Source organism: Rhizobium sp. O111 (assembly GCF_055616315.1).
The window spans coordinates 2,739,904-2,962,805 of sequence record NZ_JBSHXL010000001.1 but is presented as its reverse complement, the minus strand read 5'-3'; the positions used below and the strand labels follow the sequence as shown (position 1 = coordinate 2,962,805).

Below are 222,902 nucleotides of genomic sequence, written 5' to 3'. Positions count from 1 at the left end.
AGGCGCGCAAGGCCATCGTCGGCCGTCTGATGGGTGACCAGTTCATCCTGTTCTTCCCGCATGCCAAGGACAACGAGGCGCTCGACGCCGAGATCCGGCGCGTCCACGCCGCGATCCAGGGCAATTACGAAGCCGACGACGTAACCTTCCTGGTCTCGCTTTCGGCCGGCTTCGCTATCCTCGAGAGCGATGCATTCGCCATGGACGAATGGAGCATCAAGGCCGATCTCGCGCTGTCTGAAGCAAAGTCCAAGGAGCGCGGCGGCATTGCCGGCTTCGAGCGCGAAATGGATGGCCGCTATATCGAGCAGCAGAAGCTGAAGGCGGATCTGCGCGAAGCCGTGGCCAACCAGGGCCTCAGCGTCGCCTACCAGCCGATGTTCAAGGCCGATGGCACGCGGATCGAATGCGCCGAGGCGCTGTCGCGCTGGGTGCACCCGGAGAAGGGCTCGATCCCGCCGGATGTCTTCATCCGTCTTGCCGAAGAGATGGGTATCATCTCCGAGATCACCCGCTTCGTGCTGATGAAGGCCTGCGCCGACTGCATGACCTGGCCGGAGCACGTCGCCGTCTCCGTCAACCTTTCGGCGCGCGACCTGCGCGACGCCGATATCCTGGCGGTCGTCGCCCAGGCGCTCGACAATTCCGGCCTGGAGCCGGAGCGGCTGCATCTGGAGATCACCGAAAGCTGCCTGATCGACGAGCCGGCCGCCGTGCGCGCCATCCTGGCGCAGCTTCGCGCCTCGGGCATCACGATCGCCATCGACGACTTCGGCACCGGCTTCTCCAGCCTCAGCTACCTCGACACGCTGCCGCTTGATATCGTCAAGATCGACCGCTCCTTCCTGCGCAACATCGTCGAGGATGGTCGCCGCCTGAAGTTGCTGCGCGGCACGGTCAACCTAGCGCGCGAACTCGGCCTGAAGATCGTCACCGAGGGTGTCGAGACGACCGAGCAGCTGGCGCTTCTCAACAAGTACCGGGCGACCGATCTCGTCCAGGGCTACGTCTTCTCGCCGGCCGTTCCGTCGCAGAACATCGTGCTCCTCTCGCAGAGCCTGAGCCGCCGCTCGACGCCGCGCAAACGCCCGAGAGTTGCATAAATCCACCCGTCAGAATGTTTAAGACCACGCTGATAAGCGTGTGTTTTCCGTGTTGGCGTTAACCTTAACAGCTCAAATCTAAGGCAAATTTTAATTAATTCTTGCCCTTCTCGCGGTTCCATATGATTAATGGCCCATTAACTTTTGGGCCGGGATGCAATGGTGGACAACTCTTTAAAGACGAGTGATTTCAGCAGCAAAATTCTCGAAATAATGGACCACGTGGAGTATCGCCGTATTGAGAGCGGTGAGGACATGGAAGAGGTCGAGCGGCTGCGTTACAAAGCCTACAAGGCGCGCGAGGTGCTTCCTGTCGCGGCCAAGTCGATGATCGACGATGCCGACTTCGACAGCCAGGCCTATGTGTTTGGTCTCTACTATTACGAGCAACTGGTCAGCACGATCCGCATTCACCACGTGACACCCGATCATCGCGTGTCGCAATCGGGCGGGATCTTTCCGGCCGAGATGAATGCGTTTCTCGATGCCGGCCTCAGCCTCGTCGATCCGGCGCGGTTTGCCGCCGATCCGGAGCTCAGCACCGAGTTGCCGTGGCTGCCTTACCTGACGCTGCGGCCGAACATCGTGGCGGCCGCGCATTTCAGGGCCGACCGCGTGATGCAGCATGTGCGTCCCGCGCATGCGGCTTTCTACAAGCGCGTCTTTTACGCCGATACCGTCGTCGCCAACCGAATGACGGAGACCTACGGCTTCGAGCTGACGCTGATGGCGACCAATGTGATCGAGGTCGGGCGCAAGCTTTTGACGCGCTACCCGTTCTTTATCTCCAGCGCCAGCGAGCAGCGGATGATGTTCTCGCGCGATCCCGTCGGCGGCATGCCGCCGCTCAATATCATTCCCACGGCGCGCTTCATGCCCGAGGGCGATCTCGGAACCGATCTGCCGCTTTGAGCGGCGATCAGCAATGCATGGGACGGCCGCTCGCCTGCGGCATTCTCATGCATTGCGCTTTTGAAGGCTTTGTGTAATTCCTCTAGCGGGACATTCGCGCGTGGGAGCGCGTGGATGAGAAAGGCATGCGGCCGCATCGTGATGCGGGCCGGGGTTTCAGGGAGATGACAAGCATGGCCGAGCACAATACCGGACCCGCCGAAGTCGGCGCGCCGATGGACTATCCAGCGCACGAGCAGACCTACAACATGTTCCTGGTGGCCGCGAAGTTCGGCACGCTGTTCCTCGTTGCGCTGCTGCTCGGCATGACCGCCGGCTTCTTCGCAGGCGCTGGCCTGCTCGGCGGCATCGTGGTGCTGCTGATCGTCTTCATCGCCGGCCTCGTGCTGCTGCGCTAGTCAGTCACCCAAATCAGATCGACGTATCGAGAGCAGGGCGGGAACGTGTTTCCGCCCTTGAACGTGTATTTCCTTGCCAATTATTGCAACATGCGGTTTCATTGATCATTGCGGCATCGTCCAAGTGCATTTCTTGCAAAGCAACTCGGTTTTTGATGGGTGTCACAGATGGCTTTTACACATGGATCGTGAAGTCTCTATCTTCAGTGTCATTGCTGGGTGGGGTCTAAGCGCGCTTGTTTGCGTGGCGTTGCTTGCCGATGCCGGCATCAATCTGTTTGCGCCGCAGATGCTGGCGACCGACATGGCAGCATCGGGCTTTCCGCCTGAACTCGCGACCACGCTCGGGCTTATCATCATCGTCTGCGTCGTGCTTTACGCCATTCCGGCAACGGCTGCGCTCGGCGCTGTCATGATAACGGGGTTTCTCGGCGGAGCGATCAGCATTCATTTCCGGCTCGGCGAGATATTCTCGCCGCCGCAGCTGATATGTCTGATGCTTGGCGTGCTGGCGTGGGGTGGCCTTTATCTGCGCGATGCGCGGATCAGAAACATCATGCCGATCCGCCTTTGAGGCTGCCGGGGCTACGACTGGCTCAGTCGCGCTGCAGCACGCGGCGCGGGGCTGTCAGTTCCCAGCGCAGGCCTTCCGGGCGGAAGTCGACGTGGACGCTGCCGCTGAAGGCGGCGGCGGCGTGGTTCTTGATCACTGTCGTGCCGAAGCCGGAGCGCTCGGGTGCTGTGACAGGCGGGCCGTTTCGTTCGTCCCAGACCACGCGCAGCATCTCTTCGGTGTGCTCGTCTTCCTGGATGCTCTGCCAGTAGAGCCGGACGCGGCCCTGGGGGACGGAGAGCGCGCCGTACTTGATCGAGTTGGTGGCGAGCTCGTGCAGGGTGAGGCCGAGGTTCTGCACGGCCTCCGGCTTCAGCATGAAATCGGTGCCGGTCACCTCGATCTGCTGCAGGGCGTGCGGGAAGGCTTCGAGATGAATATCGATGACGCGGCGCAGCGATGCGCCGGCCCATTGCTCGCTGGTCAGAAGCTGGATCGAGCGCGCCAGCCCCTCGAGGCGATCGGCGACGGCAGCCTGGTATTCCTCGACCGAGCTCGCCTGTCGGGCGATCTGGCGCATCATCGCCTGGGCGAGCGCAAGCAGGTTCTTGGTGCGGTGGACGAGCTCGTTCATGACGAAATGCAGCCGGTCTTCCGTCTGGCTGCGGTCGAAGGAGGCGTTGGAGAGCGCCACGGCCACGCGGTTTGCCTCGATCACGCTGGTTTCGATCGGCGCGACGATGTGGCCTTCGCCCATGCGGTTGGCCATATCGGCGATGGCGCGGATGGTGGTGCGCACCTGGCGGGCAACGATATAGGCGCCGAAGATGGCGACCAGAAACAGCGCGATGCCGCCGATGATCAGGAAGCGCCATGTCGTGAGGATCGAGGCCTGGGCGGTGGCGACCGGTCCCCAGACCACTGCTTTCCACGACCAGCCGGGGATCTGCGCATAGCCGAGCAAGGCTTTCGGCATGATAACGCTATCCTCGTAGACGCCGCTCGAATTGACCAGCTGAGGCAGAATGCGGGGATCGAAAGGCTGGCCGAAGGCGAGATTGGTGGCGCCGGCCGAGGCGACAACATGGCCGCTCTGATCGAGGATCGCGGCCGACCAGTCGGACGACAGGCCCTCCGTCGAGACCATCTTGGCGAGGTCCTTGGCGTTCTGTGTGACGATCAGGGCCGCGACGTCGCCGATCTTGACGGGCATGGCGACGTTGTAGACCCATTCGCCGCTGGTGCGGCCCATGAAGACATCGGATGCCTCGATGCGGCCGGAGCGCATGACCGATTCGACGGATGGCAGGTTGGCCACCTTGCCGAGCGGCGTGCCGTAATCGACGCGGGTGTTGAGCAGCAGCTGGCCCGATTTGTCCACCGCCAGCACGAAGAGCGTATCGCCACGCATCGCGGTTTCTGTGCGGTTATGGAAGGCGGCGAAATCGTCGTGCTCGAGTTCGGGCGAGGTCGAGAGCAGCCGCAGCGTGGTCGCCATGTCCTGCAGCTGGCGGTCGACGGTGCGGGCAAGGGCTGTCGCGTCCTGCGCGGTCTCGCGCTTCAAGATCGAACGCTGGCTATCTTCCAGCTGGCCGAGCAGCAGTGCCACCAGCGCGAAAATGGGGAGCGCCACGGCAACGGCCATCGCGATCAGGTAGGTACCGATCGAAGCCTTGGGGAAGAAACGCAGGCTACGCTTCATCGGCACTGGCACCGCCTGACGCATGAGAGAACGGCCGCGGACACAGGTTTCCAACAGGTAACAGCAGAGACTTCAATCACGATATCCGCCCTCAACGCGCTATCACATTCCCGATAGCCTGCTATCGAACGTGTCGCATGTTAGGGGCAGGGGGGATCGCTTGCAACATACTAAAACATAGCCGAGGGCATTTGTCGGTCAGTGCTGTGTGCGCTGTCAGAGGAAGCGGGTGGGCCGGAAGGGCGTGAGCATCGGATCGCTCTCGCCCTGCAAAATCTCGCTGGAGGCGAGCATGCCGGCGAGCGGCGCCAGCGTCACGCCGGAGTGCATGACGGCGATATAGAGGCCGTCGCAGACATTGCCGATCATGGGAAAACCGTCCTTCGGCGTCGGGCGGTAGCCGACGGTGAAGAAATCCATGGCGAGCGACTGGCTGTCGGCAAGTGCTGCCTTCACCTTGGCGAACAGGGCTTGCGCCGTCGCATGCTGGTCCTCGCCCGGCTGCGCGCCGCCGAAATCGCTGCCGGCGATGATGCGGCCTTCAGCGGTCTGGCGCATGTGCAGCTCGGGCGCCATGACGAGGCCGTTCAATAGCCTTGCATGCGGGCGGGAGTGGACGATGAGGCCGGCGGGCGTTTCGATCTGAAGCGTGATGCCGATGCTTGTGGTCAAGGGTGCGGTGCCGGCGCCGGAGGCGAGCACGACATGATCGGCCTCCATCACGCCCGCAGACGTCACCACGCCGGAGATGCGCTCGCCGGTGCGCAACAGCCCGCGCACGGCGGGGTCGATCACGGTTGCGCCGCGCGTCTTGGCATCGGCGAGCATCATGCGGGCGGCGGCGACCGGCTCGACGGCGCCTTCCTCGGCAACGACCACGGCATGGTCGGGATGATTGGCGAGATGAGGCTCGCGCTTACGGATCGCATCGCCATCGATGCGTTCGATGCCGTAGCCCCAGGCGCCGTGCTCGGCGATGAAGGCTTCCAGCCGCTCCGGCGGCAGGTCCCAGGAGAGGCTGCCGCACCATTCGAGCGGCAGGCCGGGCAGTTCTCCGGCCAATCTCTTCCACTCGGCCATCGAGCGGCGGCGGAAGCGATAGTAGAATTCGGGATTGCCCCAGCTGGCGTTGATCCATGCGAAGGAACAGGGGGTGGCGACGCCGCCATTATCCTCGGCGACGACGGTGACCTTGGCGCCATCGCGGGCAAGATGCCAGGCGATGGAAGCGCCGATGATGCCGGCGCCGACGACGATCACATGCGGTTTGGCAGCCATCGTCGTCCTCGTCCTCCGTAATTAGGCTGGATCAGCCGGCGGCGCTGACGCGCGCGAGGCCGTCCTTGGCAGGCTGGTATTTCGGGCTGAGGCCGATCGCGTGGCGATAGGAGCGGGCGGCTTTCTGCTTGTCGCCGCGGCGCTCGTAGACCAGTGCCTGGTTGGCCCAGCTCTCGGCGATGTTGCCGTTCAGCTCGATCGCGTGGTTGAAGTCGGCGAAGGCGTTGTCGTCGTCATTCAGCGCGATGTAGGAGATGCCGCGGCCGTTATAGGGTTCCGGCGAGTTCGGCGAGAGCGAGATCGCCTTGGAGAAATCGTCGATCGCCTTGGCCTGGTCGTTGCGCTTCTGGAAGATCAGGCCGCGATTGTGGTAGGCGCGGCCGTCGGTGGTGCCGTTCTGGATCGCCTTGTTGAAATCGTTGAAGGCGGCGTCGTCCTGGCCGGCGGTGCGGTAGACGTTGCCGCGGCCGATCAGAGCCACGTCGTAGTTCGGGTTGATCTGCAGCGCCGAATTGTAATCCTGGATCGCCTGCTGCTGCTGGCCCATGTTGCGGTAGACGAGCGCGCGGTTGGCGTAGGCCTGGTAGAATTTCGGATTGATCTGCAGGGCGGTGTTGAAATCGTTCAGCGCCGCGCGGAAGTCGCCGCCGCGACCATAGGCGGAACCGCGAACGTTGTAGCCTTCGGGGTCGCGCGGGTTGGCGTTGATCACCGAGGTCAGCGATGCGATGTTTTCCTGCGAGCCCTGGGCCTTGTCGATGCGGATGACGGCATCGGAGGTGCTGTTCGTGGTGCAGCCGGCGAGGCCGAGAGCGGCGACCAGCGCCAGCACGGGCAGGGCGGTCATTTTCGTCGACGAACGCAAGGATCGGGCATTCAACATCGTATCAGCCATGCGGGCTCGTTTTCCCCATTACGGCCGGCCGGTCTTGAGACGGGCAGGCGAAGCAGCAAACAAAAAAGGCGGTGGCGACCAGATCGCCCCCGCCAACATGCATCTGAAAACGTCGAAATAACGACGGGAACGCCTTAGCGTGCAGCAACTCCGCCTTCGCGCTGAAGGCGCTTGCGGGCCAGCTTGCGAACGCGACGAACAGCTTCGGCCTTTTCGCGAGCGCGCTTTTCCGAAGGCTTTTCGTAGTAGTCGCGCATCTTCATTTCGCGGAAAATGCCTTCGCGCTGCATTTTCTTCTTGAGAGCGCGGAGAGCCTGGTCAACATTGTTGTCGCGGACGAGTACCTGCACGAGAATCACGTTCCTTTGGTTCGGTTGATGCCTGGGTCATCCCAATGACAGAGGCAAAAAATGTTCATTCCGCGCGGCAGCGCCTCGCGATTGGTGTGCGGATAGCAGATCACTTGGCCGAAGTCCATATGGATCAGCGGGTTTCAGCCGAAAAAACCCTGCAATCCAGGCTCGCATTGGCGCAAAAGGTATTTTCCCCCTCGCATTGCGCCACAAGTGCCCGGTGCGGTGCCCGAAAGCCCCGTGGCGGCAGGGCTTGGCGGCTAATTCCGGTTCGTTCCTTGCATCGGCTGTCGTTTGCACTATAATTGCGCCATCGACTATTGCTTGTGACCTTTGTCAAAGAGCCCAATCGCTCCGTCAGATCTCCTCTCAAAATCGATCATGCCCGGCACGCAATTGTCGGGAAATGCCTCGCATTGGAAGTGATCATTGGTATCGCTGCGAGGATCGGCTTTTTGCCGATCGCCTCAGGATTTCGATCCTCCGGCGCAGCAGTTCAGACCGTTTCGGGGCCCTGTGTCTCGATTGTTGAAATTGCCGGCGGCGATTTCGGCACCACTTAGCCGGCATCCTCGATGCCAGACACGAAACCGCGACGATTGCCGTCAAGACATCCCGGCCTCGCTTATGGCGCCAAGGGCGGGAAACAGTTTTCGGCTCGTCACAAACCGGCAATTCGTTGCCGCAAGAAAGGAATACAATTTGCAGGTTCTCGTCAGGGATAACAATGTCGACCAGGCGCTCCGCGTCCTGAAGAAGAAGATGCAGCGCGAAGGTCTCTTCCGCGAATTCAAGGCGCGCAGCGCCTATGAAAAGCCGTCGGAAAAGCGCGTGCGCGAAAAGGCCGAAGCCGTTCGCCGCCAGCGCAAGCTGACCCGCAAGAAGCTGCAGCGCGAAGGCCTGCTTCCTGCACCGAAGAAGGCCGTGCGTCCGGCCCGCTAAAGGCTGGCCCAACGCTTAGATGTAGAGAGCGCAGATGACTTCAGACAATGAATTCTTCAATCAGGCCAAGCTCTCGTCTCGCGATAAGGCTGTCGTGACCGACACGACGGCCCGTGCGATCATTTCAGCCGAGGCCGCGGCTCGCGAATTGAAGACGGAGAAGCTCAAGGCTCTCCGCCTGCAACGCGCTGCCGAGGCCCCGCCTGAGGCCGAACCCGCCAAGAAAAAGCGGGCAACGTCCAAGACCGCGTCCTCCTGATCTCGGAGCGCCCGATCGGACACGCGTCGTTCCTCCCGACAATCGGTTGACTGTGCACATCGGCATCTGGCCCCTTTGGGTCTGTGTCGCCGATCTGTGGTTTATTCCTCTGTTCTAAAATGAACCGGACTTCTCGGTAGGCTTACCTCCGGTTAAGTGCGATTCAACGTGCGATGGCACTTTTGCGCCGCGGGCTCGTTTTCGAGCATGCTGTACGTTCAAGAGATAAAGCGCCTCCTGAGGCGCCGGGATGGAAACTTCGGCATCACCACCGCGCTCGTGCTGCCTATTCTGGTCGGCGTCGCGGGGCTGGCGGTCGATACCGCCAACCTTTCCCTGTCGCAGCGTCAATTGCAGGAAGCGACGGATGCATCGGCCCTTGCCGTCTCGACCGCGCTTATGAAGGGAACCGCCGACGAGACGTCAGGCAAGACGCTGGGGCTTGATTTCCTGTCCGGCCAGGTGGCCAGCATTGCTGGCAGCACGGCTGCGGCGGCCGCCAAGCAAGCGGCCACGGTGTCGATCACGACGACGACCACCGCAGCCGGCAAGAATTTTGTGGTTGCTGTCAATGCGTCGATGCCGGTGACGCTGTCGCCGCTGAGCGCGCTTATGGCCGGCAATACGAAAACCGTGTCTGCCGGCAGCAAGACCACCAGTGGCTCAGGCACGACGAAGAACGGCATTTCGATCGAGCTTTTGATCGATGCATCGACCTCGATGGCCGACGATGTGAACGGCTTGAAGTGCACGCTCGGCCTGCTTGGCATCTGCCTCATAACCCCGCCTGGCTATTATGCCAAGATCGACGCGTTGAAGAGTGCCGCGGGCAAGCTGTTCGATTCGCTCGACAAGTACGATCCGACCCCTCGCTATGTGCGAAGCGGCGCAATTTCCTACACCAGCAGCATCAAGGGGCAATCGGCGATGGCCTGGGGCACGACCGGCGCGCGCGAGCACGTCAAGAACATCACAATCGTAGGAAATAGCGGCACCGACGCGACGGCGGCTGTGAAAACGGCGAATGCAAATATCGCCCAGAACTCATATGGCACGGACAAGGAAAGCGTCGAGCAGGCGAAGAAACTCAACACCACCTCGGACCGCATCATCATCTTGATGACCGATGGCGACATGACCGGGGATACCGGCAGTTGGGTGAGCAAGCTCGACCAATCGGTGCGCGACGAATGCACCAACGCCAAGGCGGCCGGCATCAAGATCTATACGGTGGCCTTCATGGCGCCGGACAAGGGCAAGGCGCTCTTGAAATTCTGCGCCTCCACCGACGCCAACTATTACGAACCGAACACGATGGATGCGTTGACGGCGGCGTTCAGCTCGATCGGCGAGGCGGCGACCAAGTCGACGAGCCGGCTGACGAATTGAGAAACGGAAACGGCTCGCCTCTCTCTTCTCGGAGAGGCGAGCCGCTGCATCATGGATATCGATCAGAATTCCTGGGCCGTCGGGCGCAGGACGATCTCGTTGATATCGACATCGTCGGGCTGGGCGATGGCATAGGCGATGGCGCGGGCCACCGCGCTTGCCGGAATGGCGATCTTGTAGAAGTCGAGCACGCTCGATTGCGCGGTACCCGTGGTGTTGTGCTTGAGCTCGCTGTCGACGGCGCCGGGCTCGATCGAGGTGACGCGAACCTTGGAGCCGACTTCCTGGCGCAGACCATCGGAGATGGCGCGGACGGCAAACTTGGTGCCGGAATAGACGGTTCCACCCGGCGCGAAGACCTTGATGCCGGCAACCGAGCTCAGGTTGATGATGTGGCCACGGCTCTTTTCCAGGAAGAAGGGGAGGGCTGCCGCGATGCCATAGAGCGTGCCCTTGATGTTGACGTCGATCATGGCGTCCCATTCCTCGGTGTTGACCTCGGCCATCGGACGGATCGGCATGATGCCGGCATTGTTGATGAGCACATCCAGCGTGCCGAAATCGGCGATCACGGCGTCGGTCACCTGCTTGACCTGGTTCTTGTCGACGACGTCGAGCTGGTAGGCGCGGGCTTCGCCGCCGGCCTTGGTGATTTCGGCGACGACGTCATCGAGCTTGTCCTTGCGGCGGGCGGCGATCGCGACGCGGGCGCCGTTGGCTGCCAGATGGCGCGCGGTTTCAGCGCCGAGGCCGGTGCTGCCACCGGTGATGAGTACGACTTTACCCTTGATGTTCTCACTCATGATCGTTCTCCTTGTTTGGCCTGAACTCTGCTGGCCTTTGATGATTGGATCATGCGCCTCGGATATCTATTTCAGAAATTTATTTGTTTGATCCTAGATATTCATACTGCATTATAACTGAATGCGATACGACCTTAACCTGCTGCCTGTCTTCGTGACCCTGATGGAGGAGCGCAATGTCACGCGCGCCGCCGACCGCCTGGGGATCACCCAGCCGGCGCTCTCCAATGCGCTGGCGCGGCTGCGCGTCGTCATGCGCGATCCGCTGTTCGTGCGCGAGCGCTATGGGATGCAGCCGACGCAGATGGCGCTGGAGCTGGCGCCTGTTATCGCGACCGCGCTGGCGGCGATCGATGGGGCGGTGCTCGGGCAGCAGGAGTTCGATCCCGCGGAGGCCGATCTCTCCTTCACCATCGCGCCCAACAGCTATGTCGAATATGTGCTGATGCCTGCCATCGTCGCCAGGCTACGCGAGACGGCGCCGGGGATCAGGCTTCGGTTGACGCCCTATGGCAACGACCTCATCGAGACCGGTGTCATGTCGGGCACGACGGCCATGGTGCTCGGCCGCATCGTCGAGCCGCCGGACAATCTGGTGGTGCAGCATCTGATGGATGAGGGGCTCGCCTGCGTGATCAGGGCCGATCATCCCGAGATTTCGGATAGCCTGTCGAAGGAGCAGTACGAGCGGATGAGACATGTGAATGTCGTGCCCCATGGCCGCTTGCGCGTCGGGTTGTTCCAGGCGCTCGAGCAGCGGGGTCTGCGGCGCGAGGTGGCGGTGTCGGTGACGCATTTCCTGGCCGTGCCGGAGATGATCGCGGTCACCGATTATTGCGCGACGCTGCCGAGGCTGATCTGCCGGCACCTGGCGGCCGACCCCAGGCTGAAGATCGTGCCGGCGCCCGTCGATCTCGGCAGCTTCCCCGTCGATCTTGCCTGGCACGTCCGCCACCGCAACGACCCCGCCCACCGCTGGCTGCGCTCGCTGATTGCGGATGTGGCGCGCGAGGTCTCGGACGTGCGGTGGACGCCGGGGGAGTGAGGGGGAGCGGCCGGCTTGAGGCGGTGTGGCGACGGCTCTTCGCCGATATCGATGCCCTCAGTCCAGTTCCTGCGCAAGGCCGATCAAAAGCCCGCCCGGACCCCTGATGTAGCAGAGCCGATAGGCATCCTTGTATTGCACCAGCTCGCCTTCGAGCCGGGCGCCGCGTTTGCCGAGCCGTTCGAGCGTGTCGTCGATGTCTTCAACGGCGAACATGACGCGGAGATAGCCGAGCGCGTTGACGGGGGCGTCGCGGTGATCGGCGATGATTTCGGGCGAGATGAAGCGGGAGAGTTCGAGGCGGCTGTGGCCATCCGGCGTGCGCATCATGGCGATCTCGACTTGCTGATCGCCGAGCCCGGTGATGCGCCCGGCCCACTCGCCTTCGACCATGGTGCGGCCCTCGAGTTCGAGGCCGAGTTCGCGGAAGAAATCGATCGTCTCGTCGAGATCGTCGACGACGATGCCGACATTGTCCATGCGCTTGACTGCCATGCGTCCGGCCTCCTTCACGCGAACCGGAGCGCTGACTTCGCCCGCGCCTTGGCGGCCACTTCCTCGCGGTCGCGCGGCGGCTGCGAGGTCTCCAGCGTGTCCAGCAGTTCTCGGGCGCAGGCGGCGATCGACGAAACGGCGGCCTCGAAGGCTTCCTCGTTACGTTTCGACGGCTTGTTGGTGCCGCTCAGCTTGCGCACGAACTGAAGCGCCGCATCATGGATTTCCGCGTCCGTTGCCGGCGGGTCGAAATTGAACAGGGGTTTGATATTCCGGCACATGCCTTGCCTCCGTTTCTCGTCATGCCGCACGGTTGGCTGCGGCGTGATCTGCAAAGGAAGCTAGGCGAGGGGACGGGGATTGCAACGGCAAACGATGCCAGCCGCTTACGGATAGAGATAGTATCGCGTCCAGTCCTTGTGGGCGATGATCGCGCCGCGCTTGAAGGTGAAGGCGACGATTGAGAGGTGGTCGGGGCTGGTGGTGCAGGCGTAGGAGAGGCGGTACCAGTTGCCGTTGCGCCGAAATACCGCGCCATCCGCATCGACATGCACCGCCGTGCGCTTGGGGTGCGAGAAGGTGTAGGAGATGACCTTGTCGGCCTGAAGACGATCCATCGCCTCGATGTCGCATCGCTGGTCGAGCTGATCGACCGGCATGAGCTTTTTGATCTGGGAGATCGTTCTGCTGTCGAGCGCCAGCGCGTTGGTCGACAGGGCGCAGATCGTAATAAGGGCGAGGGCCGGCTTGAATAGGGCGGGGCCTATCTGGGGGAGTAGCTTTGCCATGCGGGGCGACTAGCACGCGTTTTCAAAGCCGATCAAGGTCGGGCGGGACGCGATCACGACATTGGGATTTCATCCGGCGATTTCGTGTAGGCCATTTCGCGCGGCCGGCGGAAATGTCGCAGCCTCACTTCCGCCGCATCCGGCGCAATCTTTCACCGTGTCAAAACAAAAGCCTCCCGGCGTCGCAAAAGAAACGTTGTGCCGCATTTGGATTTGCGATTTGTATGGCCGACGACAGGGGATTTTCCCCGCAAGGAGATCAAGGCGGATGCGCAGATATTCGGTTTTTGCCGTGGCACGTGAGGCTCTCAGGGGGCACAAGGGCTGGGACAAGCAATGGACTTCGCCGGAGCCGCGCGCCGAATACGACGTCATCATCATCGGTGGCGGCGGACATGGCCTGGGCGCGGCCTATTATCTGGCCAAGGAGCACGGCATCACCAATGTCGCGGTGCTCGAAAAGGGCTGGCTCGGCGGCGGCAATACCGGCCGCAACACGACCATCATCCGCTCGAACTATCTCTATGAAGAGAGCATGCACATCTACGAGCATTCGATGAAGCTCTGGGAGAACCTCTCGCAGGATCTCAACTACAATGTCATGTACTCTCCGCGCGGCGTGATGATGCTGTCGCACAATGTGCACGACCAGCAGTCCTTCAAGCGCCATATCCATGCCAACCGTCTCTACGGCATCGACAATGAATGGCTGACGCCGGAGCAGGCCAAGGCTTATTGTCCGCCGCTCGATATCTCCGCCAGCGCCCGCTATCCGATCAACGGTGCCGCGCTCCAGCGTCGCGGCGGCACGGCGCGCCACGATGCGGTCGCCTGGGGCTATGCGCGCGCGGCGTCCGATCGCGGCGTCCACATCATCCAGAATTGCGAAGTGACCGGCATCCGCCGTGGCCCTGACGGTCGCGTCACCGGTGTCGAGACCTCGCGCGGTTTCATCGGCGCAAAGAAGGTCGGCGTTTCGGCTGCCGGCCACACGACCACGGTCATGAAGATGGCCGATGTGCGCGTGCCGCTGCAATCGAGCCCGCTGCAGGCGCTGGTATCGGAACCCTTGAAGCCGATCTTCCCCTGCGTGGTCATGTCCAACACGGTGCATGCCTATATCTCGCAGTCCGACAAGGGCGAGCTCGTCATCGGCGCCGGCACCGACCAGTACAATTCCTACAGCCAGACCGGCGGCCTGCAGATCATCACGCATACGCTCGATGCCATCTGCGAGCTCTTCCCGATGTTCCGCCGCGTCAAGATGATGCGCCAGTGGGGCGGTATCGTCGACAACACGCCGGATCGTTCGGCCATCCAGTCGAAGACACCGGTTCCGGGGCTCTATGTCAACTGCGGCTGGGGCACCGGCGGCTTCAAGGCGACGCCGGGCTCGGCCAATCTCTTCGCGCACCTCATTGCCCGCGACGAGGCGCACAAGTTCAATGCCGGCCTGACGCTGGACCGCTTCCGCACCGGCCGTCTGATCGACGAAGCCGCCGCAGCAGCCGTCGCGCACTGACACGAGGACATCATGCTTCTTATCTATTGCCCATACTGTCAGGAAGAGCGCTCCGAGCTCGAATTTCGCGGCGCCGGCGATGCGCATATCGCCCGCCCGACCAATATCGCCGAGATCTCCGACGAACAGTTCGAAGAGTTCTTCTTCCTGCGCGACAACCCGAAGGGGCTGATCTTCGAACGCTGGCGCCACCAGCACGGATGCGGCCGTTTCTTCAACGCGGCGCGCGACACGATCAGCGACAAGTTCATCATGACGTACAAGGCCGGCGAGCCGAAGCCCGATATCGGTGCCGCGGCTGCGCCCCATGCTCCCGTCGAGACCTATGAGCAGCTCGAAGGAGAAGCGAAATGAGTGCTGCGAACCGCATTTCAGGCAAGGGCCGCCTGACGCCCGCCAAGACCGCGCGCTTCACCTTCGACGGCAAGACCTATACGGCGCTAGAGGGCGACACCGTCGCCTCGGCGCTGATTGCCAACAACATCCATCTGGTCGGCCGCTCGTTCAAGTATCACCGTCCGCGCGGCATCCTGTCATCAGGTGCCGAGGAGCCGAACGCGCTGATCGACGTGTCGCGCGACGCCGCCCGCAAGCAGCCGAACGTGCGCGCCACGGTGCAGGAAGTGTTCGACGGCATGATCGTCGAATCGCAGAACCGCTTCCCGTCGCTCGCCTTCGATGTCGGCGGCATCAACAACCTGCTTTCGCCGTTCTTTGCGGCCGGCTTCTACTACAAGACCTTCATGTGGCCGAAGGCCGCCTGGAAGAGCCTCTACGAGCCGATCATCCGCCGCGCTGCCGGCCTCGGCGTTGCGCCGAAGGAAGCCGATCCGGATCACTATGCCGGCCGTTACGCGCATTGCGACGTGCTTGTCGTCGGTGCCGGCGTGGCCGGTCTTTCGGCGGCACTGGCTGCGGCGCAGACCGGCGCGAAGGTCATTCTCTGCGACGAGCAGGCCGATGTCGGCGGCGCGCTGCGCTACGATAGCGGTGTGACGATCGACGGCCTTTCCGGCTACGAGTGGGCGCAGAAGACAGTTGCGGCTCTGAAGGCGATGGACAATGTGCAGGTTCTGACCCGCGCCACGGCTTTCGGTTATTACAACCATAATTTCGTCGGCCTCGCCGAGCGCGTGACCGACCATGTCGCCAACCCGAGCCGCCATCTGCCGCGCGAGCGTCTGTGGCAGCTGCGCGCCAAGCGCGTCATCCTCGCCAACGGCGCCATCGAGCGCCACATGGTGTTCCCGAACAATGACCGTCCGGGCATCATGCTCGCGTCCGCCGCGCGCATGTATCTCAACCAGTACGGCGTTGCCGTCGGCCAAAAGGTCGGCGTCTATACGGCGCACGACTCGGCCTATGAGGCAGCCTTCGATCTGAAGCGCGCCGGCGTCGAGATCGCGGCGATCGTCGATTGCAGGCAGACACCGGGTGCCGATGTTCTGGCCGAGGCCCGTTCGCTCGGCATCGATGTTCTCGCCGGCCAGTCGGTCGTCAACACCTCGGGCAAGCTGCGCATCTCGTCGATGACGGTTGCCCGCAACGGCGGCGGCTCGCCGCGCAAGATCGCGGTCGATGCTCTGCTCGTTTCGGCGGGCTGGACGCCTTCGGTGCACCTGTTCTCGCAGTCGCGCGGCAAGGTTAAGTTCGAGCCGGAAACGCAGCGCTTCCTGCCCGGTACCTATGCGCAGGATTGCCTCTCCGTCGGCGCCTGCAACGGCACCGACGACCTGCAGCGCACCATCGAGGAATCGCTGGCAGCCGGCGAACTGATGGCGCAGGCCGCCGGCAAGGCGTCTGCTGGCAAGATCAGCATCTCGGCCGAGCAGGCGCATCAGTGGACCGGCGGGATGATCGGTGCGGCCGAAGGGGCGGGTCCGGAGACCAGCGCCAAGGCGTTCATCGATTTCCAGCACGACGTCTGCGCCAAGGATATCCGCCTTGCCGTGCGCGAGGGGATGCACTCGATCGAGCACATCAAGCGGTTCACCACCAACGGCATGGCTTCCGACCAGGGCAAGCTCTCCAACATGCATGGCCTGGCGATCGCCGCCGAGATGCTGGGCAAAGAGATCCCGCAGGTCGGTCTCACCACCTTCCGCGCGCCCTATACGCCTGTGACCTACGGCACGCTGATCGCGCATTCGCGCGGCGAGCTGTTCGACCCGACGCGCAAGACACCGCTGCACCAGTGGGAAGAAGCTCAGGGTGCGGTATTCGAGGATGTCGGCAATTGGAAGCGTGCGTGGTTTTACCCGCGCGCCGGCGAAACCATGCACCAGGCGGTCGCGCGCGAATGCAAGACGGCGCGCGATGTGGCCGGCGTGTTCGATGCCTCGACGCTCGGCAAGATCGAGGTCGTCGGGCCTGACGCCGCCGAGTTCATGAACCTGATGTATACCAACGCCTGGGATACGCTGAAGCCGGGCAAGTGCCGCTACGGCATCATGACCCGCGACGACGGCTTCGTATATGACGACGGTGTCGTCGGGCGTCTGGCCGACGATCGTTTCCACGTGACGACGACGACGGGCGGCGCGTCGCGCGTGTTGAACCACATGGAAGACTATCTGCAGACCGAGTTCCCGCATCTGAAGGTGTGGCTGACGTCGGTGACCGAGCAGTGGGCGGTTATCGCCGTGCAGGGTCCGAAGGCGCGCGAGATCATCGCGCCGCTGGTCGAAGGCGTCGATATCTCCAACGAGGCCTTCCCGCATATGAGCGTTGCCGAGTGCACGGTCATGGGCGTTCCGGCGCGTCTCTTCCGCGTCTCGTTTACCGGCGAAACCGGCTTTGAAATCAACGTGCCGGCTGATTACGGCCAGTCGGTTCTCGAAGCCGTCTGGGCGAACGCCGAGCCGCTTGGCGCCTGCGTCTACGGGACGGAGACGATGCACGTTCTTCGCGCCGAGAAGGGCTATATCATCGTCGGCCAAGATACGGATGGTACCGTGACGCCTGACGATGCCGGCCTGAACTGGGCGGTCTCGAAGAAGAAAACCGACTTCGTCGGCATTCGCGGCCTGAAGCGGCCGGATCTCGTCAAGGAAGGCCGCAAGCAGCTGGTCGGCCTTGTCACCAAGGATCCGACGCTGGTGCTCGAAGAGGGCGCGCAGGTCGTCGCCAACCCGAACGAGCCGAAGCCGATGACGATGCTGGGGCACGTCACCTCGTCCTACTGGTCGGAAAACCTCGGAAAGTCGATCGCGTTCGCGCTCGTCGCCGGTGGCCGCAAGCGCATGGGCGAGACGCTCTACGTGCCGATGCCAGACAAGACGATCGCGGTCGAGGTGACGGATATGGTGTTCTTTGACAAGGAAGGAGGCCGCATCAATGGCTGATACGGCAGTTCGCACATCCGTTCTCACGGGCAAGCAGGGCGGCTCCGCCAGCGTACGGCTGACGCCCGCGCCGAATGCCACGCGCGTTGCGCTGCGCGCACCGGCGGAAGCGCTTTCGGCTCTCTCGTCGGCGCTTGGCGTGACCGTTCCCGACGCGTCGAAGGCCTCGGGCCGCAAGGGCGGCCGCGCCGCTCTCTGGCTCGGCCCGGACGAATGGCTGGTCATCGACGAGAGCGGCGCCGACATGATGAGCGCGTTGAAGGACGTGGGCGTCGTGCATTCGGCGACCGACGTCTCGCACCGCAACGTCGCGATCATCGTCTCCGGCCCCGGCGCCGAGACGACGATCTCCACGGGCTGCCCGCAGGACCTGTCGCTCGAAGCCTTCCCCGTCGGCGCCTGCTCGCGCACGCTGTTCGGCAAGGCCGAGATCGTGCTCTTCCGCACCGAGGAGGATACGTTCCGGGTGGAATGCTGGCGCTCGTTTGCGGACTTCGTCTTCGGCCTGCTCGCCGAGGGCGCCGAGGATGCGGGGCATTAAGCTTCGCCGTGTTGTGATTATGCGATCGGGGACGGTGCGAGGGCACCGTCCCCGATTTGCTTGCCCCTTACGCGACGTCTTCCTCGGGCTTGTCCCGAGGATCTAAGCACGTCTCCGAGGGTTCAACGGTCATGGCTCAAGGCTGTGAGGGCTGCGGCCTCAGTCCTCCGTCGCGTCACGGCAATTCACGTCCAGTGCTGATTGAGCCAAGGCAGATGCTCGGCACAAGACCGAGCATGACGTCGCGCGTGGGGTTGCCGTCGCTGGCCTACTCGCCCGGCTGATCGCGATGCTTGCGCCATTCGCGTTCGTGCAGCAGGAAGGCGATGTAGGCGAGGGCCGCGATGATGGCGGGAAGGCCGAATGAGATGAAGAATAAGGCACCAGTATTCATGGTCTGAGCCCTTTCAGCGTTTTTCTCGCCAAGGAATATAATGTCGCTGCGAGCAAACGCCAACCTACGAGATAGCAGGCAGGCCGACAGCTGTAGAGCCGCTGGCCCCTACGCGACGTCCTCCTCGGGCTTGTCCCGAGGATCTAAGCACGTCTCCGCGGGTTCAACGGTCATGGCTCAAGGCTCTGCAGGCTGCGGCCTCAGTCCTCCGTCGCGTCACCGCAATTCACGTCCAGCGCTGATCGAGCCAAGGCAGATGCTCGGCACAAGACCGAGCATGACGTCGCGCGTGAGGTTTCCGTCGCTGGTCTACTCGCCAGGCTGATTGCGTTGCTTGCGCCATTCGCGCTCGTGCCAAAGAACCGCGACATAGGCGAGGATGGCGATAATGGCCGGGAGGCCGAATGATACGAACAATAAGGCACCAGTATTCATGGTCTGAGCCCCTTTAGCGTTCTTCTCGCCAAAGAATGTAATATCGCGGCGAGCAAAAGCCAACCTGCGAAGTAGCTGGCAAGCCACCAGCTGTATATCTGGACAAAGTTGCCGATGCCATAAAGCACGCCGGCGATCGGGGTGACGATGCCGACCGTGAAGCAGGCGGTGGATGCCCGGTCCAGCGCGTTGGCAAGGAGCTTGATCTGTTCATTCTCAACCAAGCTCATCGCCGCCCTCCGCGCGCTATATCTGGCCCCGCCTAGTGGTCCTCCGGCCGATCCTTCGGGTCGAACTGGATGATGGTCGTCCAGCGTGCCGTCAGCGCCGGCTTGCGTTCGTTTTCTATCTCAATGGTGACATCGTAGGTGGTCATCAGCATTCCGCCGCCGCGGAAGCGGGCTTCGGCGAGGATGAAGCGGCCGCGGATGCGGGCGCCGGATTTGACCGGGGCGACGAAGCGGACGGTGTCGAAGCCGTAATTGATGCCCATGGTCTGCTCGCGCACCTTGGGCAGGCAGTTATAGTTCATCGCGGACAGCAGCGAGAGCGTCAGGAAACCATGGGCGATCGTGCCGCCGAAGGGGCTGTCGGCGGCGCGGACCGGATCGACATGGATGAACTGGTGGTCGTGGGTGGCGTCGGCGAAGGCATTGATCATCGTCTGATCGACGACGATCCAGTCCGAAAGGCCGGTTTCCGTGCCGACCAGCCCGCGGACATCAGCGAGCGATATTTCCTTGACCATCAATTCCTCTTGAAAAAAGCTGCTTCGAAAAGACTTACAATGGCTTCGTGACGATTACGATAAGGATATTAATGCAACTTACGGGCGCGTCAATTTCCCAGGAAGAAAGAAACGGATCGGGCCGCTACGCGCGCCTGTGTTTGCGGCGCGGAGCCTTCATCCTGGTCAACCCGGCGCCATGTCGCATCGGCGGGCAGCGAAAACGTCTGTTCGGATTGGGCGCGGTTGAAGAGCACGGCCAGGCTGATTTGTTTGCCGGTGTTTGCGTCGTCGGTTTCAAGGATCATGCCGAGGGTGGCGAAATCAGGCGTCTCCCAATCCGATACGCTCATCTGTTGGCCCAAGGGCGCGATCCAGGTGACGTCGCCGTCGCCCTTGAAGAAGGAGAACTGCGAGAAGACGCTGAAGCGCTTGCGTAGCTTTGAGACGACGGCGGTGTGGGCAATCAGTTCTTCGTCGAGCGAGGCCCAGTCGACCCAGGTGATGGTGTTGTCCTGGCAATAGGCGTTGTTGTTGCCGCGCTGGCTGCGGCCGCCCTCGTCGCCCGCCGTCAGCATCACCGTCCCGCGCGTCGCAAACAGCGTGGAGATGAGCGCTTTCAGGTCGGCGCGGCGCCGCGCGATGATTGCGGGGTCGTCGGTCTCGCCCTCTGTGCCGTTGTTCCAGGAGTGGTTCTCGTTGTGGCCGTCGCGATTGTCCTCACCGTTCGCCTCGTTGTGCTTGCCGGCGTAGGAGACGAGGTCGTGCAGCGTGAAGCCGTCATGGGCGGCGAGGAAGTTGACGCTGCGGGTGGCGGTGGCGTTGTTGCGGGCGAAGATGTCGGAAGAGCCTGACAGTGCCGAGGCCAGCGCGCCGGTCTTGTAGTGGTCGCCGCGCCAGTAGCATCTGAGGTCGTCGCGGGCGCGGTCGTTCCATTCGAGGAAGGGGGCGGGGAAGTTGCCGAGCTGGTAGCCGCCGGGGCCGATGTCCCAGGGTTCGGCGATCATGATGCGGTCGCGCAGAACCTCGTCGTCTAGCATCGCCTTCAGCGTTTCGCCATGTGCCTCGAAGCCTGACGCGGTGCGGCCGATGATCGGCGCGAGGTCGAAGCGGAAACCGTCGATGCCGGCGTTAGCCACGAAATGGCGGAGCGTGTCGACGATCAGCTGGCGGACATAGGGGTGGTCGCAGGCGACCGTGTTGCCGGTGCCGGTGTCGTTGACCAGCGTGCCGGGTTGGCCGGGGACGTGGCGCAGGAGCGCGCGGTTGTCGAGGCCGCGCATGGAAAGCGTCGGGCCGAAGCGGTCGCTCTCGCCGGTGTGGTTGAAGACGAGGTCGAGGATGACGCCGATGCCTTCCTCGTGGAGCTTGGCGACAGTGTCGCGCAGCTCTGTCATACCGCCGGGGGCGAGGCGCGGGTCGAGCGCCATGAAGGCGACGGGGTTGTAGCCCCAGCCGTTGATGAGGCCGAGCGGGGGGAGGTGGCGCTCGTCGATCCAGGCGGTGATCGGCATCAGCTCGATGGCATCGACGCCGATGCGCTTCAGGTGGGCGATGACCGAGGGGTGGGCAAGGGCCGCGATGGTGCCGCGCTCCGCTTCCGGCACATCCGGGTGCCGCATGGTGAAGGGGCGGACCGCGACTTCGTAGATGAAGCCGCCGGGGCGGAAGACGGGGGCTGCGGGCTTGACGGCGATGTCGCGGGTGACGATCGCGCGGGGAACGAGGTGTTGCGTGTCGGCGCCGAATTTCGAGAGCAGCGGGTCGTAGCGGAAGGGACGGTCGAGCTCTGTCGCGTAAGGGTCGACCAGCAGTTTGGCGGGGTCGAACCAGAGGCCGTCGTCGGGGGCGTAGGTGCCTTCGGCGCGGTAGCCGTAGCGGGCGCCGGGGGCGATGCCTTCGACGAAGAGATGGTGAAGGTCGTCTTCGCCTCGTGTCATCGGCAGGCGGTCGGTTTCGCGGCCTGTCTGGTCGAAGAGGCAGAGGTGGAGTTTTGTTGCCTCGCTTGAGCGGACGACGAAGGTGGCGCCTGTGGCGGTGAGGGTTACGCCGGAAGCGAAGGGCATGGGGTGCTAGGTCCTTGTTCCGGGGGGATGTTTGATGTGGTCGACGTGGTGCCGTGTGGCCCCCTCATCCGCCCTACGGGCACCAACCGGGGTCGAGCCACTGGTCTCGCCCCGTCCTTCGGACCCCCGTTGGGGCGAAGTGAAGATGGAGCGAGCGGCCCGCCCCGAGTCTCTTCTCCCCGACGGGGAGAAGGTGGCGGCAGCCGGATGAGGGGGCTGCACGGTAGGAGGCAAGAGGTGGAAGTTAGCAGCTAGGGTTGCGCCGTGGTTTTGGGCAAATAGGGAGGTCGGCATGTGGTGTTACCCCCCTCTGCCCTGCCGGGCATCTCCCCCACAAGGGGGGAGATCGCAAGCGACTAGCGCTCGCCCAGCTTGAAAGGTTGCCTTGGCGGAAACGCTAAGTTCGAGGAAGGATACCGATCGGTGCTTCCAGCCGATCTCCCCCCTTGTGGGGGAGATGCCCGGCAGGGCAGAGGGGGGTAGAGGCATCCGCTGCTCCCGATCGGGCGTTAGAGAGGCTATCTCAGGTAATCACCGAAGGGGCGTCGCGGCCGGTGCGGGACTTGATGTCGGCGATGGTTTCGGCGGCGGCGATGAGGTCGGCCAGCGCTTCTTGGGTCTCGATGTTGTGGCGGCTGGAATCGGGCTCGTAGCGCTCGATGTAGACGCGCAGCGTGGCGCCCGAGGTGCCGGTGCCCGACAGGCGGAAGACCACGCGGGAGCCGCCCTCGAACATGATGCGGATGCCCTGGTGTTCGCTCACCGACTTGTCGACCGGATCGTGATAGGCGAAGTCGTCGGCCTTTTCGACCTTGAGCGGGCCGAAGGTCTTGCCGGGCAGGCTGGAGAGCTGGGCGCGGAGATTATCGACCAGGCCGTTGGCGGCTTCGGTGTCGACGCCTTCATAGTCGTGGCGCGAATAGTAGTTGCGGCCGTAGGTCTGCCAGTGCTGGGTGACGATGTCCTGAACGCTCTCGCCGCGCACGGCCAGGATGTTCAGCCACATCAGGACCGCCCAGAGGCCGTCCTTTTCGCGCACGTGGTTGGAGCCGGTGCCGGCGCTCTCCTCGCCACAGATCGTCGCCATGTTGGCATCGAGCAGGTTGCCGAAGAATTTCCAGCCGGTCGGCGTCTCGTACATGCCGATCCCACGCTTTTCAGCGACGCGGTCGGCGGCACCCGAGGTCGGCATGGAGCGGGCGATGCCGGTGAGGCCGCCGGAATAGCCGGGCGCCAGATTGGCGTTGGCTGCGATGATCGCCAGGCTGTCTGATGGCGTGACGAAGATGCCGCGGCCGATGATGAGGTTGCGGTCGCCGTCGCCGTCGGATGCCGCGCCGAAATCAGGGGCGTCGTCGCCCATCATCTCGTCGTAGAGTTCCTTGCAGTGAACGGGATTCGGGTCCGGATGGTGGCCGCCGAAATCGGGAAGCGGCATGAAGTTGCGGACCGAGCCCGAGGGGGCGCCGAGGCGGTTTTCGAAGATTTCCTTGGCGTAGGGGCCGGTGACGGCGCTCATCGCATCAAACGCGATGCGGAAGCCGAGGCTGATCAGGTTGCGGATGGCGCCGAAGTCGAACAGCTCTTCCATCAGCGCCGTATAGTCCTCGACCGAGTCCAGAACCGAAAGCAGCATGCCGCCGGGCAGTTCGTCCTTGCCGATGCGGTCGAGATTGACGTCGGGGAAGTCGGCGATCTTGTAGGTGTCGATCACCTTCGTGCGCGCATAGATCGCGTCGGTGATCTTTTCCGGCGCCGGGCCGCCATTGCTGATGTTGTACTTGATGCCGAAGTCTTCGGTCGGGCCGCCGGGATTATGGCTGGCGGAAAGAATGATGCCGCCGAAGGCCTTGTACTTGCGGATCACGTGCGAGGCAGCCGGCGTCGAGAGAATGCCGCCCTTGCCGACGATGACCTTGCCGAAGCCATTGGCGGCGGCCATCTTGATCGCCTTCTGAATGACTTCCTTGTTGTAGTAGCGTCCGTCGCCGCCGATGACGAGGGTCTTGCCCTGAAATCCTTCCAGCGAATCGAAAATCGACTGGATGAAGTTTTCCGCGTAGTTCGGCTGCTGGAATACCGGGACCTTCTTACGCAGTCCCGACGTGCCGGGCTTCTGATCCTGATAGGGGGTGGTGGATACGGACTTGTTCATTTTCTGTCACTTGCCTTTCGGGGCGAGGCTTGAATAGAGGGCAGCATAGCGCTCGGCGCTTTTCTCCCACGAAACATCCGATTTCATGCCCTGCTTTTGCAATTGGGTCCAGACCTTTTGATCGGTATAGAGATGTAGCGCACGGCGGATTGCCTGCAACAGACCGGAAGCGGTCACCGGAGAGAATTGTATCCCGGTTGCCACTTTGGCTGCAAGTGCGGCGTGATTGGCATCGATGACGGTATCGGCAAGGCCGCCCGTGTGGGCGACGATCGGCACGCAACCATAGCGCAGGCCATAGAGCTGCGTCAGGCCGCAGGGCTCGAAGCGCGAGGGGATGATGATGGCGTCGGAGCCGGCCTGCATCAGGTGCGACATCGGCTCGTTATAGCCGATCGAAACGCCGATGCGGCCCGGATGGCGGGCGGAGGCGGCGAGCAGCGAGCCCTCGAGCGCCGGATCGCCGGAGCCCAGAATGGCAAGCTTGCCGCCCATGGCGACGATCTCGTCGGCGCAGGCGGCGATCAGGTCCATGCCCTTTTGCCAGGTGAGGCGGCTGATGATGCAGAAGATCGGCGCGTTGTCGTCGTGCAGGCCGAAGAATTCCTGTACGGCGGCGCGGTTGGCGGCGCGGTTCTTCAGCGTCGCGCCGGTGTAATGGGTCTGCAGCACGGCGTCGGTGGCGGGGTCCCAGACCTCGTGGTCGATGCCGTTGACGATGCCATGCAGCGCCTCGATGCGGCTGGCGATGACACCTTCGAGGCCCATGCCGAATTCGGAGGTCAGGATCTCGCCGGCATAGGAGGGGCTGACGGTGGTGATCGCGTGCGCGGTCTTCAGGCCACCCTTCAGGAAGCCGATGTTGCCGTAATATTCCAGCGCTTCCACCGAGAAGGCCTGCGGGGGAAGGCGCAGGCCGGAGAAGATCTCGGCGCTGAACTGACCCTGGAAGGCGATGTTGTGGATGGTGAGGATGCTGGGGAGCTCGGGCGTCGGATAGAAACGCATGTAGACCGGCGTCATCGCCGCCTGCCAGTCATGCGCATGGACGACGTCTGGCTTCCAGCCGGGCATCAGGCCGGCGGCGATCTCGGCGCCGGCAAGCGAGAGGGCGGCAAAGCGGCGCCAGTTGTCGTGGTAGTCCTTGCCGGTTGCGTCCAGATAGGGGCCGCCGGAGCGGTCGTAATAGGCGGGCGCGTCGAGGACGAGGATATCGAGCCCCTCGTGATTGACCTCCAGCACTGTTGCCGGTTCGCCTAAGAGATCGTCGAAGCGCATGCGGACGACCGGGTCGCGGATGACCTTCATCACCGCGGGATAGCCGGGCATCAGCGTCTTGGTTTCGATGCCGAAGCGCTTCAGCGCGATCGGCAGGGCGCCGGCCACATCGGCCAGGCCCCCTGTCTTTATCAATGGGAAGACTTCGGACGAAACCGAAAGAACTTTCATCGCTTACATATCCAGCTTGTCGATCATCGGCTGCGTGATGAGGCAAATCCCGCCTTCGGAACGGCGGAAACGCTTGGCGTCGAGAACCGGGTCGTCGCCGACAACAAGACCTTCCGGAATGACGACGCCGTGGTCGATCACGACATTCGTCAGCTGCGCGTGGCGCCCGATCTTGACGCTCGGGAGCACGACGGCACCCTCGAGCTTCGAGTAGGAGTTGGCGCGCACACCCGTGAAGAGCAGGCTGTTGTTCAGCGTGGCACCGGAGATGATGCAATCGCCGGCAATGACCGAGGAGGTCGCCGAACCGCGGCGGTTTTCGTCGTCGTGGACGAACTTCGCCGGCGGCGAGATCTCGGCATAGGTCCAGATCGGCCAGGACTTGTCGTAGATGTCGAGTTCGGGAACGATCGCGGTCAGGTCGATATTGGCCTGCCAGTAGGCATCGATGGTTCCGACGTCGCGCCAGTACGGCTCGCGTTCGAAATCGGAGCGTACGCAGGAATTGGCGAAGCGGTGGGCGACGGCCTTACCGTTCTTGACGATGTAAGGGATGATGTCCTTGCCGAAGTCGCGGCTGGAATTCGGATCGGCGGCGTCGCGGCGCAGTTCCTCGATCAGGAACTTGGTGCGGAACACGTAGATGCCCATTGAGGCAAAGGCGCTGTCCGGCTTGCCGGGGATGGCCGGCGGATCGGCGGGCTTTTCGACGAAATCGATGATGCGGTCGGTCTCGTCGACATGCACGACGCCGAAGCCCACGGCTTCCATGCGCGGCACTTCGAGGCAGCCGATGGTGACGTCGGCGCCGCTGTCGACATGCTGCTGCAGCATGTACTCGTAGTCCATCTTGTAGACGTGGTCGCCGGCGAGGATGACCATGTATTCGACGCCGTAGTCCTGGATGATGTCGATGTTCTGGTAGACCGCGTCGGCGGTGCCTTCATACCACTGCGTCTCAGAGACGCGCTGGGAGGCCGGCAGGATGTCGAAGCTCTCGTTACGCTCGGGGCGGAAGAAGTTCCAGCCGCGCTGCATGTGGCGGATCAGCGAGTGCGCCTTGTATTGGGTGGCGACGCCGATGCGGCGGATACCGGAGTTCAGCGCGTTGGACAGCGCGAAATCGATGATGCGCGACTTGCCGCCGAAATAGACCGCGGGCTTGGCGCGTCGGTCGGTGAGTTCCTTCAGGCGGCTCCCCCGGCCGCCGGCGAGAACATAGGCCATTGCATCGCGGGCAAGTGGCTGAATGCGTTTTTCTACCATTGTCTTCCTCCCACCAGTCTCAAGTCTCAGGTTCAAGCATGATAACCGCCAAAGGCGGCAAGGTCAGTGATGCAACGACGGTGCCGCCGGCGTTGACCGCCTGGACACGACCGCCATTGCCTTTGCCGCTGCCGCCATAGATGTCGGCATCGGTATTCAGGATTTCGCGCCAGCGGCCTTCGGTGGGCAGCCTGACGGCGTAGTTCTCACGGTAAACAGGCGTCATGTTGCAGATGACGGCGACCGGCTTTTCACCCGGCGACTTGCGCAGCCAGGCGAAGACCGAGTTCTCGTGGTCGTCGGCAACCAGCCATTCGAAGCCTTCGCCCTCGCAGTCGCGGGCGTGCAGGGCCGGCTTGCTGCGGTAGGTGAAGTTGAGGTCGCGCACCAGGCGGCGCATGCCCTCGTGCATGCGGTACTGAAGCAGGTTCCAGTCGAGCGAGCCGGCTTCGTTCCATTCGCTCCACTGGGCGAATTCCTGGCCCATGAAGAGAAGCTTCTTGCCGGGATAGCCCCACATCAGCGCGTAATAGGCGCGCAGATTGGCGAACTTCTGCCAGTCGTCGCCGGGCATCTTGGCGATCAGCGAGCCCTTGCCGTGCACCACTTCGTCGTGGGACAGCGGCAGCACGAAGTTTTCCGAGTAGGCGTAGAGCAGGCCGAAGGTGAGCTCGTTGTGGTGATGCTTGCGATGCACCGGCTCGCGGCTCATGTAGCTCAGCGTGTCGTGCATGAAGCCCATGTTCCACTTGAAGCCGAAGCCGAGGCCGCCTTCATGCACCGGCTGCGATACCTTGGGCCATGACGTCGATTCCTCGGCGATGGTCATGACGCCGGGGTGTTCGGCGTAGATGCGGGTGTTCATGTTCTGCAGGAAGCGGACGGCCTCAAGGTTTTCGTTGCCGCCATATTCGTTGGGGATCCACTCGCCGTGCTTGCGGGAGTAATCGAGGTAGAGCATCGAGGCGACGGCATCGACGCGCAGGCCGTCGAGATGGAACTTCTCGGACCAATAGAGCGCGTTGTTGACCAGATAGGACACGACCTCGGTGCGGCCGAAATTGTAGATCGCCGTGTTCCAATCCGGGTGGAAACCCTTGCGCGGATCCTCGTGCTCGTAGAGCGCCGTGCCGTCGAACCAGCCGAGGCCATGTTCGTCGGTCGGGAAATGCGCCGGCACCCAGTCGAGGATGACGCCGATGCCGACCTTGTGGGCGCCGTTGACGAAGCGGGCGAAACCCTCCGGCTCGCCGAAGCGGGCGGTGGGGGCATAGAGGCCCGTCGTCTGGTAGCCCCAGGACGGATCATAGGGGTGCTCGGTGATGGGAAGGAACTCGATATGGGTGAAGCCCATGTCGACGCAGTAGGGGATCAGCCGCGCGGCGAGCTCGTCCCAGGAGAGGAACGTGCCATCGTCGCGGCGCTGCCAGGAGCCGGCATGGACCTCGTAGATCGAGATCGGCTGGCGGCGCTTGTCGATCTCGCTCCAATGCTTGAGGTGGGCTTCGTCCTCCCACTCCTGCAACAGCTCAGGCGTGGTCACCGAGGCGTTCTTCGGGCGCAGTTCGCTGCGGCGCGCGAAGGGGTCCGCCTTCAGGGGCAAGAGCACGCCGTCCTGGCCGCGAATCTCGAACTTGTAGGCGACGCCTGTGGGCACATCGGGGGCAAAGATTTCCCAGATGCCGGCGCCTGATCGAAGGCGCATGACGTGGCGGCGGCCATCCCAATTGTTGAAATCGCCGACGACGGAGACGCGCTGCGCGTTCGGCGCCCAGACGGCGAAGTGGATTCCTTGAGCGCCTTCGTGCTTGATCCAGTGCGCGCCCATCTTGTCGAAGAGGCGGAGATCCGAGCCTTCTCGGGCGTAGTAATCGTCCATCGGTCCCAGAACGGGGCCGAAGCTGTAGGGGTCGGTGACGGCCCATTCGGCATCGCCGCGGCGGGCGCGATAGCGCACCGGCACCTGCTTGTTGACCGAGATGGTGCCGGCGAAGAAGCCATCGGGATGCTGGAGCGACAGATCGCCGATCGCGGTGCCGTCGAGCGACATCGCGGTGACCTCTTCGGCGCCGGGAATGAAGCATCGGGCAACGTAAACGCTGCCCGATTTGTGGACGCCCAGAACGGCAAACGGATTGGAATGCGCGCCGGCAAGGATCGCCGCTATTTCATCTGCCGAAATTTCCCATGGACGCTTGTCTTCGGGGGTCGCCTTCGGCGTTTTCATCCGGCTCTCCAGATTTCCTTGGCATACTGCCGGATCGTGCGGTCCGACGAGAACCAGCCCATGCGGGCGGTGTTGCGGATGGTCTTTTCGCTCCAGGCGGACTTGTCGTTCCAGAGTTCGTCGACTTCGCGCTGGGCCTGGGCGTAGGCATCGAAATCGGCGGCGACCATGAACCAGTCGTGCGAATAGATGCCCTCGATCAGCTCGGAATAGCGGTTGCGGTCATCCGGCGAGAAGACGCCGGAGCTGATGGCCGAGAGCGCCTGCGCCAGCTCATGCGAGCCTTCGATGATGGCGCGCGGGTTGTGGCCGTCGGTGCGCAGGTTGGCGACTTCATCGGCGCGCAGGCCGAAGATCTTGATGTTGTCCTCGCCGACATTGTCGCGCATTTCGACATTGGCGCCATCGAGCGTGCCGATGGTGAGCGCGCCGTTCAGGCCGAACTTCATGTTGCCGGTGCCCGACGCTTCCATGCCGGCGGTCGAAATCTGCTCGGAAAGGTCGGCGGCCGGGACCATGACCTCGGCGAGCGAGACGTTGTAGTTCGGCACGAAGACGACCTTGAGCAGCCCACGTACGGCCGGGTCGTTGTTGATGGTGCGGGCGACGTCGTTGATCAGCTTGATGATCAGCTTGGCGTTGTGATAGCTCGGCGCCGCCTTGCCGGCGAAGAGTTTTACGCGCGGTACCCAGTCCAGCTCGGGACGCGAGCGGATCTGGTCGTAGAGCGCGACGGCCTCGATGACGTTCAGGAGTTGGCGCTTGTATTCGTGGATGCGCTTGATCTGGATGTCGAACATTGCCGACGGATCGATCTTCACGCCCATGCGCGATGCAACCAGATTGGCGAGCGCCACCTTGTTGTTGCGCTTGACGGCCGCGAACTTCTCCTGGAAGGCGCTATCGGTGGCGAACTTGTCGAGCGCGCGCAGCTTTTCGGCGTCGTCGAGGAAATCGTCGCCGATCGCCTCGCGGATCAGGCCCGTCAGACCCGGATTGCACTGCTGCAGCCAGCGGCGCGGGGTAATGCCGTTGGTCTTGTTGTTGATGCGGTCGGGATAGAGCTTGTGCAGGTCGGCGAAGACGGTGACCTCCATGAGATCGGTGTGCAGCGCCGAGACGCCGTTGATCGAATGCGAGCCGACGAAGGCGAGGTTGCCCATGCGCACCCGGCGGCTGCCGCCTTCCTCGATCAGCGAGATCGAGCGGATCTCGGTGTCGGAGAAGTTCTTGGTCTTGCGGGCCTCGAGCAGAACCTTGGCGTTGATCGCGTAGATGATCTGCATGTGGCGCGGCAGGAGACGCTCGAACAACGGAACCGGCCAGCTTTCCAGCGCTTCGGGCAGAAGCGTGTGGTTAGTGTAGGCGATGGTGCCGCGGGTGATGTCCCAGGCCTGGTCGAACTCCAGCCCGTGCACGTCGCAGAGCAGGCGCATCAGTTCGGCGATGGAGACGGCCGGGTGAGTGTCGTTCAGCTGGATCGCCACCTTGTCGGGCAGCGAGGTGAAATCGTCATACTGCTGCAGATGGCGGCGCAGGATGTCCTGCAGCGAGGCGGACGAGAAGAAGAATTCCTGGCGCAGGCGCAGCTCCTGGCCGGCGGGCGTGGCGTCGGCCGGGTAGAGAACGCGGGTCAGGCTTTCGGCTTTGTTGCTCTCGCGCAGCGCGCCTATATGGTCGCCGGCGTTGAAGGCATCGAGCAGGATCGGGTCGATCGGCTGGGCCGACCAGAGGCGCAGCGTGTTGACGCGCTTGCCGCGCCAGCCGACGACGGGCGTATCGAATGCGGCGGCGATGACGCGCTCGGCCGGCTTCCAGACATAGCGCGCTTCGCCATCGGCGCCATTGGCGACATCGACCGAGCCGCCGAAGCCGATTTCATAGGCGCTCTCGCGGCGTTCGAATTCCCAGGGGTTGCCGTGGGCGAGCCAGCTTTCCGGCAGCTCGACCTGCCAGCCATCGGCCATCTGCTGGCGGAACAGGCCGTGGACATAGCGGATGCCGTAGCCATAGGCGGGCACGTCGACGGTGGCCATGCTCTCCATGAAACAGGCGGCGAGACGGCCGAGACCGCCATTGCCGAGCGCTGCGTCCGGCTCGAGGCCTGCGATGACTGACACATCGACGCCGAGCGAAGCGAGCGCGTCACGGACCTCTTCCATCAGGCCGAGGTTGGACACGGCATCGCGCATCAGGCGGCCGATGAGGAATTCGAGAGATAGATAATAAACGCGCTTGGCGCCGGTGGCGTAGACCTTGCGGGTCGATTCCATCCACTTGTCGATGATGCGGTCGCGGATGACGAGGATCGTCGCGGTCAGCCAGTCATGCGGCTTGGCGACCTTGGCATCCTTGCCGATGCGGTAGGTCAGACGCTCGATGATTTCTTCTGCGAGAATTTCCGGCTTGGAACTGCGCGGTGCGGGAGAGGGGATGGTGGGCTTCGAAACGGGGGTCATCGTCAGGGCTCGCCAATTCTGTTTTGGTTTCAGTAGGTTATACGTACTTCAATCGATTTACTCACGCACTAGCGATGCAGTTTATGCACCGTTACTACGCACTTGCAACAAGGGAAAACCAGCAAACGGAAAAATTGACGCGGGGCACCCGTGGACGACGGAAAGAACTTGATTTTTATCGGCTTTCTGATTTTGATAGACCGGATTGCACAACAACGAAAAGCCGCTCCGGTTTGTTCCGGAACGGCTTTTTTGTTTTGTGGGATGGGGCGATCAGTTGATCAGGCGCGTGGTCTGGTTGGCGGCCTTGGCGCCGATCTTCTTGAAGGCGGCCAGGAGGTCGGCCATGCTTTCGGCCTGGAAGTAATGCGAGGCGTCGGTCGCGCAATATTTCAGCAGGGCCTGGCCGGTTGTCGGCGCCATGAAGGCGACGGTGTAGATCTCGATGCTCTTGGCCTTGGCGTCATCGCAGGTCTTCTTGGTGTTCGTGTCGTATGAACGGCCGCCCCACTTGTCGTTGTTGTTGTCGCCATCGGTCATGAAGACGATGTATTTCTTCGGCAGCTGTTTCGTCTTCGCCATGTGCGTTGCGTCTTCGTTGTCGTTGCCGGCCGCGTTCTTGGCCGTTAGCGATGTGAAGGCGACATTGACGGCGCCGCTCGAGTTGGTGCCCCCGTCGGCTTCAAGCGCGTCGACGTAGTCTTTTGCGGCGGCTGTGCCCCAGGCAAGCTTGCTTTCCGCATAGGTATTGATGTCATAGGACACCGCGCCCGTGCGGGCATAGATGTGTGATGGATCGGCGGTGTTCAGCTGCCCCATCAAGCTGGCAACGGCAAGCTTGAGCGCTTCGATCTTCGAGTAGTAGTTTGTTTCCGTTTTCGTGCCGGTGGCTTGTCGTGTTCCCGTGCAGGTTTTCGGCCTCCTTTGGGTGCCACACTCATAGGTATATGTTTCGGTGTATGTATATTGAGTGGTCTTGGTCGACTGCTCGGCATTCACCGTCGATGTCGCGTAGTCCATCGAGCCGGACTTATCCAGCGCGAGGAACATCGAGACGGAGCCTTGCGTCTCGGAATAGCCGCCGGCCGTCTGGCTCGATACCCCGATCTTCGTTGTCTTGAAACCCGCGACCTGGGCTAGGCCGCTGAACTGCATCGTGTAGTTCGACGAAATGCTGACGCTGTAGCTGGTCGCGGCGCCCGAGGTCGACTTCGTCGCCGTGGCGGTCGTGGCGTCCTTCAGCTCTGTGGTGTCGGAAAGATAGTTCGCCATCTGGCCGGCGATGAAATCCTTGGCGAAGGCGGCAGCCCCTGAGGTATCGATCTTGCCGTCGGCCAGCGCCGAGGCCGTGGCGAGCGCGGCGGAATCGGCCGCTTCCTGCAATTGCCGCTTCGACATGGCCGCACTGGCTACATCGACAGCGAGGCTTCCCGCGCCGAACAGGACCGGGATAACGAACGCCGTCGTGATCGCGAAATTTCCGTCCCGATCTGATATCAGCCGCGAAATGCCATTCATCATAAATAGTAAGGTGTTCATCATGCTCACCCGAATAGTTGCTTTTAAGAATGTGGCAGTGATGCGCCCAACATGTTGAGGTTGTTTTTACGGGGTTGCTTCAATTTTAACGAAATGTTGCTTTCCAACACGAATTCGGGCGGGGGATGATTTTCCGCCAAATTGCGTCCGGCGCTGTTGCTTTCATGCATCATCATTGCGTCGCGCGACGTGGCCGTCCCCGACGTTTCACGACAACAAAAAGCCGCCCCGGATTGGTTCGGGGCGGCTTTTTCGAGCGATGAAATCGATGTTACTGCGTCAGGCGAACGTAGTTGCTGTCGGTAGCAGTACAATCCGACGAGATGGTGTAGAAGATGTCCTGACGATCCCAACCACCGCCGTCTTCCCAAGCGTGACTTTGCGGCTTCGCGCAACCGAAGTATTTTTCCAGCGGGAAGTTGATGCCCTGGGGCATCTGCTTACCGTCGACAAACAGGTAGTTGCTGGTGTCCGGATTGTCGGTTCTGAGTGTGTTGTTGTAGGAGAAGTAGCCGGAGTATTGGCTCTTGTTCTTATCCTTGGGATCGATAACGTTGCAGGTGACGTCTTTCTTGCTGTTGACCGTCGCATAGGCGCCGAGCGGGCAGCCGTCGGTCTTGATGTCCATCTTCAGAACCAGCTTGGTATACTTGCCGAGATCGATTGCTCCAGAGGGGCTCATGACCTTCGTACCCTGGCCGCTATTAGTCTGCGTTGTCGGTTGATAGGTATAAGTGCCGAGTACGACCTCAGCGGTCGTGTCCGGGCGCACGACGATGATCGAGACGACCTTGTACCAGAAGCCTTGCGCATTGGTCGGTGTCAGCGTGATTTTTTGCGGCTTCATCGGTGCGATTGCTGCTGCGTCGGCACTGATCGGGATCGAGTTGTAATTGGCGATCTTCATCAGCGAGGTATCGACCGCTGCGGTCAAGGCAACCTTGAACGTCCGTCCGTCGGCGGTCATGCTCGACTTGACATTGCTCGGCATCTGCGCGGAGTAGCCCTTCAGGAAGGCCTGGGCCGTGGTGGTGGCTGCGGCAAGATTGGTGCCGTCGAAGATCTTGCCGCCTTCGAGCGCGGTCGCGTCGGCAATTTCCTGCAGATTTGTCCTTTGCGTTGACGCGTTGGAAAAATCGATCGCAGCGCCGCCCGCCAGAAGCAGCGGGGTGGCAATCAACGCCGTCACCATGGCGAAGTTGCCGCCACGGTCGTTCGAGAAGCGGGAGATAGTGGTCTTCAGCAGGGACAAGGCGCGCATCATGTTCACCGAGATGGTTTTCCAAAGTATGCGACTATCCTTGGACCATCTTCATTTAGGTCAGCTTTATGAGTCTGATCTAATTTTAGCGATTTGTCGCTTTCTCGTGCGCTTTCGTTCGATGTCGGCCTCCGGCCCTGCTTCACAGGCCCTACTTCACCGGCCCCTACTTCACAGGAATGACATCCACCGCCTGAACCGCCCGCTGGCCGCCATAGCTTTTCAGCACGCCGATGACGGGAGCGACGTCGGAGTAGTCGCGGCCGTAGCCGACGACGATGTGGTCGGTGCCGGCGGGGATGTTGTTGGTTGGGTCGAGTTCCACCCAGCCGGTCGTCTCGCCGCACCAGACGCGCACCCAGGCATGCATGGCGTCGGCGCCTTCGAGACGCTCCTTGCCCGGCGGCGGGATGGTGCGCAGGAAACCGGAAACATAGCCCGCGGGAATGCCGAGGCTGCGCAGCGCCTGGATCATCACATGGCTGAAATCCTGGCAGACGCCGCGTTTCAGCCGGAAGGCCTCGATCGGCGTCGTGTCGACGTTGGTCGCCTCGGCGTCGTATGTGAAGTCCTTGTGGATCGCGGCGCAGAGAGCTGTCGCGATCTCCAGCACGGTCAGCCGGGGCTGGACGACGCTCTGTGCGTAGTCCGAAATTATGGGCGTTTCGATCAGGCGCGGGCTGTTGCCGAGGAAATGATGCGGGGAGCCCGGTTTCAGCGACCAGACGCCTGCGATCTCCTCCGGCAGATCGGCGAGCACGGGCGAGAAATCGGCCGTGATCGAGTGGCTCTCGACCTGAACGCGGGCGTGCATGCGGATATCGAGCTTCTCGTGCGGCGCGCGGACCATGAAGGAGGTCGCGGGGTGCTCGAAGAAATCGGTGAAATTGGATTGCTCGTCCGGCGTCGGCGAGACCTTGATGGAGCCCGCGATCAGCCGTTGGCGATCGGGCAGAGACAGAGGTAGCAGGCGCATGATGTGGCGGGCGCCGGAGGCCGGCCAATCGTAGCTATAGCCCATGTGCAGCGACAGATCGTAGAGCACGTAATCACCCCAGATAGGTTTGCGCGAGGAGATCGGAGAGGTTCTCGAGCTCGCGTTCGAGGCTGCGATAGACATCGTCCGTCATCGTCTCGGGCGTCATGACGGCGAGGCCGGAGCGCAGGCGCATGGATTCGCGGTAGAAGGGCGACATCTGGCCGTTGTTCAGCGCGTTCGGCAGCTGCTCGACCTCGCGCAGGATCTCGTTCATCTGGAAGAGGATCGAGCGCGGGTTGAGCCCGTCGAGCGCAAGCAGGTCGGTGACGGTCAGCCGCGCGGTGTTGACGTTGTAGCGGCGGCGGTGGGTCATGACGCTGTCGCCGATCTCGAGCAGCATGTCGAGCGCGCCATCGGGCGCCTCGGGGCCGGCCATGTGGCCGAGCAGGCGGGTCATGTGCAGCGCGCGCTCGATATGGCGGCCGAGCGACAGGAAGCGCCAGCCGGTAAAGCGGTACATGTTTTCATGCACAAGACCGGCGAAGCCCGCGAGCTTGCGCAACAGGATCGTCATCGCATGGCTGGCGTCGTCGCCCGGCGACACTGTCGCGTGGAAGCGGCGGGCGGTCTTGGCGAGATCGGTCAGCGCCAGCCAACCATCCGGCGAGAAGCGGTCGCGGATGTTGCTCGCCGAATAGACGGCGCTGTCGATGTTGCGCAGCAGCGTGTCGGGCACCGCGTCCTCGGTGTCGATATCGACGGCGGCGAGATAGGCGCTGACATCGGCCAGCAGCGGCTGGCTCGGATCGGCCGCCTCGGCGAAGCGGGCGTGCCAGGCGCGCAGGATGCGCAGCGCCCCTTCGGCGCGCTCGATATAGCGGCCGAGCCAGAAGAGATTGTCGGCGGCGCGGCTGGGCAGGCTGCCCGGCATGTTGCGGGTGAAGCTCGCCTCCGTCGGCAGCAGCGTGTGGCGCTCGACGGGCTTGTCACTGACGATCCAGACGTCGGCGGCCGCACCACCCGACTGCATGGCGATCGCCGCCACGTCGTCGCCGGCGCCGATGCGCGCGAAGCCGCCGGGCATGATCTGCCAGCCGTTCTTTGTGCGGGCGGCGAAGACGCGCAGCGACATCGGCCGCGGCACCAGCTTGCCGTTCACCCAGCTTGGCGTGGTCGACAGCGTCACGGCTTCCTGGCCGACGAGTTTGGGGCCGTCGGTGTTCAGCCAGTCGCCGATGGAATCGCGGGCGGTGGCGCGCAGGGCCGAGCCGAGCACGGATTCACCGTTGTCGTCGAAGAAGGGGGCGCGCGAATAGGCCGGGCCGATGACCATCTTCTCGATATTCTGGGCGACATGGTCGCGTTCGCTCTTCTGGCCGCACCACCAGGTGGCGATCGACGGCATCTTCAGCTCCTGGCCAAAGAGGCGGCGGCAGATGGTGGGCATGAAGGCGAGCAGCGCGCGGGTCTCGATGATGCCGCTTCCGAGCGCATTGACGATGGTGACGCTTTCGGCGCGCAGCGCTTCCACGAGGCCCGGCGTGCCGATGTGCGAGGTCTGGTTGAGCTCAAGCGGATCGGCATAGGCGGAATCGAGGCGGCGCCAGAGCACGGTGATCGGCTTCAGGCCGGAGACGGTACGCACCATCACCTTGCCGTTGACAACAGTCAGGTCCTCGCCCTCGAGCAGCATGAAACCGAGATAGCGGGCGATATAGGCGTGCTCGTAATAGGTTTCGTTGGCGGGGCCGGGGGTGAGCACGGCGATGCGGTCGTCGCCGCTGTGCTTCATGCCCTGCAGCGCATCGCGGAAGGCGCCGAAGAAGGAGGCGAGCCGGTGCACCGGGGTTTCGGCGTAGATATCGGAGAAGGCGCGGGTGGTCGCCACCCGGTTTTCCAACGCGAAGCCGGCGCCTGATGGGGCCTGGGTGCGGTCGGCCAGAACCCACCAGTTGCCATCGGGGCCGCGGCCGACCTCGAAGGCGCAGAAATGCAGATAGTGGCCGCCGGCCGGCTTGACGCCGACGAGCGGGCGCTGGAACTCCGGATTGGAGGCGATCAGCGCCGGCGGCAGCACGCCATCCTCGACCAGCCTGTTGTCGCCATAGATATCGGCGACGATCGCTTCGAGCAGATCGGCGCGCTGGACGAGACCTTCCGACAGGCTCTCCCATTCGCGCTCGTCGATCAGAACGGGGATGGGCGAGAGCGGCCAGGAGCGCTCGGCGCTGCCGGTGCTGCCATAGGCGCGATAGAAGACGCCGGCATCGCGGAGATAGCGGTCGGCGCGGGCGAAGCGTTCGGTCAGGTCCTTTTCCGGCATACCGCTCAGATGCGCCATGAAGCGCTGCCAGACCGGGCGGATCGCGCCGTTCTGGTCGACCATCTCGTCGGCGACGCCAGGCGGCGGGCGATAGCCGAGCACCGCCTCGTTGCCGATGCGCTCGCTCTTGCCCTGCCGCAGCTCTCTTGCCGGTTTCTTGCCCATGAACCCCTAAAGTCTAAATGCCTGCCGGTCGTCTCAGATCCAGCGTCAGCGGGAACTCCGGCGATCCGGTCTCGATCGCGGGGATATAGCCGCCCGATGTATGCCCCCATGGCTCGAATCGCGCCAGACGCCTAGCTTCGGCTTCGTTACCATTGACCGGGAAGGTGTCATAGTTACGCCCACCCGGATGGGCAACATGATAGATGCAGCCGCCGATCGAACGCTTCGACCATGTATCATAAATGTCGAAGGTAAGGGGCGTGTTGACCGGCAGTAGCGGGTGCAATCCCGACGCCGGCTGCCATGCCTTGAAGCGGACGCCGGCGACCGAGACGCCGGCGGTGCCGGTCGGTGTCAGCGGCACGGTGCGGCCGTTGCAGGTCACGGTGTAGCGGGACGAATTGCTGGTCTCGAGCCTGACCTGCAGGCGCTCGACGGAGCTGTCGACATAGCGCACGGTGCCGCCGATCGCGCCTTCCTCGCCCATGACGTTCCAGGGCTCCAGCGCCTGGCGCAGCTCCAGCTTCGAGCCCTCGTATTCGACTTCGCCGCAGAAGGGGAAGCGGAATTCGAGCTGCGCCTTGAACCATTCGGGGCTGAGATCGAAGCCGTTCTGTTTCAGGTCGGCCAGCACGTCCTGGAAATCCTGCCAGACGAAGTGCGGCAGCATGAAGCGGTCGTGCAGCGTGGTGCCCCAGCGCACGAAGCGGCCATCGGCCGGGTTCTGCCAGAAGCGGGCGATGAGGGCGCGGACCAGAAGCTGCTGGGCGAGCGACATGCGCGCATTCGGCGGCATTTCGAAGCCACGGAACTCGACGAGGCCGAGGCGGCCGGTCGGGCCGTCGGGCGAAAACAGCTTGTCGATACAGATCTCGGCGCGGTGGGTGTTGCCGGTGACGTCGATCAGGAGGTTGCGGAACAGGCGGTCGGTGATCCAGGGCAACGGGGTTGCGCCCCTTCCGGGCGCGGGGATCTGCGCGAGTGCTGTTTCCAGTTCGTAGAGGCTGTCGTGGCGGGCCTCGTCGATGCGCGGTGCCTGGCTGGTCGGGCCGATGAACATGCCTGAGAACATGTAGGAGAGCGAGGGATGGCGCTGCCAGTGCAGCACCAGGCTCTTCAACAGATCGGGACGGCGGAGAAACGGGCTGTCGCCCGGATTGGCGCCGCCGACCACCACATGGTTGCCGCCGCCGGTGCCGGTGTGGCGGCCGTCGATCATGAACTTGTCGGCGCCGAGCCGCGACTGGCGGGCCTCCTCGTAGACGACGCTGGTGGTCGCCACGCAGTCCTGCCAGTTGGAGGCGGGGTGGATGTTGACCTCGATGACGCCGGGGTCGGGGGCGACGCGGATGACGTTGATGCGCTCGTCCTGCGGTGGCGAGTAACCCTCGATATGGACGGGCAGGCCGAGCTCGGCGGCGGCGTTTTCGGCGGCCGCGATCAGCTCGAGATAATCCTCGATGCGCTCGACCGGCGGCATGAAGACGCAAAGCCGGCCGTCGCGCGGTTCCACCGAGATCGCGGTGCGCACGGCGCCGCCGATCTCGCCCAGCGTCTGCTCGACGCGGCTCTGGCCTGCCTCTTCGCTATGACGCGAGGCTTCCGGCATGGCGCGGCCCGAGGGGACGAAGACATCGGGCAGCGGCGTGCGGGGGATCGAGGGGTCGGCCGGGTGGATATAGGGGAAGCGCGCGGGGGGCACGTAGGGCAGGGTGCCGAGCGGCAGGCGGTAACCCACGGGGCTGTCGCCGGGCACCAGGAAGATCTTGCCGCGGCGCGTCTTCCACCGCTCGCTCATCCAGCGCTGGCCGGATGCCTGGGCGTTCCAGGCCTGGACGGGGAGGATGTAGCCCGTCGGCGTCGTCAGGCCGCGCTCGAAGACGCGGGCGATGCGGTTGCGCTCTTCCGGGTCCTTCAGCTTGGAATTCAAGGGATCGACATTATCGGGCAGGCTGCCTTCCTTGAGGATCCATTCGGCCGGGTCCTCATAGGCCGGCAGCACCATGTCGGTGTCGATCGCCAGTTCGCGGGCGATGGCGCCGAGCAGGTTGGCGGCGTCATCGGCCGCGACACCGGTGTCCTTGCCTTCGCCGGCGATGAGTTCGGGGTTGCGCCAGATCGGCTTGCCGTCCTTGCGCCAATAGAGCGAGAAGGTCCAGCGCGGCAGGCTTTCGCCGGGATACCACTTGCCCTGGCCATAATGCAGGAAGCCGCCGGGGGCGAAGCGCTCGCGCAGCTTGCGGATCAGGATATCGGCCTTTTCGCGCTTGGTCGGGCCGACGGCCTCGGTGTTCCATTCGGCGGATTCAAAATCGTCGATCGAGACGAAGGTCGGCTCGCCACCCATGGTGAGCCTGATATCTTCGGCCTGCAGGATGCTGTCGACCTTGGCGCCCAGCGCGTTGAGTTCGTCCCAGCTGTCGTCGGAGAAAGGCTTGGTGATGCGCGGATGTTCGGCCACGCGCGTGACCTTCATGTCGAAGGCGAATTCGGTGTTGGCGTGGCCGTAGAGCGCGCCGGAGATCGGGGCGGCGTTGCTATAGTGCGGTGTGGCGGCAAGGGGGATGTGGCTTTCGCCGGTCAGGAGACCCGAGGTCGGGTCGAGGCCGATCCAGCCGGCGCCGGGGATATAGACTTCCGCCCAGGCATGCAGATCGGTGAAATCGACCTCGGTGCCGGATGGGCCGTCGAGCGCCTTCAGATCGGGCGTCAGCTGGATGAGATAGCCGGAAACGAAGCGGGCGGCGAAGCCGAGATTGCGAAGGATTTCGACCAGGAGCCAGCTACTGTCGCGACAGGAGCCGAGCGCCAGCTTCAGCGTCTCCTCCGGCGACTGCACGCCGGGCTCCATGCGGATGACATATTCCACGTCGTTCTTGAGACGCGCATTGAGGCCGACGATGAAATCGGTGGTGCGCATCGGCGTGCGGTCGATGCCGGCGAGATAGCCTGCCAGCGCCGGCTCCACCGGCTGCGGCTGCATGTAGATCTTCAGGTCGTCCCTGATCTCCTCGGGATAGGAGAAGGGCCACATCTCGGCGCTCTCCTCGATGAAGAAATCAAAGGGGTTGTAAACCGTCATGTCGGCGACGAGGTCGACCTCGATCTTGAACTCGGTCACCGGGTCGGGGAAGACGTAGCGGGCCAGATAATTGCCATAGGGATCCTGCTGCAGGTTCACGAAATGGTTCGCCGGCGAGACCTTCAGCGAATGGCTGATCACCCGCGTCTTGGAATGCGACGCGGGCTTGAGGCGGATGATCTGGGGCCCGAGGCGGACCGGCTTGTCGTATTTGTAATGCGTCAGGTGATAGATGCTGGCTTTGATCGACATGGACTGCCTTATCCGCGGCCGTATCGTTGTACGGCATTTGCTGTTCCCGGGTGCAGTGTGTGCAATGCAGCGAGAGAATGCAAGGCGGAAGGGGAGCCGGCTTACGGCGTTATCCGCCGAAGCCTGTCATGTCACACACTGGGCGGAACCCGCTTTTTCTCTTCAGGAGCGCGACATGGCATCGATCCCCTCCTGCCAGGTCAAGCGCGGCTCATAACCGAGATGACGCTGAGCCTTCTCGGTGCGCAGCGTGAAGGGTTTGCCGATCAATTGCAGCATCTGGCGGGTGAGCGGCGGCTCGCCGCCGAGATGCAGCAACCGCCAGATCGTTTCCATCACGGTGGACAGTCGCCAGGCCATTGCAAAGGAGACGGATTTATCCTTCGCCGTGACGCCCTGCGTGGCCAAAAGCGCGCTCAGCACGCTCTTCAATGTGCCCCTTTCGTCATCGGCGACGAAATAGGCCTGCCCGCTGCGCCCGCTATCGGCCGCGAGCAGCAGCGCTTCGACGAGGTTGTCGACGTGACAGGTGGACATGGCCTGCGTGCCGCCACCCACCCATTGCCATTGCCCCTTGCGGACGGTGGCTGCCATCTGCTCCAGCATGGGCATGTCCTTGCCCCAGATCATCGGCGGGCGGATCGCCATCGTTTCAAAGCCCGGACGGCGATTGTTGGCGGCCAGCAGGCGCGCTTCTGCTTCGGCCTTTGAACTGCTGTAGGGCGCGAAGCCGCGCTGCTGTGTCGGTGCGGTCTCGTCGATCTCGACCAAGGCGATGGGGTCGCCCATGACGACCGCCGCGGCGCTGACGTAGATCAGCTTGCGCACCGAGGAAGCGGCGACCGCTGCGGCGATCAGATTGTCCATGCCATCGACATTGACGGCGTCGAACTCGCGACGCGTGCCCCAGAGCTTGAACATGGCGGCGGCGTGGAAGGCGACGTCGCAGCCTTCGATACCCGCCGACAGGGCTTCGCGGTTGCCGATATCGCCTGAGACCGGCGTGGCGCCGAGTGCCGCAACGGCGGCCATGCTTGCGCTGCTTCGCACCAGGGCGCGCACGTCCCAGCCTCGGGCGACCAGTGCCCGGATCAGCCTTCCGCCGACGAAGCCGGACCCGCCAGTTACGAAGGCAATGCGTCTTTTGATTTCGATGTCTGCCATGTTGCAGCTCCTGTTTCCTGAAGATGATGTAAATCATGCTCGAACAAAATTCAATGAACAAAATATGAAATTTGTTCGTTGTGGAAATGCGACGGCAACTGGGTTATGGAGAGCCATGAGCAAGGATACGAATATGGCCGACGACGGCCTGACAACGACGAAGATCTTGGATGTGGCTGCCGCGCAGATCAGACGCCACGGGCATGTGAAGACGAATATCGTCGACATCGCCAAGGCTCTGGGCACGTCGCACACCACCATCTACCGGCATTTCCGCTCCAAGGCCGAGGTCTTCGACGCAATCGTCGCTGCCGCGATGAAGGACGAGGAGGCGCTGGCGGAGCGCTTCGTCTCGGCCACGACGCCGGCGGCCGAGCGGCTTTTGGGCCTGGTGCTTGCGCTGCACCGCCGCAAGCGCGAGAACTTCGTCGATGATTTCGAGGTCTACCAACTCTACCGGCGGATCGTCGATGAGCGGCCGGAACTCGTGCGGAGCTATGCGGCGGCGATGACACGGCTCCTCGCCGCGATCATCGAAGACGGGGTGCGACGCAAGGAATTCACGGTTGACGATATCGGCGCTGCCGCCGAAGTCGTTCGCGACGCCGTGACTGTTTATGTCCATCCCGCCCATGTCGAAGCCGCGATGAAGGCGGGCGTGGACTTGGAGCCGTTGATCCGGCGGATGATGATGGCGCTGACCGCGGCGCTGACGAGCGGCGTGTCGTTCGACGCTGCAGAGTAACTGAGAGGGAGGCTGCGTCAGCCCCGCGGAAACGTGACCGAGGCCTGCAATCCGCTTCCGCCCCGTCCGGGCTCGAGATGCAGTCGCGCGCCAAACAGCCCGCAAATCTCCTCGACGATCGGCAAGCCCAATCCAGCACCTGGGGCGCCGGATTGGTCGGCGCGGGAGAAGCGGCGGCGGACGGCGGCGAGCTGGTCGGGCGGGATGCCGGGGCCGTTGTCTTCGACTTCGAGCAGCACGGCATCGTCCAAGCCGCGGATGCGGACGGTGACTTCGGCGCCGTGGCCGGCATAGGCGATGGCGTTGCCTGTGAGGTTGCGCAGGAGTTCGCCGATCAGAAGCGGTTCGGCGCGGATCATCTCTTGCTTGTCGCCCTCGAAGCCGAGATCGATGCCGGCTGCCGATGCTGTGGGGATGAGTTCGCCGGTGATCTCCTGGGCGATGGCGGTGAGGTCGATGGCGGTCGCCGTCAGCGCCTCGCGCGAGGTGGCGGCGTCGATCTTCGCCATCAGGAGCAGCTGGGCGAGCACGCGCTCGGCATGCGCCACGGCCTGGTCGCCCTTCAGCGCCACGGCCTGGGCATCGGCGAGCGAGGTGGCGCGGGCGGAAAGCGCGAGCTGCGTGCGGATGATGGCGAGCGGGGTGCGCAGCTGGTGGCTGGCATTGCCGGTGAAGTTGCGCAGCGCGTCCAGCGCCTGTTCGAGCCGGATCATGAAGCCGTTGACGGTATCGACCAGCGGCTGGACTTCGCTGGGCACGGATTGCTCGATCGGGTGCAGGTCGTCGGGGCTGCGCTCGCCGATCGCGTCGCGCAGCTTGTAGAGCGGGCGCAGGGCCACGGTGACGGAGATCCAGACGATGACGGCGGCGCCGAGGATCATGACGGAGAGGCGCAGCGCCGAGCGCAGCAGGATGGCGCGAGCGAGCTGGCGGCGGGCGATGGTGGTTTCGGCGACGGTGACGGTGAAGGGCACCGAGCGGATGCCTGTCGAGGCCGAGCGGTTGAGGGTCGCGACACGGATCGGCTCGTTGCGGAAGCGGTCGTCGGCGAATGCAGCGCCGTCGCCCCTGGTGTCCTTGATGACCGGGAGCGCCTGGTAGCCGGTGATGAAGTGGCCGGGTGGGCCGTCGACGCGGTAGAAGACGCGGTCCTGCGCCGCCGATGTCAGCATTTCCAGCGCCACATAGGGGATGTCGACCTGCAGCGAGCCATCCTCGGCCACCACGACGCGCTCGGCGATTGCCAGCGCCGAACCGGCGAGAACGCGGTCGGAGACGATGTTGGAGGTCTCGACCGCCTCGCGATAGGTGTCGGCCAGCGCCACGATGCCGATGACGGCGGTGGAGATCAGCAGCCAGAAGAGCAGCCGGCGGCGGAGCGAATAGGCCGACGTCATGAGGCCTCGGGGGTGGGCGCCTCGGGAGCGGCAATATCGGGTGCGGGCTCGGGCAGCTTGTCGAGATAGTAGCCGATCCCCCGTGCCGTCTTCACCGTTAGGCCGTGTGGCGCCAGGCGCTTTCTGAGGCGGCTCACATATTGCTCGATCGCATTGGCGGAGATGTCGTCGTCGAAGGCGGTGAGCGACTGGATGATCGCTTCCTTGGCGACAACCTTGCCGGCGCGCATGAAGAGGATTTCGAGCAGGCCGAGCTCGCGGGCGGGGATGTCGAGCGGCGTGCCGCCGGAGAAGAAGGCGCGCGAATTCAGATCGAGCGACAGGCCGCCGAAGCTGACGGTCGCCGAATGCAGGCCTGCCTGGCGGCGCAGAAGGACGCGCACGCGGGCCTCGAATTCGGAGATGTCGAAAGGCTTGATCAGGTAGTCGTCGGCGCCGAGGTCGAGGCCTTTGACACGTTCTTCCGGGGTGCCGCGCGCGGTGAGGATCAGGACGGCGGCCTGGTTCTGGCGGGCGCGCATGGCGCGCAGCACGTCGAGGCCGTCCATCTCGGGCAGGTTGAGATCGAGCACCACGAGGTCGAAGCTCTCGGCTGCCGTCACCGCATTGGCGGATGCGCCATCATGAACGACATCGACGGCATGGCCGGTGCCGCGCAGAATGGCCGACAGCCCGTCGGCCAGCGCGATATTGTCCTCCACCAGTAGAATGCGCACGGATCCTCCCCTCGATCTCGCCGGAGACTACAGGGCGGCGCTGGCGATGTCACGATGCGCTTTTTAAGGCTTCACTGCTGCGCGATGGCGGCCATCAGCTCGATGAAGCGCGGGTCGGAGCGGATGTTGTCGAGGTCTGAATCGTTTTCGAACCAGCCGATCTGGTAGGAGGAGCTGTTGGGCAGCAATTGCTGCATGTGCTCGACGGCGCGGTCGGTTTCTCCGAGCAAGGCGTGGACGCAGACGGCGTTGTAGCGGGTGATGACGTCGTGCGGGTCCATGGCGAGCGCGCGGTTGATCCAGGAGATGGCGCGCCTGGTGTCGCCGATCTGCGCGTAGGCAAGGGCCGCGCGGTGGACCGGGGCGGAGTTGCCGGGGTTCTGCTCTGCTGCGCGCTCGGCGCGAACCGCCCCTTCTGCTGCCCATTTGCGGCCATCCTCGGGAAGCCCGAGCGAGCGGAAGGCGGCGGCGAGCAGGACCGGGGAGACATAATCGTCGCCATAGAGGCTGGCGGAACGCTCGAAATAGATGATCGCATCCTCGAACTGGCCACGCTTGAACAGGCGGTGGGCGAAGTGGAAATTGGCCTCGAAGAGATTGGGGTCCAGCGCCAGCGCCTTGGCGAAATAGATGTCGGCTTCTGCGTCGCGGGCGGCGTGATGGAGCGCGATGGCGCGGGCGGCGTGGGCTTCGGCGAGATTGGGGTCGAGGGCCAGCGCCTTCGAGGTCATCTCCAGGATCTCGTCGATCGGCAGCTCGGCGGCGTACCAAATGTAAAGCGCGCTGTCACAATCGGCGATGCCGGCATAGGCGCGGGCATAGTTCGGATCGAGCTCGACCGCCTTGTAGAACATGCGCCTCGCCATGATCAGATAGGACATGGTCATGGTGCGGGCGAATTTGCGGCCGCGCAGATAGTAGGTGTAGGCCTCGACATTGGTGGTGGGATCGCTTTCCAGCGCGCGCACTTCCTCCGGGCGCATCTTGACCTTCAATTGGCCGACGATCGCATGGGCGATCTCGTCCTGGATGGCGAAGATATCGGTGAGGTCGCGGTCGTAGCGATCGGCCCAGAGATGGTCCTCGTTGCAGGCATCGATCATCTGGGCGCTGATGCGCACGCGGCCGCCGGATGTGCGCACGCTACCCTGCAGCACATAACGAACCGAGAGCTCGCAGGCGATCTGGCCGATTTTCATGGCCCGGCCCTTGTAGGCGAAGGTGGTGTTGCGCGGGGTGACCAGCAGGCCCGAGATTTTCGAGAGGTCGGTAATGATGTCTTCGGTCAGGCCGTCGGAGAAATACTCCTGGTCGGGATCGCCGCTCATGTTGGTGAAGGGCAGCACGACGATCGAGCGCGTGCCTGAAATGGGCGTTTCGGAGGCCACACCCGTGCTCTGATCGGGGAGATCGACGAGCACGGCGTAGACGTGGACCTTCTGCTCGATGTTCTTCAGCGTCTGACGGCCGCGATCTTCAAAGCGCAGGTCGAGGCGGGCGCCGACATGGTCGCGGACCGAGGAGGAGACGGCGATGCCGCCGGGGTCCGCGACGGCCTCGAGACGAGCGGCGACATTGACGCCGTCGCCGAAGATATCGCCGCCCTCGACGATGACATCGCCGAGATTGACGCCGATGCGAAAGCGGATGCGGCGGTCCTCGGGAACCTCGGCATTGCCGAGTGCTACGCCGCGCTGGATTTCGACGGCGCAGGCGACCGCGTTGACGACGCTGCCGAATTCCACCAGCAGACCATCTCCGAGCAGCTTCACCACCCGACCGCCATATTCGAGGATCGCCGGCTCGATCAGCTCGACGCGGTGACGGTTGAAGGCCTTCAGCGTGCCAGCCTCGTCGATGCCCATCAGCCTGGAATAACCGACGACATCGGCGGCGAGAATGGCTGTCAGTCGTCGCTCCAATGCGGCCTCCGCGTGATAGGGCAACTGGGTTGCGGGAAGTCTAACGTCTTTGGCGCTGATTGTCGCGCGCGACGGTTACGCCTTTGGACGGGCATGGAGCATGGGCAGCATCGCGCAGCGGGCAAATGGGGCGGGTGTGTGCTCACTTGTGCCTGATAGCGCAGTCATGCATTCTCCTCTCATGAGGAGACTGCCACTACTTGCGTTGATGTTGCTCTGTCCGGGCTTTGCCCTGGCGGAGCCGATTTTCTATCCGGCTGTGTCGGGCAATGCCGCTGCACCCGTGCTCGTGGTCTATTCCTCGCTCGACGAGCCGCTGGCGCAGCCGATGATCCGCGGATTTCAGGAGGCGAACCCCGACGTCGCCGTCACCTACGAGGACATGCTGACGGGGGAGATCTACGATCGCATCGTGCAGGAGACGGACGCGGGGAAGCCGACGGCGGACTTCGCCTTTTCGTCGGCCATGGACCTGCAGGTGAAGCTTTCCAACGACGGCTATGCGCAGCCGAGCAACCTGCCGATGAGCGGGATCTGGCCGAAATGGGCGAACTGGCGCAACACCGCCTATGCGCTGACCTTCGAGCCCGCCGTCTTCGTCTATCACAAGCCGAGCTTCGCCAACGAACGGCCGCCGAGCTCGCGCGCCGAGTTCGTCGATTATCTGAAGCGCAAGGGCGATGCGGTGCATGGGCGGATCGGCACCTATGATATCGAGCGCTCCGGTGTCGGCTTCCTGTTCATGGCGCGCGACCAGGAGCAGTTCGGCGATATCTGGTCGGTGATCGGCGCCATGGGGGCGGCGGGGGTGAAGCTCTATTCGACGAGTTCGGCGATCCTGGAGCGGGTGTCGGACGGGCGTTTCGTGCTCGGCTACAATATTCTGGGCTCCTACGCGGCGGATTGGGCCAAACGCCATCCAGAGGTCGGCATCGTGCTGCCGAAGGACTATACGGTCGTGATGTCCCGGATCGGGCTGGTGCCGCAGGCGGCGGCCAATCCGGAGCTCGGGCGGCGCTACCTCTCCTTCTTCATGTCGAAGGAGGGGCAGACGATCATGGCGCGCGAGCTGCAGATCCCCGCCGTCAGCCCCGAGGTGACCGGCGAAAATACCGCCAACACCATGCAGGCGCTGCTCGGCGCGCAGTTGCGGCCCGTACCTGTCAGCCCCGGCCTGATGGTCTATCTCGACCAGGTGAAGCGGGCGCGGCTGATCGCGCACTGGAACGAGGTGCTGCGCACGCAGTAGATGCTAGCTAAGCGTCAGCTAAGCGCTGGGCGTGTTGTTTTGGCGCATTTATATCGGATGGGTTGCATAAGTATATTTTCGCCCGATTTCATCGGTTTTGCCGTGACATGCGGGGTTTGTATTGAACATTTAAAGCCCAAAATTGGTATGGCGCGGCTACTATTCTTTTAACCCTCGGGCTCCATATTAGGAAATTGGAAAGGTCGGGAACCAATCGCGGCGTCACGCGTTTTCGAGTTTCAGGCTGGCATGCATTCCACAGATATGGGCACTACCGCATGAATATTCTTATTGTCGAAGACGAATTGTTGATCGCGCTCGATCTCGAATCCATCGTCGAGGATCTCGGTCACACCGTCATCGGCCCGGCCCGAACGCTGGACGAAGCCCTGGAGCTTGCCGAGCAGGCAGAAGTGGCCTTGGTGGATGTTCAGCTTGCCGATGGCGTGACCGGTCCTGCGATTGCTGAGCGTCTTTCCAGCGAGCATGGCGTAACCGTCGTCTTCGTCACCGGCAATCCCGAGATGGTGCGCAACAACCGCAGCGCCGTCGGCGTCGTCTCCAAGCCGCATTGGCCGGAGAAGGTATCGGAAGCGCTGGATTACGCGGCCGCGATCCGTTTCGGCAAATCGCTGATCGCGCCGCGCTTCCTGATGCCGTTGGCGTCGTGAACCGCTGGGCGGTTCTCTAAAATCTCATTTGTCTCATGTGAAAGTAGGTCGGCTTCGGCATCGGATGATGCCGCATATGCAGGCCGCTCGACAGCGCGCCCGCGGTATCCACCGGGGATGGGTGTTTTGACCTATCTGCGCTACGCTCCGCTTTTCAGCGGAAGCGGCAGGGGCGCTGGGCGTTCGAGAGCAGTTCCTGCTTCGTCGCAAACGAGCCGAAGAGCTTGAGCAGACGCTGCTCCTCTTCCTTTTCCAGCCGGTGACGGCGCGAGAAATCGGCGACGCTCCACACTTCCCGCAAGCGGTCGTTCTGGCGGTCGTCGTTGATCTGGTTGATGTCGATGTGCGTGCTCATGGCGCAAATTCCCCTATTACTTCCGTCTAACGTCGAAAGGCGACAAGGGTTCCCGACATCAATCAGAAATCTGCAGTTTCGGCCAAGAATTCGAATTGCGGCAAAAAAGTGTCCATCCTGACCGGATAAGCGCGGGGTGTCAGCTAAATGACAGCTTGTTGTGGTCCCTTTTGACGAACTTCAACTCCGTGGAGGCGGATAGGGGAAGTTTCGGGAGGAGTTTCGCCAGATATTTCGGATGCGTTTTCGCGTCCGTGTGCGCTGTCCTTCCCGATCCGATCGAGAACAATGCGTGGTCACCGACCGCGCTCATGGAGGACAGTCTCTTGAAGCATATTTTCCTGACCAGCATTTTCGCGGCGGCCATCGCGCTGCCGGCCTATGCCGCCGACTATTCGATCATGGCGCCTGCCGCTCCCGGCGGCGGCTGGGACCAGACGGCCCGCACCATGCAGACCTCGCTGCAGAGCGAGAAGATTTCCGGCAAAGTTCAGGTCATGAACGTTCCGGGCGCCGGCGGCACGATCGGCATCGCCCAGTTCGCCAGCCAGCAGAAGGGCAATCCGAACGCCCTGCTCGTCGGCGGCTATGTCATGGTCGGCGCCATCCTGACCAACAAGTCGCCGGTGACCCTCAAGGACGTTACCCCGATCGCCCGTCTGACCGGCGAATACGAGGCCATCGTCGTACCGGCGAATTCCGATATCAAGACGGTCGCCGATTTGGTCGCCAAGCTGAAGGAAAATCCGGGCGCGGTTTCCTGGGGCGGCGGTTCTGCCGGCGGCACGGACCACATTCTCGTCGGCCTGCTCGCCAAGGCCGCTGGCGCCGATCCGACCAAGATCAACTACATCGCGTTTTCCGGCGGCGGCGAGGCTCTGGCCGCCATCCTCGGCGGTCAGGTGACGGCTGGCGTTTCGTCCTATGGCGAATTCGAAGGCCAGATCAAGGCTGGCGCGCTGCGCCTGCTGGCGATCTCGGCCGACAAGAAGGTCGACGGCATCGACGCGCCGACGCTGAAGGAATCCGGCTTCGACGTCGTGCTGCAGAACTGGCGCATGGTTGCCGCCGCTCCCGGTCTTACCGACGAGCAGAAGAAGGCCGTGACCGATGACGTCGAGAAGCTCGCCAAGTCGAAGACCTGGCAGGACAACCTGAAGACCAAGGGCTGGATGGACACCTATCTCTCCGGTCCGGAATTCGAAGCACAGCTCGCGCAGGACATTTCCGCGACGGAAACGATCCTGAAAGACATCGGACTGGTTAAATGAACCCCGAGAACCAAGTGACATCGCAACAGCGCCGCCCTGATTGGGCGGCGCTTGTTATTGCCGCCGTGCTGGTCGCCATGGCGGCCGTCATCTTCTTCGACGTGGCGCGCCTCAACGAGACGACGGGCTATTCGCAGGTCGGGCCGGCAACGGTGCCGCACTGGATCGCCTACGTTCTCGTCGGCCTGGGCGTCTGGACCGTCTTTGCCGCGTTCCGTCGCGATTTTCCCGAGCGCGAGCGCCAGGAGTTTGGCCCGGTGGTCTGGGTCGTTGCCGGTCTCGTCGCGCAGATGGTGCTGATCCGGCCGCTCGGCTTTTCGATCGCAACCGGCGCGCTGTTCGGTCTTGCCGCCGCCGGCTTCGGCGCCCGCAGGATCTGGATCAGCATTCCTGTCGGCATCGTCATCTGTCTCGGCATCTACTGGCTTTTTGCCGTTGTGCTTCAGCTTTCGCTTCCGGCGGGACCGCTGGAACACCTGATCCATTGACGGGAGCCTTGAGAGTAGCATCATGAGCACATTCGAATTTCTTCTACAGGGCCTGGTCTCGGCGATGGAGCCGATGAACCTGCTATACGCCCTGATCGGCGTCACGCTCGGCACCATGGTCGGCGTGTTGCCCGGCATCGGCCCGGCCACAACAGTGGCGCTTCTTTTGCCCGTCACCTACCAGCTCGACGCGACCGGCTCGCTGATCATGTTCGCCGGCATCTATTACGGCGGCATGTATGGCGGCTCCACGACATCGATCCTCTTGAACACGCCCGGCGAAAGCGCCTCGATCGTCACGGCGCTCGAGGGCAACAAGATGGCGCGCGCCGGACGCGGCGGCCCGGCGCTCGCCACCGCGGCGATCGGCTCCTTCGTTGCCGGCCTGATCGCCACGCTGGCGCTTGCCTTCATCGCGCCGCTGATCGTCAAGATCGCCCTCGTCTTTGGCCCGCGCGAATATTTCGCGCTGATGATCCTCGCCTTCGTCACCGTGTCTTCGGCCTTCGGCAATTCGTCGCTTCGCGGCCTTACCTCGCTGTTCATCGGTCTTGCGCTGTCGCTTGTCGGCATCGACCAGCTGACCGGTCAGAACCGGCTCTCCTTCGGCGTTCCGGATCTCCTCGATGGCATCGAGGTGACGACGATGGCGGTGGCGATGTTTGCGATCGGCGAGACGCTGTTCATCGCAGCACAGGGTACATCGGCGCCCGACAAGATCGAGGCGATCAAGGGCTCGGTCTGGATGACGGCGCAGGACTGGGCACGCTCCTGGAAGGCATGGCTGCGCGGCACCGTCATCGGCTTCCCGATCGGCGCCATGCCGGCCGGCGGCGCCGAGATCGGCACGTTCCTCTCCTATGCGACCGAAAAGAAGCTCTCCAAGCATCCGGAAGAGTTCGGCAATGGCGCGATCGAAGGCGTCGCCGGCCCGGAGGCCGCCAACAACGCCTCGGCCGCCGGCACGCTGGTGCCGCTGCTGACGCTCGGCCTGCCGACTTCGGCCACGGCGGCAATCATGCTGGCCGGCTTCCAGCAATATGGCCTGCAACCGGGGCCGCTGCTGTTTGCCACCAACCCGCAGCTCGTCTGGGGCCTGATCGCCTCGCTGCTCATCGCCAACCTGATGCTGCTCGTGCTCAACCTGCCGCTGGTCGGGCTGTGGGTGCGGCTGCTGACGATCCCGAAGCCCTGGCTCTATGCCGGCATCCTGGTCTTTGCGACGCTGGGTACGATCGGCGCCAATCCGTCGGTGTTCGAACTCGGCATGTTGCTGGCGTTCGGGTTGATCGCCTATGTCATGCGCGTTTTCGATTACCCGATCGCGCCCGTCATCGTCGGCCTGATCCTCGGCCCGCTCGCGGAGCAGCAGCTGCGCCGTGCGCTCGCCATCAGCCAGGGCGACGTGACGACGCTCGTGCAGTCGCCGATCGCCGCCGTGCTGCTCGGCTTGGCAGCCCTGGCGTTGATCCTGCCGCTCATCCTTCGCCTGCGCGGGCGCGGCGATGTGCTGACACAGATGGCGGCCAGCGAAGACTGAGCCGCCTTCAGACAAAGAAAAAGACTGCCCAAACCCCTATCTTTCACGGCCGGCGATGGAGACATCCGCCGGCCGTTTCTCGTTCAAGGTAAGCCGTCGCCGGCGCCGTTGACGTGTCGGAGGAAATCGAGGACGCGGCGGGTGAGCACTTCGGCGGCGTCGGAATCCCAGGAGGGGAGCGAACTGTCGGCGAAATAGTGCTGGTCGCCGGGGTAAAGGAAGAGGCTCGCGTCCTTCACGTGCTCCAGGATCTCCCGGGCGGCATCGATATCGCCCTCGCGCATGAAGATCGGGTCGGCATCCATGGCATGGATCTGCACCGGCACGCCCTCCGGCCATGGGCCGAAGGACCACTCGCCCGATATCGGCAGGCAGGCGTGGAACAGAAGCGCGCCGCGCGCGCCGGGCCGTGTCTGCGCCAGCTGCTGCGCCGGCACCACGCCAAAGGAGAAGCCGGCATAGACAAGCTCGGCCGGCAGGTCCTCGGCCACGCTCACGCCGCGCTCGCGCAGCGCGTCAAAGCCGGTCGCCTGGATATAGGCCATGCCCTCTTCGATGCTCGCGAAGACATGGCCGTCGAAGAGATCGGGCGTGTGGACGATGTGACCTGCGTCGCGCAGATGATCGGCGAAGATATGGATGCCCGGCGTCAGCCCTTGGGCGTGGTGAAAGAGCAGGACTTCTGCCATGGGTTACCTCCGGGAGGGGTAGGTATGGCGGGGGCGGGGGAAGTCCATGGGCACGCCCGTTTAGCTTCGCTGAGCCTCGTCGAAGGCAATCCGGGAGGCTTCGATGTCTTGCCAGGTATCCCTGATCCAACCTGTGAAGGCGGCCAGGGGCGGTAGCATGGACTTGCCGCGTTCCGTCAGTTCGTATTCCACCCTTGGCGGCACCTCGGGATAGTAGTGGCGCGCCACGAGGCCGTCACGCTCGAGGTTGCGGAGCGTCAGCGTCAGCATCCTTTGCGATATGTCCGGAATGCCGCGCCGGATGGCGCCAAAGCGCATCGGTTCATCGGGTGACAGAGCCAGCATTGAAACGACGAGAATCGTCCATTTGTCGCCGAGGCGGACCAAGACGCTGCCTGGCGCGCAAGGGGTCAGTACCGGTCCGCGCGCGGTTTCGATGACGGGGCGACCATTGATATGACGCTGCATGAACTGGCTCCTTCAATGGTTATCATCATGTGCCTGAGGCCCAAACATGTGCCGTCTTGTGCCGGATTTCAAATAATTCCAGATAGTAACCATTGAAGCTTACGAAAGGTAACTATCATGGACGACAATTCCGAATTTCTCGTCTTCGGCGCGACCGGTCAGCAGGGCGGCGCGGTGGCGCGCGCGCTTAGGGCCAAGGGCAGGAGGGTCCGTGCCTTCGTCCGCAACCCGGATAGTGCGAAGGCGATGGCCTTGGCCGGCGAAGGGATTTCTTTGGTGAAAGGCGATCTCTTCGATACCGCCTCTATCGATCGGGCCATGGCCGGCATTGATGGTGTCTTCAGCGTTCAGACCAGCTCTCCCGGCGGTGAGGTCAGTGATCAGCAGGAGGTCGATCAGGGCAAGGCGATCGCCGACAGCGCTTTGCGGCACGGCGTTCGGCATCTCGTCTATTCCTCCGGCGGTGGGGCGGGAAAAGGGCCGACGGGAATGGGGCATTTCGACAGCAAATCGGAAATCGAGGCCTATGTCCAAGGCCTGCCGATGGCAACCACGATCACCCGGCCGGCAAGCTTCATGGAAATGATGATGCTGCCCGGGATGGGTTTGCCCGAGGGCGAATTCACCTTCTTCATGCGGCCGGATCAATTGATGCAGATGATTGCCGTCAAAGACCTGGGCAGGATCAACGCAGAAATTCTGATGGCTCCCGACAGGTTCAGCGGCAGGGCGATCGAGCTTTCCAGCGCATCCGTGACGGGTGAGGACCTCGCGCGCGCTTTCACCAAAGCCGCGGGCCGGCCGATCACTTACCGGCGCTTTTCCGATGAGTTGCTCGACAACAACCCCTTCCTGAAACGTCTCGCCGAACTGGTGGACGACGGCTTGCTTGCTGGCGTGGCGGACATCCCGGCGCTTGAGCGGGAGTTTGGGCCCCTGACGTCGCTGGATGCGTGGCTGGGCGGGGATGGGAAGTCGCTTTTCGAGGCGGCCCTCAACGCCGGGAAGGCTGACGTGGCGTTGCGCTAAGGTTTCGGCGGAAATTCTCTTTGGTTGCTGCTACAGTCAGTTGGAGCGCAACTAGGGAGGGACTGATGAGTGCGCCCAAGCTTTTGTCCGGCGGCAATCCGCAGATACCGAAGGGGGAGGGGGATGCCCCGGTTGAGGCGTATATCGCGGCGATGCCGGGGTGGAAGAGTGCTATCGGGAAAGAGCTTGATGAGCTGATAACGGGGCTCGTTCCCGATCTGCGCAAAGCCGTCAAGTGGAACACGCCGCTCTATGGCGCCGCGGCAGGCGGCTGGTTCCTGGCGTTTCACTGCTTCGATCGGTACATCAAGGTGACGTTCTTCAAGGGCACCTCACTCGTTCCGCTGCCGCCTGTCGGGTCGAAGCAGGAGGGAGTGCGGTATGTGCATCTGTATGAAGACCAGGGGTTTGATGCGGCCTTGCTGAAGGGGTGGATTTTGCAGGCGGCGGCGTTGCCGGGAGAGGTGATGTGAGGTTGGTGTGGGGAGGTTTTGTTGAGGCAGCCTAGGCGCCCGGAGCCCCCTCATCCGCCCTTCGGGCACCTTCTCCCCGCTGGGGAGAAGGGGAAAGCGGCATCCTCTGCGGTCTCTTCCCCTCTCCCCTCGGGGAGAGGGTAGGGTGAGGGGGCTACTGGCTGGGGTCTCGCTTCTAGGGGCTATCTACAACGCCCACCCCGCCCATTCCCGCATGGCTGGGTTGAATTCCCGGCGGTTGTGGTTCCCACCTCGCGCGCCCATATGTAAGCAGTCAATCATATGCTAGAGAAAGAAAGACAATGTCCTTCCGTCAGTCCATTCGTGATGGCTTGCTTGGCCGCGCCTTTGCGATGATCGGTGCCGCGAATGCCGCCAGCGCCGCCGTCCAATCCGGCCGCCGCCCACGCGAGCGCGATCTCAACAAGCTTGGGATCGATCCGAGCCTGTTCGGCCGCATCAATCACTAAGCCTGCAAGATAGAAGCGGCCGTCGGTCGCTTGATATGAAACAGCCCGCAACCTCTCGGTCGCGGGCTTTATTTTTGTCTGAGATTTGGGCCACGGCGTGAGCCGCAGCCGGATCAGCGTCAGGCCTGAACCTGCTGCTCCTTCTGCGCATGCGTCTCGCCATGCGCCTGCTCTTCGGCCTGTTCCTTCCTGTTGTAGCGGATGGAGGACCAGAGCGAGATGCCGATCAGGGTGGCGCCGCCGAGGCCGGTGATGACTTCGGGGATATGATACAGCGTCTGCACATACATGATCACCGAGAGGATCAGGATGGCGTAGAAGGCGCCGTGCTCGAGATAGCGGTATTCGGCAAGCGTTCCCTTTTCCACCAGCATGATCGTCATGGAGCGCACATACATGGCGCCGATGCCGAGGCCGATGGCGATGACGAAGAGGTTCTGCGTCAGCGCGAAGGCGCCGATGACGCCGTCGAAGGAGAAGCTGGCATCGAGCACCTCGAGATAGATGAAGGCGCCGAGGCCACCCTTGGCGGCGGCGCTCATCGTCTTTTGCGAGGCATCCAGCAAGCCGCCCACCACCTCGACCGCGAGGAAGGTCAGAAGGCCATAGATGGCGCTATGGACGAAGGTGCTGGCTTCCGCTTCCGGCAGGAAGGACGAGAAGACCAGGATGAGGGCCAGCACGAAGGCGATCTCGATGCCCTTGATGGTGGCCGAGCGGGCCATCATGCGTTCGAGGCCGGCAATCCAGTGCACTTCCTTCTCATGGTTGAAGAAGTAGTTGAGGCCGACCATCATCAGGAAGGTGCCGCCGAAGGCTGCGATCGGCAGATGCGCGTCGTTCATGATGCGGGCATATTCGGCAGGCTCGCGGGCAGCGAGAACCAGCGCTTCCCATGGGCCGATCTGCGCCGCGATGGCGACGATCGCCAACGGGAAGACGATGCGCATGCCGAAGACGGCAATGACGATGCCCCAGGTCAGAAAGCGATGCTGCCACTCAGGCGTCATTTCCTTCAGCTTGTTGGCGTTGACGATGGCATTATCGAAGGAGAGCGAGATTTCGAGTACGGCAAGCACCGTACAAATGAAGAAGACGGTCGCCATGCCGCCGATGGTGCCGGTCGTCTGCCAGCCAAGGGCCGCGCCGAGCGCGAGGCCGACGGCGGTGACGATGAAGGACCAGGTGAAGTAGCTGAGTGTCGATTTCGTCTTGGCGGGGGTGCTCATGAGCGAACCTCCCCACTGTCAGCGCTGTTTGAGAGCGTGGATACGCTGAAGAAACGCGACATACCACAACGGGCATGCGCGTAAGGCATGGTGTGCTTTTTCATCGAATGAAAATCCGCCGGCTTATTTGCAGGCGGTACCGACATCACGAGAGCGCCGTAAAAACTCTCGCCAGAGGGGCCCGGCACCAGGTTGCCCGTCGGCCGATGTCTGAGGCCGCGGGATGTTCACAGAGATAGTCAAGTTCGCGGCTCAGTCAAGATCGGGCTGGGGCGCGCGATCGCTTTTCTCGGGAACCATCCGGGCCTCCGGTCGTTACGTTCTCAGTTGCCCGACAGATGTGTCGCCGATGGGCCGCCGACTTTTGTCGCGGCGCGCTCGGTGCGCGGTCGGGAAACGGGGCCAGTGTAAAGCGAAGAGTGTAACGATAAGGGAGAGGACGACCATGCCGACCCATAGCCACGTTCCAGACACCCATATTCCCGACAAGCGCACGCAAGCGCCCGACCGCATGAAGCGGGCAAAGCCGAACCGGATGAAGACCGCCCAGGTGATGCCGCCGCATCAGGTGGACTTGACGCTGACGCCGGGCGTTCACCACGACATCCACGTGCCCGCGCATGTGACGGGCGGAGATTTGTCGCGCGAGGGACCGATTACCAGCGACGACAAGGGCTCCGACAAGAACTGAATTCCAGCCGATAGCGAGAAATAGATGACCGTAAATACCGTGCCCGTTGACCTGACCATGAAGCATGAGAGCGAGTGGCGTGCGATTGCCGTCCCGGCCGCGGCGGATGTGCGTGTTGGTGTCAGGGCGGGAGAGACGAAGCGGATCGGCGCTGAGGCGCGATCTGCGGGTTGAGGGTGATCTTGCCGGGGAGTGTCCGTCACAAGATCGCTTATTACGGGCCGGTGCCCCACCCACCAACGTCATCCTCGGGCTCGTCCCGAGGATCTGCCGAGGGTTGGTCTGGGCTGTACGTGCATGGATGTTAACGCCGGTGGGCGGTCCATGACCGTTGAACTCGCGGCGGCGTGCTTAGATCCTCGGGACGAGCCCGAGGATGACGTCGCTGGGTGGGGTTTGCCCGGTGGCACAGCCGCACGAGAGGCTGTCGTAGTGTGCTGGTAGAGCTTGTTTCATCGTTAGTAATTCGGCTGGTGCCACATACTCCGTCGTCATCCTCGGGCTTGTCCCGAGGATCTGCCGAGGGTTGGTCTGGGCTGGACGTGCATGGATTTTAACGCCAGTGGGTAGTCCATGACCGTTGCATTCTTGGATGCGCGCTTAGATCCTCGGGACGAGCCCGAGGATGACGTCGCTAGGTGTGGTTGGCGTGGTGGTGCAGCCGCACGAGAGGCTGTCGTAGTGTGCTGGTAGAGCTTGTTTCGTCGTTATTAATTCGGCCGGTGCCACACCCACCAACGTCATCCTCGGGCTCGTCCCGAGGATCTGCCGAGGGTTGGTCTAGGCTTGGACGTGCATGGATTAAACCGCCGGCGGGCGGTCCATGACCGTTACACTCTCGGCGGCGTGCTTAGATCCTCGGGACGAGCCCGAGGATGACGTCGCTGGGTGTGGTTGGCGTGGAGGCAACAGCCGCACGAGAGGCAGACCGCTCCCCCTCAAAACCCGATGGTTTCTTCAAACGCGTCCCAGGAACGGGTGAGTTCGTAGCGGCCGATGCCGGGGAGGGCGAAGTGGCCGAAGTAGGGGCTGAGCTGAAATTCGGCGAAGGCTTCGCTGAGCTTGCCGACGGCGCCGACATAGATGGCGGAGGCGAGGCCCGTGCGGTTGGCGCCGTGTTCGCAGTGGATGAGGAGCGGTTTCGGCGCATCGGCCATCAGCTTTGCCAGGCGTTCGGCTTCGGGGATCGGCAATAGCTTCGACGAGGACATCGGGAAATCGATCAGGGTGATGCCGGCCTTCTGCGCGGCCGCCGCCTCATTGCGGTACCAGTCGGTGCGCTCCTCGTCGCGCAGGTTCACGATCGTCTTGATGCCGTAGGTGTCGGCATAGGTGGCGATATCAGTGCCGCTTGGCTGGGCGGAGCGGTAGAGCTCGCCGGGGATGACTTCGTGGAAATTTCCAGTGAGCTGGCCGATGCCGGCATGGCCGAGGACCAGGAGCACCGCGCCGAGCGCGAGGCCTGCGGGCCACTTCAGAAATTTCAGATATTTTCGCGTCATGCCTTCACTTCTCAGCCGTCGTCGTGGCTGTTCCAGCGTCTCTGTCACAGCAACCACGCCTCAAATAGGCAGCCGGATCGCGCCGTGCCAGCGTTTTCGACGACCAGCCTCTTCAACGAAACGTGACCGGTGGGCTCTAGCGGGCAAATGGCGCGATGATGTGGCGGCGGGGCAAGCGAAACTTCTCACGGGAAACTTAGGGGGCGAAACCTGCGGGGGACAAATGGCGCTTGCCAACCTTTCGGAAAGGATTGCGCGGCGATAATCGGCCATCACGGGAATCGGGACGCCATGGCCAAGACAGCGACACGCCGCAAGACATCGACACGCTCGCGGTCGGGAGCGAGGAAGAGCGGAGGCGGCAGCGCGCTTCCCTGGGTGGTCGTGGGTGCGCTCGCCTTCGGTGGCATCGCCGTCTACGACAACTGGAAGAGCGTGAAGCCGATGCTCGCCTCGCATGCGCCTTCCCCATCAGCCTCGCGGCCGGTGAGCGTGGCGAAGAACACACGCGAGCGCGATGCGGTGCGTGAGGCTATCAAGGATACGAGCCGGGACACGGGGCCGAGGCAGACGGCGTCGATCGCGCCGGTCTCGAAGATCATTCCTCCGGCCGCCGTGCCGATCCCTTCGTCCAAGGGGCCCGTCGCCGAACGGGCGGAGCCGGTTTCGATTTCGCCCGCTTCCATTTCACCGGCGCAGACGCAATCCGCCAAGGCTGCCTTCGGCTATTGCGGGCAGGGCGAGCATATCAACTGCGTCGCCGACGGCAGCACCTTCTGGTACAAGGGCGAAAAGATCGTCATCGCCGATATCGTCAGCCCCGGCATCGACAATGCGCGCTGCGACGGCGAGCGCAAGGCGGGCTTCGCCGCCAAGCTCCGGCTGCTCAACCTTCTGAATGCCGGGTCGTTCTCGATGAACGCCGCCGGCCAGCCCGACAAGGGGACAGCGCCCCGGGTCATCTCGCGCGACGGTCGCTCGATCGGCGCGCAGCTGGTGGATGAGGGTCTGGCCCGCAAGCCCGGCAAGGGCGCCTGGTGCGCCTGAAGATTGTCTAGGCTTATTTCTGCTTCGGCGCCTTGCCGTTGGTCTTGAAGACAGCGGAGAAGGCGGTGTCGGTGCTCTTGGCGCTGCATTCGATGGCGACCGGCTTTCCGTCATAAGGGTTGCCGAGCGTGCAGCTTCCCGAGACCTTGACCTGGCCGGTCATCTTCTGGCCGGCGCCCGTCACGACCATATCGAGCGGCAACGTGACATTGCCCGCCGATGCCGGCTTGATCTTGGTGCCGTCGCCCTGGAAGCCGAGCATCTTGCCTTCGGCGGAGAAGATGAAGGTGACCTGACCGTTGACCAGCGTAACGCTGGCGATCTCGTTCTGGCAGGGCTTGGAGACATCGACCTTGCCGACGACGAGCTTGCTGCATCGTCCGGCCAGCGTCAGCGCGCCAGGCGCGCCTGGGAAGTTCTGCTGTGCCGTGCCCGCTGCCTGGGCGATCGATGCCGACAGAAGTGCGCCAGCGGTCAGGATTACCAGTTTCATTTCAATACCTCGTCATGCCCAAGCTTGTCGCGATCCTTCGGATTCGCTTGTCACGCTTTAGGCCTCTGTTTTCTCGCATGTCGGTGCCGCAAAACCGCTTCACACTTTTGCGCGACATGCTGCAATCGTGTCGCCACAGCACCGAGGCCATGACATTCTACTGTGTTCGAAATTGGTCAGCACGCTAGACTTTCAATGTCTTGGCACACAACTTCGCAGTCCAAGAAAAGCCACCAGAAATGGCTTACGAAACCACTTTTACATATGTCGATCCGATAATAAGACCGTCGCGCCCCGTGTGGGGCGTTTTGAGGGGAAACATGAGAAACATCACGCTGTCGGCGGTCTCCGCCATCGCATTTCTGGCATTTTCAGGCGTCTCGCACGCGGAAGACCTGGTCTTCACGCTGAAGAACGGCACCAACTCGGTGCTCACCAATTTCTATACCTCGCCCGTTGGCGTCAACGAGTGGGAAGACGACGTCTTCGGCAAGCAGGTACTGAACCCGGGCGAAAGCATGGACATCACCATCGGTGACGGCCGCGACGTCTGCAAATACGACATGAAGTTCGAGTTCGAGGAAGGCTCCAACCTCGACACGACCACCGACACGCAGAACCTCTGCGAAATGGGCTCCTATACGATCCACGAATAAGCGCTCGCGCGGTTCGCTCGACATGAAGAGGTCCGGCCATCCGCCGGGCCTCTTTTCGTTTCAGCGCCTGTGTTGCGCGATGCCCGACAGCAAAACGCCCCGGAGACCGGGGCGGTGGTTGCTGCTTTGGTGCTGGGCACAATGCCCGACATCGTTAGCGGCAGACGCGGATGCTTTCCATGTGGTAGCCGCCGTCATAGGCGTTCTGCACCTGGCGATCCTCGAACCAGCAACGCGGCGGGGGCGGCGGTGGCGGGTCGATATAGCGCGGGCCGGAATTGCCGTTGGCAATCGCACCGCCGATCAGGCCGCCGATAACACCGGCCGCAAGACCACCGGCGATGACGGCACCGTCATTGTGATGGCGGCGGCGCGGGGGCGGCGGGGGTGGCGGCTGGTCGCGGTAACCATAGCCCGGCGGGCGACGGTCGTAATACTGCGCCATTGCCGGCGCTGTGGTCGCCAGGACGCTGCTGAACGTGGTTGCGGCAACCACGGCGTACAGAGCCATCTTCTTCATTCGCATGCGTCTCCGTTAAGATCGAGAGGCTCGATAGCCACTCAACATGCCCAGAAGATGGCATTGGTTGGCTTAATGGATTCTGAACGAGACGAGGGTGTGGATGGGTCTTGAAGCGAGTGGGTCGCGCCCGGTGGACCGGCGCGGGCCGCATCGCCTCGTGAAATACATTTCGCCGACGGAACGTCGGTTGCAGGCTTTGGATTGCCGCTTGCCGAAACGAATAAGGGCTCAGCGATTTCTCGCTAAGCCCTTGACTATTCAGTCTAATCTGGATGGTGGGCGTGACAGGGATTGAACCTGTGACCCCTACGATGTCAACGTAGTGCTCTCCCGCTGAGCTACACGCCCATCCGATGTCGGCGCATAGACCACAAACCTATTTGGCCGTCAATAGGCCTTTTTCAGATTTGTGACATGCGCCCACAGAACCCTTAGGCCGCAAGCATTTTATTGACTTCGTCAACGAGGTCGCGGAGGTGGAAAGGCTTGGAAAGGACCTTCGCGTCCTTCGGTGCCTTCGAATCAGGATTGAGTGCCACGGCCGCAAAACCGGTGATGAACATCACCTTGAGGTCGGGATCGAGTTCGGTGGCGCGGCGCGCCAGCTCGATGCCGTCCATTTCGGGCATGACGATATCGGTGAGAAGAAGGGAAAAGGGTTCTTCGCGAAGGCGGTCGTATGCGCTGGCGCCGTTGTCGTAGGACAGGACCTTGTAGCCTGCCTTTTCGAGCGCCTTCACAAGGAAGCGGCGCATGTCGTTGTCGTCTTCTGCAAGAAGTATCTTCTGAGTCATTATCCAGACCGCTGATCAGTGGAATTTATGCGTGAGTATTGGTCATTTACACTAGATTTCGGCCGGTAAACAACCGGTGAAGCGCCTGTGCAAAGCGTCATCCCCATGAGATAGTATGGACTTGGCGGCCTTCAACTGGCAACATGGGCGAGATAGCTGCCTGCCAGCATGGTTAAGAGGGAAACAGGTGGACGAGATTCCCGCGTACGAGCTTTTTGAGATACGGGAACCCGCGTCGCACACCATTCCATTCGTCTACAATTCCCCCCACAGCGGCCGCATCTATCCGCCCGAGTTCATCGCGCAATCGAGATTGCAGGGGATTTCGATCCGCCGCTCGGAAGACCACTATGTCGACGAGCTGTTTTCGGCGGCCGGTGCGCTCGGCGCGCCGCTGCTTCTCGCCAATTTTCCGCGCGCCTATCTCGACGTGAACCGCGAGCCCTACGAACTCGATCCGCGCATGTTCGACGGGCTCCTGCCTTCTTACGCCAATATCAATTCGCTGCGCGTGGCGGGCGGGCTCGGGACTATCCCCAGGATCGTCGCCGAGAACATGGAGATTTACGCGCGGCGCTTGCCGGTGCAGGAGGCGCTCGATCGTATCGAGGCGGTCTACAAGCCCTATCACGCCGCACTGCGCCGGCTGATCGCGCGCACGCATGTGCAGTTCGGCTTCGGCGTTTTGATCGACTGCCACTCGATGCCGGGCAATATTCGCGTCGCGGGTGCGACTTCGCGGCCGGATTTCATCATCGGCGACCGCTACGGCACCAGCGCCTCGGCCGAGTTGTCGCGCATGGCCGTCAGCATCTTCGAGGAGATGGGTTTCGCCGCGATCCGCAACAAGCCCTATGCCGGCGGCTTCATCACCGAGCATTACGGACGCCCCTCGCGCGGCCTGCACGCGCTGCAGATCGAGGTCAATCGCTCGATCTATGTCGACGAGGTGACGCTAGAGCGCCGCGCCGATTTCCCGCTCGTCGCCGCCGCGATCACCTCCTTCATGCGGCAGATGGCCGACTACGTCGCCAAGTTCGCCGGCGATACGGCGCTGGCGGCTGAGTAGGGCGGTTTTTCGCGCGCATTGACGCTTGGTTCGTGCAGTTCTATTTTGGGCTGTCGGTCAATGGTGGTGACGATGGATATCGCAGCTACGGTTTTGGGGACTGTCAATGCGCCTTACGGGCGCAAGCTGACGGCCGCCGAGCTGGCGTTTTATCTGTCGCATATGGATGAGGCGAAGACCGTACCCGGCCACATGTCGTCCTTCTTCGCCGAAGTGACCCCGCAGCTTCAGGCGGCGTTCGCGGCCTCGGTCGGCATTTCGCTGCCTGAATTGGTGGAGGCCGCCAGGGCGTTCTCCGCCTACTCCGGCGAAACCTATCCGTTGGCGGCGTGACGATCGGCGGTCCTCCGGATTGGAGGCGGCTTTTCCGCATCGCGACAAGCCTGATCGATCAGGTCAATCGGGCCTATCCAATTATCGACGAGTGGTCCTTCGGTGGTGGCACCGCGATGATGCTGCAGATCGAGCATCGGGACAGTCATGACGTCGATATTTTCCTGCCAGATGCCCAGGTGCTGGGCTATCTCGATCCCGCGAAAGCCGAATTGAAGTTCGATGTCTTTCCCGACGGATATGAAGGAGATGGGGTCAAGTTCCAGAAGTTCGCCTTCGATGGGGTTGGAGAGATCGATTTTATCGTCGCTCAAGGGCTGACGTCCGTTCCCTATGCTCGGGCCTCCGTCGAGAATTTGGATGTACTTCTGGAGACGGTGCCCGAGATCGTTGCGAAGAAGATCTATTATCGCGGAGCGTCCATTCGACCCCGTGACATTTTTGACATTGCCGCCGCTGCCGAGAGCCATGAGGGCGAGCTCGTTGAGGAGCTTCGGCGCTATCGCCCGCATGTCGAGGCAACGTTGTCAGCGATCGCCGGGCTCAATGCCGATTTCGTCTCGGCCGCTGTCGCCCAACTGATGATCCAGCCGGCGTTTCAGCACGTCGCGGCGACGGCGATCCAGCGTACTAATACTGTCTTGAAGATGGTGTAGCTTTTCAGCGTCAGAGTTGCGGACTTCGGCCGCTCCTCTTGGTTGCCATTCCAGCCCGACAAAAAAAAGACCGCCTTGCGGCGGTCCAAGTCTAGGGAGGAAACACCCAAGGAGGGTATTTACAGTCAGAAGACTGTAGGCAGACGCTACTATTGCAGTGCACAATTGTCAATCATTTTATTGCGGTGCGCAAAATATGTGCAGCCGGCTAAAAATTGCTGCTTCCGTTTGCAAAACGGGCCTTTTCGGCTATGGAAAGCGGCATCGACAGTCTCACACGGATGTCCCTCATGTTTCCTGATCGCACCTTCTTCAATCGCCTCGCGGAAGCCGCCAAGGCCGAGACGCTGCCGCGGTTTCGCTCCGGGACCGGCGTGACGAATAAGCTGGCGTCGGGCTTCGATCCCGTCACCGAGGGCGACCGGGCGGCGGAAGTGGCGATCCGGGCGCTGATCGAACAGCATTTCCCCGAGCACGGCATTCTCGGCGAGGAGTTCGGCAATGTCGGGCTTGACCGCGAGCATGTCTGGGTGATCGATCCGATCGACGGCACGCGGGCGTTCATCTCGGGCGTTCCCGTCTGGGGGACGCTGATCGGCCTCTACAGGAACGGCCGGGCGATCATGGGAATGATCGAGCAGCCGTTTACCGGCGAGCGCTATTTCGCCGGTGAGAGTGGATCCTACTACACCGGTCCGGAGGGCGAGCGGAAGCTTCAGGTGCGCGATTGCGCCGGGCTTTCCGATGCGATCCTGTTCACCACCTCGCCGCATCTCTTCGCTGGCACCGAGATGGACCGCTATCGCGAGATCGAAAGCCAGGTGCGGCTTTTCCGCTATGGCACCGATTGCTACGCCTATGCGCTTCTGGCGGCCGGGCATATCGATCTCGTCGTCGAGAACGGGCTGAAGCCCTACGATGTCGGCGGCATCATTCCCGTCATCGAGAAGGCGGGCGGCATCATCACCACCTGGGATGGCGGGCGGCCGGAGAATGGCGGCTCGATCATCGCCGCCGGCAGCCAGGCGGTCTATGACGCGGCGGTGGCGATCCTGCGACGCTAAACTGAGGGTTGCGCCAAGTTCGGCGGCATCAGGTCCGGTTTTGTTAGCTGCAGGCGATGTTTGACAGTATCGGTTGTTCTCGATCGATGTGAACTCTCATCGGTTGTTTGTTTGCAAAAACATGCGGTTACTTGCCTTGCAAGATGCTCGCAGCGGGTGAACTTTAATTGAACCGAAAGAATTCGCTGCAAATCTTGCCGCTGAAATGAATGTTTATGGACCCTTGCTTTTTCGGCGGTCCGCATTTCGGTTTGAGGCAAATTATAATGCAGCTCTTTTCTTTCGGATCCGCCGCGGGTGCCAAGGCCGTTCTTGATGCCGTCAGCCGTTCCCAGGCCGTGATCGAATTCGACATGGCGGGCAAGATCCTCTTCGCCAACGAGAATTTCTGTCAGGCCATGGGATACAGCCTGAACGAGATCGTCGGGCGACCCCACAGTATGTTCGTCGATCCGGAAGACGCTCGAAGCGCGGAGTACGCTGCCTTCTGGAAGGGCCTGAACAAGGGCGAGTTCGATCGCCGGCAATACAAGCGCATCGCCAAGGGTGGGCGCGAGGTGTGGATCGAGGCCTCCTACAATCCGGTCTTCAAGGGCAGCACGCCCTACAAGGTCGTGAAGTTCGCCACCGTGATTACCGACACCAAGCTGAAGAGTGCCGAAGATGCGGGCAAGCTCGATGCACTCTCGCGTGCGCAGGCGACGATCGAGTTCACGCCGGACGGCCATATCCTGACGGCCAACGAGAATTTCCTGAAGACGCTCGGCTATACGCTGGAGGAAATCCGCGGCCGGCATCATTCGATGTTCTGCGATTCGGTCTATGCCGCGAGTGCTGAGTACAAAGAATTCTGGCGCAGCCTTGCGGCCGGGCAATTCGCCGCCGACGAGTTCGCGCGTATCGGCAAGGGCGGCCGCAAGGTGTTCATCCAGGCCTCCTACAACCCGATCTTCGACATGAGCGGCAAGGTGTTCAAGGTCGTGAAGTTCGCGACCGATGTCAGCGAGCGGGTGCGGGCGGTCAACGAGCTCGCCATCGGCCTGCAGGCGATGGCGGATGGCGACCTCGACCAGACGATCGAAAAGCCCTTCATCGCCTCGCTGGAGACGCTGCGCACCGATTACAACTCCTCGATCGGCCGGTTGCGAGCGGCGATGCAGGCGATAGCCAGGAACGCGACGCAGATCGCATCGGGAACGCGCGAGATCAGTGCCGCGTCCGACGATCTTGCCCGCCGTTCGGAATCGCAGGCTTCGTCCGTCGAGGAGACGGCCGCGGCGGTGACCGAGATTTCCACGACCGTGTCGGATTCGGCGCGCCGGGCGGCGGATGCCGGTCGATTGGTCGACGACACGACGAAGAGCGCGCAGGATTCCGCCGATGTCGTCAGGCAGACCGTGGATGCCATGGCGCGGATCGAGCGTTCCTCGACCCAGATCGCCGGCATCGTCAGCGTCATCGACGACATCGCCTTCCAGACCAATCTCCTGGCGCTGAACGCCGGTGTCGAGGCGGCGCGTGCCGGGGAAGCCGGCAAGGGATTCGCGGTCGTGGCGCAAGAGGTGCGACAGCTGGCGCAGCGTTCGGCCGATGCGGCCAAGGAAATCAAGGCGCTGATCCATGATAGCGAAGCCTCGGTTCGCGATGGGGTGGCGCTGGTGGACAAGACCGGTGCGGCGCTGGAGGCGATCGCGACACGGGTGGTGCAGGTGCACGACAATGTCTCGGGCATCGTTGTGGCGGCGCGTGAGCAATCGCAGGCGCTGGGCCAGATCAACGAGGCCGTGATGTCGATGGATCAGGATACGCAGCGCAATGCGGCGATGGTCGAGCAGACCGCGTCCGCCAGCCGCAAGCTGGCGGCGGAGGCGAGCGCGCTGTTCGAGCTGATCGGCCAGTTCAAGGTCGGCGACGAGCGAAGCGCGCGCGGCATGACGCCGCTGGCGAGGGTTGCCTGACGATCGCGATCTGGCGCGTCGGCGATGACGCGCCATTGGGGCGGGGCGAAGGGCCGACGGCCTGACAGTCCAGACAGATAGGCAAAGAAAAAGGGTTCCGCCGGCAGGCTGGAACCCTTTTTTGTTCGGTCGTCTCTTAAGGCTGAGATCAGCCGCCGATGCCGCCGCGCATGCGGGCGGTGTCGAAGGCCGCCGGGCGCGGCGTGGGCACGGCCACTGCCGTCGGCACGGTGTAGGCAACGGCCTCGAAGGCGGCAGGTGCTGGCTCGGACGGGACATAGGCCTGCTGGACTGGAACCTGCAGCACGTGCTGCTGCTTGGCCTGCGCCTGCTGCGGTTGGGCCTGCTGGAACCGATCCTGCTGGAATTGCGGCTGCTGAGTTTGCGCCGGTTGCAACTGGGCGGTCTGGACTTGGCCCTGCTGCACCTGGCCCTGCTGAACCTGCGGCTGTTCCATGCGGACCGCTTCGGCGGTCGTCTGCATGGGGGCGGCCTGCGGCACGGGGACGCTTTCCGGTGCTTCGTATGCGGTTTCGACGACGCCCTGCGCCATCGGAATCGGCTCGCGGGCCGGCGAAGCGGCTGGCGTCAGCAATTCGAACTGCGCGGCCATCTGGCTATGAGCGGGCACGAAATTCATCGCGACTTCATAGGCAGGGAGCGGCGAGGGGGTCTGCAGCTCGCCATCGGCGCCGCGCTTCTCATAGAAGGCATTGCCGCCGGCAACCGTCACGTAGTGCATGTTGTCATAGGGGAACTTCATACCGTCGGTATGGAAGAACATGGCTTCCTTGACGGCGGGATTGCGCTCACCCTTCAAGAGAGCATCGGCGGCAGCGTTGAGATCGGGCTCCGCCTGTGCCTTGACTTCACGGGTCATGACGCCAGGGGCGAACTGCTTGGCCTGCGAAACGACGCCGCAAATGGACTTGGGATAGGCAGGGGATGTCAGGCGGTTCATCACGACGCTGCCGACAGCCATATAGCCGTCGTGATCGGAATGCAGCGATTCGAAATACATCGCCCGCTTGAGACAGGTTCGGTCTTCCGTCGTGTAATTGTAGGTGACCTTACCGGGCGTGCCGGTATGCAGACGCTTGGTCGTCTGAATGCTGCCTGTGGTCTTTGGCGTGCTAGTGCAGCCCGTGGCAGCCAAGCCCACAATCATGATCCCGAAGAGAGATCGTCCCAATACGTAATGCGCCCTCAACGCCAGGTGCCCCCTATGTGATTAGTTCAGCCCTTATCGAAAAAGTGGGTAACTATTATCTTACAATCGTAAAAATTCAAACACCGCGTTACATTTTTGTCTCAAAATGTGATCGGGCGGGGCGGTACGATACGATTTCGAAAGCGCGCGCCGTGTAGTGGGACCCCGCCTAAGGCGCTTCGGCTCAGGTGCCGAAGCCCTCGAATTCCTCGGAAACCTCGGCATCCGCGCCCGGAATGAAGGCGTGGAAGGCGGCGAGCGCCGCTTGCCGGTAGACATCGCGTTCCTGCAACACTTCGTGACGGGCGCCGTTGATCGGCACCAGCTGGCCGGCGCGGAAATAGCGCGAGAGGCGCTCCTGAGCGATGTAAGGCACGATCGTATCGCGCGTCGGCGCGATGACGACGGTCGGGATGGTGATCGAAAAGAGGTGGTTCGGCGCGGTCACGCGCTCGATGGTCTTGAAGGATTCCACCAGCCAGCGTGCTGTGGGCGGGCCGAGCGTGAGATCGGGATTTGCCTGCGCAATCGCGACGTTGCGTTCGAAGCGCACTTCGTCCGATGTCAGCGGATTGTCGCGGAACGGCTTTTCCCTGAGCTTGCGCGACAGCGGGTGCGAGCCGAGGCCGAGCGCGCAGGCCGCGGATGCGAGCCAGCGGATGGTGCCGGCCGAGGCAGCCTGGCCCGAGAGGCCGATGAAGGGTGCCGTCAGCACCATGCGCTCGATGCGCGTCGTGAGATACGGAGCAGCCGACAGCGCGATCAGCGCGCCGGTCGAATGCGCCAATATATAGAAGGGCAGGCGGGTATCGGGCAGCACGACCTTCTCGAGGAAGGTATCGAGGTCGTGCTCGTAATCGACGAAGCGGCGAACATGGCCGTAGTGACGCTTCTTCAGCATGCGGTCGGAATTGCCCTGGCCGCGCAGATCGAAGGTGGCGACCCAGAGGCCCTTGTCGGTCAGGTCGCGGATCGTCTCGTAATATTTCTCGATGAATTCGTTGCGCCCGTGCAAGAGCACGACGGTGCCCTTGGCAACGGGTGCCGAGGAGCGGAAGACGGCGTAGCGCAGCTTCAGGCCGTCATGCGTCTCGAAGTAGCCTTCCGTGCGATTTTCCGGAACCGGATTGCCGGGTGTCGAAAACAGAACCTGTTCCATAGCCGTCAGCGCGCGCCCTTCGAAAGGATTCGGGATAGAAGTAAAGCGGATAGGCGATCGGCCTGTCAAATCAAAGAAAAAAGCGTTCCTGAGATGCGCGTCGCCCGCGCCCGCCGAAAAAAGTGGCCGGCATGCGGGACCTGAGGGGAGCGCAGTGCCGGCCTGAGATCGGGCTGGAGACGAAGGGACGATACACTCCAGCCATCGAGCCAGTGTAACCCGATGACGCAATCATTAGGCCCGTGCGTCTGAACGGATGCCGAACTAGGTGTTCATGCGCGGTTCACTGTGGCTGGCCGCGGATTTTCGGTGGTTGTGGGCGGCCCTCAGAAAGGGTCTTGAAGTCCGAAAAAGCCATCCCCATCTCATGGTAGTGGACGCCAGAACGGGTCCGCGGAACCGTCCCGAAGCTGCCGATAAAGGGGTTTCTGGGGCAATTTATCGCAATCAGTCGCTTCCTCAGGAGGACATCATGCGTCACGTAGACTTCTCTCCCCTCTATCGTTCCACCGTCGGTTTCGACCGTCTCTTCACCATGCTCGACAGCCTGGGCCAGCCCGACCAGGGCCAGACCTATCCGCCCTACAATATCGAGCGCACCGGTGAAAACACCTACCGCATCACCATGGCCGTCGCCGGTTTCGACGAAACCGAAATTTCGATCGAAGCGCAGGCCCATGCTCTCACCGTCAAGGGCGAGAAGAATGAAGACAATGCGGAAGGCTCCGAATTCCTCTATCGCGGCATCGCCAAGCGCACCTTCGAACGTCGCTTCCAGCTTGCCGACCATGTCGAGGTGACGGCTGCTTCGCTGAAGAACGGTCTGCTCCACATCGACCTTCTTCGCAGCATTCCCGAGGCGATGAAGCCCCGCAAGATCGCGATCGCCGCCGAGCCGGTGAGCGCGCCGAAGGCCATCGAGGCCCAGGTCACCAACTAAGTCACCAACGAACCAATCCCTCCCAGGATATGGCAACGAGGCGGCGTCCCCCACGGGGCGCCGCTTTTTTGTTGTCTGGTCACGCCGGGTTCGCAGCCTGTTCCACTTCGGCGGCGGTGGCGCGGCGATGATGGGCGGCGGCGTATTTTTGGGCGATGACGGCGCAGACCATCAGCTGAATCTGGTGGAAGAGCATCAGCGGCAGGACGATGGCGCCGATCGCCTGGCCGGCGAAGATGACGTTGGCCATGGGGACGCCGCTCGCGAGGCTCTTCTTCGAGCCGCAGAAGGTGATGGTGATCTGGTCGGCTTCGTTGAAGCCCATCAGGCGGCTGCCGAAGGTGGTGGCGCAGAGGACGAGCGCGAGCAGAACCATGTCGGCGACGATGACGACGGCGATATCTGACAGCGAGAAGGTGTGCCACAGGCCCTCGACGACGGCGGTCGAGAAGGCGAGGTAGACGACCATCAGGATCGAGCCGCGATCGACGGGCATCAGGATCTTCTTCTTGGCGCGGATCCAGTCGCCGATCCAGGGCTGCAGCACCTGGCCGACGATGAAGGGCAGCAACAGCTGCGTGAAGATCTGCAGCAGCGCATCCCAGGAAAAGCCGCCATGGCCGCCGACCGAAAAGAGCAGGCCGACGAGGAGCGGGGTCAGGAACATGCCGAAGATGTTCGACGCCGAGGCCGAGCAGATCGCGGCCGGCACGTTGCCGCCGGCCATCGAGGTGAAGGCGATCGACGATTGCACCGTCGAGGGCAGAACGCAGAGGAAGAGAATGCCGAGATAGAGCGAATGCGGCAGGATCGTTTCAGGAATGAAGCCGAGACCCATGCCGAGCAGCGGGAAGACGCCGAAGGTGGTGAGCAGGATGACCAGATGCAGCCGCCAGTGCAGCAGGCCCGCGATCACCACGTCGCGCGAGAGGCGCGCGCCATGCAGGAAGAAGAGGAGCGCGATCGCGATTGTGGTCGCCGTGCCGAAATAGCCGGCGAAGGCGCCGCTTGCCGGCAGGATCGATGCAAGGATGACCGTGCAGACCAGGAGGATCGTGAAAGTATCGGGCAGGAAACGGCGCATGGGCTTAGTCTCGGCTTGTTCGGCATTGTAGCCGGCTTTTGATGGATCAATCCTGTTTCTTCCATTATGATACGCGATGCAAGAAATAACAGTTATCGCGATATGGGATAATCATGCTTGATCTTACGCAATTGCGCAGCTTCGTCGCCGTCGAGCAGATGGGGAGCTTCACGCTTGCCGCCGAGCGGCTGGGGCTTGGGCAATCGACCGTCAGCCAGCATATCCAGCGGCTGGAGACCTCGGTCGGGCGGCGACTGCTTGCCCGCGATACCCACAAGGTGGTGCTGACGACGGATGGCGAGGCGCTGCTCTCGCATGCGCGCGCCATGCTGTCGATCGAGGGGCAGGTGCAATCGCTGTTTGGCGGGCCAAGCCTGCGCGGCAAGCTGAGGCTTGGGGTGTCGGAGGATTTCGTCACCAGCCAGCTGCCCGGGGTGCTCGAGGATTTCGTGCGCTCGCACCCGTCGGTCGATCTGGAGCTGACGGTGGCGCTCTCGGGTGTGCTTTATGAAATGCAGGACAATGGCGAGATCGATTTGGTGCTCGCCAAGCGTCGGCTGGGTGACGCGCGCGGGCGGCTGGTCTATCGCGAGCCGCTGGTGTGGCTGGCGCGCGATCCCGATCATATCATGAGCGCTTCGCCGCTGCCGCTGATCGCCTTTCCGCCGCCGAGCGTGACGCGGGCGATATCGCTGGAAGCGCTGGGGCGGCACCAGATTTCCTGGCGGATCGTCTGCACCTGCGGGAGCCTGAGCGGGCTGACGGCGGCGGCGCGTGCAGGGATGGGCGTGCTCGTGCAGCCGCGCAGCATGGCGCCATCGGGCCTGAAGGTGATCGGCAAGGGCAAGCTGCCGGTGCTCGAGGATGTCGAATTCGTGCTGGTGCCGCGCAAGGGGGCGGATCAGGCGTTGGTGTCGGCGCTGTCGGACGATATTCTTTCCAAGGTCCGGAGCCTCAGGTCGAGCTGAGGTCGTATGGCCGCTCGGATGGCACGATATGTGGTTAATCGATTGCCCGGCATTTTAAGTATCCTTCAACCCTGTCGCTTAGGCTTATGGTTACCTTGGACCCCTTAGTTTGGTCCTCGCTCAAGGTCGACGTTCGGGGCTACAGGGAGAACGGACGATGGTATATGGAGCGCTCTTCGTCTCCGGGCTGGTCGCCTGCGTGATGCTCATCGTCGTGGCCGGCCACGATAGCAAGACGACGGATAACGGGGCGCCGCCCTCCGCCGTGATGCTGCATCAGAATTAGACGTTCACGAGAATCAAGAGACGATCTCGAAAATGGTGATCCGCCGCCCTTGGGCGCGGATCACCATTGTCATTCACGCATCATTGCAATGGCTTTCGCGGCTGCGATTTTCCAGACGTAGGTAGCCGTTGCCACCAATGACCGCAGTCGGCCCTAAGCGGACATTTGGACGGCCAAGAGATTTATCGCCACGCTCACTGTTGCTGCGGTTGGGGAAATGTCCAGCTTCCATCCAGCACTTGCGATTGGGGCCGGTAGAGCCTCACCGTATAATTCCACCCGGCTTCGACGGGCAGGCAGTTGGCAACTTTGCCATCGCAGCCACCAAACTGAATCGTAACCGACCTGTCGCTGCCCTTCGTGGCGGTCAGATTGTTGACGGAATAGGCCTTCTGTGGATTTGGGACGAAGAAGCCCTCGCTGTTGTAGCGGCTGACCGACCAGAAACCATCGACGGGAACATTTGCGGGAACGTGCAGTGTATAGATCGTCGTCCCATCGTTTTTCTCGGGCGTGACCGCGATGTAAGTAGCTTCGCTATCCGGATTGCCGCCCCACCCGGCTGCAGCCCCGATCAGGTGGTGAACGGGATCAACCTCACTCCTGCTTCCGAATGCCCGGTCGAAGCTTTCCATGGTCGCGTTAAGCGCCAAGAGTGCGCTACGCACCTTGTCCTGGCTGGCCTTGTCCCAAGTGGGTAGTTCCAGCTTGCCCGGACCGCCGGGTTGATCGACCTTGATGGCATCCTGAAGCTTGTGAACGTCGTCGGCGTCGCCAGCCTTGCCGGGGTCGATCAGTGTGCGAACTGCCGCCATGACGTATCGTGTGCCAACGGCATCCTTGGTCAGCGTATGACTTCCCGCACCGTGAAACACGCCGGTGACATAGTGATCCTCGTTTAGGATCATCAGCGACATAAATCGTTCTCCTGCATCGGGCATGGTAATCGTCACGGGACCAGCATCGAGGTCGAAGACGCCGCTGGAATACAAGGTATCGCGGTTGCCGCGCACGACGGTCTGATGTTCGACGTCGAATGGATCGCGACGATGGATCAACTTGCCGAGGCCAGCTTCCTTGGCGGAGACCGCGAAATACATATCGCTTTCAGCCCGCACGAAGTTATCGGGCGTCACCCTCAATGTATCAGCGGCCAGTGCCGAACCTGCCACGAGATACAGGCTTGCAATCAGCGTCCTCGAAATTGTCATTACTAACCCTCCACGAGCGCGCCGCATCTTCAGGCAGAGATCGCCTCGCAGCACGACGGTCAGATGATGTCATGGAGGCAAAATACGGATAAGTACGCAACGGTAAACGACATCCGTAAATGACCGCTGTTGCCCGAAGCGGAAGACCGCAGTCGGCCCTAGGCAGACGTCGAATCCGCATCGATGGTGCTCTCCAACGCAACTCTTTCGGTGAGGATTGCACCAACAACAAGCTTAAAAAGATCGTTGCTGCGTGATGCGAATGACGGTTGATCGCCGATCCAGCCGAGAGCGCCGATCAACGCGAAAAGATCGTTTCCATCCAAGTCGCGACGAGCCACCTGGTCCGCCTGCGCCTGTTTTAGAAGACGCGCACCCGCCTCGCGTAGATCTTTACAGGAAGCATGGAGTGCAGACTCGGGGTCGGCCAATGCCGAGGCCATCATCGTCACAACACCGCTGTAGATCTGCACAAAAGAAACCGCATCACGAAGCCAGGTCACGAGAGCGTCTTTTGACGGCAGCGACGCTTCGAGCATGTCCGCTCTTTGGGTCAATTCCTCCAAACTCCTGCGCAGCAAGGCATCCAGCAACGCCTCGCGTGTCGGAAAATGACGCGACAGCGTTGCCCAGCCGATATTTGCCCTGCGTGCGATGTCGCGCAGCGATGCGTTGACCCCTTGCTCCGCAACGACATCGCGCGCGACCATAAGCAAGTGGTTGTAGTTCTCCCTGGCATCCGCGCGCATCGCTTCTCCTTGACAAGCGGGCCATTGGCCCATTTATATGGATCAGTGGCCCGTTTGATGTAGCGCGACCACCATATGATCCACAAGAAGGAATGTTCTCTTGCGTTACAAGTTGTTTGGTAAGAAGACGGGATTACGGGTGTCCGAATATGTCCTGGGTACGGCGAACTTCGGGACGGCCTGGGGCGGACACGGCGCCGACTCGGAAGAATCTCGTCGCATCATTGACGCCTATGCCGATGCCGGCGGCAACTTCATCGACTCGGCAAACGGCTATCAGGAAGGGCAGTCCGAAGAGCTGCTCGGCGACCTTTTGAGAGGACGACGAGATGAATTCGTCCTATCGACCAAATTTGCCGTCAAAACGAATGCAGGTTCCGGAATTCTCGTCACCGGAAACAGCCGGCAAGCTATGGTGTCCTCGGTGGAGGCGAGCCTAAAGCGCCTGAAAACAGATCGTATCGATCTCTTCTGGGCGCATGTCTCTGATGGCGTCACGCCGCTGGAAGAGCTCGTTCGTGGGTTCGACGATCTCGTACGGGCGGGAAAAATTCTTTATGCCGGCCTCTCGAACTTTCCCGCCTGGCGTGTCGCCCGCGCCGCAACTATCGCGGAGATCCGCGGCTCCGTTCCGATCGCCGGAATCCAAGTCGAACACAGCCTAGTCCAACGGGCAACCGAGCAGGACCTGATACCTGCCGCTCAAGCGCTTGGAATTGGCGTGGTTGCCTATTCGCCCCTTGGGGGCGGCGTCCTGACCGGTAAATACCGTCAGGTAAAGGATAACGCACGGCGCGACGAAGCTTGGGCTGGTGCGGGTTTCCAGCCGGAGAACACCCCGCAACGCACGGCGATCATCGACACGCTTATCGCCGTGTCTGCAGAGATCGGCGTGACGCCTGGAGAAGTCGCGATTGCCTGGGTCGCGGCAAAAGGATCTCTGCCGATTATCGGGCCGCGAACGCTGTCGCAGCTCGACACCAATCTCGCTGCGTCAAAGGTCAGGCTGGCTCCCACGCAGATTGCCAGGCTGGAGCACGTCAGTGCTATTGCGCGAGGCTATCCTTACACTGTGCTTGACGATCCTCGGATTCAGGATCTCATCACTGCCGGGAAGATGGATCAGATCGACATCCCTGCTGAAACCGCCGCTTGAGTTCGGCTGCGGTGCATTTCAATCGCGATGAGCCGTTCATCGGCCGCTCTGTCGGCCGATGGGCCGCCATGCTATAATGTCTCCCATTGGCGCAAAGCTGCCGCGCGCCGGCTTGGTGGCGTCTGAGACCGAACTCCGCGATTTTCGGCCGGCACACAAAAATGTCGCAGCGAAATCCCCGGTCATCGGGATCAAAGTTTGATCTATGTCAAAGCTGCCGCGCGGGGGGCGACATAGCTTCCGGGCATGCGCCAGAAAACATTCATATCACGAAATTTTCGCCGGTTTGTCGCACCTCTTGCGCTGCTTCCTCTCAGCGGTTGCAATATGGTGGTGATGAACCCAACGGGGGATATCGCTCTTCAGGAGCGTAACCTCATCCTCGTCGCACTCGGCATGATGCTTCTCGTCGTCATTCCGGTGCTGACCCTGATCGTGGTCTTCGCGTTCCGATACCGCAAGGGCCGAGCGCCCGGCAGGTACGATCCGAATTTCACTCATTCGACGCCGATCGAGCTGGTGGTCTGGTCGATCCCGCTCCTGATCATCGCGTGTCTCGGCGTGGTCACCTGGATCACCACCCACAGCCTCGATCCCTTCCGCCCCCTCGATCGCATTTCCGCCGACAAGCCGCTGGCCAAGGACCACAAGCCCCTCGATATCCAGGTCGTCGCCATGGATTGGAAGTGGCTCTTCATCTATCCCGAACAAGGCATCGCGACCGTCAACGAGTTGGCCCTCCCGGTCGATGTCCCCGTACGTTTCTCCATCACCTCGACAAACCAGTTCAACACCTTCTCGGCGCCCACGCTGGCGGGCATGATCTATGCGATGCCGGGCATGAAATCGATGCTGCACGCCGTGCTCAACGCGCCGGGCGATAGCTGGGGCTACTCGGGCAACTACACCGGCGCCGGCTATTCCGACATGCGGTTTAAGCTGCACGGTGTCGATCAGGCAGGGTTCGACCAATGGGCCGCGGGGATAAGGGCCGCGGGCGAGACGCTGTCGACCGACCGTTACGTCGAACTGGACAAGCCGAGCGAGAAGGTGCCCGTCATGCACTTCTCCACCGTCGCCTCCGGTCTCTTTGATCGCGTTCTCAACCGTTGCGTGGTCGCCGGCACCGAATGCGCCGCCGACATCATGAAGAAGGATCGCGCGCTTGATCGCGACAATGGCGGCATCTTCGCGCCGCAGCCCATGGATCATTCAGCCATGCAGTCAAGCGAGGGGCAGATGAGCCAGGGCATGCCATCCATGAGCCACACCTCGACATCCGGCGACGTCACCGCCGCCGTTCCGGCCGCTCATGACCACACCAACACCGGCACCAACACTGGCACCAACAGTGGCGCGCTCGCCGCGCCTGAACAGCAAGGCTCCAATGCAAGACCATAGCTTCACCACGACAGTCTTCGGGCGGCTTACGCTCGAATCGCTGCCGATCCACGAGCCGATCCTTGTCGGCACTTTCATCGCGGTCGCCGCGCTCGGTCTGATCATCGTCGCAGCACTCACCTATTTCCGGCTCTGGGGCTATCTCTGGAAGGAGTGGTTCACCTCCGTCGATCACAAGAGGATCGGCATCATGTACATCGTGCTGGCGATCATCATGCTGCTGCGCGGTTTCTCGGATGCCGTCATGATGCGCCTGCAACAGGCCGTTGCTTTCGGCGGAAACGAGGGCTTCCTGCACTCGAGCCACTACGACCAGATCTTCACCGCCCACGGAACGATCATGATCTTCTTCGTGGCGATCCCGCTGGTCGTCGGCATCGTCAACTTCGTCATGCCGCTGCAGATCGGCGCGCGCGACGTCGCCTTCCCCTATCTGAACAACCTCAGCTTCTGGCTGACGGTGGCGGGTTCGGTGCTGGTGATGATCTCGCTGTTCGTCGGCGAATTCGCACGCACCGGCTGGCTGTCCTACGCGCCGCTGGCGGAAAAGGCCTTCAGTCCGGATACCGGCGTCGACTATTATCTATGGTCGCTCGAAATCGCCGGCATCGGCACCACGCTCTCGGCCGTCAACATGGTGGCAACCGTCATCAAGATGCGCGCGCCCGGCATGACGCTGATGAAGATGCCCGTCTTCACCTGGACCGCGCTTTGCAGCAACGTTCTCGCCATCGCCATCTTCCCGGCGCTGACGGCGGCCTTCTTCCTGCTGCTGCTCGACCGCTATCTCGACACCGCCTTCTTCATCAATGATCTCGGCGGCAATGCGATGCTCTACTGGAACATGGTGTGGATGTGGGGTCACCCCGAGGTCTACGTCCTGATCCTGCCGGCCTTCGGTATCTATTCGGAAATCACCTCGACCTTCACCGGCAAGCGCCTGTTCGGCTACGGCTCGATGGTCTACGCCACTGTCGTCATCACCATTCTCTCGTACCTCGTCTGGCTGCACCACTATTTCACCATGGGATCGGGTGCGAGCGTCAACGCCTTCTTCGGGATCGCCACGATGGTGATCGCCATTCCGACCGGGGCCAAGGTGTTCAACTGGCTGTTCACGATGTTCCGCGGCGAAATCCGCTTCGAACTGCCGATGATGTGGGTCGTTGCCTTCATGCTGACCTTCGTGGTCGGTGGCATGACCGGCGTTCTGCTCGCCGTACCGGCTGCCGACTTCGTGCTGCACAACTCGCTGTTCCTGGTGGCGCACTTCCACAACACCATCATCGGCGGCGTCGTCTTCGGTCTCTTCGCCGGCATGACCTACTGGTTCCCGAAGGCCTTCGGCTTCAAGATGGACGAGTTCTGGGGCAAGGTTGCCTTCTGGGGCTGGGTCATCGGCTACTGGGTCGCCTGGACGCCGATCTACATCGTCGGCCTGATGGGCACCACCCGCCGCGTCAACCACTTCGACGACCCGACGCTGCAGCCCTACTTCGTCATCGCGCTAATCGGCGCCGTGATCATCCTCATCGGTGTGCTCGGCTTCGTCATGGCGATCGTCATGGGCATCGTGAAGCGCAACAAGCTGCGTGATGTCACCGGCGACCCCTGGGATGGCCGTACGCTGGAATGGTCGACCACGTCGCCTCCGCCTGCCTACAACTTCGCGATCACGCCCGTCGTCTACGAACTCGACGCCTGGCACGACATGAAGGAGCATGGCTACAAGCATCCGACCGAAGGCTTCCGCCCCGTCCACATGCCGCGCAACACCGCCACTGGCGTCGTGGTTGCGGCACTCGCCACGGCACTTGGCTTCGGCATGATCTGGTACATGTGGTGGCTGGCCGCCATCAGCTTCGCCGGCATCCTCGTCGTCTCGATCGTCCACACCTTCAACTACAGCCGCGATCACTACATCCCGGCCGATGCGATCGCGCTTACCGAAGGCAAGCGTGCGCAGCAGCCGGCAGCGAGGGCCTGACATGACCATTCAACTCGTCAATAAGGACGCCCAGCGCGTCTACCACCAGCCCGAAGCCGAGGAGCATTATCACAGTGGCGGCGCCACGATGCTCGGTTTCTGGATCTACCTGATGAGCGATGCGCTGATCTTCGCCTCGCTGTTCGCCGTCTATGGAACGCTCAGCCGCAATTATGCGGGTGGGCCTCCGCCGCAGCACCTGTTCGAGCTGCCGCTGGTGGCGCTGAACACCGGCTTCCTGCTCGCATCGTCGATCGTCCTTTCGATCGGCATGCAGGCGATGGCTGCAGGTCGCACCGCACAGATGTGGCGGCTGCTTGCCGTCACCGGCCTGCTCGGCGCGGCGTTCCTCTGCGTGGAACTCTACGAGTTCTCCTCGCTGATATCAGAAGGTGCCACGCCGCAGCGTAGCGCCTTCCTGTCGGCCTTCTTCACGCTTGTCGGTACGCACGGCCTGCACGTCTTGTTCGGCCTGATCTGGCTGGTCACGCTTCTCGTGCAGATCGCCCAGCGCGGACTGAATGAGGACAACAAGCGTCGCCTGATGTGCCTGTCGATGTTCTGGCACTTCCTCGACATCATCTGGATCGGCGTCTTCACCGTCGTCTACCTGTTTGGAGCACTTCGTTGAGCACACATCATCACACCGAACCCGCTCACGGCAGCAAGGGCAGCATCTGGACCGGCTCGATCCTGTCGATCATCCTGACGGTCATTCCGTTCTGGCTGGTCATGTCCGGGGCGCTGGAAAATGCCACGGCGACCACCGTGATCATCTTCGCGCTGGCCATCGCGCAGATCATCGTCCACGTCGTCTGCTTCCTGCATGTCGACAGCCGCGCGGAAGACGGCTGGACGCTGCTCGCCTTCATCTTCACGGCCATCATCGTGGTCATCACGATCGTCGGCACGATCTGGGTCATGTACCACATGAACGTGAACATGATGCCGATGAGCGCGGGCGAAATGAGCAACATGTAAGTAAGGAGTGCGCGCCGCATGGCTGGGTGCGGCGCCATGAGGATCGGCCCGGTGATTTCGATCACCGGGCCGATCGGCGTTTATGGGCTTGAGATCAGCTCAGGATGCGAGGCAGCTCAGGAAGCCGTCGACGTCCTTTTCCTCTGTCGCGAAGCTGGTGACGAGGCGGATCAGGATCTCGTCTGCGCCGACGAGATCGGGCGTGGCTGAGGGGATCGGCCATTCGTAGAATTTCGCGCCCTTGTCTTCGGCTGTCTTTCCGGCGCTCTTCTTTATAATGGCGAAGACCTCGTTCGATGTCGTCGACCAGGCAAGGCGGGCCGAGTTGCTGGCGCCGATGCCCGCGCGCAGGCGGTCAGCCATGCCGTTGGCGTGGCCGGCGAGATCAAGCCACAGGTCGTTGTCGAGGTAGGCGTCGAACTGGGCGGCGATGAAGCGCGACTTGGAGAAGAGCTGGGCGGCGCGCTTGCGGATGAATGGCATCTCTTTCGCCTTTTCAGGATCGAAGACGACGATCGCCTCGGCGCACCAGCAGCCGTTCTTGGTGCCGCCAAAGGAGAGGATGTCGACGCCGCGCTTCCAGGTCATCTCGGCGGGGCTTGCACCAAGCGCCACCAGCGCATTGGCGAAGCGGGCGCCATCCATGTGGAGCGGCAGCTTGCGTTCCTTGCAGATCGCTGAGATGGCGTCGATCTCGTCAAGCGAGTAGACGGTGCCGATCTCGGTTGCCTGGGTGATGGTGACCGCCGTCGCGCGGCCATGATGCACGGCGTTTTCGGGGAAGCCGGCAATCGCCTTGGAGAGCTTTTCCGGATCGATCTTGCCCAATTCGCCATCGACGGGCGACAGCCGTGCCTGGCTGAAGAAATCGGGCGCGCCGCATTCATCGGCGATCACATGGGCTTCGGCGTGACAGAAAGTGATGCCGCCGGGGCGCTGGACGCTGGCGAGCGACAGCGAGTTGGCGGCCGTGCCTGTCGCCACGAAGAAGACGGAGACCTCGCGCTCGAAGATTTCGGCGAAGCGGGCCTCGACGCGGCGGTCGAGATCGCTTGTGCCGTAAGCGGCGGCGAAGCCGGCGGATTCCTGCAGCAGGCGCTCGGCAATGGAACGATGGGCGCCAGCCCAGTTGTCGGAAGCGAAGATCATGGAAAATGCCTGGGAAAAATGGAGGTGGGGGCGGGTTCTGATGCGAGCTTAATCCAAAGCTTCACCGGATCAAGCGATTGGGGCGCAACCCATCACAAAAATTGAATTCCGCAATCAAGAAACAATATAATGCGAGATGGCGTAATTTTATGTCGCCAACTTGATTGATTTGGTAATCTTGATGCGCCAATTGACGTTTTTTTAATTTCTGGCTCTTGCGGAGCCGCCACGTTTCTGGCATAGAACCGATGGATTAGGACAGGGTTGCTGTCCTATTTTGGCCGTCAAGGCCGAAGAGGCGCTGAGGGACCTTACACTCGTGGGGTTTCACGCTATAGTTCTTGGAGCGCGGACAAAGTTCCCGCACGGACCTATGGCAGGCGCGGAGCGCAACGGTTGCTTTGTCGGGAAAGGCTCTGCCTTCCCAGAGAAAGCCTGCCGCCGGCGACCGGATCTTCGATAATGCAACAGCGCTGTCATGCGCCGAACCTAAGATCAGGGACGGTGTGCGACGAAGAGCCGCCCGCACGATCGCGGGCTCTGACAGGAGGCAAGACGATGACGAAGAACACGCCATCCACTGACATCGACCAGTTCGCAGCAGCAGACATGCGCGCGGTGGCCGATACGCGTAAGTTCGCCAACGGTCTCCCGGGCAAGCAGGGCCTCTATGACCCACGCAACGAACATGACGCCTGCGGCGTCGGCTTCGTCGCCCACATGAAGGGTCAGAAGTCGCACCAGATCGTCAAGGACGGTCTCTTCATTCTCGAGAACCTGACGCACCGCGGTGCTGTCGGCGCCGACCCGCTGATGGGTGACGGTGCTGGTATTCTCGTGCAGATTCCCGATCGCTTCTTCCGCGAGGAAATGGCCAAGCAGGGCATCACCCTGCCGAAGGCTGGCGAATATGGCGTCGGCCATATCTTCATGCCGCGCGACGAAAAGCAGATCGCGCATTTCAAGAAGGTGATGCAGGACGTCATCTCCGAAGAGGGCCAGGTTCTCATCGGCTTCCGTGACGTGCCTGTCGACAACTCGTCGCTGTCGAAGGCGCCGGATATCGCCGCGACCGAACCGCATCACTGTCAGATCTTCATCGGGGCCGGCGATAGCGCCGCGACCACCGATGAATTCGAACGCCGCCTGTTCACGCTGCGCAAGGTGATCTCCAACCGTATCTATGACGAGTTCGACGGCGAGGAGAGCCACTTCTATCCGGTGTCGCTGTCGTCCTCGACGATCGTCTACAAGGGCATGTTCCTGGCCTACCAGGTCGGCGCCTACTACACGGACCTGTCGGACCCGCGTTTTGAGTCCGCTGTCACGCTCGTGCACCAGCGCTTCTCGACCAACACCTTCCCCTCCTGGAAGCTGGCACACCCTTACCGCATGGTCGCCCACAACGGCGAAATCAACACGCTGCGCTCCAACGTCAACTGGATGGCGGCGCGTCAGGCGTCGGTGTCTTCGCCGCTCTTCGGCGAGGATATCTCCAAGCTCTGGCCGATCTCCTATGAAGGTCAGTCGGATACGGCCTGTTTCGACAACGCGCTCGAGTTCCTCGTGCGCGGCGGCTACTCCATGGCGCATGCCGTGATGATGCTGATCCCGGAAGCCTGGGCCGGCAACCAGTCGATGTCGAAGGAGCGCAAGGCGTTCTACGAATATCACGCGGCCCTGATGGAGCCGTGGGACGGCCCGGCCGCTGTCGCGTTCACCGACGGCAAGCAGATCGGCGCGACGCTCGACCGCAACGGCCTGCGTCCGGCCCGCTATCTCGTCACATCAGACGACCGCGTCATCCTCGCATCGGAAGCCGGCACGCTGCCGGTGGCTGAAGAGGATATCGTCAAGAAGTGGCGCCTGCAGCCGGGCAAGATGCTCTTGATCGACATGGAGAAGGGCAAGATCGTCTCCGACGAGGAGCTGAAGACCGAGCTCGCGACCAAGCATCCGTATCGCAGCTGGCTCGACCGCACGCAGCTGATCCTCGAAGATCTGAAGCCGGTGGAGCCGCGCGCGCTGCGCCGCGACGTGTCGCTGCTCAACCGCCAGCAGGCCTTTGGCTACACCACCGAAGACACCAAGATCCTGATGTCGCCGATGGCGACGACGGGGCAGGAAGCCGTGGGCTCGATGGGCACCGATACGCCGATCTCGGCCATGTCGGAAAAGTCGAAGCTGCTCTACACCTACTTCAAGCAGAACTTCGCGCAGGTCACCAACCCGCCGATCGATCCGATCCGCGAAGAGCTGGTCATGAGCCTGGTGTCCTTCATCGGCCCGCGCCCGAACATTCTCGACCACGAGGGTGCGGCCAACGCCAAGCGCCTGGAAGTGCGTCAGCCGATCCTTACCAATGGCGATCTCGAAAAGATCCGCTCGATCGGCCACACGGAAGACCGTTTCGACACCAAGACGCTCGACTTCACCTATGACGTGGAGCGTGGCGCCGAAGGCATGCCCGAAATGCTCGACCGCCTCTGCGAGCGCGCGGAAGCGGCCGTCAAGGGCGGCTACAACATCATCGTGCTCTCCGACCGCCAGATCGGCCCGGATCGCATCGCGATCCCGGCGCTGCTCGCAACGGCCGCCGTGCACCATCACCTGATCCGCAAGGGTCTCAGAACCTCCGTCGGCCTCGTCGTCGAGACAGGCGAGCCGCGCGAAGTGCACCACTTCTGTCTTCTCGCCGGTTACGGCGCGGAAGCGATCAACCCGTACCTGGCCTTCGACACGCTGCTGGACATGCATGCCAAGGGAGAGTTCCCGAAGGAAGTGGACGCGTCTGAGGTCGTCTATCGCTACATCAAGGCGGTCGGTAAGGGCATCCTCAAGGTCATGTCGAAGATGGGCATCTCGACCTATCAGTCCTATTGCGGCGGCCAGATCTTCGATGCGATCGGCCTGCAGCAGGAACTGGTCGACAAGTATTTCTTCGGCACCGCGACGATGATCGAAGGCGTCGATCTGAAAGCGATTTCGGAAGAGACCGTTGCCCGTCACACCTCGGCCTTCGGCAAGGATCCGTTGCTCGCGACCACGCTCGATATCGGCGGCGAATATGCCTACCGCATGCGCGGCGAAAGCCATGCCTGGACGCCGGATGCGGTGGCCACGCTGCAGCACGCCGTTCGTGGCAACTCCGAGGACCGCTACCGCGAGTTCGCCGAGATGGTGAACACGTCGGCGCTGCGCATGAACACCATCCGCGGCCTGTTCAAGATCAAGACCGCTGAACAGATCGGGCGGAAGCCCGTCTCGCTCGATGAAGTCGAGCCTGCGGTCGAGATCGTCAAGCGCTTCTCGACCGGCGCCATGTCCTTCGGCTCGATCTCCAGAGAGGCGCATACGACGCTGGCGATCGCGATGAACAAGATCGGCGGCAAGTCCAACACTGGCGAGGGCGGCGAAGAGTCTGATCGCTACTTCCCGCTGCCTGATGGTTCGGCGAACCCGGAACGCTCGGCGATCAAGCAGATCGCATCGGGACGCTTCGGTGTGACGACGGAATATCTGGTCAACGCCGACATGCTGCAGATCAAGGTCGCGCAGGGCGCCAAGCCCGGCGAAGGCGGCCAGCTGCCTGGCCACAAGGTCGATGCGACGGTCGCCAAGACCCGTCACTCGACGCCGGGTGTCGGCCTGATCTCGCCGCCGCCGCACCACGACATCTACTCGATCGAAGATCTGGCGCAGCTGATCTACGACCTGAAGAACGTCAACCCGACGTCCGACGTCTCGGTCAAGCTCGTGTCGGAAGTCGGGGTGGGTACGGTTGCCGCCGGCGTTGCCAAGGCGCGCGCCGACCACATCACTGTCTCCGGCTTCGACGGCGGCACCGGTGCATCGCCGCTGACCTCGCTGAAGCATGCCGGTTCTCCGTGGGAAATCGGCCTTGCCGAAACGCAGCAGACGCTGGTTTTGAACGGCCTTCGTTCGCGCATCGCGCTGCAGGTCGACGGTGGCCTGAAGACCGGCCGCGACGTCATCATCGGTGCGCTTCTCGGCGCCGACGAGTTCGGCTTTGCGACGGCTCCTGTCATCGCCGCCGGCTGCATCATGATGCGCAAGTGCCATCTGAACACTTGCCCTGTCGGCGTTGCCACCCAGGATCCGGTCCTGCGCAAGCGCTTCAAGGGCACGCCGGAGCACGTCATCAACTACTTCTTCTTCGTCGCCAACGAAGTGCGCGAGATCCTCGCCTCGCTCGGCTTTACCAAGTTCGATGACATCATCGGCGCTTCGGAACTGCTCGAGAAGAACGAGATGCTGGCGCACTGGAAGTCCAAGGGTCTCGACTTCAGCCGCATCTTCCACAAGGTCGAGGCACCGAAGGAAGCCACCTACTGGACGACCCGCCAGAAGCACCCGATCGACGACATTCTCGATCGCAAGATGATCGCGGAAGCCGAGCCTGCACTTGCGTCGAAGACGCCTGTCAGCTTCGAAGTCGGTATCAAGAACGTCGACCGTTCGGCCGGCGCGATGCTGTCGGGTGAGGTGGCCAAGCGCTACAACCACCGCGGCCTGAAGGAAGACACGATTAACGTGACGCTTCGCGGCACGGCCGGACAGTCGTTCGGCGCGTTCCTGGCGCGCGGCGTGACCTTCAAGCTGATCGGCGACGGCAACGACTATGTCGGCAAGGGCCTTTCGGGCGGCAAGATCATCGTTCGCCCGCCGGAGAATTCGAAGATCATCGCCGAAGACTCGATCATCGTCGGCAACACCGTGCTTTATGGTGCGACCGAGGGCGAGTGCTACTTCCGCGGTGTCGCGGGCGAGCGCTTCGCGGTGCGCAACTCCGGCGCCATCGCCATCGTCGAGGGCGTGGGCGACCACGGCTGCGAATACATGACGGGTGGCGTGGTGGTCGTGCTCGGCGAGACGGGCCGCAACTTCGCGGCCGGCATGTCTGGTGGCGTCGCCTATGTTCTCGACGAGAGCGGCGATTTCGCCAAGCGCTGCAACATGGCCATGGTCGAACTCGAGCCGGTTCCGGAAGAGGACGACCTGATGGAGAAGCTGCATCACCATGGCGGCGATCTCGCGCACAAGGGCCGCGTCGACGTCTCCGGCGACATGACCCGCCACGACGAGGAACGCCTCTACCAGTTGATCTCCAACCATCTGCACTACACTGAATCCACCCGTGCCAAGCAGATCCTGGACAACTGGGCGGAATACCGTCCGAAGTTCCGCAAGGTCATGCCGGTCGAATACCGCCGCGCGCTCGAGGAAATGGAGCGCAGCCGGATGGGGATCGCCGCGGAATAACAACACCGACATATCCGCCACGTGCCAATCGTGCGTGGCGGATACCGAAATATCTCGATGACCCATGGCGACTGCGCCGACAGCAATCCTGTCACAGTCTCATGGATGGTTCTCAAGGGGATATGTTCTAATGACGGTTCAGCAACTTGCCCCGGTTAACGGGACTGAAAACAGACAACTGGCTGCGGTGAGGCGGTCATGAGTGTAAGGGAAGACAGCAGCATGGGTAAGGTAACAGGGTTTCTGGAAATCGACCGGCAGGTGGCGAAGTATCAGCCGGCGTCGGACCGTATCCGGCATTTCCGCGAATTCACGATCCCGATGTCGGACCCGGAAGTGCAGAAACAGGCCGCGCGCTGCATGGACTGTGGCATTCCCTATTGCCATGGCCCGACCGGCTGTCCCGTGCACAACCAGATCCCCGACTGGAACGATCTGGTCTACAACAACAACTGGGAAGCAGCGATCCAGAACCTGCATTCGACCAACAACTTCCCTGAGTTCACCGGCCGCGTCTGCCCCGCTCCCTGCGAGGAAGCCTGCACGCTGAACCTCGAGGATGCGCCGGTCGCCATCAAGACCGTCGAGCAGGCGATCGCCGACAAGGCCTATGAGCTCGGCTTCATCCGGCCGCAGCCGGCTGCCGTTCGCACCGGCAAGAAGGTCGCGATCATCGGTTCGGGCCCTGCCGGCATGGCGGCGGCCCAGCAGCTCGGCCGCGCCGGCCACGAAGTGCATGTCTATGAGCGTGAATCCAAGCCCGGCGGCCTGCTGCGCTACGGCATTCCCGACTTCAAGATGGAGAAGAACTTCATTGATCGCCGCGTCGAGCAGATCTCGGGCGAGGGCGTGACCTTCCATTGTGGCGTCAATGTCGGCGTCGATCTGAAGGTCGAGCAGCTGATCGCCGATCACGACGCCGTTCTCTACTGCGGCGGTTCGGAAACGCCGCGCGAAGCCGGTATTCCGGGCTTCGACCTCGCCGGCGTTCATGACGCGATGCCTTATCTCGTGCAGCAGAACAAGCGCGTCGGCCGTGAAAACATCGACAGCGTCGGCTGGGCTTCGGACCCGATCCTCGCCGGCGCCAAGCATGTCGTCGTCGTCGGCGGTGGTGATACCGCATCGGACTGCGTCGGCACGGCGTTCCGCCAGGGTGCCGTGAAGGTCACCCAACTCGACATCCGTCCGCAGCCGCCGGAGAAGGAAGACAAGCTCGCCGTCTGGCCGTTCTGGGCCACCAAGATGCGCACCTCCTCCAGCCAGGCCGAAGGTGCTGTCCGCGAATTCCAGGTGGCGACGCTCGAGTTCATCGGCGAAGACGGTGTTCTGACCGGCGTCAAGTGCTGCGAAGTCGACGAGCGCCGCAAGCCGATCGCGGGCACGGAGTTCATCATCAAGGCCGATCTCGCCTTCATCGCCATCGGCTTCAGCGGCCCGTTCACCACGAGCGTGCTCAAGGAACTCGACGGCAAGCTGACGCTCAACACCGACCGCCGCGGCTCGACGAACGTCGTTGCCAACGACCGCGACTACAAGACCTCGGTCGACAAGTTCTGGACGGCGGGCGACGTGCGCCGCGGCCAGTCGCTGGTCGTCTGGGCGATCCGCGAGGGACGCCAGGCGGCGCGCGCCATCGACGAGGCGCTGATGGGCTCGACGGTTCTGCCGCGCTAAGCAGCCGGGAAGTTTGGATTGATTTTGGCTCGGGGCTGCGCTTGCGCGGCCCCGAGCTTTTTGTGCCGCATGCTGCCCCTACCGAGAAAGTCTATCTGGCGGCTGGCGCGTCAGTTCGGCGAGTATGGACGGACTGTTTGTTGTACGGGGGTCAATGAATATGTCTGTTCGATCTGTCATCAGCATTGTCGCGGCTTTCCTCTGCGTCGCGGCATCGCCGGCTTGGGCCTGGGAGCGTGCCGGCTACGTCGATTATCCGGCGACGGCGAAGTGCCTGAGCGAGAACATGTGCCTGCTGGTCAGTTGCCCGGCCGTGGGTGCGCCGAGCTTCGAGATGGTCATCTACGAGCACGGCAAGGCGACCGGCGAGCCGTTTGATATCATCATCGATGGCCGCACGTTCACCTTCAATCTGCCGGAGCGCGGTGCCCACGATCTCTATCGCTGGCCACTTGCCGATGATTTCTCCGATGCCCTTCAGAAGGGGAGCCGGGCGACGCTGGCTTTCGATCCGGTCGGCCTGCCCTATGCGTTTTCGCTGCGCGGAAGCGGGGCTGCCGTGCGGCGGGTGCTTTCCGGCTGCGGATCGTCGTCCGCGCCCGTCGTCACCGCGGCGGCATCGTGCGAGCGTCTCTCCGGCCTCAGTTCGGAGACCGATTGCCAGGTGGCCACGACGACAGGCGAGGTCGTGGACCTGACGTTGAAGGCCTCGGGGCAGGCGATCGAGGGCTTCCAATTCAAGGACAAGCATGGCACCGGCTACATCAACGTCGATCCGCCAGGCAATGCCAAGGTCATCCAGGCAAAGCTGATGACGATCATCGGTCCGGGTGCGAAGCTGAAGATCGAGGTGCATGGATGCGGAGCGGCCGCCAGTGTGGAGGTGCTGTCGGCGGTTGAGGTGATCGAGTAGGCGGGTGCGCTGAAACTGATGTCGGGATGTGCCGGTGCGCCATGGTCAACCGCGATGCGGCGATCTATGGTGCGCGGGCCATCGCTTCGCATGGCTATGCGGCAAGGAACAACACCGGATGCCATCGACCGAACTGCTGATCACCTTCTTCGTCACGACCGCGCTCTTCGCCTATATTCCCGGGCCGGCCATGCTTTATGCCGCAGCACAGACGCTGGCACGCGGACGGCGGGCGGGCTTCATGGCGACGCTCGGGATCCATGTCGGTTGCTATGTGCATGTGATCGCGGCTGCCGCCGGCCTGTCGATCATCTTTCATGCGGTGCCGGTGCTCTATATGGCGGTCAAGCTCGCGGGCGCGGCCTATCTGGTCTGGCTCGGCATCTCGCTGTTTCGCAGCAAGTCTCAAGGGGAGACGACGCTCGCTGCCATCGATCCGAAATCCGGCCGGCGGGCCTTTGTCGAGAGCATCTCGATCGAGGTGTTGAACCCGAAGACGGCGATCTTCTTCCTGGCCTTCCTGCCGCAATTCATCGATCCCGCCGCCAGCTTTCCGGTCTGGCTGCAATTCGTGCTGCTGGGGACGATCGTCAATTTCATCTTCTCGTCGGCCGATATCGTCTGCGTGATGCTGGCGGGCGCCGTGGTATCGAGGCTGAAGCGCTCGGGCTCGGCGCAGCGGCTGGTGCAGCGCGCAGGCGGGGGGATACTGATCGGCCTCGGCGCGCATCTGGCGCTGCAGCGGAGTTAGCCGACACGATTGGTTTGGGCTCGGGACTGCCTGGCGCGGCCCCGAGCTGCAAGGTCGGTTTTTAGAGGCCTGCTTCGGCCATCCAGAGTTCCGCATCGGCACCGCCTGGAATACGCAGTGGCGCGGATGGATCGGTCGCAGCCCGCCAAACGGCCTCGGCCACGTCGGCGGCATGGGTCACCGGGCCGGTATCGTCCTGCACGTTCTTGATGAACTGCTGGAGCATCGGCGCGTAATCGGCATCATCAAGACCACGGAAATGGGGGCGGGCGTTTTCGCCGAAGCGCGTGGTTGGCGAGCGGCCGGGCAGAACGATATGCACCCGTACGCCGAACGGCTCCATCTCGACCGCCAAGGATTCCGTCAGCGCGTTCACGGCGGCCTTGCTGGCGCGATAGACGCCGATGACCGGCAGCGTCTTCACCGTCACCGTCGAGGTGACGTTGATGACGACGCCCGCGCGGCGCTGGCGCATCTGCGGCACGACGGCCTGGACCATCGCCAAGGTGCCGATCGTGTTTGTCTCGAACAACGAGCGAACGGTCTCCGGCGCGGTGAGCTCGATGGGGGAAGGGGCGCCGAAGCCGGCGTTGTTGACAAGTACGTCTACATGACCGGCTGCCGCCACGGCCTCGGCGATGCTTGCCGGGTCGGTGAGGTCGAGCGCCAGGATGCGCAGGCGTTCGGAGGCCGGCAGCAGGTCGGGGTCGGGCTTGCGCATCGTCGCGATCACGTCCCAGCCACGGTCTAGAAAGAGTTTCGCGGTCTCCAGGCCAAAGCCGGACGAGCAACCGGTGATCAATATCGTGGGCATCTGCGTCTCCAATCGAAAAGGAATGATTGCAGGGTAGTGACCGCATGCGAGACTTGATATAGGCTGCAGTCTCCATTTCTTTAGCGATAGTCCTGATTGTGGCCGTTGATCCCCTTGCCGAAATCGTCACGCTGCTGCAGCCCGCAGCACGTTTTTCGAAGCTGGTCGAATGCGCCGGCCTCTGGCGGATTGAACGCGAGGCCACGGGCGAGCCCTTCTATTGCGCTGTCATCGAGGGGCGTTGCCGCGTGGCACTCGGGGAGGAGCCGCCGTTCATCCTCGAAGCGGGCGACTTCGTTCTGGTGCCGGCGATGCGTGATCTCGTTAATGAGAGCATCGATGCGCCGCGCGATCTGCCCGCCGCCGTTCCGATACAGATGAGCGATGGTCGCTTCCGCGTTGGTCGTCCCGATGGGCCGGCTGATCTGCGCATGCGCATCGGGCATTGCAGCTTCGGTTCACCGGATGCCGCACTTCTGGTTTCGCTGCTGCCCGATGTCGTTGTCGTTCGCGGCGAACCGCGTCTGGCGACGCTGATGCAATTGGTCGGCGAGGAGACACGCGAGCGGCGGCCGGGGCGGGAGCTGGTGCTTGAGCGGTTGCTGGAGGTGTTGCTGATCGAGGCGCTCCGATCCGGCACGCAGCCGACAGGTGCGCCTGGGCTCAGCCGTGGTCTGGCGGATGAACGGCTGGCGGCGGCGCTGCACGCGCTGCATGAACGGCCGGCCCATCCGTGGACAGTGGCGGATCTCGCAACCGAGGCGTCGCTTTCCCGATCGGCCTTCTTCGCGCGTTTCAGCCGTGTCGTCGGCCTGCCGCCGATGGAGTATCTGCTGGCCTGGCGCATGGCGCTCGCCAAGCAGCTGCTGCGCGGTCGTGAGTTGGCGATGGATGAGGTGGCGGAGCGCGTGGGTTACGGCTCGGCGAGCGCGTTCAGCGTCGCCTTCTCGCGATATGCGGGCGTGCCGCCGGCCCGGTATGCCCGCAGTCAGCCTCTGCTTGAGAGGTGATCGACCAGCACGCGCAGCTTCTGCGGCTGGCGGTGGCGGCGGGGGTAGTAGATGTAGAAGCCGTCGAAGGGTGGGCAGTAGCTTTCGAGAAGCGGCACGAGTTCGCCGCGCGCGATATAGGGCGCGAAAGTCTCGACCATGCCGAAGGTGATGCCGGCGCCTGAAGAGGCCATGCGCAGCATCATGCCCATGTCGTTGGTGGTCATGTCGGGATCGACCGCGACATCGAAATCGCGGCCGTTCTCGGTGAACTCCCAGCGGTAGGGGGCGGTGTCGGGTCTGGGGCGCCAGCCGATGCAGACATGATCGACGAGATCGCGGGGGTGTTGCGGCGCGCCTCGTCGCGCGATGTAGTCGGGCGACGCGACGGCGCATTGGCGCTGGGCTGACGAGACCGATACGGCCACCATGTCCTGCTCGATCACCTCGCCCAGCCGGATCCCCGCATCGAAGCCGGCCTCGACGATATCGAATTCGCCGTCGGTGATGGTGATATCCAGGCGCAGCTCCGGATACTTCGCCATGAAGCCTGCCAGCAGCGGGCCGGAGATGACGCGTTCGGCGATGGACGACACCGCGATGCGCAGCAGGCCGGATGGCCGCGCGCGGACCTCGCGTACGGCTTCGATCGCCTCCGCGACGCGACCGGCGGGCTCCTTCACCAGGGATTGGAACAACTCGCCGGCTTCGGTCAGCCGCACGCTGCGGGTGGTGCGCTGGACGAGCGTAACACCAAGCCGGTCTTCCAGCCGCTGCAACGCCTGGCTGACGGCGGAGCGGGTCACGCCCAGCCGCTCGGCGGCGACGCGGAAATTGCGCGCTTCCGCGACGGCAAGGAAAACGGAGATGCCTTCGAACTGATCGCTCATTGGTTAGTATAACTAACCAAGCTATCTCGGATTGGCAACTCGTTCGATGCCAATGTCGCCCCTATCTCTCATCCCATGGCAAGACGGAAGAGCCGTCGCCTGCAATCGCATCGGCCTCGCTAGGCCGGAAAGAGGAGAGAGATGATGAGCGATCACCCCTATGTCGGCATGTGGATCACCGATGACGGCCGGGTTCGGCACGAGCTTCTGGCCACCGGCCGATACGACGAGGCGCGCGGCAACCGCGAGAGCGCCTATCAGGGACGCTATGAAGTGCGTGGCGCTCACATCGACTACTGGGACGACACCGGCTTCACCGCCGACGGCGATTTCGTCGACCGCGACACGCTGCACCATGGCGGCATGATCCTGCGCCGGCGCTAAGCCGCCGACGAGACAATGGGCTCAGAAGCCCGGAAGGAGACGACATGACTGATACTTCCCCCATCTGGTTCATCACCGGTGCTTCCTCTGGCCTCGGCCTCGCGCTCGCCGAAGCCGTGTTGGCGCGCGGCTGGCGGGCGGCTGTCACCGCGCGCAAGCCTAGTGCGCTCGACGATCTGGTCACGCGCTACGGCGATCAGGTGCTGCCGCTTGCGCTCGATGTGCGGTCCAAGGCGTCGATCGACGAGGCGGTCGCTGCGGCGGAGAAGCATTTCGGCGGCATCGACGTGCTGGTCAACAATGCCGGCTACGGCTATCTCGCGGCGATCGAGGAGGGCGATGACCAGGAAATACGCGACCAGTTCGAGACCAATGTCTTCGGCCTGATCGCGGTGACCAAGCGGGTGCTTCCCGGCATGCGCGCGCGGCGTCGCGGGCATGTGTTCAACACGTCGTCGCTCGGCGGCCTCGTGGCCTTCGCGGCAACCGGCTATTATCACGCCACCAAGTTCGCGGTTGAGGGCTTGTCGGAATCGCTCTCTCACGAGGTCGCGCCGCTCGGGATCAAGGTCACCATTCTGGAGCCGGGGGCGTTTCGCACCAACTGGGCCGGGAGCTCGATGATCGAATCGGCGACCGTGATTGACGACTACGCCGAGACGGCGGGCAAGCGCCGGGCTGCGACCCGTGCGGTCTCCGGCAATCAGCCGGGCGATCCGGCGCGTGCCGCAGCGGCCGTCATTGCCGCCTACGAGGCGAAGGAGCCGCCGTTGCGTCTGCTGCTGGGCGCGCCGGCGCTGAAGATCGCGCGCGAGCGGCTGGATGCGCTGCGGTCGAATTTCGACGCCTGGGCGGATGTGACGCTGAGTGCGGATTTTCCGAGCTGAGATAGCCGGGCGGAGAGACGGAGGCGTGCGTGCGAGCGCCCGCTTCTACTTGACCGAGACCTCGGCCGTCGATTTGGCGGCGGGGCGGCTGTAGTCGTCGACGCGGCCGGCCGGGGGCTTTGCCATCTCGCCATCCTGCACCAGCTTGTCGCGCGGCGATTTCGTGGCACTCACGGGAATGGCGGCGCCGCCGAGAAGGGCCGTGCCGCCGTCGAGGTTGGGGTCGGAGAGCGCGATCGGATCGGTGTGGTCGGCAGGGTTCGACGACAGGCCGATCGCCGGCGCGCTGCTGTTGTCGAGGCGCACGAGATCGGGGCTTGCCTGGGTGCCGAGGATGCGGCGGGCGGGCTTTTCGACGTAGAAGGCGACCTTGCGGCGGCCGGCATCGGTCATGTTGATGCCGTCGGAGGTGCGCAGGCGCACCTGTTGGCCGTTGATGTCGGAGCCGGTGACGATGAAATCGCCGCTCTCGCTGACGAAGCCATCCCAGATATCGACGAATTCGCCGCCGATCGATTCCACCTGCTTGCGGTAGACCTGGTTCATCTGCGCCGCATCCGCCATCATCGAGGGTGAATCGAAGGCGGGCAGGCCGACCCAGAGCAGCGGGATCTTTCTAGCCGTCACCGCCTTGCCGAAGGCGAGAACGCGGCGTTGATACTCGGTGTACCAGCCATCGGTGCGGAACTTCTCCTTGCCGACATCGGTCACCATCTGCTGGCGGTCATTGGCGCCGAGCATGACGACGACCATGGCGGGCTTGGTCTCGTCCATGAATTTCGTCAGCTGCGTCGGCCAGTCGTAATAATCGTCGCGCACGAGACCGGAGGCGACGTTGCTGTGGGTTTCGATGAGGATGCCCGGCGAATCCTGGAAGGCCGCATCCATGCCGACGCCGAGGCCGCCGGCCAGGAAGTCGCCGACAACGAGGATCTTCTGGGCGTTGTCGAGCTTCTCGACGACCTTCTCTTCCGGTGCGATCACGGGTGCGGCGCGCGGGGTGGAGACGGCGGCCTTGGGTGGCGCCTTCTTCTTGCGCTGGGGGGCGGCGCGCGGCTGCGTGTATTGGCCGGGCGCCTGCGGGGCCTCGTCGATGTAGCGGCGGCCCAAGAAGAAATCCATGAGCGAGCGGCGCTGATAATAGCGCTGTTCCTGTGCTTCGGCCGACACGGGCGGCAGGACAGAAGTGGAAAAGACCAGCACCGCCGTACCCAACGCGCCCCAGCGGAGCATGCCGCGAAGGCCACTGTTGGCTGTTGTCTGATCTACTCGTTTACGCATATCGGCCGCCCTGCATCGACGCTTATTTTCTCATGGAGCGGGACGGGCGTCCACACCCCAAAGCGCGGTGCGCGTGTTTTTGATCGCGACGTGACGGCTATTTGCGAAGCGCGTTCAGGAGCGGCAGCGAGGGTTCGCCATCCGCCTGCATGCCGATGCGGCCCTGGACGGCGGCGATCGCGGCCTTGGAACCACTGCCGAAATTGCCGTCGACTTCGCCGTCATAATAGCCGAGCGCCTTGAGCCTAGTCTGGAGCTCGAACTTCTCCTTGACGTCGAGCGTGCCATCCGGGCGCGGCCAGCGCTGCTTCATGCCGCCATAGCCGGCGATCTCGTCGGCAAGCAGGCCGACGGCGATGGCGTAGCTGTCAGAGGCATTGTACTTCTTGATGGTGTAGAAGTTGCTGGTCATCAGGAAGCCGGGGCCGTCATTGCCGGCAGGCATCTTCAAGACCGCCTTGCCGGAGCCGTCCTTGAAGCCCATGCCGCTCGGCCGCTTCAGGCCAAGGGCCGACCACTGCGACAGCGTCATGGTCTTGCCGACGTGCTTCAGCGCGCTCGATGGCACCTGGACTTCGTAGCCCCAGGTCTTGCCGAAATCCCAGCCGTTCTTCTTCAGGAGATTGGCGGAGGTGGCGAGCGCGTCGGGAACCGAGTTCCAGATGTCGCGATGGCCGTTGCCATCGGCGTCGACGGCGTAAAGCAGGTAGCTGGTGGGGATGAACTGGGTGTGGCCCATGGCGCCGGCCCAGGAGCCGGTCATGCCGTCGGGCGAGATGTCACCGTTCTGCAGGATCTTCAATGCGGCGATCAGCTGCTTCTGCGCGAACTTGGTGCGCTTGGCGTCGGCATAGGCGAGTGTCGCCAGCGCGCGGGGCACGTAATGCAGCCTGTCGTCCTTCTCGAGCACGGCGCCGTAATTCGATTCCATCGACCAGATGGCGAGCAGAATCGTCTTGTCGACACCGAAGTTCCGCTCGATCCAATTCAACGTAGAGGCGTGTTTGGCCATCATCTTGCGGCCGATCTGGACGGTATAAGGATTTACGCGAGAATCCACGTAATCCCAGATTTTCGTCGTAAATTCAGGCTGATAAGTAGCCTTTTCCAGCACCGTAGGGTCAGGGTCGCTGACGCCTGAGAAAGCTTTACGATAAGTTGCCTTGCTGATGCCATTTTGAGCGGCAGTTTGATAGAAGTCCGCGATCCACTTCTGGAACCGCTGGTCGGCCATGGCGTTAACAGGCGCCAGACTGGCGGATGCGGTCATGATGAATGCGAATGCAAGACCACGAAGGGAGATTTTGTGATTTTGAGTCATCGGCGGTCATCCGTCCTTTCGTTTCAGGCACAGCAGAGCGCAAAAATTCCGCTCAGGCCTGAGACTACCCGAACGGAGTCAACAAATTCTTTACCATGACGCACGAACACAGTCACTATTTGCAAAACCGTAGCAAATCTCATCTAATCCGATCAAAATCGCGTTATATTTCAAGCGTTAGAATCATCCCAGGAGGCCTGTGTGGCAGAGCATAAAAAAGTTCGCAAAGCTGTATTCCCGGTCGCCGGTCTCGGCACGCGCTTCCTTCCGGCCACGAAGGCCGTTCCGAAGGAAATGCTGACTGTCGTCGACAAGCCGATCATTCAGTATGTGGTGGACGAAGCGCTGGAAGCCGGGATCGAGCATTTCGTTTTCGTGACGGGCCGTAACAAGCACATCATCGAAGACTATTTCGACATCCATTTCGAGCTTGAGCAGACGCTGCGCGAGCGCAGCAAGAACGCCGAAATCACACTGCTCGCAGGCCAGCTTCCCAAGGCTGGTACCGTGAGCTTCACGCGTCAGCAGGAGCCGCTCGGCCTCGGTCACGCCGTATGGTGCGCCCGCGAGATCATCGGCGACGAGCCTTTCGCGCTGCTGCTTCCCGACATGATCATGAAGAGCGAAGCCAAGGGCTGCATGAAGGGCATGATCGACCTTTATGCCCAGAGCGGCGGCAACATCATCGCCGTCGAAGAGTGCGCGCCCGATCAGGCCCACAAGTACGGCATCGTCGGCGTCGGCGACGCGATCGGTGACGGCTTCCGCATCACCGGCATGGTCGAAAAGCCCGCCAAGGGCACCGCGCCCTCGAACTTCTTCATCAACGGCCGCTACATCCTGCAGCCTGAAGTGTTCAAGATCCTGGAAACCCAGGAACGCGGCGCCGGCAACGAGATCCAGCTCACCGACGGCATGCTGAAGCTCCTGAAGGACCAGGCTTTCGCCGGCTACCACTTCAAGGGCACGACCTATGACTGCGGCGCCAAGGATGGCTTCATCCTCGCCAACGTCGCCTTCGCGCTCGAGCGTGCGGATATCCGCCCGACCGTGATCGAAGGCTTCAAGGACCTGCTCAAGGGTCTCTGATATCAGGCGATCAAAGGGGAGGCCGCAGCGCGGTCTTCCCGATCGCTATCAGCGTTTCAGCTTCAGACCGACGCCGGCCCGCCATTGCTGCGAGTCGGCGCCGACTTTTCTGGAGGTGAGTTCGTAGCCGATGGTGCTCGTCAGATCGAGATATCGGTTGATGTTCCAGGTCAGGCCGGCGCTGGTCGTATAGACCGTCTCGTCGCTGATCGCGCTATCCGATGGGTAGTCGCGCAAGGTTATCCCACCCAGGAAAGTTCCAACCAGATTGTCGCGCAGCTGATGCGTGACCGTCGTCGTCATTGCGCGCGAGATATAGCCCGCGACACCCGGCGTGGTGGATGGCTGCAGGCTGGTCTGCAGGCCGAAGTCGATATCCGTGCCGCGCAGAGGCGACCAGCGGACGCTGGCATCGAGCACGGTTGCGTCGATATCCGACAGCCGGTTGTCGTCAAAGCTAGCGATCTCATAGCCGACGCCGACTTCGCCGCGCAACTTTTCGCCGAGATCCACCTCGACGCCGACCTTGGCGCCGTAGCTGTCGCCGGAGCGCTGGTAGCCCGCCACGTCGGTCGTCTGGTCATACACCGTCTTGCCGACATTGCCTTCGATGAAGGGGATCAGGGCAGGCGACAGCTCGTAGCCGATGCGGCCGCGCAGGGTGCCCGATGTCTGGTCGCGGTCGCTGAGTGAGACGACGGTGCCATCGGGCAGCGTGGCGTCGGAATAGATCGTGCGGGTGAAATCGATGCCGGTGCTGCCGCGCAGGATGCCGAAGTCGCGCTCGATCGAGGCGCCTAGGGTGAATTCCTGCACGTCGGATTGCTGGTCGGCGTTCTGGATGGCGTTCGGGTCGTCGGTGTCTTCGCGGTAGAAGTGGTAGCCGCCGGTGATGTGGGCCGTGGTTTCCTCGGGGAGATCGAGCCTCAGATCGCCGTTGATCCGGAAGTCCGGCTGCTCCTCGCCTTCGCCGCTGACATTCTTCTGCCACGCGCCCTCGCTGGTGATCAGCAGCTGATGCAGCGCCCAGTCCGACGTCAGCGTCGTCTTCATGTCAGTTTCGAGGAAGGCGCGCGTCTGCTTGACGTCGCCGTCCTTCTGCGTCTCGGTGTTGATGCTCTGCGTCACGGTCGGGCGTAGCACGAAGGTGCCGACGCGGATGCCAGGGGTTTCCTCGGTCGAGAGATTGACGTCGGGCTTGCGCGGCCTGCGCTCGTCGAGCGGGGCTTCGCGGGTATTCAGCCGCATCATGTCTTCGTCGAGAATGGAGCCGGTGGTCTCGTCGCTCGGCTGGTCGCCTGATGTGGTTTGCCGTGCGGTCGCGCTGGTGTTGGCGCTGGTGCCGTTCGCATTGGCCGGGTCGTCGGCGGATGCCGTGGCGCCGGGTATCGCCGTGCCGTCATCCTGTTGACCGCCTGTTGCATCGGGGGTGGCGATGTAGGCGGACTGGGCAAGCGGGGAAGACGAGGCGGCCGTGCGCGCTGATTGGGCGAGCGCCGAAGTGGGGGCTGCGAGCTCGAGACCTGCCAGCGCCACGGACACGGCAACGCCCGCCGCGCGGAGCGGCGTCAGACTGCTCGTATGTCTCCAATGGCCCATATGGTTGCGCTCGGCATGCTTCGAAGTGGTTACCCGAACGTAAAGCCTCGTGGTTAACCATTCGTTGCCATTTGGCCGAAGGCGGTGGTCAATCCGCCGCTATGGTGGACACCGCGCTGGAAAGCGGCTAACGGATGGCGATGATCAAGCGAGCGGTAAATCTCATCGACAACGGCGTGATCGCCTCGGCCAGGCGCACACTCGCCACCGAACGACAGTCGTTGGTGTCCCTCGAACAGGCCTTTGACGGCGATCTCGCCGGGCCTTTCATGCAGGCCGTCGAAACGATCGGCGGGATTTCGGGGCGAGTGATCGTTACCGGTGTCGGCAAGAGCGGCCATATCGGCGTCAAGATCGCCGCGACTCTCGCATCCACCGGAACGCCCGCCTTCTTCATGCATGCCGCCGAGGCCAACCACGGCGACCTCGGCATGGTGGGGCTGGGGGATGCGGTGCTGGCGCTGTCGAAGGGCGGCGAGAGCGCGGAACTGCGCAATGTGATCGCCTATACGCGCCGCTTCTCCATTCCGCTGATTTCCATGACCTGCTCGCCGGATTCGTCACTCGGCAAGGCGTCCGATGTCGTGCTGTTGATGCCGAATGTCGAGGAAGCCTGCCCGCACGGCCTGGCGCCGACCACGTCGACGATGATGCAGCTGGCCATGGGCGATGCGCTGGCGATTGCGCTGCTCGAGGCGCGCGGCTTCACGGCGCGCGATTTCCATGTGTTTCATCCCGGCGGCAAGCTCGGTGCGGCCTTGAGCCACGTCGCCGACGTCATGCACACTGGCGAGCGCGTGCCGCTGGTTGCCAAGGGCACACCGCTGCCGGAGGCGATCTCGACGCTATCGCGCAAGCATTTCGGCTGTGTCGGCATTCTTGACGAGGACGGCCGGCTCTGCGGCATCGTCACCGAGGGCGACATGGCGCGCAACCTGTCGCGCAACCTCTCGGAACTCGTTGTCGACGATATCATGACGCGGGCGCCGAAGACGGTGAAGCCGAATGTCTTGGCGACCGCGGCGCTGGCATTGCTCAACAAGCACAGCATCGGCGCGCTCATCGTCGTCGACGACGACAACAGGCCGGTCGGGCTCATTCATTTCCACGATCTTCTCAGGATCGGCGTGGCCTGATCAAGCCAGCTTGATCGGGATCAAGGCCAGCTTGATCGGGATCAGGCTTCCTCGACCGTTAAGTCGCGGCCGTTGCTTGATATGACCTTGACGCGCGCGCCGACGGGCAGATCCGGGCCGCTCACCTTCCATTGCGTGTCATCCAGCTTGATGCGGCCACGGCCTTCGGTGATCGGCTCGGCGAGCGTGGCCGTGCGGCCGACGAGGCTGGCGCCGCGTTGGTTGAGAAAGGGCTCGTCCGTCTCGCCGTGATCGCGCGTCAGCTTGCGGCCGATGAACGTCGCGGCGACGGCGAAGGCGGCGAACAGGATCGCCTGCAGCTGCCAGACCCAGAAGGCGCTATCCCAAAAGAGCAGCGACAGCGCGCCGACGGCGATTGCCGCCAGGCCGATCCAGACGAGGAAGAAGCCGGGCACCAGCATCTCGGCGGCGAGCAGCACGAGGCCGACGACCCACCAGCTCCACGGCCCCAGTTCCGATGTGATGGCGGCCAGCATCTATCAGCGCTCCGGGTTCTGGTTGAACGGGTTGACCTGCGGCGTGGTGCGCGGGGCCTGGACCTGGCGCGGGGCAGGGGCTGCCTGCGGAGTGTCGCCGCCGCCGAAGACTTCCTTGGCGATGGCGCCGATGCCGCTCAGCGAGCCAATGATCGACGAGGCCTCGATCGGCATCAGCACGACCTTGGAATTGGTGGCCGAGCCGATCGCGGTCAAAGCCTCGGTGTATTTCTGCGCCACGAAGTAGTTGATCGCCTGCACGTCGCCGGCGGCGATCGCTTCCGACACCATCTTGGTCGCCTTGGCTTCGGCCTCGGCCAGACGCTCGCGCGCCTCGGCGTTGCGGAAGGCGGATTCGCGCTGGCCCTCGGCCTGCAGGATCGCCGACTGCTTGGCGCCCTCGGCGCGCAGGATCTGCGCGTTCCTGGAGCCTTCGGCCTCCAGTACCTGGGCGCGCTTCTCGCGCTCGGCCTTCATCTGGCGGGCCATGGCGTCGACGAGATCGCGCGGCGGCTGGATGTCCTTGATCTCGACGCGGGTGACCTTGATGCCCCAGGGCTGGACGGCATCGTCGACGACGCGCAGCAGGCGGTCGTTGATGGCGTCGCGGTTGGAGAGCAGTTCGTCGAGATCCATCGAGCCCATGACCGAGCGGATATTGGTCATGGTCAGGTTGAGGATGGCGTTTTCGAGGTTGGAGACCTGGTAGGCCGCCTGGGCGGCGTTGAGGATCTGGTAGAAGGCGACGGCATCGGCCGAGACGGAGGCGTTGTCGCGGGTGATGACTTCCTGGGTGGGAACGTCGAGCACCTGTTCCATGACATTCATGCGGGCGCCGACGCGCTCGATGAAGGGGGTGATGATGTTGAGGCCGGGGCCCAGCGTGCGGGTGTAGCGGCCGAAGCGCTCGACCGTGTACTGATAACCCTGCGGGACCGTCTTGATGCCGGCGAAGAGCACCAGGATGACGAAGACCACCAGTGCGATGACCACGATGTCGAAGCCGCCCAAAACCATGAAATACCTCCCAAAACCCGAATCGAATAGCCGCACCTTAGCCGAGACGATTTCAAAAGCCACGCTCTCAGGTAGTCGTGCCGCGTTACCCACCAAATGGACCCATCAAATATGGGGGTTCGATTGGTTCTTCACAATGCGATCCCTTTGGCCTAGAACGCCCGCATCCGGTCGCAGCCCACCCGGTCAAAACAAGGGATCAAACATCATGAAGACTATCGTCATCTGCTCCGGCGGATTGGACTCCGTTTCGCTTGCGCACAGGATCGCCGCGGAACAAACCCTCATCAGCCTGCTCTCCTTCGATTACGGCCAGCGTCACCGCAAGGAACTGGACTATGCCGCCGCCTGCGCCGTCAGGCTCGGCGTGCCGCACCAGATCATCGACATCAGGCCGATCGGCAGCCATCTCACCGGCTCGGCACTAACCGACAATATCGACGTGCCTGATGGACACTATGCCGAGGAGACGATGAAGGCGACCGTGGTTCCGAACCGCAACGCCATCATGCTCGCCATCGCCTTCGGGCTTGCCGCCGCGCAGAAGGCGGATGCCGTGGCTGTTGCCGTGCATGGCGGCGACCACTTCATCTATCCGGATTGCCGCCCCGGCTTCATCGACGCATTTCAAACTATGCAGGATGCAGCGCTGGACGGCTATGCCAGCGTCAAGCTGCAGGCGCCCTACGTCAATGCCACCAAGGCCGATATCGTGACCGATGGGGCAAAGCACGGCACGCCGTTTGCGGAGACGTGGTCGTGCTACAAGGGCGGGGCGCGCCATTGCGGGCGCTGCGGCACCTGCGTCGAGCGGCGCGAGGCGTTTCATCTGGCCGGCGTCGCGGACCCGACGGACTACGAGGATGCCGATTTCTGGAAGTCGGCGACATCGGGCTTCTCGGCCACGGAGGTGTAACCCCGTGTTCCGCATCACCAAGGAATTCCACTTCTCCGCCTCGCATCAGCTCTCGCATCTGCCCGCCGATCACCAATGCGCGCGGCTGCATGGGCACAACTATATCGTCGTCGTCGAGCTTGCCGCGTCAGAGCTCAACGCGGATGGCTTCGTGCGCGATTATCACGAGCTTGCTCCGCTGAAGCGCTATATCGACGATCGCTTCGACCACCGGCATCTGAACGAGGTGCTCGGTCATGATCGGGTGACATCGGAATATCTCGCCAAGCATTTCTACGACTGGTGCAAGGCGATCCTGCCGGAGACATCCGCCGTCCGGGTCAGCGAGACGCCGAAGACATGGGCGGAGTACCGGCCATGAGCGCCGATCACAAGATCCGCGTCAGCGAGATCTTCGGGCCGACGATCCAGGGCGAGGGCGTGCTGATCGGCCTGCCCACGGTGTTCGTGCGCACCGGCGGCTGCGACTACCGCTGTTCGTGGTGCGATACGCTGCATGCCGTCGACAGCGAATACCGCGATCAGTGGACGCCGATGTCGGTGGAGGAGATCTGGGCGGAGGTCGTTTCGCTCTCAGGCGGGCGGCCACTGACTGTTTCGCTCTCCGGCGGCAATCCGGCGATCCAGCCGCTCGGGCCGCTGATTGCGCGCGGACATGGCGAGGGCTATCGGTTCGCGCTTGAGACGCAGGGCAGTGTCGCCAGGGATTGGTTTGCCGATCTCGACACGCTGGTCTTGAGCCCGAAGCCGCCGTCGAGCGGCATGGAGACGGATTGGGGGCAGTTCGAGGACTGTCTGCGAAGGGCCGCCGGCGGGCCCGAGATCGCGCTGAAGATCGTGGTGTTCGATGAGCGGGATTATCGCTATGCGCGGGAGGTTGCGGGGCGATATCCGGATCTGCCGGTTTACCTGCAGCCCGGCAACCACACGCCGCCGCCTGCCGATGACGATGATGCCAGGATCGATATCGACGGGATCATGGAGCGGATGTTGTGGCTGGTGGGGAAGGTGACCGAGGATCGGTGGTTCGAGGCGCGGGTGCTGCCGCAGTTGCATGTGTTGTTGTGGGGGAATAGGAGGGGGGTGTGAGGGGGGCTACGTGGGGAGGGCGTAGGCTCGGTTTTGCCGTGGGTTACCCCCCTCTGTCCTGCCGGACATCTCCCCCACAAGGGGGGAGATCGACTCGTGGTCTGCTCCCAGCCAAACAATGAGCGTGGAGCGAGTGGTTGCGCCCAGCCAATCTCCCCACCTGTGGGGGAGATGCCCGGCAGGGCAGAGGGGGGTATCACTGGCCGCAGCGGCTAACGGGTGCACACGGCAAACGCCGACAGCCTCCTAGCCGCTACCCTCAAACCCACCCCAACAATTCCCGCCGCACCACCTTCTCTAACACGCGCATTCCATCATCACTGTCGTTCAGGCATGGAATATGCGCGAACTTCTCGCCGCCATTCTCGTGGAACGAATGCGCGGCTTGCTCTGCGATCTCTTCCAGCGTCTCCAGACAGTCGGAGACGAAGCCAGGGTTGAGGACGGCGATCTTTTTCACGCCGTCCTTGGCGAGCTGCTCCACCGTCTTGTCGGTATAGGGCTGCAACCACTCTTCCGGGCCGAAGCGGGACTGGAAGGTGACCATGAACTGGTCCTTGGACAGACCGAGCTTTTCGCGCAGCAGGCGGCCGGTCTTCTGGCACTGGCAGTAATAGGGGTCGCCCTTCTTGAAGTAGGACATGGGGATGCCGTGGAAGGAGGCGATGATCTTTTCCGGTTGCCAGTCGAGCGTCGACAGATGCTTCGTGATCGAGTTGGCGAGCGCCTCGATATAGGTGTCGTCGTCGTGATAATCGGGCACGGTGCGCAGCGCCGGCTGCCAGCGCATCTTCAACAGGTGCTGGAAGGCCTTGTCGTTGACGGTCGCGGTGGTGGCGGCTGCATATTGCGGATAGAGCGGGAAGAGCACGATCCGGTCGCAGCCGTCGTCCTTCAGCGCCTGAATGCGCGAGGCGATCGAGGGGGTGCCGTAGCGCATGGCCCAGTCGACCTTGACGTTCTCCAAATCCTTCAGCCGTTCGGCCATCAGCTCGGACTGGCTACGGGTGTAGGTGCGCAGATAGCTCTCGTCCTTCTCCTTGTTCCAGATCAGCTCGTAAGCCTTGCCGACCTTGCCCGGGCGGGTGTTCAGGACGATGCCAAAGAGGATCGGATACCACTTCCAGGGCGACCACTCGATGACGCGCTTGTCGGTGAGGAATTCCTTGAGATAGCGGCGCATCGAGGTGTAGTCGGTGCCGTCAGGCGTGCCGAGATTGACGAGCAGGACGCCCACCTTGCCATAGTTCACCTTCGGGTGTGCCGACGGATGGTGCGTGGTATCAACGGTCGTCATTCAAACCTCAGTTCTGCTGCTCAGCCGCTCATACGCGGACGAGATCGAATGGTTCACCCTATAGGAACAAAAGCCGGCCCGGGAAACCCCGGACCGGCTCACATCATTGGGACAAATCGTCATACTTTATTCCGTCAAGCCGCAAGGCTTACTTGGACGGGATCTGCAGCTCCTTACCAACAGTCAGATGGCGGGGCGTCGGCTTGCCGTTGGCCTCGGAGATCTTCTTCCAGAGCGTGCCGTCGCCATAGAACTGCTTGGCGAGATCCCACAGCGTATCACCCGATGCGATGACGTGGGTGGTCGGCGTGTTCGGGGCGAGAGCCGCAGGGGCTTCCGTGGACGGTGCCGTTGCTGCCGGGGCGGCGGGAGCAGGCGTTGCGTCCGGCGTGGCCGGTGCCGGCGTTGCTGCCGGTGCCGAGGGGACGGCCGGTATGGTCGTCTCGGATGCCGTCGGTCCCGGTGCTGCGGCCGAAGAGGCGACCTCGGTCACGCGGCCATCCGTATAGGGCTTGTAGGGCGAATGGGCGGCGAGGAAGTCGGCGGTGACGTCGGCGAGGTCGGGGCCGAAGTCATAGGCGTTCTTACCCGCGGTGGCGAAGATCGAATAGCCGTCGCCGCCGGCGCGCATGTAGTTGTTGGTCACCACGCCATAGGTCTTGGCATCATCAAGCGCCACGAAGGTGTCGCCGTCCTTGACCTCGACCGAGACGACGCGGCTGCCTGGCGGCTTCGACTTGTCGAAGCTGTACTTCATGCCCGCCACCTGCGGGAAGCGGCCGGCGCCTTCCTCGATCTTGCCGAGGCCGTTTTCCAGCGCCGCGCGGATATCGGCGCCTGTCAGCTGGAAGGTTGCGAGCGTGTTCTGGAAGGGGAGCACGGTGATGACCTCACCCTGGGTCACGTCGCCGCCGTCGATCGACGAGCGCAGGCCGCCGCCGTTCTGGATGGCGATCTGCATGCCCTGGCTCTTGCCGCGATCGAGCATCGCGTCGGCGACGAGGTTGCCCATCGAGCATTCCTCGACGCGGCAGACCTTGCGGTCGCCTTCGATCGGGCCCTCGGAGGAGCCGATGACCTTCTTGCGCAGGTCCTCGATCGGCTTGGCGAGCTCGGTGATGCGGGCGGCGATTTCGGGATCGGGCGTGAACGAGCTGTCGATCAGGATCGGATCGCCCTTGGCTTCCTTGACGACGCCGTTGTCGTCGAAGGTGATCACGACATCGCCGAGATACTTGCTGTAGGAGGCGGCGGTGACGACGGGAACCTTATAGCCACCGGGATTGTCGACCATGGTCGGATAGGGGCCTTCGGCCTTCGGATCGGTGTTCGACAGAAGCGTGTGCGAGTGGCCGCCGACGACGACATCGACATCCGGGATCTTGGCGATATCGGAGAGGTCTCTGGTATAGCCGACATGCGTCAGCGCGATGATCTTGTTGACGCCTTCGGCCTTGAGCTTGGCGGCTTCCTTGGTGATGGCCGCGACATCATCGGTAAACTTGACGTTCGGGCCGGGGGAGGCGAGTTCCGGGGTTTCGGTGGTGACGACGCCGATGATGCCGATCTTCTGGCCGCCGATCTCGAGCACGACCGAGGGTTCCGGCTTCTTCTTGATCGTCGAGGCGTCGGAGATTTCGACATTGGCGGCGGTGACGGGGAAGGCGACCTTGTCCATGAACGGCGCCAGCGCCTTTTCGCCGTCGTCGAATTCATGGTTGCCGAGCGTCATGGCGTCGAACTTAATGGCGTTGACCATCTCCAGTTCGGCGGTGCCCTTGTATGTCGAGTAGAACAGCGAGCCCTGGAAATTGTCGCCGGCGTTCAGCGTCAGCACGTTCTGGCCGGCCAATGCCGCGCGGCGCTGGTCGATGGCGGTCTTCAGGCGGGCGGCGCCGCCGAAGCATTCCTTCTTGCTCTCCTCTTCGGCCGAGCAGGTGGAATCGAACTTGTTGATCGCCTCGATGCGCGAATGGAAATCATTGATGTGCAAAATATTGAGCTGGTAATCGGCAAAGGCGGCGCTGCTCGACAGCGCCAATACGGACGCTGTCAGCAGACCGAATTGAAACGATTTCGTCATCCTGTTCTCCTGGTTTTATCGGCGACGCTCGAACCTGATCCGGTTTGCCGGATACCAGTCCCCCAAGCCCCGCCGTCCCTACACGGTCGATGTTTCCATCAACCCTTAGTGGCCGCAAGAGAAAAACCTGTGACAGCGCGGGTGCATTCCAAGAGCGGTAAACAAAAAAAGCTCCCGCGAGGGGAGCTTTTCCGATCGACCATATGAGGCGATTTACATGTGGCGGTTGAGGCTGAACTGCGAGCCGCTGTCGGAGGTGCAGTTGAGCTGGCTCTGGGTGACCAGCGCGCAGTTGACCTTGGACTGCGTCTTGCGCACCAGCGAGGTCATGTTGATCTCAACCAGCGTCGGCGACGTGTTGATGTAGGTGCCGGATGCCAGCATCTGGTTGGTGTCGGTCGTGCGCGTCGTGAACGTGCCGGCCTGGAAGGTGGAGATGATGCCGTTCGGATCCGACCAGGAGCCTTCCACGCCTGTCTGCGCCGGGGCGGCGGCAACGGGCATCGGACGCGGGGACTGCGGAACGCAGGCCGAAAGGGCCGCCGAAGCACTCGCGATCACGAGGAGGGTTTTGAGTCTCATAAGATTCTCCCGGAAGTTCAGACCGAAAAACATAACGCTTGGTTAACGAACACATGGCGCGAGCGTTCCGGGAAGGCAAGGCTTCTTGCGCGCGTCAGGGCATTTATACAGCAGGCGTTACAAAAATGCCCGCCTTGCGGCGGGCATCTGGTGATCTCGGTCTCGTTTCTATCAGCGAACGAGGATGTTCTTGAACTGCCAAGGATCCTTGGTGTCGATGTCCTCGGGGAAGAGGCCCGGGCGGCCATCGAGCGGGGTCCAGTCGGTGTAGTGACCTTCGACCGGGCCGAGGTAGGGCAGCTGTACTTCGAGGCAGCGCTTGTAGTCGATCTCGTCGGCTTCGACGATACCGGCCTTCGGGTTTTCAAGCGCGTAGACCATGCCGGCCAGAACCGCCGAGGTGACCTGCAGGCCGGTGGCGTTCTGGTAAGGCGCGATGCGACGGGTCTCTTCGAGCGACAGGCGCGAGCCGAACCAGTAGGCGTTCTTCTCGTGGCCGTAGAGCAGCACGCCGAGTTCGTCGACGCCGTCTACGAGTTCATGCTCGTCGAGAACGTGGTGAACCGGCTGCGCGGTGCCGCCGTTGCCGAACATCTCATGCAGCGACAGAACGGCGTCGTTTGCCGGATGGTAGGCGTAGTGGCAGGTCGGGCGGAAGGTCACTTCGCCGTCCTTGTCGCGCACCGTGAAGTAATCGGCGATCGAGATGGACTCGTTATGGGTGACGAGGAAGCCATACTGCGGGCCAGGCGTCGGGCACCAGGTGCGAACGCGGGTGTTGGCGCCCGGCTGCTCGAGATAGATGGCGGCCTGGCAGCCCTTCTTGTGCTTCTTGGCGTTCTTCGGCATCCAGTTTTCGTGGGTGCCCCAGCCGAGTTCGGCCGGCTGCAGACCTTCGGAAATGAAGCCTTCGACGGACCAGGTGTTCCAGAAGACGTTGAGCGGCTTCGGGTTCTTGGTGAGCTGCGTGTCGCGTTCGGCGATGTGCACGCCCTTGACGCCGAGCTTCTTCATCAGCTTGGCCCAGCCTTCGCGGTCATGCTGATCCGGCTCGTCGAACTTGAGACCGGTGTCGTTTGCGAGGTTGACCAGCGCCTGCTTGACGAACCAGGAAACCATGCCCGGGTTTGCGCCGCAGGTGGAAACGGCGGTGGCGCCACCAGGGTTCTTGGCCTTTTCCTTGCGAACGGTTTCGCGCAGCGCATAGTTGGTGCGGTCGGCGTTCTTCATGGACTTGTCGAAGTAGAAGCCGAGCCACGGCTCGACGACGGTGTCGATGTAGAGAACGTCGAGCTTGCGGCAGAGCTTCATCAGGTCGAGCGAGCCGGTATCAACAGAGAGGTTGACGCAGAAGCCCTGGCCTTCGCCTTCGGTCAGAAGCGGCTTCAGGAGCTCTTTGTAGTTGTCCTTCGTCACATATTCCTTGATGTGACGGACGCCGTGCTGCTTGAGGATCTCCATGTCGGAGGGCTCTTCACGCGGGTCGATGACGACCATCCGGCTCTTGTCGAACTTGAAGTGGCGCTCGATCAGGGGCAGCGTGCCGCGGCCGATGGAGCCAAAGCCGATCATGACGATCGGGCCGGTAATTTCGGCATATACCGGGTGGTTCTGTTCCGTCATTCTTTTCTCCTGTGGAAGGCGACGAAGGCGAGAGGCCTCTAAGAATTCATTTGAAATCGTTCAAATACCGCTAGGTGACCGGCTCTAATCACAAAATCACGTCACAATAAAGAGCGTTCCGGCCGGGAATGTAAATATCAGGTGAAGCGGTCATCGCTTGCAAACGCGTGCAATTTCGCCGCCAGTTCGCGCTTATGCAGGCTCAGTCCCTTGTACGCCGCCTGGTGCTCGTCGAGGCTTTCGAGCTGGGCTGCGAAGCTTAGTGCCAGGCTTTGCGCCTGCGGGTGATGGGCAATAGCGGAGATCGGATCGACGTAGACGCGGATCGTGAAGAGGATATCGCCCGACCGAGGGAGCTTGCGCAGCGTCTGGCGCTCGACGCGGGCGAAGCGATCGGCCAGCGTGAACGGCTCGGCCTGCGGCGGGCGGCGGTGCTTGGAGAGCGGCAGGAAGAGGGCGTTCGAGGTGTTGACCGACCAGTTCAGCCGCTCGACCGGTTGGGAGACCTGCAGATTGTCGAAGATGCGGTGGATGAGGGTGGCGTTGCGCGTGCCCTCGCCAAAGCCCGGCACATCCGCATGGATCGCATGCATCGGCCGGCCGAATTTTTCCCGTAGCGACCACGAGGAGGGGAAGGCGACGAAACCGGCCACGAGATGCCAGCCATCCTGCTTGCGGCGCATGATGACGAGATCGTCCTGGATCATCAGGCCGGCGCGGAGCAGCGGCGGGAGATCGCTGTCAGTGTCTGGCACGTCAGGACAGAGGTTGGGGTGGCGTTCGCGCAGATGCTGACGCAGCAGGTCGAGCGCTTCCCGCTGTGCGTCCGATGTGTCGGCTTCGGCCACGAAGACGTCGTCGCGACGGATTTCGACCAGCGCACGCTTTTCGCCGACATAGCGAGCCCAATCGGCATCCGGCTCGATCCAGCAGTCGGGATCGAGCGGCATCAGGCCGATGGTGAAAGGCTTGGCCGAGCCGTCATAGGGCGTGTAGGTCGGTGGCGTCATTGTCAGCAAAGTGCCGATTTGCTAGCCTGCTGGCAATAGCTGACGAGAGGCCGGGCGATGGCTGATGACGACGAACTGGCGGCGTCTATCGACGCCGCAATACTGGCCGCCGATCGCGGTGAGTTCATTTCCAACGAGGCGATGTGTGCCTGGTTGTCGTCCTGGGGAACCGAGAACGAACTTCCGCCGCCAGAGGTCGATATCTGGAAAGCGCCTCGATCAAGCGGCGATCGAAAGCCCAAAGGCTAGCGCTCCGGCGTGCCCTGATGGAAGACCATCCGCCACGCGCCGTGGACGTCGCGGCGCCAGATGGAGCTGCGGAGCGCCCGGACGGGTAGCTCGCCCTGCACCATGCGCTCCGAGCGATAGGTGGCGAGAACCACGTCGGATGCCAGTGTTTGAATTTCGAAATCGGTCAGCTGGCGCGTCGTGCCATCGCTGGGCTCTTTCGCTAGGGCGGTGATGATTTCCTCGTAAAGATAGATGCGACCGGAGCTGCCGATCTCGCGGAAATCCGGTGAGAGCAGGGTCTCAAGCAGGCTGCGCGTGTTGCGGACCGTCTGGTCGAACAACCTCTCCTCAAGCAAGCGGATATGGTCGCGCAGTTCGCTGTTCATCGCCTTACCTTTTCCAAAATCTCCGGCGCGACTATCGCCTTCGTGAACCAAGGCGTCGCATTCCGAAACACCTGAATAGTGCAATTGCGCCGAAACCATCCATCTTCTTTTCAGATTTCTGCTTCAAACTGCGAATCATCTTATATCCACGCCCCGGAACCATCGGATGAACCAGATATCGGAGCGGCTTGCGGAATTGCAGGAGGACAGTTCCGTCCTGATCGCGCTTTATGATCAGGACGATCGTCTGCGCTATGCAAACCCGGCCTTTCGCACGACCTTTGCCTTGGACCCCGAGGAGTGCCCGCTATGGGCCGACCTGATGCGGCGCAATACGCGCAGCGGCAAGGGCACGATCATCCGGACATCCGACTTCGAGACATGGCTGGTCTCGGCGCAATCGCGGCGCGGCAAGCTGCCGTTTCGCGCCTTCGAGACGGATGTGGTCGACGGGCGCTGGCTGTGGATGACGGAGACCGTTCAGAAGGACGGCTGGATGCTCTGCATCGCCAGCGACATCACGCATCTGAAGGCCAGCGAGCGAGATGTCAGGCAGGATCGCGACTTCGCGCTGAAGGCATCGCAGACCGATGAGCTTACCAGCGTCTCCAACCGCCGCTTCATGATGGCGGCGCTCGACAGTCTTGCCAACGGGCATGCCGCGCCGAGACCGGTGGGTGGCTGCATCTGCATCATCGACCTCGATTTCTTCAAGCGCATCAACGATCTCTACGGGCATCAGACGGGTGACGACGTACTGGTCGATTTCGCCCGCCGGGTGCATCCCCTCGTGCGCCGGCGCGACAGCTTTGGGCGGATCGGCGGCGAGGAGTTCATGCTGATCCTGCCGGACACGACTTTGGCGCAGGGCGAGCTGATCATCGAGCGGATATTGACCACGGTGCGCGGCGCCCGGCCGATCCAGAATGCGCCGAGTTTCTCCTACACCTGCTCGGCCGGGCTCGCGGAACTGCACCCCGGCGATACGGCGCGAGAGCTTTATGCGCGCGCCGACGAGGCGCTCTATCATGCCAAGCAGGGCGGGCGGGATCGGTTGCGGATCGTTGCCTAGTCAATGAGCCTTGCTGGTATGAGCCCGCGCAGCGAATTACCGACGTAGAGTTTTCCGGTCTTCAGGTCATCGCGCGTGATGCGGCCGACGCGGGCCTTGCGCTGGCAGATGAGTTCGGTGCGCAATACGCCTGCCAGCAGGCCGCAGGAGATCGGCGGCGTGCGCAGCATGCCCGAGCCATCGTCGAGGAAGATCGAGGTGATCGTGCCCTCGCAGGCCTCGTCGCGCTCGTTCAGCATCAGCACCTCGTCGGCTTCATGAGGGGCGTATTCGGCTCTGGCTTTCTCGTAGACTGCGCGGCGCGTGGTCTTGATGCGCAGCAACTTGTCAGAGGAAGCGAGCCGCTGGTCGGCGATGCGGATGGTCCAGGTGGTGTCGGGCGCGAGCGGCGTGAAGGGGGCTGCTGTGACGTCGATATTCGTGCTCTCGTCGAAGGTCAGCCGGACGCGCTGGGGTGTGGTGGCGCCGGCGACGGCTTGCTCCAGCTTTTCGAGCGCGCCCACCGGCTGCGGGAAGCCAATGCGGCGGGCGGAGCGGGTTAGGCGGGCGAGATGCAGGCGCAGGCGGATGAAGCCTGTGTCGGGCTCGTAGCGCAGGGTTTCGATCAGCGAGAAGTCGGCCACGGTCAGACGCTCCCGGTTCCCGCGATCGGCTGGTCGCCGATGGCGAAGCGGGCCTTCAGGAGGCACTCCTCGTATTCGGCTTCAGCGGTGGAATCGATGACGATGCCGCCGCCGACATTGAAGACGGCGCGGCCGTCGTCGAAGAGCGTGAGCGTGCGGATGGCGACGGAAAAGCGCATGGCGCCTGATGGCGCGATCATGCCGATGGCGCCGCAATAGACGTCGCGCGGGCCGTCTTCCAGCTCGTGCAGGATGGTCATGGCGCTGATCTTCGGTGCGCCGGTTATCGAGCCGCAGGGGAAGAGGGCGGCGAGGATGTCGCGGATTTCGAGGTTGGGCAGGAGCTTTGCCTGCACGTGGCTCACCATCTGGTGCACTGTCGGGTAGGTCTCGATGTCGAAGAGTTTTGGGACGTCGAGCGTGCCGACTTCCGTGACGCGGGAGATATCGTTGCGCAGGAGGTCGACGATCATCCGGTTTTCGGCCTGCGTCTTGATGTCGGCGAGCATGGCTTGCTTGATCGCCTCGTCCTCGGCGGGGGTGCCGCCGCGCCTTGCTGTGCCCTTCATCGGATGCGTCTCGATCCAGCCTTCCTCGTCGGTGCGGAAGAAGAGCTCGGGCGAGCGCGAGAGGATGACCGGGCCGCCGAGATCGACCAGCGCGCCGTATTTCACGGGCTGTCGTTCGATTAACGACCAGAAGGCGGCACTGACATCGCCGGACCAGCGGGCCGTAATCGGCATGGTGAGGTTCGCCTGGTAGCAATCGCCCTGCATGAGGTGGTGGTGCAGGCGGTCGAAGCGGTTCTTGTAGGTGGAGAAGTCCCATGCGGCTTTCGGCGCCGTCAGGAACTCTTCGTTTTCGAGGCGCTGCGTGGGCTGGGCGAGCGGGTGGCCGTCCGGTTGTGGGTGGTCGAAGACGCCGAAGCACAGCAGCGGGGTCTTGCGGTTTTCGATGGCGAAGCCGGCGAGCTTGTCCTCGAAGAGGTGGCCGGCTTCGTAGGCGATGTAGCCGGCGAGCCACTTGCCCGCCTTTCTGGCCTCCTCCATGCGGGCGAGGCCGGTAAACACCTCGGCGCGGGTGTGGGCGACGATGATCTCGGCCGGGTCGGCGAAGAGCATGACCTGGCCGGATGTGTCGTCGCGGAAGAGGATGTGGGGGGCGCGCCCGTTCATGCTGGGTCCTGTTTATAAAGCGGGGCGGCGCGACGACCTCCCTTCTCCCCGACGGGGAGAAGGTGCCGGCAGGCGGATGAGGGGGCCACGGGGCGCAATTGCCTTTCGCATTCGCTCAAGGCGTCGCTTGCGCTCCGCCCCCCCTCATCGCCTCGCTACGCTCCGGCACTTCTCCCCGTCGGGGAGAAGAGACCTGTGGCGGCGTAACGCCCCAACTCTTGGTTCCGTGGTGTGAAAAGCGCGCTACTGGCGCTTCCTTCCACCTCAGCTCTTATCTAGCGCTTCCAACTCGTCGATCAGCCCCTCGATCATCGACAAACCCTTGCTCCAGAACGACGGATCGGTGGCGTCGAGGCCGAAGGGCTTGAGGAGTTCGGAGTGGTGCTTGGTGCCTCCCGCCTTCAGGAGCTCGAAATACTTGTCCTGGAAACCCTGATCGGCCTTCTGGTAGACGGCGTAGAGCGAGTTTACCAGGCAGTCGCCGAAGGCGTAGGCGTAGACGTAGAAGGGCGAGTGGATGAAGTGGGGGATGTAGGTCCAGTAGGTCTCATAGCCCTCGGAGATCTTGATCGCCGGGCCGAGGCTTTCGGCCTGGACGGACAGCCACAATTCGCCGATCTGCTCGGCCGTCAACTCGCCTTCCTTGCGGGCGGTGTGAACCTTGCGCTCGAATTCGTAGAAGGCGATTTGGCGCACGACCGTGTTGATCATGTCCTCGACCTTCTGGGCGAGCATCGCCTTGCGTTCGCGCTTGTCCTTGGTCTTGTCGAGAAGGGCGCGGAAGGTCAGCATTTCGCCGAAGACGGAGGCGGTTTCGGCAAGCGTCAGCGGCGTCTGGCACATCAGGGCGCCCTGGCCGCCGGCCAGCACCTGGTGCACGCCGTGGCCGAGTTCATGGGCGAGCGTCATCACGTCGCGCGGCTTGCCGAGATAGTTGACGAGCACGTAGGGATGGGCGGAGGGAACGGTCGGGTGCGCGAAGGCGCCCGGCGCTTTGCCGGGGCGGACCGGCGCGTCGATCCATTCCTCGTCGAAGAAGCGCTTGGCGATCGCGGCCATCTCGGGGGCGAAATTGCCGTAGGCCGAGAGAACGGTGTCCTTGGCCTCGGTCCAGGAGATGACGGCGTTGGAGGTTTCCGGTAGCGGCGCGTTGCGGTCCCAGAACTCCATCTGATCCATTCCAAGCCACTTTGCCTTCATCGTATAATAGCGGTGCGACAGGCGCGGATAGGCGTCGCGAACGGCGGCGGCCAGCGCATCGACCACTTCGCGTTCGACGCGGTTGGCGAGGTGTCTTGAATCGGCGATGTCCTCGAAGCCGCGCCAGCGGTCGGAAATGTCCTTGTCCTTGGCGAGCGTGTTGGTGATCAGCGTGAAGATGCGCAGATTGTCTTTGAAGGTTTTGGCGAGCGCCATGGCGCCCTTTCGGCGCACCTCGGGGGCGCGGTCCTGCAGCATGTTCAGCGTCACTTCGATCGACAGCATCTCGCCATCCACCTCGAAACGCAGCTCGGCCATGGTCTCGTCGAACAGGCGATTGAAGGCGGCGGCCGAGGTCATCGACTTCTCGAGGAAGAGCTGCTCCAGCTTGTCGTCAAGCTGGTAGGGCTTGTCCTTGCGCAGGTCGACCAGCCAGGGGCGATAGTGACCGGCATCGGGGTCGTTTGCCATGCAGGTGTCGATCACGGCGTCGTCGATGCGGTTGAGCTCGAGCGTGAAGAACAGCAGATGGCCGGAGAAATCGGTGATCTTTGCCTGCACGTCGCCGTAAAGCTTGCCGTTGGCCGGGCTCGACGTGTCGGAGAAATAGGTGAGGCCGGCAAAAGAGCCGAGGCGGCCGATGATGTCGTCGAGCGCTTCATATTCCTTCAGCGCCTGGCCGATGCCGTCTGCGCCCTTCTTGGTCGCGGCGTCCGAGAGCTTGCCCTTCCACTTGGCTTCGAAGGCAAGAGAGTCCTTTTCGGCCTTCGCCATGTCGGCCTTGAAGGCGTCGGAGGTGGCGGAAGGATAGAGGTCCTGAAGCTTCCAGGTCGGGAGGTCGCCGAGTTCGATCGCCTTCGCGGAACCGGCATTGCTTACCGAAAAGTTGTATTCGGCGCCGAAGAGCGGGTTTTTCATAAGCGGGATCCTCTTCCTATTTTACGACAGGTCTGACTGTCTAAGCGCCCAAAGCCTTGGCATCAAGGGGCTTTTCGTCGCGCGGGAGCGTCGTTTCGAGGCGAATCCGCCTTCGTCACAAACGTTAAAATGCGATTATTTCTCAAAACTGGATGTTCAAGCCTTTCTGCGACATTACCATTCAAGGTTTCGCATGAAGTGAGGCAGCAATGACCGGTTACAACGAGCACAAGGGTGCAGCGCAGATACTTGTCGTCGAAGACGATCCAGTACAGCGCAGACTGCTGAAGAACGCCATCGAGCGTCACGGACACGTCGTCCACCAGGCAGAGAATGGCCGGATCGGTCTTGAGATGGTGAAGAGGGCCGGTGGCCTCTACAACGTCATCGTTCTCGACCTGATGATGCCGGAGATGACAGGCCTCGAATTTCTCGAGGCGATCCATGCCTTCGGTACGCAAATTCCCGTGATCGTCCAGACCGGGCAGGGTGGGATCGAGACGGTGGTGCAGGCGATGCGCGCCGGCGCCTTCGATTTCGTCGTCAAGCCCGTCTCGCCGGAGCGGATTTCCAATTCGATCGCCAATGCGCTGAAGCTAGATCAACGCGAGGTCAAGGCACGTGCCGGGCGGCGTTCGCGCTCCGGTGCCGTCGGCTTCGACGATATCGTGTCGGCAAGCCCGGCGATGATCCGCGTGCTGGATCTCGCCCAGCGCGCCGCGCAATCCAACATTCCCGTCGTGCTCGAAGGTGAATCCGGCGTCGGCAAGGAGCTGGTGGCCCGCGCCATCCAGTCCGGCAGCGACCGCTCCGGCAAGCCCTTCGTCACCGTCAACTGTGGCGCCATTCCGCACAATCTTGTCGAGAGCATTCTCTTCGGCCATGAGAAGGGTGCCTTTACCGGAGCCACCGAGCGGCATGTCGGCAAGTTCATGGAAGCCGATGGCGGCACCATCTTCCTCGACGAGATCGGCGACCTGCCGCTCGACGTGCAGGTGAAGCTGTTGCGCGCCGTGCAGCAGGGCGAGATCGAGACCGTCGGCGCTCGCACCGCGCACAAGGTCAACGTCCGCCTGATCTCGGCGACCAACAAGGATCTGATCGAAGAGGTCAAGAACGGCCACTTCCGCGAGGATCTCTACTACCGCCTCAACGTGTTCCCCATCACCATCCCGGCGCTGCGCAAGCGCAAGGAAGACATTCCGCATCTGGTGCGGGTGTTCACGGAACGCTTCTCGAGCGAGCAGAAGAATGGCAACCGGATGACGGTCAATGCCGGCGCGCTGGCCCTGCTCACCGCATACGACTGGCCGGGCAATATCCGCCAGCTGGAGAACGCGATCTTCCGTGCCGTGGTTCTGGCCGACGGTCCGGAGCTCACGGAAGCAGACTTCCCGCAGATCGCGGCGCAGCTTCCGGAATACGACGTGGTCGATCACCTGGCGCTGGTTGCCGATAACAGCAGCAATGTTCGCCTCGGCGAGATCGCTGCTGCGGAGTTCGGTGTCTCGCAGACGGTGGCCGACAATGTCGCGGCGCGGATCAACGACGCACCCGACAACGCGATTTCGAGCACCAATCCGTCCGGTGACGTGCGCAAGCTTGCCGATGTCGAAGAAGAGCTGATCCGATTCGCGCTCAAGTTCTATCGTGGTCAGATGAGCCAGGTTGCACGCAAACTGGGTATCGGGCGCTCGACGCTTTACAGAAAGTTGAAAGACTACGGGATCGACCCGGATAACCCGCAAAAGGACGCTGCATAGGGTGTTCCAGTTAAGATTCCGGCAATCATCTTTTGTTACCAATCATAAACCACTTGTTAGTGGCCTGTTCACTATGTAAAGAAAAGGTTGATCATGTGTGGCATTTTTGCCATCGTGTGACCGCATTTCACAGTCAAGGGTCAGATTGAGGGACCATCGGCTGTCTGACGGGGATTGAGTTTGCCGGATCTGAATTGGAATACGAAGCCTTCGCGCCCGACATGGCGCAACAGGTGCGCAGACCTTTGCGGAAAGGTGACAAGGACGGCTATGGCCGCCCTTCTCGCAGTTGCAGTTTCGTCCCCGGTGCTCGTCGGCTCCAGTACGCCGTCGCAAGCGGCGGGCGAAACGCGTAGTCTCAAGCTTTACTTCATTCACACGGGTGAAAAGGCTGTCATCACCTATAAGCGCAACGGCAGGTTCGACCCCAAGGGTCTCGAGCAGCTGAACCGCTTCCTTCGCGACTGGCGCAAGAACCAGCCGACGAAGATGGACCCGCGCCTGTTCGACCTGATCTGGGAAGTCTACCGCCAGAGCGGTTCCAAGGATTACATCAACGTCGTCTGCGGTTTCCGTTCGCCGGGCACCAACGCCATGCTGAAGAACCGCTCGCGCAATTCCGGTGTCGCCGAGAAGAGCCAGCACATGCTCGGCAAGGCGATGGACTTCTTCATTCCTGATGTGAAACTGGCGACTTTGCGCGCGATCGGCATGAAAATGCAGGTCGGCGGCGTTGGTTTCTATCCGAAATCCGGTTCGCCGTTCGTGCACATGGATGTCGGCGGCGTTCGCGCATGGCCGCGTATGAACCGCGACGAACTCGTCCGTCTCTTCCCGAACGGTAACACGATGCACATCCCGGCCGACGGCAAGCCGCTGCCGGGTTATGAGCAGGCGGTCGCCGATTACAAGCGTCGCGTGAGCGACAGCTCGGTGCAGATGGCAAGCTCCGGTGCCTATACCGGCTCCGCCAGCGAAGAGCGCAAGAAGCCGAAGACCTTGTTTGCAGCCTTGTTTGGCGGTGGCGCGGATGAGGAAGAGGATAATTCCGACGACAGCACGCCAGCAGTCGCCGTTGCCAAGGCAACGCCGCCGAAGGCCGCCGATATGCCGAACGCAGCTGATCCGAGCCAGGGTGCCCCGGCTCAGGCAGAAGCTTCGCAGCAGACTGAAGTCGCAAGCGTCAACGCGCCGATCCCGCAGGTGCGGCCGGCGTTAGCAAATCAGCCTGGCGGCAGCGAAGTGGCCAGCGCCCTTGTCGCTCCGCAATCGGGTAATGCCGCGCAGGATGCTCTTGCCGCTGTGACCGATCAGGGTCAGCAGGGCTATGCGGATCTCAGCGCGTATAGCGTTCCGGTGCCTTCGCTCCTCGGTGCACGTCGTTCTCCGGGAGACGCGGAAGTCGCTTCAGCCGATCCGGCTGCCGCGATGACGGGGAATCTCGCGGCCGTGCCGACGCCGGCTGAGCGTCCGGCTCTGGCAGAAAAGCTTCTGGCGGCGGCGAATGCCGATCCGGAAGCCGGTGTCGATGAGGCAGATCAGCAGGGTACGCTTTCTCCAGCCGTTGCCGATGCTCTCAACCAGCAGAACACTGCCAATCACGGCCAGCTTGCAGCCAACCAGCCGCCGGTATCGAGCGTCGAACAGGCTATAAACGCAGCGATGCCGCAAAAGGTTCCGGCCGAAAAGCCACCGGTGCAGCTGGCAGCGCTTGCGCCTATGACCAAGTCGGCAAGCTTCGGCGATGCCTTCGATGCGCCGAAGCCGGCGATCGAGCCGAGTGCTGCTCAGGGCCTGCCCACCAAGGGTGGCCGCCCGACCAAGCATGAAGCCGCAGAGGCCGACGCCAGCCGCGCGACCGTTACCACCGAGCCGAAGCTGACGCAGAAGATCATCTCGCAGTGGGCGCTCAGCAATGCGCGCATGGAAATGGTGACCAAGCCGGTCAAGGCGCCGCGTTTCGTCAGCCAGACGCTGCGCGCACAGCCGAAGGCGGTTTACGCCGAGGGCTTCACCAAGACGGCGTCGATCGACACGGGCCGCTTCAGCGGCACGGCGGTCAACTTCATGGAAGTGCGCAAGTTCGAATCGAACTAAGCCGTCTTCCAGATCAGACAATCAGAACCGTCGGAGCGATCCGGCGGTTTTTTGTTGGTGGCGCGGGATGCGCGGCAATTAACGGAGAGCGGTGATGAAGATTGGGTTCGTGGGCACGGGGACGATCACCGAGGCCATGGTCAAGGGGATGCTTGGCTCGTCGCTCGACCTGTCGAAGATCACCGTCTCGCCGCGCAATGGTGAGATCGCCGCCCGTCTGGCGGCATCGTCGCCGCTTGTCGAGATCGGCGCCGATAACCAGGCCGTGGTCGATGCCGCCGACATCCTGTTCCTGGCGATCAGGCCGCAGATATCAGAAGAGGTGACCAGAGGCTTGCGGTTCCGTGCCGGGCAGAGCGTCGTCAGCGTTATAGCCGCGACCGACCGGGCGAAGCTCGAGGACTGGATCGATGCGCCTGTCGAAATCACCCAGGCCATTCCGCTGCCCTTCGTTGCCGAGCGCGCCGGGGTGACGGCGATCTATCCTGGGAATGACACGGTCGCCGCTATCTTCTCGGCGCTGGGCAGTGCCGTCGCCTGCGAGACGCGCGCGGAGTATGATCTGCTTGCGGCCGCGAGCTCACTGATGGCCACCTATTTTGGCATTCTCGATCGCACCACTGGCTGGCTCGCCGATCAGGGGATGCCTGCGGACAAGGCGCGGGCCTATCTGGCGCCGCTGTTCCTCAGCCTCGCACAGCAGGCGGTCAAGCATGGCGAGACGCCGCTTGACGAACTCAAGGAGGAGTTCTCCACCAAGGGCGGCTTGAACGAGCAGGTGTTCGAGGACTTCGACCACAAGGGCGGCAGCAGCGCGCTGATCGCGGCGCTCGATCGCGTGCTGGCGCGGATCAAGGGATAGGGCGTCACGCCCGGTTCAGGGCTTGCCGGGATTGTCGTTGGCGGTCGTGCGAAATTGTTCGTCCTCGAGCACCCGCGCGCCGGTATCGAGCACCCGGATCACCATCTCGTAGATGTTGAGCGCGCGTTTGCTTGAGGGCATGCTGTTGTCGAGAATCGTGAGCGCCTGGCGCAGGCGCTCGGCCAGTTCCTTGTCGGTAATCGTTTTCACGAAATGCGCTCCGCAAGTTGCTCCTCTGACTTTGCAATCTACCGCGAATTGCGTGGTGAAACCACTATCCGAAGGTTGGAGACGGCATTCTGCGCCACCTTTCAGCCGACGATCTCGGACATGACGTGTTCGGCGAGCGCAAGCGAGGAGGTGAGCCCCGGGCTCTCGATGCCATAGAGATGCACCATGCCGCTAACGCCGTGGACGGACGGGCCGTGAATGGCGAAATCGGCGGCGGGCTGGCCGGGACCGGAGAGTTTGGGACGGATGCCGCTATAGGCGGGCTGCAGGCAGTTGTCGGGCAGGCCAGGCCAGTAGCGGCGGATCTCGTCGTAGAACCGCTCGCAGCGCGCCGGATCGACCTCGTAGTCGATCGCGTCGATCCACTCGACATCGGGGCCGAAGCGGATGGAACCACCAAGGTCCATGGTCAGGTGCACGCCGAGACCGCCATCTTCCGGCACCGGGTAGATCAGCCGCGAGAAGACGTTGCGCGTCGGGGCGGCGAAGTAGTTGCCCTTGGCGAGGTAGAGCTTTGGCACCGTGGCGTGGTCGAAGCCCGAGAGGAGGCGGGCGAGATCGTTGGCGTGCAGGCCGGCGGCGTTGATGAAATGGCGCGATGATACGTCGTATTCCTCGCCGCTCGTCTTGTCGCGGGTGCGCAGCACGAAGTGGTTGTCGGCGGCCTCGCCCGATATGATCTCGGTGTTGAGGGCGATGAAGGCGCCGTCCTCCTCGGCATCCCCGCGCAAGGAGAGCATCAGTGCGTGGCTGTCAATGATGCCGGTCGAGGGCGAGACGAGGGCGGCGACGCAGTTCAGCGCCGGTTCGCGCGCCATCGCCTCCTCGCCGGAGATCAGCACGAGATCGTCAACGCCGCATTCGACCGCCTTGATGCGGATGGCTTCCAGTTTCTCGACCTGCGCCGGGCTCGTCGCGACGATGAACTTGCCGCAGCGGGCGTGGGGGATGTGCCTGTCTTCGGCGTAGCGATAGAGCCGACCGCGGCCTTCGATGCAGAGCCGCGCCTTCAGCGATCCCGGTGGGTAATAAATGCCGGCGTGGATGACTTCGGAATTGCGCGAGCTGGTCTCCATGCCGATCATCGGGTTGGCCTCGATGACGAGCGTCTCCAGGCCGCGCATCGCCGCTTCGCGCGCGATCGCCAGCCCGATTACGCCGGCACCGGCGATGATGCAGCCGACCTCATCCATTCCAATCCTCCTGCGACACCCCGATCACTACCGCAATCGGCGGGGCGATCAAAGTCCTGCAATCGTAGAGCTTTTGGCGTAGAGCTTTTGGCATAAGTGGCATGACCGATTGGGGGGAGACACAGGCCCATTTCGGTTTATAACGTCGCATGCTCTGAGAAACAGCATCCGTTCGGCCTATATGAGGCATGTGCGGAGCGTGCCCCCGGCCCGCCGTTCGCTGTCCGACGAATTGATTGATGAAGACGACAAGGAATAATCATGCAGACCTATCCCGATGTGAAGCTGTTCATCGACGGCGAATGGAAGAATGCCGCCTCCGGCAAGACGCTGCCCGTCACCGACCCGGCCACGGGTGAGACCATCGGCACCATTCCGCATGCCTCCCGCGAAGATCTCGACGCAGCACTCGCCGCAGCCGACAAGGGCTTCCGGGTCTGGCGCGACACCTCGCCCTTCGACCGCTCGAAGATGATGCGCCGCGCCGCCGACCTGCTGCGTGAGCGCAAGGAAACCATCGCCTGGATGATGACGCGCGAGCAGGGCAAGCCGCTGGCGCAGTCGCTCGTGGAAATCGCCGGCGCCGCCGACGTGATCGATTGGTTCGCCGAAGAGGCGCGCCGCACCTATGGTCAGGTCATTCCGTCGCGCGCGCCGAATGTTACGCAGCTGGCGATCAAGTCGCCGGTCGGCCCGGTCGCGGCGTTTACGCCCTGGAACTTCCCGATCAACCAGGTTGTGCGCAAGCTTTCGGCTGCTATCGCCGCCGGCTGCTCGATCATCGTCAAGGCGCCCGAGGAGACCCCGGCATCGCCGGCCGAACTCATCCGCGTCTTCGCCGATGCCGGCATTCCAAATGGCGTCGTCAACCTCGTTTACGGCATTCCGGCCGAGATCTCCGAATATCTGATCTCGCACCCCGTCATCCGCAAGATCTCGTTCACGGGCTCGACGCCTGTCGGCAAGCAGCTGGCGGCGCTGGCCGGTCTGCACATGAAGCGGGCGACCATGGAGCTTGGCGGTCACGCCCCGGTCATGGTGTTCGATGATGCCAATGTCGATCAGGCCGTATCGATCATGGCCGGCTCGAAGTTCCGCAATGCCGGCCAGGTCTGCGTCGCGCCGACGCGCTTCCTGGTGCAGGAAGGTGTGATGGACCAGTTCACGGATGGCTTCGTGAAGGCCGCGCAGGCGGTCAAGGTCGGCAACGGTCTGGACGCAGGCGTCGAGATGGGCCCGCTCGCCAACGAGCGCCGCATCCCGGCTCTCGAAGAGCTGATCAACGATGCCGTGTCGAAGGGCGCTGAACTGAAGACCGGCGGCCGCCGCATCGGCAACACCGGCAACTTCTTCGAGCCGACGGTGCTCGCCAATGTGCCGCTTTCGGCGCGCGTGATGAACGAGGAGCCCTTCGGTCCGCTCGCCATCATCAACCGTTTCTCGACGCTCGACGATGCGATCACCGAAGCAAACCGCCTGCCGTTCGGCCTGGCGTCCTTCGCCTTCACCAGCTCCAGCGCCACCGCGCAGGCGCTTGGCCGCCGCGTTGAAGCCGGCATGCTGTCGATCAACCACAATGGTCTCGCCCTGCCGGAAGTGCCGTTCGGCGGCATCAAGGATTCGGGCTACGGCACGGAAGGCGGCTCGGAAGCGATCAACGCCTATCTCGACGTTCGCTACGTCACGCAGCTCGGCTGAGTCACGCAGCTCGGCTGATTGCCGAGCAGAGAGACAAAAAGAAAGCCGCCGGGGCGACCCGGCGGCTTTCTTGTTTGGTTCGATAGCAATCGAAATCAGGCTTCCGCCGGGCCTTCGATCATGCCGAGGGCGGCGAGGTAGGTGTCGAGGATCGCTTCTTCCTCGAGACGCTCCTGCTCGTCCTTCTTGCGCAGCGCGATCACCTTCTTCAGGATCTTGGTGTCGAAGCCGGTTCCCTTGGCTTCGCCGTAGACGTCCTTGATATCGTCGGCGATCGTCTTCTTTTCTTCTTCCAACCGTTCAATGCGCTCGATGAAAGCGCGAAGCTGGTCGCGGGCAACGCCGTGGGCATCAGACATCGTGTTCTCCTGCTAGGGGGATAAAAATTCGGATGGCGTTGACTGCCGTGAAGATCAGCCGGGGTCAAGCCTATTCGACAGAGCCGGGGCTCATTTGTGCGGGTTGTTGCTTTCGAATGCGGCTTTTTGTTGGGGCGTCGCTTCGGTCTGGTAGCGGCTTTTCCATTCGTCGAAGGGCATGCCGTAGACGATCTCGCGGGCCTCGTCCTTCGTCAATTCGACGCCATCGGCATCGGCCGCGTCCTTGTACCAGTTCGACAGGCAGTTGCGGCAGAAGCCGGCCAGATTCATCATGTCGATGTTCTGCACGTCAGTGCGTTCGCGTAGGTGCGCGACGAGACGACGGAATGCGGCTGCCTCGAATTCGGTCTGTTGTTCCTTGTTGAGCGTGGTCATGTCGCTCTCCTCTTTTCAGTATGGGCCGGTGCGCGAGGCGTGCACCTGGTATTGATGCAGCGCCGGGTCGGCGTTCATGGTCGCGAAGATCGGCACCAGCCGGTCGGCCCAAGCCGCAATTCCTGGGGCGTCGCCGATCAGGTCCTGGCGAACCTCCAGCAACGCGTGCGGGATGCCCGTGACCATGCAATGCTGGTACATGGTGTCACCCTTCAGCGCGCCATCATAGGGCTCGTTGTCGCCGATCACCAGATCGGGATCGGCGCGCAGCAAGTCAAGAAGCGGGGCGACGGCGCGGTGATCGCTGTCCCACAACACGGCGGCGTGCCATGGGCGCGGCACGTTTTTCCAGGCGGGCGTGAAGGAATGCAGCGAGAGCACCAGCGGCGCCTTGCCGGTGGCGGCGGCGACCTTCGCAATCGTCTCGCTGACGGCATTGTGATAGGGGCGGTGGAAATTGGCGATGCGGTCGTTCCACTCTTCCTGGGTGATCGGGTGATTGCCCGGAATGATGGCGCCGTCGGAGATCTTCATGATGAGCGTCGGGTCGTCCTCGCCGCGGTTCGGGTCGATCAGCAGGCGCGAAAAGCCGCCGAGCACGGCGGGCACGCCAAGCTTTTCAGACAATGCCCGCGTCAGCCCCTCGATGCCGATGTCATAGGCGATATGCCGGGCAAAGGCGCTCTCGGGCAGGCCCAGGCTGCCATAGCGTTCCGGCAGGCGGTTCATCGCATGGTCACCCAGGAGCACCATACCCCTGTCATGATGTCCGCCTAGAATTTCGAAGGATTGGAAGTCGTTCATCGAGGACAATGCCGTTGACTGTTTGCAAGCGTGTCTCTGATCGCACGGGCAGGGGAAGGGTTCAAGCGCGCCCCGTGATCGATCACTTCGCTATGGCTTGGCAATCTCCGCGCGATCCTTGCGGCGGCGACTGCGCCTCTTGTTTGATGTCAGAAATATAATCGATTAGCATTGCGTTGACTTTCGCCGGGAGGCAGCGCAAGAAGGCACGACAACGAATAACCGGGAGCCAATTGGAAGTCGTGTTGATCCAGACCGCGCCATGTTTCCTTACGCGTTCCGGGCCGCTTGCCCGTTTTGCTCTTTTTGTTCTCGCGGCGTTCTCGCCGTTCTTCATTGCCGATGTGGCGCGCGCTGATTTTCGCGTCTGCAACGGTACGCAGAATCTAGTCGGCGTGGCGATCGGATATCGGGCCAAGGACGGCTGGATGACGGAAGGCTGGTGGCAGGTCCCGGCAACGACCTGCGCGACACTGATCGAGGGAGAGCTTCAGTCTCGCTATTACTACCTCTACGCCGAAGACGCCGCCCGCGGAGGACGATGGACGGGCGACGTGCAGATGTGCGTGGCGGAAAACGAATTCAAGATCACGGGCGTCAATGATTGCTACGCCCGTGGCTATCAGAAGATGGGGTTCAAGGAATATGACACGGGCCGCCAGGGCAGCTGGATGGTTCAACTTTCCGATACCCCAGGCACCCAGGAAAGTCCGAACTGATGAAGCGTAACCGCAAAGTAAAAATCCTCGCAACGCTCGGACCCGCCTCGTCCGAAGAAGCGATGATCGAGAAGCTGCACCAGGCCGGTGCCGACGTTTTCCGCATCAACATGAGCCATGCGAGCCATGACACGATGCGCACGCTGATCCAGCGCATCCGCGCCGTCGAAGCGCGCAGCGGCCGCCCGATCGGCATTCTCGCCGACCTTCAGGGCCCGAAGCTGCGCGTCGGCAAGTTCGCCGACGTCAAGGTCGACCTGAAGCCGGGCGACACGTTCACGCTCGACAACAACGACACCCCCGGCGACAAGAACCGCGTGTTCCTGCCGCATCCGGAAATTCTCGAAGCCGTGAAGCCGGGCGACCGCCTGCTGATCGACGACGGCAAGCTCGCTCTGCGCGCTGAAAAGTGCGACGGCAAGAGCATCGTCACCACGGTCATCTCCGGCACCCGGATCTCGGACCGCAAGGGCGTCAGCCTTCCCGACACGATCCTCACCGCCGGCGTCCTGACCGACAAGGACCGCGCCGACCTCGATGCGGTTCTCGCAACCGACGACGTCGATTGGGTCGCGCTCTCCTTCGTGCAGCGTCCGGAAGATCTGGTCGAAGTGCGCAAGATCGCCCGCGGCCGCGTCGGCCTGATGGCGAAGATCGAAAAGCCGCAGGCGATCGAGCGGATCGAAGAGATCATCGAGCTCTCCGACGCACTGATGGTTGCCCGTGGCGATCTGGGTGTGGAAATGCCGCTCGAATCCGTTCCCGGCATCCAGAAGCAGCTGATCCGCGCCTGCCGCCGTTCGGGCAAGCCCGTCGTCGTCGCCACGCAGATGCTGGAATCGATGATCTCGGCGCCGGTCCCGACCCGCGCTGAAGTCTCCGACGTTGCGACCGCCGTATTCGAAGGCGCCGACGCCGTCATGCTGTCGGCCGAATCCGCCTCCGGCGATTATCCGGTTGAAGCCGTCTCGACGATGGCGTCGATCGCCAGCACCATCGAGCGCGAGCCGCATTATCCTGGGATCATCTATGCCCAGCGCGCCCAGGCGGAAGCCACCGGCGCCGACGCGATTTCGCTGGCTGCTCGCCAGATTGCCGAAACGCTGCGCCTGTCGGCCATCGTCTGCTACACCTCGTCGGGCACGACGGGCCTGCGCGCCTCGCGCGAGCGTCCGCAGGTGCCGATCCTGGCGCTGTCGCCTGTCATCCAGACCGCACGCCGCCTCGCTATCGTTTGGGGTCTGCACTGTGTGGTCACGCATGACGCGACCGACCTCGACGACATGGTTAACCGCGCCTGCCGCATCGTCGCCGACGAAGGCTTCGGCAAGCCGGGCGACCGCATCATCATCTCGGCCGGCGTGCCGCTCGGCACCCCCGGTGCGACGAACATGCTGCGCATCGCCTATATCGGTTCGGACGGCCAGAGCGGGTTTTGATCCGGATTTGGTTTGATTGAGTTGAGAGCCCGCTGCCTCCTGGAGGTGGCGGGTTTTTTCGTTGTCGGGTTGTTGGGTTGTGCTGCATTGCCGGTTTGGTGGGTGGGATACCCCCCTCTGTCCTGCCGGACATCTCCCCCACAAGGGGGGAGATCGACTCGTGGCGTGCTCCCCATCCAAACGTGGATGTCGGAGCGAGCGGCCGAGCCCAGCCAATCTCCCCACCTGTGGGGGAGATGCCCGGCAGGGCAGAGGGGGGTAATGCACCCGCCGACCTCTCGGTCAGCATTCCTCTGCACCTATCGAGAACTCGCGATAACCTGTCAGGACAGCGACACGTGACCGACGCGATAGATCCGCGTCGACGGTGACACAGCAGGCGCATCCGCGTGCAGCGCAAAGCGCACCATCGTCCAACCCGAGGGATCGAACGCCGCGACGGATGCGAGCATGCCGGGCTCGTCCAACCGCTCACGGGCGCGCGCCGTTTCGCTCTCCCGAACCGATGCGAGCGAAACGTCCGTACCCAGCGTCAAGATCTCGCGTGTCGCGAAGCGCGCCTTCGCCACATCCGGCGCCACATCGCCATGCCAGACAATCCAAGTCGCCACCTGCGGCCGGCCGAAGGATTGGCTGACGGCCTCGAAGCCGGGGCCGCAGAGGAAGTCGCTCGCGCCTTCGGCATGCCGCCAGAGATAGAAGGGCGCGTAGAGATTGTCGGTTGCGCCGAGTTCGCCCTTACGTGCCGTGAGGTAGGCCTTGAAGCCGAGCTTGGAGAAACCGTCGGTCATCGGGCCCTTGTCGTGGATGCGGCGGTCGATGATCGCCATGTCGTAATCGGCGGGCAGGGTGAAGCCGTATTGCATGGCGATCATGGCGCGGTCTCCATCGCGCGGATTTCCCAGCCGGGCTCCAGCATCTGCTGCCCGTCATTGCCGAAGGACCATTCGTCCGGCGCCGTGGTGTTGATGACGATCATCACATCCTCAGGCCGCAGGCCCGGCGACTGGCCGAGCAGTTCGACCGCGCGCTTGAAGAAGGCGGCGCGTGCCTCCGCCGTGCGCGGCTTGCCGGCGGTAATCGCGATCAGCACGAAGTCGTCGGAGCGCGGGCCGGCGAGGTAGTTGCGGTCGAAGATCAGTTCGCTCCGATCGTGCTGGTGGATGATGTGAAAGCGATCGGCCGGCGGCACATTGAAGGTTTCCACCATGGCGCGGTGCAGGCTCTCGGAGAGGGCCGCGAGATAATCCGGCGACTTGCCTTTCAGAAGCGAGATACGTGTGAAGGGCATGTTTGCCTCCTTTTCCCAGATGTTGACAGGGAGAGGATCGCACGGCACGATAATGCAGAAAATCAGAATATAATGGATCATTGATCCTGAAAAAATGGACTATCAGATGCGCCGGACGATCTTCGACCTCGACGTTCTCAGAACCTTCGTCACCGGCATGGAGCTCGGCAATTTCGCGCGCGCCGCCGACCGGCTCGGGCGCTCGACCTCGGCTGTGAGCGCGCAACTGAAGAAGCTGGAGGAGCAGGCGGGCACGCCGATCTTCCGCAAGTCCGGTCGCGGACTGGCGCTGACGGATGCCGGCGAGACCATGCTCGGCTATGCCCGCCGGCTGCTGGAGCTGAACGACGAGGCGGCGGCGGCCGTGCACAGCGTCGAGCTGGAGGGCTGGGTGCGGCTTGGGCTGCAGGAGGATTTCGGCGAGACGCTGCTGCCGGATGTGCTCGGCCGTTTCGCGCGGGCGCATCCGAAAGTGCGGGTCGAGGCGCGCGTGGTGCGCAACGTCGAGCTGATCGAGCGGGTGACATCGGGCAAGCTCGACCTCGCGCTCGCCTGGAGCGACGGGACCCTGACGCCGCATTGCGATCAGATCGGGGAGGTGCCGATGCGCTGGATCGGCTCGGCCGCCGTGTCATCGGGGTGGGACCGCGCGAGCGGGGAACCGCTGCCGCTCGCGGCACTCGAGGCGCCCTGCCTGATGCGGAGCGCCGCGACCAAGGCGCTGGATGCGGCGGGCATTTCCTGGCGCCTCGCCTTCGTCAGTCCCAGCCTCGGCGGCCTGTGGGCGGCGACCGCGGCGGGGCTCGGTGTGACGCTGCGCACGCCGGTCGGCTTGCCCGCGAAGGTGCGGCCGCTTATGGCGGAAGAATTGGCGCTGCCTGAATTGCAGGGGCTCGGGCTGGTTCTGCACCGGGCGGAGGCCGAGAGTGCGCCGGCGGTGGCGAGGTTGGCGGGGTTAGTGCGGCAGTCGGTTTCGGATGTGCTTGGCGAGGTTGCGCGGCCGGTTGTTGGTGGGGTGCGGGTGGTGCGGTGACGGTTCGGTTGGGGTGTCACGCGGGTGACGGAGTTGGTCAGCGCACTATGGCTGGCTCAGCGGGTGGGATACCCCCCTCTGCCCTGCCGGGCATCTCCCCCACAGGTGGGGAGATTGGCTGGGCGCACCCGCTCGCTCCAACCTTGACTGTTTAGCGCAGACTTCACCACTGGCCGATCTCCCCCCTTGTGGGGGAGATGCCCGGCAGGGCAGAGGGGGGTAACACGCCCGCCAAGACCTCGGTCATGGAGCCGGCTACAGCACCCGCCGACCTCTCGGTCTCGCAGCTACATCCCGCAGCAGCGACCTCGCGATCCTACCCCCGCAACGCCAACGCCCGGCCAAACATTTCGTCATCCACATTGCCACCCGAGGTCACCACGATCGCGGCATCCTCCTGCAACTGCTCCCCACGAAACAGCGCTGCGGCCAGCGCCACGGCGCCGCCGGGTTCGACGACGATCTTCAGGCGGGTGAAGGCCAGCGCCATGGCGCGCAGCGCCTCTTCGTCGGTGACGACGAGGCCGGGGCCGGCGAGGCGTTTCAGGATCGGGAAGGTGATGTTGCCGGGCTGCGGGGTGATGATGGCGTCGCAGATCGAGCCTGATAGCGTGGCGTTGCGCTCGATCTCGCCCGAGGCCAGCGAGCGGGTCGTGTCGTCGAAGCCTTCGGGCTCGCAGGGGCGGACGCGGAAGCCGGGCGTGCGGGCTTCGAGCGCCAGCGCGATGCCCGAGGTCAGGCCGCCACCGCCGCAGGGGACCAGCACTTCTGCTGCAGTCACGCCTTCCTCTTCCGCCTGTTCGGCGATCTCCAGCCCGGTCGTGCCCTGGCCGGCGATGACCTGCGGTTCGTCGAAGGGCTTGATCAGGGTCAGGCGGCGTTCTTCGGAGAGGCGCGCGCCGATCGCGTCGCGGTCTTCGGTGGCGCGGTCGTAGAGCACGACCTCGGCTCCGAGCGCGCGCGTATTTGATATCTTCAGCTTCGGGGCGTCGGAGGGCATGATGATGACGGAGGGGACGCCGTGCAGCTTGGCGGCAAGGGCGACGCCCTGCGCGTGGTTGCCGGAAGAAAACGCGATGACGCCGCGGGCGCGCACCTCTGGCTCCAGCGCTGAGACGGCCGACCAGCCGCCGCGGAACTTGAAGGAGCCGGTGTGCTGCAGGCATTCGGCCTTGATGAACAGCCGGCGCCCGGCGATCTCATCGAGAAACGGAGAGGAAAGAAGCGGGGTGCGGCGGGCATGTCCACGCAGGCGGGCGCGGGCGGCGACGATCATTTCAATGCTGACCATGGGAGCTCTTTCGGATGATGATGCCATCATGAATAGGGCGCGGCTTTCGCGTTGTGAACGGCTGCTTTGTCACGGTGACATGAAAAGCGGCTCTTGCGGCGCGGGCAGGAATTCCGGTTCAGGTACGGGCTTTGGGCTGACCGGCCGGGTCTGGTGACGCCGGCGGTATTCGGTGGGGCTTGTGGCGGCGACGCGCAGGAATTCGCGGTTGAAATTCGACTTGCTGATGAAGCCGCAGTCGAACATCAGTCGGGTCACCGGCTCATCGGTCGTTTCCAGCATCTGGCAGGCGGCGCGGATGCGGAAGTCGTTGACATATTGCGAGACGCTTGCCCCGTGCACGCGGTTGACCGCGATCGATACGCGGCGGGCGGGCAGGTTCATCCGGCGGGCGATGCGGCCGAGATTGAGCTCGGGGTCGCGGTAGAGTTCGCGCGATTGCATGAGCTCACCGAGCGACCGGGCGATGGCGCCGTCTTCCTCGGTTGGGCCGGATGTCGGCGACGGGACCGGCGGCTGGGGCGATGGTGTGGGTTCGGTGGACTGGCTGCTGCTGGCGACGGCGGCGGCGGTGCCGAGCGCAAGCAGCGAGATCACATTGCCGATCGCGACCACGGCGCCGGCGTGAGCGCCGCCGGTTCTATAGAAATCGAAGCTGATGACGATATCCGCTGTGGCGGAGGCAAGGAGAGCAGCTGCGGTGATCAACAGCGAGCGGTAGGACAAGAGCGCGCCGTCGAGCCTTGAGGAGACGAGGCCATCGGGGCCGTGGCGGGCGAGCCAGAGGAGGGCCGCGCCATAGGCCGTGAAGGTGGCGGTGATGAAAATGCCGACAGGGCCGCGCCAGAAGATCATCAGCACCAGGACGACCGCGGCGGGCAGGAGATGCGGCGCAAGGCGCAGCCATGAGAGGGTGTTGTCGCGCGCGAGGTTGCTGAAGCTGATCCAGGCGAAGGCGGCGATCAGGGCGGCAAGCACCGCCTGTCCGGGCATCAGGGCGATGATGTCATATCCCCAGCGCAGGCCGAGAAGCACCGATTGCAGCGCGTAGAGCCCGATCAGGATCAGGAAGGGTCGCCGCTCGGGCGCCAGGCCGTCGCTCTGCCTGACCATCCGGACAAGCAGGATTGCGAGCAGCAGGGTGACGACGAAGGGCAGCGGCACGAAGATCATGGGTGCGGATCCAGCAACAGAAGAGCGATATGAGCACGACAATGACCTCGATCGCAATCGCGGGCGACCCGGATCGCGATCGAGGTCTCGATTTCCTGTGGTCTCAGCGACCTTGGGTCAGCCGCTCGATGGGAGCGGTGTCACGCAAGGAGACTGCCATGATGATCATCATAACCATACCTCTGCTCTTGTTCACGCTGGTTTCAAGCTATGCCGATGGCTGGCGGACGGGAGAGACGATCGACGTCTCGGCGATCCGCTCGATCGTGATAACAGGCGACGCCAGCTCGATCCGGATCAGCGCCAATGCGGACGAGCCCTATCGGGCCGAGACGCGCGGGCGGCGCGACGGGTGGTTCAGCCGCTGGTATTCGAGCTGGTTCTTCAGCGGTTGCGAGGACCAGAGCCGGATGGTGATCGATGGGACGACGCTGTCGATCGCGGTTGCCTCCACCAGATGGTTCGATCTCTCCGATTGCTCGCCCGAGGTCGTCGCCAACATTCCGCCGGGCGGGTCGATCGAGGTCAACCAGCAGGCCGTGATGGCGCGGTTCGAGGGTGAGTTTGCAAAGCTCGGCCTATTGAGCAAGGCCGCCGATGTGACGCTGCATGGGCATGCCTCGAACGTCGCCATCGACAGCGCGGCGCTCAGGGCGCATCTGACTTATGACAAGCTCAACGCCGACGAGACGATCGACGTGAAGGCGCATTCGGTCGACAGCTATCTCGACTTCGGCAAGGACGTGCCCGTCGATTACACCGTCACCGCCAAGGCGTCGCTGATCGACAGCCCCCGACCCAGCGTGGTGGGCGCCAAGCCTCTCGTCACCATCAAGGCCGAGTACGCGCATACGACGATCCGCTGACGCGCCTGATGGCCGCCGGCGCCTTAAGAAGCGCCGTGCGGCCAGGCCCCTTTGATGCTGGTGTTAGACTAGAACCTCGCCGTCATGTTGAAGCGGAAAGTGCGCCCTGGAGACGGCATGAGGCCGAGCGTGAGGGCATCCATGTAATAAACGTCCGTCACGTTATCGATGGCGAAGTCCATGCTGACATTCTCGTTCACCTTGTAGCTCGCGAAGATGTCCAGCAGTGCATATTTCTCCCAGTTGACGACTGTCGTGTAGCCGCCGGTCTCGTTGGTGCCCATCCTGCCCCGATCGCCAATGAAGGTCAGGCGTGCGCCGGCCTCCAGGGATTCTTCCAGCAGGCGGACGCCTCCCGTCAGCGTGGCACTCTTGCGCGGAGGGACATGCAGCTGGGCGTAGCCGTTTTCGACGCCAGACGGCAAGCAATTCAGGCCGGTCCGCTCCTGTGCGCAGAATTCGATCTTGTCATAGATCGTTCCGCCGATGTCGATGTAACCCCAGCCGACATCGTATCCGACCGACGCTTCGAAGCCACGAAACAAGGCACGGTCGATGTTTCTGACCGAGACGTTGGGATAGTTGGTGCGGGACATGTAGTCCTTGACGTCGTTGTTGAAGTAGGCCGCCTTGAACCTCAGCTTGTCGCCCGCGCCAAAAACGTCTTCCCGGAGGAAATTCATCCCGATTTCGGTGTTGTGAGAGCGTTCGGGACGGACTCCCACCAGCGGATCGGTGTTGAACGAAAAGCCGGTGGTGGATTCGAAGAGGCTGGGAGAACGGATGGCTTCCGCGTATTTCGTGTAGAATTGCAGTCCCTGCAATGGCTCGATGGTGGCGCCGATCATCGGCGCCCAGCCGCTGTTTTCCTCCTGGTTATGGAGGAGCGAGCCGTAATTGGTGTTGTTGTCGTAGGAGCGGGTCCAGGTGTAGCGCATGGCGCCTTCGAGCTTCAGCCAGTCGGTAGGCTTCCACTCACCGGCGGCGAAACCGCTTGCCTCCCTCCGCCAGCCGTCGCGCGATGCCAGAAGGCCGTTGGAATCGATGTTGGGACGGCCGGGCGGGGGCTCGACGGTCTCGTAGACATAGGAGCCGCCAAGCGAAATGCTGACATCGCCCCAGTCGGTTGAGAATTCCGACGTGTTGACAATGTCGGTGCCGTATCGCTTGGCGATATCCCAGTAGTCCTGCGGGATGTTCACGGTGCCGATACCGGCAAAGCTGAAGGCGTAAGGTGTCAGGATATGGGTGTCGGTGTCCGTCATCCATAGGTTGGCTTTGAGGTTGATCAGGTCATTGTCGTCAGGGTCCCAGCTGTAGCCGGCGCGGTAGGTATCGACCGATACCTCGCTGAGCGGCGCCTGCGTGGCGCCGTCGAAACGCAGGATGACCGAGGGCATCATCTCGCCGAACATGCTGTGATAGCGCATGTAGCTCATGTCGAACGTGTGCCCGCCGTCGAGTTCCAGCTTGGACTTCAAGAGATAGGACGTATTGTCCTGCGAGGTGTTGAGCACTTCCTCGCCGGCGCGGTAGCGGTTCAGGCCTTCAACCGAAAGATTGGTGTAGTTGGTGATCTGTTCGGGTCTGGATCCCACCGCCGGACGCACCACAGTGCTGTAGGTTCTGGTAAGGGCCGGCGTGTTGCCGTTGGTGCCGGCGTAGTAATTCCCGGTCTTGCGTCTCGCATAGGCCGCCGTCACCTCGAACATGTCATTGCGCGCGGCAAAAGCAGCGCTGCCGCTACCGGATGTCGGCTGAAGGAAAGGGGGGCGGTCCATGCCGCTGGGGCTGCCCGTGAGAACGGTATCCGGTACGCTCTGGATGGTGCAGGCATAATTGCAGCTGGTCGTGAAGCGCGTCTGCGACAAGGGCGCGTAGCCACCCGGTGTGCCCACCGCAGGTGGAGAAGCCGTGTTGCCCATCACCCCGCCTCGTACGCGGACGCCCCAGTTCTTGTCGCCGGTGATGATGTCGTCGGCGTTGATCGTTTCCATACGAACAAGGCCGCCTGTCGCACCAACCCCATAGACGCTTGCTGACGGCCCCTTTTCTATAACGGCACCACCGATCAGATCGGGATCCACATAGTTGCGCGAGGCGACGCCGGAGTAGCCGCGATAGACCGTGTTCTGCTGCAGTGTTCCATCGACGACGACAGGAACGCGGCCGAAGCCCTGCATGCCTCGCACGTTGACGTCGATGGCGCCGCTGTTTCGATTGTCGCCTGTCAGAACGCCCGGCGTCCCCTTGAGGAAATCGCCGACGGACGAGCCGCGGAAACGCTGGATGTTCTGCTCATCGAGAAAGGCGCTGCTGCCCGCCGTCACGTAATTGGCGTCTCCCTCGGCCAAGGCGCCGAGCGTGGAGGTTCTTCCGGTCTTCGGCAATCCCTTGATCGTGATGGGGTTGAGAAGAGTCGAGTCGTCCGAAGCGGCGCCGCCGTCCGTTGCCGAAGGCCCGACGACCGTAACGGTGTCGGCGCTGGTGAAACGGTAGCTCAGCCCCGTTCCTTCAAGCAGTCGGTCGAGCGCCTGTTCCCGTCCCAGCTGGCCGGTGACGCCCTTCGTCGTCTTGCCCCGCACGAGATCCGCCGGGTAGAGTATCTGCAGCCCTGCCGCATCGCCCAATCTCGATATCGCGGTGCCGAGCGCCCCCCCGGGGATATTGAGCATTCCGATCTGCCGTCCGGGACTCTGGCCGAAGGCAGGGGTGATTGCACATGTTGACCACAATATCAGCCCAAGGCTCCCCAAGCCCAACACCAACCGACTACGCTCTCGCGACCTGCGTTTCATTCCCCGCCGAACTCCTGCTTTCTCATGCACGACCGGGGGTTCCGGCCGCTCAAGACAAAGACGAATCTCGACAGGGGCTACCTCACCCCTAAAGTTGAAAATAATCGTCATGATTTTTGGCGGCGCGTCTCGCGCTTTTACGCGGGCCGCAAAAGGATCAGGTAAGGTGTCAGTGAAAGCGCTGTAACCGGCAGGGTGTGCGTGATCGCGTCGAGCACGCCGTCAGGGTGGTTGACGTCGAAAATGCCGCTGACGCGCAGATTGAGGAGATCGCTGTCGATCACGCGTATCAGGCCGCGACGGTAGCGATTGACGTCGCTGATCACCTGCCCCAGCGGAACATCTTCGAAGATAAGCTTTCCACGCCGCCAAGCCGTCTCGCCGGCGCCATCGGCACTCGTCACCTCGCCCAGACCGGCGTCGCCGTAGCTGACCTTTTGGCCAGCCTGCAGGACGGCAGAACCGGCGTTTGAGCAAGATACCGATACGCGGCTTTCAACGACGGTCACGGTGATTGCATCGAGGCTGTGGTGAACGACGAACTCGGTGCCGAGCGCGGTGGCCTGGCCGCTGCCCGCCAATACCGAGAACGGGCGCCCATCGTCCTTGGCGACCATGAAGAAGGCGCGCCCCCTCTGAAGGCGGACGTTGCGCACTGTCGCCGTGAAATCGATCGCGATCGCGCTGTCGGCGTCCATGTCAACGATCGATCCATCCGCCAGCGTGAAGCTTTTGCGTTCGGCGACGGCGGTCGTGTAATCGCTGGTCAGGATATCCGGCAATCCATTGATGGCCACGTAACCCGCCGCGAGCGCGGCCACGGCACCGCCCGTCATGAATGAGCGGCGTCCCAGCGGGAATGCACGGCGGCGATGCGGGCGGCCGATCACGCGTCGTCGAGGATCCGGCAACTCGTCCATGTCCGCCCACATCGCGCACAGCGCCAGGTAATGTCGCGCGTTCTCATGACAGGCCGACATCCAGGCTTGATGGGCAACTTCTTCATCCGGTGTCGCGTCTTCCGATCTCAGACGCACGAACCATGCGAGTGCTTCGTCTCGTGCCTTCGTGTCTGTCGCGTCGTCGTTTTGTGCCATGACGATATTCATCTCTCAGCCTGTTTGGGGCACACAGCACGGCTATCCACCGAGAAAATCCTCTTTGTAAAGACGTTTGTGCACTGCATGGGCCTCACCTTCAACGGCAATGTTTCTTGCGCATTCTAATCCAGAAGCCCTTCGAGGCGCTGGCGGCAGTGCGCCAATGCCCTGATCATCAGCTTCTCCACCGCGCTCTTGCTGATGCCGAGGCGAATGGCGATCTCGCCATAACTCAGCCCGTCGAACTTGTGCATGAGGAAGACCTCGCGTTGCTTCTCCGACAATTCGGCAACCGCATTTTCGAGTATCGACAGACGTTGCCGGTAATCGGCTTCGCGCTCCGGGGAGGGGCGGTCTTCCACGATATCCGGAACTGCTTCGGTGGATATGTGGCGCTCTCGCGCCGTCCTGCTGCGAACCCGATCCTTCGCCAGATTGTCGGCGATGCGGTAAAGATAGGAGCGTGGATTGCCTATGACGGTATCGACGGGAATCGTCTGAAGTTTCAGATATGTCTCCTGGATGACTTCCTCGACATCCGGACCGCGACCGAAACGCCTCGCCAGGTGCCTGGCGAGATCGGTGTAGCCGGTCAGAAGGACATTCAGAATGGCTTTCCTGCTGCTGTCGGTCATTACGGCAATGCTGGTTTCGTCCGGTCGCCGCAAGCGTCAGGACGGGTCATGGGAGGAGACGTGTCTTGCGACCGCTCTGACCACAAGCCAAATCGAAAATCAAATAAAATATGACTAAAATATTCATATTTTATTCCCGAGCCTGGGCATGTCTGCGGTATCAGTAGCCGCCGGCCGAGCCCTCGGTCGAGCGGCTGTCCATGGCGCCGTTGTAGCGGGCGCCTCCGCCTTTCTCGATATCTTTCAGGCTCTTGCCGCCGACGAGGATGCCGGCGGCCTGGCCCCAGACGGGTGGGCCGCTGCCGTCGTCCATGGTGTGGCCCATCGCGATCAGCGCGCGGATCGTGTCGGGCGACAGCGCATAGGGTTCGAAATAGATCTTGTCGGGCTGCCACTGGTGGTGGATGCGCGGGGCGTTGACGGCCTGGCTGATGTCCATGCCGAAATCGACGACATTCAGAATGGCTTCCAGCGTGATGGTGATGATGCGCGAGCCGCCGGGACTGCCGATCACCATGAAGGGCTTGCCGTCCTTGGTGACGATGGTGGGGCTCATCGACGAGAGCGGGGTCTTCTTCGGCGCGATGGCGTTGGCTTCGCCCTGGACGAGGCCGTAGAGATTGGGGACCCCGGGCTTGGAGGTGAAGTCGTCCATCTCGTTGTTGAGAAGGATGCCGGTGCCCGGTGCCACGACGCCTGCGCCAAAGTTGCCGTTCAGCGTGTAGGTGACGGCGACCGCGTTGCCCTCGTCGTCGATGATCGAGTAGTGCGTGGTCTCGGTGCTTTCCTTGGCGCCGAGCGGCTTCAGGTCGGCGGAGGTGCCTGATTTGTTGATGTCGATCTTGGCGCGGATGGCCTTGGCGTAGTTCTTGTCGAGAAGGGTCGTGACCGGGTTGTCGACGAAATCCGGATCGCCGAGGGCGGCGTTGCGGTCGACATAGGCGTAGCGCATGGCCTCGGTCATGAGGTGCACGGTCTCGGCCGAGCCGTAGCCGAGGAAGGAGAGCGGGTAGCCTTCCAGGATGTTCAGGATCTCGCAGATGATGACGCCGCCGGAGGAGGGCGGGGGCGAGGAGATGATGTCATAGCCGCGATAGCTGCATTCCACTGGCTTCAGCTCGCGCACCTGATATTGCTCGAAATCCTCCTTGGCGAGAATGCCGCCCTTGGACTGGCTGGCATTCACGATCGCATCCGCCGGCATGCCCTTGTAGAAGGCGTCGGTGCCCTTGTCGGATATGCTCGAAAGCACGGAGGCCAGTTCCGGCTGCAGCAGCTTTTCGCCTGACGTGAAGAGCTTGCCGTCGGGCTTGAGGAAGATCTTGGCGGCCGCCTCGTCCTTGGCCAGCCGCTTGGCGCTGTTTTCGATCGAGGCGACGTCGCCCTGCTCGAGGGTGAAGCCATCCTTGGCGTAGCGGATGGCGGGGGCAAGGAGATCCTGGCGCGACTTGGTGCCGTATTTCTCGCGCGCGGTCTCGAAGCCCATGACGGAGCCAGGCACGCCGACGGCCAGATAGCCGTCAAGGCTGGCGCGGGGGACGATATCGCCCTTGGCGTCGAGATACATGGTCTTGGTGGCGGCAAGCGGCGCGCGCTCGCGGAAATCGAGGAAAGTGGTCTTTCCGTCCTTCATGCGGATGGTCATGAAGCCGCCGCCGCCGATATTGCCGGCGGTCGGATAGACCACGGCCAGCGCATAGCCGACGGCGACCGCCGCATCCACGGCATTGCCGCCATTCTTCAGCACCTCGACGCCGACATCGGTCGCCAGATGCTGGGCGGTGACGACCATGCCATGCTCAGCCTCGACCGGCGCGGGCGAGGCGGCAAGTGCCGGCGAGAGCGGTGCCAGCGTCAGCGACAGGGCAGCGATGAGGGCTGCGGATTTCGTGGGAAGGCGGTCCATGATGTTCCCCTCGTTGGACTGACATGGGGAAGATATGGGGTTGCAGGCGTGGCAGGCAATGCGCGGCGGGCGCTAAGTGGTGCCCTGCAGGTCCGGTGTTGCGACTGGCTTCGGCGCCGAGGTCGGCTGCGGGATGGACGGCAATTTGGCTTCCGGCGCTGGCGGTGTGGTCGCGGCCAACCGTGCCTCGGCGATCCGCGCCGCGGCCTGCAGGTCGCGGTCGTGGCCCGACATCTTTTCCATTGCGGCGATGGCGACGTCGGTGGCGAGGTAGTCGGGCTTGTGGCCGACGCCCTTGATCTTGACCAGTTCGGAGCCGGCGATATCGCGGGCCAAGCCTTGCGAGTGCAGATGCTCCCAAACGATGTCGTCGCTGTCTCCGGTGATGATGACGGTGGGCGCCGAGATCTTGATATAGAGATGCGACTGCGTCTTGAAGTAATCGAGCAGGCGCACGAAGTCGGCGGCGTTGTTGTGGAAGGTGGCGGGGCGCAGCACCAGCGAGGGGCCGGTTTTCAGGATGTAATCGTCCGGCCGCGGATTGGGGCGAAAGACGTTAAGGGTGCCGCGTTCCAGGCGCCGCAGGCCGAGCGGTACCACCAACGCGTGGTTGAACAGCCAGCCGATCACCGGAGCTGTCGAGACGTGATAGTACCAGTCGATGCCGCCGGGCCATGGGTGCGTGGCGGGCGCCAGGAAGAGCAGGCCGGCCGTCTTTTCCGGATGACGGACGCCGAATGCGGCGGCGATGGCGCCGCCGAAGGAATGGCCGACGATGATTGCCTTGTCGATGCCGCGCTTTTCCATCAGCGCCGCGATGGCGTCCGCCTGGCCTGAGGGGAGGGCGTTGTCCGGTCCGCCGCGTTCGGAATAGCCGTGGCCGGGGCGGTCGACGAAGAGCATTTCGGCGCGGCCGCGCAGAGGCTCAAGGAAGGCGCCGATCTGGTCGAGCAGGTTGCCGCTGGCGCCATGGATGAAGACCAGCGCCGGCAGGTCGGCGGTTTCGGGGCGCTCGATATGGACGGCGTTCATGCGGTAGCCGCCGATGTCGGTCAGCTCGCCAATGTTGGGATAGGCCTGCTCGAACTGGCGGGCCTTATAGGAAGAGTAGCCGATTGCTGCGGCTAGAGGGGCGAGAAGGGCGGAGACGAGGGTAAGCATAGTGCGACCTGCGGCAGGGACTAACGGACCATACGTTAGATTGGCTCGCGCGGTTCACCTTCAAGAGGTGGAAGCTGGCGTGGCGTCAGGTGCGGCTGCCGGCGAGCTTTTCGGAGAGCGTGTTCAGCTGTTCCTGCGCGTTGCGGTTGGCGGGATAGATTTCGAGGAAACGCTCCCATGCCTTCAGCGCCGCCTGGTCGTTGCCGCTGTCGCCAAGAATGGAGGCCATGCCGGCGAGAGCGCCGAAATGGCGCGGTTCGATGTCGAGCACATGTTCGATATCGGACATCGACTTGCGCATCGCGCCGTTTGTGTAGTTCAGCGTGGCGCGGCGGTTCCAGCTCTCGGAGTAGCCGGGTTTCAGCGCAATCGCCTGATCGAGGAAATCGAGTGCTGCGCTGTTGCGCTTCTCCTCGATCGCCTTGTCGGCCCATTGCATCAACAGGTTGACGGTAGCGCTGCCCGAATCGTTCCATTCGGCGCGGATCTCGTTGGCGATGTTGTCGGCCTTGTCAGCGTCGCGCTCGCGCTTCAGTGCTGCGAAAAGCTGATCGAGATGTTCTTTGGGCGAGAGGTTCGCGGCCTGCTGCTCGACGATCTTTTCCTTGTCCCGCGCGGGTGCGGGTTCCTGCGCGTGGGCAGGCAAGGCAACTGAGAGTAGGGCGAGGGAGAGCGGCAGTGCCGCGCAGGTCATGGCCAAAAAACGCATGGCGGGCATAATAGCCCGCCAACGCGAAAGATCAAAACACTTTAACGGGATCACCAAATGGACCCTTCCGGACAGGCTCAGGCGCGCAAACGCTGCCGAGCCATCCGGCCAGCCAAATCAGCCCTGACGAGCCTTGAAGCGTGGGTTCAGCTTGTTGATGATGTAGATGCGGCCCTTGCGGCGAACCAGGCGGTTGTCACGGTGACGAGCCTTGAGCGACTTGAGCGAATTCTTGATCTTCATTGTTTTGATCCGCGATGTTGGGGGGAATTCACATTCGCCCGTATCTATTACATTCAAAAGCGCGCTCAGGGCGCGCTCTTCAGGTTGGGCGTGCAGATAACCCGGCCTCTTGTCTGTGTCAACCACGTGAAGGTGTTTTTCCCGTGGCAGTGGCCGGTTTTGTCAGGGGAAAACCCCTTATTTCCCCGCAAGTGTGGTGGCAAGCGTGGTCACATGGCCCATCTTGCGGCCGGGTCTCGATTCCGTCTTTCCATAGAGGTGAACCAGCGTGTCGCGCCGCTTCAGCCAGTCCGGAAGATCAAGGATATCGTCGCCGATCAGGTTCTGCATCACGCAGTCGGAGTGGCGATCAGCGTTGCCGAGCGGCAGGCCTGATACGGCGCGAATGTGCTGCTCGAACTGCGAGATCACGCAGGCCGCTTCCGTCCAGTGGCCGGAATTGTGCACGCGCGGCGCCATCTCGTTGGCGATCAGGCTGCCGTCGGCGAGCGCGAAGAACTCGATGCCGATGACGCCGACATAGCCGAGCGTCGTCAGGATCTTCTCGGCGGCCTCGCGCGCGGCGGCTGCCGTGGCGTCGGTGATCGACGCTGGGACGGTCGATGTGTGCAGGATGCCGTTGCGGTGCACGTTTTCGGCCGGGTCATAGCAGGCGACGCTGCCGTCGGTGGCGCGGGCGGCGATGACCGAGATCTCGCGCTCGAAGGCAACGAAGCTCTCGAGGATCAGCGGCACGCTGCCGAGCTCGGCGAAGGCGCCGTCGGCACTATCGGCCGCTGAACGGAAGACTTTCTGCCCCTTGCCGTCATAGCCGAGGCGGCGCGTCTTCAAGACACCCTGGCCGCCGAAATCGGCAAGGGCTGCCTCGAGATCGGCCTGGCTGTCGATGGCGTGGAACTTCGCGGTCGGAATGCCGCAATCGTTGATGAAGCGCTTTTCGACGAGACGGTCCTGGGCGGCTTCCAGCGCTTTCGGCGGCGGATAGACCGGCACGGTCTGCGCTAAGGCCTCGGCTGCGGAGACGGGGACGTTTTCGAATTCGTAGGTGACGACGTCGCAGACGGTCGCCAGTTCCTCGAGCGCTGCGGGATCGTCATAGGCGGCGACGATCTGCCGATTGGCGACCTGCGCTGCCGGGCAATCGGCCTGCGGCTCGAGAATGATGGTGCGGAAATTCAGGCGGGCGGCAGCCATGGCCAGCATGCGGCCAAGCTGGCCGCCGCCGATGATGCCGATCGTTGTCATGCTCATAGGTCGTCCATCGGGTATTCGGCGATCGCCGCACTTTGGCTCTCGCGCCATTCGTCAAGCCGGTCGGCAAGGTCTTCGTCCGACAGCGCCAGAACCGCGGCGGCAAGAAGTGCCGCGTTGATGGCGCCGGCCTTGCCGATCGCCAGCGTTCCAACGGGGATGCCGCCGGGCATCTGCACAATCGACAGCAGGCTGTCCTGGCCGGACATCGTCTTCGACTGCACGGGAACGCCGAAAACAGGAAGCGGGGTCATCGCGGCGGTCATGCCGGGAAGATGGGCGGCGCCGCCAGCGCCGGCGATGATGACCTTGAAGCCTTCCGACTTGGCGCCCTTGGCGAACTCGACCATGCGATCGGGCGTACGATGTGCCGATATGATCCTTGCGTCATAGGGGATCTCGAGCGCCTCCAGCGTATCGGCGGCGTTCTTCATGGTCTCCCAATCGGACTGGCTTCCCATGATGATGGCAACGGTCGGTCTGTCTGTCATCGTCACGACACTTCCTTAGGCAATGATATCCGGGATGATCTGGTCTTCGAGCTTCGACAGCTTGTCCTTGATAACAAGCTTCTTTTTCTTCATGCGCTGAACGCGCAGCGCATCGCAGCCCGTCGCGATCATGGCGTTGATGGCGACATCGTAGTCCTCATGCTCTTGGCGCAGGCGCGCCACCATGAGCCTGACTTCCGCCTGTTCCTGATCCGGCATACGCATTCCCCATGATCGTCTTCAGACCTTCTCCGGCCTGTCGCTAATTTTTGCAAGCTCCTATCACCAAATAGCGGTAACGGCTAGTTAGTCTCGATCATGAATTTGCCACGCTCTCTCCTTGTTTTCGCCTTCGACAAGCCTTCAAAAATGTGTCACAGTTTGAGGGTTGACGCCTTGGATCTCCGGCGGTGTTGGCTGGAGAAAGGTAAGAGGAAGGAAGGGTCATATGACTGTTCAAGCTCATCTTGAATCACTCCAGAAGAAGCATGGCGCTCTCGAAGACGAGCTCCATTCTCTGATGGCATCCCCCTCCAGAGACGACCGTGAGGTTGCCGAGTGCAAGCGCAGGAAGCTGCGCATCAAAGACGAGATTGAGCGTCTCAAATCATCCGTACACTAAGCAGGATAGAACGTTACAGGGCGTGGTCGATGCAGGACAAAGGGTAAATATCGCAATATAACCAATTGTTTAGTAGTCTGTCGCGTCCGTTGGAATGTTCCTGCGCGCCGGTTGCCGAAAAGGTCGCAGCCGGCGCGTTTTCATGTCCGGATAGCGTTATGCCCAGAACTGATCCAGCCAGAGATTGAGCCTGTCGAAGCCGCGATTGTTGACCGCGTAGATGCGCTTCGTGCCATCGGCGGTGACCGAGACGAGGTCGCAATCGAGCAGGGCCTTGAGGTGCTGGGAGACGGCCGGACGACTGATCGGAAGACCTTCGGCGAGCTCGTTGACGGTGCGCGGCGAGCGTCGCAACTCCTCCAGCAGGAAGCGCCGGTGAGGGTCGGCAATCGCAGTGAAAGGGTCCACGTTCGACATGGCGAAAAGCTACGTCAATCGGAGAATTTGGGCAAGCGAATTGTGCGCCGCAGCAAGGCCCTTAAGGCCTAAAATCCAAGGCCTTCGCGGGCGATCAGGACGGCTGCGATCAGCGCCATCGCATACATGAAGGGATAGAAGATTTTCGGCTGCATGCGCTTCACGCACCAGGCGCCGGCAATGGTGGCAAGGGGCGCGAATGGGAGCAGCGTGGCGGAGGCGGCGAGGTTCTGGGTGTCGAGCTGGCCGAGCGCGAAATAGGGGATCAGCTTGACGGCGTTGAGGATGGCGAAGAAGCGGGCGCTGGTGCCGGTATATTCGCGCGGTGGCATCTGCAGCGGCAGCACGTAGATCTGGAACGGCGCGCCGCCGGCGTGTGCGACGAAGCTGCCGTAACCGGAAAAGGCGCCCCAAAGCGTGGCGCGAACCGGCCGTTGACCGTGCGGAGGCACGATTTTTCCTCTGCCGGGGCCGAAGTTGTTCCAGAAATAGCGCAGGCAAAAGAGGATGGTGACGACGCCGATGACGACGCGTAACACACTGCCGGGAACGAGCGCGGAGGTCGCCCAGCCGAGCGCGATGCCGGCCAGCGCGCCCGGGAGCATGATCTTCAGCGTCGTCCAATCGCCGTGCTTGCGCCAGATGACGAGGGATATCATGTCCATGAAGATCAGGATCGGCAGCAGGATGGCGGCCGCTTGCACGGGGGAGACGACGAGAGCCAGAAAAGGCAATCCGATCAGCGACAAGGCGTCGCCCATACCGCCCTTCGCGAGGCCGACCAGAATGACGGCGGGAATGGCGGCGTAGTAAAATGACACGTCCATCGGCATGCTTTTGAAGTCCTCCCCTTGCCAGCCCGGTCTAACGGAATTACTCACACAAAACGAGTGCGGATCGGCCGGCAAACGGCGAAATCCGCTGGAAATGGAAAGAGTTCATGAGCGAACCTGAAAACCGCTGCCGCCTGGTGCTGATCGTGCCCGATATCGCCGATGCCGATGAGCAGGCGAAAATCGTCGGCGATGCGCTGAAGGGCGGCGATGTCGCCTCGATCATCCTGCCGCAATACGGGCTTGGTGACGGCGAGTTTCAGAAACATGCCGAAAAGATCGTGCCGCTGGCGCAGAACGCGGGTGCCGCGGCGCTTCTTGCCGGCGACAGCCGTGTCGTCGGCCGCACCAAGGCGGATGGCCTGCATATCACCGGCGGTGCCGCGGAGATTTCCGAGGCGGTCGAGAAATATGCCGACAAGCTGATCGTCGGCGGCGGCAATGCGGCCGACCGGCATCATGCGCTCGAGATCGGCGAGGAGCGTCCCGAATATGTCTTCTTCGGCAAGCTCGAAGGCGACATCAAGCCGGAGGCGCATCCGAAGAACCTTGCGCTTGCCGAATGGTGGGCCTCGATGATCGAGATCCCGTGCATCGTCATGGGCGGCACCGATCCGGCGTCAGCGCTTGCCGTTGCCGAGAGTGGGGCGGAATTCGTGGCCATGCGTCTTGCCGTTTTCGGCGAGCCGGCGCGCGCCGCCCTGGTGGTTGCCGAAATCAACGCACTTCTTGACGAAAAAGCGCCACGGTTTGAGGGTTGATATCGCCCTCATGCCCATGCTGACACGCCATTTGCGCCTTTCTCTTCTTGCCGCCGCCACATGTGTGGCGGTTTTCGCGCATGGCGCATCGGCCCAGCAGGTCGACAATATGGTCACGCGACCGCTCACCGGCGCGCCCGAGACGCTGAAATCTGGTCGCGCCCAACCGGACGGGGTAACACCGTCCACCGGTGTCGGCGTGTTCGACCGCATGGGCGCGAAGCTTCCCGACCTGCCGCCTGAGAAGGACTACAAGGGCAAGGTCGACGATGCCTATGGCGCCTATCAGCGCGGCTACTATCTGACGGCGATGGGGATTGCGCTGCCTCGTGCGCAGCTCGGCGATCCGGCGGCGCAGACGCTGATGGGCGAGCTTCTGGCGGATGGCCTTGGTGTCAAGCGCGATGCAAAGGCCGCTGCCTTCTGGTACGGAAAGGCGGCCGAGGGCGGTGACCCGGCGGCGATGTTCAAATACGCGCTCATCCTGATGGAAGGCCGCATCGTCAAGCGCGACAAGACGCTTGCCGACAACTACATGCGCAAGGCGGCGGAAGCCGGCAATGCATCGGCCGAGTTCAACTGGGGGCAGATCCTGGTGGCCGACAATCCCGGCGACAAGGGTCTGAAGCTGGCGCTGCCGTTCTACGAAAAATCGGCCGAGAAGGGTGTCGCCGACGCGCAATACGCGGTGGCGGAGATCTACTCGTCGCTGCCCGACCTTCCTCCCGAGAAGAAGCAGCTTGCCCGCGAATGGATGGCGCGCGCCGCGCATGCCGGTTTCGACACCGCGCAGCTCGATCTCGGCGTCTGGTTCGTCAACGGAACCAACGGGCCGCGCGATTTCGAGAAGGGCTTCCAGTGGCTGAGAATCGCGGCCAATGACGGCAACGTCGTGGCGCAGAACAAGCTGGCGCATCTCTATATCAACGCGCTCGGCACAAAGCCGGATCCTGTCGAGGCCGCCAAGTGGTATGTGCTCTCGCGCCGTGCCGGTCTGCCCGACCCGGCGCTTGAGGATTTCTACCTCGGTATCGAGGAAGAGCAGCAGAAGGCGGGGATCGAAGCCGCCAACAAATTCCGCCGCCTGCGCTGACCGCGCTCTAACGTTTTAGAAGAGTGCGTCCTCGAAAAGGTCTTCGTCGCTTGTCACAGCACTTGCCGGCTCCGGCTCGACTGCTGCCGTCTCTTCGACAGCCGCGATGATGTCGCGGTGGACGTTGCGCTCCTGCACCATCGTATAGAGCTTGAAGATCTTGCGATCGAGCGGGGCGATGGCCTCGGCCAAGTCCGAGATATCGGCGATCTCGGCGCCGGCCGCATCTTCCAGCGTATCGGCGCAGCCCGCCAGCACATCGCCGAGGTCCTTCTGGAAATCGAGCGTGCCGATCAACAGGTTGATCTTGCCCGCGACCTCGCGGCCGTGTTCGGAGAGCGTCTTCAGCTCTGCTTCCATCGTATCGGCGGCGGTGCGGATATCGGCGACGGCGGTGGTCAGGTTCTCGGCAAGGCCGCCTGATGCCGTCTCGCTTGATGGGGCCACGCGACCGGCTGCTTCCTCCAGCGCCGGCAGGCCGTTGACGATGGCGTCGGCGCTGTCATCCAGCTTGCCGGCGAAGATCCGCAGCTCGGCCGTGACGACGTTGATCGACTTGCCCGCTTCGCCGAGCCGGCTGCAGCGCAGATTGGTGTTCAGCGCCATGTAATGGATGTCGGTCTTCACCGCCTTGATGTTGCCGATCGCTTCCAGAAGCTTGGCGGTGGTGTCGCGGGTCGACTGGCTGACCTGATCGGCCTTGAGGGTGACGGCGTCGACCTGCTTGACGATCTCGTGGGCGGCCGAGACGCTGGATTCCAATGCGCGAATGAAGTTGCCCTGGCCGCCGCCACTCATCTGATCACGCAGCCGCAAGATCTCCTGCGTGTCGTGGCCGAAGCTGGCGATCGTTTTGATGACGTTCTGGGAATCGCGGTGAAAATCGCGGCACATTTCGTTCATCTGCGCCGCCGTCAGGTGCTGGATGACGTTTTGCAGGCGCGCGCGGGCGTCGGCGTTCAGACCGCGACCGTCCTCGCTGTCGAGGAATTCGTCGAGCAGGGTGAAGGTGCTCTGCACATGCTCGATGCGCTGGCGGGTGATGTCGCCGATCTGCAGTGCCGACAGGGTCGAGGCGACCTTGCTCTGCACGCCTCTGGCGACCGCGCCGACGTCGCGGGCAATGGCGCTCAGGTTCTGGCGGTGCTCGGCGATTTTGCGCGCGTCGCCATCAAGGGCGCTCGCCACGGCGGGAACCGTGTCGGCGTAGCTCTTGGAGACGTCGGTGCCGAAGGTCAGCGCGAGCTTGACTTCCTTTTCCAGCTCCTCGATTTGGCCGGCGAAGCGGTTGACCTCATCGGTGCCGGAATAGATGCGCTCGAGAATTTCCTGCGCGAAGCCCGCGAACTCGGCAAGGCCGGCGCCGGTGATCTTCACGGTGACGGCGAAGGTGCGCAGGTAGCGCATGGTTTCTTGCATGTCCGAGACGTGCCGGCGCAGCGAATATCCTGCTTCGGCGAGCGACGAAAGCGCGTCGCGGCGGGACTTTTCGGCGGTCGGGAGATCGCTGAGGCTCTTCACCGTTGCGCGCAGTTCCGCGCCGGCATCACCATTCTCGCCGGCATCAAGCGCCTTGGTGATGTTATCGAGCGAGCTCAACAGTCGGTTGAGGACGTCCATGACCGAAAGCAGGACGGTGCCGCCTTCGAGAAAGCGCTCCTCGACCTTGCTGCGTGCCGCTTCCAGTGTTTGGCTGATGGCTGATCCAGATGCCTGGAATGCAGTCAGTGCCGATGTCGCCCCGTTCGTCATTTTATTGTCCTTTACTTAAAACCTCAGCAAGGTTCGGGACTATTTTTACGGGCATCATGGAAACGGGGAGTAAACACGCCAGACTCGTCAGCGTTGTGCTTAACATAGCGTGAATTGCACGACGCCCGTTGCCGACAAACGCTCATAATTTTAATAATCATATGAATTTGTTTGTTTTTATAAACATGTTTGAGTGCTAATTATTATTTTTGTCAGGTGATATTTCAGGGAGTCGGGACTCGCCTCAATTGCATTTCGTTGCAACCTACTTTTACGTGTTGTTAAGCGTGCCGTGAGATTCCTCAAAGGGTTGAAAAAGTATTTCTCCGCCCTAGGAGGCCGAAGTGAGTGTGCGTGAACAGTATTCCGAGTCTATATCTCTGCCGGAAGTTCTAACGATCAGGAATATCTCGGATATCTTCTCGAAAATTGCGTCTTTATTTAAGAATAGCGGTTCCGTTGTTCTCGATATTCCCGAAAAAGCTGAGGCCGACTTGAGTTTTGTGCAGCTGATCGAAGCTGTTCGCCGGCACGCTGAAACCAACGACAAAGCGCTCGCACTCGCGGCTCCCGCCCGCGGCCAAGTCCTGAAGGTGCTGGAGCGCGCCGGCTTCGTGGAAGCCTTCAACAGCGAAGATACAAAATTCTGGTTGCATGAAGAGGTAAAGCCATGAGCGCCAACATTCTCACCGTCGACGATTCCGCAAGCATTCGACTGACGACCAAGGTCACGCTGACCAATGCGGGCTACACCGTCAGCGAAGCGGCCGATGGCGCGCAGGGCCTGGCGGCCGCGAAGGCCGGCAATTACGACCTGATCATCACCGATCTCAACATGCCCGTCATGGATGGCCTGACGATGATCGAGGAGCTGCGTAAGCTTCCTGAACATACCGGCGTGCCGATCATCTTCCTGACGACCGAATCCGACGCCGACCTCAAGGCCCGGGCAAAGGCCGCCGGCGCCACCGGTTGGCTGACCAAGCCGTTCGACCCGGAAAACCTGGTCAAGATCGCCAGGAAGGTGCTCGGCAGATGAGCTCTCTCGATCCTGTAGCGGTCTTTCGCACAGAGGCGGCCGAATGCCTCGAAGCCATCGAGACGGGTCTTCTCGATCTGACGCACAAGCTCGACGACAAGGACGTCGTCGATGCCGTCTTCCGCGGCCTTCACACGCTGAAGGGCTCGGGCTCGATGTTCGGCTTCGATGCGCTGGCCGCCTTCACGCATCATTGCGAAACGGCATTCGACCGGGTTCGCAAGGGCGAGGTGCCGGCAACGGCCGAGCTTGTCGCCGCCGTGCTTGCCGCTCAGGATCACATGCGTGCTCTCGTCGATCGGCCGGATGCCGATCACGGTGACACCGGCCAGCGGTTGCTGGCCCAGCTTCAGGCCGCCGTCGGCGAGACCTCGGGCGCCGCTGCTGCTCCTGCTGCTCAACCGGCCCCGGTTGCCGCTCCCGCCGCCGTTGCCGCCAAGACCACCACCTGGCGCATCCGCTTCAGCCTGCCCTCGAATTCGATGGCGAACGGCACCAATCCGCTCGGTTTGCTCGACGAGTTGCGCGATCTCGGCGAATGCAGCGTCAAGGCCAACCTCTCCGCCATTCCTGTCCTCGACGAGATGGTTCCGACGGATCTTTACGTCACCTGGGACGTCATCCTCACCAGCACGCAGGACCGCTCGGCGATCGACGACGTGTTCATCTTCGTCATGGACGACATGGAGCTTGAGGTCGAGGAGATCGCCGGTCCGGTGGCTCAGGAAGCCAAGGCTGAACCGGTTGCCGTCGTGGCAGAGGTTAAGGCCGAGCCTGTCGTCGCAGCGCCCGTCGCGGCTGCGCCCGCAGTCCCCGCCGTACCTGAATTCAAGCCCGTCGAGGCAGTGCCCGCCAAGCGCGAGAGTGCTGCCCAGGCCGACCAGCGCCAGGCGAAGGCTGCCGAAAACGTTCGCGTTCCGGCCGAGCGTCTCGACGAACTGATGGACCGCGTCGGCGAGCTCGTCATCGCCCAGTCGCGCCTCAGCCAGCTGGCGAGCGCCAGCGCCGATATCGCGCTTCGCTCGGTGTCTGAGGAAATCGAGCGCCTGTCGGGCGAGCTCCGCGACACGATGATGGTGCTCCGCATGGTGCCGGTCGCGACGCTGTTCTCACGCTTCCGTCGCCTCGTTCACGATCTCGCCCGCGAAACGGGCAAGGTGATCGAACTGGTCACCGAGGGCGAAAGCACCGAGGTCGACAAGACCGTGATCGAGCGTCTCGCTGATCCGCTCGTGCATCTGGTGCGCAATTCGATCGACCACGGGCTGGAAACGCCGGCCGAGCGTCTGGCCGCAGGCAAGAGCGAAGCCGGCACGGTGACGCTCTCGGCGCGGCAGGCCGGCGGCGAGGTGATCATCTCGATCAAGGATGACGGCCGCGGCATCAACCGCGATCGGGTCCGCGCCAAGGCGGAATCCTCCGGTCTCATCGCGCCCGGCCAGCCGCTCACCGATTCCGAACTGCTGCAGCTGATCTTCGCGCCAGGCTTTTCGACGGCTGCGGCGATCACCAATCTCTCCGGCCGCGGCGTCGGCATGGATGTGGTCAAGAAGACGGTCGAGGCGCTGCGTGGCGCGATCGACATCACCAGCCTCAATGGCCAGGGCTCGGAAGTGTCGCTGCGCATTCCGCTGACGCTTGCCATCATCGACGGCCTGCTGGTGCGGGTCGGCAATGGCAGCTACGTCATTCCGCTGTCGGCTGTCGAGGAATGCCTAGAGCTGTCGCTGGAAGAGGACCTGCGTTCGCGCGGCCGCAGCTTCATCTCGCTGCGCGACAGCCTCGTGCCGTTCCTGAGGCTCCGCGATCTCTTCCGCACCGGCACCAAGCCCGACGTGCATCAGAAGGTCGTGGTCATCTCCACCGGCACGGAGCGTGTCGGCTTGGTGGTCGACCAGATCATCGGCGACCACCAGACGGTCATCAAGTCGATGTCGAAGCTGCACAACGACGTGTCCACCTTCTCGGGCGCCACCATTCTCGGCGACGGCAGCGTCGCCCTCATTCTCGACGTCGGTCATCTCGTGGCCGCCGGTCAGCAACAGGAAACACAGATGCGGGTGGCAGGATGAGCGCGGCAGCCGAGAAGATCGACCATCATTGGAACTATGCCGACGAAGTCGAGGTCCTGACCTTCGACATGAACGGCGAGACCTTCGCGCTCGAGGCAGTGATCGTCCAGGAAATCCTGGATCTGCTGCCCGAGACGGCGGTGCCGGGCGCGCAGCCATTCGTCGCCAGCGTCATCAATTTCCGCGGCAAGGTTATTCCGCTGGCTGACCTGCGCCTCGCCTTCGGGATGGACGGCACGGAAGCGACGATCGACAGCCGCATCATCGTCATTGAGGTCGATCTCGATGGCGAGGCGACGCTGGTTGGCCTACGTACCGACAAAGTGAACGAGGTGACGACGCTGGCACGGGCAGCCAGCGAACCGCCACCGAGCGTCGGCATGCGCTGGCGCGCCGACTACATCAACTGCCTGGTGAAACGCGGGGGCGAGTTCATCATCCTGCCCAATCTGCAAGCACTGTTTTCTTCACGACACGAGACATCGACCGCCGTTTAGGCTGCGTCATCTAGGGGTAAGGGGTTAGAGATGCGATTGACGATCAAGACGAAACTGGTGTCGGCGTTTGCCTTCATCATCCTCATGTTGCTGGGCACATCGACCTATTCGATCATCAGCCTCAGCGGTTTGAATGATTCCATCGGCGCGGTGCTGGCCGGCCCGGCGGCGCGCCTGGAACTGGCGCAGACCATCAATATCGGCCAGCTGGAAGCGATCCGCCAGCAGAAGAACCTGCTGATGGCCAAGGATCAAGCCGAAGTGAACAATTCCATCGCCAAGGGCGATGTCGGGCGCAAGGAATTCGCCCAGGCGCTGGCATCTGTTCTGCAGATCGCCACCGAACAGGGCCGTCCGCGCTGGGAACAGGTCTCGGAGCTTTCGAAGCAGTTCTTCCAGGCTGACGACCAGATCCGTGCATTCGTGAAGGCCGGCAACGCGGAAGCCGCCAACAATATCTCGGTCACCACGGCACGCACCGCCGCAAACCAGATCGATACCGCGCTCGCTGAAATCCTCAAGCTCGAGAAAGAGCGCATGAGCGTTGCAGACGATGAAGCCGAGGCAAGCTATGTCGCAACGCGCACGACGATGATCGTCGCCGTCGCCGCAGCCTTCCTGTTTGCCGCCATCACCGCCTTTTGGATTGCCAGCACCATCTCCAAGGGCCTGAACCGCGCCAACAACGTGGTGCGCGAAGTCGCCGAGGGTGACCTCACGAAGATGGCCGAAATCACCAACCGCGACGAGATCGGCGAACTGCTTGGCAATGTCAACGTGATGATCGAGCGCCTTCGCGGTGTCGTCGGTGATGCGCTTTCTGCCTCGGAAAACGTCTCGGCCGGCAGCCAGGAGCTCTCCGCCAGCTCCGAGCAGGTGTCGCAGGGTGCGACCGAGCAAGCAGCGTCCGCTGAAGAAGCTTCGGCTTCGATGGAAGAAATGGCCGCCAACATCAAGCAGAACGCCGATAACGCCGCGCAGACCGAGAAGATCGCTCGCCAGTCGGCAAAGGATGCGGAAGAGAGCGGCGCTGCCGTCAGCCGCGCGGTCGAAGCCATGCGCACCATCGCAGACAAGATCGTCATCGTGCAGGAAATCGCACGCCAGACCGATCTGCTCGCACTCAACGCCGCCGTCGAGGCAGCGCGTGCCGGCGAGCATGGCAAGGGCTTCGCGGTTGTTGCTTCCGAAGTTCGCAAGCTTGCGGAACGCAGCCAGTCGGCAGCCGCCGAGATCAGCGCCATGTCTGGTGATACGGTCAAGGCCGCCAGCAACGCCGGCGATATGCTCGGCCGCCTGGTTCCCGATATCCGCAAGACGGCCGAACTCGTCTCCGAGATCAGCGCCGCTTGCCGCGAGCAGGATATCGGTGCTGCCCAGATCAACGAAGCGATCCAGCAGCTCGACAAGGTGACCCAGCAGAACGCCGGCGCCTCCGAGCAGATGTCGGCGACCTCTGAAGAACTCGCGGCACAGGCCGAGGAACTTCAGGCCTCGATCGCCTTCTTCAAGGTCGACGGCGCGGGCAGCAAGGCCGCCTTCAAGAAGCCGGCTGCCAAGCCAGCCGCCAAGGCTCCTGCCGCACGGCCGACCGTGGCGAGCAACAAGAACGTCAATACTCGCTCGGTCGCCGCCCAGCAGGCACGTGCCAAGGGTTTCGCTCTCGACATGTCGATGGGCGGTCCTGACGCCAGCGACGACGATTTCCGCGAAAGCGCGTGATCCAGAAACATGTCGTGGCCGGATGACCGGCCACGACATCAAGACTGCCAACGAATGGATCGTTGGAGGCAGGGCGCGCGACAGCCGCCGGCCATGAGCGAATGAAAGCTCCCATCTCATTTCCGAAATCGCGTGGTCCGAAATCGCCTGGATGATCGGACACCCAGGATCGCCATCGCGGTTTCACCCAGCGATTTTTTAAAGGCCGGAGTTTTCACATGCGCATTACGCTCAAGCTCAAACTGTCATTTGCTTTTTCACTCTTGATCTTGCTGATCATCGGCGCCGTTGGACTGGGTATCCATGGCCTGCAAACGATGAACACGCTGCGCAATGAGCTCCTGGAAGGTCCGGTCGAGCAGGATCACTATGCTAGCGGCCTGACGTCTGCGTTCGATGGTCTCGGCCTTGCGGTGGGTGACCTGCTTGTCGCTGACAGGCCCGAATTCGTATCCAGGGCAAACGCCGCGATCGATGCCGAACGCAAGGCTTTCGAAAAGACGCTCGACGAGGGCGAGCATGACGCACCGCCGGAATTCAAGGATGAATGGAACCAGATTCGCGAATTCTGGACCGGCTATGTTGCTCTGAACGACCGCATTCGCGGCCTCATCACCTCGGGCCAGAAAGAGATGGGCCTGCAGCTGAACGAGACCGACGGTGTCGCCGCACGCCAGAAGCTTGACGGCATGACCGCCGCCCTGACGGCGCTGACCAAGCAAGCTGTTGCTGACGCCGATGCGGTGGGCGACAAGACCTATGACACGACCTTCATGATGCTCTTGATTGTCGCGGGCGCCGCGCTCGTCATCGCCATCGGCGCGACCATCTGGATCGCGACGACGATCAGCTCGGGTCTGCGCAAGGTGAAGACGGTAGCGGACGCGGTGGCTATCGGTGATCTCGACCAGAACATTGAGATCAAGAGCAATGACGAGATCAAGGACCTTGTCGACACGATCAACGTGATGACCGCCAACCTGCGCCAGACGGCCGGAATTGCCGATCAGGTCGCGCAGGGCGATCTTTCCATCGATCCGCGCCCGCTTTCGGAGAAGGACGTGCTCGGTATCGCCATGAAGGACATGGTCGTCAACCTGCGCGCCACGTCTGTTATCGCCGACCGCATCGCCAATGGCGACCTGACCGTTTCGCCGAAGCCGCTGTCGGACAAGGATACGCTCGGCATCGCGCTGGAGCAGATGGTCGAGCGCCTGCGCGGCGTCGTCGCCGATGCGCTCTCGGCTTCCGAGAATGTCTCCGCAGGCAGTCAGGAACTGTCCGCCAGCTCCGAGCAGGTGTCGCAGGGCGCCAGCGAACAGGCAGCATCGGCCGAGGAAGCGTCTGCTTCGATGGAAGAGATGGCGGCCAACATCAAGCAGAATGCCGACAACGCCGCGCAGACCGAGAAGATCGCTCGCCAGTCGGCCAAGGATGCCGAGGAGAGCGGTGCAGCGGTTACCCGCGCCGTGATCGCCATGCGCACGATCGCCGACAAGATCGTCATCGTGCAGGAAATCGCTCGACAGACGGACCTCCTGGCGCTCAACGCCGCCGTCGAGGCCGCGCGTGCCGGCGAGCATGGCAAGGGTTTTGCGGTGGTCGCTTCCGAAGTCCGCAAGCTTGCAGAACGCAGCCAGTCGGCCGCGGCCGAAATCAGCGCTATGTCTGGCGATACGGTGAAGGTGGCGAGCGAAGCGGGCGACATGCTTGGCCGCCTGGTGCCTGATATCCGCAAGACGGCCGAACTCGTTTCCGAGATCAGTGCCGCCTGCCGCGAACAGGATATCGGCGCCTCGCAGATCAATGAGGCGATCCAGCAGCTCGACAAGGTGACCCAGCAGAATGCCGGCGCTTCCGAGCAGATGTCGGCGACCTCCGAAGAGCTTGCGGCGCAGGCCGAGGAGCTTCAGGCCTCGATCGCCTTCTTCAAGGTCGACATGTCGGGCATGCGCGCAGGCGTCCGGACCGTTGCGGCCAAGCCCGCCGCGACACGGTCCGCTCAAGCCGGCGCCACCCGCCCGACGGCGGCCGGCAACAAGAATTTCAGTGCCCGCTCGGTCTCGGCCCAGCAGGCGCGTGCCAAGGGGTTTGCTCTCGACATGTCGATGGGTGGCCCTGACGCCGGCGACGACGATTTTCTCGAAAGCGCTTGATCTAAGTTTCGTCGCACCGGGTCTTTGGCGCGGTGCGACACCCGAAGTGTGAATACGTCGGTTGAAATATCCGGATCCCGGAGATCGCAGAAGGGTGGATGTACAGTCTTCCTGCGCCTGTCATACCACCATTTCCCCAATGGCGGCGTCTTTAATACTGCGATTTCAAGGATATGAAGAAATGCGGTTCACCATAAAATTGAAACTGGCCATTGCCTTTGGCCTGATGATCGTCCTGCTGTTGGCGACTGCCGGCTACGGCATCTACAGCCTCTCCAACCTCAATACCGCGATCAGCGATGTGATCGCCGGACCGGCCAAGCGTCTCGAGCAGGCACAGAACCTCGGAAACTTCCAGCTGCGCATCGTTCGCGCGCAGATGAACATGGCGACCGCCACGAAGCCTGAGGACGTCGCCAAGTACATCGACGCCAGCAACAGCAACCGCAAGCAGTTTTCCGAGACGCGCCAGTGGCTGTACGACAACAGCACGACCGAAGCGGGCAAAAAAGGCTGGCAGGATGTCGCAGACCAGGAAAGCAAGCTCTACACGCTTGATGATCGCATTCATCAGCTTGCCCAGGATGGCAACGGCGCCGAAGCCGTTCGTCTGGCGACGGGCGAGGGCCGGGCGATTGTCGATGGCATCGAAGAATTGATCCAAGCCCGGATCGATGTAAACCGCGCCGCCATGCAGCAGGCCGATGAAGATACCAGCGCACAGTATGCTACCACGCGCAATTTCATCTTTGCCGTTGCTGCCGTTGCGCTGCTGATCGCCATCGCCGCCGCTCTCTGGATCGCGCTCGGCATCAGCGCCGGTCTCAACAAGGCGAAGGCCGCCGTTAGCGCGGTTGCCATCGGTGATCTCGACCAGGACGTCCTCGTCAAGACAAATGACGAGATCAAGGATCTGGTCGACACGCTGAACATCATGACCGCAAACCTGCGCAACACGGCCAACATCGCCACGCAGATTTCGAACGGCGACCTGACCGTCGCGCCGAAGCCGCTGTCGGACAAGGATACGCTTGGTCTCGCGCTGGAGCAGATGGTCGAGCGCCTGCGTGGCGTCGTCGCCGACGCGATCGCAGCCGCTGAGAATGTCTCTGCTGGCAGCCAGGAACTGTCGGCTAGCTCTGAGCAGGTCTCGCAGGGCGCCACCGAACAGGCAGCATCCGCCGAAGAAGCGTCTGCCTCGATGGAAGAAATGGCCGCCAACATCAAGCAGAACGCCGATAACGCAGCCCAGACCGAAAAGATCGCGCGCCAGTCCGCCAAGGATGCCGAGGCTTCCGGTGACGCTGTAACCCGCGCCGTCGAAGCCATGCGTACGATCGCCGAGAAGATCGGCATCGTCCAGGAAATCGCTCGACAGACGGACCTCCTGGCGCTGAACGCCGCCGTTGAGGCCGCGCGCGCCGGCGAGCATGGCAAGGGCTTTGCGGTCGTGGCTTCCGAAGTTCGCAAGCTTGCGGAGCGCAGCCAGTCTGCCGCCGCTGAAATCAGCGCCATGTCTGGTGATACGGTCAAGGCCGCCAGCGAAGCCGGCGACATGCTTGGTCGCCTCGTTCCCGATATCCGCAAGACCGCCGAGCTCGTCTCCGAGATCAGCGCCGCTTGCCGCGAGCAGGATATCGGTGCCTCGCAGATCAACGAAGCGATCCAGCAGCTCGACAAGGTGACGCAGCAGAATGCCGGCGCATCGGAAGAGATGTCGGCGACTTCGGAAGAACTGGCGAGCCAGGCGGAAGAACTGCAGACCTCGATCGCCTTCTTCAAGGTCGACATGGCCGGCAGCCGCGAGAACCGCAAGCCTGCCGCCCGCATCAGCGTTCGCAGCCCCGCGCCCGCAGCCAGCCGCAAGCCTGCATCCAAGCCCGCCGCCAATTCGGTCTCGGCGCAGCAGGCCCGCGCCAAGGGCTTCGCACTCGACATGGCCATGGGCGGACCCGATGACGGCGACGCCGATTTCAAGGAAAGCGCATAATATGGCAACCACCTCCCAGGAAGCGCAGTTCGTCACCTTCAGCCTCGGCGAGGAAATCTTCGCCGTGCCGGTGGAGGTGGTTCGCGAAATCCTCGACTATGCCGAGGCCTTCAAGATCCCGAACGGTCCCGACTATCTCCTTGGCCTGCGCGACGTGCGCGGCCAGGGCGTGCCGACCATCGATCTCAGGCTGAAGCTCGGCATGTCGAAGACGGTTCCGACCTCGCATACGCGGGTGCTCGTGCTCGATATCCCGATGGAGAGCCGGCTTCTCACGCTCGGCCTCGTCGCCGACCGGGTCTTCGAGGTCACGCCGTTCAGGCGCGACCAGATCGAGGCGGCGCCTGATATCGGTGTGCGCTGGCGCTCGGATTACATTTCCGGCGTCGTGCGCCGGGAAACCGGCTTCGTCGTCATCGTCGATCTCGCGCGGCTTCTGTCGCGCGAGGATGCCTCCGCCCTGCAATCGGCCGCCTGAGCGGACACGCTGGAGTATTTTGATTTATGAGCATGGCTGCCGTTGAGACCCAGATGGTGGGCGACAGGATCAGCAAGCGGAATTTCGAGAAGCTTGCACAGTTCATCTATGACTACAGCGGCATCAAGATGCCGCCGACCAAGCTGACGATGCTCGAGGGCCGGCTTCGCCGCCGGCTGCGGGCAACGCAGCACGCGACCTTTGACGACTATTGCGACTTCCTGTTTCATGATGACGGGCTGGAGCAGGAGACGGTCTATCTGATCGACGCGGTGACGACGAACAAGACCGACTTCTTCCGCGAGGCGCGCCACTTCGAATACATGCAGCAGGTGGCGCTCCCGGCACTCGTCTCGAGCGGCGTGCGCACGATCCGCACCTGGAGCTCGGCCTGCTCGACGGGGGCCGAGCCCTATACGATGGCCATGGTGCTCGAAGAGTTCGTCGCCGACCGGCGCGACCTCAACTACAGCATTCTCGCAACCGATCTCAGCACCGACGTGCTGGCGACGGCGCGGCGCGGCATCTATTCCGAGGATCTGGTGCATCCGGTGCCGCGCGAGCTGCAGCGGAAATATGTGATGGTCGCCAAGCAGAAGGATCGTCGTGAGGTCCGCATCTCGGCCGATCTGCGCAGCCGCGTCGGCTTCGCCCGCATGAACCTGATGGACGAGAATTATCCCGTCGGCGAGGGGATGCACATGATCTTCTGCCGCAACGTGCTGATCTACTTCGACAAGCCGACGCAATCGGGCGTGTTGAAGCGCTTGTGCGCGCGGCTTCTGCCGGGTGGCTACATGTTCATCGGCCACTCCGAATCCATCACCGGTATCGACCTGCCCCTGAAGCAGGTTTCCAACACCGTGTTCCAGCGCATCTAGGTCAAAGAGCATATGGGCAAGAAGATCCGCGTTCTCGTCATCGACGATTCCGCAAGCGTTCGCCAGACGCTCGTTCGCGTGCTGCAGGAAGATCCGGATATCGAGATCATGGGGGTCGCGACCGATCCCTTCATGGCGGCGAAGAAGATTCAGGAAGAGATTCCCGATGTCATCACGCTCGATGTCGAGATGCCGCGCATGGATGGCATCACCTTCCTGCGCAAGCTGATGTCGCAGCGGCCGATCCCCGTCGTCATGTGCTCGTCGCTGACGGAGGCGGGCTCGGAAACGCTGATGCAGGCGCTGGAGGCCGGCGCCGTCGACGTGATCCTGAAGTCGAAGATCGGCGCGGCCGACAGTCTGGCCGACGATGCGGTCCGCATCCGCGAGGCGGTGAAGAGCGCTTCGCATGCGCGCCTCGGCAATGTCAGGCGTAATGTCAACAGCCTGCGGCCCGGCGCGCCGATGCCGGCGCAGAAGCTGACTGCGGATGCGATGCTGCCGCCGCCATCAGGCAAGGCGATGGCGAAGACGACCGAGATGGTGGTCTGCGTCGGCGCGTCGACCGGTGGAACGGAGGCGCTGCGCGAATTTCTGGAGGCGCTGCCGGCCAACGCGCCTGGCATCGTCATCGTCCAGCACATGCCGGAAAAATTCACCGCAGCCTTTGCCAAGCGGCTGAACAGCCTGTGCGAAGTCGAGGTCAAGGAAGCCGTCGATGGCGATCCCGTGCTGCGCGGCCATGTGCTGATCGCGCCCGGCGACAGCCATATGCTGCTCGAGCGGCGCGGCGCGCGCTATCACGTTGCGGTCAAGAGCGGCCCGCTGGTCTCGCGTCACAGGCCATCCGTCGATGTGTTGTTCCGCTCGGCGGCGCGTTCGGCAGGCTCCAACGCCATGGGCATCATCATGACCGGCATGGGCGACGATGGCGCCAAGGGCATGCTCGAGATGCACCAGGCCGGCGCCTACACGGTGGCGCAGGACGAGGCGACCTCCGTTGTCTTCGGCATGCCGAAGGAAGCGATCGCCAAGGGCGGGGTGGACCGCATCCTGCCATTGGAGCAGATCGCCCGCGAGGTTCTGATCACGCAGCAGAAGTTCTGAGGCGCGACAATAAACAGATAAAGGCCGGCGGCGTGCGAGCACCGCCGGCTTTTTGCGTTCAGGCGAGGTAGCCGCCATCGATGGTGAGCGCCGAGCCGGTGACGAAGGATGCCTCGGGGCTGGCGAGATAGGCCACGAGGCTGGCGATTTCGCTGTCCTCGCCCATGCGGCCCAGCGCCATCAGCGGCGACAGGTGCTCCTCTGTGCCCGGCGCGCCGTTCATGTCGGTTGCGGTCGGGCCCGGCTGGATGGTGTTGACGGTGATCCCTCGCGGACCGAGATCGCGCGCCAGGCCTCGGGTCATGGAGGCGATGGCGCCCTTGGTCATGCTGTAGACCGAGGATGTCGGAAAGCCGCTGCGGTCGGCAACGACGCTGCCGATATTGATGATACGACCGCCTGCCTGCATGTGCTTGGCCGCTGCCTGGGTGCCGACGAAGACGGCGCGGACGTTGACGGCGAACATGCGGTCAAAATCTTCCAGCGCGAATTCATCGAGTGGGGCGAGCATCAGGATGCCGGCATTGTTGACGAGGATGTCGAGCGCGCCGAAGTGGTTGATTGTCGTGGCGACGGCATTGCGCACAGCCTCGGGATCGGCGCTGTCCGCCTTGATCGCCAGCGCCTTGCCACCCTTGGCTTCGATCTCCGTGGTCAGCGCCTTCGCCCGGTCATCGCTGCTGGCATAGGTGAAGGCCACGGCCGTGTCGTCTTGCGCCAGCCTGCGGACGATCGCCGCGCCGATGCCGCGCGAGCCGCCGGTTATCAGTGCGACCTTATTGGTGAGAGAGTGAGACATTTCAAATTTCCTTTCTGGTTTCTGGATCATTCAGTCTAGAATTGGGCGCGAAAAGACGGTGCGGCCTTGTGGTGCGCTTAGCGCAGGCTGCGGATGGCCATGCGGGCGATGCCGCGAAGGGTTTCGGGGGAGGCGCCGTTTCGGGCGCTGACTTTCATGCCTGACAGGGTCGCGCCGAGGAAATGGACGGCCTCGTCGGGGTCGATGTCGGATGCGATACCGCCGCTCTTGCTGCCGTCTTCGACGATCGTCTTCAGCGCCGTGGATAGGGTGCGGGACGCGCTATCGGTCAGTGTAGCGATCTCAAAGTCGGTGCGCCCGAACTCGCAGACGGCGCTGACGCCGAGGCAGCCGCGGCTGGCTTCCGACGCCGGCCGCGAGGCGAAGGCGACGAGCGCGCCTTCGAGGGCTTCGACGGGCGATGCCTGACGCTTCAGGTCGTCGATCAATCGCGCGGTACTGTCGGTGTTGTAGCGCTGCAAGGCTTCCAGGTAGAGGCCGCGCTTGTCGCCGAAGGTATCGTACATGCTCTGGCGGCTGATCTTCATTGCCGTCAGCAACTGATCCGTCGACGTGCCTTCATAGCCGTGCTCGGAGAACACATTGATGGCGGCGCCAAGCGCCAGGTCGCGATCGAATTCCTTGTGTCTTGCCATGGGGGAGATATAGGAATTGCAGACTGATCTGTCCAGAATTAATTTGCGGCCTTCCGGCGATTCAATGCAGCCATGCGGCGCCGCTCTTGAAATTTCCCCGATTTTGTGGTCTTGAAGCCGCCAATCTTATAAAGCGCAGCTTCTACCGGCGATCAGGGACCATCCCCGCCCTGACAACGCGCACCTATTTAGCCCAAGGAAAACCGCCCACATGGCCCGTTCAGCTCTTCTCAATGTCATGGTTCAGGCTGCCCTCAAGGCAGGAAAATCGCTGGGGCGTGATTTCGGCGAAGTGCAGAACCTGCAGGTCTCGGTCAAGGGACCGGGCGATTTCGTCTCGTCCGCCGACCGCAAGGCCGAGAAGATCGTGCGCGAAGAGCTTCTGAAGGCACGCCCGACCTATGGCTTCCTCGGCGAGGAAGGCGACGAGATCAAGGGTACGGACGGCGCGCATCGCTGGATCGTCGATCCGCTCGACGGCACCACCAACTTCCTGCACGGCATTCCGATGTTCGCGGTCTCGATCGCGCTCGAGCGCAACAACGAGATCGTCGCCGGCGTCATCTTCAACCCGGCGACCGATGAGCTCTACACCACCGAGCGTGGTGGCGGCGCATTCCTCAACGATCGTCGCCTGCGCGTCGGCGCGCGTCGCGTGCTCTCTGACTCGGTCGTCGCCTGCGGCGTTCCGCATCTTGGCCGTGGCAACCACGGCAAATTCCTCGTCGAACTCCGACACGTCATGGGCGAAGTCGCCGGTGTCCGCCGCATGGGCTCGGCCTCGCTCGATCTCGCTTATGTCGCGGCTGGTCGTTTCGACGGCTTCTGGGAAACCGGCCTTTCGGTTTGGGATATCGCGGCCGGTATCCTGCTCATCCGCGAAGCCGGCGGCTATGTCAGCGATTGGGATGGCGGCAACTCGATTCTCGAGACCGGCAGCGTCGTGGCCGGCAACGAATACATCCAGAAGGCGCTGATGGAAGTTGCCAAGCGCCCGGTGCCCAGCCGGTAAGTCTTTGTTATAAAGACAGGCTTTTTCGTTCCGCATACTTCAATTCGGCACAATGATGATCTAGTCTCCGGCTGTGATGAGGCCGGAGGCTGCGGAATCTATGGAAAATGTGAATGTGGCGGAGTTCGGCTCGACCGAAAAAACCACGGGAAATTACAGCTATAAGCTATCCAGTCCAATGCCCTTTCTGTGGACGATGGTGCTGTTCCTCGTCATCGTCGGGTTCATAGCATCCATCCTGTTCCGCCAGGCGCAGACGGCCTTCATGCACAATCCGGGGCTGAACGGCCTCATTCTCGGCGTTCTCGGCATCGGCATCATCCTTGTCTTCAGCCATGTGCTGTCGCTTCGGCCCGAGGTGCGCTGGTTCAATTCGTTCCGCGCCGCCGGCAGCGCCGACAAGGTGAACCGCAACCCGAAGCTCTTGGCGCCCATGCGCACGCTGATCGGCAGTCGCAATGCCTCGGCAAGCGGCATCTCGACCACGGCCTTCCGCTCCATTCTCGATTCCATCGCCAACCGGCTCGACGAATCCCGCGACGTCTCGCGCTATCTGATCGGTCTCCTGGTCTTCCTTGGCCTGCTCGGCACCTTCTGGGGCCTGATCGGCACGATTGGCTCGATCAGCAACGTCATCCAGTCGCTCGACGCCGGAACCAACGGCTCCTCGGATGTGCTGTCGGCGCTGAAGGAGGGGCTGTCGCAGCCGCTTTCGGGCATGGGGCAGGCGTTCTCCTCGTCGCTGCTCGGTCTCTCGGGCTCGCTCATCCTCGGCTTCCTCGACCTGCAGGCAGGCCGCGCGCAGAACCGTTTCTATACGGAGCTGGAAAACTGGCTGTCGTCGGTGACCGATGTCGGCTCCGACCTCGCGGCACCCGTCATCGACACCAAGGGCGGCGTTTCGCCGGAAGAGATCCGGGCGCTGTCTGATTACATGCAGAAGGTTTCGGAAGAGGGCGGCGGCAGCCAGCGCTCTGTCGCGGCCATGGCCAATCTCGCCGAGGGCATCCAGGGACTGGTCAAGAACATGCGCAATGAGCAGCAGATGCTGCGCGACTGGATCGAGGCGCAGCAGGACGAGGCCAAGGCCATGCGCCGCACGCTCGACCGGCTGGCCGAACGGATCGGCGCGCAGGAAAAGCATGCTTCTTCCGAGCGCCCGCGTGTGCCGCAGACCGAAAAGAGCGAGGGCAAGTAAGCCATGGCTCTTGCCCGCAACCGTCGCCGCGAACGCACGGTCGACTACTGGCCCGGCTTCGTCGATGCGCTGTCGACGCTTCTGATCGCGGTGATGTTCCTGCTCACGGTGTTCGTCGTCGGGCAGTTTATTCTCAGCCGCGAAATATCCGGCCGCGACGAGGTGATGAACCGGCTGAACAGCCAGATCAACGAGCTGACGCAGCTGCTCGCGCTCGAAAAGGGCAGCAAGCAGGATCTCGAGGACAGCGTCGCCAACCTGCAGGCCTCGCTTGCGACCGCGGAGGGCGAACGCTCGCGGCTGCAATCGCTGCTGTCGGCCGGCTCCGGTGGCCAGGACGCGGCGCAGCAGCGGATCGGCTCGCTCACCAAGGAGCTAGACGAGCAGAAGCAGATGAGCGACCGGGCGATGAGCCAGGTCGAGTTGCTCAACCAGCAGATCGCGGCGTTGCGCAACCAGATCGCCGCCGTCGAGGTGGCGCTGCAGGCCTCCGAGCAGAAGGACCAGCAGTCGCAGACGAAGATCGCCGATCTCGGCCGCCGCCTCAACGTGGCGCTTGCCGCGCGCGTGCAGGAGCTCAACCGATATCGCTCGGACTTTTTCGGACGGCTGCGCGAGATCCTGTCCGACCGCGAGAACATCCGCATCGTCGGCGACCGCTTCGTGTTCCAGTCGGAAGTGCTCTTCCCTTCCGGCGGCGCCGATCTCAATCCCGACGGACAGACGGAGATGGCCAAGCTTGCGGCAGCGCTGCTCGACGTCGCCAAGGAAATTCCGCCGGAGATCAACTGGGTACTGCGCGTCGACGGCCATACCGACAACGTGCCGCTCGCCGGCACGGGCCGCTTCGCCGATAACTGGCAGCTGTCTTCGGCGCGCGCGATCTCGGTGGTCAAGTTCCTGATCGCGCAAGGCGTTCCTGCCGACCGGCTGGTTGCGGCCGGCTTCGGCGAGTATCAGCCGATCGCGCCTGGCGATACGCCCGAGGCGCGGGCGACCAACCGACGGATCGAGTTGAAGCTGACGGAGAAGTGACGGGTGTGGGGGTGCAAATGACGGCGCAACATCCCGCAACCATTCATGGCCCAACAGCACAAAAGAAAAAGGCGGCGCCCTGAGGTGCCGCCTTTGATGTATCAGGCGTCAGCCGCCTTGGTGGTGTCGTCGACGACGGCTCCGGGAGCGTTTTTCTTGATGGATTCGATCGCGCTCAGCGCCGACGCCTTGGCCTTGTAGCCCTCGGAGCCGAACATCGCTTCGCCGTTCGATGCCTTGAAACGGAAACGGAATTCGCCTGCCTTGTCCTTATAAACTTCGAACTTATACATCGATTGTCTCCCGGAATCAGGATGTTGTTTAAATCTGCAAGCGCAGCCTAAAACAAAAAATCCAATTATTCCATCGGGATGTTTGGGCGGGTGCGCTCAGGCGGCGGCGTCCGAGGCGTCTTTGGTCGCAGCTGCGGATATGCCGGCCTTGAACGCATCGATTGCCTTTAGCGCCGCGTCTCTTGAGTTCAGGGGCGCGGACGAGAACAAGATTTCGCCGCTCGATTGCTTAACGTCAAAATGAAAGCGGCTTTGTGCGTCCTTCGTGACTACGAAGACGTAATCGCCCGCCGCCATGTGTTCTGGCGAGATCTTCTCAAACAACATGTCACGACCGCTGGAGAGATCGAATTCGCTCAGGTCGGCATCGGCGACGAAATCCTCGGCCTGCTGGTCGGAGGAGAAGCGCGGAAGCGGCTTAAGACTTTTGCTGTTCATAGTGCCTCACTTCCTTTGCGTGCATGTAGCGCGCGCTGATGGGACGCAGCAAAGTTACACCGTTTTTGACGCGCAGGCAAAAGACGATGAAGACGTAACGGTCTTGCTCATCCTTGCCGATCGCGCGCATCCTCGTCTCCAATCCCGGGTCGAAGGGATCGTCGAAGATGCTCACCGGGCGCTCGAACACGGATTCGATCGTCCGAATGGACAGACCATGCCTGCCGCATTTCGGCCAGTTGCCATCATCCCAATCGAAACCGTTGAACCGCATCGCCCGCGCCCTGGATACGGTTCAACGCTATTGCAGCACCTTTGCGATTGCAATCCTCAGTGGAAACATCACTCCGCCGTCACTTCACCGCAGTCAGCAGCTCCTCCGCGCCCGCATCGAACTGCAGCCGCGCCAGCTTGGCGTAGATGCCGCCGTGGCGCACCAGGCTCTGGTGGGTGCCTTCCTCCACGACGCGGCCCTGGTCGAGGACCAGGATGCGGTCGGCCTTGAGGACTGTTGCGAGGCGGTGGGCGATGATCAGGGTGGTGCGGCCTTCCATCAGGCCGTCCAATGCCCGCTGCACCAGCGTTTCGCTTTCGGCATCCAGCGCCGAGGTGGCTTCGTCGAGCAGCAGGATCGGGGCGTTCTTCAGGATGGCGCGGGCAATGGCGATGCGCTGGCGCTGGCCGCCCGACAGCATGATGCCGCGTTCGCCGACCGTTGTGTCATAGCCCTGATCCAACCTCGCGATGAACTCGTCGGCCTGGGCGGCGATGGCGGCGGCGCGGACTTCCTCGCGCGTGGCGCTCGGGCGGCCGAAGGCGATGTTGTCATGGATAGAGGCGGCGAAGATGGTGACGTCCTGGGGGACGATGGCGATGCGCTTGCGCAGGCCGTCGGTGTCGGTCTGGCGGGCATCGACGCCATCGATCATGACGGCGCCTTGCTGCGGATCGTAGAAGCGCAGCAGCAGCGAGAAGATGGTGGTCTTGCCGGCGCCTGAGGGGCCGACGATGGCGACGGTCTCGCCCGGCTTGACCGCGAAGCTCAGCCCATGCAGCGCAGATGTGTCGGGGCGCGAGGGGTAGGCGAAGTGCACGTCGGCGAACTCGACGCGGCCGAGGCTCGGGTCGGGCAGGGAGGTCGGGTTGGCCGGCGTTACGATCGGGGAGACTTCGTCGAGCAGTTCCGTCAGGCGGTCGGCCGCGCCGGCTGCCTGCGACAGCTCGCCCCAGACTTCCGAGAGCGCGCCGAGCGAGCCGGCGGCGATGACGGAATAGAGCAGGAACTGGCCGAGCGTGCCGGCAGACAGCGTACCCTCAAGCACATTGTGCGCGCCGACCCAGAGGACGGCGACGACGCTGCCGAAGATCAGCGTGATGGCGATGCCCGTCAGCAGCGAGCGCGAGCGAATGGCGGCGCGGGCAGCGGCGAAGGCGGCTTCAACGGCTGCGCCATAGCGGTTTGCCGCGGTGGTCTCGCCACCGAAGGCCTGGACCGTGCGGGTGGCGGCGATGGTTTCGTTGGCGAAGGCCGAGGCTTCGGCCAGCGTGTCCTGTGCCGCGCGCGAACGCTTGCGCACCGAGCGGCCGAAGGCGACCAGCGGGAAGACGATGAGGGGTATCGCCAAGAGTACGAGGCTGGCGAGCTTCGGCGAGGTGACGACCATCATCACGATGGCGCCGAGACACAGGATCATGTTGCGTAGCGCGACCGAGGCGGTGGCGCCGACGGCGGACTTGATCTGCGTTGTATCCGCCGTCAACCGCGACACGATCTCGCCGGACTGGTTGACGTCGAAGAAGGAGGCGGACAGCCGCGTCACATGCGCGAAGACGTCGCGGCGGAGATCCGAGACGATGCGCTCGCCGAGCGTGATGACGAAGAAGTAGCGCAGCGCGCTCGATATGGCGAGAACGACCGCCATGACCATGAGCATGATGAAGTAGCTGTTGATGAAGCGGCCGTCGGAATGGCTGAAGCCATGGTCGATCATGCGGCGCACGGCAAGAGGAAGCGCCAGCGAGGTGACGGCGGCGAGCGCCAGTGAGAAGAGCGCGCCGGTGACGAGGCCGCGATAACGCATGACGTAAGGCGTCAGCCTGCCGAGAGGTTTCAGCGAGCGGGACTTTTTCTTCTCGGTCTGCATTGCGTCTGTCAATTCAATCTCCAGCAGCCTTCAACACCGTGCAACACGGTCGATGGCTCTTGTTATCCTAATGGCCTTCATGTATAGGCACCGCATCCTAATGGGAAGCCGTAGCCAGTAGCGACTGCGGCTTCATTTATTCAATCGGTCCTCTTGTCGCAACGTGGTGCGTCAAATGGACGTGACATCGCAGGAAGATTGTTATGAAGGCTGAAATCCATCCCGACTACCACACCATCAAGGTAGTCATGACCGACGGCACCGAATACGAAACCCGCTCGACCTGGGGTTCGGAAGGCGCCGTGATGAACCTCGAAATCGATTCCAAGTCGCACCCGGCCTGGACGGGCGGCAACCAGCAGCTCATGGACCGCGGTGGCCGCGTTTCCAAGTTCAACAAGCGTTTCGGCGGCCTCGGCCTCTAATCGTTGCTGTTGCACTGATTTCGAAGGAGCCCTGCGAAAGCGGGGCTTTTTTGCGTTTGGGCCATGCTTGAGCTGAAAGCTTGTCATCGGCCGCGGTCCAGACAACAAAAAACCGGCCGCGCAGGGAACGCAGCCGGTTTATGCAGTCTACTTTGAATGGATCAGTTGTTGCCGAAGGCCGTCTGCAGCAGGCTGAGCTGGGCCTGTACGCTGTTCTGGTTGTCGGGAACGATCGCTGCTTCGTTCGGGCGATAGATTTCGCGGTCGAGCAGGGCCACACGGTTCTGCAGGCGCAGCGAGCGTTCGATCAGGTCGCGGAAGGCTTCCGGCAGGTCGCCCCAGCCCGGTGCGTTGCGGTCGACGTTGAAGCCGTCGAGGCGAACCTTGTTCTTTTCAGCCAGAACCTGATCGCGCGACATTTCGCCATTGTTGACGGCGCGCTGCAGGAGGAGCCAGGAGGCCATCTGCATCAGGCGGGTGGTGAGGCGCATGGATTCCGCTGCGTAGAGAACCGATGCCATGCGCGGCAGAACCTTGGATGCGGTGCGGCCATTGCCATCCAGATAGGCGGCGGTCTCTTCGACCAGCGACATGCCCTCGGAGTACAATGTCTTAAACTGCGACGATGCGGCAGCGCGTCCTGCAAAACTGATCGTGTTCAATCCAAGCTCTGACATTTAAAGGGTCCCTGTTGCACGCATCTACTTATTGATCAGGTAACGCAGGCCGGTCCCAAAAGGTTTCACCGGTCGGCCTTAATGACTTTAAAGATGGTAGTTTTAGCCTAATAGCGCAAGGCGTTTCTTAATAAAGGGTTAACTTCCACAGTTTCGTGGTTTTCGTCCCCAGCCAATGCGAAAAAGGAGAGCCGCAAAAGCGGCTCTCAAGGTAAAACAGGGAGAAAAATCAGACCAATTCACCGCATGGGAAACTGTCTGAGATCCAGAGCAAGTCCGGATGAGCACATCAATACATTAGAAAGCTTAACGCCTCATTAAGTGTGTGCCGAATTAACACTTGCGCGGCGGCTATAAATCAAATCCGGGGTTTTGCCGGCTCACGATTTGAAGAGGTTTTCTGCGGCCAATCTTCCCGATGCCTTGCGCGCCGCTTCCTGCTCGATGCGCGAAATCTCGGCCTTGAGCATGTCGATACGCGCGTTCAGCTCGTCCACCGACATCATCGAGAGGTCCATGCCGATCTCGTGATTCGGTTTCTTCTGCGGCCGGTCGTCATCCACGCTCATGTTCGGTCCTCCGTCCTCGTGTCGGCGGGCAAGCGCCCGGCCGTCTCCGCATTCCAAGTCTATCGGGTTGCCGGATCCATCGGCGGCTCCGGCGTTTTGTTCTGCCCGCGATCGGCAAGCGTCATGCCCTCGGGCGTCATCATCTGCGAGGTGGCCGTCGGAATGGTGGTGAAGGCGTCGCGGTCGCTTGCCGGGATGGCGGCGCGCGCGCGGCTGCGGATGATCGCGTAAGCGGTGATCAGCACATGGGCGAGTGCGGTCACCAGGAACAGCGCGTGCGGGCTTGCCATCGACATGACCGGGCCGCCGATCGTCGGGCCGATGATGGTGCCGATACCGTAAAGCAGCAGCAGGCCGCCGGAGACCTTCACGAAGTCTTCCGAGGAGGCGTAGTCGTTGGCGTGGGCGACGGCGATCGGATAGAGCGTGTTGGCGACCGCGCCATAGAGCACCACGAGCGTGATGATGAAGGCGGGCGAAGAGGGGTGGAGGACGACGAGCATCAGACCGGCAAGGGCCGCGATCGCCGACATGGCGGCCAGCACGTAGCGGCGGTCGATGCGGTCGGACAAGCGGCCGGCCGGGAGCTGCATGACGGCGCCGGCAAAGATGGTCGAGCTCATCATGATGGCGATCGAGGTATCCGAGAGACCGGCGCCGGCGCCGAAGACGGCGCCAAGCGTGCCATAGGCGCCATTGGCGATGCCGACCAGGAGAATGCCGAGGCAGGAGACCGGCGAATTGCGATAGAGCGCCTTGAGATCGAGCTTCACGGCCTTCAGCGGCTGCGGAGAGGCGGCGGTCGACAGCAGCGTCGGCAGCATGGCGATGCAATAGAAGATGCCGCAGATCATGAAGAGGATGGGTGTGCGGACGTCCTCGAGCGGGATCATCATCTGGCCGGCAACGACGCCGATCAGGGTGATGGCGATATAGAGCGAGAAGATCGCGCCGCGGCTTTCATTGGTGGCGCGCTCGTTCAGCCAGCTCTCGATAATCATCGAGGTGCCGGCCGTCGCAAAGCCGGTGACGGCGCGCAGCAGCACCCACCAGACCGGATGAACGGCGATGCCGCTTACCAGCGCGATGATGGCGATGATCGAGATGAAGCCGGAGAAGGCGCGCACATGGCCGACGCGGCTGACCATCTTCGGCGCAACCAGGCAGCCGATGACGAAGCCGGCGGCCCAGGATGTGCCGAGCAGGCCGAGCGTGGTGGTCGCATAACCTTCGAGATTGCCGCGGACGGGGAGGAGGATGCCCTGCAGGCCATTGCCCATGAACAGAAAGAGCGTGCCGAACAGAAGTGCGGCGACGGATAGAAGATTTCGTTTCATTGGCCCCCCATGCAACTCAGCTTACATGCACAAAGACATATGGCAGCACACGATGCTGCCCAGTCTTTGCAATGTTGATTGTCTCCCCGAATGCCTTTACGGCATGTTTAGAAGCAGTGGTTGCGCGAAATAATGTCCGTCCTGTGACATCAAGAACATATGGAAAAATAAAGACATGACGAAGCTGATCGCGCTTCTCCTGATGCTTGCGATGGTGGTGCACCTGATCAAGCCGCTCGGTCTGCCGGGCCTCAGAAAGCGTGCGGATTTCTGGAAGATCGCGCTATTTGCCTTCGCGATATGGGCGGTTGCACTGCTTGGGCGGGATCTGTTTGTTTAAGCGCAATTGGTTGTAGAGACGCCGGTCGCGGGAAGAGGGTGACCCTCAGATGGTGTCAGGCTGCTGTTTCGGCTATTGTGATGGTTGCTTGGACGCTTCTTGGGGGGAGAGGACATGCTTGCCCTGCATCACGTGTCGATCATCACTGATGACCTGGATAAATCTCTTCCGTTTTACCGCGATGTCTTTGGCCTTTCCGAAATCCCTCGGCCGGACTTTCCAGTGGGCGGGGCGTGGCTCGCCTGCGGCAGTCTGCAGGTCCATCTCGTCGTGCATCCCGAGGGCACCTTCCGGCAACGGCCGGTCATCGACCGCAACGACTGGCACTTCGCGTTTCGGACCGATGACTTCGAGGGCGTTCTCGAACGCCTCGCCGCGCTCGGCTTCAGCGGGGATTTGCCCGAAGGCGATCCCAAGCACATGCTGGTTTTCCGCACCGGTCTGGCCGGGTTCCCGCAGCTTTATCTTCGTGACCCTGATCTCAATATCGTTGAGATCAACGGAGCGCCCTGAGGGGCCGTCCGCAGCCTCGTGGATATCTTATGCCGACCACGGATCATCCGGCAGTGGCGTTTCCTGCTGGATGCTCTGGAGGATAGCGATCAGGCGCGGCGCCATTTCGCGGATTTCCTTGAGGTGGATGGTCGTCAGCTGTTTCAGGACGGCCTCGGCCTGGTCCGTCAGGATGAGCGTCTGGCGGCGGCGGTCGTTGGGGTCGGGGCGGCGGCTGACGTAGCCGGCTGCCTCGAGACGGCCCACCAATTCGGTCGCGGTATGCGGCGCAATGATCAGCCGTTCGGCGAGCAGGCCGACGGTCATCGGATCGGGGGCGCGGTGCCCCTTGATGGCGAGCAGCGCCTGGTGCTGCTGCGCGGGCAGGCCGGCTTCAAGCGCGGCTGACGCGCTGAAATCCATGAAACGACGCAGCGTATGGCGAAGGTTCGCGAGCGCTTCGTAATCCTCGTCCGACAGATCGTCCCGCATCGCCACATCCTTCCGTCAACGCCCATGAAAGTCACGGCGATCTCTAGCCGTTATCGCCGCCATCCGCAAAGCCCGCGGTGCAAGAGGCAGATCTCTTGATTTATATCGTAATACGATATATTTGAGCGCGCAGATAAACACCAGACAGGATCGACCATGCCCCCAAAATCTCTTCCTCCCGATACATCCCCCAATGCCGCTTCCCTGCTGCCGCGCCGCGCGGCGGGCGATTTCACCACCGATAGGCGCGTTCTGGCGCTGATCGCGATGGCCGTCGTCGTCGGCACCGGCGGCGCGTTTGCGGCGTGGCTGCTGGTCAGCCTGATCTCGCTCGTCTCGAATGTCGTCTGGTTCGGAAAGTTCAGCCTCGTTGCCGAAAGCCTGGCGCATGCGCATCCGTCGCTATGGATGCTTGTCGTGCCTGTCATCGGCGGACTGATCATCGGGTTGATGGCGCGCTTCGGCTCGGAGAAGATCAGGGGACACGGCATCCCTGAGGCCATCGAGGCCATCCTGATAGGCGGCAGCCGGATGTCGCCGAAGGTGGCTGTGCTCAAGCCGCTGTCGTCGGCGATCTCGATCGGCACCGGTGGGCCGTTCGGGGCTGAAGGGCCGATCATCATGACCGGTGGCGCGATCGGTTCGCTCTTCGCGCAGTGCTTCGAGATGAGCTCGGCGGAGCGCAAGTCTCTGCTGGTCGCGGGCGCTGCCGCCGGGATGACGGCGATCTTCGGCACGCCGATTGCCGCACTTCTCCTGGCGGTCGAATTGCTGCTGTTCGAATGGAAACCGAGGAGCTTTATTCCGGTTGCCGTGGCTGCCTGCGTGTCGGCTTGCTGGAGGCCGTTTCTGTTCGGCGCCGGTCCGCTGTTCCCCGCGCATTTCGACATGAGCCTGCCTTGGTGGGGGATCGCGCTGTGCGCCGGGCTCGGCATTCTCACAGGCTTCGCGTCCGGTCTTCTGACCGTGCTTCTTTACAAGGTCGAGGACCTGTTCGAGGCCTTGCCTGTTCACTGGATGTGGTGCCCGGCGATCGGTGGTCTGTTTATCGGGCTCGGTGGGCTGATCGAGCCGCGCGCGCTCGGCGTCGGCTACGATATCATCGAGGATCTGCTGCACAGTAACGTGCTTCCGGCCGCCGTCCTCACCATCCTTACCGTGAAGGTGGCGATCTGGCTGATCGCGCTTTCCTCCGGAACGTCGGGTGGCGTCCTGGCGCCGCTGCTTATCTTCGGTGGGGCGATCGGCTGGCTGGCCGGGCTGTTTCTGCCTGGCGACCAGGGCTTTTGGGCGCTGATCGGCATGGCCGCGATGATGGGCGGCACGATGCGCGCGCCGTTGACCGGTACCTTCTTCGCGGTGGAGCTGACGGGAGACCTGTCGGCGCTTCTGCCGCTGCTCGCCGCCACGGTGTCCGCTTATGCGGTGACGGTGCTCGTGCTTCGGCGCTCGATCCTCACCGAAAAGATCGCCCGGCGCGGCCAGCACATCACGCGCGAATACGGTATCGACCCGTTCGAGCTGACACGCGCCCGCGACATCATGATCGTCGATGTCGACGTGCTCTCTGCCCGGCAGACGGTGGGGGAGGTGAAGACCTTCTTCGAGACGGCCGAGAAGACGCATCGCGTCTATCCCGTCGTCGATGACCAGCGCGTGTTGCTTGGCCTGGTCTCCCGCGCCGATGTGCTGCGGTGGCATCAGGAGGGCGTGGCAGATGATGTCAGCATTGTCGACGCGACGTCGAACGCTGAGATCGCCTATGCGCTTGCGGATGACACGGTCGGGCATGTCACCGATATCATGCTGAATTCGGGAGAAGGACGCATCCCCGTGATCGATCCGCAAACGAAGCGGCTGGTCGGGCTGATCGCGCGCAAGGATCTGCTGCATCTGCGGCATTCCTTCAAGACAAGCGAGACGGAACGCCGGCCTTATCTGTTTTCGAGCGCTGCTTAGGCCGATGCCGAACAAGTCGCCCACCGCGTGTCTCGTGGCGGGCGCTTTCATTTTGTCACTTCTCGACACCCTCGACAGCCGGCACCTTCCGCTCCCTGATGTGGCGGAGTGAGACGCCTGAGGGGATGGTGCCCATGGAGCGGCGTTTCGGCACGCCGAGGCGCTGGGCGAGATAGATGCTCGAATGGCCGCTGCAGAGATAGGCGAGGAAGCAGGCGACGGCGAGGTAGACGGCGTGAGTGGCGCCGAAGAGCTCGATGCCCATGATCATGCATGCGAGCGGCGTGTTGGTGGCGCCGGCGAAGATCGCCACGAAGCCGAGCCCGGCGAAGAGATCGGACGGCGCGCCGAGGAGGCCTGCCAGCGCATTGCCGAGTGCGGCGCCGATGAAGAAGAGCGGCGTGACCTCGCCGCCCTTGAAGCCGGCGCTGAGCGTGACGATGGTAAAGATCGCCTTCCACAGCCAGCTCCAGTAATCGACGGCGCCGGGTGCGAAGAAGCCCGCGATCGTCGGGTCAGCGGCGTCGGGCGACCAGACGCCGAGGCCGAGATAGGCGCGGGTGCCGAGCAGATGGACTAGGCCGATGACGATCAGCCCGGCCAGAACGGGGCGCAGCGGCGCGTAGGGCAGGAGCTTCTTGAACAGGGCTGAAGCCGTGTGGGAGAGTTCGGCAAAGGATTTCGCCGCAAGCCCGAAGACGACGCCGGCGATGGCGACTTTCGACAGCAGCAACGCATCGAGATGGAAGACATTGGCGGGCGCGTCGGCGAGATAAGCGATGTGGTAGTGCGTGTGCTCGATGCCCCAGGCGTGGCAGGCCCAGTCACCGGTGACTGCGGCCATCAGGCAGGGGATCAGGGCTTCATATTGCATGCGGCCGATGGTCAGCACTTCGAGCGCGAAGATGGCGCCAGCGATCGGCGTGCCGAACACCGCGCCGAAGCCGGCCGCGACGCCGCCCATGAGGAGGATTTTCACGTCGGCGGGCGACAGGCGGAAGAGTTTCGCCACGGCGCTGGCGATGCTGCCGCCGAGCTGCACCGCCGTGCCCTCGCGGCCGGCCGAGCCGCCGAAGAGATGGGTGGCGATGGTGGAGACGAGGATGAGCGGTGCCATGCGCAGGGGAACGCCGGCGCCGGGTTCGTGGATCTGCTCGACGATGAGGTTGTTGCCGCCCTCGGCCGATTTTCCGAATGTCTGGTAGACCAGCACCATGAGGAAGCCGGCGGCAGGCAGGCCGTAGAGCAGCCAGGGATGGTCAAAGCGGCTCCTGGTCGCAAGATCGAGCGCCCAGAGGAAGAATGCGCAGAGCGAGCCGACGACAACTGCCATCGGAACGATGACCGCGATCCACTTGCCGATGTCGCGAAGCTGGCGCAGGCGAATGCCGAAAACGTCGGAGAAGGCGATCATAGTGCTGCCCCTTGATGATGGGCGGTATCGCCGGCGATGTGTGATGAAAAGAAGACTTCGAACATGACTCTACCCTTTCGCGCGATGGCAAATGAAGTAGGAGTCATCGGCTTCGTCGGGGAAGCGGTTCAGCCTTTTCTGGCCTCGGCAGAATCCATTGCCGATGCCCAGTTTGATATCGCTTGCGCCGGATTGCTGTCAAGCGCGCGGGGGCGGGGATCCGTCGTGTTCAAGCGACATGATCAGCAGTCGATCACGCCGCGCATGACCTCGACGCAGGCGCCCGAGATCGCAACGTCGGTGACCACGCCGCCGGTCTTCGTCACCTCGATGCCGATGAGGCTGCGGCGGCCCATTTCGACGCCCTGCTCTATGGTCAGCGATGCCGTCATATTCGGTTCTGGCTCGAGCGAGACGAGGTAGGCGCCGAGTGCGGCCGAGGCGCTGCCGGTGGCGGGGTCTTCCGGGACGTTGTCGAGCGGGGCGAACATGCGGGCGCGGATGTGCCAGGGCTTGTCGGCCGAACGGACATAGACGAAGAGCGAGAAGTCGTGGTTTCCCTCAAGCGTCGGGCCGGCGGCATCCTGGAAGTAAGCGAGGTTGGGGCGGGCGCGGGCGAGCGTGTCGAGATCGGCGAGTTCGGCGACGACGAAGCTCAGGCCGACGGACGCAGTCAGCGGCTGGTGGATGCGGGTGCTGACTTTCGTGCTGTCGATCGCGATGCAGTGGGCGATGGTGTCTGCAGGGACAGTGTTGCCAGTCGACAGCGGCTTCGGCGCGCGGATCGCGGTCGAGGTCACGCGGCCTCGTTCGCGGCGCACGTCGACGGTCACCACGCCGGCCTTTTCCTCGAAGCGCATGACGTCGCCGACCGGTTGGCCGAAAATGTCGTCGAGATTACCGAGCACATAGGCGGTGCCGACATTGGGGTGTCCGGCGAAGGGCACTTCCGTCGTCGGCGTGAAGATGCGCACGCGGGCGGTGTTCTCTGGGTTTTCGGGCGGCAGCACGAAGGTCACTTCCGAATAGCCGAACTCGGCGGCGATCTTCTGCATTTGATCATCGGAGAGGCCGCGGGCATCCGTCATCACAGCCAGCGGATTGCCTTCGAAGCGGGTGGAAGTGAAGACATCGACGGTGGTGAAGGAAACGGCGGTCATTGCGTGCTCCGATGGTTCAGGAGCGCAATCAGTAGCTATCGCCGCCAGCTGGCAGAAGAGCAATTCTTGTCGCCGTGACAATCGATCGATGACAATCAACGGCAACAAAAAACCGGCCGCCAGAGGCAGCCGGTTTGTAGAGGTAGGCGGCCGGATCAGGCCTTGTTGACGCTGGCCGCGTAAATCTCGTTGATTGTTTCGGCAAGGCTCGCGTCGAACTCCGCATCGCTCATCGAAACGCGCAGGTTTTCCGTCAGCGCGCGCGAGAAGCTGGCGATCATGCCGTGGTTGTGGCTGAGCTTTTCGCAGGCGTCGGTGCGGCTGTAGCCGCCGGAGAGTGCTACGACGCGCACGACCTGCTTGTGGGCGACCAGAGGTGCGTAGAAATCGGCGACCGTCGGGATCGTCAGCTTCAGCACCACCTTTTCACTCGCAGGCAGCAGGTCGAGCTGCTTGGCGATCTCGTCGCGAAGGATGGCCTCGGCCTCCTGCTTCGTCGGGCTCTTGATGGAAACTTCAGGCTCGACGATCGGAACGAGGCCGCTGCCGATGATCTGGCGTGCCACTTCGAACTGCTGCTTGACGACAGCCGCAATGCCGGTCCTGTCGGCGCTTGCGATCACGGAGCGCATCTTGGTGCCGAAAATTCCCTTGTCGCGGCCGCGCGCGAGGAGCGTCTCCAGTTCGGGCATCGGCTTCATGACCTGGACACCGTTCTCTTCAGCCGCCAGGCCCTTGTCGATCTTGAGCAGGGGCACGACGCCGCGCTTCTCCCAGAGATAGGAAGGAACCGGCTGGCCATCGACGTCGCCGTCCATGGTCCGCTCGAAGAGGATCGCGGCGATGATCTTGTCGCCGGTGAAGGCGGGGGCGCTCATGATGCGAACGCGCATGGCGTGCATCAGGCGGAACATCTCCTCGTCGCCCTGGTAATCGCTGTCGGCAATGCCGTAGAGGCGCAACGCTGCGGGTGTCGAACCACCGCTCTGGTCCAGCGCTGCAATGAATCCCGGCGCCGAGCTGATCTTGTCCAACATCTTCGCGTCCACCATACTTCACTCCTTCCGTAAAACCGGCGCGTCGCGTCCGGATTTTGCTCTATGTCAAAGCCGATAGGCACTCGAATCTGCGATATCAGAAGAATTTTAAAAGGAAAATCCTGGTGTAAGCTATTGAAACGATTGAAATCATTTCAAACGTTTGAAAGTTAAGTGTTATTTTAGCGTCAACGAAAAGACCGCGAAGGCGCTGGCTCCCGCGGTCTTGGATTAGATGACCGAAACAGGCCGATAGCCCGGTTTGATTTACTTGGCCTTGGTCAGGACCTCGACGCCGGGCAGGACCTTGCCTTCCATCCATTCCAGGAACGCGCCGCCCGCGGTCGAGACGTAGGTGAAGTCATCGGCAACGCCGGCGTGGTTCAGCGCCGAGACGGTATCGCCGCCACCGGCGACCGAGGTGAGCTTGCCGGCCTTGGTGCGCTCTGCCGCATATTGCGCGGCGGCAACGGTTGCCTTGTCGAAGGGCTCGATCTCGAAGGCGCCGAGCGGGCCGTTCCAGACCAGCGTGTTGGCGCGCTCGATCCAGGCCTTGACGGCTTCGACCGACTTCGGGCCGACGTCGAGCATCATGGCATCATCGGGGATAGCGTCGATGGCGACGATCTCGTTGGCGGCACCGGCCTTGAACTCGCGGGCGACGACGCCGTCCTCGGGCAGAACGATCGCGCAGCCAGCGGTGGCCGCTTCGATCATGATCTGGCGGGCGGTGTCGGCGAGGTCATGCTCGCAGAGCGACTTGCCGACGCTGGTGCCGCGCGCGGCGATAAAGGTGTTGGCCATGCCGCCGCCAATGACGAGGGCGTCGACCTTCTTCACGAGGTTCATGAGGAGATCGATCTTGGTCGAGACCTTGGCGCCGCCGACGATGGCAACGACGGGACGGACCGGTTGGCCGAGGCCCTTTTCCAGCGCTTCCAGTTCAGCCTGCATGGTGCGGCCGGCGTAGGCGGGGAGATGACGGGCGAGGCCTTCGGTCGAGGCATGGGCGCGGTGCGCGGCCGAGAAGGCGTCGTTGACGTAGATGTCGCCGTTGGCGACCAGCGCCTTGACGAAATCGGGGTCGTTCTTTTCCTCGCCCTTGTGGAAGCGGGTGTTTTCAAGAAGCAGGATGTCGCCATCCTTCATGGCGGCCACGGCGCCGGCGGCTGCTTCGCCGATGACGTCGGTTGCCGTCTGCACGGGGTGATCGAGCACGGCTTCAACCGAGGGGGCGATCAGGGTCAGCGACAGGTCCGGCGAGGGGCCATCCTTGGGGCGGCCGAAGTGCGCGAGCAGGATAACCTTGGCGCCCTTCTCGGACAGTTCCTTGATGGTCGGGGCGACGCGCTCGATGCGGGTCACGTCCGTGACCTTGCCGTCCTTTACCGGGACGTTGAGGTCGACGCGGACGAGAACGCGCTTTCCGGCAATGTCGTTAAGATCGTCGAGTGTCTTGAAGGAAGGCATTGGGAAATCCGTTCGTTTATTGCCTGAAAAGATGCGGGGACCATAGCAAGGATCATCGCGGACGCAAGGCGTTCAGCGCGGGTTTTCGTCGGCTTTTCCACCCGCCGCGGCGGCCGCCGCCTCCTTGTTCTTGCGGCTTTTGAAGCGGTCATGCACGCGGTCGATGATATCGCGCAGATTGATGAAGATCGGCAGCGTCACGGCCGGCTCGACGGCCTCCAGAGACATGCCGATCGCGCTGATATGATCGTGGTCGTCGAGGTCGCGGACGATGAGGATGATGGAGCCCAGGCGCACGCGGTCGGCATATTCCGCCTTGCCGCCGAGACGCTGCTTCATCAGCTCCGCGATGGTCAGGCCCTTCTCGTTTTCGTTCAGAAGGCCGGGGCCGTAGGCGGCGTCGAGATCGGTCGCCGGGCGGCTGGGGGAGAGGGCGAAGGCGCCGAAGAAATCAGTGTCGTCTTCCTCCACCGGCACGCGGCTTGCGAAGAGCTTGTCGAGCAGGCGCGAGTAGGAGGGGACGATGAAGAGATAGACGAGATCGTTCTCGCGCAGGCGGCCGGCATATTGATAGCGCATCGATTTGCCGTCGCGGATGACGAGCGAGGGCGTGGCCCAGCGCGGAATGCGCTCGCCGCGCAGCACCGGGCTGTCCTTGACGACGCGGTAGGAGAGGAGCTCGTGGTTGGCCGCGCCCGGCAGGTCGACCTCCACCTTGTCGACGGCGCCGATGCGCGGTGGGATGATCAGGCCGAGCTTCTTGGCGACCGGCTTGATGGTCCAGCCCTGCACGAGCAGCGAGACGAGCACGATAATGAAGGCGGTGTTGAAGTAGACCTGACCGTTTTCCAGCCCGCCGAGGATCGGCATGATGGCAAGCAGGATGGAGACGGCGCCGCGCAGGCCGACCCAGGCGACGAAGCCGATCTCCTGCTGCGTGTAGTCGAAGGGCAGCAGCGACAGCCAGATCGCCAGCGGGCGGGCGATGAAGATCAGGAAGAGCGCGAGCAGGACCGCCGGGATGGCGATCGCGCCGAACTGCGACGGCGTCGCGAGCAGGCCGAGCACCAGGAACATGATGATCTGCGCCAGCCAGGTCATGCCGTCCTGGAAGCGCTTGATCGAGGCATAGCCGGGCAGCTTGCGGTTTCCGGCATAGATGCCGGCGACGTAGACCGCCAGGAAGCCGCTGCCGCCGACGGCGCCGGTGAATGAGAAGACCAGGAGCGCCAGCGCCAGAACGAAGATCGGTGTCAGGCCGCGATCGGTCTCCAGCCTACCGACGATCAGCACGATCATCATGCCGCCGAGCAGGCCTAAAATGACGCCGAGGCCCATCTGCTGCACGAACATGGCGAGCATGCCGATGTTGATGCCGTGATAGCGCTCGCCCGATGCCAGGACTTCGACGAGTGCGATGGTGAGAAAGATCGCCATCGGGTCGTTGGTGCCGGATTCGACTTCGAGCGTCGAGCGCACCTTGTCGCGAATGTTGATGCCGCCGATGCGCAGCAGGAAGAAGACGGCGGCCGCGTCGGTGGAGGCGACGATGGAGCCGAGCAGCATGCCCTCAAGCCAGGTGAAGTTCAAAAGCCACATGGCGGCGACGGCAAACAGGGACGCCGTCATCAGGACGCCGACCGATGCCAGCGTTATCGAGGGGACGGCCGCGAGTTTGAAGGCCTGCACCGGCGTGCCGAAACCGGAATCGAACAGGATGATGGCAAGCGCGATCGAGCCGAGGATATAGGCGAGGTAATTGTTGGTGAATTCGATACCGAGGCCGTCGCTGCCGGCAAGTAGGCCGATGCCGAGAAACAAGAGCAGGAGGGGTGCGCCAAAGCGGAAGGCAAGCAGGCTGGAGAAGGCCGCAAGAAGCACGAGCGCCGTCGATACCAGTACGACGATGTAGAATGCTTCCATGCCCGAACCCCTTTATGCAAATATCAATCGCCGCAGTGTCGCCCCCCGTCGCATGCGGCTGTCTAAAACTATGGTATCGCGTCTCCAGTTCCGGTCCGATGCCTGCCAGTAAACGGCAAAATCCAAACGAAGGGTAGACCTAAAGGGCTATCCTTGCGCTTTGCTGCATCATGCTGCTGAGCGATCCGCCTAACGGCAAATCAAATGAACGGTTGGAGAGTGATCCTGAGTAAAGTGTAGGATCAAATCAGGCGAGAGCAGGGCAGAAATCGCTGCCCTGTCCTTTTCTTGGACAATCGTCGTGTATTTCTTTTTGGCCTTACGCTTCTTCGTCGCTGTCGTCTCCATCCGCGTCCGAAATCGGGATGAGGAAGACGACGAATTCGTCGTCGATTGTGCGCGAGGGGTCGTCGTCGAACTCGTAGGCATGCTCGACTTCGCTCGCCTCATCAGGCGTCGCCTTGCGCAGGGTGAGCGGCGCCTTGCCATCCCATACCGGCTTGCCTTCGGTCTCGAGCACCGTCAGATCCTCGCGGAAATCCTCGGCCTCGATGAAGTGCTTGGCGTCTTCGGCGTTTTCCGAGCGGAAGCTCGCGATGGCTTTGCCAGATATCTCGATGGTGAAGTAGTCCATTGAATTCTCTTTCGTTTCGCTGATGTCTAACATTATGGTGTTCGTTCGCGCCACGCCAGCCCCGCAGCCGTCGTGCGTGCAATTATCGCGGTCCCATCAGCCGCGAGGAGGAGGCGAGCAGCGGTTGGCCCTTGGCAAGCTGCTTGGAGCCGCCGCCGACTACGGTCAGGCTGAGCACACCGGCGATCATGACAAGTAGGATTGCCAACATCAGGATTTTCATGGGTGGTTCGCTCGTTGTCGGTTCGGCGTCTCGTTGCGCGACCGCGTTGCAGCTTCGATCGAATTTACCGCATCCTGCCGGATGACGGCAAGCGCGTTTGGCCGTCGCGGCGCATCTTGGCAAACGAAAAGCGGCCCGGTTTCCCGAGCCGCTTTCAGAAATCGTTATCGCGGACCTTAGATGGTCTTGGCGAAGGCGACTGCCGTGTCCGACATGCGGCTGGAGAAGCCCCACTCGTTGTCGTACCAGGACAGAACGCGCACGAAGTTGCCTTCCATGACCTTGGTCTGGTCGGAGGCGAAGATCGAAGAGTGGCTGTCGTGGTTGAAGTCGCGCGAAACCAGCGGCTCGTCGGTGTAGCCGAGGATGCCCTTCAGCTTGCCGTTCGAAGCAGCCTTGATGGCTTCGTTGATTTCGGCAACCGAGGTGGCCTTCTTGGCAACGAACTTGAAGTCGACGACCGAAACGTTCGGGGTCGGAACGCGGATCGAGGTGCCGTCGAGCTTGCCCTTGAGGTGCGGCATGACGAGGCCAACGGCCTTTGCTGCACCCGTCGAGGTCGGGATCATGGACAGAGCTGCGGCGCGGGCGCGGTACAGGTCCTTGTGCATGGTGTCGAGCGTCGGCTGGTCACCCGTGTAGGAGTGGATCGTGGTCATGAAGCCATGATCGATGCCGACGAGATCGTCGAGAACCTTGACGACCGGCACGAGGCAGTTCGTCGTGCAGGAAGCGTTGGAGATGACCAGGTGTTCCTTGGTCAGCTGGTCGTGGTTGACGCCGAAGACGACGGTCAGGTCGGCACCGTCGGCAGGAGCCGAAACGATGACGCGCTTGGCGCCAGCCGTCAGGTGAGCGGCAGCCTTGTCGCGCGAGGTGAAGATACCCGTGCATTCCATGGCGATGTCGATGCCGAGTTCGGCGTGCGGCAGCTGTGCCGGGTCGCGAACAGCGGTGACCTTGATCGGCTTGCCGCCGCCGACGGTGATCGTGTCACCTTCGACCTTCACTTCGGCCGGGAACTTGCCGTGGATCGAGTCGTAACGCAGCAGGTGCGCGTTGGTCTCGACCGGGCCGAGGTCGTTGATGGCAACGACTTCGATGTCCGTGCGGCCGGATTCAACGATGGCGCGGAGAACATTGCGGCCGATACGACCGAAGCCGTTAATGGCAACCTTTACAGTCATGTGTGTCTCTCCCGAGAGTAGGGCTTGGTTTATAAGCAAAGAGGAGCGCCCTGAGGCGCTCCTTGTATCAGATCAAAGCTTGGCTTCAACTGCGGCGACGACGGCTTCCGTCGTGATGCCGAACTTCTTGAAGACATCCTTGGCAGGACCCGAAGCACCGAAGCCCTTCATGCCGATGAAGGTGCCTTCCGGTCCGATGAACGCATCCCAGCCTTCGCGAACGGCGGCTTCGACGGCGATCTTGATCGGCGACTTGCCGAGGATCTCGGCGCGGTAGGCATCCGGCTGCTCGAAGAACAGTTCGGTCGAGGGGACCGAGACGACGCGGACGGTAACGCCCTTTTCTTCAAGCGTCTGGCGGGCGGCGACGGCCAGCTCGACTTCGGAGCCCGAAGCGAAGATCGTCACCTTGGCGTCGGCATTGCCTGCCAGCGTGTAGGCGCCGAGTTCGCAGAGGTTCTTCTCGCTGTACTCGGTACGAACCGTGGTGAGGTTCTGGCGGGTGAGCGCCAGGCCCGACGGACGGTCCTTGGTGTTCAGCGCGATCTGCCAGCACTCGGCGGTTTCGACGGCGTCGGCCGGGCGGAACATCATCAGGTTCGGGATGGCGCGCAGCGAGGCCATCTGCTCGACCGGCTGGTGGGTCGGGCCGTCTTCGCCAACGCCGATCGAATCGTGCGTCAGAACGTGGACGACGCGGATGCCCATCAGCGAAGCGAGGCGGATCGGAGGACGGCAATAATCCGAGAAGATCATGAAGCCGCCGCCGTAGGGGATCAGACCGCCGTGCAGCGCGATACCGTTCATGGCCGACGCCATGCCGTGCTCGCGGATACCCCAGTGCATGTAACGACCGGCGAAGTCCGTCGGCGTGATCGAATGCATCTGGCTGGTCTTGGTGTTGTTCGACGGCGTCAGGTCGGCGGAGCCGCCGATCGTCTCGGGCAGGAAGCCGTTGATGACTTCAAGCGCGTCTTCGGAAGCCTTACGCGTAGCAACGGTCGGCTTGGTCTCGGCGAGCTTCTTCTTGTAGTCGCTGATGGCGGCGTCGAAGCCCTGGGGCAGGTCGCCCGCGAAGCGGCGGGTGAATTCGGCCTTGGTCGCTGCCTTTTCGAGGCGGCCTTCCCATGCCTTGACGGCGTCAGCCGAACGCGTGCCGGCGGCGCGCCAATCGGAGAGAACGTCGTTCGGGATGACGAAGGGTGCGTATTCCCAGTTCAGCGCCTTGCGGGTCGCTGCGATTTCCTCGGCGCCGAGCGGCGAACCGTGAACCTTGTGGCTGCCCTGCTTGTTCGGAGCGCCGAAGCCGATCACCGTCTTGCAAGCGATGAAGGTCGGCTTGTCGGACTTGTGGGCTTCTTCGATGGCAGCGGCAATCGCAGCCTGGTCGTGGCCGTCGACTTCGATCGTGTGCCAGTGAACGGCCTTGAAGCGCATGATCTGGTCGGTCGAATCCGACAGGGAGACAGCGCCGTCGATGGTGATCGAGTTGTTGTCCCAGAAGAGGATGAGCTTGTTGAGCTTCAGGTGGCCGGCGAGCGCGATGGCTTCATGGCTGATGCCTTCCATCAGGCAGCCGTCGCCGTTGATCACGTAGGTGTAGTGATCCTGCAGGTCGGCGCCGAATTCCTCGCGCAGCTTGCGTTCGGCGATCGCCATGCCGACGGCATTGGCAATGCCCTGGCCGAGCGGGCCGGTGGTGGTTTCGATGCCCGTTGCGTGGCCATATTCCGGGTGGCCGGCGGTCTTGGAGCCGAGCTGGCGGAACTGCTGGAGGTCGTCAACCGACATATCAGGGTAGCCGGTTAGATAGAGCAGCGAGTAGAGCAGCATCGAGCCGTGGCCGGCCGACAGCACGAAACGGTCGCGGTCTGGCCAATGCGGCTTCAACGGGTCGAACTTCAGATACTTCGAGAACAGGACGGTGGCGACATCGGCCATACCCATCGGCATGCCCGGATGGCCGGAATTCGCCTTCTCGACTGCATCCATTGAGAGGAAACGGATCGCGTTTGCCATCCGGTCGTGTTGTTCAGGAGAAATCATCGCTATTCCGCTTGTTCCGGGGTGTCGGGGGATGGCCTCAAGCCTGCGGAGACCATCAATGAGAGCGGGTGCACAAATAGCAGTTGGAGCAGGCAAGTCAATAAATCGAAGCCCTAATAGAGGGGTCGGAATGACGATTTTTGACATTTGACCAACGATTTTAACAAAAGTTGACAGGCGTGTGACAGAGGTGTCGGCAGAGGCGCCAACGGGGCCGCTGACGGAGCCACGGGCAGAGCCGCCGATTTCAGTCATCCACAACTAGCTCGCCTGCCGCCCTTAGGCCTTTATTGACGGGCAGTTGGCGAGCTGCATATCCTTTTGAAAACATCGCGTCGGGCCTCATTACCGATTCGCGGGTCTTGCGCGGGGAACCGGAAAGACATGACATCCACAGGCAACAGCATCGATGCAGCGCTCCTTGAGCTCCGGCAGTCGATTTCGGCGCTCGACAGCGCCGTCGACGCCCGGATCGAGCGGCAGCGCGAGACCGGCGAGATCGAGGGCGAGGTGCGCCGCGTGCATGCCGATCGCTCCAAGCTGGCGCAGGAGCTCGATCAGGCGGAATTCCGCGCGAACCGCCTGGAAGAGGTCAATCGCGAGGTGTCGCGTCGTCTGGTGACGGCGATGGAGACGATCCGCGCGGTTCTCGACCGCTAATAAAGGGCTTAGGATATGGCGCAGGTAACGGTAACGATCGACGGCAAGGCCTACCGCATGGCCTGCGAAGAGGGGCAGGAAGATCACCTGACCGATCTCGCCACCCGTTTCGACCGCTATGTCGGCCATCTCAAGAGCCAGTTCGGCGAAATCGGCGATCTCAGGATCACCGTCATGGCCGGCATCATGATCATGGACGAGATCTCGGAACTGACGCGGCGCGTCGCGACGCTCGAAACCGAGCTGGAAAGCCTGCGCAGCAACCGCGACACGGTGCAGGCGGCAACGACGCGCACCGAAGAGAGCATCGCGGCCGCCATCGTCGAGGTCAGCAGCCAGCTGCGCGGGATCACCGACAAGCTGAACGGCCGGGCGCCGGCTGCTCTGAACTGAAGCGCTTGAATTAAATCCGGGACGCCCGCGTCAGCCTCTGGCGCACGTCATGGATCGGTCTTATATAGCAGTTGCGATCTGCGCCTCTCGACAGGAACCACAATCCCTGGGGCCATACTCGATCCAAAGGGAGCTGTCCCTGGCCAGGCCCGTGGGCTTGGACATATGGCGCCCACCTACGTTTGTAGGCACCCAGGATCGTAAACCTCCATCGGTTGCCGCGGATCGCACTCCTCTTTCTCATCGTCAGCGACCGTATCGCGCTTCGAGCGCCCTGGTATCAGGCGCTATTCAGCGCCGTTTTCCTTCATGCAGGTCGTCAGCGCGGCGAATGCCTCCTCCGTGCCCGTCAGCGGCAGGATGACGTCGATGCCGTTGGCAGTGACGGTCAGTTCCTTGCCCGAGGTCAAGGCGGTTACAGCCGCGGCATCGTTCGGAACGTCGATCGTCACTGTCTTGTCGCTGTCGGCCGTCGAGGAAAACTCCGCGGCGGCAGCCCCATCCACCGACCATGTCCCGTTGACGCGCTCACCCTTGGTGATCGCGAAGGCGTCGGCATTGGCAAACAGCGCCAGCTTGTCGCCGACGGCGAGGTAGCCGATGCCGGTGTGGTTGTTCTGCGCAAGGCAACCGATGAACGTGTCGCCATCCGTCATCGGGGTGACGCCGAAATCGGCGGCGCGGGTGGCTGTGATCGAGAGCAGGGTGGTGGTTACGAGCGTGGCCGCGGCGAGGATATGCTTCATGTGACGTCCTTGTTGCGCGGGTGCTGGCACGGCCACCGGCTGTCGCGCACGATCACGCCGGCGCGCTTCTACTGCCGTATGCCGGGTTTGCTGGCAATGGGGTGGCGGGCTGTCGGCGGCGAAAAACGGGCGTGTGACTAGGGCTTCGGTGGCTATCTGGCACGGTGTCGCAGTGCGGCCAACAATACATGCGCTCAGTGCAGGGGAGGCGTTCCGAGTTTTTCTCACGCAGGAATTGCTCATTTTTCGAAGCCTGAAGCCGATATCCGGCGATTAAAACGGTTAAAACACTTTAACGATTGTGGTCGAGCCAAATGCCATTCCGCGAATTCGGGCGAAATCGCCGCAAAATGGCGTTTTCCAAAAACGTTTACGGCTTTTCTGAGGGCAAAAATATTAAGCAGCACGGTTTTAGTTATGCATTCGGTGCATGGGTGTTCTGATGCTTTAGCGCTGTTCGTTGTCGGCCTTCATGCATATATTCGCATCAACAGAGAGACACGGGCAGCAAACACGCTGCCAAGCGCTGAAAGCCCTAGGAAAGGGGATCATCATGAACGTAGCACGCTCCTTCAATAACTGGCGCAAGTATCGTCAGACCGTTAGCGAACTCGGCCGCATGTCCAACCGTGCGCTGAACGACCTCGGTATCGACCGCTCCGAGATCCAGCGCGTTGCTCGCGACGCCACTCGCTAACATGCGATTGCTGCTCTTCACGAGCAGATAGATTTCAAACGCCCGTTGCTTCCAGCTGCGGGCGTTTTGCTTTTGTGGCCTTTGATTTGCGAGCGGGGCTTGGGCTTCAAGCCGGTTTTGCTTGCGAAGCGCGCGGTGCTGGCGATATGGCAATGGCCATGTTTTCACTCACCCGCATCGAAACCCTGGAGCAGATCGTCAAGAAAAGCCGATTTCTGGCTGTCGCGGCGCCGATCGGCTCGGAAGAGGATGCTCGGGCGTTTCTGGCCGCGCACGGTGATCCAGCCGCCAATCACAATTGCTGGGCGTGGCGGATCGGCCAGAACTATCGCTTCAACGATGATGGCGAGCCGAGCGGCACCGCAGGCAAGCCGATCCTGCAGGCGATCGACGGGCAGGCGCTCGACCGGGTGGCGGTCGTCGTCACGCGCTGGTTCGGCGGCGTGCTGCTTGGCACCGGCGGCTTGATCCGCGCTTATGGCGGCACCGCCGCCGCGTGTCTGAGGGCTGCGGCGACGGTTGAGCTGGTCGCGACGGTCGAGGCGGAGATCTCGGTGAATTTTTCCGATCTGGCTCTGGTGAAAGCGCGGCTTGCGGGCTTCGCCGGCGTGCGCGTGGTGGCTGAGGTGTTCGTCGATGCGGGTGCGCTGCTGACGCTTTCCGTGCCGGAAGCGGTGTTTTCCGAGGCCGCACGGATGCTCAGCGATGCCACCAGTGGCCGCGTAATTCTTGCGGTGCAGCAATGAGCCGCAGCCTTATTGGCGGTTTGCGGTTGACATTCGAAATATTTTTTTAGTTTCCAGATTCGGCGGAAGGCCTTGCGGGCTCGCGGTTCTCGCGTTTATCGGCGCGCGAAGCGTCGGCGTTCCCGCTATTGTGACGGAGACTTCGCTTGCGTGCTGCAGTGCGAGTGATAGGTATTCGCGCATAATATCGATTAGATTCTCAATTCTCAGGAGATTATGAGATGCAGCTTGGCATGGTTGGCTTGGGCCGTATGGGCAGCTTCATGGTCCAGCGCTTGATGCGTGATGGCCATGAATGCGTGGTCTATGATGCGAAGACGGAAAGCGTGAACGATCTGGTCGGCAAGGGCGCCATCGGCAGCGCCTCGCTGGAAGAGTTCGTCTCGAAGCTTTCGCGTCCGCGCGCCGTGTGGCTGATGCTGCCGGCGGCCATCACCGACAAGGTGATCGCGCAGATCACGCCGCTGCTCGACAGCGACGATATCATCATCGACGGCGGCAACTCCTACTACCACGACGACATTCGCCGCGGTGGCGAGCTGATCACCAAGGGCCTGCACTATGTCGACGTCGGCACCAGCGGTGGCGTCTTCGGTCTCGAGCGTGGCTATTGCCTGATGATCGGCGGCGAAAAGGCCGTGGTTGAATCGCTTTCGCCGATCTTCAAGTCGCTGGCGCCTGGCGTCGGCAATGTGGTTCCCTCGGCGCATCGCCCCGATCAGGCCGGCAGCACGGCCGAGCAGGGCTATCTGCATTGCGGCCCGCACGGCGCCGGCCACTTCGTCAAGATGGTGCACAACGGCATCGAGTACGGCCTGATGGCGGCTTATGCCGAAGGCTTCAACATCCTGAAGCGCGCCAATATCGGCGCCGATAATCATGAAGTCGATGCCGAGACGGCGCCGATCGCGCATCCTGAGCACTACCAGTACGACTTCAATCTGCAGGACGTCGCCGAAGTGTGGCGTCGCGGCAGCGTCATCACCTCCTGGCTGCTCGACCTGACCTCGGATGCGCTGCATGCCGATCCCGCGCTCGGCGCCTATGCCGGCCGCGTTTCCGACTCTGGCGAAGGCCGCTGGACGATCATGGCCGCCATCGACGAAAGCGTTCCGACGCCGGTTCTGAGTGCCGCGCTCTACAGCCGCTTCTCCTCGCGCGACAATGACGAGTTCGCCAACAAGGTGCTCTCGGCCATGCGCGCCGGCTTCGGCGGCCACGTCGAAAAGCCGAAGGCGTAAACCATTCAGCAATAATGGTTATCCAAGCCCGCGCAGCCACAAGCTGCGCGGGCTTTTCTTTCCCGCGCTTCAATATAAGCTACGCTATATATATTGGAGGGGCTGGTATGGGTCTGGGGTTTGGTGCGCGCATCACGAGGCGGCTTCTGCCGCTCCTTGCATTTGGCATGATCGTTTCGAGTGCCGCGGCGCAAACGCCCGCGGCAACACCCAGCCCGACACCGGCAGCGCCGCCGCCCGCCGAGGTGCGGCAGATGCTGCAGCTCATGGAAACGCCCGCCGTCAAGCAATGGATGGCGACGCAGGCGCAGACGCAAAGCCCGGCGGCTCTGGCTCCGGCAGGGCAGGCCCCGGCGGCAACGCAGCCGGCGAGCACCCCGGCACAACCGGCAGCACCCGGCGGCGAGATGTCCGGCGAGCAGATGTCGGTGCTTTCCGATTTTCTCGGCCATGCGCGCCGTCATTTCGATCTCGTCTCCGGTGCCGCGATGACGCTGCCGGATGAAGTCGAGAACGCATCGGAGATCGTCGAGCGCGAGGTGCAGCCGAGTGGTTGGGCATTCGTGACCATCGAGCTGCTGGCGCTGTTCCTGGCCGGGGTGGTGGCGGAATTCCTGTTCCGGATGATCGTGCCGCGCCCGCGTGTCAAACTCGAAGATGGCGCGGTCGTCACGGTCGCGCACCATGCGGCAAACAATCTGAGCTACCGCATCGTGCCGGCGCTGGTGTTCTGTGTCGCCACGCTCGTGCCACTCGTGCTCTTCAACTGGCCGCCGATCACGCAATCGCTGGCGATCGCGGTCGCCATCGCGCTGATCGTCTCGCGCGTCACCATCTCGGTCGGCCGCCTCATCGTGGCGCTGGTGACGCTGCCGCATGTCGGTGGTGAAAGGGACGTCTCGCGCGCAACCGCGATGTTCTGGTTCAAGCGCAGCTGCACCTTCATCATCTATTTCGTGTTCGGCTGGGTGCTGATCCAGCTGATGGCGCCGCTGGGCTTCTCTCCCGGCTCGCGCTATCTCGTGGCCTACGCGCTCGGGCTCGGGCTGCTTGCCATTGCGACCGAAGCGGTCTGGTCGCGTCCTGTAGACGAGGGGCAGAAAAGCACGACGGCCTCCTGGATGCTGACCATCTATTTCGCAGCACTCTGGCTGCTGTGGGTGGCAGGCTTCAATCTGATCTTGTGGATCGGCATCTATCTTGTGGCGTTGCCGCGTGTTCTGCGTGTCTCGACGCTTGCCGTGCGGGCGCTGCACAAGGCGGAAGCCGGGTTCCTCGCCAAGAAGCGGATCGCGGCTGTGCTGCTCGATCGCGGCGTGCGCGCCATCATCATCACCATCGCGGCCCTCTGGCTCGGCCGCATTCTCGGCTTCGCGGCCGATAGGATGGCGGCGGGCGAGACGATGATCGACCGGATCGTGCGCGGCTCGGTCGGCGGCATTGTCATTCTGCTTGCGGCCGATCTGCTCTGGCATCTGGCGCGCGCCTATATCAACGGCAGGCTGGAGGACTCACCTCTGGAAGGCTCGATCAACGATGACGAGAAGGCAAGGCGGGCGCGGCTGCAGACGCTGCTGCCGATCTTCCGCAATATCCTCGCCGTCGTGATCGCCGTCATCGCCGTGCTGATGGTGCTCTCGGGGCTGGGCGTCGAGATCGGGCCGCTGATCGCAGGCGCCGGTGTTGTCGGCGTCGCGGTGGGCTTCGGGGCGCAGACGATCGTCAAGGATGTGATCAGCGGCATGTTCTATCTCTGGGACGATGCCTTCCGGGTTGGCGAGTATATCGAGAGCGGCAGCCACAAGGGCGTGGTCGAGGCCTTCAGCCTGCGCTCCGTCAGGCTGCGCCACCATCGCGGACCGCTGACGACGGTGCCGTTCGGCGAGCTCGGCGCGGTCAAGAACCTCAACCGCGACTGGACCATCGACAAGATCACCCTCAACGTCACCTACGACACCGATCTCGTGCTGGCGAAGAAGGTGATCAAGCAGATCGGCCAGAAGCTGCTCGACAATCCCGATTACGCGCCTCACATCATCGAGACGCTGAAGATGAAGGGCGTCGAGCAGTTCGGCGAGTTCGCGATCGTCATCCGCCTGGCGATGATGACGAAGCCCGGCGAGCAGTTCGTTATCCGCCGCAACGCGCTGGCGATGATCCGCACGGCCTTCAAGGAAAACGGCATCGAATTCGCCGTGCCGACGTTGCAGGTGTCGAGCGAGACGCATGATGCCGACGCCAATGCCGCGGCTGCGCGCTACGCCGCGCAGAAGAGCGGTCAGGGCGCCGAGCCGGCCGCCTAGCCTGAGTGCCGGCATCCACGGATGCCGGCATCAGCCACCGAGGGCTTTAACCTTACGAAAATACAATATTCAAACCCCTGTCCCCGCGCCAAAAATGCCCCAATTGGGGATGAAGCAGGCGTCGTTAAGCGGCATTGGGATAGTGTTGGCATGTATTCGCGGGCTTGCGTCCAAGAACTTACATGCAGGTTATGTTAGATGTCCAAGACATGATTCCCGCTAATATGTAGGTTTACGACGGTTCGTAATGTCGAAGCACGCCAATTTGGAAGAGATTGAAGTCATAGAAGAATCCGCCATTTCGCGGTTTTTCAGCCGGTATCGGACGCATCTGACGGCGCTCGCCACGCTGGCCGTGTTCTGCATGGTCGGTTTCGCGATCGAGCAGCTGACGACCGAGGTGCGCTATGACGACGTGGTGCAGGCGCTGGCCGACACCAAGATCAGCTCGATGGTGCTTGCGTTGTTCTTCACGGCGCTGAGCTTCCTCGCGCTGGTGTTCTATGACGTCAACGCCATCGATTACGTCGGCAAGAAGCTGCCGTTTCCGCAGGTCGCGCTGACCGCGTTTGCCGCCTATGCCGTCGGCAACACGGCGGGCTTCGGCGCGCTCAGCGGCGGGGCCATTCGCTACCGCGCCTATTCAAGGCTCGGCCTGACGCCGGAGGATATCGGCCGCGTCATCGCTTTCGTCACCATCGCCTTCGGCCTCGGCCTGGCTGGCGTCGGCTCCATCGCGCTTCTCGCCATCGCGGACGAGATCGCGCCGCTGATCGATGTCAGCAGCTGGGTTCTGCGCCTTGTCGGCGGGTCGATCGTGCTGGTGCTGGCGGCGGGTGTCGTGCTTGGCCGTGGCGGTCGTGCGGTCAGTATCGGGCGTTTCTCGCTGCGGCTGCCTGATTCCGCCACCTGGTCGCGGCAATTCCTGGTCGCCGCCTTCGATATCGCGGCGTCCGCCACCGTTCTCTACGTTCTCCTGCCGCAGACGGCGATCAGCTGGCCGGTGTTTCTCGCCGTCTACGCGATTGCCGTCGGCCTCGGCGTGCTCAGCCATGTGCCGGCCGGTCTCGGCGTGTTCGAAACGGTCATTATCGCGGCACTTGGCAGTGCTGTTAATATCGACGCCGTGCTCGGCTCGCTGGTGCTCTACCGCCTGATCTACCACGTCGTGCCGCTGCTGCTGGCGGTCCTGGCGGTCTCGGCGACCGAGCTTCGCCGCTTCGCCGACCATCCCGTCGCCTCCGGATTCCGCCGGATCGGCATCCGGCTGATGCCGCAGCTTCTTTCGGCGCTGTCGCTGCTGCTTGGCGTCATGCTGATCTTTTCGAGCGTCACGCCGACGCCGGATTCGAACCTCGAATTCCTCTCCAACTATCTGCCGCTGCCGATCGTGGAAGGCGCGCACTTCCTGGCGAGCCTTGCCGGGCTGGCGCTGGTCGTCGCCGCGCGCGGTCTTGGCCAGAAGCTCGACGGCGCATGGTGGATCACCATTTTCTCGGCCGCGGCAGCGCTGATGCTGTCGCTGCTGAAGGCCGTGGCGCTGGTCGAGGCCGCTTTCCTCGCTTTCCTGATTTTCGGCCTGTTCGTCAGCCGTCGCCTGTTCCGTCGCCGCGCCTCGCTGCTCAACCAGACGCTGACGGCGTCGTGGCTGACGGCGATTGCCGTTGTCTGCGTCGGCGCCGTGGTCATCCTGCTCTTCGTCTATCGCGACGTCGATTACAGCAACGAATTGTGGTGGCAGTTCGAATTCGCCGACGAGGCGCCGCGCGGTCTGCGCGCCGTGCTTGGCATCACCATCATCTCGACCGCCATCGCGGTCTTCAGCCTGCTGCGGCCGGCAACGACCCGGCTCGAGCCGGCAACGGACGAGGCGCTGGAGCGCGCCGTCGATATCGTCGAGAAGCAGCGCTACGCCGACGCCAATCTGGTGCGCATGGGCGACAAGAGCGTGATGTTCTCCGACAAGGGCGATGCCTTCATCATGTATGGCCGCCAGGGGCGCTCGTGGATCGCGCTGTTCGATCCCGTCGGCGACCGCAGCGCGATGCCGGAGCTTGTGTGGCGCTTCGTCGAGACCGCACGCGCCGCCGGTTGCCGTGCGGTGTTCTACCAGATCTCCCCGGCACTGCTTTCGCATTGCGCCGATGCGGGCCTGCGGGCCTTCAAGCTCGGCGAGCTCGCAGTCTCCGACCTTTCGACCTTCGAGATGAAGGGCGGCAAGTGGGCGAACCTGCGCCAGACCGCAAGCCGCGCCCAGCGCGACGGGTTGAGCTTCGAGGTGATCGCGGCGGAAGACGTGCCTGGCGTGATGGACGAGCTGGCAGCGGTTTCCGATGCCTGGCTTGCCGACCACAACGCCAAGGAGAAGGGCTTTTCGCTCGGCGCGTTCACGCCCGACTACATTCTGGCTCAGCCGGTCGGCATCCTGAAGCTTGAAGGCAAGATTGTCGCCTTCGCAAACATCCTGATCACCGGCGCCAAGGACGAGGGGACGATCGACCTGATGCGCTTCTCGCCGGATGCGCCGAAGGGCTCCATGGACTTCCTGTTCGTGCAGATCATGGAATATCTGCGCGCCGAGGGCTTCTCGCACTTCAACCTCGGCATGGCCCCGCTTTCCGGCATGTCGAAGCGCGAGACGGCGCCCGTTTGGGACCGCATCGGCAGCACCGTGTTCGAGCACGGCGAGCGCTTCTACAACTTCAAGGGCCTGAGGGCCTTCAAATCCAAGTTTCACCCTCAATGGCATCCGCGCTATCTTGCGGTGTCCGGAGGAGGCAATCCGATGATCGCTTTGATGGACGCGACGCTCCTGATCGGCGGCGGATTGAAAGGGGTCGTGAGGAAATGATGAAAAGACACATTCTGGCCGCCGCCTGTGCGCTGGCGCTCTCCATTCCCGCCGCACATGCGGCCGACGAGACGACGCAGGAGTTCGAGACCGGGCTCATCCCGTCGCCGCACATCTTCCTGCCTGACGGTGACGTCAAGGGCGCCGTAATGCTGATCTCGGACGCCGCGGGCTGGGGCGACAAGGAGAAGACGGAAGCCGACCGGCTGGTGGGCGAGGGCGCCGTTGTCATCGGCGTCGATTTCCCATCCTACATCGATGCTCTGCGCAAATACGACGTCAGCGACAATGACGGCTGCATCTATCTGGTCTCCGATATCGAGTCGCTCAGCCAGCAGGTGCAGCGCGCCGCCGGCAATAGCCCTTATCACCTGCCGATCGTCGCCGGCATCGGCGAGGGCGGGGCGCTGGCGCTGGCAATCGCCGCGCAGACGCCGGATGCAACCATCGGCCAGACGTTGGCGATCGATCCGCTCGCGGGTATTCCGCTGACGCAGCAGCTTTGCACGCCGGCCAAGAAGAAGACGGTCGGTGACCGGATGATCTACGGCCTCAGCGACATCGCGCTGCCCGACCCCATCATCGCCGCCTTCACGCCCAATGCCGACAAGGACGGCCGCGCGCATGCGGATGAGCTGAAGAAGGCGCATTCCGACATCGACATTCGCGAGTCCCAGGACGACGCGCAGACGACGCTGAGCAGCACGCTCGACGATCTGATCGCCGCATCCGGCAATGCCGACAATCCGCTCGGGCTGCCGCTGACGATCCTCGACGCCAAGCCTGCCTTCGACACGATGGCGATCATCTACTCCGGCGATGGCGGCTGGCGCGATATCGACAAGGAAGTGGGTGCCGCGCTGCAGAAACAGGGTATTCCCGTGGTCGGCGTGGATTCGCTGCATTACTTCTGGTCGGAGCGTAAGCCGCAGGAAACCGCCGACGATCTCGGCAAGATCATCGAGCTCTACCGCAAGCAGTGGAAGGTCAAGCATGTTCTCTTGGTCGGCTATTCTTTCGGCGCCGACGTCGTGCCGGCCGCCTTCTCACGGCTGAAGCCGGCGGCAAAGAGCGCCGTGGCGCAGATCTCGCTGCTGTCGCTGTCGCACGAGGTGGATTACCAGATCTCCGTCATGGGCTGGCTCGGCGCCAAGACCGAAGGCGCCGGCGGCGATCCGGTGGCGGATCTGAAGGCCGTTGATCCGAAGATCGTCCAGTGCGTCTACGGCAAGGAAGACGACGACGAGGTTGCCTGCCCGGATCTGAAGGATAGCGGCGTCGATGTCATCGCACTCGCCGGCGACCATCACTTCGACGAAAACTACGCGCTGCTCAGCAAGACGATCATCGACGGGCTGAAGGCGCGGCTGCAGGATTAGCGCATCAGCTTCTCTTCGCTCCATCCGAGGGCGGCGATCTCGTCGCCCCGGAACCTTGCATCGTCTGAGACAATGAATTCATCGAGCTGAGGCGGCTTCACGCTGGTGCCCGCCAGCATGGCATGCACCTGGCCGCGATGATGCGTCTGGTGCTGGAAGAGATGACCGAGCACATCCTCCATCCGCTCCCGCTGGATACGTTCGCCGCGATGGATCTCGACGGTTGAGACCAGCTTCTGCTGCGATAGCGCTTCTACGAGCGTCACCAATCTTGCATCGACGGCCTTCTGTTCGGCGGCAAGGCTTGCGATATCGGAGCAGGGCTCCTCGACCACCCAGGCCTGCGGCCCCAGCGTGCCCCCCTCCAGCGCATCGACATAGAACCAGTCCACCGTCAGGATATGGTTCAGCGTCGCCTTGATCGACGGGAAGAAGCTGACGCGCGGCGCCTCGAACTCGCCGGGCTGCAACAGCGCGCAGGCCATGTGCAGGCGATGATTGGCGAGCGCGTTGTTATAGGCGAGCTTGCGGAAGGATCGGATGGGGTCGAAGTCAGGCATGGCTCTCCCTCTGCGGCGGATCCGTAAGTTCCGCGTAATTTTAGCAGCCGCGTTATTAGCAATCCAGGCGCAAGGCCTGCGCGATAGGTTCCCGGCGAAGGTTAGCCGATTCTGGCTATCTGATCCAAAGGGCCGCCGATGAATACCGACAAAAGCATACAGACCATCCACGCGATGACGAATTTCATAGTCGAGCAACACCCGGAAATCTTGCTGACTATGGTACAGAGATTGCGGCTCCAGCTGTCGAACTCCGTGGGCGAGTTTCATAAAAACAAGGTTGCGCGCGGGCCGTTCAAGGGTCTGTCGCTCAGCACGGATCTGCAGTGGGGCGGTGGGCTCGATAAAGGCTCCATGATCCTTGGCCTCTACGAGCAGGAAATCCTGAACCTGCTGGCCGAGATTCCGCCTAAGTATCGGACATTCATCGATCTCGGCGCCGCCGATGGCTATTACGGCGTCGGTGTGCTGGTGAGCAAGCAGTTCGACACGTCCTACTGCTACGAAATGACGGAACGTGGCCGCGATGTCATCGCTGCCAACGCCGCGCTGAACGGTGTGACCGACAAGGTGATCATTCGTGGCGAAGCAACCCGTGAATTCTACAATGACATCCCCGCCGAGGTCCGCGACCAGTCACTGGTCTTGATCGACATCGAGGGTGCGGAATTCGATCTTGTCGACGCCGATACTTTCGCGGCTTTTTCCAAGGCGATGATCGTCATCGAGATCCATGATTGGCTCGTCCAGGACGGCGCAGGCAAAATGGCCAAGCTGCGCGCCGACGCTGCAAGCACACACCGCATTACCGAGATCAAGATGGGTGCTCGCGACCTGTCGGAGATCTCCGAGGTTTATAGCATGCCCGACACGCAGCGCTGGCTGCTTTGCTCGGAAGGTCGGCAACGGCTTATGACCTGGCTGCGGTTCGATCCGATCGAAGCTTAGTCACCTGCGCCTCACGAGCCGTCGCCTCGCATTGTCGTTGCGAGGCGTCGGCACGACAGGCAAAGTCTCCGTCAGCCGGATTTCTTCAGCTCGGAATGGCTCTTCAGCACCTTGCCGCCGTCTTCCTGCTCGATCAGATAGGCCGGCTCCTCGGTGCTCGCCTTGCGCTTGATGACCGCACCTTCGATCGTGCGCTCGACCTCGTCGGTGAAGCTCTCCTTGATCTTGCCGGTCCCGGTTCCCTTGCCCCATTTCCATTCGACATCAGTGCCGATGCGGTACTTCTGCATGACGATCTCCTTTCGGGATGCCAATGCGCCAGGCGGGGTGGGGTTCCTCAATCGTCCTGCTGGAACAGGCGGAACTGGGCGGCTTCGAGATCCTTCGGCGGCTGCATGCCGAGGTGCTTCCAGGCGGTGGCGGTCAGTACACGGCCGCGCGGGGTGCGCTGGATGAAGCCCTGCTGGATCATGTAGGGTTCGATGATATCCTCGATCGCGTCGCGCGGCTCGGAAAGCCCGGCTGCGATCGTCTCGATGCCGACGGGGCCGCCGCCGAAATTCACGGCGATCATGTTCAGATAGCGCTTGTCGAGCTGGTCGAGGCCGAGATTGTCGACCAGCAGCCGGGTCAGCGCCTCGTCGGCGATCTCGCGGGTGACGGCTTCGGCTTTCGCGACCTCGGCGAAATCGCGCACACGGCGCAGCAGGCGGCCGGCGATACGAGGCGTGCCACGGGCGCGGCGCGCGATCTCGCGGGCGCCTTCGTCCGTCATCGGCAGGTTCATCAGCCGCGCGCCGCGGCGCACGATCAGCTCCAGTTCGTCGACTGTGTAGAAGGACAGGCGCACCGGGATGCCGAAGCGGTCGCGCAGCGGCGTCGTCAAAAGGCCGAGGCGGGTGGTGGCGGCGACCAGCGTGAATTTCGACAGGTCGATCTTCACCGAGCGCGCGGCCGGACCTTCGCCGATGATGAGGTCGAGCTGGAAGTCCTCCATCGCAGGATAGAGAATTTCCTCGACGGCGGGGCTGAGGCGATGGATTTCGTCGATGAAGAGCACGTCGCGCTCTTCGAGATTGGTGAGCAGCGCCGCCAGATCACCGGCCTTGGCGATAACCGGGCCGGATGTCGAGCGGAAGTTGACGCCGAGTTCCTTGGCCATGATCTGCGCCAGCGTCGTCTTGCCGAGACCGGGTGGGCCGACGAAGAGCACGTGATCGAGCGCCTCGCCACGGTTCTTCGCGGCCTCGATGAAGATTTTCAGATTGGCGCGGGCCTCGGCCTGGCCGGTGAACTCGTCCAGCGACTGCGGCCGCAACGTCGCGTCGAAATCCTCGCCGCGTTTTTCCGGGGTGATGAGGCGGGCGGTGTCGGTCATGCGAGAAGTTCCATTCCGGGAATTTTGCGGGCGGCCTTGCGGTCGAAGGTAAAGGTTTTGGTGCAGCCGTCGAGCCGGTTCATTTCACTGAGTAGCACATCGGCGAAATCGACATTGGCCGTTCGGCAGAGATAGACGGCATTGCCCACGGCTTCATAGGCGGCAACCTCGAATTCCCGTCGCTCGAGAACCGCCTGGATGAAATCGAGAATACGCTCTTTCGGATAGCGATACATGCGGTTCAACACCCAATAGGCTTCGAGAACGACGGAGACATTGACGAAGAGGACATCGTCCTGCTCCAGTCGGCGCAGGAGAGCCGCCACGGCATCGGCTTGCTTGGCGTCATCAGCCATGGCGACGCGCAAGAGCACGTTCGTGTCGATGCCGAAGCGTGCGGTCATTCGCGCTCACTCTTGCCAATCGCATGTTCGTAGCGCTCGACGGCGGCGTCCATGATCGCCTCATCGATGCCTTCCTGGGACAGCGGCGCATCAACCGGCGGCTTGCCGAGGATGCCTGCAAGTTCGCTGAGCGACTTGTTGCGGGGGACCATGATGAGTTCGCCGTTTCGGACCCAGGCATAGCATTTGTCGCCTGCCTTGACGTTCAGCTGATCGCGCAGGTCCTTGGGGATCGTCATCTGCCCCTTTGATGTGATCGTGATGTTGAAGCCCATGATCTCGCTCCGTTGTTCCGCCTTACGTCTGTATGATAGTAAGGCGGGATCGCCCTGGCAATTGCGCTTACCGCGACAACTCCTTCAGCCCCAGCCGGATCAGCTTGGCGCTGTCAGCGCCGTCTCCCGCGGTCTTCATCGCGGCGGCAACCGCGTTGGCGGCCTGGTCTCTGCTGTAGCCGAGGTTGGTGAGCGCCGATACGGCGTCGGCGACAGGGCCGGAGGCGACGCCTTCGCCGAGTTCCTGTTTCAGGCCGATATTGGCGGATGCCTCGCCGGCGAAGGCGGGGGCCTTGTTCTTCAACTCGGTGACGATGCGGACCGCGACCTTGGGGCCGACGCCGTTGGCGCGGGAGATGGATGTCTTGTCCTGCAGGGCGATGGCGTTGGCGAGTTCGCCGGGCGTCAGCGTCGAAAGCACCGCAAGAGCCACCTTGGAGCCGACGCCCTGGACGCTCTGCAACAGGTTGAACCATTCGCGCTCGAGCGCGGTCATGAAGCCGAAGAGCTTCAATTGGTCCTCGCGCACATAGGTCTCGATGAAGAGAATGCAGGCCTCGCCCACAGAGCCGATGCGTGACAGGGTGCGCGCCGAGCAATGGGCCACGTAGCAGACGCCGTGCACGTCGACGAGCACATAGTCGTCGCCGATTTCGTCGATGGTGCCTTTGAGCTTGCCGATCATGTTTGGTGGTCCGCCGGTTAAGAGTTCAGATGGGATGGGTTTCGGGCGTGATGAGGTCGAGCGCCGGGAAGTAGGCCCGGTAGCGCCCGGGATCGCGAGTAAGCAGACGATGGGAGCGAACGAGCGCATGCGCGCCGATCAGGAAATCGGGCAGGGTGCGTTCGCGTGCGCCGCCGGCGCGGCGGTAGGCGATGTGGGCCAGTCCGGCCTGATAGGCCGCAGGAAAGGGCACGGCTTCGCGCACCAGATTAAGACGCGCCAGCATGAACATGAGTTGGTCTTCACTCGGCGCCATGCTCGCCAATTCGGCCCAGACAATCGGCGTGAGAACGAACTGCGCTTGCGGGCGCAGCCTCAAAATCATCTCCGACGACCATTCCTTGAATTGCGTTTCCGGCCCAAAAACGTCGATGAAAACATTAGTATCAACGAGGACCGAGGTCATCGCGCGGCCCCCTCAGCCATTCCATATACTCGTCGGTGGTCATGCCGAGCGTGTCGAACGTACCCGACACGCTTTTCAGCCACGTTGCGAATTCTTCGTCCGATGCGGATTTGCCTTCGGCGACGACCACGAGTCGAGCGCCTTTCTCGTCCGCGACAAAATCCACCTCCGATCCCGGGCCGATGTTCAATCGGTCGCGGATCTCCTTGGGGATCGTCACCTGGCCTTTTTCGGTTACACGCATGGTAATACCTCTCAGGTATTACTTATCATGAAATGAGAACAAGTCAAGAACAAGCTAGCCGGCAAGTGCTGCCATGCGCATGCGGGCGCCGCCGCGGTTGTGGGCGTGGCAGATGGCGATGGCGAGTGCGTCGGCGGCGTCGTCGCCCTTGAACTCGGCCTTCGGCATCAGGATCTTCAGCATCATGTGGATCTGCTTCTTTTCGGCGTGGCCGACGCCGATGACGGCTTTCTTCACCGCGTTCGGCGCATACTCAGAGACCTGCAGGCCAGCGCGGGCGGGGACCAGCATGGCGATGCCGCGGGCCTGGCCGAGCTTCAGCGTCGCGACCGCGTCCTTGTTGACGAAGGTCTGCTCGACGGCGGCTTCGTCCGGTTGGTGGCTGTGGACGACGTCGGCAAGGCCATCATGCAGCTGGCAGAGGCGAGAGGCGAGGTCCATGTCGCCGTCCGACGTGACCGTGCCGGAGGCGACGAAGCGCAGCGAATTGCCCAGCGTCTCGATGACGCCCCAGCCGGTGCGGCGCAGGCCGGGGTCGATGCCGATGATACGAATCGCGCTTTGCATGCGGTAATCCTATTGCAGATCAGCGATAACTGCCATCGATATGTGAACAAAACAAAAACATCCCGGTGTTTTTGTCAGGGCTCATTTACGTGAATTTAAATTCCCTCGGTAACTTATGATCCACAAGAGATGAGAGGAGCCAGCTTTCTTGAGTGAAGGCTCCCCGTGTTCTGTTTTCAGGCCTGCCTGCGGGGCGCCAGCCCCGTCGGTATCAGCCGTTCCGGAAGGGGTTCGAGTTTTCCATGGTTCAGAGATTCCAGTCGCTGTCCTTCAAGGTCATTGCTACTTTCATTCTGCTGACGGCGCTGTCGATCGCCGCCATCAACTGTCTCGCCTATTTCGCCAGCAGCCGCATTTCCGGCGAGCAGGCGCTGAAGGCCAAGGAGAGCGTGCTGATTTTTCGCGGCGACATGCTGCATGATCAGCTGGTGCAGCTGGAAAACCAGGCCAATTCGATCGCCCGCATTGAGGCGCTGCAGATGTCGATCACCAGCCTGAAGAGCGGCTGGAAGACGATCGAGAAGACCTCGGGCGATGTGCGCGCCGAGCTCAAGAAGGTGTTCATCACCGACAATCCGAACCCGGCCGGCGAGCGCGAGAAGCTGGTGAAGCCGGATGCGCCGAGCGGGTTCTATTATTCCAACCATGAGAAGACCCAGGGCGAAGTCGCGCGCGATCTGCAGAATACGCCTTTCAGCGATCTCCTGATCGCCGATCTCGATGGTTTCGTGCTCTATTCCTACAAGAAGAACGACGATTTCGCCGAAAACCTGAAATCGGATGCGTGGAAATCGACCGGCGCCGGCCTTGCCTTTGCCAAGGCGATCGAAAACACCGCCAAGGCCACCGACGATGGCGCGCCCGCCGGCTTTTCCGGCCTGCGGGTGGATGCGAACGGTGCATCGGCGATTTTCTATGCCGTGCCTGTCGTCAAGCTCGGCCAGCCGAAGGGCGTGATGCTGTTCAGGGTGCGCGACGATGTCGTCGCCAGCATTCTCTCCAAGGGCATCGTTGCCGGAAGCACGGCGCAGGCGGCGATCGTTTCCGAGGATGGGTCGGCGGTCACGGTCAACGAAGCCGGCCGGCTGGCGACGCTCGATACCGCGCCCTTCACCTTCCTGAAGGATGCGTTTGCCAATCCCGCGATGTCGGTCAACGATTTCGACCGCGCCGATGGCGCCGCGCGCGCCTATGTGAAGCCCGTCGATTATCAGGGTGCGCGCTATCTGGTGGTCGAGAGCATGCGTCTCAGCGAGATCAATGCCGGCTCGCTTGAAATCGCGATGCTGTTGACGATGATCGGGTGCGGCGTGCTCGTGGTCATGGCCATCGCGACCGGGATCATCACCAAGATGCTGTTTTCGCCGCTGGCCAAGCTTGCCGGCGTGACCCGCGCGGTGGCAGATGGCGATCTCGAGGTCGAGATCGGCAGCCAGAACCGCGACGACGAGATCGGCACAATGGCTAAGGCGCTCGCCCGCTTCAAGCAGTCGCTCATCGACAGCCGCACGCTGGAAGCGGCCAGCGCCGAAACGCGCGAACGCGCCGACCGCGACCGCCAGCAGCATATGGCCGAGCGCGAGGCGGAGGCGAAGACGCTGCAGGAGGTGGTCGAGGCCATCGACGAGGGGCTTCTGCATCTGGCGAACGGCGATCTCGCCTACCAGATCGACCGCCGTTTCCCCAACGAGCTCGAGGGATTGCGCCACAATTTCAACCAGGCGCTGGCCACGCTCAGCGATACGATGACGGCAATCGGCGGAAATTCGGCGGCGGTGCGTTCGGGCTCGGAAGAGATGCGCGCCGGTTCGGACGATCTTGCCGGCCGCACCGAGCGGCAGGCGGCTTCGATCACCGAGACGGCGAGTGCCATCGACGCGATCACCCAGTCGGTCCGCTCGCAGCTTGCGCGCGCCGAAGAGGCCGAGCGGATCGCCCGCGACGCCAAGCGCGAGACATCGGGCTCCGGCCAGATCATGCGCGACACGATCGCGGCGATGGAGGCGATCCAGGCCTCGTCGCGGCAGATCAACTCGATCATCTCGGTCATCGATTCCATCGCCTTCCAGACCAATCTGCTGGCGCTGAATGCCGGTGTCGAGGCGGCGCGCGCCGGTGAGGCCGGCAAGGGCTTCGCGGTCGTGGCACAGGAAGTGCGCGAGCTTGCGCAGCGTTCGTCGGGCGCCGCCAAGGAGATCTCGCATCTGCTGCAGAAATCCACCCATGAGGTGGAGGCCGGCGTGTCGCTGGTCGAGCGGGCCGGCGTGGCGCTGACAGGCATCGGCGGTCACGTGGAGGCGATCAACGGCCAGATCAGCGAGATCATGGATGCCACCCGCGAGGAAGCCGAAACGCTGCGCCAGATCAACGCGGCGGTTGCCGAGCTCGATCAGATGACACAGCAGAACGCGGCGATGGTTGAGGAAAGCACGGCCGCCATCCATCTGCTCGCCACCGAAGCGGTCGAGATGGATCGCCAGCTCGCCAATTTCACGCTGGCGCAGGGTGAGCATCAGCACAGCGCCGAGGTGCATGTGCTCAGGCGGCGTGGATAGGATATGCATCGAATCCGCCGCTTCTCAACATTGAAGCGGCGGTGCCGGACCTGCGATTATAGCGTCCAGCTTCCGGAGATATCTGTCCCGTCGTGAATGTTCAGCCAGCCGTCCGGCTGAAGCCGCCAGCACGCCACTTGCCGCAAGCCCGTGATTGGCGTACATAAGCGCATCGCGAAAAGCGACCGCTTTCCTTGATCCGCTCAGTGGCGGAGTAAAACAGGTGGACGAATTGTCGTCCATGCGGTCAAGCACACGCCATCCATGCCGCCTCAGGCATCGATCGGCCAGCGTTCCCAAACATCATCGCCTGCCTCGTCAGGCCCTATCGTGAGCCATCGGCGCCGCGTGCGCTCGTGCGCTTGCGTTCGATCGGAACATGCCATGACCACACCATCTGTGACCAGACCACTTCTCGTCATCTTCACTGCCATCGTCCTCGATGCCGTCGGCATCGGGCTTATCTTTCCCATTCTTCCAGCCCTGCTCAAGGACGTCACCCACACCGAAAACGTCGCCTCCACCATCGGCATCATGACCGCGCTCTATGCGACGATGCAGTTCATCTTCGCGCCTGTGCTCGGCTCGCTGAGCGACCGGCTCGGCCGGCGCCCGGTGCTTTTGATCTCGCTTGCCGGTGCGGCCATCAACTATCTGTTCCTCGCCTTCGCACCCAGCCTGTGGATGCTGCTTCTCGGCCGCGCCATTGCCGGGCTCACCAGCGCCAATGTCTCCGTCGCATCGGCCTATATCACCGACATATCGCCCGAGGACAAACGCGCCCGCCGGTTCGGCCTCATCAATGCGATGTTCGGGGCCGGATTCATCGTTGGTCCGGTGCTCGGCGGCGCGCTGGGCGACTATTGGCTGCGGCTGCCCTTCATCGCGGCGGCGGTGTTGAATGGCTGCAACTTGCTTCTCGCCTTCCTCATGCTGCCGGAATCGCGCAAGCCCAGTCGGGAGAAGATCGATCTTGCGGCACTGAACCCGTTGCGGCCGCTCCATTGGCTCTTTTCCATGAAGAGCCTGCTGCCCATCGTCCTCATCTTCTTCGTCTTCAGCGCCACGGGCGAGGTTTACGGCACCTGCTGGGCGCTTTGGGGTGCGGACAGCTTTCAGTGGAACGGTCTGTGGGTCGGCCTCTCGCTCGGCGCCTTCGGCGTCTGCCAGACGCTGGCCCAGGCCTTCCTTCCGGGGCCTGCCGTCAAGCTTCTCGGCGAACGTGGCGCCATCCTGACCGGTGTCGCCAGCGCCTGCATGTCGCTCGTCGTCATGGCGTTTGCCACGCAGGGATGGATGATCTTCGCGATCATGCCGCTCTTCGCGCTCGGCGGCATCGGCGTTCCGGCGCTGCAATCGCTGGCGACGCGCCAGGTCGACGAGAGCCAGCAGGGACGGTTTCAGGGTGTGTTGTCGTCGGCGGTGAGCCTTGCCTCGATCGTCACGCCGCTCGGCTTCTCCAGCATCTACTTTCTCGTCAGGGCCCAATGGCCGGGCGCGATCTGGCTATCTGTTATCGTCGTCTACGCGGTCAGCGTGCCGCTCGTCTGCGGATTGCGGTTCGGCAAGCCCGAGGCGGTTCCCGTTCCGTCTTCACCGTGAGCGGATACCAATGCACTTTCCGAGATTCCGAACAGCCCGTGCGGATTGTCCTGGCTTATCGATGGAACCAGACTGACCTATTTCTCGTCTTGATCGAAACGGAGAAAGATCATGTCCAACCTTGAGAAGTCCGGAACATTCAAACTCGGCAACCGCACCGTCAAACGGCTCGGCTACGGTGCCATGCAGCTCGCCGGCAAGGGCGTCTTCGGGCCGCCGAGAGATCGCGCGGAAGCGGTGGCGGTGCTGCGCCAGGCGGTCGAGAGTGGGGTCGATCATATCGATACCAGCGATTTCTACGGCCCGCACGTCACCAACCAGATCATCAAGGAAGCGCTGCATCCCTATAAGGACGACCTCGTGATCGTCACCAAGATCGGGGCGGTGCGCGGGGCGGATGCGTCGTGGAACCCGGCCTTCTCGAAGGAGGCGCTGACGCAGGCGGTGCACGACAACCTCAAAAACCTCGGTCTCGATGCGATCGAGGTCGTCAATCTGCGCGCCATGTTCGATGTGCATGGCCCGGCCGAGGGCTCGCTGGAAGAGCCGCTGACGGTGCTGGCGGATCTGCAGCGCCAGGGTCTCGTCAAGCATATCGGCCTCTCCAACGTTACCGCCAAGCAGATCGCCGACGGGCGCAAGATCACCGAGATCGTCTGCGTGCAGAACCAGTACAATCTCGCCCATCGCGGCGACGATGCGCTGATCGAAAAGCTTGCGGGCGAGGGGACGGCCTATGTGCCCTTCTTCCCGCTCGGCGGCTTCTCGCCGCTGCAGTCCTCGACGCTGTCGGATGTCGCGGCCGAGTTGGGTGCCTCGCCGTTGCAGGTGGCGCTGGCATGGCTGCTGCAGCGCGCGCCGAACATCCTGCTCATCCCCGGCACCTCGTCGCGCGGACACCTGCGGGAGAACCTCGCCGTTGCCGATCTCGTGCTGCCCGCCGATGCCGTCGCCAAGCTTGACGGTATCGCATCGGCAAAGGCTGGTTGATCCCTCGACCATAACAGGCTCATGCCGGCATTGGCGCCGGCATGAGCGGGATCGTTCAGGTCATTGCCCCTCGGGGAGTGCCGCACGGGCCGTTCTGCGGCGCAGGGCGGTGGCGATCAGCAGGCCGAAGGTGGCGGTGATGCCGCCGACAAGGAAGATGCCGTCATATCCCGCCCGATCGGCGAGGAGACCGGCAAGCGGTCCCGTCAGCCCGTAGGATGCATCCTGGAATGCCGAGAAGCCGCCGAGCGCCGTTCCGCGCAGATGCGGCGCAACGAGGTGGACGACCTCGCGGCCCATGGCCGGAAAGATCATCGAGCAGCCGAGGCCGGTCATGAAGGCGCCGATCAGCGCGACGCTGGGGTCGCCGGCGCTCCAGATCAGCGCCTGGCCGACCGCCTCGACGGCAAGCGACACCATGGCCACGGCAAGCCCGCCGAACCGATCCGGCAGGTGGCCGAAGAGAATGCGCACCATGACGAAGCCGACGCCAAAGGCCGTCAGCCCGAGGCCGGCGAACGCCCAACCTTTGCTCTGGAAGTAAAGCGTGAAGAATGCGCCGATCGCGGCGAAGCCTATGCCTTGCAGGCAGATGACCGCGCCATGCAGCCAAATGCGCCCGATCACGCTCAGAAGCGCAGGGCGCTGCTGTGCGGTGTGCACAGGAACTGCTGGAACCCTGCTGATGGCGATAAGCCCCAGCAAGGGCAGGATCGCGCCGACCGCCATGGTTCCCGCGAAGCCGAGATGGGCGAGCAGCAACAGGCCGATGGGGCCGCCGACGGCCAGCGCGCCATAGATGGCGGCGCCGACGAGGGCGAGCACCTTGCCGGAGCGCTGCGGCCCGACGATGCCGATACCCCATGAGATGATACCGACCGCGACAAGGCTTTCGCCAAGCCCGAGCAGCAGCCGTCCGGCAATGAGCACGACGTAGGCGGCGGCCGGCATCTGCGACAGCAGGCCCGAGATCAGCGACACCAGCGCGCCCAGCACATAGAGCGCAAGTCCGCGCTGCACGGCAACCTTGGTGCCGCGTTGGTCGCTCATTCCGCCGGCATAACCGCGACTGACGATGGTCGAGAGGAATGCAATGCCGACGCCGAGACCGGCCCACATGTTTCCGAGCTTGAGTGTGCCGGTGACGTAAACGGGGATGACGGGAAGCGCGATCGCGATGCAGAGATAGGAGATGAAGAGGATCGCTGCTAGCAGATACAGCCGGCGCTGCTGCGGATCACGAAAAGTCTGGAAAGCCACGGTAACCTCCTGGCTATTCCTCGTCCAACGGGCACAAAAAAACGCACTCCGACCGACGAGGATCGATAAGTGCGTTGCTTGACGTTAGACGCTTACGACCGGTCAGCCGGTATGAGGCATGCTTAGACAACCGCCGGCGGGCTGTCAATGCGCGCGCTACCTTTCCGTGTTGCGGCCGGTGTTTTTCGCGCGCTGCCCTTTGGGGCTTCCGTTTGAGCACCTACATAGGGTGTCCCAATCCAACCACCGACAGGCCGCGCCATGGTTCCCTTCTCCATTCTCGATCTCTCACCCGTTGCCGAAGGCAGCACAATCAGGCAGTCGCTGGAGAGCTCGGCGCGGATGGCGCAGCGGGCCGAGGCGTTCGGCTATAACCGCTTCTGGCTGGCCGAACACCACGGCATGCCGGGGATCGCCAGTGCCGCCACCGCCGTGGTCATCGGCCATGTTGGCGCGGCCACGAAAAAGATCAGGATCGGCTCTGGCGGCATTATGCTGCCGAACCACTCGCCGCTCGTCATTGCCGAGCAGTTCGGTACGCTGGAGGCGCTGTTTCCGGGGCGCGTCGATCTCGGGCTCGGGCGGGCGCCAGGGACCGACATGCGCACGGCGCAGGCGCTGCGCCGCAATCTCGATGCCAGCAGCTTCCCCAACGATGTCGTCGAATTGCAGCAGCTGCTCGGCGCGCCGGTCGAGAACCAGGCGATCCTCTCCGTGCCCGGGATGAACAGCAACGTGCCGATCTGGCTGCTCGGCTCCAGCCTCTACAGCGCGCAGCTCGCCGGCATGCTCGGGCTTCCCTACGCATTCGCCTCGCACTTCGCGCCGGATTCGCTGATGGAGGCGCTCGATATCTATCGCGACCGGTTCCAGCCGTCGGCCGTGCTCGACAAGCCCTATGCGATGGTCGGCGTCATGGGATCGGTGGCGGAGACCGACGAGGAGGCCGCGTATCATTTCACCTCGGCGCAGCAGCAATTCGTCAATCTGCGCCGCAACGTGCGCGGCCAGTTCCCGAGGCCGCTCCAGGATATGGAGAGCTTCTGGTCGCCGATGGAGAAGATGACGGTCGAGCATACGCTGCGCTACGCCGTGGTCGGGTCACCGAAGACGGCGGAGGCGAAGCTCGCGGAATTCCTGCGCGATACACAGGCCGACGAGTTGATCATCTCGATGCCGATCCACGATATCGAGGCGCGGCTGAAGTCCGTCGAGCTGTTCGCGGGGCTCAACACGTTGATGCAAGCCGCCGCCTGACGGCAGCGAGGGGGATGCAGGCTGCTGCCTGACGGCAGCAACCGGGATGCAGGCCGCCGCCTGAGGGCGGTGGTCTGAGCGTCTACTTGATCGTCTCATTGGGATAGACGCCCCAGAGCGCGGATTGCCTTACGAAGCCGTCCAGATCATGGCCGGTCACATCCACCTTGCACCAGCTGCCGTCGCAATCGCTGATCGCGACCCGAACGCGAGGGGTCAGTGAGGCCAACTTGCGGGCCGAACTGCTCGGTCCGTCGCGCAAGGGAACGTGCGCCAATAGCCACGGCCCGACGATGGCGGTGCGGTTGCTCGACAGCAGCGCGCGGTGCATCCAGCCGGAAACGCCGTCGCTGTCGCGCACTTGGCGCCAGTTGCCGTATTCGGCGGTGATCTCCAGCGGCAGGCCCGGAACGCGGTAGATCCAGGCGATGCCGTAATCGAGCGAGGGGCCGACGCGCATGCGGGCCTCGCGCGACCGGAGCGACACGAAGCGGGGAACCTTCAGCCCGGTCTCGCGGCCTTTGGGGCCGCTGTCTGCTTTGGCCGCGACGGGTGCGGGCTGCGACAGCAGCGGATTGGCGGCGATCGAGGTGCAGGCCAGCGCCATGCCGGCAAGGCAGATCGCCGCCGTGCGCTTCCAGCCGCGAGCAAGGCGGGCATGGGACGGCACGCGGGTGCCGTCCTTTCGGGCGCACCTCATGCCGAGATGCGCTTCGTCAGTTTTGTCTTACACATTGCGATCGGCTCAGTTGCACTGGGCCATGCGCTTCAGCGCGGCGGTGACGCCGTTCAGCGAGTAGGTGTAGCTGGTGGCGGTGCCGCGGCGCGAGACGGCGTCGACGGTCATGTCGCTGCCGCCGCGCATGGAGTCGATCAGATCCGGCTCCTTGGTCTCTTCCAGCACCCAGGCGGACGAGCCCTTGGTGAACATGGTGAATTCCTTGCCGCCGATCTCGACCTTGGCGCGCGAGCCGGGCTTCAGATCATAGCCCATGATCGCCTGCGGCTCGTAATTGGTGCCACGGCCCGGCGCGCGGCCGACCACGAAATAGTTGCGCCCGTGATCGACGGCGGCGGGCTGCATGGTCTTCGGCACTGTCAGAATATAGCACACCGTCTTGCCCGAGCGGTCGTAGGAATAGACACCCCAATCGTCGAACTGCTTGACCATGGATGGCTGCGCATGAGCCGTGACCGCGCCTGCGAGCGTGCCTGCAAGTGCGATGGAGAGCGAAAGGGATAGTCTTTTCATGGGTCGTTTTCCCGCCGAGAGTATGAAGTGAGGCTGGCCTTGAGGCAGACCGGCTGGAGCGAATGGGCGGCATTCAAAGCGGCCAGGGTTACTGAGGCCTTAACAAACACCCCGTGTTCACGGACGTGTTACCGCCAGAGGTCAGTATGTGAGGGTTCACGCGGATAGACCTGTGGACAACAAAAAACCGGCCGCGTTTCCGGGGCCGGTTTTTGGGATTGAGATCGGAAGTGATCAGGCCGAGAGCTTGGCCAGCACTTCTTCCGAAACTTCGAAGTTCGAATAGACGTTCTGCACGTCGTCGTCGTCCTCGAGGCTGTCGATCAGCTTCAGCAGCGACTGGGCGCGCTCTTCGTCGACAGGCACGTTGTTCTGGGCGCGCCAGACGGCCTTGACGGTTTCCGCTTCGCCGAGCGAGGCTTCGAGCGCCTTGGCGACTTCGCCGAGGGCTTCGAAACCGCAGGTGATGTAGTGGCCATCTTCGTCGGTCTCGACGTCGTCGGCACCGGCTTCGATCGCCGCTTCCATCATCTTGTCGGCATCGCCGGCAGAGAGCTTGTAGGTGATCTCACCGACATGGTCGAAGGAGAAGGATACCGAGCCGGTTTCGCCCAGGGCGCCGCCAGCCTTGGTGAAGATCGAGCGGACGTTGGAGGCGGTGCGGTTGCGGTTGTCGGTCAGCGCTTCGACGATGATCGCGGTGCCGCCCGGGCCGTAGCCTTCGTAGCGCACTTCATCGTAGTTCTCGCCATCGGCGCCGGCAGCCTTCTTGATGGCGCGGTCGATGTTGTCCTTCGGCATCGACTGGGCCTTGGCATTCTGGATCGCCAGGCGCAGGCGGGCGTTCATCGTCGGGTCGGGCAGACCGGCCTTGGCGGCAACGGTGATTTCGCGCGCGAGCTTGGAGAACATTTTCGACCGCACGGCATCCTGACGGCCCTTGCGATGCATGATGTTTTTAAACTGTGAATGGCCAGCCATGGCACCCCTGTTCACGTCTTATTGTTGGGAATGGGCCGCCTTATAAGAGTGAAACGGGGCGCGTTCAAGGGAAAACAGGCGTGCCGGATGGCCGCGACGCCGGGGCGCTGCGTCAATCGGCGGTGTATTTGTTGCGGCTCGCGAAGAAGCCGTGTCCGTCCTTGCGGCGGCAGGTGAGGCCGCTTTCATCGGACATGCAGGTAAACGGTCCCGCCTTCCAGCGATCGCCGTAGTTGAGCACGTTGACATCGTTGCAGCAGGCGGTGTCGCCTTCCATCTCGAAGATGAAGGCCTTGCCGGAAGCCGACAGGATCAGCCGGATGTATTTCGGCTCGATGCGGTCGCAGCCGAGCTCGGGGCCGCCGTCATCGGGCTTGTACATCTCCGTGCCGCCCTTTGGGATATAGGTGCAGCCGATGTTTCTCGATGGTGTGACGAAGACGATCTGGCCGTTCTCGTCGGGCATGAAGCTGCGGTCAGCGGCGCGTGCGGGCGAGACCGATGCCAGAGACAATGCCGAGGCGAAGCCCAGCGTGACCAATGCCGCTATGCGCATGACGATCCCCCATATCCCCACGATACCAGGAGCGTAGCATCTGTTTTCACTTTGGGGAACAAAGCCCGCGAGATGACGTTTCAAACACGGACCATTCGAAACGGAAGGAAGCGCTATGGCTAGTTTCAACGAGGCTCGGGAACACCCGGCACGCCAGCTCTGGGATCAGGTCAACGACATTCATGCCGGCATGCTCGGCGTCGATGGCGCCGACATGCACATGCAGCCCATGGCGCCGAACGCCGATCCCAAGACCAACACCATCTGGTTCTACACCAAGTCGGACGCGGAGATCGTGCGGGCGATCAAGCCCGGAACGCGCGCGCATTTCTGCGTGGTCGGCAAGGACCACGACTACCACGCCTGCCTCGCCGGCAAGATCGAGGTTCGCCAGGATGCCTCCAAGATCGAGGAATACTGGAACTCGGTCGTGGCCGCCTGGTACGAAGATGGCAAGAAGGACCCGAAACTGACGATGCTCGCCATGCATGTCGACGACGCCGAAATCTGGGTGTCGACCGGCAGCAAGCTGAAATTCGGCTGGGAAATCGCCAAGGCCAATCTCGACGAGGACAAGATGCCGGATGTCGGCGTGCGACAGCATCTGCAGTTCGCTTGACGCAGGCTTGCGGCGAGGTCGATCGAGGCCCGGGAGCTTTGGCTCCTGGGCTTTTTTGTTGCGTCGGTTGCATGGGGGGGAGGTTTGACGCGTCTGTTGGTATAGCTTACCCTGTATTACAAACGGAGGTAAAAACGATGAGCAATCGTGAGCTTTCAGACCCGATTACCATGCGTCTGCCTGTCGATGTGCTGGCGGAGATCGAGCAGATCGCTGGTATCTGCGACAGAAGCAGAAGCTGGGTGTTCGTGCGCGCTCTGAAATCCTATCTTGCTTCGGAAGGCCGCGAAATCATCGAGCTGGATCAAGCACGCAAGGATATCGACGCAGGCCTAGGACATGACCTGGACGACGTGATCGACGAGGTCGACGCCATTGTGAAGGGTGCCGTTGCGTGAAGGTCATTCTCTCGCCGAAAGCAAGAGAATACGTCGCTTCCGAAGCACGCTACCTGAAGTCCAAAAGCACACGGGCTGGCCAGCAATTTGCCGATGATCTGAAGCGCCTGCGGCATGAGCTTGGCCTGTTTCCGCACATGGGGAAAACGACCCCGGAATTGCCGTTCCCGAGTGCATTTCGGTTTGTTCTTGGCGCCTATCTTGTCGATTACGAAATAAGGACAGAGGAGATCTTCATCCTTGCTATTCGCCATGGCAGAGAGCGACCGCCGGGTGTGGAGATCGAAGATGATTTTGATCTTGAGGAAGCGGACGATAAGTCTTCTCTCTAGAAGCGTGCCTCCGCCCTCTTACTGCATCCCCTTCGCCACAAAAATCTGCGGCTTCTTCGGCAGCGTGCGCATCGAGACGTCGATGCTGTTGCCCGAGGCGTAGACGACGTCGAAGTCGGGGCCGAACATGGAGAGGAAGTTGGCGAGCGGGCGTTGCTGGTGCATCGGCAGCACCAGCGAGGAGCGCAGGCGCTTGATGATGCGGCTCATGCTGTCGGCGCCCATGGTCAGCCCGCCATCGACGGGAACCATGACGATGTCGAGCCGACCGATCTCGGTGTAATGCGCGTCGGTCAGTTCGTAGTGCAGGTGGCCGAGATGGCCGATGCAGAGGCCCGCAACCTCGAAGATGAAGATCGAGTTTCCATCCGCCTGCGGCCCGCCGTAGCCGCCCCTGATATCGGTGGTGACGTTGCGGATGTAGGTGTCGCCGACCGTGAGGTCGATCTTCGCTTTTTCTCCCGGCACGTCGCTCCAGCCGTGCAGCACATATTTGATCGCCGGATCAGGCGTCAGCGTGTAGTGCGAGGAGTGGGCGCGGTTCATCGTCGCCACCATTGGCATGCGCGGCGGCGTGTACCAGCCGCTGTAATCGGTGGCGATGCTGACGCCGCCGGGCGTCTCGATCAGGAAGGTCGAGTGGCCGATATAGGTGAGCGTCACCGTCTCATTGTCCGCCGCGCCTGCGATCGGGACGGCGCCGGAGAAGCTCGCGAATGTCGCCTTGGGAATGGATTGCGCGATCGCCTGGCATTGGCTGACGTTGCGGCGCGCCTCTTGCGCTTGCGCGGCGTCAGAACCCAGCCAACCGGGCAGCAGGCCGGAGAGGGTGGTCATTGCGAAGACAAGAAAATGCAGCTTCATGCCACGTCCCCAGCGCTTTCACTGGCAAAAGGATGCGGCAAGGGTCGGCAGCGGTCCAGATCAAATCCGGCAACCGCTGCTCACTTTTCCGTCACTGGGACATGGTGCCCGGTTTAGCGCCAGAATTCGGGGATGGTTTCCGACAGTCTCGGGCCGAGGCGTAGCGGCGCGATCTTTTCCGCAAGACCCGTCGCATCCGAGATTTCGACGCCGACGCCGCAGATGGTGGCGGGGCCGGTGGCTGCCTCCATGCGGCCTTTCGGCATCTTCGAGATGAAGCGGTTGAGCGGCTCTTCCTTGTCCATGCCGAGCGAACTGTCATAGTCGCCGCACATGCCGGCATCGGAGAGATAGGCGGTGCCGCCGTTCAGGATCTGGTGGTCGGCGGTGGGCACATGGGTGTGGGTGCCGACGACGAAGGAGGCACGGCCATCGACGAAGTGGCCGAAGCACTGCTTCTCGCTGGTGGCTTCCGCATGGAAATCGAAGATGATCGCATCGGCCTGTTCCTTCAGCGGGCAGGCATCGAGAATGGTCTCCGCCGCCTTGAAGGGGTCGTCGAGCTCGGGATGCATGAAGACGCGGCCCATGACATTGGCAACCAGCACGCGGGCGCCGTTGCGGGCGTAGAACAGGCCGGAGCCGCGACCGGGCGTGCCCTGCGGATAGTTGGCCGGGCGCAGGAACTGGTCGTTTCGACCCGCGAAAGCGACCGCTTCCTTCTGGTCCCAGACGTGGTTGCCCGTCGTCACCACGTCGGCGCCGGCATTGATGGTCTCGAGAAAGATGTCCTCGGTGATGCCGAAGCCGCCGGCGGCGTTTTCGCCGTTGACGACGACGAAGTCGAGCTTCAGGTCCGATATCAGGCCGGGGAGGCGATCCCACACCGCCGTGCGTCCCGTCTTGCCGACCATGTCACCCAAAAAAAGCAGTCGCATTGCTATCCAATCCAAGAGGCAAAAAAGCGCAGGCCGCTTTCTGTCAGGATGGCATCCAGGCTTACATCGTGCGGCTCGTCGGGCACATGTGCCACTTCCTGGCAGTCGAATGCAATGCCGATGAGTTTCGGATGCATGCCTTTTTGCCTCAAACGGTCGATCGCGCGGTCATAATGACCGGCGCCGTAGCCGATCCGGTGGCCGCGCTGGTCGAAGGCGGACAGCGGTACCAGCAGGATCTCGGGGTCGAGAACCGGCGCGTCTGGGCCGGGGCCGGATGTGCCGAAGCCGGTGGAGACCAGCGGTGCGCCATCGACGAGTTCGCGAAAGACAATGGTCTGGCGGTCGAGAATGGCGGGGACGCAGAGCCTGGCGCCGCGTGCGCGAAACCGCGCCATCAGCGGCCGAAGGTCTGCTTCCGAGCGGATCGGCAGGAAGCCGGAGATGATGGTGCCGGGATCAAACGCAATCGCCTCGCCGGCGTGTTCGGCCATGGCAAGGCTCATCGCGGCCCTGGTCTCCACGGGAATGGCATCTCTCAGCGCCAGCCTTTCGGCGCGCATGCCGGCCTTGATGTCTTTTGCGTTCATTGGTGTCCGCCTTGCTCGTTCGGCGGCGACAATAAAACGCGCGTATGCAAAAGCAACGCGCGAATGCGACGTCCGGGTGTCAGGCCGCCGGCTGTGTCGCGAGCGCGTGAATGGTTTCCTCGAAGAGCGGCAGTCCGCCCGGCTGCCAGCCCAGCGCCTGCAGCTTTGTCGTGTCCATCGGTGTCAGCAGCGATTTGTCTGCGGCGACAGGCAGGCGGTTGGCGCAATCATGTTCCCAGCGGATCGGCTCGAGGATATCCCAGGTGTCGAGTGCGAGATCGGAGACGTTGAAGGTCTCGCCCGAGATGCGACCGGCATCGGCCTCGAGCATGACGCGCACGGCCTTGCCGACATCCTGGCCGTGCACTTCGGTTCCGGCCCGCGCGGGGATCGGCCGGCCGCTCAGGTAATCGCCGAACAGCTTGTCCCATTTGTTGGGGCGCAGATTGCCGTAGACGCCGGTGAGGCGCAGGCTGGCGGTGGCGAAGCCGGGCGCGGCCAGATGCGCCAGGCTGCGTTCGGCGTCGAGCTTGGTCTGGCCGTAGAGCGTTTCCGGCTTTTCCTGCGTGGCTTCCGTCAGCGTGGTTCCCGGCGGATGCTCGCCATAGGCCGCGCGGCTGGAGATGAAGATGCAGCGGCGCGTGCCGGCGCGCTTGGCCGCCTCGAACAGGCGCACGGTGCCGTCGAGATTGAAGCGCTTGAAGGTCTCGGGATCGTCGCCTTCGCCGCCGCGATATTTGCCGGGCGCGTGGTGGAAGGCGGCATGCACGAAGAAATAGGCGTCGTCGAAGGCTTCGATGTGGTCCTTCTCGGGATCGAGCGACAGCGGCGCGAAATCGACGGGGCGGGAGAAGGCGCGCGGCAGCGGGGCATGGCGGCCACCGATGATGACCGAATATCCGGCTGCAAGCAGTTCCTCGACGATATAGCGACCGACAAGTCCTGTTCCACCCGATACCAGTACCTTCATGCTGCCCCTTTCGGATTGGCCATGGCCGATATGTCCGGCACGTCCTTGCCCGTGTAGAATGCCCGCCAAAGATCGATCAGCGGCCGCAGGCTCTCGGCCTTTGGATGATCTGTTTCCCATGGCTTTTCATACTGGTAGTGCAGGACGGAAATACTGTTCCAGTCCCAAAGCGCAGGCATGGTAAACCAGACATATTGTAGCATGTTGAAATAAACAGGTAGACCATGCCATTCCGGGAAAAACGCCTGCAGGAAGGTCTGGTCGGTGCGTTTCCACAGGATTTCCGGCTGGTCGAGCCGCTCCAGCATGGCGCTGAATGTTTCCTTCGAAGGCTTTGCGACGAAGACGCCGGAGTTCATGCGGTGAAAATCGGCGAGCGATTCGTAGACATTCGGGGCGGCTGAGAATTCGGGGTAGGCGAAGAGCCGGTCGATATTGCGCAGCACGATGGCATCGGCGTCGATGAAGACGCAGCTTGTGTATTCGGTCATTTCCCAGAGGCGGAGCTTGCAGAAATTGTCGAGCGGCGAATGGAACAGCGGCTTGCGGCCCTTGGTGAAGGGGGCGGCGGCGTGGAGTTTTCCGCGCGCGTGGCGCTCGTTGAAGGCGTCCGATAGCGGTAGATGCTCGACTGAGAGGAGGCGGCAGCCGAGGGTGCGCAAGGGGTCGAGGTCAGCTTCGGTGACGCCGCCTGTGTGGAGGACGACGATATCGGCGGTGGTGTGGGTCATGCGCAGCGAGCGGGCGAGCGCCGTGGCGCCCATGGCGTAGTCGGCGTTGGTGACCAGGGTGACGTAGGCGTTGGGGGAGGTCATTGCTGGTAGGTCTCGGGGTGCGCTGTAATGTTGACCTTCGCTTGTCGCTCAGGCCGCTCGGCGAGCCTCGCCCCCCTCATCGCCTCGCTGGCGCTCCGGCACTTCTCCCCGGTGGGGCGAAGAGGCAGGTGGCGAGCATCGCCGCCTATCGCAGGAACTGAACGGGTGATTTGTGCCAAGTGGCTGCAATGAGTCTCTTCTCCCCAACGGGGAGAAGGTGCCGGTAGGCGGATGAGGGGGCTCAGTGCTCTAGGCTTCCCGTGTATCGCCACTTCTCACGACACCGACTTCAATCGTTTCCCCTCGGGATCGTGGTTGATCGTCGGCGCGATATCCCTGGTCCATGCCGACACCGCCGGTACGCGGCTGCGATCCACGCGATAGGCGAATTTCTTCGCGACGTCGACGATCTCGCCCATCAGACCCGTCTTCAACGTGATCGGATCGAGGCCGAGGTTGCGGAACTTGTCGTTCTTCACGATCAGCTCGTTTTCCGGCGCTTCCTTGCGCGGATTGGGCAGCCAGGCGATCTCGGCGCCGGTCAGCTTGGCAATCATCTCGGCGAGGTCGCGGACGCGGTGGGTTTCGGTCATCTGGTTGAAGATCTCGACGCGGGCGCCGCGGGTCGGCGGGTTCTTCAAGGCCAGCTCGATGCAGCGCACGGAATCCTGGATGTGGATGAAGGCGCGGGTCTGGCCGCCGGTGCCGTGGACGGTGAGCGGATAGCCGATCGCGGCCTGGATCAGGAAGCGGTTCAGAACGGTGCCGTAGTCGCCGTCATAGTCGAAGCGGTTGACCAGCTGCTCGTGGCGGCGGGTCTGTTCCGTGTGGGTGCCCCAGACGATGCCCTGGTGCAGATCGGTGATCCTGAGGCCGTCATTCTTGGCGTAGAAGTGAAAGAGCGTCTGATCCAGGCACTTGGTCATGTGGTAGATCGAGCCGGGGTTGGCGGGGTAGAGGATTTCCTGGCTCACCGTCTCGCCGCTCGTCGTTTCGATGCCTACGGGGAGATACCCTTCGGGGATGGCGGCGCCGACCGTCGAATAGCCGTAGACGCCCATGGTGCCCAGATGGATCAGATGCGCGTCGAGCTGCAGCTCGACCAGCGCGTTCAAGAGATTGTGCGTGGCGTTGATGTTGTTGTTGACCGTGTAGTTCTTGTGGCGATCGCTCTTCATCGAATAGGGCGCGGCGCGCTGCTCGGCGAAGTGGATGATGGCGTCGGGCCGGTTTTCGGCGAGCCATTTCTTCAGGAGTTCGTAATCCCTCGCGAGATCGATCAGGTTGAAATGGATGCGGCGGCCGGTCTCGGCGTGCCAGATGCGGGTGCGCTCCTGGATCGAGTCCATCGGCGTCAGCGACTGGACGCCGAGTTCTGTGTCGATCCAGCGTCGCGAGAGGTTGTCGAGAATGTGAATATCGTGGCCGGCGTCCGACAGATGCAATGATGTTGGCCAGCCGATAAATCCATCTCCGCCCATCACCGCAATCTTCATGGTGTCGTCTCCTTGTTGGCTTTCGCTATCGAGGATTACTTAGAAAGCGTGACAATTGTTCAATGCTTGCAAGGCGGAATGTCTTCAGCCAAAGAGGGCGCGCGACTTTGGAGAAAATTATGGCGGACGGTGTGCATTCGATCTCTCATTCGATCTCTGGTGAACTGACGGAAGCGGGCCATCGCCTGCTGCAGCGGGTCTATTACGAGGACACCGATTTCTCCGGCTTGGTCTACCATGCCCGCTATCTGCACTTCCTCGAGCGCGGCCGCACCGACTATCTGCGCTGCCTCGGCGTCGAGCAGCGCGAGCTGATTACCGCGGACGAAGAAGGGCTGGTCTTCGTCGTCCATCGCATGGAGATCGACTTCAAGTCGCCGGCGCGCATGGACGACATCCTGACGGTGACGACGCGCACCGAAAAGGCCGGCGGCGCCAAGATGGTGCTCGCCCAGGAGATCCGCCGCGACGACACGCTCCTGATCGCCGCCAAGGTCATCATCGCCGTCATCAACGCCAGCGGCCGCCCCCGGCGACTGCCTGAGGGGTTGGCGAAGCAGATGATGATCGAGGTCTGACCTCGGCGGTTCGTTGAAACTTCGCGAGCGAACTGCTATGTAGTCACCTGTGGTCACGCTGAGGTCCCGATGACGACAGTTACACTTCGCGATGCAAAGGCAACATTCTCCAGTCTCGTCGATGAAGCGATGAGCGGCGAGTTCGTCACGATTACTCGTCACGGAAAGCCGGTCGCCGCTATCGTTTCGCTTGAGGCGGCGGAGGAGGCGAAGAAGGCGCTTGCCAAGACGAAGCTCAATCTCGGCGAATATCTGATGTCATTTCCCGGCGGTCTCGACGATGACCTCGATCTGGATCGGAACATGTCCGGCATGCGTGACGCCGAGCTGTGACCGGTTACCTGCTCGACACCAACGTCATCTCGCTGTTTGCGCCGGATCGGCCGGCGATTTCACCTGATATTCGGGATTGGATGTCTGAGCGAGGCGACGAAGGCTCGCTCTATCTCTCAGCCATCACCATCGCGGAAATCCAGCGCGGGATTAAAAAGCTCGAACGCAAGGGTGCTGATGCGAGGGCTGCCAAGCTCGCGGAATGGCTTTCCGGATTGATCGGTCAGTTCGGCGATCACGTTCTGCCTGTCGACGCGGATATCGCGATGGCGGCTGGTACGATCGAGGAACAGGTAGAGGCAAGCGGGCACAGGCCGGGCTTGGCTGACGTACTGATCGCGGCAACCGCTTCGGTTCGTAATCTGACTGTGGTCACGGCGAATGTCCGTCATTTCACGCCGTTGGGCGTGATTTTGCTCAGCCCTGACGACATGGCTGCTTCCTGAAAACGCTGCTTGCAAAAACATGACTTTCATGTGAAGGAATTGCCGCGCGCAAGGTTTGTGCGGTTTTGGTCATCGATCGGAGATCTGGCCAAGTATTCCAAGGGATCATCCTAACGCCAATAGTCAGCCATTATGATCCGGCGCTAACGAACTATTAACGATAATAGTGTCTTACTCGGATTGTCAGAGTTTGTGCGGTGCACGCCTTCCTTTGACCAAATTTGACGGCAAGGAAGGCGGATAAGAGCTTGGAAGCTTGACCAGGGCTTTGGGCGGCGGCAGCCAGACATATCTTGCGAGATCACTTTGTGCCGCCCGGTCAAGTGCCGGGCGTTTGGATTCGGGGATTTTGGATCAATGGAACAAGTAGGATTGGCAGCGGCTCACACGGACGTCAGTCTCTGGTCGCTCTTCATGCAGGCTGGCCTCGTCGTCAAGCTCGTTATGCTCGGTCTTATCGCAGCGTCCGTCTGGACCTGGGCGATCGTCATCGACAAGTATCTGGCCTTCGGCCGCGCGCGCCGGCAGTTCGACAAGTTCGAGCAGGTATTCTGGTCGGGCCAGTCGCTGGAAGAACTCTACCGCTCGCTGTCGGAGCGTAACAACACGGGCCTCGCCTCGATCTTCGTTGCCGCCATGCGCGAGTGGAAGAAGTCGTTCGAGCGCGGCGCACGTTCGCCGATCGGCCTGCAGATGCGTATCGACCGCGCCATGGACGTGACGCTTGCTCGCGAATCCGAAGGGCTCTCGGCCCGTCTCGGCTCGCTGGCGACCATCGGTTCTGCCGGCCCGTTCATCGGTCTGTTCGGTACCGTCGTCGGTATCATGACCTCGTTCCAGGCGATCGCCGGTTCGAAGTCGACCAACCTCGCCGTCGTTGCG

Annotated in this window: 215 protein-coding genes, 1 tRNA gene, 1 other RNA gene, 6 pseudogenes and 1 riboswitch (2 of these 224 only partly in view); of the genes and pseudogenes, 104 read left to right on the top strand and 119 right to left on the bottom strand. The window is 62.6% G+C overall.

The window, feature by feature from the left end; translation table 11 throughout:
* The 4 genes from ACVTFQ_RS14920 to ACVTFQ_RS14905 form a co-directional block, all read left to right on the top strand.
* A protein-coding gene (locus ACVTFQ_RS14920) for a putative bifunctional diguanylate cyclase/phosphodiesterase (RefSeq protein WP_470423906.1) crosses the window boundary here: on the top strand, window positions 1-1,103 show its final stretch. 1,201 nt of this gene lie to the left of the window's left edge; only the last 1,103 of its 2,304 coding nucleotides appear in the window; its start codon lies beyond the left edge, outside the window; it ends in the stop codon at window positions 1,101-1,103.
* A gap of 159 nt (window positions 1,104-1,262) precedes the next feature.
* Window positions 1,263-2,015 (top strand): N-acyl amino acid synthase FeeM domain-containing protein, encoded by a 753-nt coding sequence (locus tag ACVTFQ_RS14915; protein WP_111563441.1) that lies wholly within the window; start codon window positions 1,263-1,265, stop codon window positions 2,013-2,015.
* Between the two features lie 173 nt (window positions 2,016-2,188).
* Window positions 2,189-2,413 carry an aa3-type cytochrome c oxidase subunit IV gene (locus tag ACVTFQ_RS14910; protein WP_047509634.1) on the top strand — a complete coding sequence of 75 codons (225 nt, stop codon included), beginning with the start codon at window positions 2,189-2,191 and terminating at the stop codon, window positions 2,411-2,413.
* A 181-nt stretch (window positions 2,414-2,594) separates the two neighbouring features.
* A complete protein-coding gene (locus tag ACVTFQ_RS14905; protein WP_111563440.1) occupies window positions 2,595-2,987 on the top strand; it encodes a DoxX family protein in 393 nt (130 codons plus the stop codon).
* A 22-nt stretch (window positions 2,988-3,009) separates the two neighbouring features.
* On the opposite strand, the gene ACVTFQ_RS14900 is transcribed toward ACVTFQ_RS14905, so the two are convergent.
* The 4 genes from ACVTFQ_RS14900 to rpsU (ACVTFQ_RS14885) form a co-directional block, all read right to left on the bottom strand.
* A complete protein-coding gene (locus ACVTFQ_RS14900) occupies window positions 3,010-4,668 on the bottom strand; it encodes a sensor histidine kinase (protein ID WP_111563454.1) in 1,659 nt (552 codons plus the stop codon).
* A gap of 216 nt (window positions 4,669-4,884) precedes the next feature.
* The gene (locus ACVTFQ_RS14895) at window positions 4,885-5,946 is read right to left on the bottom strand and encodes an NAD(P)/FAD-dependent oxidoreductase (protein WP_111563439.1); all 1,062 of its coding nucleotides are present in this window, start codon (window positions 5,944-5,946) and stop codon (window positions 4,885-4,887) included.
* A gap of 31 nt (window positions 5,947-5,977) precedes the next feature.
* Window positions 5,978-6,841, bottom strand: a complete 864-nt coding sequence (locus tag ACVTFQ_RS14890; RefSeq protein WP_018899828.1) for a tetratricopeptide repeat protein — start codon at window positions 6,839-6,841, stop codon at window positions 5,978-5,980.
* 134 nt (window positions 6,842-6,975) lie between these two features.
* Window positions 6,976-7,191 (bottom strand): 30S ribosomal protein S21, encoded by a 216-nt coding sequence (gene rpsU, locus ACVTFQ_RS14885; protein WP_018899827.1) that lies wholly within the window; start codon window positions 7,189-7,191, stop codon window positions 6,976-6,978.
* 419 nt (window positions 7,192-7,610) lie between these two features.
* Here rpsU (ACVTFQ_RS14885) and ACVTFQ_RS14880 point away from each other — a divergent pair, with 419 nt between their 5' ends.
* From ACVTFQ_RS14880 to ACVTFQ_RS14865, 4 genes are all read left to right on the top strand, one after another.
* Complete coding sequence (locus ACVTFQ_RS14880) at window positions 7,611-7,757, top strand: hypothetical protein (protein WP_162724658.1); 147 nt, start codon at window positions 7,611-7,613, stop codon at window positions 7,755-7,757.
* Between the two features lie 139 nt (window positions 7,758-7,896).
* Entirely contained in the window at window positions 7,897-8,136 is a 240-nt protein-coding gene (rpsU, locus tag ACVTFQ_RS14875) for a 30S ribosomal protein S21 (protein WP_018899825.1), read from the top strand.
* A gap of 34 nt (window positions 8,137-8,170) precedes the next feature.
* Window positions 8,171-8,395 (top strand): hypothetical protein, encoded by a 225-nt coding sequence (locus ACVTFQ_RS14870; RefSeq protein WP_111563438.1) that lies wholly within the window; start codon window positions 8,171-8,173, stop codon window positions 8,393-8,395.
* 207 nt (window positions 8,396-8,602) lie between these two features.
* Window positions 8,603-9,784 (top strand): vWA domain-containing protein, encoded by a 1,182-nt coding sequence (locus tag ACVTFQ_RS14865; RefSeq protein WP_111563437.1) that lies wholly within the window; start codon window positions 8,603-8,605, stop codon window positions 9,782-9,784.
* 62 nt (window positions 9,785-9,846) lie between these two features.
* On the opposite strand, the gene ACVTFQ_RS14860 is transcribed toward ACVTFQ_RS14865, so the two are convergent.
* Window positions 9,847-10,587 carry an SDR family oxidoreductase gene (locus ACVTFQ_RS14860; protein ID WP_047509626.1) on the bottom strand — a complete coding sequence of 247 codons (741 nt, stop codon included), beginning with the start codon at window positions 10,585-10,587 and terminating at the stop codon, window positions 9,847-9,849.
* Between the two features lie 121 nt (window positions 10,588-10,708).
* Between ACVTFQ_RS14860 and ACVTFQ_RS14855 the strand changes: the two genes are divergently transcribed.
* Window positions 10,709-11,632, top strand: coding sequence for a LysR family transcriptional regulator (locus ACVTFQ_RS14855; RefSeq protein WP_111563436.1), 924 nt, complete (start codon window positions 10,709-10,711; stop codon window positions 11,630-11,632).
* Window positions 11,633-11,689: 57 nt separating this feature from the next.
* Here the strand turns inward: ACVTFQ_RS14855 and ACVTFQ_RS14850 are convergent, their stop codons facing one another.
* The 3 genes from ACVTFQ_RS14850 to ACVTFQ_RS14840 form a co-directional block, all read right to left on the bottom strand.
* Window positions 11,690-12,127: a VOC family protein gene (locus ACVTFQ_RS14850; protein WP_111563435.1), complete on the bottom strand. Its 438-nt coding sequence runs from the start codon at window positions 12,125-12,127 to the stop codon at window positions 11,690-11,692.
* Window positions 12,128-12,141: 14 nt separating this feature from the next.
* Window positions 12,142-12,408 (bottom strand): DUF2277 domain-containing protein, encoded by a 267-nt coding sequence (locus ACVTFQ_RS14845; RefSeq protein ID WP_047509622.1) that lies wholly within the window; start codon window positions 12,406-12,408, stop codon window positions 12,142-12,144.
* A 105-nt stretch (window positions 12,409-12,513) separates the two neighbouring features.
* On the bottom strand, window positions 12,514-12,915 hold the full coding sequence (locus ACVTFQ_RS14840; RefSeq protein ID WP_111563434.1) for a DUF930 domain-containing protein: 402 nt from the start codon (window positions 12,913-12,915) through the stop codon (window positions 12,514-12,516).
* Between the two features lie 268 nt (window positions 12,916-13,183).
* Here ACVTFQ_RS14840 and ACVTFQ_RS14835 point away from each other — a divergent pair, with 268 nt between their 5' ends.
* Genes ACVTFQ_RS14835 through ACVTFQ_RS14820 form a run of 4 tightly spaced genes read left to right on the top strand, consistent with a single transcriptional unit; the run spans window position 13,184 to window position 18,322 of the window.
* Complete coding sequence (locus ACVTFQ_RS14835) at window positions 13,184-14,437, top strand: sarcosine oxidase subunit beta family protein (protein ID WP_016557052.1); 1,254 nt, start codon at window positions 13,184-13,186, stop codon at window positions 14,435-14,437.
* A gap of 12 nt (window positions 14,438-14,449) precedes the next feature.
* Window positions 14,450-14,791 (top strand): sarcosine oxidase subunit delta, encoded by a 342-nt coding sequence (locus ACVTFQ_RS14830; RefSeq protein ID WP_016557053.1) that lies wholly within the window; start codon window positions 14,450-14,452, stop codon window positions 14,789-14,791.
* Window positions 14,788-17,781, top strand: a complete 2,994-nt coding sequence (locus ACVTFQ_RS14825; protein WP_111563433.1) for a sarcosine oxidase subunit alpha — start codon at window positions 14,788-14,790, stop codon at window positions 17,779-17,781. Before ACVTFQ_RS14830 ends, ACVTFQ_RS14825 begins: the two co-directional genes overlap by 4 nt.
* Window positions 17,774-18,322 (top strand): sarcosine oxidase subunit gamma, encoded by a 549-nt coding sequence (locus tag ACVTFQ_RS14820; RefSeq protein ID WP_111563432.1) that lies wholly within the window; start codon window positions 17,774-17,776, stop codon window positions 18,320-18,322. Before ACVTFQ_RS14825 ends, ACVTFQ_RS14820 begins: the two co-directional genes overlap by 8 nt.
* A gap of 268 nt (window positions 18,323-18,590) precedes the next feature.
* Here the strand turns inward: ACVTFQ_RS14820 and ACVTFQ_RS14815 are convergent, their stop codons facing one another.
* From ACVTFQ_RS14815 to ACVTFQ_RS14745, 15 genes are all read right to left on the bottom strand, one after another.
* Window positions 18,591-18,716 carry a hypothetical protein gene (locus ACVTFQ_RS14815; protein ID WP_289729715.1) on the bottom strand — a complete coding sequence of 42 codons (126 nt, stop codon included), beginning with the start codon at window positions 18,714-18,716 and terminating at the stop codon, window positions 18,591-18,593.
* Between the two features lie 431 nt (window positions 18,717-19,147).
* On the bottom strand, window positions 19,148-19,381 hold the full coding sequence (locus ACVTFQ_RS14810; protein ID WP_111563431.1) for a hypothetical protein: 234 nt from the start codon (window positions 19,379-19,381) through the stop codon (window positions 19,148-19,150).
* A gap of 32 nt (window positions 19,382-19,413) precedes the next feature.
* Window positions 19,414-19,899: a MaoC family dehydratase gene (locus ACVTFQ_RS14805; RefSeq protein WP_111563430.1), complete on the bottom strand. Its 486-nt coding sequence runs from the start codon at window positions 19,897-19,899 to the stop codon at window positions 19,414-19,416.
* An 89-nt stretch (window positions 19,900-19,988) separates the two neighbouring features.
* Entirely contained in the window at window positions 19,989-21,944 is a 1,956-nt protein-coding gene (gene glgX / locus ACVTFQ_RS14800; RefSeq protein WP_111563429.1) for a glycogen debranching protein GlgX, read from the bottom strand.
* Between the two features lie 523 nt (window positions 21,945-22,467).
* On the bottom strand, window positions 22,468-24,099 hold the full coding sequence (locus tag ACVTFQ_RS14795) for an alpha-D-glucose phosphate-specific phosphoglucomutase (protein ID WP_111563428.1): 1,632 nt from the start codon (window positions 24,097-24,099) through the stop codon (window positions 22,468-22,470).
* A 6-nt stretch (window positions 24,100-24,105) separates the two neighbouring features.
* Complete coding sequence (glgA, locus tag ACVTFQ_RS14790) at window positions 24,106-25,548, bottom strand: glycogen synthase GlgA (RefSeq protein WP_111563427.1); 1,443 nt, start codon at window positions 25,546-25,548, stop codon at window positions 24,106-24,108.
* A gap of 3 nt (window positions 25,549-25,551) precedes the next feature.
* On the bottom strand, window positions 25,552-26,814 hold the full coding sequence (gene glgC / locus ACVTFQ_RS14785; RefSeq protein WP_018899809.1) for a glucose-1-phosphate adenylyltransferase: 1,263 nt from the start codon (window positions 26,812-26,814) through the stop codon (window positions 25,552-25,554).
* A gap of 19 nt (window positions 26,815-26,833) precedes the next feature.
* The gene (glgB, locus tag ACVTFQ_RS14780) at window positions 26,834-29,041 is read right to left on the bottom strand and encodes a 1,4-alpha-glucan branching protein GlgB (protein WP_111563426.1); all 2,208 of its coding nucleotides are present in this window, start codon (window positions 29,039-29,041) and stop codon (window positions 26,834-26,836) included.
* Window positions 29,038-31,500: a glycogen/starch/alpha-glucan phosphorylase gene (locus tag ACVTFQ_RS14775; protein ID WP_113178337.1), complete on the bottom strand. Its 2,463-nt coding sequence runs from the start codon at window positions 31,498-31,500 to the stop codon at window positions 29,038-29,040. Before ACVTFQ_RS14775 ends, glgB begins: the two co-directional genes overlap by 4 nt.
* Before the next feature lie 273 nt (window positions 31,501-31,773).
* Window positions 31,774-33,039 carry a pilus assembly protein TadG-related protein gene (locus ACVTFQ_RS14770; protein WP_111563424.1) on the bottom strand — a complete coding sequence of 422 codons (1,266 nt, stop codon included), beginning with the start codon at window positions 33,037-33,039 and terminating at the stop codon, window positions 31,774-31,776.
* A gap of 271 nt (window positions 33,040-33,310) precedes the next feature.
* Window positions 33,311-34,300 (bottom strand): TadE/TadG family type IV pilus assembly protein, encoded by a 990-nt coding sequence (locus ACVTFQ_RS14765; protein WP_313760040.1) that lies wholly within the window; start codon window positions 34,298-34,300, stop codon window positions 33,311-33,313.
* 166 nt (window positions 34,301-34,466) lie between these two features.
* On the bottom strand, window positions 34,467-35,345 hold the full coding sequence (locus ACVTFQ_RS14760; protein WP_181459281.1) for a transglutaminase family protein: 879 nt from the start codon (window positions 35,343-35,345) through the stop codon (window positions 34,467-34,469).
* Between the two features lie 4 nt (window positions 35,346-35,349).
* Window positions 35,350-37,767 (bottom strand): circularly permuted type 2 ATP-grasp protein, encoded by a 2,418-nt coding sequence (locus tag ACVTFQ_RS14755; RefSeq protein WP_111563422.1) that lies wholly within the window; start codon window positions 37,765-37,767, stop codon window positions 35,350-35,352.
* Window positions 37,768-37,780: 13 nt separating this feature from the next.
* Window positions 37,781-41,101 carry a transglutaminase family protein gene (locus ACVTFQ_RS14750; RefSeq protein ID WP_112950204.1) on the bottom strand — a complete coding sequence of 1,107 codons (3,321 nt, stop codon included), beginning with the start codon at window positions 41,099-41,101 and terminating at the stop codon, window positions 37,781-37,783.
* Between the two features lie 162 nt (window positions 41,102-41,263).
* Entirely contained in the window at window positions 41,264-42,265 is a 1,002-nt protein-coding gene (locus tag ACVTFQ_RS14745) for an NAD-dependent epimerase/dehydratase family protein (RefSeq protein WP_111563420.1), read from the bottom strand.
* On the opposite strand from ACVTFQ_RS14745, the gene ACVTFQ_RS14740 reads away from it, so the two are divergent.
* Entirely contained in the window at window positions 42,264-43,010 is a 747-nt protein-coding gene (locus ACVTFQ_RS14740) for a TetR/AcrR family transcriptional regulator (RefSeq protein WP_470423905.1), read from the top strand. The two genes, ACVTFQ_RS14745 and ACVTFQ_RS14740, sit on opposite strands and share 2 nt — an antisense overlap.
* 17 nt (window positions 43,011-43,027) lie before the next feature.
* Here the strand turns inward: ACVTFQ_RS14740 and ACVTFQ_RS14735 are convergent, their stop codons facing one another.
* The 3 genes from ACVTFQ_RS14735 to ACVTFQ_RS14725 form a co-directional block, all read right to left on the bottom strand.
* Window positions 43,028-44,407 carry a sensor histidine kinase gene (locus ACVTFQ_RS14735; RefSeq protein ID WP_111563419.1) on the bottom strand — a complete coding sequence of 460 codons (1,380 nt, stop codon included), beginning with the start codon at window positions 44,405-44,407 and terminating at the stop codon, window positions 43,028-43,030.
* The gene (locus ACVTFQ_RS14730; RefSeq protein ID WP_111563418.1) at window positions 44,404-45,123 is read right to left on the bottom strand and encodes a response regulator; all 720 of its coding nucleotides are present in this window, start codon (window positions 45,121-45,123) and stop codon (window positions 44,404-44,406) included. The genes ACVTFQ_RS14735 and ACVTFQ_RS14730 overlap by 4 nt, the downstream gene beginning before the upstream one ends.
* Before the next feature lie 71 nt (window positions 45,124-45,194).
* Window positions 45,195-47,045 (bottom strand): adenylate/guanylate cyclase domain-containing protein, encoded by a 1,851-nt coding sequence (locus ACVTFQ_RS14725; RefSeq protein WP_111563417.1) that lies wholly within the window; start codon window positions 47,043-47,045, stop codon window positions 45,195-45,197.
* A gap of 181 nt (window positions 47,046-47,226) precedes the next feature.
* Between ACVTFQ_RS14725 and ACVTFQ_RS14720 the strand changes: the two genes are divergently transcribed.
* Together ACVTFQ_RS14720 and ACVTFQ_RS14715 are read left to right on the top strand one after the other, a co-directional pair.
* Window positions 47,227-48,294 carry an ABC transporter substrate-binding protein gene (locus ACVTFQ_RS14720; RefSeq protein WP_181459280.1) on the top strand — a complete coding sequence of 356 codons (1,068 nt, stop codon included), beginning with the start codon at window positions 47,227-47,229 and terminating at the stop codon, window positions 48,292-48,294.
* 194 nt (window positions 48,295-48,488) lie between these two features.
* A complete protein-coding gene (locus ACVTFQ_RS14715) occupies window positions 48,489-48,965 on the top strand; it encodes a response regulator (protein ID WP_313760037.1) in 477 nt (158 codons plus the stop codon).
* A 154-nt stretch (window positions 48,966-49,119) separates the two neighbouring features.
* On the opposite strand, the gene ACVTFQ_RS14710 is transcribed toward ACVTFQ_RS14715, so the two are convergent.
* Entirely contained in the window at window positions 49,120-49,320 is a 201-nt protein-coding gene (locus tag ACVTFQ_RS14710; protein ID WP_018899795.1) for a hypothetical protein, read from the bottom strand.
* 326 nt (window positions 49,321-49,646) lie between these two features.
* Between ACVTFQ_RS14710 and ACVTFQ_RS14705 the strand changes: the two genes are divergently transcribed.
* The 3 genes from ACVTFQ_RS14705 to ACVTFQ_RS14695 are packed head-to-tail and all read left to right on the top strand — an operon-like array spanning window position 49,647 to window position 52,619.
* The gene (locus ACVTFQ_RS14705) at window positions 49,647-50,591 is read left to right on the top strand and encodes a Bug family tripartite tricarboxylate transporter substrate binding protein (RefSeq protein ID WP_111563451.1); all 945 of its coding nucleotides are present in this window, start codon (window positions 49,647-49,649) and stop codon (window positions 50,589-50,591) included.
* Complete coding sequence (locus ACVTFQ_RS14700) at window positions 50,588-51,079, top strand: tripartite tricarboxylate transporter TctB family protein (protein ID WP_111563415.1); 492 nt, start codon at window positions 50,588-50,590, stop codon at window positions 51,077-51,079. Before ACVTFQ_RS14705 ends, ACVTFQ_RS14700 begins: the two co-directional genes overlap by 4 nt.
* A 22-nt stretch (window positions 51,080-51,101) precedes the next feature.
* A complete protein-coding gene (locus ACVTFQ_RS14695; protein WP_111563414.1) occupies window positions 51,102-52,619 on the top strand; it encodes a tripartite tricarboxylate transporter permease in 1,518 nt (505 codons plus the stop codon).
* Between the two features lie 83 nt (window positions 52,620-52,702).
* Here ACVTFQ_RS14695 and ACVTFQ_RS14690 read toward each other — a convergent pair whose 3' ends face one another.
* On the bottom strand, window positions 52,703-53,308 hold the full coding sequence (locus ACVTFQ_RS14690; protein ID WP_111563413.1) for a dienelactone hydrolase family protein: 606 nt from the start codon (window positions 53,306-53,308) through the stop codon (window positions 52,703-52,705).
* Window positions 53,309-53,368: 60 nt separating this feature from the next.
* On the bottom strand, window positions 53,369-53,776 hold the full coding sequence (locus tag ACVTFQ_RS14685) for a winged helix-turn-helix transcriptional regulator (protein ID WP_111563412.1): 408 nt from the start codon (window positions 53,774-53,776) through the stop codon (window positions 53,369-53,371).
* Between the two features lie 117 nt (window positions 53,777-53,893).
* Between ACVTFQ_RS14685 and ACVTFQ_RS14680 the strand changes: the two genes are divergently transcribed.
* From ACVTFQ_RS14680 to ACVTFQ_RS14670, 3 genes are all read left to right on the top strand, one after another.
* Window positions 53,894-54,805, top strand: a complete 912-nt coding sequence (locus ACVTFQ_RS14680) for an NmrA/HSCARG family protein (protein WP_111563411.1) — start codon at window positions 53,894-53,896, stop codon at window positions 54,803-54,805.
* Between the two features lie 65 nt (window positions 54,806-54,870).
* Window positions 54,871-55,278 (top strand): DUF1801 domain-containing protein, encoded by a 408-nt coding sequence (locus ACVTFQ_RS14675; RefSeq protein ID WP_111563410.1) that lies wholly within the window; start codon window positions 54,871-54,873, stop codon window positions 55,276-55,278.
* Window positions 55,279-55,580: 302 nt separating this feature from the next.
* A complete protein-coding gene (locus ACVTFQ_RS14670; RefSeq protein ID WP_018899785.1) occupies window positions 55,581-55,748 on the top strand; it encodes a hypothetical protein in 168 nt (55 codons plus the stop codon).
* Between the two features lie 119 nt (window positions 55,749-55,867).
* Here the strand turns inward: ACVTFQ_RS14670 and ACVTFQ_RS14665 are convergent, their stop codons facing one another.
* Complete coding sequence (locus ACVTFQ_RS14665; protein WP_111563409.1) at window positions 55,868-56,977, bottom strand: DUF475 domain-containing protein; 1,110 nt, start codon at window positions 56,975-56,977, stop codon at window positions 55,868-55,870.
* A 445-nt stretch (window positions 56,978-57,422) separates the two neighbouring features.
* On the opposite strand from ACVTFQ_RS14665, the gene ACVTFQ_RS14660 reads away from it, so the two are divergent.
* Together ACVTFQ_RS14660 and ACVTFQ_RS14655 are read left to right on the top strand one after the other, a co-directional pair.
* Window positions 57,423-57,668 carry a hypothetical protein gene (locus ACVTFQ_RS14660; RefSeq protein WP_047509565.1) on the top strand — a complete coding sequence of 82 codons (246 nt, stop codon included), beginning with the start codon at window positions 57,423-57,425 and terminating at the stop codon, window positions 57,666-57,668.
* Window positions 57,669-57,692: 24 nt separating this feature from the next.
* Window positions 57,693-57,842, top strand: coding sequence for a hypothetical protein (locus tag ACVTFQ_RS14655; protein ID WP_162718291.1), 150 nt, complete (start codon window positions 57,693-57,695; stop codon window positions 57,840-57,842).
* Window positions 57,843-58,606: 764 nt separating this feature from the next.
* Here the strand turns inward: ACVTFQ_RS14655 and ACVTFQ_RS14650 are convergent.
* Window positions 58,607-59,170 (bottom strand): dual specificity protein phosphatase family protein, encoded by a 564-nt coding sequence (locus tag ACVTFQ_RS14650; RefSeq protein ID WP_111563408.1) that lies wholly within the window; start codon window positions 59,168-59,170, stop codon window positions 58,607-58,609.
* A gap of 291 nt (window positions 59,171-59,461) precedes the next feature.
* Between ACVTFQ_RS14650 and ACVTFQ_RS14645 the strand changes: the two genes are divergently transcribed.
* Entirely contained in the window at window positions 59,462-60,217 is a 756-nt protein-coding gene (locus tag ACVTFQ_RS14645; RefSeq protein WP_111563407.1) for a hypothetical protein, read from the top strand.
* Between the two features lie 13 nt (window positions 60,218-60,230).
* Here ACVTFQ_RS14645 and ACVTFQ_RS14640 read toward each other — a convergent pair whose 3' ends face one another.
* Window positions 60,231-60,710 carry a hypothetical protein gene (locus ACVTFQ_RS14640; RefSeq protein WP_018899780.1) on the bottom strand — a complete coding sequence of 160 codons (480 nt, stop codon included), beginning with the start codon at window positions 60,708-60,710 and terminating at the stop codon, window positions 60,231-60,233.
* Window positions 60,711-61,030: 320 nt separating this feature from the next.
* Here ACVTFQ_RS14640 and ACVTFQ_RS14635 point away from each other — a divergent pair, with 320 nt between their 5' ends.
* A complete protein-coding gene (locus ACVTFQ_RS14635; protein ID WP_111563406.1) occupies window positions 61,031-61,366 on the top strand; it encodes a hypothetical protein in 336 nt (111 codons plus the stop codon).
* A 154-nt stretch (window positions 61,367-61,520) separates the two neighbouring features.
* Here the strand turns inward: ACVTFQ_RS14635 and ACVTFQ_RS14630 are convergent, their stop codons facing one another.
* From ACVTFQ_RS14630 to cpdR1, 3 genes are all read right to left on the bottom strand, one after another.
* The gene (locus ACVTFQ_RS14630; protein WP_111563405.1) at window positions 61,521-61,886 is read right to left on the bottom strand and encodes a hypothetical protein; all 366 of its coding nucleotides are present in this window, start codon (window positions 61,884-61,886) and stop codon (window positions 61,521-61,523) included.
* Between the two features lie 276 nt (window positions 61,887-62,162).
* Window positions 62,163-62,237 (bottom strand) — tRNA-Val (locus tag ACVTFQ_RS14625).
* Between the two features lie 83 nt (window positions 62,238-62,320).
* The gene (cpdR1, locus tag ACVTFQ_RS14620) at window positions 62,321-62,683 is read right to left on the bottom strand and encodes a response regulator CpdR1 (protein ID WP_003542883.1); all 363 of its coding nucleotides are present in this window, start codon (window positions 62,681-62,683) and stop codon (window positions 62,321-62,323) included.
* Between the two features lie 187 nt (window positions 62,684-62,870).
* Between cpdR1 and ACVTFQ_RS14615 the strand changes: the two genes are divergently transcribed.
* The 5 genes from ACVTFQ_RS14615 (at window position 62,871) to ACVTFQ_RS14595 (ending at window position 67,763) form a co-directional block, all read left to right on the top strand.
* Window positions 62,871-63,752 (top strand): N-formylglutamate amidohydrolase, encoded by an 882-nt coding sequence (locus ACVTFQ_RS14615; protein ID WP_111563404.1) that lies wholly within the window; start codon window positions 62,871-62,873, stop codon window positions 63,750-63,752.
* A gap of 72 nt (window positions 63,753-63,824) precedes the next feature.
* Window positions 63,825-64,085 carry a hypothetical protein gene (locus tag ACVTFQ_RS14610; RefSeq protein ID WP_111563450.1) on the top strand — a complete coding sequence of 87 codons (261 nt, stop codon included), beginning with the start codon at window positions 63,825-63,827 and terminating at the stop codon, window positions 64,083-64,085.
* Window positions 64,082-64,741 carry a nucleotidyl transferase AbiEii/AbiGii toxin family protein gene (locus tag ACVTFQ_RS14605; protein ID WP_111563403.1) on the top strand — a complete coding sequence of 220 codons (660 nt, stop codon included), beginning with the start codon at window positions 64,082-64,084 and terminating at the stop codon, window positions 64,739-64,741. Before ACVTFQ_RS14610 ends, ACVTFQ_RS14605 begins: the two co-directional genes overlap by 4 nt.
* A gap of 290 nt (window positions 64,742-65,031) precedes the next feature.
* On the top strand, window positions 65,032-65,805 hold the full coding sequence (gene hisN, locus ACVTFQ_RS14600; protein WP_111563449.1) for a histidinol-phosphatase: 774 nt from the start codon (window positions 65,032-65,034) through the stop codon (window positions 65,803-65,805).
* Between the two features lie 266 nt (window positions 65,806-66,071).
* Window positions 66,072-67,763: a methyl-accepting chemotaxis protein gene (locus ACVTFQ_RS14595; protein ID WP_111563402.1), complete on the top strand. Its 1,692-nt coding sequence runs from the start codon at window positions 66,072-66,074 to the stop codon at window positions 67,761-67,763.
* A gap of 445 nt (window positions 67,764-68,208) precedes the next feature.
* Here the strand turns inward: ACVTFQ_RS14595 and ACVTFQ_RS14590 are convergent.
* Together ACVTFQ_RS14590 and ACVTFQ_RS14585 are read right to left on the bottom strand one after the other, a co-directional pair.
* Window positions 68,209-68,973, bottom strand: a pseudogene (locus tag ACVTFQ_RS14590) (cell wall hydrolase); the annotation flags it as partial.
* 184 nt (window positions 68,974-69,157) lie between these two features.
* Window positions 69,158-70,132, bottom strand: coding sequence for an alpha/beta hydrolase (locus ACVTFQ_RS14585; protein ID WP_111563401.1), 975 nt, complete (start codon window positions 70,130-70,132; stop codon window positions 69,158-69,160).
* A gap of 472 nt (window positions 70,133-70,604) precedes the next feature.
* Here ACVTFQ_RS14585 and ACVTFQ_RS14580 point away from each other — a divergent pair, with 472 nt between their 5' ends.
* The gene (locus tag ACVTFQ_RS14580) at window positions 70,605-71,072 is read left to right on the top strand and encodes an Hsp20 family protein (RefSeq protein WP_018899772.1); all 468 of its coding nucleotides are present in this window, start codon (window positions 70,605-70,607) and stop codon (window positions 71,070-71,072) included.
* A gap of 79 nt (window positions 71,073-71,151) precedes the next feature.
* Here ACVTFQ_RS14580 and ACVTFQ_RS14575 read toward each other — a convergent pair whose 3' ends face one another.
* Entirely contained in the window at window positions 71,152-72,156 is a 1,005-nt protein-coding gene (locus ACVTFQ_RS14575; RefSeq protein WP_111563400.1) for a bile acid:sodium symporter family protein, read from the bottom strand.
* Window positions 72,157-72,269: 113 nt separating this feature from the next.
* On the opposite strand from ACVTFQ_RS14575, the gene ACVTFQ_RS14570 reads away from it, so the two are divergent.
* A complete protein-coding gene (locus ACVTFQ_RS14570; protein WP_111563399.1) occupies window positions 72,270-73,124 on the top strand; it encodes a LysR family transcriptional regulator in 855 nt (284 codons plus the stop codon).
* Window positions 73,125-73,281: 157 nt separating this feature from the next.
* Entirely contained in the window at window positions 73,282-73,410 is a 129-nt protein-coding gene (locus tag ACVTFQ_RS14565) for a hypothetical protein (protein ID WP_018899769.1), read from the top strand.
* Window positions 73,411-73,604: 194 nt separating this feature from the next.
* Here ACVTFQ_RS14565 and ACVTFQ_RS14560 read toward each other — a convergent pair whose 3' ends face one another.
* Together ACVTFQ_RS14560 and ACVTFQ_RS14555 are read right to left on the bottom strand one after the other, a co-directional pair.
* Window positions 73,605-74,621, bottom strand: a complete 1,017-nt coding sequence (locus ACVTFQ_RS14560; protein WP_111563398.1) for a DUF1254 domain-containing protein — start codon at window positions 74,619-74,621, stop codon at window positions 73,605-73,607.
* A 158-nt stretch (window positions 74,622-74,779) separates the two neighbouring features.
* Window positions 74,780-75,370 carry a TetR/AcrR family transcriptional regulator gene (locus tag ACVTFQ_RS14555; RefSeq protein WP_111563397.1) on the bottom strand — a complete coding sequence of 197 codons (591 nt, stop codon included), beginning with the start codon at window positions 75,368-75,370 and terminating at the stop codon, window positions 74,780-74,782.
* Window positions 75,371-75,470: 100 nt separating this feature from the next.
* Here ACVTFQ_RS14555 and ACVTFQ_RS14550 point away from each other — a divergent pair, with 100 nt between their 5' ends.
* From ACVTFQ_RS14550 to cyoD, 5 genes are all read left to right on the top strand, one after another.
* Entirely contained in the window at window positions 75,471-76,526 is a 1,056-nt protein-coding gene (locus ACVTFQ_RS14550; protein ID WP_111563396.1) for an aldo/keto reductase, read from the top strand.
* 246 nt (window positions 76,527-76,772) lie between these two features.
* Complete coding sequence (cyoA, locus tag ACVTFQ_RS14545; RefSeq protein WP_313760034.1) at window positions 76,773-77,927, top strand: ubiquinol oxidase subunit II; 1,155 nt, start codon at window positions 76,773-76,775, stop codon at window positions 77,925-77,927.
* Complete coding sequence (gene cyoB / locus ACVTFQ_RS14540) at window positions 77,914-79,914, top strand: cytochrome o ubiquinol oxidase subunit I (protein ID WP_047509526.1); 2,001 nt, start codon at window positions 77,914-77,916, stop codon at window positions 79,912-79,914. The genes cyoA and cyoB overlap by 14 nt, the downstream gene beginning before the upstream one ends.
* 1 nt (window position 79,915) lies before the next feature.
* Window positions 79,916-80,545, top strand: a complete 630-nt coding sequence (gene cyoC, locus ACVTFQ_RS14535; RefSeq protein WP_111563393.1) for a cytochrome o ubiquinol oxidase subunit III — start codon at window positions 79,916-79,918, stop codon at window positions 80,543-80,545.
* Window positions 80,542-80,895, top strand: a complete 354-nt coding sequence (gene cyoD / locus ACVTFQ_RS14530; protein WP_111563392.1) for a cytochrome o ubiquinol oxidase subunit IV — start codon at window positions 80,542-80,544, stop codon at window positions 80,893-80,895. Before cyoC ends, cyoD begins: the two co-directional genes overlap by 4 nt.
* A 99-nt stretch (window positions 80,896-80,994) precedes the next feature.
* Here cyoD and ACVTFQ_RS14525 read toward each other — a convergent pair whose 3' ends face one another.
* Window positions 80,995-82,044, bottom strand: a complete 1,050-nt coding sequence (locus ACVTFQ_RS14525; protein WP_111563391.1) for a threonine aldolase family protein — start codon at window positions 82,042-82,044, stop codon at window positions 80,995-80,997.
* Window positions 82,045-82,602: 558 nt separating this feature from the next.
* On the opposite strand from ACVTFQ_RS14525, the gene gltB reads away from it, so the two are divergent.
* The 4 genes from gltB to ACVTFQ_RS14505 all read left to right on the top strand — a co-directional run bounded on the left by gltB (window position 82,603) and on the right by ACVTFQ_RS14505 (window position 90,668).
* Window positions 82,603-87,327, top strand: a complete 4,725-nt coding sequence (gene gltB / locus ACVTFQ_RS14520; protein WP_112436081.1) for a glutamate synthase large subunit — start codon at window positions 82,603-82,605, stop codon at window positions 87,325-87,327.
* Window positions 87,328-87,549: 222 nt separating this feature from the next.
* On the top strand, window positions 87,550-89,004 hold the full coding sequence (locus tag ACVTFQ_RS14515) for a glutamate synthase subunit beta (protein WP_037182865.1): 1,455 nt from the start codon (window positions 87,550-87,552) through the stop codon (window positions 89,002-89,004).
* Window positions 89,005-89,164: 160 nt separating this feature from the next.
* The gene (locus tag ACVTFQ_RS14510; RefSeq protein WP_146618501.1) at window positions 89,165-89,917 is read left to right on the top strand and encodes a hypothetical protein; all 753 of its coding nucleotides are present in this window, start codon (window positions 89,165-89,167) and stop codon (window positions 89,915-89,917) included.
* A 118-nt stretch (window positions 89,918-90,035) separates the two neighbouring features.
* A complete protein-coding gene (locus ACVTFQ_RS14505) occupies window positions 90,036-90,668 on the top strand; it encodes a LysE family translocator (RefSeq protein ID WP_111563388.1) in 633 nt (210 codons plus the stop codon).
* A gap of 61 nt (window positions 90,669-90,729) precedes the next feature.
* On the opposite strand, the gene ACVTFQ_RS14500 is transcribed toward ACVTFQ_RS14505, so the two are convergent.
* Window positions 90,730-91,482: an SDR family oxidoreductase gene (locus tag ACVTFQ_RS14500; RefSeq protein ID WP_111563387.1), complete on the bottom strand. Its 753-nt coding sequence runs from the start codon at window positions 91,480-91,482 to the stop codon at window positions 90,730-90,732.
* A gap of 98 nt (window positions 91,483-91,580) precedes the next feature.
* On the opposite strand from ACVTFQ_RS14500, the gene ACVTFQ_RS14495 reads away from it, so the two are divergent.
* Window positions 91,581-92,492, top strand: a complete 912-nt coding sequence (locus tag ACVTFQ_RS14495) for an AraC family transcriptional regulator (protein WP_111563386.1) — start codon at window positions 91,581-91,583, stop codon at window positions 92,490-92,492.
* Here the strand turns inward: ACVTFQ_RS14495 and ACVTFQ_RS14490 are convergent.
* Window positions 92,471-93,361: a LysR family transcriptional regulator gene (locus ACVTFQ_RS14490; RefSeq protein WP_111563385.1), complete on the bottom strand. Its 891-nt coding sequence runs from the start codon at window positions 93,359-93,361 to the stop codon at window positions 92,471-92,473. The two genes, ACVTFQ_RS14495 and ACVTFQ_RS14490, sit on opposite strands and share 22 nt — an antisense overlap.
* A 144-nt stretch (window positions 93,362-93,505) precedes the next feature.
* Between ACVTFQ_RS14490 and ACVTFQ_RS14485 the strand changes: the two are divergent.
* Window positions 93,506-93,745 (top strand): annotated as a pseudogene (locus tag ACVTFQ_RS14485) (Atu4866 domain-containing protein); the annotation flags it as partial.
* 44 nt (window positions 93,746-93,789) lie between these two features.
* Window positions 93,790-94,632: an oxidoreductase gene (locus tag ACVTFQ_RS14480; protein ID WP_111563383.1), complete on the top strand. Its 843-nt coding sequence runs from the start codon at window positions 93,790-93,792 to the stop codon at window positions 94,630-94,632.
* Between the two features lie 45 nt (window positions 94,633-94,677).
* Here ACVTFQ_RS14480 and ACVTFQ_RS14475 read toward each other — a convergent pair whose 3' ends face one another.
* Window positions 94,678-95,913 carry a DUF459 domain-containing protein gene (locus ACVTFQ_RS14475; protein ID WP_111563382.1) on the bottom strand — a complete coding sequence of 412 codons (1,236 nt, stop codon included), beginning with the start codon at window positions 95,911-95,913 and terminating at the stop codon, window positions 94,678-94,680.
* Window positions 95,914-96,010: 97 nt separating this feature from the next.
* Window positions 96,011-97,234 (bottom strand): lytic murein transglycosylase, encoded by a 1,224-nt coding sequence (locus tag ACVTFQ_RS14470; protein WP_111563381.1) that lies wholly within the window; start codon window positions 97,232-97,234, stop codon window positions 96,011-96,013.
* Window positions 97,235-97,435: 201 nt separating this feature from the next.
* On the opposite strand from ACVTFQ_RS14470, the gene galU reads away from it, so the two are divergent.
* Complete coding sequence (galU, locus tag ACVTFQ_RS14465) at window positions 97,436-98,323, top strand: UTP--glucose-1-phosphate uridylyltransferase GalU (protein WP_018899750.1); 888 nt, start codon at window positions 97,436-97,438, stop codon at window positions 98,321-98,323.
* Window positions 98,324-98,371: 48 nt separating this feature from the next.
* Here galU and ACVTFQ_RS14460 read toward each other — a convergent pair whose 3' ends face one another.
* Window positions 98,372-99,922: an outer membrane beta-barrel protein gene (locus tag ACVTFQ_RS14460; RefSeq protein WP_112950013.1), complete on the bottom strand. Its 1,551-nt coding sequence runs from the start codon at window positions 99,920-99,922 to the stop codon at window positions 98,372-98,374.
* A 140-nt stretch (window positions 99,923-100,062) separates the two neighbouring features.
* Between ACVTFQ_RS14460 and ACVTFQ_RS14455 the strand changes: the two genes are divergently transcribed.
* Window positions 100,063-101,058 (top strand): KpsF/GutQ family sugar-phosphate isomerase, encoded by a 996-nt coding sequence (locus tag ACVTFQ_RS14455; RefSeq protein ID WP_111563448.1) that lies wholly within the window; start codon window positions 100,063-100,065, stop codon window positions 101,056-101,058.
* Window positions 101,059-101,099: 41 nt separating this feature from the next.
* Here the strand turns inward: ACVTFQ_RS14455 and ACVTFQ_RS14450 are convergent, their stop codons facing one another.
* Window positions 101,100-101,555: an NfeD family protein gene (locus tag ACVTFQ_RS14450; protein WP_047509498.1), complete on the bottom strand. Its 456-nt coding sequence runs from the start codon at window positions 101,553-101,555 to the stop codon at window positions 101,100-101,102.
* A 3-nt stretch (window positions 101,556-101,558) separates the two neighbouring features.
* Window positions 101,559-102,572, bottom strand: a complete 1,014-nt coding sequence (locus ACVTFQ_RS14445) for an SPFH domain-containing protein (RefSeq protein ID WP_111563379.1) — start codon at window positions 102,570-102,572, stop codon at window positions 101,559-101,561.
* Between the two features lie 208 nt (window positions 102,573-102,780).
* Here ACVTFQ_RS14445 and queC point away from each other — a divergent pair, with 208 nt between their 5' ends.
* Genes queC through queE form a run of 3 tightly spaced genes read left to right on the top strand, consistent with a single transcriptional unit; the run spans window position 102,781 to window position 104,577 of the window.
* Complete coding sequence (gene queC / locus ACVTFQ_RS14440; RefSeq protein ID WP_111563378.1) at window positions 102,781-103,488, top strand: 7-cyano-7-deazaguanine synthase QueC; 708 nt, start codon at window positions 102,781-102,783, stop codon at window positions 103,486-103,488.
* 4 nt (window positions 103,489-103,492) lie between these two features.
* Window positions 103,493-103,849 carry a 6-carboxytetrahydropterin synthase QueD gene (gene queD / locus ACVTFQ_RS14435; protein WP_111563377.1) on the top strand — a complete coding sequence of 119 codons (357 nt, stop codon included), beginning with the start codon at window positions 103,493-103,495 and terminating at the stop codon, window positions 103,847-103,849.
* Entirely contained in the window at window positions 103,846-104,577 is a 732-nt protein-coding gene (gene queE, locus ACVTFQ_RS14430; RefSeq protein WP_162725562.1) for a 7-carboxy-7-deazaguanine synthase QueE, read from the top strand. Before queD ends, queE begins: the two co-directional genes overlap by 4 nt.
* A gap of 259 nt (window positions 104,578-104,836) precedes the next feature.
* Here the strand turns inward: queE and hemH are convergent, their stop codons facing one another.
* The 5 genes from hemH to ACVTFQ_RS14405 all read right to left on the bottom strand — a co-directional run bounded on the left by hemH (window position 104,837) and on the right by ACVTFQ_RS14405 (window position 111,172).
* Window positions 104,837-105,874 (bottom strand): ferrochelatase, encoded by a 1,038-nt coding sequence (gene hemH, locus ACVTFQ_RS14425; RefSeq protein WP_111563375.1) that lies wholly within the window; start codon window positions 105,872-105,874, stop codon window positions 104,837-104,839.
* 148 nt (window positions 105,875-106,022) lie between these two features.
* On the bottom strand, window positions 106,023-107,957 hold the full coding sequence (locus tag ACVTFQ_RS14420) for a 5'-nucleotidase C-terminal domain-containing protein (protein ID WP_111563374.1): 1,935 nt from the start codon (window positions 107,955-107,957) through the stop codon (window positions 106,023-106,025).
* 213 nt (window positions 107,958-108,170) lie between these two features.
* Window positions 108,171-108,539: an outer membrane lipoprotein Omp10 gene (gene omp10 / locus ACVTFQ_RS14415; protein ID WP_026283239.1), complete on the bottom strand. Its 369-nt coding sequence runs from the start codon at window positions 108,537-108,539 to the stop codon at window positions 108,171-108,173.
* 171 nt (window positions 108,540-108,710) lie between these two features.
* Window positions 108,711-110,162 (bottom strand): homospermidine synthase, encoded by a 1,452-nt coding sequence (locus ACVTFQ_RS14410; protein WP_047509483.1) that lies wholly within the window; start codon window positions 110,160-110,162, stop codon window positions 108,711-108,713.
* 137 nt (window positions 110,163-110,299) lie between these two features.
* Window positions 110,300-111,172, bottom strand: a complete 873-nt coding sequence (locus ACVTFQ_RS14405; protein ID WP_111563373.1) for a heme-dependent oxidative N-demethylase family protein — start codon at window positions 111,170-111,172, stop codon at window positions 110,300-110,302.
* A gap of 57 nt (window positions 111,173-111,229) precedes the next feature.
* Here ACVTFQ_RS14405 and ACVTFQ_RS14400 point away from each other — a divergent pair, with 57 nt between their 5' ends.
* On the top strand, window positions 111,230-111,421 hold the full coding sequence (locus ACVTFQ_RS14400; protein ID WP_111563372.1) for a hypothetical protein: 192 nt from the start codon (window positions 111,230-111,232) through the stop codon (window positions 111,419-111,421).
* Here the strand turns inward: ACVTFQ_RS14400 and ACVTFQ_RS14395 are convergent.
* Window positions 111,418-111,789 (bottom strand): nuclear transport factor 2 family protein, encoded by a 372-nt coding sequence (locus tag ACVTFQ_RS14395; RefSeq protein WP_111563371.1) that lies wholly within the window; start codon window positions 111,787-111,789, stop codon window positions 111,418-111,420. The genes ACVTFQ_RS14400 and ACVTFQ_RS14395 overlap by 4 nt on opposite strands.
* 166 nt (window positions 111,790-111,955) lie before the next feature.
* Between ACVTFQ_RS14395 and ACVTFQ_RS14390 the strand changes: the two genes are divergently transcribed.
* Window positions 111,956-112,861: a sensor domain-containing diguanylate cyclase gene (locus tag ACVTFQ_RS14390; protein ID WP_047509475.1), complete on the top strand. Its 906-nt coding sequence runs from the start codon at window positions 111,956-111,958 to the stop codon at window positions 112,859-112,861.
* Here ACVTFQ_RS14390 and ACVTFQ_RS14385 read toward each other — a convergent pair.
* From ACVTFQ_RS14385 to ACVTFQ_RS14375, 3 genes are all read right to left on the bottom strand, one after another.
* Window positions 112,858-113,484, bottom strand: a complete 627-nt coding sequence (locus ACVTFQ_RS14385) for an aminotransferase class IV family protein (RefSeq protein WP_111563370.1) — start codon at window positions 113,482-113,484, stop codon at window positions 112,858-112,860. The two genes, ACVTFQ_RS14390 and ACVTFQ_RS14385, sit on opposite strands and share 4 nt — an antisense overlap.
* Window positions 113,485-113,486: 2 nt before the next feature.
* Window positions 113,487-114,659 (bottom strand): aminodeoxychorismate synthase component I, encoded by a 1,173-nt coding sequence (locus tag ACVTFQ_RS14380; protein ID WP_111563369.1) that lies wholly within the window; start codon window positions 114,657-114,659, stop codon window positions 113,487-113,489.
* Between the two features lie 264 nt (window positions 114,660-114,923).
* The gene (locus tag ACVTFQ_RS14375) at window positions 114,924-116,777 is read right to left on the bottom strand and encodes a M3 family oligoendopeptidase (protein ID WP_111563368.1); all 1,854 of its coding nucleotides are present in this window, start codon (window positions 116,775-116,777) and stop codon (window positions 114,924-114,926) included.
* Window positions 116,778-116,986: 209 nt separating this feature from the next.
* Here ACVTFQ_RS14375 and ACVTFQ_RS14370 point away from each other — a divergent pair.
* The 4 genes and pseudogenes from ACVTFQ_RS14370 to ACVTFQ_RS14355 all read left to right on the top strand — a co-directional run.
* Window positions 116,987-118,241 (top strand): annotated as a pseudogene (locus ACVTFQ_RS14370) (sigma-54-dependent transcriptional regulator); the annotation flags it as partial.
* 86 nt (window positions 118,242-118,327) lie between these two features.
* A pseudogene (locus ACVTFQ_RS14365) lies at window positions 118,328-118,540 on the top strand (helix-turn-helix domain-containing protein); the annotation flags it as partial.
* A 180-nt stretch (window positions 118,541-118,720) separates the two neighbouring features.
* Window positions 118,721-120,637: a peptidoglycan L,D-endopeptidase MepK gene (locus ACVTFQ_RS14360; protein WP_111563366.1), complete on the top strand. Its 1,917-nt coding sequence runs from the start codon at window positions 118,721-118,723 to the stop codon at window positions 120,635-120,637.
* 94 nt (window positions 120,638-120,731) lie between these two features.
* Window positions 120,732-121,499, top strand: a complete 768-nt coding sequence (locus tag ACVTFQ_RS14355) for a pyrroline-5-carboxylate reductase (protein WP_112436920.1) — start codon at window positions 120,732-120,734, stop codon at window positions 121,497-121,499.
* Between the two features lie 15 nt (window positions 121,500-121,514).
* Here ACVTFQ_RS14355 and ACVTFQ_RS14350 read toward each other — a convergent pair whose 3' ends face one another.
* A complete protein-coding gene (locus tag ACVTFQ_RS14350; protein ID WP_047509466.1) occupies window positions 121,515-121,709 on the bottom strand; it encodes a hypothetical protein in 195 nt (64 codons plus the stop codon).
* Between the two features lie 101 nt (window positions 121,710-121,810).
* Window positions 121,811-122,923 (bottom strand): NAD(P)/FAD-dependent oxidoreductase, encoded by a 1,113-nt coding sequence (locus ACVTFQ_RS14345; protein WP_111563364.1) that lies wholly within the window; start codon window positions 122,921-122,923, stop codon window positions 121,811-121,813.
* 261 nt (window positions 122,924-123,184) lie between these two features.
* Between ACVTFQ_RS14345 and ACVTFQ_RS14340 the strand changes: the two genes are divergently transcribed.
* On the top strand, window positions 123,185-124,621 hold the full coding sequence (locus ACVTFQ_RS14340) for an NAD-dependent succinate-semialdehyde dehydrogenase (RefSeq protein ID WP_111563363.1): 1,437 nt from the start codon (window positions 123,185-123,187) through the stop codon (window positions 124,619-124,621).
* Between the two features lie 95 nt (window positions 124,622-124,716).
* Here ACVTFQ_RS14340 and ACVTFQ_RS14335 read toward each other — a convergent pair whose 3' ends face one another.
* The 3 genes from ACVTFQ_RS14335 to ACVTFQ_RS14325 all read right to left on the bottom strand — a co-directional run bounded on the left by ACVTFQ_RS14335 (window position 124,717) and on the right by ACVTFQ_RS14325 (window position 126,180).
* Complete coding sequence (locus ACVTFQ_RS14335) at window positions 124,717-124,980, bottom strand: DUF2312 domain-containing protein (RefSeq protein WP_018899724.1); 264 nt, start codon at window positions 124,978-124,980, stop codon at window positions 124,717-124,719.
* Between the two features lie 90 nt (window positions 124,981-125,070).
* On the bottom strand, window positions 125,071-125,376 hold the full coding sequence (locus ACVTFQ_RS14330; protein ID WP_111563362.1) for a DUF1244 domain-containing protein: 306 nt from the start codon (window positions 125,374-125,376) through the stop codon (window positions 125,071-125,073).
* A gap of 15 nt (window positions 125,377-125,391) precedes the next feature.
* Window positions 125,392-126,180 carry an N-formylglutamate amidohydrolase gene (locus ACVTFQ_RS14325; RefSeq protein WP_111563361.1) on the bottom strand — a complete coding sequence of 263 codons (789 nt, stop codon included), beginning with the start codon at window positions 126,178-126,180 and terminating at the stop codon, window positions 125,392-125,394.
* 233 nt (window positions 126,181-126,413) lie between these two features.
* On the opposite strand from ACVTFQ_RS14325, the gene ACVTFQ_RS14320 reads away from it, so the two are divergent.
* Window positions 126,414-126,899: a DUF1036 domain-containing protein gene (locus ACVTFQ_RS14320; protein ID WP_111563360.1), complete on the top strand. Its 486-nt coding sequence runs from the start codon at window positions 126,414-126,416 to the stop codon at window positions 126,897-126,899.
* Window positions 126,899-128,338, top strand: coding sequence for a pyruvate kinase (gene pyk / locus ACVTFQ_RS14315; RefSeq protein ID WP_047509459.1), 1,440 nt, complete (start codon window positions 126,899-126,901; stop codon window positions 128,336-128,338). The genes ACVTFQ_RS14320 and pyk overlap by 1 nt, the downstream gene beginning before the upstream one ends.
* Before the next feature lie 323 nt (window positions 128,339-128,661).
* On the opposite strand, the gene ACVTFQ_RS14310 is transcribed toward pyk, so the two are convergent.
* Both ACVTFQ_RS14310 and ACVTFQ_RS14305 read right to left on the bottom strand, forming a co-directional pair.
* Complete coding sequence (locus tag ACVTFQ_RS14310) at window positions 128,662-129,213, bottom strand: DUF4865 family protein (RefSeq protein ID WP_111563359.1); 552 nt, start codon at window positions 129,211-129,213, stop codon at window positions 128,662-128,664.
* Complete coding sequence (locus ACVTFQ_RS14305) at window positions 129,210-129,629, bottom strand: tautomerase family protein (protein WP_111563447.1); 420 nt, start codon at window positions 129,627-129,629, stop codon at window positions 129,210-129,212. The genes ACVTFQ_RS14310 and ACVTFQ_RS14305 overlap by 4 nt, the downstream gene beginning before the upstream one ends.
* Window positions 129,630-129,735: 106 nt before the next feature.
* On the opposite strand from ACVTFQ_RS14305, the gene ACVTFQ_RS14300 reads away from it, so the two are divergent.
* A complete protein-coding gene (locus ACVTFQ_RS14300; RefSeq protein ID WP_111563446.1) occupies window positions 129,736-130,662 on the top strand; it encodes a LysR substrate-binding domain-containing protein in 927 nt (308 codons plus the stop codon).
* A gap of 316 nt (window positions 130,663-130,978) precedes the next feature.
* On the opposite strand, the gene ACVTFQ_RS14295 is transcribed toward ACVTFQ_RS14300, so the two are convergent.
* Complete coding sequence (locus ACVTFQ_RS14295) at window positions 130,979-131,953, bottom strand: threonine ammonia-lyase (protein WP_470423904.1); 975 nt, start codon at window positions 131,951-131,953, stop codon at window positions 130,979-130,981.
* 69 nt (window positions 131,954-132,022) lie between these two features.
* The gene (locus ACVTFQ_RS14290; RefSeq protein WP_111563357.1) at window positions 132,023-133,126 is read right to left on the bottom strand and encodes a helix-turn-helix domain-containing protein; all 1,104 of its coding nucleotides are present in this window, start codon (window positions 133,124-133,126) and stop codon (window positions 132,023-132,025) included.
* A 29-nt stretch (window positions 133,127-133,155) separates the two neighbouring features.
* Here ACVTFQ_RS14290 and ACVTFQ_RS14285 point away from each other — a divergent pair, with 29 nt between their 5' ends.
* Window positions 133,156-133,992, top strand: a complete 837-nt coding sequence (locus ACVTFQ_RS14285) for a hypothetical protein (protein WP_470423903.1) — start codon at window positions 133,156-133,158, stop codon at window positions 133,990-133,992.
* A 68-nt stretch (window positions 133,993-134,060) separates the two neighbouring features.
* Here the strand turns inward: ACVTFQ_RS14285 and ACVTFQ_RS14280 are convergent, their stop codons facing one another.
* The 10 genes from ACVTFQ_RS14280 to ACVTFQ_RS14235 all read right to left on the bottom strand — a co-directional run bounded on the left by ACVTFQ_RS14280 (window position 134,061) and on the right by ACVTFQ_RS14235 (window position 144,505).
* Window positions 134,061-136,667, bottom strand: coding sequence for a TonB-dependent receptor (locus ACVTFQ_RS14280; RefSeq protein ID WP_162724688.1), 2,607 nt, complete (start codon window positions 136,665-136,667; stop codon window positions 134,061-134,063).
* 260 nt (window positions 136,668-136,927) lie between these two features.
* Complete coding sequence (locus ACVTFQ_RS14275) at window positions 136,928-137,887, bottom strand: FecR family protein (protein WP_111563444.1); 960 nt, start codon at window positions 137,885-137,887, stop codon at window positions 136,928-136,930.
* A gap of 125 nt (window positions 137,888-138,012) precedes the next feature.
* Window positions 138,013-138,525: an RNA polymerase sigma factor gene (locus tag ACVTFQ_RS14270; protein WP_111563355.1), complete on the bottom strand. Its 513-nt coding sequence runs from the start codon at window positions 138,523-138,525 to the stop codon at window positions 138,013-138,015.
* Between the two features lie 160 nt (window positions 138,526-138,685).
* Window positions 138,686-140,431, bottom strand: a complete 1,746-nt coding sequence (gene ggt / locus ACVTFQ_RS14265; RefSeq protein ID WP_111563354.1) for a gamma-glutamyltransferase — start codon at window positions 140,429-140,431, stop codon at window positions 138,686-138,688.
* 72 nt (window positions 140,432-140,503) lie between these two features.
* Window positions 140,504-141,592 (bottom strand): alpha/beta fold hydrolase, encoded by a 1,089-nt coding sequence (locus tag ACVTFQ_RS14260; protein ID WP_111563353.1) that lies wholly within the window; start codon window positions 141,590-141,592, stop codon window positions 140,504-140,506.
* Window positions 141,593-141,677: 85 nt separating this feature from the next.
* Window positions 141,678-142,310 carry a tetratricopeptide repeat protein gene (locus tag ACVTFQ_RS14255; protein WP_111563352.1) on the bottom strand — a complete coding sequence of 211 codons (633 nt, stop codon included), beginning with the start codon at window positions 142,308-142,310 and terminating at the stop codon, window positions 141,678-141,680.
* Between the two features lie 108 nt (window positions 142,311-142,418).
* The gene (gene ykgO / locus ACVTFQ_RS14250; protein ID WP_003566454.1) at window positions 142,419-142,544 is read right to left on the bottom strand and encodes a type B 50S ribosomal protein L36; all 126 of its coding nucleotides are present in this window, start codon (window positions 142,542-142,544) and stop codon (window positions 142,419-142,421) included.
* A 177-nt stretch (window positions 142,545-142,721) separates the two neighbouring features.
* Entirely contained in the window at window positions 142,722-143,795 is a 1,074-nt protein-coding gene (locus ACVTFQ_RS14245) for a 5-(carboxyamino)imidazole ribonucleotide synthase (protein WP_111563351.1), read from the bottom strand.
* Complete coding sequence (gene purE, locus ACVTFQ_RS14240) at window positions 143,792-144,286, bottom strand: 5-(carboxyamino)imidazole ribonucleotide mutase (protein WP_018899708.1); 495 nt, start codon at window positions 144,284-144,286, stop codon at window positions 143,792-143,794. Before purE ends, ACVTFQ_RS14245 begins: the two co-directional genes overlap by 4 nt.
* 15 nt (window positions 144,287-144,301) lie before the next feature.
* Entirely contained in the window at window positions 144,302-144,505 is a 204-nt protein-coding gene (locus ACVTFQ_RS14235) for a YdcH family protein (RefSeq protein ID WP_018899707.1), read from the bottom strand.
* 229 nt (window positions 144,506-144,734) lie between these two features.
* Here ACVTFQ_RS14235 and ACVTFQ_RS14230 point away from each other — a divergent pair, with 229 nt between their 5' ends.
* Window positions 144,735-144,908: a YdcH family protein gene (locus tag ACVTFQ_RS14230; RefSeq protein ID WP_018899706.1), complete on the top strand. Its 174-nt coding sequence runs from the start codon at window positions 144,735-144,737 to the stop codon at window positions 144,906-144,908.
* A 156-nt stretch (window positions 144,909-145,064) separates the two neighbouring features.
* Here ACVTFQ_RS14230 and ACVTFQ_RS14225 read toward each other — a convergent pair whose 3' ends face one another.
* Together ACVTFQ_RS14225 and ACVTFQ_RS14220 are read right to left on the bottom strand one after the other, a co-directional pair.
* Complete coding sequence (locus ACVTFQ_RS14225; protein WP_018899705.1) at window positions 145,065-145,325, bottom strand: ArsR/SmtB family transcription factor; 261 nt, start codon at window positions 145,323-145,325, stop codon at window positions 145,065-145,067.
* 68 nt (window positions 145,326-145,393) lie between these two features.
* Window positions 145,394-146,158, bottom strand: a complete 765-nt coding sequence (locus tag ACVTFQ_RS14220; protein ID WP_111563350.1) for a sulfite exporter TauE/SafE family protein — start codon at window positions 146,156-146,158, stop codon at window positions 145,394-145,396.
* A 107-nt stretch (window positions 146,159-146,265) separates the two neighbouring features.
* Here ACVTFQ_RS14220 and ACVTFQ_RS14215 point away from each other — a divergent pair, with 107 nt between their 5' ends.
* On the top strand, window positions 146,266-146,919 hold the full coding sequence (locus tag ACVTFQ_RS14215) for a thiamine phosphate synthase (protein WP_018899703.1): 654 nt from the start codon (window positions 146,266-146,268) through the stop codon (window positions 146,917-146,919).
* 10 nt (window positions 146,920-146,929) lie between these two features.
* Window positions 146,930-148,012 (top strand): tetratricopeptide repeat protein, encoded by a 1,083-nt coding sequence (locus ACVTFQ_RS14210; protein ID WP_111563349.1) that lies wholly within the window; start codon window positions 146,930-146,932, stop codon window positions 148,010-148,012.
* A gap of 15 nt (window positions 148,013-148,027) precedes the next feature.
* Here ACVTFQ_RS14210 and ACVTFQ_RS14205 read toward each other — a convergent pair whose 3' ends face one another.
* A complete protein-coding gene (locus tag ACVTFQ_RS14205) occupies window positions 148,028-149,764 on the bottom strand; it encodes a methyl-accepting chemotaxis protein (protein WP_111563348.1) in 1,737 nt (578 codons plus the stop codon).
* A 344-nt stretch (window positions 149,765-150,108) separates the two neighbouring features.
* Here ACVTFQ_RS14205 and ACVTFQ_RS14200 point away from each other — a divergent pair, with 344 nt between their 5' ends.
* The 11 genes and pseudogenes from ACVTFQ_RS14200 (at window position 150,109) to ACVTFQ_RS14150 (ending at window position 161,706) form a co-directional block, all read left to right on the top strand.
* Window positions 150,109-150,438, top strand: coding sequence for an STAS domain-containing protein (locus ACVTFQ_RS14200; RefSeq protein ID WP_111563347.1), 330 nt, complete (start codon window positions 150,109-150,111; stop codon window positions 150,436-150,438).
* The gene (locus ACVTFQ_RS14195) at window positions 150,435-150,803 is read left to right on the top strand and encodes a response regulator (RefSeq protein ID WP_018899699.1); all 369 of its coding nucleotides are present in this window, start codon (window positions 150,435-150,437) and stop codon (window positions 150,801-150,803) included. Before ACVTFQ_RS14200 ends, ACVTFQ_RS14195 begins: the two co-directional genes overlap by 4 nt.
* A complete protein-coding gene (locus tag ACVTFQ_RS14190; RefSeq protein ID WP_111563346.1) occupies window positions 150,800-152,875 on the top strand; it encodes a chemotaxis protein CheA in 2,076 nt (691 codons plus the stop codon). Before ACVTFQ_RS14195 ends, ACVTFQ_RS14190 begins: the two co-directional genes overlap by 4 nt.
* Window positions 152,872-153,372 carry a chemotaxis protein CheW gene (locus ACVTFQ_RS14185; RefSeq protein WP_047509429.1) on the top strand — a complete coding sequence of 167 codons (501 nt, stop codon included), beginning with the start codon at window positions 152,872-152,874 and terminating at the stop codon, window positions 153,370-153,372. Before ACVTFQ_RS14190 ends, ACVTFQ_RS14185 begins: the two co-directional genes overlap by 4 nt.
* 30 nt (window positions 153,373-153,402) lie before the next feature.
* Window positions 153,403-155,094, top strand: coding sequence for a methyl-accepting chemotaxis protein (locus ACVTFQ_RS14180; RefSeq protein ID WP_111563345.1), 1,692 nt, complete (start codon window positions 153,403-153,405; stop codon window positions 155,092-155,094).
* A 218-nt stretch (window positions 155,095-155,312) separates the two neighbouring features.
* Window positions 155,313-155,834: pseudogene (locus ACVTFQ_RS14175) on the top strand (MCP four helix bundle domain-containing protein); the annotation flags it as partial.
* A gap of 69 nt (window positions 155,835-155,903) precedes the next feature.
* Window positions 155,904-157,250 (top strand): annotated as a pseudogene (locus ACVTFQ_RS14170) (methyl-accepting chemotaxis protein); the annotation flags it as partial.
* A gap of 181 nt (window positions 157,251-157,431) precedes the next feature.
* The gene (locus ACVTFQ_RS14165) at window positions 157,432-159,240 is read left to right on the top strand and encodes a methyl-accepting chemotaxis protein (protein WP_111563343.1); all 1,809 of its coding nucleotides are present in this window, start codon (window positions 157,432-157,434) and stop codon (window positions 159,238-159,240) included.
* A 1-nt stretch (window position 159,241) separates the two neighbouring features.
* Window positions 159,242-159,718, top strand: coding sequence for a chemotaxis protein CheW (locus tag ACVTFQ_RS14160; RefSeq protein WP_111563342.1), 477 nt, complete (start codon window positions 159,242-159,244; stop codon window positions 159,716-159,718).
* Between the two features lie 26 nt (window positions 159,719-159,744).
* Window positions 159,745-160,599 (top strand): CheR family methyltransferase, encoded by an 855-nt coding sequence (locus ACVTFQ_RS14155; RefSeq protein WP_047509420.1) that lies wholly within the window; start codon window positions 159,745-159,747, stop codon window positions 160,597-160,599.
* A gap of 12 nt (window positions 160,600-160,611) precedes the next feature.
* The gene (locus tag ACVTFQ_RS14150; protein ID WP_018899691.1) at window positions 160,612-161,706 is read left to right on the top strand and encodes a protein-glutamate methylesterase/protein-glutamine glutaminase; all 1,095 of its coding nucleotides are present in this window, start codon (window positions 160,612-160,614) and stop codon (window positions 161,704-161,706) included.
* Window positions 161,707-161,764: 58 nt separating this feature from the next.
* Here the strand turns inward: ACVTFQ_RS14150 and ACVTFQ_RS14145 are convergent, their stop codons facing one another.
* Both ACVTFQ_RS14145 and ACVTFQ_RS14140 read right to left on the bottom strand, forming a co-directional pair.
* Window positions 161,765-162,505 (bottom strand): 3-oxoacyl-ACP reductase family protein, encoded by a 741-nt coding sequence (locus ACVTFQ_RS14145; RefSeq protein WP_111563341.1) that lies wholly within the window; start codon window positions 162,503-162,505, stop codon window positions 161,765-161,767.
* Window positions 162,506-162,582: 77 nt separating this feature from the next.
* Window positions 162,583-163,161, bottom strand: a complete 579-nt coding sequence (locus ACVTFQ_RS14140) for a TetR/AcrR family transcriptional regulator (RefSeq protein ID WP_112435324.1) — start codon at window positions 163,159-163,161, stop codon at window positions 162,583-162,585.
* A gap of 211 nt (window positions 163,162-163,372) precedes the next feature.
* Between ACVTFQ_RS14140 and ACVTFQ_RS14135 the strand changes: the two genes are divergently transcribed.
* The 3 genes from ACVTFQ_RS14135 (at window position 163,373) to ACVTFQ_RS14125 (ending at window position 166,406) form a co-directional block, all read left to right on the top strand.
* Window positions 163,373-164,173, top strand: coding sequence for an inositol monophosphatase family protein (locus ACVTFQ_RS14135; RefSeq protein ID WP_111563339.1), 801 nt, complete (start codon window positions 163,373-163,375; stop codon window positions 164,171-164,173).
* A gap of 100 nt (window positions 164,174-164,273) precedes the next feature.
* The gene (locus tag ACVTFQ_RS14130; RefSeq protein ID WP_111563338.1) at window positions 164,274-165,371 is read left to right on the top strand and encodes a flagellar motor protein MotA; all 1,098 of its coding nucleotides are present in this window, start codon (window positions 164,274-164,276) and stop codon (window positions 165,369-165,371) included.
* Between the two features lie 3 nt (window positions 165,372-165,374).
* Window positions 165,375-166,406: a peptidoglycan -binding protein gene (locus ACVTFQ_RS14125; protein ID WP_018899686.1), complete on the top strand. Its 1,032-nt coding sequence runs from the start codon at window positions 165,375-165,377 to the stop codon at window positions 166,404-166,406.
* A gap of 101 nt (window positions 166,407-166,507) precedes the next feature.
* Here the strand turns inward: ACVTFQ_RS14125 and ACVTFQ_RS14120 are convergent, their stop codons facing one another.
* From ACVTFQ_RS14120 to ACVTFQ_RS14105, 4 genes are all read right to left on the bottom strand, one after another.
* Entirely contained in the window at window positions 166,508-166,699 is a 192-nt protein-coding gene (locus ACVTFQ_RS14120; protein WP_047509410.1) for a YegP family protein, read from the bottom strand.
* 96 nt (window positions 166,700-166,795) lie between these two features.
* A complete protein-coding gene (locus tag ACVTFQ_RS14115) occupies window positions 166,796-167,137 on the bottom strand; it encodes a CopG family antitoxin (RefSeq protein WP_111563337.1) in 342 nt (113 codons plus the stop codon).
* On the bottom strand, window positions 167,118-167,411 hold the full coding sequence (locus tag ACVTFQ_RS14110) for a BrnT family toxin (RefSeq protein WP_111563336.1): 294 nt from the start codon (window positions 167,409-167,411) through the stop codon (window positions 167,118-167,120). Before ACVTFQ_RS14110 ends, ACVTFQ_RS14115 begins: the two co-directional genes overlap by 20 nt.
* 79 nt (window positions 167,412-167,490) lie before the next feature.
* Window positions 167,491-169,281 (bottom strand): ABC transporter transmembrane domain-containing protein, encoded by a 1,791-nt coding sequence (locus ACVTFQ_RS14105; protein ID WP_111563335.1) that lies wholly within the window; start codon window positions 169,279-169,281, stop codon window positions 167,491-167,493.
* Window positions 169,282-169,484: 203 nt separating this feature from the next.
* Between ACVTFQ_RS14105 and rpmE the strand changes: the two genes are divergently transcribed.
* A complete protein-coding gene (gene rpmE, locus ACVTFQ_RS14100) occupies window positions 169,485-169,706 on the top strand; it encodes a 50S ribosomal protein L31 (RefSeq protein ID WP_037182697.1) in 222 nt (73 codons plus the stop codon).
* 161 nt (window positions 169,707-169,867) lie between these two features.
* Here the strand turns inward: rpmE and rcdA are convergent, their stop codons facing one another.
* The 3 genes from rcdA to ACVTFQ_RS14085 all read right to left on the bottom strand — a co-directional run bounded on the left by rcdA (window position 169,868) and on the right by ACVTFQ_RS14085 (window position 172,289).
* The gene (gene rcdA, locus ACVTFQ_RS14095; protein WP_026283232.1) at window positions 169,868-170,383 is read right to left on the bottom strand and encodes a protease adaptor protein RcdA; all 516 of its coding nucleotides are present in this window, start codon (window positions 170,381-170,383) and stop codon (window positions 169,868-169,870) included.
* Window positions 170,384-170,763: 380 nt separating this feature from the next.
* A complete protein-coding gene (locus tag ACVTFQ_RS14090; protein ID WP_111563334.1) occupies window positions 170,764-170,952 on the bottom strand; it encodes a DUF1192 domain-containing protein in 189 nt (62 codons plus the stop codon).
* Window positions 170,953-171,011: 59 nt separating this feature from the next.
* A complete protein-coding gene (locus ACVTFQ_RS14085; protein WP_111563333.1) occupies window positions 171,012-172,289 on the bottom strand; it encodes an MFS transporter in 1,278 nt (425 codons plus the stop codon).
* A gap of 175 nt (window positions 172,290-172,464) precedes the next feature.
* On the opposite strand from ACVTFQ_RS14085, the gene ACVTFQ_RS14080 reads away from it, so the two are divergent.
* The gene (locus tag ACVTFQ_RS14080; protein ID WP_018899677.1) at window positions 172,465-172,629 is read left to right on the top strand and encodes a hypothetical protein; all 165 of its coding nucleotides are present in this window, start codon (window positions 172,465-172,467) and stop codon (window positions 172,627-172,629) included.
* Between the two features lie 114 nt (window positions 172,630-172,743).
* Complete coding sequence (locus ACVTFQ_RS14075; protein ID WP_111563332.1) at window positions 172,744-173,142, top strand: VOC family protein; 399 nt, start codon at window positions 172,744-172,746, stop codon at window positions 173,140-173,142.
* A gap of 27 nt (window positions 173,143-173,169) precedes the next feature.
* On the opposite strand, the gene ACVTFQ_RS14070 is transcribed toward ACVTFQ_RS14075, so the two are convergent.
* A complete protein-coding gene (locus ACVTFQ_RS14070) occupies window positions 173,170-173,613 on the bottom strand; it encodes a MarR family winged helix-turn-helix transcriptional regulator (RefSeq protein WP_111563331.1) in 444 nt (147 codons plus the stop codon).
* 156 nt (window positions 173,614-173,769) lie between these two features.
* Here ACVTFQ_RS14070 and ACVTFQ_RS14065 point away from each other — a divergent pair, with 156 nt between their 5' ends.
* The gene (locus ACVTFQ_RS14065) at window positions 173,770-175,572 is read left to right on the top strand and encodes a chloride channel protein (RefSeq protein ID WP_111563330.1); all 1,803 of its coding nucleotides are present in this window, start codon (window positions 173,770-173,772) and stop codon (window positions 175,570-175,572) included.
* Window positions 175,573-175,627: 55 nt separating this feature from the next.
* On the opposite strand, the gene ACVTFQ_RS14060 is transcribed toward ACVTFQ_RS14065, so the two are convergent.
* The 9 genes from ACVTFQ_RS14060 to tkt form a co-directional block, all read right to left on the bottom strand.
* Window positions 175,628-176,986 carry a voltage-gated chloride channel family protein gene (locus ACVTFQ_RS14060; RefSeq protein WP_111563329.1) on the bottom strand — a complete coding sequence of 453 codons (1,359 nt, stop codon included), beginning with the start codon at window positions 176,984-176,986 and terminating at the stop codon, window positions 175,628-175,630.
* Window positions 176,987-177,076: 90 nt separating this feature from the next.
* Window positions 177,077-177,157, bottom strand: a riboswitch (Fluoride riboswitch).
* Window positions 177,158-177,228: 71 nt separating this feature from the next.
* Entirely contained in the window at window positions 177,229-178,146 is a 918-nt protein-coding gene (locus tag ACVTFQ_RS14055; protein ID WP_111563328.1) for a PhzF family phenazine biosynthesis protein, read from the bottom strand.
* A 155-nt stretch (window positions 178,147-178,301) separates the two neighbouring features.
* Window positions 178,302-179,198, bottom strand: a complete 897-nt coding sequence (locus ACVTFQ_RS14050) for a fructose bisphosphate aldolase (protein ID WP_111563327.1) — start codon at window positions 179,196-179,198, stop codon at window positions 178,302-178,304.
* A gap of 252 nt (window positions 179,199-179,450) precedes the next feature.
* Window positions 179,451-180,653, bottom strand: a complete 1,203-nt coding sequence (locus tag ACVTFQ_RS14045; RefSeq protein ID WP_111563326.1) for a phosphoglycerate kinase — start codon at window positions 180,651-180,653, stop codon at window positions 179,451-179,453.
* 72 nt (window positions 180,654-180,725) lie between these two features.
* Window positions 180,726-182,576, bottom strand: coding sequence for a potassium/proton antiporter (locus tag ACVTFQ_RS14040; protein ID WP_111563325.1), 1,851 nt, complete (start codon window positions 182,574-182,576; stop codon window positions 180,726-180,728).
* 319 nt (window positions 182,577-182,895) lie between these two features.
* Complete coding sequence (locus tag ACVTFQ_RS14035) at window positions 182,896-183,210, bottom strand: hypothetical protein (protein ID WP_111563324.1); 315 nt, start codon at window positions 183,208-183,210, stop codon at window positions 182,896-182,898.
* A gap of 82 nt (window positions 183,211-183,292) precedes the next feature.
* Entirely contained in the window at window positions 183,293-183,421 is a 129-nt protein-coding gene (locus ACVTFQ_RS14030) for a hypothetical protein (protein WP_280637050.1), read from the bottom strand.
* 188 nt (window positions 183,422-183,609) lie between these two features.
* Window positions 183,610-184,620, bottom strand: a complete 1,011-nt coding sequence (gene gap / locus ACVTFQ_RS14025) for a type I glyceraldehyde-3-phosphate dehydrogenase (RefSeq protein WP_111563323.1) — start codon at window positions 184,618-184,620, stop codon at window positions 183,610-183,612.
* Window positions 184,621-184,692: 72 nt separating this feature from the next.
* On the bottom strand, window positions 184,693-186,666 hold the full coding sequence (gene tkt, locus ACVTFQ_RS14020; RefSeq protein WP_111563322.1) for a transketolase: 1,974 nt from the start codon (window positions 186,664-186,666) through the stop codon (window positions 184,693-184,695).
* A 384-nt stretch (window positions 186,667-187,050) separates the two neighbouring features.
* Between tkt and ACVTFQ_RS14015 the strand changes: the two genes are divergently transcribed.
* From ACVTFQ_RS14015 to ssrS, 3 genes are all read left to right on the top strand, one after another.
* On the top strand, window positions 187,051-187,326 hold the full coding sequence (locus ACVTFQ_RS14015) for a DUF4164 domain-containing protein (RefSeq protein ID WP_112435322.1): 276 nt from the start codon (window positions 187,051-187,053) through the stop codon (window positions 187,324-187,326).
* A 15-nt stretch (window positions 187,327-187,341) separates the two neighbouring features.
* The gene (locus ACVTFQ_RS14010) at window positions 187,342-187,719 is read left to right on the top strand and encodes a cell division protein ZapA (RefSeq protein ID WP_111563321.1); all 378 of its coding nucleotides are present in this window, start codon (window positions 187,342-187,344) and stop codon (window positions 187,717-187,719) included.
* Between the two features lie 72 nt (window positions 187,720-187,791).
* A non-coding RNA gene (gene ssrS, locus ACVTFQ_RS14005) (6S RNA) lies at window positions 187,792-187,950 on the top strand.
* A 56-nt stretch (window positions 187,951-188,006) separates the two neighbouring features.
* Here the strand turns inward: ssrS and ACVTFQ_RS14000 are convergent.
* Entirely contained in the window at window positions 188,007-188,465 is a 459-nt protein-coding gene (locus ACVTFQ_RS14000) for a hypothetical protein (protein WP_111563320.1), read from the bottom strand.
* Between the two features lie 553 nt (window positions 188,466-189,018).
* Here ACVTFQ_RS14000 and ACVTFQ_RS13995 point away from each other — a divergent pair.
* From ACVTFQ_RS13995 to ACVTFQ_RS13970, 6 genes are all read left to right on the top strand, one after another.
* Complete coding sequence (locus tag ACVTFQ_RS13995; RefSeq protein WP_018899661.1) at window positions 189,019-189,162, top strand: DUF1127 domain-containing protein; 144 nt, start codon at window positions 189,019-189,021, stop codon at window positions 189,160-189,162.
* 158 nt (window positions 189,163-189,320) lie between these two features.
* Window positions 189,321-189,908, top strand: a complete 588-nt coding sequence (locus ACVTFQ_RS13990) for an IMPACT family protein (protein ID WP_162717993.1) — start codon at window positions 189,321-189,323, stop codon at window positions 189,906-189,908.
* A 221-nt stretch (window positions 189,909-190,129) separates the two neighbouring features.
* A complete protein-coding gene (gene gnd / locus ACVTFQ_RS13985) occupies window positions 190,130-191,149 on the top strand; it encodes a phosphogluconate dehydrogenase (NAD(+)-dependent, decarboxylating) (protein ID WP_018899659.1) in 1,020 nt (339 codons plus the stop codon).
* Between the two features lie 107 nt (window positions 191,150-191,256).
* Entirely contained in the window at window positions 191,257-193,452 is a 2,196-nt protein-coding gene (locus tag ACVTFQ_RS13980) for a mechanosensitive ion channel family protein (RefSeq protein WP_112435321.1), read from the top strand.
* A 247-nt stretch (window positions 193,453-193,699) separates the two neighbouring features.
* Window positions 193,700-196,303 (top strand): bifunctional lysylphosphatidylglycerol flippase/synthetase MprF, encoded by a 2,604-nt coding sequence (mprF, locus tag ACVTFQ_RS13975; protein ID WP_111563317.1) that lies wholly within the window; start codon window positions 193,700-193,702, stop codon window positions 196,301-196,303.
* Window positions 196,300-197,682: a virulence factor family protein gene (locus tag ACVTFQ_RS13970; RefSeq protein WP_111563316.1), complete on the top strand. Its 1,383-nt coding sequence runs from the start codon at window positions 196,300-196,302 to the stop codon at window positions 197,680-197,682. The genes mprF and ACVTFQ_RS13970 overlap by 4 nt, the downstream gene beginning before the upstream one ends.
* On the opposite strand, the gene ACVTFQ_RS13965 is transcribed toward ACVTFQ_RS13970, so the two are convergent.
* Window positions 197,679-198,242, bottom strand: coding sequence for a DinB family protein (locus ACVTFQ_RS13965; RefSeq protein WP_111563315.1), 564 nt, complete (start codon window positions 198,240-198,242; stop codon window positions 197,679-197,681). The two genes, ACVTFQ_RS13970 and ACVTFQ_RS13965, sit on opposite strands and share 4 nt — an antisense overlap.
* 219 nt (window positions 198,243-198,461) lie before the next feature.
* On the opposite strand from ACVTFQ_RS13965, the gene ACVTFQ_RS13960 reads away from it, so the two are divergent.
* Window positions 198,462-199,190 (top strand): hypothetical protein, encoded by a 729-nt coding sequence (locus tag ACVTFQ_RS13960; protein WP_112991025.1) that lies wholly within the window; start codon window positions 198,462-198,464, stop codon window positions 199,188-199,190.
* A 71-nt stretch (window positions 199,191-199,261) separates the two neighbouring features.
* On the opposite strand, the gene ACVTFQ_RS13955 is transcribed toward ACVTFQ_RS13960, so the two are convergent.
* From ACVTFQ_RS13955 to ruvC, 8 genes are all read right to left on the bottom strand, one after another.
* Window positions 199,262-199,480, bottom strand: a complete 219-nt coding sequence (locus tag ACVTFQ_RS13955; RefSeq protein ID WP_111563313.1) for a hypervirulence associated TUDOR domain-containing protein — start codon at window positions 199,478-199,480, stop codon at window positions 199,262-199,264.
* A gap of 47 nt (window positions 199,481-199,527) precedes the next feature.
* Window positions 199,528-200,568, bottom strand: coding sequence for a Holliday junction branch migration DNA helicase RuvB (gene ruvB / locus ACVTFQ_RS13950; RefSeq protein WP_111563312.1), 1,041 nt, complete (start codon window positions 200,566-200,568; stop codon window positions 199,528-199,530).
* Entirely contained in the window at window positions 200,565-200,972 is a 408-nt protein-coding gene (locus ACVTFQ_RS13945) for a PIN domain-containing protein (protein WP_111563311.1), read from the bottom strand. The genes ruvB and ACVTFQ_RS13945 overlap by 4 nt, the downstream gene beginning before the upstream one ends.
* The gene (locus ACVTFQ_RS13940; RefSeq protein WP_111563310.1) at window positions 200,969-201,247 is read right to left on the bottom strand and encodes an AbrB/MazE/SpoVT family DNA-binding domain-containing protein; all 279 of its coding nucleotides are present in this window, start codon (window positions 201,245-201,247) and stop codon (window positions 200,969-200,971) included. The genes ACVTFQ_RS13945 and ACVTFQ_RS13940 overlap by 4 nt, the downstream gene beginning before the upstream one ends.
* A gap of 67 nt (window positions 201,248-201,314) precedes the next feature.
* Window positions 201,315-201,932, bottom strand: coding sequence for a Holliday junction branch migration protein RuvA (gene ruvA, locus ACVTFQ_RS13935; RefSeq protein WP_111563309.1), 618 nt, complete (start codon window positions 201,930-201,932; stop codon window positions 201,315-201,317).
* A 25-nt stretch (window positions 201,933-201,957) separates the two neighbouring features.
* The gene (locus tag ACVTFQ_RS13930; RefSeq protein ID WP_111563308.1) at window positions 201,958-202,377 is read right to left on the bottom strand and encodes a type II toxin-antitoxin system VapC family toxin; all 420 of its coding nucleotides are present in this window, start codon (window positions 202,375-202,377) and stop codon (window positions 201,958-201,960) included.
* Window positions 202,358-202,621 carry an AbrB/MazE/SpoVT family DNA-binding domain-containing protein gene (locus ACVTFQ_RS13925; RefSeq protein WP_111563307.1) on the bottom strand — a complete coding sequence of 88 codons (264 nt, stop codon included), beginning with the start codon at window positions 202,619-202,621 and terminating at the stop codon, window positions 202,358-202,360. Before ACVTFQ_RS13925 ends, ACVTFQ_RS13930 begins: the two co-directional genes overlap by 20 nt.
* 54 nt (window positions 202,622-202,675) lie before the next feature.
* Window positions 202,676-203,188: a crossover junction endodeoxyribonuclease RuvC gene (gene ruvC / locus ACVTFQ_RS13920; RefSeq protein ID WP_111563306.1), complete on the bottom strand. Its 513-nt coding sequence runs from the start codon at window positions 203,186-203,188 to the stop codon at window positions 202,676-202,678.
* Between the two features lie 242 nt (window positions 203,189-203,430).
* Here ruvC and ACVTFQ_RS13915 point away from each other — a divergent pair, with 242 nt between their 5' ends.
* From ACVTFQ_RS13915 to ACVTFQ_RS13905, 3 genes are all read left to right on the top strand, one after another.
* Complete coding sequence (locus tag ACVTFQ_RS13915) at window positions 203,431-205,743, top strand: methyl-accepting chemotaxis protein (protein ID WP_112435320.1); 2,313 nt, start codon at window positions 203,431-203,433, stop codon at window positions 205,741-205,743.
* Window positions 205,744-206,142: 399 nt separating this feature from the next.
* A complete protein-coding gene (locus ACVTFQ_RS13910; RefSeq protein WP_111563443.1) occupies window positions 206,143-207,345 on the top strand; it encodes a TCR/Tet family MFS transporter in 1,203 nt (400 codons plus the stop codon).
* A 111-nt stretch (window positions 207,346-207,456) separates the two neighbouring features.
* Entirely contained in the window at window positions 207,457-208,335 is an 879-nt protein-coding gene (locus tag ACVTFQ_RS13905) for an aldo/keto reductase family oxidoreductase (RefSeq protein ID WP_111563305.1), read from the top strand.
* 60 nt (window positions 208,336-208,395) lie between these two features.
* Here the strand turns inward: ACVTFQ_RS13905 and ACVTFQ_RS13900 are convergent, their stop codons facing one another.
* The gene (locus ACVTFQ_RS13900; RefSeq protein WP_111563304.1) at window positions 208,396-209,595 is read right to left on the bottom strand and encodes an MFS transporter; all 1,200 of its coding nucleotides are present in this window, start codon (window positions 209,593-209,595) and stop codon (window positions 208,396-208,398) included.
* A 261-nt stretch (window positions 209,596-209,856) separates the two neighbouring features.
* On the opposite strand from ACVTFQ_RS13900, the gene ACVTFQ_RS13895 reads away from it, so the two are divergent.
* Window positions 209,857-210,852, top strand: a complete 996-nt coding sequence (locus ACVTFQ_RS13895) for an LLM class flavin-dependent oxidoreductase (protein ID WP_111563303.1) — start codon at window positions 209,857-209,859, stop codon at window positions 210,850-210,852.
* An 82-nt stretch (window positions 210,853-210,934) separates the two neighbouring features.
* On the opposite strand, the gene ACVTFQ_RS13890 is transcribed toward ACVTFQ_RS13895, so the two are convergent.
* From ACVTFQ_RS13890 to ACVTFQ_RS13875, 4 genes are all read right to left on the bottom strand, one after another.
* Window positions 210,935-211,552, bottom strand: a complete 618-nt coding sequence (locus ACVTFQ_RS13890; protein WP_111563302.1) for an SH3 domain-containing protein — start codon at window positions 211,550-211,552, stop codon at window positions 210,935-210,937.
* A 45-nt stretch (window positions 211,553-211,597) separates the two neighbouring features.
* A complete protein-coding gene (locus ACVTFQ_RS13885) occupies window positions 211,598-212,104 on the bottom strand; it encodes an invasion associated locus B family protein (RefSeq protein ID WP_018899638.1) in 507 nt (168 codons plus the stop codon).
* A 234-nt stretch (window positions 212,105-212,338) separates the two neighbouring features.
* The gene (locus ACVTFQ_RS13880; RefSeq protein WP_111563301.1) at window positions 212,339-213,085 is read right to left on the bottom strand and encodes a YebC/PmpR family DNA-binding transcriptional regulator; all 747 of its coding nucleotides are present in this window, start codon (window positions 213,083-213,085) and stop codon (window positions 212,339-212,341) included.
* Between the two features lie 112 nt (window positions 213,086-213,197).
* Complete coding sequence (locus ACVTFQ_RS13875; RefSeq protein ID WP_111563300.1) at window positions 213,198-213,641, bottom strand: DUF6636 domain-containing protein; 444 nt, start codon at window positions 213,639-213,641, stop codon at window positions 213,198-213,200.
* 115 nt (window positions 213,642-213,756) lie between these two features.
* Between ACVTFQ_RS13875 and ACVTFQ_RS13870 the strand changes: the two genes are divergently transcribed.
* The 3 genes from ACVTFQ_RS13870 to ACVTFQ_RS13860 all read left to right on the top strand — a co-directional run bounded on the left by ACVTFQ_RS13870 (window position 213,757) and on the right by ACVTFQ_RS13860 (window position 214,990).
* Window positions 213,757-214,260 (top strand): pyridoxamine 5'-phosphate oxidase family protein, encoded by a 504-nt coding sequence (locus ACVTFQ_RS13870; RefSeq protein ID WP_018899635.1) that lies wholly within the window; start codon window positions 213,757-213,759, stop codon window positions 214,258-214,260.
* A 137-nt stretch (window positions 214,261-214,397) separates the two neighbouring features.
* Complete coding sequence (locus tag ACVTFQ_RS13865; protein ID WP_047509350.1) at window positions 214,398-214,658, top strand: CopG family ribbon-helix-helix protein; 261 nt, start codon at window positions 214,398-214,400, stop codon at window positions 214,656-214,658.
* Window positions 214,655-214,990: a type II toxin-antitoxin system RelE/ParE family toxin gene (locus ACVTFQ_RS13860; RefSeq protein ID WP_111563299.1), complete on the top strand. Its 336-nt coding sequence runs from the start codon at window positions 214,655-214,657 to the stop codon at window positions 214,988-214,990. The genes ACVTFQ_RS13865 and ACVTFQ_RS13860 overlap by 4 nt, the downstream gene beginning before the upstream one ends.
* Before the next feature lie 18 nt (window positions 214,991-215,008).
* Here ACVTFQ_RS13860 and ACVTFQ_RS13855 read toward each other — a convergent pair whose 3' ends face one another.
* From ACVTFQ_RS13855 to ACVTFQ_RS13830, 6 genes are all read right to left on the bottom strand, one after another.
* The gene (locus ACVTFQ_RS13855; protein WP_111563298.1) at window positions 215,009-215,854 is read right to left on the bottom strand and encodes an MBL fold metallo-hydrolase; all 846 of its coding nucleotides are present in this window, start codon (window positions 215,852-215,854) and stop codon (window positions 215,009-215,011) included.
* A 113-nt stretch (window positions 215,855-215,967) separates the two neighbouring features.
* Window positions 215,968-216,792, bottom strand: a complete 825-nt coding sequence (locus ACVTFQ_RS13850) for a TIGR00282 family metallophosphoesterase (protein WP_026283224.1) — start codon at window positions 216,790-216,792, stop codon at window positions 215,968-215,970.
* A gap of 2 nt (window positions 216,793-216,794) precedes the next feature.
* Window positions 216,795-217,382: a 5-formyltetrahydrofolate cyclo-ligase gene (locus ACVTFQ_RS13845; protein ID WP_111563297.1), complete on the bottom strand. Its 588-nt coding sequence runs from the start codon at window positions 217,380-217,382 to the stop codon at window positions 216,795-216,797.
* 79 nt (window positions 217,383-217,461) lie between these two features.
* Window positions 217,462-218,352, bottom strand: coding sequence for an NAD-dependent epimerase/dehydratase family protein (locus ACVTFQ_RS13840; RefSeq protein WP_047509342.1), 891 nt, complete (start codon window positions 218,350-218,352; stop codon window positions 217,462-217,464).
* A complete protein-coding gene (locus ACVTFQ_RS13835) occupies window positions 218,349-219,167 on the bottom strand; it encodes a glycosyltransferase (RefSeq protein ID WP_111563296.1) in 819 nt (272 codons plus the stop codon). The genes ACVTFQ_RS13840 and ACVTFQ_RS13835 overlap by 4 nt, the downstream gene beginning before the upstream one ends.
* Window positions 219,168-219,442: 275 nt before the next feature.
* On the bottom strand, window positions 219,443-220,663 hold the full coding sequence (locus tag ACVTFQ_RS13830) for an NAD-dependent epimerase/dehydratase family protein (RefSeq protein ID WP_018899627.1): 1,221 nt from the start codon (window positions 220,661-220,663) through the stop codon (window positions 219,443-219,445).
* Window positions 220,664-220,782: 119 nt separating this feature from the next.
* On the opposite strand from ACVTFQ_RS13830, the gene ybgC reads away from it, so the two are divergent.
* The 4 genes from ybgC to tolQ all read left to right on the top strand — a co-directional run.
* Entirely contained in the window at window positions 220,783-221,241 is a 459-nt protein-coding gene (gene ybgC / locus ACVTFQ_RS13825; RefSeq protein WP_047509334.1) for a tol-pal system-associated acyl-CoA thioesterase, read from the top strand.
* 69 nt (window positions 221,242-221,310) lie between these two features.
* A complete protein-coding gene (locus ACVTFQ_RS13820; RefSeq protein WP_111563295.1) occupies window positions 221,311-221,574 on the top strand; it encodes a type II toxin-antitoxin system Phd/YefM family antitoxin in 264 nt (87 codons plus the stop codon).
* Window positions 221,571-222,020 (top strand): type II toxin-antitoxin system VapC family toxin, encoded by a 450-nt coding sequence (locus ACVTFQ_RS13815; protein ID WP_111563294.1) that lies wholly within the window; start codon window positions 221,571-221,573, stop codon window positions 222,018-222,020. The genes ACVTFQ_RS13820 and ACVTFQ_RS13815 overlap by 4 nt, the downstream gene beginning before the upstream one ends.
* 357 nt (window positions 222,021-222,377) lie before the next feature.
* On the top strand, window positions 222,378-222,902 hold the 5' portion of the coding sequence (gene tolQ / locus ACVTFQ_RS13810) for a protein TolQ (protein ID WP_026283222.1). 195 nt of this gene lie beyond the right edge of the window; the window shows 525 of its 720 coding nt (coding positions 1-525); the start codon lies at window positions 222,378-222,380; the stop codon falls past the right edge of the window.

Coding starts and splice junctions, on each gene's coding strand:
- ACVTFQ_RS14915 (WP_111563441.1), top strand. CDS start 1,263: ATGGTGGACAACTCTTTAAAGACGAGTGATTTCAGCAGCAAAATTCTC.
- ACVTFQ_RS14910 (WP_047509634.1), top strand. CDS start 2,189: ATGGCCGAGCACAATACCGGACCCGCCGAAGTCGGCGCGCCGATGGAC.
- ACVTFQ_RS14905 (WP_111563440.1), top strand. CDS start 2,595: ATGGATCGTGAAGTCTCTATCTTCAGTGTCATTGCTGGGTGGGGTCTA.
- ACVTFQ_RS14900 (WP_111563454.1), bottom strand. CDS start 4,668: ATGAAGCGTAGCCTGCGTTTCTTCCCCAAGGCTTCGATCGGTACCTAC.
- ACVTFQ_RS14895 (WP_111563439.1), bottom strand. CDS start 5,946: ATGGCTGCCAAACCGCATGTGATCGTCGTCGGCGCCGGCATCATCGGC.
- ACVTFQ_RS14890 (WP_018899828.1), bottom strand. CDS start 6,841: ATGGCTGATACGATGTTGAATGCCCGATCCTTGCGTTCGTCGACGAAA.
- ACVTFQ_RS14870 (WP_111563438.1), top strand. CDS start 8,171: ATGACTTCAGACAATGAATTCTTCAATCAGGCCAAGCTCTCGTCTCGC.
- ACVTFQ_RS14865 (WP_111563437.1), top strand. CDS start 8,603: ATGCTGTACGTTCAAGAGATAAAGCGCCTCCTGAGGCGCCGGGATGGA.
- ACVTFQ_RS14860 (WP_047509626.1), bottom strand. CDS start 10,587: ATGAGTGAGAACATCAAGGGTAAAGTCGTACTCATCACCGGTGGCAGC.
- ACVTFQ_RS14855 (WP_111563436.1), top strand. CDS start 10,709: ATGCGATACGACCTTAACCTGCTGCCTGTCTTCGTGACCCTGATGGAG.
- ACVTFQ_RS14850 (WP_111563435.1), bottom strand. CDS start 12,127: ATGGCAGTCAAGCGCATGGACAATGTCGGCATCGTCGTCGACGATCTC.
- ACVTFQ_RS14845 (WP_047509622.1), bottom strand. CDS start 12,408: ATGTGCCGGAATATCAAACCCCTGTTCAATTTCGACCCGCCGGCAACG.
- ACVTFQ_RS14840 (WP_111563434.1), bottom strand. CDS start 12,915: ATGGCAAAGCTACTCCCCCAGATAGGCCCCGCCCTATTCAAGCCGGCC.
- ACVTFQ_RS14835 (WP_016557052.1), top strand. CDS start 13,184: ATGCGCAGATATTCGGTTTTTGCCGTGGCACGTGAGGCTCTCAGGGGG.
- ACVTFQ_RS14830 (WP_016557053.1), top strand. CDS start 14,450: ATGCTTCTTATCTATTGCCCATACTGTCAGGAAGAGCGCTCCGAGCTC.
- ACVTFQ_RS14825 (WP_111563433.1), top strand. CDS start 14,788: ATGAGTGCTGCGAACCGCATTTCAGGCAAGGGCCGCCTGACGCCCGCC.
- ACVTFQ_RS14820 (WP_111563432.1), top strand. CDS start 17,774: ATGGCTGATACGGCAGTTCGCACATCCGTTCTCACGGGCAAGCAGGGC.
- ACVTFQ_RS14815 (WP_289729715.1), bottom strand. CDS start 18,716: ATGAATACTGGTGCCTTATTCTTCATCTCATTCGGCCTTCCCGCCATC.
- ACVTFQ_RS14810 (WP_111563431.1), bottom strand. CDS start 19,381: ATGAGCTTGGTTGAGAATGAACAGATCAAGCTCCTTGCCAACGCGCTG.
- ACVTFQ_RS14805 (WP_111563430.1), bottom strand. CDS start 19,899: ATGGTCAAGGAAATATCGCTCGCTGATGTCCGCGGGCTGGTCGGCACG.
- glgX (WP_111563429.1), bottom strand. CDS start 21,944: ATGCCCTTCGCTTCCGGCGTAACCCTCACCGCCACAGGCGCCACCTTC.
- ACVTFQ_RS14795 (WP_111563428.1), bottom strand. CDS start 24,099: ATGAACAAGTCCGTATCCACCACCCCCTATCAGGATCAGAAGCCCGGC.
- glgA (WP_111563427.1), bottom strand. CDS start 25,548: ATGAAAGTTCTTTCGGTTTCGTCCGAAGTCTTCCCATTGATAAAGACA.
- glgC (WP_018899809.1), bottom strand. CDS start 26,814: ATGGTAGAAAAACGCATTCAGCCACTTGCCCGCGATGCAATGGCCTAT.
- glgB (WP_111563426.1), bottom strand. CDS start 29,041: ATGAAAACGCCGAAGGCGACCCCCGAAGACAAGCGTCCATGGGAAATT.
- ACVTFQ_RS14775 (WP_113178337.1), bottom strand. CDS start 31,500: ATGACCCCCGTTTCGAAGCCCACCATCCCCTCTCCCGCACCGCGCAGT.
- ACVTFQ_RS14770 (WP_111563424.1), bottom strand. CDS start 33,039: ATGAACACCTTACTATTTATGATGAATGGCATTTCGCGGCTGATATCA.
- ACVTFQ_RS14765 (WP_313760040.1), bottom strand. CDS start 34,300: ATGCGCGCCTTGTCCCTGCTGAAGACCACTATCTCCCGCTTCTCGAAC.
- ACVTFQ_RS14755 (WP_111563422.1), bottom strand. CDS start 37,767: ATGGGCAAGAAACCGGCAAGAGAGCTGCGGCAGGGCAAGAGCGAGCGC.
- ACVTFQ_RS14750 (WP_112950204.1), bottom strand. CDS start 41,101: ATGTCGATCAAAGCCAGCATCTATCACCTGACGCATTACAAATACGAC.
- ACVTFQ_RS14740 (WP_470423905.1), top strand. CDS start 42,264: ATGTTGCAGCTCCTGTTTCCTGAAGATGATGTAAATCATGCTCGAACA.
- ACVTFQ_RS14745 (WP_111563420.1), bottom strand. CDS start 42,265: ATGGCAGACATCGAAATCAAAAGACGCATTGCCTTCGTAACTGGCGGG.
- ACVTFQ_RS14735 (WP_111563419.1), bottom strand. CDS start 44,407: ATGACGTCGGCCTATTCGCTCCGCCGCCGGCTGCTCTTCTGGCTGCTG.
- ACVTFQ_RS14720 (WP_181459280.1), top strand. CDS start 47,227: ATGAGGAGACTGCCACTACTTGCGTTGATGTTGCTCTGTCCGGGCTTT.
- ACVTFQ_RS14710 (WP_018899795.1), bottom strand. CDS start 49,320: ATGAGCACGCACATCGACATCAACCAGATCAACGACGACCGCCAGAAC.
- ACVTFQ_RS14700 (WP_111563415.1), top strand. CDS start 50,588: ATGAACCCCGAGAACCAAGTGACATCGCAACAGCGCCGCCCTGATTGG.
- ACVTFQ_RS14695 (WP_111563414.1), top strand. CDS start 51,102: ATGAGCACATTCGAATTTCTTCTACAGGGCCTGGTCTCGGCGATGGAG.
- ACVTFQ_RS14690 (WP_111563413.1), bottom strand. CDS start 53,308: ATGGCAGAAGTCCTGCTCTTTCACCACGCCCAAGGGCTGACGCCGGGC.
- ACVTFQ_RS14685 (WP_111563412.1), bottom strand. CDS start 53,776: ATGCAGCGTCATATCAATGGTCGCCCCGTCATCGAAACCGCGCGCGGA.
- ACVTFQ_RS14680 (WP_111563411.1), top strand. CDS start 53,894: ATGGACGACAATTCCGAATTTCTCGTCTTCGGCGCGACCGGTCAGCAG.
- ACVTFQ_RS14675 (WP_111563410.1), top strand. CDS start 54,871: ATGAGTGCGCCCAAGCTTTTGTCCGGCGGCAATCCGCAGATACCGAAG.
- ACVTFQ_RS14670 (WP_018899785.1), top strand. CDS start 55,581: ATGTCCTTCCGTCAGTCCATTCGTGATGGCTTGCTTGGCCGCGCCTTT.
- ACVTFQ_RS14665 (WP_111563409.1), bottom strand. CDS start 56,977: ATGAGCACCCCCGCCAAGACGAAATCGACACTCAGCTACTTCACCTGG.
- ACVTFQ_RS14660 (WP_047509565.1), top strand. CDS start 57,423: ATGCCGACCCATAGCCACGTTCCAGACACCCATATTCCCGACAAGCGC.
- ACVTFQ_RS14655 (WP_162718291.1), top strand. CDS start 57,693: ATGACCGTAAATACCGTGCCCGTTGACCTGACCATGAAGCATGAGAGC.
- ACVTFQ_RS14650 (WP_111563408.1), bottom strand. CDS start 59,170: ATGACGCGAAAATATCTGAAATTTCTGAAGTGGCCCGCAGGCCTCGCG.
- ACVTFQ_RS14645 (WP_111563407.1), top strand. CDS start 59,462: ATGGCCAAGACAGCGACACGCCGCAAGACATCGACACGCTCGCGGTCG.
- ACVTFQ_RS14640 (WP_018899780.1), bottom strand. CDS start 60,710: ATGAAACTGGTAATCCTGACCGCTGGCGCACTTCTGTCGGCATCGATC.
- ACVTFQ_RS14635 (WP_111563406.1), top strand. CDS start 61,031: ATGAGAAACATCACGCTGTCGGCGGTCTCCGCCATCGCATTTCTGGCA.
- ACVTFQ_RS14630 (WP_111563405.1), bottom strand. CDS start 61,886: ATGAAGAAGATGGCTCTGTACGCCGTGGTTGCCGCAACCACGTTCAGC.
- cpdR1 (WP_003542883.1), bottom strand. CDS start 62,683: ATGACTCAGAAGATACTTCTTGCAGAAGACGACAACGACATGCGCCGC.
- ACVTFQ_RS14610 (WP_111563450.1), top strand. CDS start 63,825: ATGGATATCGCAGCTACGGTTTTGGGGACTGTCAATGCGCCTTACGGG.
- hisN (WP_111563449.1), top strand. CDS start 65,032: ATGTTTCCTGATCGCACCTTCTTCAATCGCCTCGCGGAAGCCGCCAAG.
- ACVTFQ_RS14595 (WP_111563402.1), top strand. CDS start 66,072: ATGCAGCTCTTTTCTTTCGGATCCGCCGCGGGTGCCAAGGCCGTTCTT.
- ACVTFQ_RS14585 (WP_111563401.1), bottom strand. CDS start 70,132: ATGGAACAGGTTCTGTTTTCGACACCCGGCAATCCGGTTCCGGAAAAT.
- ACVTFQ_RS14580 (WP_018899772.1), top strand. CDS start 70,605: ATGCGTCACGTAGACTTCTCTCCCCTCTATCGTTCCACCGTCGGTTTC.
- ACVTFQ_RS14575 (WP_111563400.1), bottom strand. CDS start 72,156: ATGCGCCGTTTCCTGCCCGATACTTTCACGATCCTCCTGGTCTGCACG.
- ACVTFQ_RS14570 (WP_111563399.1), top strand. CDS start 72,270: ATGCTTGATCTTACGCAATTGCGCAGCTTCGTCGCCGTCGAGCAGATG.
- ACVTFQ_RS14565 (WP_018899769.1), top strand. CDS start 73,282: ATGGTATATGGAGCGCTCTTCGTCTCCGGGCTGGTCGCCTGCGTGATG.
- ACVTFQ_RS14560 (WP_111563398.1), bottom strand. CDS start 74,621: ATGACAATTTCGAGGACGCTGATTGCAAGCCTGTATCTCGTGGCAGGT.
- ACVTFQ_RS14555 (WP_111563397.1), bottom strand. CDS start 75,370: ATGCGCGCGGATGCCAGGGAGAACTACAACCACTTGCTTATGGTCGCG.
- cyoA (WP_313760034.1), top strand. CDS start 76,773: ATGCGCCAGAAAACATTCATATCACGAAATTTTCGCCGGTTTGTCGCA.
- cyoB (WP_047509526.1), top strand. CDS start 77,914: ATGCAAGACCATAGCTTCACCACGACAGTCTTCGGGCGGCTTACGCTC.
- cyoC (WP_111563393.1), top strand. CDS start 79,916: ATGACCATTCAACTCGTCAATAAGGACGCCCAGCGCGTCTACCACCAG.
- ACVTFQ_RS14525 (WP_111563391.1), bottom strand. CDS start 82,044: ATGATCTTCGCTTCCGACAACTGGGCTGGCGCCCATCGTTCCATTGCC.
- gltB (WP_112436081.1), top strand. CDS start 82,603: ATGACGAAGAACACGCCATCCACTGACATCGACCAGTTCGCAGCAGCA.
- ACVTFQ_RS14515 (WP_037182865.1), top strand. CDS start 87,550: ATGGGTAAGGTAACAGGGTTTCTGGAAATCGACCGGCAGGTGGCGAAG.
- ACVTFQ_RS14510 (WP_146618501.1), top strand. CDS start 89,165: ATGTCTGTTCGATCTGTCATCAGCATTGTCGCGGCTTTCCTCTGCGTC.
- ACVTFQ_RS14505 (WP_111563388.1), top strand. CDS start 90,036: ATGCCATCGACCGAACTGCTGATCACCTTCTTCGTCACGACCGCGCTC.
- ACVTFQ_RS14500 (WP_111563387.1), bottom strand. CDS start 91,482: ATGCCCACGATATTGATCACCGGTTGCTCGTCCGGCTTTGGCCTGGAG.
- ACVTFQ_RS14490 (WP_111563385.1), bottom strand. CDS start 93,361: ATGAGCGATCAGTTCGAAGGCATCTCCGTTTTCCTTGCCGTCGCGGAA.
- ACVTFQ_RS14480 (WP_111563383.1), top strand. CDS start 93,790: ATGACTGATACTTCCCCCATCTGGTTCATCACCGGTGCTTCCTCTGGC.
- ACVTFQ_RS14475 (WP_111563382.1), bottom strand. CDS start 95,913: ATGCGTAAACGAGTAGATCAGACAACAGCCAACAGTGGCCTTCGCGGC.
- ACVTFQ_RS14470 (WP_111563381.1), bottom strand. CDS start 97,234: ATGACTCAAAATCACAAAATCTCCCTTCGTGGTCTTGCATTCGCATTC.
- ACVTFQ_RS14460 (WP_112950013.1), bottom strand. CDS start 99,922: ATGGGCCATTGGAGACATACGAGCAGTCTGACGCCGCTCCGCGCGGCG.
- ACVTFQ_RS14455 (WP_111563448.1), top strand. CDS start 100,063: ATGATCAAGCGAGCGGTAAATCTCATCGACAACGGCGTGATCGCCTCG.
- ACVTFQ_RS14450 (WP_047509498.1), bottom strand. CDS start 101,555: ATGCTGGCCGCCATCACATCGGAACTGGGGCCGTGGAGCTGGTGGGTC.
- ACVTFQ_RS14445 (WP_111563379.1), bottom strand. CDS start 102,572: ATGGTTTTGGGCGGCTTCGACATCGTGGTCATCGCACTGGTGGTCTTC.
- queC (WP_111563378.1), top strand. CDS start 102,781: ATGAAGACTATCGTCATCTGCTCCGGCGGATTGGACTCCGTTTCGCTT.
- queE (WP_162725562.1), top strand. CDS start 103,846: ATGAGCGCCGATCACAAGATCCGCGTCAGCGAGATCTTCGGGCCGACG.
- hemH (WP_111563375.1), bottom strand. CDS start 105,874: ATGACGACCGTTGATACCACGCACCATCCGTCGGCACACCCGAAGGTG.
- ACVTFQ_RS14420 (WP_111563374.1), bottom strand. CDS start 107,957: ATGACGAAATCGTTTCAATTCGGTCTGCTGACAGCGTCCGTATTGGCG.
- omp10 (WP_026283239.1), bottom strand. CDS start 108,539: ATGAGACTCAAAACCCTCCTCGTGATCGCGAGTGCTTCGGCGGCCCTT.
- ACVTFQ_RS14410 (WP_047509483.1), bottom strand. CDS start 110,162: ATGACGGAACAGAACCACCCGGTATATGCCGAAATTACCGGCCCGATC.
- ACVTFQ_RS14405 (WP_111563373.1), bottom strand. CDS start 111,172: ATGACGCCACCGACCTACACGCCCTATGACGGCTCGGCCAAGCCTTTC.
- ACVTFQ_RS14400 (WP_111563372.1), top strand. CDS start 111,230: ATGGCTGATGACGACGAACTGGCGGCGTCTATCGACGCCGCAATACTG.
- ACVTFQ_RS14395 (WP_111563371.1), bottom strand. CDS start 111,789: ATGAACAGCGAACTGCGCGACCATATCCGCTTGCTTGAGGAGAGGTTG.
- ACVTFQ_RS14390 (WP_047509475.1), top strand. CDS start 111,956: ATGAACCAGATATCGGAGCGGCTTGCGGAATTGCAGGAGGACAGTTCC.
- ACVTFQ_RS14380 (WP_111563369.1), bottom strand. CDS start 114,659: ATGAACGGGCGCGCCCCCCACATCCTCTTCCGCGACGACACATCCGGC.
- ACVTFQ_RS14375 (WP_111563368.1), bottom strand. CDS start 116,777: ATGAAAAACCCGCTCTTCGGCGCCGAATACAACTTTTCGGTAAGCAAT.
- ACVTFQ_RS14355 (WP_112436920.1), top strand. CDS start 120,732: ATGAAGATTGGGTTCGTGGGCACGGGGACGATCACCGAGGCCATGGTC.
- ACVTFQ_RS14345 (WP_111563364.1), bottom strand. CDS start 122,923: ATGGATGAGGTCGGCTGCATCATCGCCGGTGCCGGCGTAATCGGGCTG.
- ACVTFQ_RS14340 (WP_111563363.1), top strand. CDS start 123,185: ATGCAGACCTATCCCGATGTGAAGCTGTTCATCGACGGCGAATGGAAG.
- ACVTFQ_RS14335 (WP_018899724.1), bottom strand. CDS start 124,980: ATGTCTGATGCCCACGGCGTTGCCCGCGACCAGCTTCGCGCTTTCATC.
- ACVTFQ_RS14330 (WP_111563362.1), bottom strand. CDS start 125,376: ATGACCACGCTCAACAAGGAACAACAGACCGAATTCGAGGCAGCCGCA.
- ACVTFQ_RS14325 (WP_111563361.1), bottom strand. CDS start 126,180: ATGAACGACTTCCAATCCTTCGAAATTCTAGGCGGACATCATGACAGG.
- pyk (WP_047509459.1), top strand. CDS start 126,899: ATGAAGCGTAACCGCAAAGTAAAAATCCTCGCAACGCTCGGACCCGCC.
- ACVTFQ_RS14310 (WP_111563359.1), bottom strand. CDS start 129,213: ATGATCGCCATGCAATACGGCTTCACCCTGCCCGCCGATTACGACATG.
- ACVTFQ_RS14305 (WP_111563447.1), bottom strand. CDS start 129,629: ATGCCCTTCACACGTATCTCGCTTCTGAAAGGCAAGTCGCCGGATTAT.
- ACVTFQ_RS14300 (WP_111563446.1), top strand. CDS start 129,736: ATGCGCCGGACGATCTTCGACCTCGACGTTCTCAGAACCTTCGTCACC.
- ACVTFQ_RS14295 (WP_470423904.1), bottom strand. CDS start 131,953: ATGGTCAGCATTGAAATGATCGTCGCCGCCCGCGCCCGCCTGCGTGGA.
- ACVTFQ_RS14290 (WP_111563357.1), bottom strand. CDS start 133,126: ATGATCTTCGTGCCGCTGCCCTTCGTCGTCACCCTGCTGCTCGCAATC.
- ACVTFQ_RS14285 (WP_470423903.1), top strand. CDS start 133,156: ATGAGCACGACAATGACCTCGATCGCAATCGCGGGCGACCCGGATCGC.
- ACVTFQ_RS14280 (WP_162724688.1), bottom strand. CDS start 136,667: ATGCTCAATATCCCCGGGGGGGCGCTCGGCACCGCGATATCGAGATTG.
- ACVTFQ_RS14275 (WP_111563444.1), bottom strand. CDS start 137,887: ATGGCACAAAACGACGACGCGACAGACACGAAGGCACGAGACGAAGCA.
- ACVTFQ_RS14270 (WP_111563355.1), bottom strand. CDS start 138,525: ATGACCGACAGCAGCAGGAAAGCCATTCTGAATGTCCTTCTGACCGGC.
- ggt (WP_111563354.1), bottom strand. CDS start 140,431: ATGGACCGCCTTCCCACGAAATCCGCAGCCCTCATCGCTGCCCTGTCG.
- ACVTFQ_RS14260 (WP_111563353.1), bottom strand. CDS start 141,592: ATGCTTACCCTCGTCTCCGCCCTTCTCGCCCCTCTAGCCGCAGCAATC.
- ACVTFQ_RS14255 (WP_111563352.1), bottom strand. CDS start 142,310: ATGCCCGCCATGCGTTTTTTGGCCATGACCTGCGCGGCACTGCCGCTC.
- ykgO (WP_003566454.1), bottom strand. CDS start 142,544: ATGAAGATCAAGAATTCGCTCAAGTCGCTCAAGGCTCGTCACCGTGAC.
- ACVTFQ_RS14245 (WP_111563351.1), bottom strand. CDS start 143,795: ATGAGCATGACAACGATCGGCATCATCGGCGGCGGCCAGCTTGGCCGC.
- purE (WP_018899708.1), bottom strand. CDS start 144,286: ATGACAGACAGACCGACCGTTGCCATCATCATGGGAAGCCAGTCCGAT.
- ACVTFQ_RS14235 (WP_018899707.1), bottom strand. CDS start 144,505: ATGCCGGATCAGGAACAGGCGGAAGTCAGGCTCATGGTGGCGCGCCTG.
- ACVTFQ_RS14230 (WP_018899706.1), top strand. CDS start 144,735: ATGACTGTTCAAGCTCATCTTGAATCACTCCAGAAGAAGCATGGCGCT.
- ACVTFQ_RS14225 (WP_018899705.1), bottom strand. CDS start 145,325: ATGTCGAACGTGGACCCTTTCACTGCGATTGCCGACCCTCACCGGCGC.
- ACVTFQ_RS14220 (WP_111563350.1), bottom strand. CDS start 146,158: ATGCCGATGGACGTGTCATTTTACTACGCCGCCATTCCCGCCGTCATT.
- ACVTFQ_RS14215 (WP_018899703.1), top strand. CDS start 146,266: ATGAGCGAACCTGAAAACCGCTGCCGCCTGGTGCTGATCGTGCCCGAT.
- ACVTFQ_RS14210 (WP_111563349.1), top strand. CDS start 146,930: ATGCCCATGCTGACACGCCATTTGCGCCTTTCTCTTCTTGCCGCCGCC.
- ACVTFQ_RS14205 (WP_111563348.1), bottom strand. CDS start 149,764: ATGACGAACGGGGCGACATCGGCACTGACTGCATTCCAGGCATCTGGA.
- ACVTFQ_RS14195 (WP_018899699.1), top strand. CDS start 150,435: ATGAGCGCCAACATTCTCACCGTCGACGATTCCGCAAGCATTCGACTG.
- ACVTFQ_RS14190 (WP_111563346.1), top strand. CDS start 150,800: ATGAGCTCTCTCGATCCTGTAGCGGTCTTTCGCACAGAGGCGGCCGAA.
- ACVTFQ_RS14185 (WP_047509429.1), top strand. CDS start 152,872: ATGAGCGCGGCAGCCGAGAAGATCGACCATCATTGGAACTATGCCGAC.
- ACVTFQ_RS14180 (WP_111563345.1), top strand. CDS start 153,403: ATGCGATTGACGATCAAGACGAAACTGGTGTCGGCGTTTGCCTTCATC.
- ACVTFQ_RS14165 (WP_111563343.1), top strand. CDS start 157,432: ATGCGGTTCACCATAAAATTGAAACTGGCCATTGCCTTTGGCCTGATG.
- ACVTFQ_RS14160 (WP_111563342.1), top strand. CDS start 159,242: ATGGCAACCACCTCCCAGGAAGCGCAGTTCGTCACCTTCAGCCTCGGC.
- ACVTFQ_RS14155 (WP_047509420.1), top strand. CDS start 159,745: ATGAGCATGGCTGCCGTTGAGACCCAGATGGTGGGCGACAGGATCAGC.
- ACVTFQ_RS14150 (WP_018899691.1), top strand. CDS start 160,612: ATGGGCAAGAAGATCCGCGTTCTCGTCATCGACGATTCCGCAAGCGTT.
- ACVTFQ_RS14145 (WP_111563341.1), bottom strand. CDS start 162,505: ATGTCTCACTCTCTCACCAATAAGGTCGCACTGATAACCGGCGGCTCG.
- ACVTFQ_RS14140 (WP_112435324.1), bottom strand. CDS start 163,161: ATGGCAAGACACAAGGAATTCGATCGCGACCTGGCGCTTGGCGCCGCC.
- ACVTFQ_RS14135 (WP_111563339.1), top strand. CDS start 163,373: ATGGCCCGTTCAGCTCTTCTCAATGTCATGGTTCAGGCTGCCCTCAAG.
- ACVTFQ_RS14130 (WP_111563338.1), top strand. CDS start 164,274: ATGGAAAATGTGAATGTGGCGGAGTTCGGCTCGACCGAAAAAACCACG.
- ACVTFQ_RS14125 (WP_018899686.1), top strand. CDS start 165,375: ATGGCTCTTGCCCGCAACCGTCGCCGCGAACGCACGGTCGACTACTGG.
- ACVTFQ_RS14120 (WP_047509410.1), bottom strand. CDS start 166,699: ATGTATAAGTTCGAAGTTTATAAGGACAAGGCAGGCGAATTCCGTTTC.
- ACVTFQ_RS14115 (WP_111563337.1), bottom strand. CDS start 167,137: ATGAACAGCAAAAGTCTTAAGCCGCTTCCGCGCTTCTCCTCCGACCAG.
- ACVTFQ_RS14110 (WP_111563336.1), bottom strand. CDS start 167,411: ATGCGGTTCAACGGTTTCGATTGGGATGATGGCAACTGGCCGAAATGC.
- ACVTFQ_RS14105 (WP_111563335.1), bottom strand. CDS start 169,281: ATGCAGACCGAGAAGAAAAAGTCCCGCTCGCTGAAACCTCTCGGCAGG.
- rpmE (WP_037182697.1), top strand. CDS start 169,485: ATGAAGGCTGAAATCCATCCCGACTACCACACCATCAAGGTAGTCATG.
- rcdA (WP_026283232.1), bottom strand. CDS start 170,383: ATGTCAGAGCTTGGATTGAACACGATCAGTTTTGCAGGACGCGCTGCC.
- ACVTFQ_RS14090 (WP_111563334.1), bottom strand. CDS start 170,952: ATGAGCGTGGATGACGACCGGCCGCAGAAGAAACCGAATCACGAGATC.
- ACVTFQ_RS14085 (WP_111563333.1), bottom strand. CDS start 172,289: ATGAAACGAAATCTTCTATCCGTCGCCGCACTTCTGTTCGGCACGCTC.
- ACVTFQ_RS14080 (WP_018899677.1), top strand. CDS start 172,465: ATGACGAAGCTGATCGCGCTTCTCCTGATGCTTGCGATGGTGGTGCAC.
- ACVTFQ_RS14075 (WP_111563332.1), top strand. CDS start 172,744: ATGCTTGCCCTGCATCACGTGTCGATCATCACTGATGACCTGGATAAA.
- ACVTFQ_RS14070 (WP_111563331.1), bottom strand. CDS start 173,613: ATGCGGGACGATCTGTCGGACGAGGATTACGAAGCGCTCGCGAACCTT.
- ACVTFQ_RS14065 (WP_111563330.1), top strand. CDS start 173,770: ATGCCCCCAAAATCTCTTCCTCCCGATACATCCCCCAATGCCGCTTCC.
- ACVTFQ_RS14060 (WP_111563329.1), bottom strand. CDS start 176,986: ATGATCGCCTTCTCCGACGTTTTCGGCATTCGCCTGCGCCAGCTTCGC.
- ACVTFQ_RS14055 (WP_111563328.1), bottom strand. CDS start 178,146: ATGACCGCCGTTTCCTTCACCACCGTCGATGTCTTCACTTCCACCCGC.
- ACVTFQ_RS14050 (WP_111563327.1), bottom strand. CDS start 179,198: ATGGTGGACGCGAAGATGTTGGACAAGATCAGCTCGGCGCCGGGATTC.
- ACVTFQ_RS14045 (WP_111563326.1), bottom strand. CDS start 180,653: ATGCCTTCCTTCAAGACACTCGACGATCTTAACGACATTGCCGGAAAG.
- ACVTFQ_RS14040 (WP_111563325.1), bottom strand. CDS start 182,576: ATGGAAGCATTCTACATCGTCGTACTGGTATCGACGGCGCTCGTGCTT.
- ACVTFQ_RS14035 (WP_111563324.1), bottom strand. CDS start 183,210: ATGGACTACTTCACCATCGAGATATCTGGCAAAGCCATCGCGAGCTTC.
- ACVTFQ_RS14030 (WP_280637050.1), bottom strand. CDS start 183,421: ATGTTGGCAATCCTACTTGTCATGATCGCCGGTGTGCTCAGCCTGACC.
- gap (WP_111563323.1), bottom strand. CDS start 184,620: ATGACTGTAAAGGTTGCCATTAACGGCTTCGGTCGTATCGGCCGCAAT.
- tkt (WP_111563322.1), bottom strand. CDS start 186,666: ATGATTTCTCCTGAACAACACGACCGGATGGCAAACGCGATCCGTTTC.
- ACVTFQ_RS14015 (WP_112435322.1), top strand. CDS start 187,051: ATGACATCCACAGGCAACAGCATCGATGCAGCGCTCCTTGAGCTCCGG.
- ACVTFQ_RS14010 (WP_111563321.1), top strand. CDS start 187,342: ATGGCGCAGGTAACGGTAACGATCGACGGCAAGGCCTACCGCATGGCC.
- ACVTFQ_RS14000 (WP_111563320.1), bottom strand. CDS start 188,465: ATGAAGCATATCCTCGCCGCGGCCACGCTCGTAACCACCACCCTGCTC.
- ACVTFQ_RS13995 (WP_018899661.1), top strand. CDS start 189,019: ATGAACGTAGCACGCTCCTTCAATAACTGGCGCAAGTATCGTCAGACC.
- ACVTFQ_RS13990 (WP_162717993.1), top strand. CDS start 189,321: ATGTTTTCACTCACCCGCATCGAAACCCTGGAGCAGATCGTCAAGAAA.
- gnd (WP_018899659.1), top strand. CDS start 190,130: ATGCAGCTTGGCATGGTTGGCTTGGGCCGTATGGGCAGCTTCATGGTC.
- ACVTFQ_RS13980 (WP_112435321.1), top strand. CDS start 191,257: ATGGGTCTGGGGTTTGGTGCGCGCATCACGAGGCGGCTTCTGCCGCTC.
- mprF (WP_111563317.1), top strand. CDS start 193,700: ATGTCGAAGCACGCCAATTTGGAAGAGATTGAAGTCATAGAAGAATCC.
- ACVTFQ_RS13970 (WP_111563316.1), top strand. CDS start 196,300: ATGATGAAAAGACACATTCTGGCCGCCGCCTGTGCGCTGGCGCTCTCC.
- ACVTFQ_RS13965 (WP_111563315.1), bottom strand. CDS start 198,242: ATGCCTGACTTCGACCCCATCCGATCCTTCCGCAAGCTCGCCTATAAC.
- ACVTFQ_RS13960 (WP_112991025.1), top strand. CDS start 198,462: ATGGTACAGAGATTGCGGCTCCAGCTGTCGAACTCCGTGGGCGAGTTT.
- ACVTFQ_RS13955 (WP_111563313.1), bottom strand. CDS start 199,480: ATGCAGAAGTACCGCATCGGCACTGATGTCGAATGGAAATGGGGCAAG.
- ruvB (WP_111563312.1), bottom strand. CDS start 200,568: ATGACCGACACCGCCCGCCTCATCACCCCGGAAAAACGCGGCGAGGAT.
- ACVTFQ_RS13945 (WP_111563311.1), bottom strand. CDS start 200,972: ATGACCGCACGCTTCGGCATCGACACGAACGTGCTCTTGCGCGTCGCC.
- ACVTFQ_RS13940 (WP_111563310.1), bottom strand. CDS start 201,247: ATGGGCTTCAACATCACGATCACATCAAAGGGGCAGATGACGATCCCC.
- ruvA (WP_111563309.1), bottom strand. CDS start 201,932: ATGATCGGCAAGCTCAAAGGCACCATCGACGAAATCGGCGACGACTAT.
- ACVTFQ_RS13930 (WP_111563308.1), bottom strand. CDS start 202,377: ATGACCTCGGTCCTCGTTGATACTAATGTTTTCATCGACGTTTTTGGG.
- ACVTFQ_RS13925 (WP_111563307.1), bottom strand. CDS start 202,621: ATGCGTGTAACCGAAAAAGGCCAGGTGACGATCCCCAAGGAGATCCGC.
- ruvC (WP_111563306.1), bottom strand. CDS start 203,188: ATGCAAAGCGCGATTCGTATCATCGGCATCGACCCCGGCCTGCGCCGC.
- ACVTFQ_RS13915 (WP_112435320.1), top strand. CDS start 203,431: ATGGTTCAGAGATTCCAGTCGCTGTCCTTCAAGGTCATTGCTACTTTC.
- ACVTFQ_RS13905 (WP_111563305.1), top strand. CDS start 207,457: ATGTCCAACCTTGAGAAGTCCGGAACATTCAAACTCGGCAACCGCACC.
- ACVTFQ_RS13895 (WP_111563303.1), top strand. CDS start 209,857: ATGGTTCCCTTCTCCATTCTCGATCTCTCACCCGTTGCCGAAGGCAGC.
- ACVTFQ_RS13890 (WP_111563302.1), bottom strand. CDS start 211,552: ATGAGGTGCGCCCGAAAGGACGGCACCCGCGTGCCGTCCCATGCCCGC.
- ACVTFQ_RS13885 (WP_018899638.1), bottom strand. CDS start 212,104: ATGAAAAGACTATCCCTTTCGCTCTCCATCGCACTTGCAGGCACGCTC.
- ACVTFQ_RS13880 (WP_111563301.1), bottom strand. CDS start 213,085: ATGGCTGGCCATTCACAGTTTAAAAACATCATGCATCGCAAGGGCCGT.
- ACVTFQ_RS13875 (WP_111563300.1), bottom strand. CDS start 213,641: ATGCGCATAGCGGCATTGGTCACGCTGGGCTTCGCCTCGGCATTGTCT.
- ACVTFQ_RS13870 (WP_018899635.1), top strand. CDS start 213,757: ATGGCTAGTTTCAACGAGGCTCGGGAACACCCGGCACGCCAGCTCTGG.
- ACVTFQ_RS13865 (WP_047509350.1), top strand. CDS start 214,398: ATGAGCAATCGTGAGCTTTCAGACCCGATTACCATGCGTCTGCCTGTC.
- ACVTFQ_RS13855 (WP_111563298.1), bottom strand. CDS start 215,854: ATGAAGCTGCATTTTCTTGTCTTCGCAATGACCACCCTCTCCGGCCTG.
- ACVTFQ_RS13850 (WP_026283224.1), bottom strand. CDS start 216,792: ATGCGACTGCTTTTTTTGGGTGACATGGTCGGCAAGACGGGACGCACG.
- ACVTFQ_RS13845 (WP_111563297.1), bottom strand. CDS start 217,382: ATGAACGCAAAAGACATCAAGGCCGGCATGCGCGCCGAAAGGCTGGCG.
- ACVTFQ_RS13840 (WP_047509342.1), bottom strand. CDS start 218,352: ATGAAGGTACTGGTATCGGGTGGAACAGGACTTGTCGGTCGCTATATC.
- ACVTFQ_RS13835 (WP_111563296.1), bottom strand. CDS start 219,167: ATGACCTCCCCCAACGCCTACGTCACCCTGGTCACCAACGCCGACTAC.
- ACVTFQ_RS13830 (WP_018899627.1), bottom strand. CDS start 220,663: ATGAAGATTGCGGTGATGGGCGGAGATGGATTTATCGGCTGGCCAACA.
- ybgC (WP_047509334.1), top strand. CDS start 220,783: ATGGCGGACGGTGTGCATTCGATCTCTCATTCGATCTCTGGTGAACTG.
- ACVTFQ_RS13820 (WP_111563295.1), top strand. CDS start 221,311: ATGACGACAGTTACACTTCGCGATGCAAAGGCAACATTCTCCAGTCTC.